This is a genomic window from Allobosea sp. AK1 (genome assembly GCF_006714945.1).
GTDB classification, from domain to species: domain Bacteria; phylum Pseudomonadota; class Alphaproteobacteria; order Rhizobiales; family Beijerinckiaceae; genus Allobosea; species Allobosea robiniae.
Genome location: NZ_VFMG01000001.1, coordinates 4191711 through 4415673, shown reverse-complemented (window position 1 = coordinate 4415673; position 223963 = coordinate 4191711). Strand labels below are relative to the sequence as shown.

Sequence of the window (223963 nt, the reverse complement as noted above, 5' to 3'; positions counted from 1 at the left end):
GACGGCCGTGTCGCCGAAGAGACCCCGCACCGTGGCGAGCAGGTTCGTGCGCGCCGCCTCATCCGGCAACTTCCCGTTCAGGCGCAGGCCGCTGTCACTGCGAGCCGCGCTCCATTCCAGCGGCACGGACGCCACCACACGGGGCGGCACCACCGGCGTGCTCGCTGGCGGCGTGCTTGCCGGCGGCGGGACAGGGTTTTGCGGCGTTGCAGGAGCTGGTGCCGGAGCGGACGCAGAACCCTGCGGCTTGGGCGAAGCGGGCAGCACGTCATGCAGGATCAGCCCCGGCACCTCCGGCATCGGCACGACGACCGGCACCGACGGTAAGGGCATTGGGGGACATTCGATCACAGCCCGAGCCACCGAATCCGGCCCGTCCAGCTGGGCGATCTGCAGGCGCAAGGCCTGGCAGGCCTCGTAGGTCTCGGGCCCCTTCCCGGTCAGGGCGTAATTCTCACCGTCGATCTCGGCTTTTCCTTGCCGAAGCCGCGCCAGATCGCCGAGAGCGCGCGTCACTTTCACAAGGAAGGCCGAAGGCGCCCCGAGTGCCGGCTTCGTCTCGTCGCGAAGAGCAGCCCCGGCGCCGAAGGCCTGCCGCGCCGCCGCGAGCATCTGCTTGCGCGCGTCCTGATCGGGGTAGAAGCCGCGCATGACCAATGCTGCGCCGGCCTCATGCTCGGCGCTCCAGCGATAGGGGGCCACGGTCGGCGGCTCGATATCGCATTTGACGGAGCGGAAGCCCGGCCTCTGCGCCTGTGCCACCGCCGCCTCGAGGGCCAGGAACGAATCCGAGCTGGCCGCCTTGCCTTCGATGCAGAAGCGGCCGTCGTCGAGGGCGACGCGGCCCGAGGCCAGTTTCGGCAGCTCGGCGAGCATCGCTACCGCCATTGCGGCAAAGCCCTCGGGCGCGCCGAAGGCGACGGTCTGGCGATCGTCAATCCGCAGGCCGGGCAAGGCTGCCGATGCCACCGCCATATTGGCGGCCGCTGTGTCGAGATCGGGCACGAAGCCGCCGAGCGTCACACTGTCGGACTGGCGGCTGGCGAACCAGGAATAGGGCTTCTGGGCGACGACCTGCGACAGCCCGCCGAGCGTCCTGCGCACGCCGAATTCGCCATGCAGCCGGGCCATCGCCTTGTTCGCGCCGTCCGAGGACAAGACCTCGCCGCCGATGGTGACGTCGCGGCCATCGACCTGGGCAACGACCGGGCGAGCACCAGGCGTCGTGCCGGCGACCGCAGCGACGGCCTGCTCGGCACGCAGCCCGACATCACGTTCGATCGCGGTATCGAGCGCGAGATTGCCGGCTCCCCACAACAGGCCCAATGGGATCAGGCCCCAGAGCCAACGCGCCGGTTGAGACATGCACAGCCCCCTGTGCCGCGCCGACCGAGGGCCTGGCGCGGTACCCCATGACCGGGATCACCCTCGTTTTGTCAAAGGCTTGTCGAGCGATCCGCAGATATCGATTCAACGGGCGCCCGTAGACGATCCCTGGCGGGATCGTGGCTGGGACGCCTATGCCAGATCAGGCCGGGGGACTGGCTCCCGTCAACAGTGAAGCCGGAACAACCCACATAAAAAAGAAGCCCCGGGTTTCCCCGGGGCTCCCTGACTAGAGATCGGAGACCGATCAGAAGTCGCGCTGAATGCGCAGACGGCCGGTCCAGGCGTCGTCCGACTTGATCGTACGACCGTTGACGGCGAAGGCCTTGGCGTCCGGAACGCGAACACCGTACTCGGTGCGCGAGTAGAGGACCTCGACACCGATGTCGAGACCGGCGACCGGCATCCAGACCAGGTTGGCGCCGAGCATCAGCTCCTTCGGGTCGACCGACTTGATCGCGAAGTCGTTCGTCTGAAGAGCCGAGTACGAAGCCAAGAAGTCCGAACGGATCGACGGGGTCCAGAAGTGGCGCAGAGCCGCGACCAGGTTGTAGCCGGTGTTCGACTTCAGGTTGCCGAAAGCGTTGGCGCCGAAGTTGTTGACCGTGTAGGCAGCCAGGCGGCCGTGACCGGCCGTGCCACCCCAACCGAGGTACTCGAGAGCGCCGTCGGCGTAACCGGCCTGCAGGAACAGGGCGTCGCCAGCAGCCAGCATCGGCAGGTTGAACTTCACGCCGGCCTGGATTGCCCAGCCCATCTCGTCCTTCTTGGCACCGTTGCCGGCGGGAACCGCCCACGGCGACGAGTAGATGCCACGGTCACCGATGGCGCCCGACAGCTGAGCCGAGCCCCAGCCCTGATCGACGCGCAGCGAAGCGACGACGTCAGGATAGGTCGTGCCCTGATAGGCCAGAACCGAGGCGCGACGGTTGGTCGTCTTCGGGTCTTCGAGCGAGATCGTGGCGCTGAAGCCGCCGCCGAACGTGGCGGTGTAGGCGAGCGTGTTGACCTGGCGGTCAGAGGTGCGCAGGACCTGGAAGCCGTAGTCGTTCGCGTAGAACGAGTAGAACGACTGGATCTTACCAGCGGTCAACGGGCCGAGCTGAACGAAGGCGCTATCGAGGAAGGCAGCGTCGTCGTTGACGCCGTTGACGCCCGAGAAGCGGTTGGCGCCAGCGTTCGAGCCGCCGTAGCGGTACGAGCCGGTGCTGGTCGTCAGGTCGTAACGAACGAACGTGCGCAGCGTGCCATAGGCAGTCTGGTTACGAGCGTCGATGTAGATACGGCCGCGAGCGCGGGTGCCGTACGAGTCCTGACCAGCGTTCCAACGCTCACCGAAGGTGTACTCGGCGCGAACACGACCACCGATGCGAAGGCAGGTGTCGGTGCCCGGGATGTAGAAGAAGCCGGCGCCGAAAGCGGAGCAGACACGAACGTATTCGACCGGAGCGGCCTTCCGCGAGGGAAGGTCGGCGGCCTGAGCCCCGGCGACCGCGGCGATGCCGGCGGCGGAACCGAGGAGGAGGCTCTTGACGAGCTTCATTTGGTAACCTCCAAAAGAGTTTCGAGACCCTCGGGCTTCAGCCTGCCCCCCGCCCCAAGCTTTCTAGCCTGATCGCAGAACCTGCCTGTTCCCGGTCTTTCGCCTGCGTCACCGACCTATTTCGGAGGCGAAGGCGAAAAACAGCGACCGGGAACGTCCCGACGCATTCCCACCATACGAAAGCCGCCCCGCCGATCAACCTCGATCCGCCGCCCGAGCCTGTGAATGGGGTGCTTTGGAAACCGGTGTTGCAGGGGAGCCACGCTTTGACCGGCAAAATTCACCAAGCATTAACCGAAACGGCACCGCACAAGAGGTTTTCGGCTTGCCTCGCCCGGGAATCGCGTCCCTGAAAAGCAGAATCGGGCCGAATCCCTTCGCGCGCCCTCTTCGGGCAACGCGGCCTGCTCAGTACTCCCACTCGGCCCCGATTCCGACAGCAGCGCTGCCATCGGCCCCGGTCTCGGCCTGGAGCTTCAGGCGCTTGGTCACGTCGATGCCGACCGAGACGCCGCTATCCTCCGGCTTGGAGCCGACCTTCACGCCAACGGAGACATTGTCGCTGATATAGCGCGAGGCTCCCACGGTCGGCCCGCCCTCGCCCATCTGGATGTCGAGATTGTCGACGCCGAGCGATTTGCGCAGCCGCTCGAAGGTATCGTCACCGCCGCCGCCGGCGAACTGCGCCGCCGCCTGGGCGAGCTGCAGGGCCTGGAACGCCGAGAGCGAACCCGAGGCACGGGCGAAGAGCAGCCGCGACAGCACCTCGTCGGGCGGCAGTTCGGGCTGCGAGGTGAAGGCGAAGACCGGCTGGTCGGCGGGGCCGCTGATGATGATGCGAGCGGTGACATCGCCGGCGCTGGTCTGGGCGATGAAGTCGAGGTCGGGAATCAGCCCGCCGGCGAAGGTCAGCCGGCCGCGGCTGAAATCGAGCCGCTGGGTCAGGACGCTGAGCCGCCCGCGGCGCAGTTCGAAGCCGCCATCCAATGCGGGCGCGGAGGAGGTGCCGCCGACACGAATCTCGCCGCCGAGCTCGGCATCGATGCCGCGACCGCGGATGAAGACCTTGCTGGGAGCGGAGACCGTGAGGGCGAGCGCCGCATCGAAGGCCGGCGCTGCACGGCCACCGCGCCCCTTGGCCTTCTGCGCCTTGCGCGCGGCGGCGAGGCGGGCAGCCGCCGCGCCCTTGGCATTGACATGCTTGATGCCGTCGACCGGCCGAAGCGTCGCCGGCAGGCGATCGGGCACGGAGACTTCGAGCGAGGCGATATCGATCCGGCCGCCGAGGCGGGGACGCTGCGCCAGCGGGCCGGTGATTTCGAGGTTCAGCCCTGCCACGGCGGTGACCAGTCCGCTCGAGACGAGCTGGGCGCGATCGCCGCGAATCCGGATATTGCCGGGGAAGCCGGCGACCGGATCGACCTTGACCTGGCCGCTGGCGGAGATCGTGCCGCCATTCGGCGTCCGGGCGGAGGCGCGCTCGATCGTCAGGTTGTCGCCGTTGGCGGCGATCCGCGCTTCGATGGCGTTGAAGCGGATGCCTTGCAGAGCGTCGGTGAAGCTGCCGCCCGTCAGGGTCGCGTTGCCGCTGAGGCGCGGGGCGGACGCGGTCCCGCCGGCGCGCATGTCGAGGGCGACCGCGCCCGTGACGCGCTGGCCGCCTGCGGCCAGCATGGTGTTGGCGAGTGCGGCATCGACCCGGCCCTGGGCGGTGAGGTCGAGCGGGCCGGTGGCGTTGAGCGGGGCGGTGCCGCGCAATGTCAGGCTGGCGCCCTTGCCGGCGTTGACGGTCGCGGAGATGCCGGCGGCATCGCCCTTGAGCGCGCCCTCGCCCTGGATCTCGACCGGCGGCAGGCCGGCCTGACGGGTTTCGGGCGCAACGAGCTGCGCGATCCTGAGCTTCCACGGGCCCGAGAGGTCGCCCGGCTTGCCCTTGATCTGCGCCTCGGCGTTCAGCGTGCCGCCGAGCTTCAGGCTGGGCACTGCGATGCTCGCGGCGGACAGCGGCACGTCACGGGCGGCGAAGCGCAGATCGAGCGTCTCACCGGCGCGACCGTCGAGCGTCACCCGCCCCTTGTCGATCCGCAGAGCGAGATTGGCGATCTCGACGCCGGAGGCCGGGAAGCTGAATGCAGCGGGATTGGCGAGCGTGATCGCCCGGCCATCGCGGCGCGCGTCGAAAGAGGCGAGCTCCAGCTTCAGTGGCTCGCCCGGAACAAGCCGACCCGCCCCCTTCAACGCGAAACCGCGGGCATTGGCGCTGAGCGTAAAGGCGCTGGCGTCGGGCGCGCCCTTCGAATCGAAGCGGATGCCGCTGATTGCCTCGCCAGCCGCAACGGCGCGGTCGATGGCGATCGCCGCGTCGAGCATCGGGCGGCCGTAGATATCCCTGGCATTGGCGCGGGCATCGAGCTTGTCGATGGTCAGCGACGGACCGACGAGACGCGAACCGCGGGCCGTCAGGTCGATATCCTGCCGGCCTTCCGGCGCCGCCAGCACGATATCGGCATCGAGCTGGCCCCCGAGCTTGGTCAGCGCCAGGGCCGAGAGATCGTCGAGATTGCGGGCGGTCAGCGTCAGACGGCCGGCGGCACGGCTCGCCGGATCGAGGGTGAGGCCGCCATTCAGGCGGATCGAGCCGAGGGCGAAATCGAGCGTCGAGAGGTTCCAGCCATCGTCAGGTTGGCGGGCGAGATGCAGCGAGCCGGTCGCGGGCTTGGAATCGACCTCGCCGGCCAGCGTGACGCTGGCGTCGAGCGCGCCTTGCAGATCCTTCGCGACGGCATCGATGGTCAGGCGCGGGATCGGCCGGGCGAGCGCGGTGGCGTTGGCGACGGCGATGCGGGCGGTGGCATCGAGCCTGTTCTGCGGGCCGGTGATCTGGGCAGTGACGTCACCACGACCGGACAGGCGCGGATCGGCGCGCTTGAGATCAGGCAGGTTCAGCGCAAGCTTCAGGTCGGATTGCTGCTGTCCGATCGAGCCGTCGGCGGTGAAGGCCGCGTGCTGGCCGGCGACGCGCAGGCCGCTCACCGTATAGTCGCCGGCGAGCGCATTGACGCGGCCGGCCAGCGTCAGGCTGCCGGCGAGCAGGCGGTCGAGCGCGGCTTCGCCGGTCGCAAGGCGCTCGGCCTTGCCCGCGAGCGTCGCGGTGTAGTTGTTCGTGCGCGGGGTCGCGTCGAGATCGGCGGTGATATCCGCCCTGCCCCCGAGCGGGCGGCCGGCCAGCCCGCTCAAGCGGGCGAGATCGGGGAGAACCGCCTTGAGCTGTCCGAGCATGCGGGCCTGGCCGAGCTTGCCCTTGTAATCCAGCTCGACGCCGGAGAGCGCGAGCTTCAGCATCTCGAAATCGGCCGTACCATCATCCTGTCCGGTGCCGCGCAAGGTGAAGGTAACCTTGTCGCCGACCGCGCGCATCAGTGCCTTGTCGGCCAGCACGATGCCGCTGGCCTCTCCGTCCGAGGTCAGGGCGATGCGGGTGCCGGGCTCGCCGATCGTGCCGGTCGGCGTCGCGTTGAAGGAAAGAGCGAGCTTGCCGAATTGCCCGGCCGGTAGCTTGGCGTCGTTTGCGTCGAGTTTCGCGACGACGGTCGGTCCGGCCACCGGGCCGCGGATCGTCGCGTCGAAGGCGAGCTTGCCGATCTCGGTGCCGGACGCGACCGTGCGGCCGCCCTCGTTGGGACGCGAAGCCGCGGTGACGCGCAGATCAAGCGTCTTGTCGGAATTGTAGCGGCCGAGCACGTCGAGGCGCGCCAGCGCCGAGACCAGCGCGAGATTGCGGATGTCGATGCCGCTGTCGTCGCGGAAGCCGACCGAGCCATCGAGCCGGGTCGAGCCGGCGAAGACCGGCGCCACCGGCGCCGGCATCAGCCCTTCGATGCGGGCATCGAGGGCCAGCGCGAGCTGACGTTCGGTCCCGGCGCGGGTAAGCGTTGCGGAGCCATCGGCGCCGATGGTCGGGCCCGCCGTGAAGACGAGACTGGAGCGGAAGGAATCGAGCGGGCCATCGCCCTTGAGGTCGAGCTTCACCGGCGGCTCGCCCGGCAGGCCGGCGACCTTAGAGATCAGGCCGCCCGCCGGCTCGTCGAGCTTGGCGGCGAGCTGCAGGCGCGTGCTCTCGGGCACGAAGGACATGGTGACGTCGAAGAGTCCGCCCATATCGAGCCGCTTCGCCTCGAGCTTGAGGTCGAGCCCCTCATTGGGCGGCCCCAGCCGCGCCGCGCCGCTGGCGCTCAAGCGGGCGGCGACGCCGAGTACCGGTTCGCCCAGTGCGAGTTCGTTGAGCTGGAGCGCCCGGATGATCACCTTGAGCGGCAATTCGGGCAGGATCGGCTCATTGCTCGGCGGAGCCGCGCCGGCCGGCTGCGGCGCGGGCTTGCGCAGGATTTCGAGCTTGCCGATCTCCAGCCGGTCGACATCGAGCCGGCGCAGCAGCAGGGCGCTGCGCGTCCAGATCAGGCGGACGCGGTCGAGCCTGAGCCAGGCGCCATCGCGATCCGAGAGCACGATGTCGCGGATCTCGACATCCGAGGAAAGCGCACCGTTGACCTCGCCGATCGAGACCTGGCTCGTACTGCTCGACAGGGCCTTGGAGATCAGGTCGGCGACGACGCCGCGATCGGTCTGGGCGTTCTGGGCGAAGCCGCCGAAATGCGCCGAGAAGAGGAAGCCCGCCGTCAGCAGCAGGGCCAGGAGAGCGAGACGCGGAATGGTCAGGAGCCGGCGCATCAGAAGGCCTGCCCGATGCTGACATACAGCGCGACCGGCTTGTCGCCCTTGCGCGGATTGAGCGGCGCGGCGATGTCGACCCGGATCGGCCCGATGCCGGTATAGTAGCGGAAGCCCAGGCCGGCGGCCATCTGCAGCTTCTGCTTGCCGTCCGGCAGGCTCGATTCGAAGGCGGTGCCGGCATCGAAGAAGGGCACGATACCGATGGTGTCGGTGACCTTGATCCGGGCCTCGACCGAGGCTTCCAGCAGGCTGCGGCCACCGGTGATCTGCCTGAACGGGCCGAGCGGCGAGAGGCTGCGATAGGCATAGCCGCGCACGGAGCCGCCGCCGCCGGCATAGAAGCGCCGCGTCGCCGGGATCTCGTCGAGGCTGGCGCCGGAAATGGAGCCGAAGCCGACGCGACCGGCGAGAACGTAGCGCTTGTCCTCGTCGAGCGCGTAATAGCCGGAGACCGCCGCCTTGGTCTGATAGATGCCGACCGTCGAGCCGAGGAAGGTCGGATAGGGCGTGAAGGAGGCCGTGGCGCGGAAACCGCGCGTCGGATCGAGCAGGTTGTCGGTGGAATCGTATTTCACCGAGAGCGGGATACCGACCAGCGTGTAGTCGACCTGCCCCAGCACGTCGCTGGTCTGGCCGCGCTCGACCTCGATGCCGGCCTGGACCGAGAAGGTGTCGCTGAAGCGGTGGCGGATTGCCGAGGTGACGTTGCCGTAGCGCGCCGTATAGCCGCCATAGCGGTTGAGGCCGACGCGCTCGCGCGTCGCGACGCCGTCAAGCAGCCAGTCATTGCGGCTGCCGCCGAGCGCCGGCTTCATGAAGCTGAAGGCGAAGCGGCCGCCGAGATCGGATTCCTTGAAGTCGCCGAAGCGCTGGATCTTGGTACCGTCGATGCGCGGCGCGAAGAAGACGCTGGCCTCCAGCCGCAGGCGCTCGGCGCCGCCGAACAGGTTGCGGTGCTCCCAATAGGTCTTCACCGCCGGGCCGTCGATCGTCGAATAGCGGGCCGAGAAGCCGAGCAGGCGCTTGGGCCGCTCGGTCACCTCGACGAAGATCGGCAGATTGCCGGCACCGTCGAGCTTGTCGCCCTCGCGGAGCCGGACCGAGCCGACAGCGGGGATCGTCGCGATCGAGCGACGGGTATCGGCCAGCGCCTTCGGCGAGTAGGGATCGCCCGGTTCGAGATAGATGAAGGAGCGCACGACCTCCGGCGGGATCTCGTCGGTCTGGCCGACCGTGATGTCGCCGAAGCCGGCGAGCGGCCCGGGCGCGAGGACATAGGTCACGTCCATGATGCCGGCAGCGTGGTCGACGACCGGACGCAGCTCGACGACCTTGGCAAGCGGACGCGATTGCGCCCGCATATGATCGACCAGCGCCGCCTGCGCCGCCCGCAAAGCCGCAGCGGTCGCGGGATCGCCGGCCTTCAGGCGAGAGACCTTGACCGCATCGGCGATCGCGGGGGAGCCGGACTCGTCGCGCTCGACGATGTCGATCCTGCGCAGGCCGAAGATCTTGCCGGGCCGGGCGACGACCGTGATCGGCACGGCGTCGCGGTTGCGATGCGCCTCCAGCGCCCGCACCAGCGTGGCGTTCGGCTCGGCCCCGACCTTGAGCGGGACGCCGTCGACGATCAACGTCACATCGGCGTTGAAATAGCCCTGCGACCAGAGCGCATCGAGCATCGGGTTGAGATCGGTCGCCATCCGGCGCGACAGGCTCTCGCCGTCGGGCGGGGCGTCCTGGCGCAGGCGATAGAGCAGCGAGGCGTCCTGCAGCGAGCGCGTCAGGGCCTTGGCATCATCGGCCTCGCCGAGATCGAATTCGAGCTTGTAGGGCAAGGCAGACGGGCTCGGCGCCGGCGGCTCGTCCTTCTTGGTGAAGAGGCCGAACACGTCGAGCGACGAAAGGTCGAAAGCCCGGGCAGGTTCCGCCTGCAGGCTCAGCAGTGTGGCAAACGCACAGCCGCCGCTCAGCGCGACCGCATGCCTTGCCCTACGCCAGAACCGCATCCACCCTCCAAGCAACCCCCGCCACACGCAAAATCATGCCCATGCCCGCCGCCATCATAGGCAGCGAGCCCACATGCGCAATGCTCAAGGACTCGACCGTTCCCGCTAACGAAGGGTTAAGGTCACCGTCGCGAGCGGCGAAAGTCGCGTCACGACCTCGCCCTTGCCCGGCGAGAGCACGCCGCCGCAGAGGCTGCCCGTGGTCACGATCTGGCCCGCCTTCAGGCTGCCGAGATCGTCGCGCGGGCGGTTGGCCCAGGCGAGGAAAGGCGTCATCGGGTCGCCGTTACCGTGAACGGCCGGCTGGTCGTAGATCGTCACGCCGTTGAGCGAGATGAAGCAGCCGAGGCCAGTGAGATCGTCCAACGTGGCGATGTCGAGCTCGGGGCCAATGAGGTAGCCGCCATGGCCCATCGCGTCGGCGAGCCAGAGCGGGAACGCGACATTGCCGGACCAGTTGGCGAGGCGGCTCTCGACGATCTCGATACCGAGATAGGCCTTGTCGCAGCAGCCCAGCAATTCGGCGCGCGACCAGGGCTGGCCCGGGCGGAACGACACGTCCCGGGCAAGCCTGAGCGCGATCTCGATCTCGATGCGCAGCTCGGCACCTATCGCACCCTCATAGACCTCGCCGGGCGCGAGCCAGGGTCCGGGCATCAGGCCGGCGACCGCCGTGCCGTCTTCGGCGATGCCGACCTTCCAGCCGGCCTTGGCCAGGCCAAGCGCCTCGCCCACGGCCGCCTGCGCCTTGAGCCCCTCGGACAGGGTCGCCGGCACCGGCAGGCTCGCGATCTCGGCCAGCGAGCGGTCGCGGCGGGCCTTCACCAGCGCATCGCGCACGGTCTCGACGGTAGTCGGCATGGGAATTCCTCTGCATCCGGACGGGCAAGCGCGTCACGTCCTGCTATCGCAGCCGGCCGGGCGCGACAAGGCGAGGCGATGCACCGGTGCCCGGCTTCAGCGCCATGGAACCTCCGGGCGGCTTTTCGGTTCCCCGAACATGACCCAGATGATCCTTCGTACCCGGCGGACGCTTTTGCAGGGGTTCGCCGGCCTCGTTCTGCTCGGCTCCGCCGCCACAGCGCAGTCCGCCGTTCCGGCCGCGGAATTCGTGCGCCAGACCGCGATCGCCCAGATGTTCGGCATGGAATCGGCGACACTGGCGCTGCACAAGAGCAGTTCGCCCGCGATCAAGGATTTCGCGCACGCTCTCGCCAGCGAACAGGGCGCGGTGACGAGCGGCCTGCGCCGCATCATCGCCAAGCGTTCGGATATCGCCCTGCCCGACCGGCCGGACGGGCGCCATCTCGACCTCCTGCGCGACCTCACCGACAAGCAGGGCGCCGCCTTCGACAAGGCCTATGTCGAAGCCCAGCGCAGCACGCATCGCGAAGTCGCCCTGATGATGGAGCGCTACGCCAACGAAGGGGACGACGCCGAGCTGAAGAGCTTTGCAGCGCAGTCGCTGCCGGTGTTCCGCGCGCTCGACCGGAAGTCGCAGGAACTGGCGGTCCCGCCATAGACAAAACCCGCCCTCAGCCCTTCGAGCGCCCTTCCGCCTCGCGCTCGTAGACGGCAAGGAAGGCCTTGCCCATCAGCGAGGATTCGCTGTCGATCAGCTTGCGCAACGTCGCGGCGCGGATCGCCTGGAGCTGCGGATCGTCGGGTGCGGCCGCCGCCGCGAGTTCCGCCAGCGCCACGGCGAGCCGGCTCTGCCCCTGCCCCGCCAGAGCCTCGGCGCGCTCGGCCAGCTTGCGGGCGCCACCGGCCAGTTCGGCGAGTTCGGCGGCAAGTTCCGCAGTCCGGGCCGGCTTCAGATGGGCGGCGTTGCCGTCGAACCAGCCGGCATTGAGATGGTAGATGCTGCGGACCAAGAACTCCGGATCGTCGTATTTCGGCAGCAGGTAGGGCTTGGCGAGATAGCTCTTGGGAACCTTGACGTTGTTCAGGACGTCTTCGAGCGTTGCCCCTGCATTCATCAGCGCCAGCGTCTCGCGGACAAGATGCTCCAGCGCCTCGGCGCCGTCGCTCAGCATCCGCGACACCCGTTCCGCGCCGAAGACGACGGGTCCGTGGCCGGGGATCAGCGTTTCCGGCTTGAGCGTTTCCATCCGCCGGAGCGCCTGTGCCCATTCGGCGGCGTAACGCTGGGCTTTGCGGGGGTTGCCAGCATTGGGGAACACCCAGATCACGAAATCGCCGCTCGCCAGCACGCGCCGCTCGGGCAACCAGACGAAGGTCGCGTCATCGGTCTCGCCGCGGCCATGGAAGAGTTCGAGCTTCTCCCCGCCGATCGAGAGCGACAAGGTATCGTCATAGACCGCGTCCGGGCGGCGCTGGCCGATCGGATAGACATAGCCGGGCATGTTGAATTGCTGGCCCTGGACGAGGCTGTTGAAGCCGTGCGTGTCAACGTAGCGCTGCATGCGCCGGGCGACATTGCGATGGGCGACGATGCGCGGGCGTGGAACGCCCCGGCGGTCGGCTTCCTCGTCGATCAGCTTGATGCCGCTGGTATGGTCGATATGGCCATGCGTGAAGATCACCGTATGGATCGGAGCATCGTCCCAGGAGCGGATGACGTCGAGTGTCTGCTTGGCCGTGTCGGGCTTGGCCGTGTCGATCAGCACAAGGCCTTCCGCCGTGCGGACCGCCGTCACGCTGCCGCAGAAATAGGTCGTGTGAACGGTGATGATGTTGTCGTCCACCTGCGTGATCGCGCCATGCGAGACTGCGGTGGTCCATTCCTCCATCGCGGCGGAGCCGTCCCAGAGACGCTCGAACAACGGGTCCTGTTTCATGCGGGGTCCTCCGGCTAGGCTCCTTCTGTCTAGCACCATCGGCCCGTCGCGGCAGGCCGATCCGGCCGCATGCTGACAGCCCGCGTCAGCGGCCGTTCCAGCGCCATCCCCGGCAAAGCGAAAGCCTCAGCGCCGCCCGGCCTCGACGCCTCTGGACATGACGCCCCAAAGCCGCGCAAAAAGCCGACGAGCGCCCGCGGCATCAAGACCGCGCATGCGACAAGACACTCCGGGAGGAAACAGGAACATGAAATCGCTTTGGGTCATGGCGGCCGCGCTCGGCGCCGCCCTCAGCCTGCCCGTGCAGGCACAGGACAAGGTCAAGCTGGTCGACGTCATCGAATTGTCGGGTGCGGGCGCCGCCGCCGGGACCAACTGGAAGAACGGCGCCGACATGGCCGCCGCCGACATCAACGCCAAGGGCGGCATCCTCGGCAAGCCCGTCGAGATCGTGCATTACGACACGCAGACCAATCCGGGGAACACCCGCGCCGCCGTGCAGCGCGGCATCGACGAGGGCGCCTATGCCATTCTCGGCCCGATCTTCTCCGGGCCGATCGGCGCCTCCATGCAGATTTCGCAGCGTGCCGAGATCGCCCAGATCGTTGGCGGCGAGGCGGCCGGCTTCACCAAGCAGGGCAACCCCTACATCTTCCGCACCTCGCTCAGCCAGACGGCGGCGATGCCGAAGATCGCCAAATACCTCAAGGACACCGTCAAGGCCGGCTCGATCGCCGTGGTCTGGGTCAATAACGATTTCGGCAAGGGCGGCCGCGATGCCATCCTGCCCGAACTCGAGAAGGCCGGCATCAAGGTCGCCGTCGACGTCGCGACCGAGCAGGGCCAGGCCGATTTCACCGCCGATGCGATCAAGGTGAAGAACGCCAATGCCGACGCCGTCTTCGTCTATCTGAACGAAGAGGAGAGCGCCCGCTTCCTGCGCGCCGCCAAGCAGCAGGGCATCACCAAGCCGATGATCGGCGAGACCACCCTGCTCGGCGCCAAGGTGCTGGAGCTAGCCGGCGACGCCGCCAATGGCGCCAAGGGCCATGTCGGCCTCTCGACCGACGCGCCGATCCCGGCCTTGCAGGAATTCGGCAAGCGCTACCGCGAAAAGTACGGCTTCGCCTCCGACCATAACGGCGTGAAGGGCTACATGGCCGTGTTCATGGTGAAATGGGCGACCGAGAAGCAGAAGAAGCTCGACAAGAAGGGCCTCGCCGACACGCTGCGCGGCGCGACGATCAAGGCGAGCGAGGAGCCGGGCATCCTGATCGACACCGTGATCGAGCAGAACGGCGATCTCGACCGTGAGAGCTTCCTGGCCGAAGTCGTCAACGGCAAGCAGGTGATCAACACCACCCTGCCGCGGATCAAGCCGTAAGCAGCCAGCATACCCTCGACGTCATCCCGGACGGAGCGAAGCGAAGATCCGGGATCCATGCCTGAGCCTTCATCGGAAAGGTTCCGGAATGGATCCCGGGTCGCCCTGCGGTCGCCCGGGATGACATGAGTTTGGGCACAAAGCGGAAGCCATGGCCGAATTCATCGCCTATCTCATCGCCGGCATCGCCACGGGCGCGATCTACGCGCTCGCCGCGATCGGCTTCACGCTGGTCTGGCAGACCTCGCAGACGATCAATTTCGCCCAGGGCGAGTTCGTCATGCTGCCGGCCGTGCTGATCCTGCTCGCGGTCAAGCTCCTGGGGCTGCCGCTCTGGGCCGGCGGACTGCTCGGTATCGCGGTCTTCCTGCTGATCTTCGGCGCGGGCTTCAAGCTCGTCGTCGTCGACCCGATGATCAAGCATGGCGTGCTGCCGCTCGCCATCGCCACCATGGCGCTGTCGATCGTGATGAAGGAAGGCGCCAAGGACGGCTTCTCGGCCGAGGCGCAAAGCTTCCCCTCGCTGGTGCCGACCGACATGATCAACCTGCTCAGCGTATCGATCTCGCTCCAGCATCTCGCGATCATCGTCGTCGCCTTCGCCGCGATCGGCCTGCTGCAATGGTTCGTCGGCGGCACGCGGCTCGGTCGGCAGATGCAGGCCACGGCGCAGAACCCGACGGTCGCGCGCATCCTCGGCATCCCCGTCGAGCGGATGGTGCTGCTCACCTTCCTGCTCAATGCCGCGCTCGCGGTCGTTGCCTCGCTCCTGATCTCGCCGATCTATCTGGCGAAATTCTCGAATGGCGAGACCATCGGCCTCTTCGCCTTCATCGCCGCCATCGTCGGCGGCTTCAATCAGGTACGCGGCGCGCTCGTCGGCGGCCTGTTGATCGGCGTCGCGGATTCGCTCGCCGCGGCCTATGTCTCGTCGCAATACCGGCTCGCCGTGCCGCTCGTCCTGCTCGTCGCCATCATCCTAATCAAGCCGGAAGGGCTGATGGGCCGCAAGGAGGAGCGCCGCGTATGAGCGCCCCCGCCGTCCAGAATTCCGCCGCCTCGCGCCGCCCGGCCCGCCGGATCGACGCCGCGCTGATCGGGCTCCTCCTCGGCGCCGTCATACTCTGGTTCGCGCCAGTCGGGATGGGCCGCTACGGCACTTATGTGCTCTCGCTCTGGCTCGTCATGAGCATCGGCGTGATGGGACTCAACCTCACGCTCGGCTATGCCGGCCAGACCTCGCTGGCGCAGGCGGCCTTCATGGGGCTCGGCGCCTATACGACCGCGATCCTGACGACGAAATTCGGAGTGAGCTGGTATGCCGCCTTCGCGCTGTCGGGTCTGCTGACCTTTACTGTGGGCCTTCTGCTCGGCTTTCCGGCGTTGCGGGTGCGCCACCATTACCTCGCCTTCGTCACGCTCGCCTTCTCGACGCTGATCTGGCTCGTGCTCCGCAACGAGCAATGGCTGACCGGCGGCGTCTTCGGCATCTCCAACATCAACCGGCCCGATTTCCTGGGCATCAAGCTGTTCGGCGCGCTGGAATTCCATCGCTTCGTCGTCATCGTCACGCTGATCCTGTCGCTGGGGCTGTGGTGGCTCGTCCGCTCGCCCTGGGGGCGTGCCTTCACGGCGCTCCGCGAAAACCCGGTCCGGGCCGCGAGCCTCGGCATCGATACCCGCGCCTACACCTTGCTCGCCTTCGCCATCGGCTCGGCCTATGGCGGCTTCGCCGGCTCGCTCTATGCGCCGCTGGTCGAGTTCATCGACCCCTCCCCCTTCTCGCTGTCGCAGAGCCTGTTCCTGCTGCTGATGGTCGTCGCGGGCGGGGCCGGCTATCTCTTCGGCCCCTTCGTCGGCGCGCTGCTCGGCGTCGTGCTGCCGGAATGGCTGCGCTTCGCCGGCTCGCTCTACCTGATCATCTTCGCGACGATCGTGCTGGCACTGCTGGTCATCTGCCCGCAAGGCGTTAGCGGCCTGATCGAGCGCGGCTGGAACGCTATACGACGCAAGACCGGAGGCGCGCGATGAGCCCGGTCCTCGAAGTCCACGACCTGCACAAGGCCTTCGGCGGCATCAAGGCCGTGAACGGCGTATCCTTCTCGGTGAAGGAGGGCGAAATCCTCGGTATCATCGGGCCGAACGGCTGCGGCAAGTCGACCCTGTTCAACTGCATCCTCGGCCAGCTCGAACCGACGCAAGGGGCGGTGAAGCTCGACGGCCGCGATGTCACCAACATGCGCCCGTCCGCGCTCAACCGGCTCGGCGTCAGCCGCACCTTCCAGCTGCTGCAGGTCTTCCCAGAACTCTCGGTGCGCGAGAACCTGATCCTCGCCGGCCAGGAGCATCAGGGCTCGATGCTCGGGCGCCTGTTCGGTGCGCGCGATTCCGGCCTCTCCGACAAGGCCGAGCAGATGATCGGCTTCTTCAAGCTCGGCCATCTCGCCGACGCCAAGGCCGGCGGGCTCTCCTATGGCCAGCAGAAGCTGCTCGACGCGGCGATGGCCTTCATGGCCGGCCCGCGCCTCGTGCTGCTCGACGAGCCGGCCGGCGGCGTGAACCTCACCATGCTCGGCGACCTGAAGGAGCGCCTGCGCGCGATCAATGCCGAGCAGGGCGCGACCTTCGTGGTGATCGAGCACAACATGGATTTCGTGATGTCGCTCTGCACCCGCGTGATCGTGCTGGCCGAGGGCAAGGTTCTGGCCGAGGGCACGCCGGCCGAGGTCCGCGCCAACCCGGCCGTGATCGAAGCCTATTTGGGTCATTGAGGAGCATGGTGATGAACACCCCCATCCTCGAACTCGACAGCGTGATCGGCGGCTATGGCGCCATGACCATCCTGAACGGCACCTCGTTTGCGGTGAAGCGCGGCGCCATCACCACGGTCATCGGGCCGAACGGTGCCGGCAAATCGACCGTGTTCAAGGCGATCTTCGGCCTCATCAAGCTGCGCGAGGGCCGCATCCGCTTCGACGGTCGCGACATCACCGGCTGGAGCCAGCGCAAGCTGCTCGAAGCCGGCATCTGCTATGTCCCGCAGGGGCGCAACATCTTCCCCGAACTCTCGGTGCGCCACAATATCGAGCTCGGCACGGTCGCCGCGGGCTCTGCGATCACCGACATGCCGCAACGGCTGGAAGCGGCGCTCGATCGCTTCCCGGCGCTTCGCGCCAAGGCCGGCCAGCAGGCTTCGACGCTCTCCGGCGGCGAGCAGAAGCAGCTCGAAATCGTGCGCGGCCTGCTGCTCGACCCCAAGTTGGTGCTGATCGACGAGCCCTCGATCGGCCTTTCTCCGCTGATGGTGCAGGAGACCTTCGGCATCCTGAAGGACCTTCGCGCCAAGGGCGTGTCGATCCTGATGGTCGAGCAGAACGCGCGCTCGGCGCTGGAGATTTCCGACGAGGGTCTGGTGCTCGAACTCGGCCGCACCCGCATGCAGGGGCCGGCGGCGGAGATCCTCGCCGATCCGCGCATCGGTCAGCTCTTCCTCGGCGGCACATTGACCGACGCGGCCTGAAGGCTAGCCCTGAGGCTTTGACAGCGGCGCCCTCTCCTGTCGGGATGGCGACGAATATCGAGACCGGAGCCCGACGCCTCATGAAGATTCGCGCCGCCGTCCTGAACGCCAGCCCGGTTGCGGCGCCCTACGCGCAGAGCCGCCCGCTGCGGATCGAGGAACTCGACCTCGCCCCGCCCGGGCGCGATGAGGTTCTGGTTCGCATCCGCGCCGCTGGTCTTTGCCATTCCGACCTCTCGGTGATCGACGGCAATCGTCCTCGCCCGGTGCCGATGGTGCTCGGCCATGAGGCGGCCGGCGAGGTCGTCGAGACCGGCGAGGGCGTCGATGACCTGAAACCCGGCGACCGGGTGGTGATGGTGTTCGTGCCGTCCTGCGGGCATTGCGCACCCTGCGCCGAGGGCCGCCCTGCTCTGTGCGAGCCCGGCAATGCCGCCAATGGCCGTGGCGAGATGCTCGGTGGCGGGCGCCGGCTCTCGGTCGATGGCCAGCCGGTGCATCACCATATCGGCGTTTCCGCTTTCGCCGAGCATGCGGTGGTCTCGCGCCGTTCGCTGGTCAAGATCGAGGCCGATATCCCGCATGAGATCGCGGCCCTGTTCGGCTGCGCCGTGCTGACCGGCGTCGGTGCCGCCGTGAACACGGCGCGGATCAAGGCCGGCGAGACGGTGGCAGTGGTCGGGCTCGGCGGGGTCGGGCTCTCGGCCCTGCTCGGTGCCATCGCCTGCGGCGCCTCGCGCGTCATCGCCGTCGATCTCGCGCAGGACAAGCTCGACCTGGCGCTGGCGCTCGGCGCAACCGATGCCTTCAAGGCCGATACGCCGGATGCAGTCGAGGCGATCAGGCAAGCGACCAAGGGCGGCGTCGATCACGGGCTTGAGATGGCGGGCTCGGTCAGGGCGCTCGACCTCGCCTACCAGATCACGCGGCGCGGCGGCACGACGACGACGGCCGGGCTCGCCAACCCCGCCCATACGCTGTCGCTTTCGCCGGTCAGGCTGGTCGCGGAGGAGCGGACGCTGAAGGGCTCCTATGTCGGCTCCTGCGTGCCCTCGCGCGACATCCCGCGCTTCATCGAGCTCTACCAGCGCGGGCGGCTGGCGGTGGACAAGCTCTGGACCAGCTCCGGCAGCCTCGACGAGATCAACGAGGGCTTCGACGCACTGAACGAGGGCCGCACGATCCGGCATATCGTCAGGATGTGAGGCGGGCAAAGCCAAGCTTGGGCAGCGGCTCTTTCAGCATTCCATCAGAGACATAGCGCCCATTCGTGACATGTTGATTCAAGTTGCGCCGGCCTCGCGGGCGCCGCGCTCCCATCTGTCGAGACGCCACATCCCGCACCAACCAACCGCCCCATTTGACTTGCAGTCACCGGGGCGCTCTTCCTCTCCACTCTGCCCAGGGGATGCCGATGTCGAATGCGCTCGAAGGAATCGTCGTGGTCGCGCTGGAGCAGGCGGTGGCCGCGCCGGTCGCGAGCTGCAAGCTCGCTGATGCCGGCGCACGCGTGATCAAGCTGGAGCGGCCGGAAGGCGATTTCGCGCGCGGCTATGACGCCTTCGCCAAGGGCCAGTCCTCCTATTTCGTCTGGATCAACCGGGGCAAGGAATCCTGCCGGGTCGACCTGCGACAGCCGGAGGACCTCGCGCTGGTCGAGGCGATGATCGCGTCGGCCGACATCTTCATCCAGAATCTGGCGCCCGGTGCGGCTGACCGGCTCGGGCTCGGCAGCGGGACGCTTCGACAACGCCATCCGCGGCTGATCACGTGCGATATTTCCGGCTATGCGCCGGGTACGCCGCATGAGCGGCGCAAGGCCTATGATCTGCTGATCCAGGCGGAATCGGGCCTCTCCGCCATCACCGGCACCGCCGAATCCGGTCCGTCGCGCATCGGCGTCTCGATCGCCGACATCGCCACGGGACAGGCGGCCTATGCCGCGATCCTCGAAGCGCTGCTGAAGCGGGCGCGCACCGGCGAGGGCTCGGCGATCGCGCTTTCGCTGTTCGATACTCTGGCCGAGCTGATGAACGTGCCCTATCTCACGCGCCGCTATGGCGGCATCGAGCCGGCGCGGGTCGGCCTCGCCCATCCCTCGATCGCGCCTTATGGCGTGTTCGCGCTCCTCGACGGCGAGGTGCTGGTCTCGATCCAGAGCGAGCGGGAATGGCAGGTCTTCGCCCGCGACGTGCTCGAAAGCCCGGAACTGGCTGATGATCCGCGCTTCGCCTCCAATGTGCTGCGGGTCAAGGAGCGCGCGACCCTCGACGGCGAGGTGCAGGTGCTCCTTGGCCGGCGGCGCTTTGCCGATCTCGCCGCCGCGCTGGATCGCCATGCCATCGCCTATGGCACGGTGTCCACCGTGGGCGGGCTGATCGACCATCCGGCGGCGACCGCCCTGCCCGTGCCGACACCGAACGGCCTCGTCGAGGTGCTGGCGCCATCCGCTATCGTCGATGGCCAGCGCGTCGCAATGCGGCCGGTTCCGGCGCTGGGCCAACACGACGCGGCACTGCGCGCCGAATTCGCCCGCCAGACAGAGGAAAGCCCCTCATGAGCATCGACATCGCCAAGCTCGCAGCCTGGACCGGCAGGACAGAGGAAGCGCAGGACATCGTCACGCCGCGGCTGGTGCAGAGCTTCGTCGCCACCTTCGGCCGCCGTCTCGCCCCTCACCATCCCGGCGAGGCGCCGCTGGCGCTGCACTGGTGCCTGGCACCGCCGATCTCGGATATCGGCGCCTGCGGACCCGATGGGCATGCCGCAAAAGGCGAGTTCCTGCCGCCGGTGCCGTTGCCCCGGCGGATGTGGGCCGGGGGGCGGATCGAGACCCTGTCGCCGCTGCGCGAGGGCGACCGCGTCATCAGGCATTCCCGGATCGGCGAGATCTCCTACAAGGAAGGTCGCAGCGGCCCGCTCTGTTTCGTCGCCGTCCACCACGACTATACGACCGAGCGCGGCGTGGCGCTGCGCGAGCGGCACGACATCGTCTATCGCGAAGCGGCGCAACCGGGCGCTTCCGCTGCCGGCGCTCCGGGCCCGGCCGCCGCGGGCGAGCCTGCCGACCTCACCTGGGAGGTCGAGGCCGGCCCGCTGCTGCTGTTCCGCTACTCGGCGCTGACCTTCAACGGCCATCGCATCCACTACGATTTCCCCTATGCGACCGGGACGGAAGGCTATGCCGGGCTGGTCGTGCACGGACCGATCCAGGCGACATTGATCGCCAACATCCTGGCGACGTTGACCGGAGGCGCACCGATCCGGCTCGACTACCGGGGCCTGAGCCCGCTCATCGCGGGCGGCACCTTCCGGGTGAAGGCGAAGCGGCAGGCGGATGGCAGCGTCCGGGGCTGGACCGAGGGCGCGGACGGGCGGGTGCGCATGGAAGGCTTCCACCGCCCGGCGTGACAGCGTCTCAACCGCCGCAGGACGCTCAAGGCCGGAATCGTCAACCCCGCTGGCCCGCCGGCGCTGAAGAGTATCGCCGACACCTGCCTGTACCCGAATACGGTGCAGATCGTGAAAGTCAGCAATTCTGACGTAAGGGAATATCTGGTCGCGTTGCCGGCATCTTCAACCGCATCGCCTGCGCTGAGTGAAGCGAGCAGCCGCTGATCAGCCCAGCCTGCCCCGCATGCGATTTCGCCGTGATCGACGGCGTGACCTATCGGATCGATGTCACGCAAACCTCGCGCTACGGCGCCGATGGCCAGCGCGTCGCGCCGGAAGTGCACCGCATCCTCGACCTCGCCCGCGGCGCCGGAAAACGGCCAGCAGGCCTGAAGGCGGAGCCGGCCAGAGGCGGGTTTGAAGATTTCGCCAAGTACCGTCTGCGCAGCCGGCCGCGCTATATCGGCGTAGAATTATAATTTGTCGGCGAAACCTCCGAAGCGACATACAGTTCTTTAATAGATTTTTAGCGAGAATAGCACCTACGCCGGCCAAAAAGCAGACACAGCGACGGGACGCCTGATGATCGTCGACGTTCACGAAAACGATCTCGCCATGAAATCGGAACTGGTGGCAGCGCTTTATGCCACGCCAGGCACGATTTTCATCGGCACCGTCACGGTCGCGGCCGTGATGGCCGCGAGCGCGTTACTGACGGGCGGCGATATCGTCTTCCACCTCATGGCAGCAGCGATGGTCGCGATCGGCGTGTTCCGCTACCTGTCGCACCGCTACTACACAGGCATCCACCTCGCGACGTCGACGGAACGCCAGATCGGCACGCTCGAAAACCTTGCCATGGCCGGCGCCTGGTCGACCGCCGCCCTGATCTCGGCCTTCGGCTGCTATGCCATCCTGCGCTATACCTACGAGCCCGTCGCGGCGCTGGCGATCGCCCAGACGATCGGCTATCTCGCCGGCATTTCCGGGCGCAACAGCTCGCGGCCGGTGATCACCCGCGTGCAGGTGCTGGCGGCGGCGACGCCTTTTACGTTCGCCTTGCTGTGGACGCGGGACCCCGCTTATCTGGTGATCGGGCTTTCAGTCGCGCTCACGGCCGTCCTGACCTTTTCGAGTGCCCAGGTGATCCACCGGATCTTCCTCGCCCGGCTGCGCACCATGCGCGAGCTCGAGCATCTGGCCGTCAACGACACGATCACCAGCCTCTACAACCGCCGTGGCTTCATGCGCGAGATCCGGCAAATGGCCGCTTCCGGCCGTCCGGTCACGCTGATCTCGATCGATATCGACCGCTTCAAGAGCATCAATGACAGCCTCGGCCACGATATCGGCGATGCGCTGCTGCAGGGCTTCAGCGAAACGCTGCTCGCAGAACTCGGCGTCGGCGACATCGCCGCGCGCACTGGCGGCGACGAATTCATGGTCGCCACCACGCGCGATGCCGAGGGTGCCAGCGCGCTGGCGGCCCGCCTCGTCATGATGCTCGCCAGCCAGCGCGTCATCGGCGGACGCCACGTCACCGCCACGGCCAGCATGGGAATCGCGCCCGCCGGCTGCGCCGCCTCGATCGACGAGGCCCTGAAATGCGTCGACATCGCCCTCTATCGGGCCAAGCTCGACGGGAGGAACCGCTTCGTCATGTATACCGATGCGATCCGCAATGAGCATGAAGACGGCGTGGCGCTCGAAACGGAACTGCGCGACGCCATTCGCCGCGGCGAGTTCGAGCTGCATTTCCAGCCGATCTACAACCCTCGCTCCGGCACCGCGACCATGGCCGAGGCGCTGCTGCGCTGGCAGCATCCACGACGCGGCATGATCAGCCCCGCGGTCTTCATCCCGCTGGCCGAGCGGACCGGGCTGATCACCGTGCTGGGCTCCTGGGTGCTCGGCGAGGCGATCCGGTCAGCCTTGTCCTGGCCGCGCAGCGTCGGCGTCAGCGTCAACGTCTCGGCCCGCCAGTTCGATCATGGCCATGACATCGTCGGCGTCGTCGAGGCGCTCCTGCGGATGAGCGGCATCGAACCTCACCGGCTGACGATCGAGATCACCGAAAGCTCGCTGATCGACGATCCCGACCATGTCGTCTCGCGCCTCGTCGCGCTGCGCGCGCTCGGCGTGCGGATCGCGCTCGACGATTTCGGCACGGGCTACTCCTCGCTCAGCTATCTCGCACATCTGCCGATCGACACGATCAAGATCGACCAGGCCTTTACCCAGGAACTCGGGACCTCGCGCAAGGCGGATTCGCTGATGAACGCAATCGCCCAACTCGCGCATGACCTGAAGCTGCGCCTCATCGTCGAGGGCGTGGAAACGCAGGAGCAGCTCACCGTCATCGAAAAGCACGCCGTCCACGGCATTCAGGGCTATATCTTCGCCCAGCCGATGACAGCGGAGGATTTGCTGCCCATGATCGGCGATCGTGTGGCGACGGGGCGAATGGGGTCGACGCGCTCGCGTTCCGGCTCGCGCAAGCCGGGCCGCTTCAGTCAGGTTGCCTGACGCGCCCCGGACGCAGACGATCGCGCGAGCCGGAGGCCCTGATGCGCCCGAACTATCCGAGCGGGAAGGATCTGCTGAGCGCCGATGCCGTCTCGCGCTTCGATCTCGACGACATCATCGCGCGCGCCGAGCGGCATCTCCACGAAGAAGAGCTGGAAAAAGCCGGCCTGCCCCTGCCCGAGCAGCCGCCCGCCCCGCGCCGCCGGCCGAAGGTGATCGCCACCCTGTTCGACCAGCGCAGCACACGCACCCGCCTCGGCTTCCAGACCGCGGCCGCCCGGCTCGGTCACCAGTCAATTGACGCCTATGACACCGACCGCAGCCGCATGGGCACCGATACCGGCGAATCGATCGAGGACCATATCCATACGGTCGAGCTCTACAGCGACGTGCTGATCGTGCGCTCGCATATGGAGGACATGCCCTACCGCGTCGGGCGGCTGAGCTATCTGCCGGTCATCAATGCCGGCAACGGCGCCGACGAGCACCCGACCCAGGCTCTGGTCGACATCTTCGCGATCCGGCAGATGCGCGGCGCGATCGAGAATCTCAGCATCGCCCTGTCGAGCGATTCACGCGCCCGCTTCGCGATCTCCTTCGTGAAGATGCTGCGCCTTTCCCCGCCGAAGCGCTTCACGCTGTGCTGCCTGCCGGATACGCCGCTCAACCCGGCGATGCGCGAGGCGATGACCGTGCTCGCCGATCTCGGCACGCAGGTCGGGCTCGTCCACGACATCCGCCATACGCTCGACCATGACGTGCTCAGCATCCAGATGCAGGACATGAGCAAATTCGCCCACGCCTCCCTCGGCAACGAAGCCGTCGACAAGGAAAAAGAGAGCGAGCCCTTCACACTGACCGCCCGCAAGGTCCTGGATGCCCGTTCGGACACACTGATCCTCAACCCTCTTCCGCGCTTCTCGGAGCTCGACACCTCATGCGACAGCCTCCCGAACGCAGGCTATTTCCGTCAGGTCCAGCTCTCCGTGCCGATGCGAATGGCCATCCTGGAGCGCATGTTGCTGGGCATTCCCTGGACGGGGCAGGTCGAGGATTTCCGGCCTTCCTCGGGTGGATGAGCGCCTATCTCGCCTCCTATCTCGCGATCGCTCTCTCCATCCGGCTGCTCTCGGGCTATCTCACCGTCATCGAGATCGGGCTCTTGCGCTCGATCGGCAGCCTTGCCATCGCAGGCTCGGCCGTCTGGGCCGGCGGAGCGGAACAGCGTCGCACCATTCTCCCCCCGAAGCTGCGCGAGGATATCGCCCGCAGCATCCTGCATCTCGTCGGCTCGCTCGCGCTGATCTGGAGCCTGGCGCACCTGCCGCTCGCGCTCGTCACCACCATCGAGTTCACCGGTCCGCTCTTCGCAGGCGTGCTGCTCTTCCTGGTCCTGCGCCGCCGACCCAGCACCGGTGCAACCGTCGGCCTTGCCGTGCTCGCGACCGGCATCGGCTTGCTGGTGTTCCGGCTCGACGCCGTCCCCAATCGCGACCTCGCCATCGCCATCGGCGCCGTCGCGGCGCTGACCAGCACCAATCTCATGCTGGCTCGGCTGGCGGCACAGCGCAGCACGCTGTCCATCGTGCTGCTGATGCATACGATCCAGCTGCCGCTTTATCTGCTGCTCTGGTTCTTCGTGCCGGAGCAGTGGTCGCCGCCGCCCCAGCCGTACCGGCTGGCCTTCGCCTTGCCCGAGCTTGCCGTGATCGGCGGCGCCGTGCTCGCGCTGATCGTCGGCGGCTTCGTCTCGCAGGCCGCGCTCGCCAACGCCTCCCGCCATGCCACGCCGCTGCAACTTTGCAGCGGCGACACCTTGCGCGTGCCGCTGATCACGCTCGCCGCCTATCTCCTGCTGGCGGAATTGCCGCCGTCCGAGCTTCTGCTGCCGGGGCTCTGGGTCCTCTGCGGCGTCGTCATCACCAGTTTGCCGGCCGCCCCCGGATCGAAGCTGCGCCCGGAACAGGCCGGGCGCGCCTAGAAACGCGAGGTCAGGGCGCGATCTCGAAGATCACGTTGACCTGCGTCCGGTAGGTGCTCTCGCCGCTTTCCAGAGGCACGGAGGCATCCTTCGCCGCCATGCGCACGCCACCGCCATAGGGCATCGGGCGCGGCATGATCGACTGCTCCTCGATCGACAGGATCTTGCCGAGCTTCACATCGGCCGCTTCCGCCAGCGTCTTGGCACGTGCCACCGCATCGGCAACGGCGCGCTTGCGCGCCTCGGTGAGCGTCGGCTTGATATCGTCCTTGACGAAGGCGATGCCGCCGCCCTGGTTGACGCCGAGCCCCACCACCTTGTCGAGAATGCCGCCGGCATCCGCGAGATTGCGCACGCGCACGGTCAGCGCGTTGCTGACGCTGTAGCCCACGATCTTCGGTTCGCCATTGCGGTCCTTGCCGGGCTGGGTATAGCGCGGCTGGATGTTGAGACCTGCGGTCTGGAGATCGCGCTCGGCGATTCCAGCTTCCTTCAGCGCGGCCAGCACCTGCTTCATCGCCTCGTTGTTGGCGGTGAGTGCAGCTCGGGCCGTATCGGCCTCGCGCAGGACGGTGAGGTTGAGGATCGCCATGTCCGGCGCGACGCCGACCTCGCCTTCCCCGATCACGCTGATGCGCGGGCTCGGCTGCTGACCGGCCGGATTCTGCTGGGCCATCGCGGGAGCGGAGAGCAGCGCGGCGGCGCCGACGAGCACGGTTCCGGCCAGAGCGAAGGCAAGGCGATTCGACATGATGTCTCCTGATCTGCCGGCTCCATCGGCCGGCCGCGCATCCGAGCAAGGACATCTTGTCGAAATTATCACGATGCGACGCGGCAGGCCGCCGCGATGCTCTATTCCTCGACCAGCCGGCGCGCGATCACCTGCGCCTGGATCTCGGCCGCGCCCTCGAAGATGTTGAGGATGCGGGCGTCGCAGAGCACACGGCTGACCGGGTATTCCAGCGCGAAGCCGTTGCCGCCATGGATCTGGAGGGCGTTGTCGGCGGCTGCCCAGGCGACTCGGGCGCCGAGCAGCTTGGCCATGCCGGCCTCCAGATCGCAGCGCCGGTCGGCATCCTTCTCACGCGCCGCGAAATAGGTGAGCTGCCGGGCGATCAGGATCTCGGCCGCCATCATCGCGAGCTTGTCGGCGACACGCGGGAAGGCGATCAGCGGCTTGCCGAACTGGATGCGCTCCTGCGCATAGCGCAAACCGAGATCGAAGGCCGACTGCGCCACGCCGATGGCGCGCGCCGCGGTCTGGATGCGGGCCGCCTCGAAGGTCTGCATCAATTGCTTGAAGCCCTGGCCCGGCACGCCGCCGAGCAGGTTTTCGCCCTTCACCTCGAAACCGTCGAAGGCGAGCTCGTATTCCTTCATGCCGCGATAGCCGAGCACCTCGATCTCGCCGCCGGTGAGCCCTTCGACCGGGAACGGATCGGCATCGCTGCCGCGCGGCTTCTCGGCGATCAGCATCGAGAGGCCCTTGTAGCCGGGCTCCGACGGATCGGTACGCACCAGCAGCGTCATGATGTCGGCGCGGACGGGATGGGTGATCCAGGTCTTGTTGCCATGGACCTTCCAGACATCGCCCTCCTTCACCGCCTTGGTTCGCAGAGAGGCGAGGTCGGAGCCGGTATTGGGCTCAGTGAAGACGGCGGTCGGCAGGACCTCGCCGGAAGCGATCTTCGGCAGCCACTTCTCCTTCTGCGCGGGCGTGCCGCCGCAAAGGATCAGCTCCGCCGCGATCTCGGAACGCGTGCCGAGTGAGCCGACGCCGATATAGCCCCGCGACAGCTCCTCCGAGACGACGCACATCGAGACCTTCGACAGGCCCATGCCGCCGAACTCCTCGGGGATGGTCAGGCCGAAGACGCCGAGCTCGGCCATCTTCTCGACCACCGGCATCGGGATGTATTCGTTCTCCAGATGCCATTCATGGGCATGCGGCGTGACCTCGGCGGCGCAGAAGCGGCGCATCTCCGAACGGATCGCTTCGAGCGTCTCGTCGAGGCCGGTGTCGCCGATGCTGGCCGCACCCTGGTCCTGGCTGAACAGGGCGACGAAGCGGGCTCGGTTCTCGGGCGTGTTGCCATCGGCGATCAGGGCATCGACGGCTGCCGAGCCGGCGGCGGCAATGGCTTTCTGCGACAGGCCAAGCGCCGGCAGCCTGACGATCTCGCCCTGGCTCATCGGAATGCCGCCGAAGATCTGGGCGGCGTACTCGCCAGCGCCGATGCGCAGGGCGTAATCCTCGACGGCGCCGTAGCGGCCTTCGGCCTCAAGGCGCTCGCCATAGGCCTTGAGTTCGCGCAGGGCCGTGACGTAGGTCGCGAGCCAGGACAGCCCGTGGGCGGCGTGCTGCTCGGCCTCCAGGCGGGCGGAGGAGATGCGGCCATCGACCAGCACCTTCTGCCGCACTGCCGCAACGGCCTCCTGGAACAGGGTTTCGAAGCCCGGCAGCGCCGCCGCGATCAGCGCGATCGCATTCGCGCGATTCTCAGCCTTTGCGGCCGTATTGGCGTTCATGGTCTTCGACCCTCCCTTTGTTGCGACGCAGCATAAAGCGAGATCGAAGGAAACCGAAACCCTCCTTTTTGGGGAGAAGCCTACTTCCGGCTGGCGAGCACGACGCCGAGGATCGTCACGGCCATGCCGCCAATCTGGAGCGGGGTCAGCGTCTCCCCGAAGAGCAGCCACGCCTCGACCGCGACGAGCGCCGGCACCAGATAGAGGAAGGTGACGATGCGCGAGACCTCGCCGCGCCGGAGCATGAACAGATAGAGCCAGATGCTGCCGATCGAGAGCACGATCACCGACCAGGCCAGCACGAGCAGCATGGTCAGGTTCCAGTCGATCCGCATCGGCTCGAAGGCCACCGCGAAGGGCAGCACGACAAGCCCTGCCGCGACATACTGGATCGCGGTGATCGTCCGCAGGTCGCCGGAGACGACCCGCGCCTTCTGGTAGAACGAACCGAAGGTCACCGCGAACATGCCGCCGATATTGATCAGCATCGGCACGGCGATGCCCCAGAGCGCGGCCGGCTCGACATTGGCGAGCTGCGGCTCCAGCACCAGTGCGATCCCGAGGAAGCCGCAGGCGATGCCGAGCCAACGTAGGCCGGAAATACGCTCGCCGACCAAGGCCGGCGCGAAGAGCGCCGTCAGGATCGGCTGCAGCCCTGCGATCAGGCCGGAAATGCCGGCAGGCAGGCCATGGCGCACCGCCCACCAGACGCCGGCGAGATAGATGCCGTGCAGCAGGATGCCGGTGATCGCCACGTCGATGACGGCGCGGCGGCTGCGCGGCCAGGGCGCGCCGGTCGCAAGCGCGATCAGCGTCAGCAGCGCCGCGGCGCAGGAGAAGCGCACGACGAGGAAGGTCAGGGCATCGGCATGGCGGGCCGAATAGCCGGCGACCACCCAGCCCGTGGACCAGAGGAAGGTGAAGAGCAGCGGTATCGCGCGCAGAATGAGAGGCGAGGACATCGAAACCCGGAACCGCTGGACCTCACCGTCTCTAGCGCCAATCGACGGCACCTGACAGAGCGCCAGCGCCCCCACCCCATGCTTCCATCGTCGATGGGTTCAATCGCGGACCGACGACAATTCGCAGCCTCGGAACAGAAAATCCGATTGCGTATTACAAGCCGTTTACGCCCACCGCCCTTCCGCGACGCTCAGCCGGCCAGCGCCTCGGCAACATCCTCATAGGTCCGCAGGCCCGTGCGCGGCGCATAGACCAGCACGGACATGTTGCCCGGCGCATGCTCGTTCTTCCACATCTTGTGATGGGCGAGCGGGATCTTGTCCCAGGGGAAGACCTCGGACATGCAGGGGTCGATGCGCCTGTCGATGACGAACTGGTTCGCCGCGCTCGCCTGCTTGAGATGGGCGAAATGCGAGCCTTGCACGCGCTTCTGCCGCATCCAGACATAGCGGGCGTCGAAGGTGATGTTGAAGCCCGAGGTGCCCGCGCAGAACACCACCATGCCGCCGCGCTTGGCGACGAGGCAGGAGACGGGAAAGGTCGCCTCGCCCGGATGCTCGAAGACGATGTCGACATCCTTCTTGCCGGTGATGTCCCAGATCGCCTTGCCGAACTTGCGGGCCTCCTTGGTCCACTCGTTGTACTCGGGCGAATTGACCTTGGGCATCTGGCCCCAGCAGTTGAAGTCCTTGCGGTTGATCACGCCCTTGGCCCCGAGGCCGAGCACGTAGTCGCGCTTGGTCTCGTCCGAGATCACGCCGATAGCGTTGGCGCCGGAGGCCGCGCAGAGCTGGACGCCGAAGACGCCGAGGCCGCCCGAAGCGCCCCAGACGAGAACGTTGTCGCCCGGCTTGATCGTGTGCGGGGCATGGCCGAACAGCATGCGATAGGCGGTGGCCAGCGTCAGCGTGTAGCAGGCAGCCTCCTCCCAGGCGAGGTGCCTGGGCTTTTGCATGAGCTGGCGCGACTGCACCCGGCAGAATTGCGCGAAGGAGCCGTCCGGCGTCTCGTAGCCCCAGATGCGCTGGGTCGACGAGAACATCGGGTCGCCGCCATTGCACTCCTCGTCGTCACCATCGTCCTGGTTGCAGTGGACGATGACCTCGTCGCCGACCTTCCAGCGCTTCACCTTGGAGCCGACGGCCCAGACGATGCCAGCGCAATCGGAACCGGCGACATGGAACGGCGCCTTGTGCACGTCGAAGGGCGAAATCGGCTGGCCCAGGCCCGCCCAGATGCCGTTGTAGTTGACACCGCCGGCCATCACGAGGAGCAGGACCTCCTCCTCGCCGATCGACCAGGTCGGCACGACCTCGACCTGGAACGAGTCCTGCGGCGGGCCATGGCGCTCGCGCCGGATCGCCCAGGCATACATCTTATCCGGGACATGGCCGAGCGGCGGCAATTCGTCGAGCTCGTAGAGATCCTTGAGCGGCTTCACGGCGGCCTGCGACTTCGACATGGTCGTCTCCCTGCTCTGTTCCGTCGTTGCCCAGCCCGGAGCGTGTCGGCGGTATGGGATGCCGATCATGCACCTTATGCTGCGCTGCGCCATTACTCTAAGGAATCACATTGCAGCGCAAAACCCTTTCTTTCCGGCGCTTGCGCTTTCTTCATCGTTTGCTGAGATGCTGACGTCCTGCGCGGCGCCAAGGAGAAACGATGCGCGGCTTGTTCCTGATGGTCGGCCTGCCCGATATGCCCCTGATGTCCGTGATCATCGTCCTCGCGATGATCGTGCTCGGCGCGATGCTGTTCGGCTGGCTCGCCGACCTGCTGCTCGGCGACGGCGGTTTCGGCGTGATGCTGAACACCGGCATCCTGCTGGTGGGCGCTTTCGCCGGCGCATGGCTCTGGCACCGCTACGGCATTCCGACGCGTTTTCCGGCCGAGGCCCTGCGGGTCGTGATCGCGACAGGGTCGGGCCTGCTGCTGCTGATCGGGATGGCCGTCATCCGGCCGTGAGAGACATCTCTCACGCCCAAGCTCGGCCAGCCCGTGCTATGGCCGGCCACCCCGGCTGGCGGCGAGCATGTAGTTCACGTCCATGTCGCGCGCGGCGGTCCAGCGGCCGGTCAGCGGATTGAAGACCACCCCGGTCTGCGTTCCCAGCGCGAAGCCATTGCCTTCGATCGCGCCGCCGAGTTCAGCCGGCGTCACGAACTTTTCCCAGTCATGCGTGCCCTTCGGCAGCCAGCGCAGGACATATTCGGCGCCGACGATGGCCAGCGCATAGGATTTCAGCGTGCGATTGAGCGTCGCCATGACGAGCAGGCCATCCGGCTTCACCGCGGCGCAGCAGGCGGCAACGAACGCCTCGACATCGGCGACATGCTCGACGACCTCCATCGCCAGCACGATGTCGAAGCGCTTGCCGGATTCCACCACCGCCTCGATCGTCTCCTCGCGATAGTCGATCGAAAGCCCGCCCTTCTCGGCATGGGCACGAGCAACCGCGATATTGGTCGGGGCCGGGTCGAGGCCGGTGACCTCGGCGCCGAGCCTTGCGAGCGGCTCCGAGAGCACGCCGCCGCCGCAGCCGATATCGACGAGGCTCAGGCCGTCCAGCGCCCGCATTCGCCTGGGATCGCGGCCGAAATGCGCGCAGGCCTCATCGCGGACGAAGGCGAGCCGGACCGGGTTGAACTTGTGCAGGACGGCCATCGGGCCCTTCGGGTCCCACCAGTCGCGGGCGATCGCATCGAAGCGCGCAACCTCGGCCGGGTCGATCGTCGAGCTTGTGCGCTGGGTCTCAGCCGCCATGAACCGGTCCTTCGCTGATGCGATGCCGCATTGACACCGCGCCTGACGCCCGTCATCTACACCCGCCCCGCGGCAAGTGCGAGGGCGACCTTTCGACCCGGCTTGCCGGGGACAGCTATCGAAAAGACCGTCATGGCCCGTCTGGTGATGAAATTCGGCGGCACCTCAGTCGCCAACGTCGAGCGCATCAAGAACGCGGCGCGCCACGTCAAACGCGAGTTCGACGCCGGCAACGAGGTCGCGATCGTGGTCTCCGCCATGTCCGGCAAGACCAACGAGCTGGTCGGCTGGTGCAAGGAAGCGGCCCCGGCCTTCGACCAGGCCGAGTACGATACCGTCGTCGCCTCGGGCGAGCAGGTCACCTCCGGGCTGATGGCCATCGTGCTGCAGGAGATGGGCCTGCCGGCGCGCTCCTGGCAGGGCTGGCAGATTCCGCTCTACGGCTCCGACGCGCATGGCTCGGCCCGGATCGAGAGCGTCGACGGCGCCGGCATTCTTGCGGGCTTCGACCGCAACCGCGAGATCGCGGTCTGCTCCGGCTTCCAAGGCGTCAATCCGCGCACGCACCGCATCGTCACGCTCGGCCGCGGCGGTTCCGATACCAGCGCGGTCGCGCTCGCCGCCGGCCTCAAGGCCGATCGCTGCGACATCTACACCGATGTCGACGGCGTCTACACCACCGACCCGCGCGTGGTGCCGAAGGCCAAACGCATGGACAAGGTCTCCTTCGAGGAAATGCTCGAAATGGCCTCGCTCGGCTCCAAGGTGCTGCAGGTGCGCTCGGTCGAGATCGCCATGACGCAGCGCGTGCCGACCTATGTGCGCTCTTCCTTCGACGACCCCGAAAACCCCAATCCTGGCACCCTCATCTGCGACGAGGACGACATCGTGGAACAGCCCATCGTCACCGGCATCGCCTTCTCCCGGGACGAAGCCCAGATCACCCTCCGCCGCGTGGCTGACCAGCCCGGCGTCGCCGCGGCGATCTTCGGCCCGCTCGCTGATGCCAACATCAATGTCGACATGATCATCCAGGTCGTCTCGGACGACCAGGCGACGACCGACATCACCTTCACCGTGCCGACAGCCGATTACGAGCGCGCCAAGGCGCTGCTCGAAAGCAAGCACGACACGATCTCCTACCAGGAGATCCAGGGCGCGACCGATGTGGTGAAGATCTCGGCGATCGGTGTCGGCATGCGCTCGCATGCGGGCGTCGCCGCCCGCGCTTTCCGCGCGCTGGCCGAGAAGGGCATCAACATCCGCGCGATCACAACCTCCGAGATCAAGTTCTCGGTGCTGATCGACGCCGCCTATACCGAGCTCGCGGTGCGCACGCTGCACTCGCTGTACGGTCTCGACGCGGCCTGAGGCCGCGATCGGACTCATACCTCTCCCACGAGACCGGCTCGACACAGGCCGCGCGGGCCTTTCTCCGGCAAGAGGGAGAGAGGCGGGCGGCGAAATTTGGGCCGTTGGACTGGTAGAGCGTTCCCTCCTCGGTTGAGCGGGTGGGTTCCGGCCAAACTGTCCAACGGCCCCTCCCCCTATCCTGCCCTCTTTCTACCGGAAGAGGTTTTCAACGCAGTCCCTTCTTGGCTGGACAACGGCTCACTCCGCCGGATGCGTGACGGGCGGAGCGTGCTTCGTGCCGCGGAAGAAGCCGCCGAGCTTCACCAGCCCTTCCGACAGCCTGTCCATGTAGAGGAACAGGACGGGCGTGATGAACAGCGTCAGCACCTGAGAGATCATCAGGCCGCCGACGACGGCGATGCCGAGCGGCTGACGCAGTTCGGCGCTGGCGCCGGCGCCGAGCGCGATCGGCAAGGTGCCCATCAGCGCAGCGAGCGTCGTCATCAGGATCGGCCGGAAGCGCATCACGCAGGCCTGATGGATCGCCTCCTGTGCCGATTTCCCCTCCCGCCTGAGCACCAGCGCCACGTCGATCATCATGATCGCGTTCTTCTTGACGATGCCGATCAGCATCAGCAGGCCGATGATGGCGATGACCGAGAGCTCGAGGTCGAAGAGCCGGAGCGCTCCCAGCGCCCCGACCGCCGCCGACGGCAGGCCGGTCAGGATCGTCAGCGGGTGGATGAAGCTCTCGTAGAGGATGCCGAGCACGATATAGATCGTCAGGATCGCACCGGCGATCAGCAGGCCCTGATTGGCGAGCGAGTCCTGGAAGGTCTTGGCGGTGCCGGCGAGCGTGGTCGAGATCGATTTGGGCAGGCCGAGCTCGTCCTTGATCGCCTCGATGCGGTTGACGCTGTCGCCGAGCGCGACGCCCGCCGGCAGGTTGTAGGAGATCGTCACCGCCGGAAGCTGGCCGAGCTGGTTCACGGTGAGCTGGCCGGCCGTACGCTCGATTCGGGCGATGGCGCCCAGCGGCACCAGCGTGCCGGATCTGGTGCGGATGCGGATGGCGTTCAGCCGCTCGGGCGTCCAGTGCTCGTTCGGGTTGAACTCGACGACCACATCGTAGCTATCGCCGGCGGTGTAGATCGTCGAGACCTGACGGACGCCGAAGCCGGAATAGAGCGTCGAGCGCAGGATATCGGAGCCGATGCCGAGGGCATTGGCCTTGTCGCGGTCGACGATGACGGTCGCCTGCAGGGCATTGTCCTGCAGGTCCGTGGTGACATCGACGAAGGCCGAGCGGTCGCGGCTCATTGCGTCGGCGAGGCGGACCGCCCAGCCATTCATCTGCTGCTGGTCGAGCCCCTGCACGACGAGCTGGTACTGGCTCTTCGAGGAGCGTGCGCCGATGCGCAGATTCTGTACGGGGGTCATATAGGTGTTGATGCCGGCCACCTGGGCGAGATCGCGCCTGAGCGAGGCCAACACCGCCTGGATATGAGGCCGCTCGTCGAGCGGCTTCAGTTCGACGAAGAGGCGGCCGGCATTGAGCGCGCTGCCGCCGCCGCCATTGCCGCCGACGGTCGAGGCGACATGCGCAACGTAAGGCGACTTGCGGAAGATATCCGCGACCTCGGCCTGCAGCTTCTGCATCGCCTCGAAGGAGATGTCCTGCCGCGCCTCGGTCGAGACCTGGAGCTGGCCGATATCCTCCTGCGGGAAGAAGCCCTTCGGCGCGCTCTGGAGCAGCCAGACGCTGCCGGCCATGGTCAGGAAGAAGGCGAGCAGCATCAGCGGCTGGACGCGCAGGCAGAATTTCAAGCCGGCATCGTAGCCGGCGAGGAGCTTGTCGAAGCCCTTCTCCAGCCAGCGGCCGAGCGCGTTCTCCTGGTGGTGCTCGGAATAGCCCGAGAGCAGGCGCGAGCAGAGCATCGGCGTCAGCGTCAGCGAGACGAAGGCGGAAGCGAGGATCGAGACCGTCACCACCACCGCGAACTCATTGAAGATGCGGCCGATGACGCCGCCCATCAGCAGCACGGGGATGAAGACCGCGACCAGCGAGAGCGAGATCGAGACGATGGTGAAGCCGATCTCGCCCGCGCCCTTCAGAGAGGCCTCGTAGGCGGAGAGACCGTCCTCCTCCATGTGCCGGACGATGTTCTCGAGCATGACGATGGCGTCGTCGACGACGAGGCCGACCGAGAGCGTGAGGCCGAGCAGCGAGATGTTGTCGATCGAGAAATTCAGCAGGTACATCACCGCCAGCGTGGCGATGATCGAGATCGGCACCGCGACGGCCGGGATGAAGGTCGCGGCAACCCGGCGCAGGAAGACGAAGATCACCATGACGACCAGCGCGATGGTCAAAAGCAGCGTGAACTGCACGTCCTCCACCGCCTGCCGGATCGAGGTCGAGCGGTCGTTGAGCAGCGAGAGCGAGGCCGCCGCCGGCAACTGGTCCTCGAAGGCTGGGATCATCGCCTTGACACGATCGACCACCTCGACGGTGTTGGCGTCGGGCTGGCGCTGCACGGCGAGCACGATCGCGGGCGTGCCGTCATAAGTGCTGCGGGTCTGCGTGTTCTCGACGGAGTCGATCACCTTGGCGACGTCGCCGAGCCGGACCGGCTTGCCCGAGCGCGTGGTGATGATGACATTGGCGAACTGGGCGGCGTCGGCGAGCTGCGTCTTCGCCTGGATGGTAAGCTGCTGGGCGGTGTTCTGGATGGTGCCGACCGGCGTATTGGCGTTGGTCGCGGTGATCGCAGCCTGCAATTCGTCGAGGCCGATGCCACGCGCGGCGAGTGCGGTCGGGTCGATCTGGATGCGCACCGCGTATTTCTGGCTGCCCCAGATCAGCACCTGCGCGACGCCGTCGACGGTCGAGAGCGCTGGCGAGATCACCTGCTGGGCGAAGGCATCGAGCTGGGAGAGCGGCACCACGTCGCTCTTCAGGGCCATCAGGATGATCGGCGCATCGGCCGGGTTCACCTTGCGGTAGCTCGGCTGCGTCGTCATCTCGACCGGCAATTGGCGCTGCGTGCGGGCGATCGCGGCCTGCACGTCGGCAGCGGCCGCGTCGATATCGCGGTTCAACACGAACTGGATCGCGATCGAGGTCGAGCCCTGCGAGTTGGTGGTCGAGATCGAGTCGATGCCTGCGATGGTGCCGAACTGCTTGATCAGCGGCGTCGCGACCGAGGTCGCCATGGTGTCCGGCGAGGCGCCGGGCAATTGCGCGGAGACGTTGACGACCGGGAACTCGGCGCGCGGCAGCGCCGCGACCGGGAGGAAGCGGTATGCGAACAGCCCCGCCAGCACCAGCGAGACCGACATCAGGATGGTCGCGACGGGATGGCGGATACAGAAGGCCGAGACGTTCATGAGCGTGCGCCTTCCGCAACCGGCGTCGCCTGCGCCGGCTTCTCGCCCGCAGTCGCACGCTCGCGCACCCTGGTGCCCTGCTTCAGGCGCATCTGGCCGTCGGTGACGACGCGCTCGCCCGGCGCAACGCCCTCGGTGACGGCGGTGCGTTCGCCATCAGAGAGCGCAACCTTGATCTGGCGGAGATCGACCGTTGAATCCGGCTTCATGACGAAGGCGTAGGGGCCCTTCTGGCCAGTCTGCACCGCGACGGTCGGGATCACCGTGACGCCCGTGAGTGTCTCCGGGATGATCTCGACATCGACATACTGCCCCGGCCAGAGGCTGAGATCGTCATTGGCGAAGGCGGCCTTGGCGGTGATCGTGCCGGAAGTGATGTCGACGGTGGAATCGACGAAGTTTAGCTTGCCCTCAGTCGCCGTGCGGGCGGCATTCGGCACACGGGCGGTCACCGGAACGGGCTTCGCGGCAGCGAGCGCCCCTTGCAAGACCGGCAATTCGCTCTCCGGCATGGCGAAGGAGACGCGCAGGGGCTTCATCTGGGTGATGGTCAGGAGGCCGGTGCCATTGCTGTTGGCGCTGGCATTGACGAGATTGCCCGGCGTGACCTGCACCGTGCCGATGCGCCCGTCGATCGGCGCGGTGATGCGGGTGTAGCCCAGCTTGAGCCGGTCGGCGTCGAGCGTCGCATGGTCGCCCTGGATCGAGGCGGCGGAGCTGCGCTCGTCGGCCGTCGCCTGATCGACCTGCGCCTGCGTGCCGGCATTGCGGGCGAAGAGCTGCCTGTAGCGGTCGAGATCGGCGAGATTGCGGGTATGGGTCGCCTCGTCGCGGGCCAGCATCGCCTCGTCCTTGGCGATCTGGGCCTTGATGTCGCGATCATCGAGGGTGAAGAGCAGGTCGCCGGCCTTGACGAACTGTCCGTCCGTGACGTGCTGGGCCATGATCTGGCTGTCGATGCGCGAGCGCACGAGCACGCTCGCCGGTGTCTCGACGAAGCCGATGGCGTGCTTGCGCACCGGGAAATCGGCCTGGATCGCGGCGGCGGACACCACCGCCACGGCGGCCCCCTCGCCTCTCCCGCCGCGCGCGCTGCGAGCGGCCTCAGGAGTGCGCGAATGCAAATACCAGGCGCCGCCGCCAGCGAGGCCGACGACGATGACGCCGATGATCAATCCTGAACGCTTCATTGTCTGTCCACTCGCTCAGGCTGCGTTGCCGGCAGAGGCCGGCGCCTTGTCTTCGGATCGGGTACGGGTCTGTTCGCGGATCGCGGACAAGGTTTCGAGCGCCGACAGGATCGCCGCCTCTTCGACGCCGCCGAGCACCTCCTGAGCGATCTCGGTGCGCACCGAATCGAGATCGTCGACCAGCGCCCGGCCTTCCGGGGTGAGAAAGAGACGGTAGGCGCGGCGGTCGGCAGGGTCTTCGCGGCGCTCGATCAGGTTCTGGCTCTGCAAGCGGTCGAGCAGGCGGGCGAGCGAGATCGGCTGAAGGTCCATCTGCTCGGCAAGGGCGGCCTGGTTCAGCCCTTCCTGCCGCCTGAGCCGGGACATCACGCCCCATTGCGCCCGCGTTGTGCCGTGCTGGCGGGCGCGCTGCTCAACATAGGTCCTGAGCAGACGCGAGGTTTCGACGAGCTGGAACATCAGTTCCCGCCGCAGGGGTCGTTTCATTCACAGGCCTCCCAACCGTAAGCCTGCTTATCATATGTGCGATTACGGCATTTTCAGGAGCAGATTGTGCAACGCACGCAAAGGTGAACAGGCGCTGCAGCCATGCCCATCACCGGCCGGTGAACGCGGCTGACCGCTTTTCCAGAAAGGCCGTCACACCCTCGCGGAAATCGGCAGTCGCCGTCGTCTCGCGGAAGGCATCGCGCTCCGCGTCGAGATGGTCAGCGAGATCGGCATCCGGCGCCTCCGTCAGGAGGGTGCGGATGCGGCCATACGCGCCGGTCGGCCCCGCCGCGAGCTTGCGGGCCAGCGCCAAGGCTTCGTCGCGCGCCTGAGCAGCCGGCACGACGCGGTTGACGAGGCCGATCTTCAGCGCGTCCTCCGCTCCGAAGGTCTCCGCCAGAAGCGCGATCTCGCGCGCCTTGCGCTGACCGACGAGGCGGGCGAGCCGGTAGGTGCCGCCGAGATCGGGCGTCGCGCCGATCCGGGCGTAGGCCATGGTGAAGCGGGCATCGTCGGCCGCGACGGCGAGATCGCAGGCCAGCGCGAGGCTGAAGCCGCCGCCGGCGATGGCCCCGTGCAGGCATGCAACCGAAGGCTGCGGTAGGGAATCGAGCAGACGCAGCGCCTCATGCAGCGGCGCCATGATCGCCTCGATGCCGGCCGCGATGTCGCTGCCCACGAGGAACTGCGAGACGTCGCCGCCGGCGCAGAACGCCCGGCCATTGCCTTGCAGCAGGATAGCACGCACGTCGCCGCTGGCCGCGATCGCCTTCACCTGCGCGAGGAAGCGTTCGGCCATCGGCGCGTCGATGGCGTTCAGCACGGCCGGCCGGTTGAGCGTCAGGATGGCGACGCCGCCGTCACGGGTGAGCTCAACGGAATCGGAAGCGTCGGACATGGCGGTCTCCAAGCGCGAAGGGTCGCGTCGAGGCTAGCATCGAGAGCGCCGGCGCCGCGAGGTGCATCTGCACGCATCGGGCATCGCGTTTGCGCGAGGGCCACTGGCCTTGCCGGCGCGAAGGCTTCTAGACTGTGCCGGAAACCTGCCCCTTCGAGACCCATTCCCGACATGAGCCAGCTCTTCAGCCCCTATCAGCTCGGCAGCCTTACGCTTGCCAACCGCATCGTCATCGCCCCGATGTGCCAGTATTCGGCACAGGATGGCTGCGCCAGCGACTGGCACACCATCCATCTCGGCCATCTCGCGCTGTCCGGCGCCGGTCTCCTGATCATCGAGGCGACAGCCGTCGAGCCGGATGGCCGGATCAGCCCGTTCGACCTCGGCCTCTGGTCCGACGAAACCGAAGCCGCGCTCGGCAAGGCGCTGGATTCCGCCCGCCGCTGGTCGGACATGCCGATTGCGATCCAGCTCGCCCATGCCGGGCGCAAGGCCTCTCTCGCCCAGCCCTGGAAGGGCGGCGGCCAGCTCGGCCTCGACCAGGGCGGCTGGACGGTCGAAGCCCCCTCGGAAATCGGCTTCGAGACCTATCCGCGGCCGCCCCGTGCCCTCACAAGCGACGATATCGGCCGGCTGATCGAAGCCTTCGCGGATTCGGCCCGCCGGGCCGTCCGGCTCGGCTTCGCCGCGATCGAGCTGCATGGCGCGCATGGCTATCTGATGCACCAGTTCCTCTCGCCGTTCTCGAACAAGCGCGAGGATGAGTATGGCGGCTCGCTGGAGAACCGGATGCGCTTCCCGCTCGCGGTGCTCGATGCGGTGCGAGCCGTGGTGCCGGCAGGCTATCCGGTCGGCTTCCGCGTTTCGGGCACGGATTGGGTCGAGGGCGGCTGGGACATCGAGCAGAGCATCGCCTTCGCCCAAGCCGCCAAAGCGCGCGGCGCCGATTTCATCGACATGTCCGGCGGTGGGCTCTCGGCCACGCAAAAGGTTCCGCTCGGCCCCAACTATCAGGTGCCGCTGGCGCGCGCCGTGAAGGAGGCGACGGGCATCGCCACCATGGCGGTCGGCCTGATCACCGAGGCCGAGCAGGCCGAGGCGATCATCGGCACCGGCGAGGCCGATTTCGTCGCATTGGCGCGCGGCATCCTCTACAACCCGCGCTGGCCCTGGCACGCGGCAGCCCAGCTCGGCGCCACCGTCAAGGCGCCGAACCAGTATCTGCGCTCGCAGCCGCGCCAATATTCCAAGCTGTTCGCCTGAACCGTACCAGCATCGGCATTCCGGCCCGGCGCTGCTGACGCAGCTTGCCCGGGTCGGGAAAAACACTTCAATTGCGCGCCCCTTCCCACATCAGAGAGCCGCATGACCGCCTATTCCGACCTCTCCGCCCATTTCGGCCGCATCGCTGCCCTGTCGAATGCCATCGGCATCCTGCAATGGGACAACGACGTGATGATGCCGAAGGGCGCGGCCGAGACGCGGGCCGAAAGCATGGCCCTGCTCCAGGTCATGCGCCACGGTCTCTCGACCGATAGCCGCATCGGCGATTGGCTCGGCGAGGCCGAGAGCGACGGCAGCCTCGGCGCCTGGGAGAAGGCCAACCTGCGCGAGATCCGACGCGTCTGGACGGTCGACACCGCCCTGCCCTCCGAACTGGTGGAAGCGTCGAGCAAGGCGATCTCCGCTTGCGAGATGCGCTGGCGCCAAGCGCGGGCCGATGCCGATTTCGCCGGTCTCCTGCCCTATCTCGCCGAGGTCCTTAACCTGCAGCGCCAGATCGGCCGGGCCAAGGGCGAGAAGCTCGGGCTCTCCGCCTATGACGCGCTGCTCAACGATTACGAGCCGGGCGGCCGTTCCGCCAAGATCGACGGGCTGTTCGACGATCTTGCCGCCTTCCTGCCGGGCTTCACGCAGGAGGCGATGGCGGTGCAGGCCCGCCGGCCTGCCTTGCCCGCGCTGGAAGGCCCTTTCGCGACCAAGACGCAGCGGGCGCTCGGCCTCAAGTTCATGGCGGCGCTCGGCTATGATTTCGAGCGCGGCCGGCTCGATATCTCGACGCACCCTTTCTGCGGCGGCGCCGACAACGATGTCCGCATCACCACGCGCTATGACGAGACCGATTTCACCAAGGCGCTGATGGGCGTGCTGCACGAGACCGGCCACGCGCTCTACGAGCAGGGCCGGCCTCAAGCGCATCTCAACCAGCCGGTCGGCGCGGCGCGCGGCATGAGCCTGCATGAGAGCCAGTCGCTGCTGATGGAGATGCAAGCCTGCCGCTCGCGCCAGTTCCTGGCTTACGCCGCGCCGCTGATGCGCGAGAGCTTCGGCGGCACCGGCCCGGCCTGGGAAAGCGAGGCGATGTGGCATCGCTATACCCGCGTCGAGCCCGGCTTCATCCGCGTCGATGCCGACGAGGTGACCTATCCCGCCCATGTCATCCTGCGCTACCGGCTGGAGAAGGCACTGATCGCCGACGAGATGCCGCTTGCCGAGCTGCCCGCTGCCTGGAACGCCGGGATGAAGTCCCTGCTCGGCGTCACCGTTCCAAACGACCGGCTGGGCTGCCTGCAGGATATCCATTGGCCGTCCGGCGGCTGGGGCTATTTCCCGACCTATACGCTCGGCGCCATGACCGCGGCCCAGATCTTCGATGCCGCCTGCAAGGCGGAGGCCTCGATCCTGCCCGGTATCGGCAAGGGCGATTTCGGTCCGCTGGTCGGCTGGCTGCGCGCCAATATCCACGGCAAGGGCTCGCTGCTCCCGACCGACGAGCTGCTGACGGAAGCGACTGGTCGCCCGCTCGACGCCGCGGTGTTCAAGGCCCACCTGCGCCGGCGCTATATCGACGAAGTCTAAGCGCACTCATTTTATTTATTCGAAACAAAGACTTAGACAAACGCCTCGTGCCGATCGGCCATGCAGCTTTCGGACTTGCATCGGGGCTTCCGAAGCGGGATGTCGGAGACGACCTCCTGCTTCGGTGACCACTCATGACCCAGACCAAGCCCGCCCCCCGCATCGCCATCACCTATTGCTCGATGTGCAACTGGATGCTGCGCTCGGCCTGGCTCGGGCAGGAACTGCTCTCGACCTTCGGGCAGGATCTCGGCGAGGTCGCTCTGATCCCGCGCACCGGCGGCATCTTCCAGATCCATTACGACGGCGAACTGATCTGGGACCGCAAGGCCGATGGCGGCTTCCCGGATTCCAAGGTGCTGAAGCAGCGCGTGCGCGACCGGCTCGACCCCGAACGCAGCCTCGGCCATGTCGACGGTCACACGATGTCGGCGGAGGCGGAGAGCTGAGGCGCCCTTTCGTTGGCCGTCATGCTCGGGCTTGACCCGAGCATCTCGGAAACCACTGCCTTCTCGTCATGAGATTCTAGGGTCGAAGCTTCGCTCCGCCCGAGAATGACGCTTAAGCTGCTGCGTGCTTCCGCGTCGCCGCGACCCAGGCCTTCAGCCGGCCCTCGGGATCGGCGTTCAAGGTGATGTCGGTCACCGCCGCGACGATATCGGCGCCGGCCTCGAAGACGCCCGGCGCCCGTTCCAGCGAGATGCCGCCGATGCCGACCAGCGGCAGGTCGCCGATGCGGCGCTTCCACTCGCCAAGCCGCTCCAGCCCTTGCGGGCCGAAGCGCATCTGCTTCAGGATGGTCGGGTAGACCGGACCGAGCGCGACATAGTCGGGCCTGGCCGCCAGCGCGCGCTCCAGCTCGGGCTCGTCATGGCTGCTGATGCCGAGCTTGAGCCCCGCCTTGCGGATCGCATCGAGGTCGGCCTCGTCGAGATCCTCCTGGCCGAGATGGATGAAATCGCAGCCCTCGGCGATGGCGAGCTTCCAGTAGTCGTTGACGACGAGCACGCAACCGGCCGCAGCGCAGAGCGTCTTCGCCCGCGCGATCTCACGGGCGACCTCGGTCTCGGGCCGGTCCTTGACGCGCAACTGCACCAGCTTGACGCCGAGCGGCAGCATCCGCTCCAGCCAGTCGGCGCTGTCGAAGATGGGGTAGAACGGATCGAGCTTCATGCGGGAGCGATCTTTCAGGCCAGGAAGGCTTTGCCCATGACGGGCGTGGAGGGAGCGGCCATGTCGCGCGCCTCGATCGGCTGCGCGGCAAAAGCCTGACGACCGGCGCGGATGGCGAGCGAGAAGGCCTCCGCCATCGCGGCGGGGTCGCCCGCCTTGGCGACTGCGGTATTGAGCAGGATGCCGTCATAACCCATCTCCATCGCCTGCGCGGCATGGGACGGCAGGCCGATGCCGGCATCGACGACAAGCGGCACATCCGGGAAATGCTGGCGCAGGCTGCGCAGGCCATAGGGGTTGTTGAGCCCCCTGCCCGACCCGATCGGCGCACCCCATGGCATCAACACCTCGCAGCCGGCATCGAGCAGGCGCCCGCCGACCACGAGATCCTCGGTCGTGTAGGGAAAGACCTTGAAGCCGTCATCGGCGAGAATGCGTGCGGCCTCGACCAGCGCGATCACGTCCGGCTGGAGCGTGTCGTCCTCGCCGATCACCTCGAGCTTGATCCAGTCGGTACCGAAGACCTCGCGCGCCATCTGCGCCGTGGTCACCGCCTCCTTGACGGTGTGGCAGCCGGCCGTGTTCGGCAGAACCCTGACGCCGAGCTCGCGGATCAGCGCCCAGAAGGCCTGGCCGGCGCCCCCGGAGGATTCCCGCCGCAGCGAAACGGTGACGACCTCGGCGCCCGAGCGCTTCACCGCCTCGGCCAGGATCGTGGGCGACGGATATTGCGCCGTGCCGAGGAACAGCGGGTTCTGCGGCTCGAAGCCATAGAAGGATGCCATCTCAGCCTCCTTGCATCGGCGCGACGATCTCGATGCGATCGCCTTCGCTCAGGGCCGTTTCGGCGCGCTTGCGGGCCGGCACGAAATCGCCGTTCACCGCAGTCGCGACGATGCGGCCGCCGAAGCCCAGCTCCGCCAGCGCCTCGGCCAGCGTCTTCGCCGCGACGTCCTGCGGGGCGCCGTTAAGCAGCAAGGTCATGCAGCATCTCCGGTGTTGCTTGCGGGTTCAGCACGGCCTCAGCCGCCATCCGCGCCATGGCGGGGCTGAGCAGGAAGCCGTGGCGGTAGAGCCCGTTGACATGGATCACCCGGCCGCGACGCGTCAGCCGCGGCAGGTTGTCGGGAAAGGCCGGGCGGGCATCGGTTCCGATCTCGACCACCTCGGCCTCGGCGAAAGCGGGATGCAGCGCATAGGCGGCGCCCAGCAGTTCCAGCATGGCGCGAGCGGAGATGCGACGCCGCTCGCCGCTCTCGATCATCGTCGCACCGACCATGAAGAGCCCGTCCACGCGCGGGACGATGTAGAGCGGAATGCGCGGATGCAGCAGCCGGACCGGGCGCGACAGGCTGATATCGTCGCTGCGCAGCAGCAGCATCTCGCCCTTGACGCCGCGCAGGTCCGGCAGGACATCACGCGCCGCCAGCCCCCGGCAATCGAGGACGATATCGGCATCGAGATCGACGGGCTCGACGGCGCTGTCGAAATGGATTGTGCCGCCGTTCGCGACGAGGCGCTCGGCCAGTACGGCGATGGCTTCACGCGGATCGAGATGTCCTTCACGCGCAAAGAACAGGCCGCGCGAAAACCGTCCGGCGAGATCGGGCTCGATCACGGCGACCGCATCGCCATCGATCTCCTCGAAATGGCTCGTGCGCTGCCCGAAGCGGCGCAATTCCGAACGATCCCGGCTCGGCGCGACCACGAGCGTGCCGTTGCGGACGACACCGCCGGCATGGCGCTCCCACCAGTCGGCCGCCTGCTGGCCGAGCCGGATCACCGGCTCCTCGGCGCTCTCGCCCTCGCACCACGGCGCCAGCATGCCGCCGGCATACCAGGAGCAGGCTTCGGCGCCGATGCGCGGACCGCGCTCATGGACCGTGACCTGCGCGCCGCGCGCCAACAGTTCGGTGGCGCAGGCCAGGCCGACGACACCAGCGCCGACCACCGCGACCTTCAGGCTGGAATGAGGGCGTTCTGCCGTCATGCTCTTCCCTGCTCCCGGGAAGGCAGCGGCCTGGGGCGCGAACAGGATGTCTGCGAACCGAAGACCGTTCCCTTCGCCGGCATTACCCGGATCAGGTACGATGGGTTGGCGCTGACCACGCCTCTCAGCCTCTCGGCACCCCAACGGACAGGCTCAATCTAGTGGCTGCCCGACAGTGGAGCAAGACGAGCCAATGCAGGGCTCCTGTGCAGCAGCTTTAGCCCGCAGCAGCAATCCGTGCCGCTTGGCCTCTCCATTACCAACGGAGTGCTCTATGATCGGCTTCGCGTGCATGCACAGGCGAAGCGAAGGAAGTTGCCGACGAGGCTTGTCAAACGGCTCTGCAATCGGGCATAGAGCCTCTCGCCGGAGACGTGGCCGAGAGGCTGAAGGCACTCGTTTGCTAAATGAGCATACCCCACAAGGGTATCGAGGGTTCGAATCCCTCCGTCTCCGCCACTCTTTTTTCTGCCCTTCCTTCGTTCGCTTGAACTTGAATTCGCACGCGGTTGCGGCGCACGGACGTGTGCACTCTCATGCATCGGCGAGCGTCCGGTCGGACCTTGTGCATCGCTGCGGCGATCTCCCATCCCGGCAGGTGCGCTGGTCGGCGGCTGGATTGGGTCGTCGCGATCAAGCAGGGCCGCCTACCGGCGATGCCGACACCGCAAGCGCGAGGGCCTCACCAGGTTTCCTTGACCGTTTCCATCGCGACATTGGTCGAGGTGTTCGCGACATGGGGCAGGTTCGAGATCTTCTCGCCCAGCACGGCCCGATAGCGCCGGATATCCGGCGTGCGGATCTTGAGAAGGTAGTCGAAGCGCCCCGCGATCATGTGGCACTCCTCGACCTCCCTGATTTTCTTGACCTCCTCGTTGAATTTCGTCAGCGCCTTTTCCGTGGTGTCGGACAGCTTGACCTCGGCGAAGGCGATGTGATCGAGCTTCAGCTTCGCCGGGTTAAGCGTTGCCCGGAAGCCCTCGATATAGCCGTCGTCGACAAGCCGGCGGAACCGGATCTGGCAGGGCGTCTTGGAGAGGCCGATCCGCGCGCCAAGCTCGGCGATCGAGATCCGGCCGTCCTCCCTGAGCACGTCGAGGATCTTGCGATCCAGCGCGTCCAGATCGCCTTCGATCGGCATTTCCTTAGGCTTCTTCACTTGCAATCCTCAAATCTGAAGTCTGAACGGACTGCAGGATAACAAAATTTAGACCGCCTGAGAATCGCGCTCATGATAAGCTCCCGCGCAAAGAACGGGAGAGGGTATCGCCCCCGGCCCGTCGCGTTCGAACCCGCCGGGACAAGCCATGAGCCAAGCCACCGCTGCCGCCGCCAACACCGCCTCCAGCCCGGCGCCTTTCGAGGGCTTCGCTCCACCGATCCGCGAGCAGTCGGCGCTGCGCCAGGCGATCACCGCCGCCTATCGCCGGCCTGAAACGGAGTGCCTGCCCCCGCTGCTGGAAGCGGCGAAGCTGGCGCCAGCGAGCAAGCAGGAGATCGCGCGCACGGGGCGCAAGCTGATCGAAGCGCTGCGGGCCAAACACAAGGGCACCGGCGTCGAGGGTCTGGTCCAGGAATACTCGCTCTCCAGCCAGGAGGGCGTCGCGCTGATGTGCCTCGCCGAGGCGCTGCTGCGCATCCCGGATACCGCAACGCGCGACGCGCTGATCCGCGACAAGATCGCCGATGGCGACTGGAAGTCCCATGTCGGCGGCGGCAAGTCGCTCTTCGTCAATGCCGCGACCTGGGGCCTCGTCGTGACCGGCAAGCTGACCTCCACCGTGAATGATCGCAGCCTGGCCGCTGCCCTGACGCGCCTCATCGCTCGCGCGGGCGAGCCGGTGATCCGGCGTGGCGTCGACATGGCCATGCGGATGATGGGCGAGCAGTTCGTCACCGGCGAGACGATCGACGAGGCGCTGAAGCGCGCTCGGCCACTGGAGGCGCGCGGCTTCCGTTATTCCTACGACATGCTCGGCGAGGCCGCGACCACCGCAGCCGATGCCGCCCGCTACTATCGCGATTACGAGAACGCGATCCACGCCATCGGCCGGGCCGCGAACGGGCGCGGTGTGTTTGAAGGCCCAGGCATCTCGATCAAGCTCTCGGCCCTGCATCCGCGCTATAGCCGCGCGCAGGCCGGCCGGGTGATGAGCGAATTGCTGCCGCTCGTGCGCGAGCTCGCGCTGATCGCCAAGAGCTATGATATCGGCCTCAATATCGATGCCGAGGAGGCGGACCGGCTGGAGCTCTCGCTCGACCTGCTGGAGGCGCTGAGCTTCGATAACGCGCTGCAGGGCTGGAACGGCCTCGGCTTCGTGGTGCAGGCCTATGGCAAGCGCTGCCCCTTCGTTCTCGACTGGATCATCGATCTTGCCCGCCGCTCCGGCCGGCGCATGATGGTGCGCCTCGTCAAGGGCGCCTATTGGGATGCCGAGATCAAGCGCGCCCAGGTCGACGGGCTCGCCGATTTCCCGGTCTATACCCGCAAGGTCCATACCGACGTCGCCTATGTCGCCTGCGCCCGCAAGCTCCTGGCAGCTCCCGACGCGATCTTCCCGCAATTCGCGACGCATAACGCCCAGACGCTGGCGACGATCTACCACCTCGCCGGCACCGACTTTGCCGTCGGGAAGTACGAGTTCCAGTGCCTGCACGGCATGGGCGAGCCGCTCTATGACGAGGTCGTCGGCAAGGACAATCTCGACCGGCCCTGCCGCATCTATGCGCCGGTCGGCACCCATGAGACGCTGCTCGCCTATCTCGTGCGGCGCCTGCTGGAAAACGGCGCGAACTCCTCCTTCGTCAACCGCATCTCCGATCCGAGCGTGACCATCGACTCGCTCGTCGCCGACCCCGTCGACGTGGTCGAGGCGATGCCGGTCATCGGCAGGCTGCACGACCAGATCGCGCTGCCGGCCGATCTCTACGGCGCCGACCGCGCCAATTCTGGGGGTATCGACCTCTCCAACGAGGCGGCTTTGGCCGAGCTCGCGAGCAATCTCACTGCCACGGTCGGGCAGAACTGGCATGCCGTGCCGCTGCTGGCGGATAACTCCACCGCCGGCACGACGCGACCGGTCCTGAATCCGGCGGATCATTCCGACATCGTCGGGCAGGTCACCGAGCTTGCCGTCGAGGATGCCGCCAGGATCGCCCATCTCGCCGCCGAGGGCGGCAAGGCCTGGGCCGCCGTGCCCCCGGCCGAACGTGCCGCCTGCCTCGACCGCGCCGCCGACCTCATGCAGGCGCGCATCGAGACGCTGATGGGCATCGCCATGCGCGAGGCCGGCAAATCGGCTGCCAACGCGATCAGCGAGGTGCGCGAGGCCATCGACTTCCTGCGCTATTATGCCGACCAGGCGCGCAAGACGCTGGGCCCGGCGCATGCGCCGCTCGGGCCGATCGTCTGCATCAGCCCGTGGAACTTCCCGTTGGCGATCTTCACCGGGCAGGTCGCGGCGGCGCTGGTCGCGGGCAACGCGGTGATGGCCAAGCCCGCGGGCGTCACCCCGATCATCGCGCATGAGAGCGTCAAGATCCTGCATGAGGCCGGCGTCCCGCGCGGCGCCCTGCAGTTCACGCCGGGCAGCGGGCGCCTCGGCGCCGCTCTGGTCGGCGCGGCGGAGACGGCGGGCGTGATGTTCACCGGCTCGACCGAGGTCGCGCGCGGCATCCAGGCCCAGTTGGCGGAGCGCCTCTCGGCCGAGGGCAAGCCGATCCCGCTGATCGCCGAGACCGGCGGCCAGAACGGCATGATCGTCGATTCCTCGGCGCTGGCCGAGCAGGTCGTCGCCGACGTCATCGCCTCGGCCTTCGACAGCGCCGGCCAGCGCTGCTCGGCCCTGCGCGTGCTCTGCCTGCAGCAGGACATCGCCGACCGCACGCTGCACATGCTGCAGGGCGCGCTCAAGGAACTCACCATCGGCCGCACCGACAAGCTCAGTGTGGATATCGGCCCGGTGATCAGCGAGGGTGCCCAGCGAGAAATCGACGAGCATGTCGCGCGCATGCGCGGCCTCGGCCGCAAGGTCGAGCAGCTCCCGCTGCCGGAGGCCGCCGCGAAGGGCACCTTCGTGCCGCCGACCATCGTCGAATTGAAGAGCCTGAGCGACCTGAAGCGCGAGGTCTTTGGGCCGGTCCTGCACGTCATCCGCTATGAGCGCGAGGACCTCGACAAGCTGATCGACGAGGTCAACGGCTCCGGCTACGGCCTGACCTTCGGCCTGCACACGCGATTGGACGAGACGATCGCCCATGTCACAAGCCGCATCAAGGCGGGCAATCTCTATGTGAACCGCAACATCATCGGCGCCGTCGTCGGCGTGCAGCCCTTCGGCGGCCGTGGCCTCTCCGGCACCGGGCCGAAGGCCGGCGGGCCGCTCTATATCGGGCGCCTTGTGCGCAAGGCGCCGGTGCCGCCCCAGCACAGCTCGGTCCATATCGATCCGGCGCTGCTCGAATATGCCGCCTGGCTCGCGAGCAAGGGGCTGAAGGCGGAAGCGGATGCCGCCCGCGAGACCGGCGGCCATTCGGCGCTGGGCTTGCATGTCGAGCTGGCCGGCCCGGTCGGCGAGCGCAATCTCTACGCCCTGCATCCGCGCGGCCGCATCCTGCTCGTGCCGCAGACGGAAGCCGGCCTCCATCGGCAGGTCGCGGCGGCGCTGGCGACCGGCAACCAGCTCGTCATCGACGCGGCCTCCGGGTTGAAGGCAGCGCTGTCGGGGCTGCCGGCTGCGGTGGAAACCCGCATCGGCTGGACCTCGGACTGGGAGGCCGACGGCCCGTTCTCGGGCGCGCTGGTCGAGGGCGACACCCAGCGGATCGGCGAGGTGAACCGCCGGATCGCCGGGCTTTCCGGCCCGCTCGTGCTGGTCCAGGCGGCGAGCACGGAGGAACTGAAGCGCGATCCCGATGCCTATTGCCTGAACTGGCTACTGGAAGAGGTCTCGACCTCGATCAACACCACGGCCGCCGGGGGCAACGCGAGCCTGATGACGATCGGCTGAAGCTCCCGGAGACGGAAACCGCTCGAGCCGGCCCGGCCGTGGGCATCATCTCCCACGGCCTGCCGGACGGTCAGCCGCTCAGCAGAAGCTCGACCAGTCGCCTGGTGCTGTTGACGTTGTATTTCCGGAGCAGCCGGGCGCGATAGATGTCGACGGTGCGCGGGCTGATGCCCAGTGCCTTCGCGGCCTCCTTGCCCGTCCTGCCCTCGATCAGGAGTGCGGCGACGTCGCGTTCGCGCGGCGTCAGCGAGGTTCGCAGCGACGGCCCGGCAGCTTCAGCCTTTGCGAGCTCGGAGAACACCCACAGCGCATGCCCGTGCGCGTCGTCTGGCGTATAGGTGAAGCCGCTGACCCTGACCCAGAACAGGCTGCCGTCGAGGCGCCGCATCACGCGGTCATCGGTATAGCTGCGCTCATCGGACAGGCGCGCGCCGACGCGCTTTCCGGTCTCCTCGTAATCGGATTGCGTCGGGTAGAACCGCTCGAAGGTCTGGCCGACGAGATCGCCGATCGATCCGCGGAATATCCTGGCGAAATCATGATTGCAGGCCAGGATGATGCGATTGCGGCCCACGACAAGCCCGACCGGGGCATTCTCGAAGGCCTGCCGGAAATCCACATCCATCGGAACCGCCTCCAGCCCGGTTTTCAGGCCGATAACCCAGCCGCACACTTAAGTGTCCGATACCTATAGAATTAGGTATTTAGGTAGCCTAGCCTTTTTCGGAGAAGGGACAAGACCGATGCAACTGACCGACTTCAAGGCTCTGACCTTCGACTGCTACGGCACGCTGATCGACTGGGAAACCGGCATGTTCGAAGGGCTGAAGCCGCTCACCAGCCGGCTCGCGACCCCGCCCACGCGTGATCAGGTACTGGAAGCGCATGCGCGGCATGAATCGTCGCAGCAATTGCAGACGCCGACCCGGATCTACCGGGACCTGCTGCCGATCGTCTACAAGCGCCTCGCTGAGGAATGGGGCCTGTCGGCGTCCTGGGAGGAATGCTTGGCCTATGGGCAATCGGTCAAGAACTGGCCGGCCTTCCCCGATTCCGCTGAAGCGCTTGAGTATCTCAAGCGCCACTACAAGCTCGTGATCCTGTCGAATGTCGACAATGAGAGCTTCGCCGCAAGCAATGCGAAGCTCCAGGTCGCCTTCGATGCGATCTACACGGCAGAGGATATCGGTTCCTACAAGCCGGCAGATCGGAATTTCGACTACATGTTCGAAAAGCTGGAGACGCTGGGCATCCGGAAGCACGAGATCCTGCACACCGCCGAGAGCATGTTCCACGACCATGGCCCGGCGAACCGGCACGGGCTGGCCTCCTGCTGGATCTATCGCCGCCACGACAAGGACGGCTTCGGCGCGACGATGCATCCGGGCGACATGCCGAGATATGATTTCCGCTTCAACAGCATGGCCGATCTCGCGAAGGCGCATCGGGAAGCGCTTGGCGGCTGATCCCGCCGGCAGCCGGGCATCGGCAAGGCCTATTCGGAACCCGATCGGCCCCGCGGAGGTTCACCTCCAAGGAGGATCGATCGATGAGCAAGGTTTCCGATCAGGCGAGCGGCGTCCCGGCTGCCTTCAGCACGGCTCGCAGGCCCGGGCAGCCAGGAGACGAAAACGAAAGCCGCGCCGGCCCGAACCCGCGCTCGGCTCACGCCACCGGTCCCCATGCTCCCTACGAGCCGCACGATCCCGAAGGCCTGGCGGCCGAGAAACATCATTCGGACCCCGTCGAGATCTCCGAAGATGCGGTGAATGAACGCAAGCCGAGCGGAACGATCAAGATCGTCGACCTCAGGAAGCCGGCCTAGACCATCGGACCCGTGACGATGGTCCCCTCGGCCGCCTCGCCCATGTTCCAGAAGGATGCCTGTCCCGCCGCAGGCCGCCGGGATCAGGATGGACCCAGCGCTGCATTATGAGGCAGTGATGGGGCCGCAGGATTCGCCGCGGTGCGGATGATGCCGCCGACGCGAACCGGGACGAGGAAACGCCACCGATGCCGACGATGAAGAACGCGATGATCGTCGCGCCGCAGCCGGAAGCAGCGGAGGCCGGGGCCGAGGTTCTGGAGCGCGGCGGCAACGCCATCGACGCGGCGATCGCCTGCGCCTTCATGCAGGGCGTGGTCGATCCGCTGATGTGCGGCATCGGCGGCTTCGGCTCGATGCAGGTCTACATGCCGCGCCGCGGCGTCCATGAGATCGTCGAGTTCTATGCAAAAGCTCCGCTGGCCGCGACGCCGGACATGTGGCTGCAGCATCTGCAGGGGCAGACGCGGGACGGTTTCGCCTTCCTGCTCAAGGGCGGGATCAACGAGTTCGGCCATCTCGCCGTCTGCACGCCGGGCAGCGTCAAGGGCTATGCCCATGCGCTCTCGCAATTCGGCACGATGGACTGGCGCGACGTGATGGCGCCGGCGATCAGGCAGGCGCATGAAGGCGTGCTCGTCCGGCCGCACATGCACTGGTTCTGGAGCCAGGACCAGAGCGGCGGCGGTGAGGTCAATACCGGCGACAAGCTGCGCTACAGCAAGACCGGACGCGACGTCTACTTCCGGCCCGATGGCAGCCCCAGGCGCGTCGGCGACACGCTGGTCAATCCCGATCTCGCCGCCACGCTGGAGCATCTCGCGAGCGCGGGACCGGACGATTTCTACCATGGCGCGCTGGCCGCCCGGATGGCGGCGGATTTCGCGGCCCAGGGCGGGCTGATCAGTGAGCGCGACTTTGCGGCTTATGAACTCTCGGTCGCCGAGCCGATCTGGGGCTCCTATCGGGGCCACCGGATCTCGACCTCGCCGCCGCCGGCGAGCGGCATGTCGATGCTGCAGATCCTGCACATCCTCGAGAATTTCGACATCGGCGCGCTCAGGCATGGCAGCGCCGAGCACATCACCCTGCTCGCCGAGGCGATGCGGCGCATGACCATCGACAAGGATCGCTTCATGGGCGATCCGACCTATGTCGACGTGCCCGTCGACCGGCTGATCTCGAAGGAGCACGCCGCCGAGCAGGCGGAGGCGATCCGGCGTGGCGAGCGCGCGGTCATCGACAGGCTCGACAAGTCGCAGCGCGAGACGACGCATGTCACCGTCGTCGACCGCGAGGGCAACGCCGTGGCGCTGACCCATACCCTGGGCAGCCCCTCCGGCGCGATCTCGGACGGGCTCGGCTTCATCTATAACGGCACGATGAGCCGCTTCGACCCGCGCCCCGGCCGGGCGGCGTCGATCGCGCCCGGCAAGCGCCGCGCCTCTTCCGCCGCGCCGACCATCGTCTTCGACGGCGAGACGCCGCGCATCGTCATCGGCGCGCCCGGCGGCAGCTATATCGCGCCGGCGATCGCGCAAGGCATCATGAACATGATCGATTTCGGCATGCCGCCCTTCGAGGCCGTCGCGGCACCGCGGGTCATGGCGGTCTCGAACACGATCGACCTCTCCAACCGCATCCGTCGCAATGTCAGCGCCGAACTCACCGCCGCCGGATATGACGTCAAACGTTCGGCCCAGACATTCCCTTTCGCGGCCCTTCATGCGATCGGGATCGTCGACGGCACGTGTTCGGGCGGGGCCGACCCGCAGCGCGACGGAATGGCGATCTCCGTCTGATTTCCGGACCGGCTTCGACAGGGGGCGGGAATGTTCCTGAGCGTATTCGACGTCTTCAAGATCGGTATCGGCCCCTCGTCCTCGCATACGATGGGCCCGATGACGGCGGCCGGGCACTTCCTCGACCTGCTGCGCCGGGACCCAGCGCGCGATCGCGCGGCAGCCGTCAAGGCGACGCTCTACGGCTCGCTCGCCTTCACCGGAAAGGGCCACGCCACCGACCGGGCCGTGGCGCTCGGCCTGCTCGGCTGGACGCCGGCCGCCTTCGATTTCGATGCGGCCGAACGCCAGATCGACGAACTCGGCCGCAGCCACCTGCTGCGCCATGACGGCCTGCCGCCGCTGGCCTTCGATCCCGCGACCGATATCGTCTTCGACTACGGGCCGCCTTTGCCCGGCCATGCCAATGGCCTCGTCTTCAGCGCCCGCGATGCCGCCGGTGTCGAGTTGTTGTCCGAGACCTATTATTCGATCGGTGGTGGCTTCGTGGTGACGGCGCAGGAGCGCGAAGCGCCGGCCACTTCTACGCAGACATCGTCCTGGCCCTATCCATTCGCGAATGCGGCAACGATGCTGCGCATGGCCAAGGAGAGCGGGCTGTCGATCGCGGCGATGAAGCGCGCCAATGAAATCCATCTCCAGCCGGCGGAAGAGGTCGAAAGTGGCCTCGCCCGGCTCTGGTCGGTGATGAACGACTGCATCGAGCGCGGCATGAATCAGGAGGGCGAACTGCCCGGCGGCCTGCGCGTGCGGCGCAGGGCGGCGCATATCCACCGGCAACTGGCGGCCGAGCGGCTGGCCAACCGCTCGCAGCCGCATGCCTCGACCGACTGGCTCAGCGTCTATGCGATGGCGGTGAACGAGGAGAACGCGGCCGGCGGCCGGGTCGTCACCTCTCCGACCAACGGGGCCGCCGGCGTCGTGCCGGCGGTGCTGCGCTATTATCTCGACCATTGCGTCGGGGCGGAGCCGGAAAAGGTCTCCGATTTCCTGCTGACGGCGGCAGCGATCGGCGGATTGATCAAGCACAACGCCTCGATCTCCGGAGCGGAGGCCGGCTGCCAGGGCGAAGTCGGCTCCGCCGCCGCGATGGCCGCGGCCGGGCTCTGCGCCGTGCTCGGCGGCTCGCCGGCGCAGATCGAGAACGCGGCCGAGATCGCGCTGGAGCACCATCTCGGCATGACCTGCGACCCCGCGGCGGGCCTCGTCCAGGTGCCCTGCATCGAGCGCAACGGCATCGGCGCGATCAAGGCGGTCGCGGCCGCGTCGCTGGCTCTGCGCGGTGACGGCTCGCATTTCATGCCACTCGACAACTGCATCGAGGCGATGCGGCAGACCGGCGAGGCCATGAACGAGCGCTTCAAGGAAACCAGCCTCGGGGGGCTCGCAGTCAACCTGCCGGAATGCTGAGCCCTCCCCTGCCATTTTTGCATGATGGATCAGGCGAGCGCCCGATAGGGTGGACGCACAGCCTGCAAGGATCGGATCGATGATCGTGGATGACTTCCGTTCGGATACGGTAACGCGCCCCGGCGAAGGGATGCGGGCCGCCATGGCCGCGGCCGAAGTCGGCGACGCCGTCTATGACGATTGCCCGACGACGAAGCGGCTGGAGGCGATGACGGCCGAGCGGCTCGGCAAGGAATCGGCCTTGTTCTTCCCCACCGGCACGCAGGCGAACCTCGCCGGGCTGATGGCCCATTGCGGCCGCGGCGAGGAATACATCGTCGGCCAGATGGCCCACACTTATCGATTGGAAGGTGGCGGCGCCGCCGTGCTCGGCTCGATCCAGCCGCAGCCTCTTCCGAACGAGGCCGACGGCACGATCGCGCTCGACGCCATCGCCAATGCGATCAAGCCGAACGATTTCCACTTCGCAATGACGCGGCTTCTGGCGCTGGAGAACACCTTCAACGGCCAGGTGCTACCCGACGCCTATCTGGAGGCTGCAACCGGGCTTGCCCGCTCGCGCGGCCTCGCCACCCATCTCGACGGCGCCCGCCTGATGAACGCGGCCGCGGCGAGCAACCGCGATGCCGCCTGGATCGCGGGGCAGTTCGACACCGTGTCGCTATGCCTCTCTAAGGGCCTCGGCGCGCCGGTCGGGTCCATTCTGGTCGGACCGAAGGATTTCATCGAGAAGGCCCGGCGGATCCGCAAGATGCTGGGCGGCGGCATGCGCCAGACCGGCGTGATCGCCGCAGCCGCGATCTACGCGCTGGAGCACAATGTCTCGCGGCTCGGCGAGGATCACCGGCGCGCCGCGGCTCTGGCGGAGGCACTGGCGCGCTTCCCGGCGCTTGGCGCCGGGCCGGCCCGCACCAATATGGTGTTCATGTCGCCCAAGGCGCTCGACACCGCCGCCTTCGCCGCGTTCCTGCGCGAACGCGGCATCGCCGTCAGCGGGCGGTACGGCACATTGCGCTGGGTGACCCATCTCGATGTGAACGACGCCTCCGTCGCGCGTGTCGCCGAAGCCTGCGAGCGCTTCTTCGACAAGCGGCAGGCGGCTGCGGAGTAAAAGCCCCGCCTTAACCGCTTCCGGGCACGCCTTTCCGCGGCTCGGCCTCGATCAGATACTCGATGTGCCGGCGGCCTGAATCTCCCAGTCGGATCGAGACCGCAACGCCGAAGATGTCCTTGATCGCCTCGGCGGTCAGGACCTCCTCCGGCGCGCCGGCCGCCTGCAAGCGCCCGTCATGCAGCAGCGCGATCTCGTCGCAGAACATGGCGGCGAGGTTGAGGTCGTGCAGCGCCATGATGCAGGTGATGCCGAGGCGGCGGACGAGGCTCAGGATCGAGAGCTGGTGCTGGATGTCGAGATGGTTGGTCGGCTCGTCCAGAATCAGCTCGCTCGGTTCCTGCGCGAGCGCACGGGCGATGTGGACGCGCTGGCGCTCTCCCCCTGAAAGCGTGTGCCAGAACTGATCGTGGCGCTCGGTCAGCCCGACCCGCGCCAGCGCCTCATTGACGGCGGCCTCGTCGGCCTCGCTCCAGAAGGCGAGCGCGGCGCGATGCGGCGTGCGGCCGAGGCGGACGACGTCGCAGACCGACAATTGGATCTCGGTCGTCGCCTGCTGCTCGACGAAGGCGAGGCGGCGGGCAAGCTCGCGGCGCGGCACGCCGGCGATGTCGCTTCCGTCGAGGGTGACGACGCCGCTTGCGACATTGCGCAGGCGGCAGAGCAATCGGAGCAGGCTCGACTTGCCGGAGCCGTTGGGACCGATCAGGCCGAGCACCCGGCCGGGCGCCGCTTCCAGCGTCACGCCATCGACGATCATCCGGCCGCCGGCGCCCCAGCGGACCTCGCGGGTCGCGAGCGTCATGCCGGCCTCCGGGCGCGGTAAAGGATCAGGGCGAAGACCGGCGCACCGAACAAGGCCGTCACCACGCCGATCGGCAGGATCTGCTGCGGGATCAGCACGCGCGAGAGGATGTCGGCGAGGATCATGAAGATCGCGCCGACGACGAGGCAAGCCGGCAGCAGGCGGGCATGGCCGGAGCCGACGAGGAAGCGTGCGGCATGGGGGATGATCAGCCCGACGAAGCCGACCGTCCCGACGATCGAGACCATCACCGCCGTCATCACCGCCGTCGTGGCGAAGAGCACGACCTTCACCCGCGTCACCGCGACGCCGAGCGAGGCCGCCGCATCGACGCCGAAGGCGAAGGCGTCGAGCGCCTTGGCGTGCAGCATGCAGATGCCGAAGCCGATGAAGGCGACCGGCGCCGCCATCCAGAGATCGGGCCAGCGCACGCCGCCGAAATTGCCGAGCAGCCAGAACATCACGCCGCGGGCCTGTTCGGCACTGGCGAGCGTCGTCACGATCGTCGCCGTCGCTGCGTTGAACAGCTGCGAGGTGGCGACGCCGGCGAGGATGACGCGGTCGCTCGCCCCGCCCGCCCCCGCCGCCAGCATGGCGACCACCACGAGCGCAGCGCAGGAGCCGATGAAGGCGCCGGTCGAAACCGACAGCACCGTGCCGCCGATGCTGATGCCGAGGATCAGCACCGCGACGGCGCCGGTCGAGGCACCGGCGGAGATGCCGAGAATATAGGGCTCGGCCAGCGGATTGCGCAGCAGCGCCTGCAGGATCGCACCGGACAGGGCGAGCGCGCCGCCGCAGAGCCCTGCCATCAAGGCGCGGCTGAGGCGATAATCGAAGATCACGCCCTGCTGGATCGCGCTGACCGGGAAGTCGAGCTCGAACAGCCCGTTGCCGAGCGCCTTCAGGGCCGTGTCCAGCGGGATGCGCATCTCGCCGATCGTCACCGCCAGCGCGACCGAGAAGGTCAGCGCCAGCAGCGAGGCCAGCGCGATGCCGATCCGCGCCGGCCAGTTCGGCCCATGGGCGGCGTGGCTCAACGCGAAAGCCCGAAGCCGGCGATCGCCTTGGCGAGCGTCTCGATGCCGTCGATGGTGTCGAGCCCGGCGCGGGTCGCCCCGACATCCATGATGACGACGCGGTTGTTCCTGACGGCGTCGAGCTTGCTGGCGACCGGGTCGGTCTTCAGGAACTCCAGCTTCTTCTCGATATCGTCGGCCGGGAAGCGGCGGCGGTCCATCTTCACGGTGACGATCACGGCCGGGTTGGCGGCAGCGATGCTCTCCCAGCCGACCAGCGGCCATTCCTCATTGGTCGAGATGATGTTGCGGGCCCCGAGCTTGGACAGGATATAGGCGGGCACGCCGTTCTTGCCGGCCATGAAGCCGTCGCCCTTGATGTCCTTGCTGGAGAACCAGACCACGACCGGCACCTCCTGCGCCTTTAGCTTGGCGACCTGCTCGACCGCCTTGTCCTCGCGGGCCTTGAGCTCAGCGACGAGCGTCTCGGCCCGGTCGGCGACATCGAAGATCGCGCCGAATTCGCGGATGTTGCGATAGACCAGCTCCATCGTGAACATCTGCGTACGAACGCCGTCGCCGGCACCGGAATTGTCCTTGCCGACGCAATCGGTCGGCGAGACGTATGTGGGCACCTTCACCTTGGCGAACTGGTCGCGCTTGCCGACGATGCCGTTGGGCCCGACATGCCATTCGAACATCGCGGTGACGAGATCGGGCTCCTGCGCCAGCACCGCCTCGAAGCTCGGATCGTTATCGGCGAGGCGCTTCACCTTGGCGTTGACCGCCTCATAGGGCTTGGCGACCGGCGAGAACCAGACCGCGGTGCCGACGACACGATCGCCAAGACCGAGCGCATAGAGGATTTCCGTCTGGGTCTGACCGATCGCGACGACGCGCTTCGGCGCGGCGTTGAAGGTGATCGTCTCGCGGCAGTTCTCCAGCGTCAGCGGGTACTTGGTCGGCGCCGCAGTGGCCGTGCCGATGGCGAGAGCGCCGAACAGCGCGGCGGCCGACAGGCGGAGCAGGGAATTGAACGGGCGCGCAGCCGGCATCGAGGCCATCCGAAATGTAACAATGTTGCATTTCTGATAGAGTGCGCGGCAGGCAAACGTCAAGCCGCCTTGAGCGGCCTGTGCAGTGGACTTCATGAACATGGACTTCATCGCTCCCCGAGATGACGGCCGGGGGAGCTTTGGGCATGTGGGACGGACAAGCGGCGCAGAACCACCATCGACACACAGGCTCCGGAACACCCCGTCCGAAAGACGTCTTCGACGACCGGGGCAGGTCTCCTGGCTCGCGGGTCGATGCCGGTTCCGCCCGGCCTTCCCGGCGCCTTAAGCGCCAGTGGACGATGGACGGAGAGCTCGCCGCTTACAGTTGCGGGGGCAGCCTCGGCTTTGGCACTGGAAGTGCCTCACCGAATTCCCTCTTAGCTCCGGGAGCAACCCGGAGAACCTCGATCGGCGCACACCCTATAAGGGTGCGGCGCGCCGTCAAGCGAACATCGCTTCAGAGGCGCGGCGTGCTGTAGAGCCGGTTGCCGCCGACGGATATCTCGACCTCCTGCAGGTAGCCCCGCAGCGCGGTCGTCGCGACCTCGATGCCGAGGCCGGGAGTATCAGGCGCGGCGACCTGCCCGTTCGTATCGCGCTCCAGGTGATTGGCTGAGATCGCGGTCGCGAGCGGCTTCGGCATGGCCGGATACTCGCAGATCTCGTGCGCAGCGAGACCGGCATAGGGCTGGAGCGAGGCGGAGAGCGCCAGATGCGAGGTGAAGGTGTGATTGACGAAGGTCACGCCCTTGGCGACCGCGTAATCCGCCACGGCCTTGGATGGGCCGATGCCGCCGATGCGCCCGCAATCGATCTGGACATAGCCGATGCCGCCATAGTCAATGAGCTGCCGGGCCATCGACTCGTTATGGGCGCCCTCCCCGCCGGCCAGCCGGACCTTGGGACTGCGTTTGGCAAGACCGCCATAGGCTTCGAGCGCGCTGGCGTGGAACGGCTCTTCGAACCAGAGCACGTTGGCCTTCTCCATCGCGGGCAGGCGGGCGGCGGCGCGCTCGACATCCTCGATGAAGATCTGGCCGGTATCGACGAGCAGGATGCCGTCCTGCCCCAGCCCTTCGCGCGCCGCGACGAAATGCTCGGCATCGGCCTCGACGCTGCCGCGACCGATCGGCCCCCAGCCGAACTTGGCGGCGCGGAAGTTGCGGCTGCGGGCATCGCGAGCGCGTTCGAGGGTTTCCTGCGCCGTGTCGCCGAACAGCACCGAGGCATAGGGCGTCTTGGGATGGCTTTTCATATAGCCGAGCAGGCGCCAGACCGGCTCGGAGCGCATCTTGCCGAGGATATCCCAGAGCGCCATCTCGACGCCGGAGAAAGTGTGCGGCGCCTGCAGCAGGTCCATCGAGTTATAGGCGACGGCGGCGGCGATACGGGCGATGTCTTCAGGGCTTTCCAGCGCCTGCCCGAGCACGGAATCGGCGACCGGCCGGCAGACGCCATGCGACATCGGGCAGATGAAGGCGGCGATGGAGGGCAGCGGCGCCGCCTCGCATTCGCCCCAGCCGACATGGCCGCCGGCGACGACCCTGACCAGCAAGGCATCCTGGCTGCCATCGGCCTCGTCGGTGACGACGGGCATGGCGAGATAGAAGAAATCGACGGCCTCGATCCTGGGCACGGGTCTTCTCCTTACAGCTCGTAGATCGTGGCGCGGGGCGCGAAGGTGACGCCCTCGTCGAGCGGGTAGACCGGCCGGGCGCAGACGGTGTGGCCCAGGCTCTTCAGATTTGCGGAGGTCGCGCCGGGCGCGTCGATATTGAAGTTCCGCGCGCACCACTGGTCGAACATGTGGAACTCGGTGTGCGGCGACTTCACCACGATCAGGTCGAAATCGGTCGGGTCGATGCCGTTCGCGTAATACATCGCGCGGTCGAACAGGCTGACCGAGCGGCTCATCACGACGACGGTGACATTGCCCCAGGTCAGCACGGCGGTCGGCCCGGCGCTGAGCGGCGCCTTCATCGTCTCCAGAGCGGCCTCGCCATCGGAGAGCAGCTTGACCTTGGCTTTCACCTGCATCGGCGGGAAGCGAGCGGGATCGATCGAGCCGCCGAGCGTGATCTCGATCGTCGCCCCAACGCCCGCCTTGTGCGCGGCAGCCGCTGCCGGCGCATCGACGATCTGGGCCAGCACCCGCTTGCCGTAGCCGGCCTTGCGAAGTGCGGCGAGGATCGCGTTGCTGTCGCCCGAGGCGCCGGACGAGGTCGCGTCGGCGGCATCGGTGAAGATCACCGGGCCGTCGATGCTGCGGGCCTGGGCAACCGCTCGGTCGAGCGGCACGAGCTTGCCCTGCATGCGGAAGCGCAAGGGCCAGAATTCCTCGGCGAGCCGGATCGCCTCGCGCTCGGCCGCCGCCTTGTCGCCATCGGTGAGGATCAGCACCTGCGAGCAGAGCTCGGGCACGTCGGTGAAGGGGTTGCCGATCATGATGCCGGCTGCGAGCGCCCGCCCCTCCTCCTCCAGCCGGCGGCATTCGGCCAGAAGCTCGCCATAGCAACCGGTCTTGGTGATGAGTTCGTCGCCGCGCACCAGCGCGGGAATGACGACACGGGCGGCGACGGGCTTGATGCCGCCGGCCATCAGCTTCAGCAGGAGTTCGGCTGCGCGGCGGCCGGTATCGGCGAAATCGACATGAGGATAGGTCCAGTAGATCGCGAACCCGTCGACGTTGCGCAGCATGCGGTCGGTCAGGATGCCGTGCAGATCGAGCGAGATCACGATCGGCATGTCCGGGCCGACGCGCTGACGCAATTTCTCCAGCAGGTAGCCTTCCGGATCGAGCTCGCCATCGGCGCCCATCGCGCCGTGCAGCGAGACATAGATGCCGTCGATGCGGTCGAGCTTGGCGAAGATCGCGGCGAGGATTTCCTCAGATAGCTTCTTCCAGCCCTTAGCCGAAAGCGGGCCGGCGCTGCCGGAGCGCGCGCAGATCGTCGGCACGATCTCGATATCAGGCCTGGCCTCGAAGACCGCGAGCGCGCCGCCCAACTCCTGGTTCTGGCCGCGCTGGATGTAGAGGCCGTCGCCATGATGGATCAGGAAGTTCTCGTAATGCGACGGCAACGGATTGAAGGAGGAGATCTCCTGCTTGCAGTCGGCGATCAGGATGCGCTTCATCGGGGCGGCTCCGGCGGGTCAGAATTTCAGGCGGGGGTCGAGCACGTCGCGCAGGCCGTCGCCGAGCAGGTTGAGGCCGAGCACGCAGGTGATGATCGCGAGGCCCGGGAATACCGTGATCCAGGGGGCTTCGCGCATGAAATCGCGGCCTTGCGCGATGATCGAGCCGAAGGAGGCGGCCGGTGGCGGCGGGCCGGCACCGACAAAGGACAGAGCCGCTTCGGCGAGGATCGCGATGGCGAAGACATAGGTCAGCCGCACGATCAGCGGGCCGGCGGCATTGCGCAGCACATGCTTGAACAGGATGGTCATCTCGCCGACGCCGATCGAGCGCGCGGCCGAGACATATTCCTGCTCCTTTTCGAGCAGCACCGAGGCGCGCACGATGCGGGCGGTATGCGGCGTCGTGGCGATGGCAAGCGCGATCACGACATTGGTCAGCGACGCGCCGAGCACCGCCGAGACGACCATGGCGAGCACGATCGACGGAAACGCCATCAGTGCGTCCATGATCCGCATGATCGGCTGGTCGAGATGGTAGAAGTATCCGGCGATGGCGCCGCTCAGCGTCCCCGCGATCCCGGCCAGGACCACCGTGAAGGCACCGATGGCGAGCGAGATGCGGGCGCCGATCATGACGCGGGAGAGGATGTCGCGGCCGAAATGATCCGTGCCGAACCAGTGCATCTCGCTGGGCGCGGCGAGCCGTGCCCGGACATTGCTTTTGAGCGGATCGAAGGGCGTGAGCCAATCGGCAGCAAGCGCGACGGCGACCATCAGCAGCACCAGCACGGCGCCGATCACGAAGGAGCGGTTGCGCAACAGGCGCCCCCAGAGGGCGCGGCCGACGAGTGGCGTGCCCTGCATCAGGCCAGCCTCACGCGCGGATCGACCACGGCATAGAGAATGTCGACGACGAGGTTGATCGCGAGATAGACGACCGCGAGGAAGAGCAAACCACCCTGCAGCACCGGGAAATCGCGCGACGCGATGGCGCCGACGATCAGACGGCCGATGCCGGGGATCGAGAAGACCTGCTCGACGATGACCGCGCCGCCGAGCAGAGCGCCGGAGACGATGCCGATGACGGTGAGGATCGGGATCAACGCGTTCGGCAATGCGTGGCGCAGGACAACATGGAGCTTGGCCAGCCCCTTGGCATCGGCGGTACGAACATAATCCTGCGAGAGCGTGTCCAGCATCGAGGCGCGCGCCATCCGGGCGATGAAGCCGACCTGGACCAGCCCCAGCGTCAGTGCCGGGAGGATCATGCCGCGCAGCCATTCTGCCGGCGATTGCAGGAAGGGCGTGAAGCCGCCGCTCGGCAGCCAGCCGAGCGACACCGCGAAGACCAGCACCATGACGAGGCCGAGCCAGAAATCCGGAACCGAAAGCCCAAGCAAGGCCGTGGTCATCACCGCCTGATCGGGCCAGCGGTTGTGGTTGACCGCCGCGACGATGCCCGCCGCAACGCCGAAGAACACGGCGAAGGCCAGCGCCAGCGCCGCCAGCGAGAGCGTGACCGGCAGGCGCTCGATCAGGGCCGCCGTCACCGAGCGGTTGAGCAGGATCGACTGGCCGAGATCGCCGCTGAGAATGCGGCCGTACCAACCGAGCATCTGCTGCGGCAGCGAGAGGTCGAGCCCGAGCGCGCTGCGCAGCTTGGCGACCTGTTCCGGCGTCGCCGAGGCGTCGAGAAAGGCCGCCGCCGGATCCCCCGGCACCAGCCAGATCAGCGCGAAGGACATCAGCGAAACCAGGACGAGCACGAGAAAGGCGCCCGCGAGCCGGCGGATCAGGAAGCTTCCCATGCCGCCCTCCTTCCGAGCGTTAGGCCTTAGTTCTGATAAGTGCGCGTCATCCCGGGCGACCGAAGGGAGAACCGGGATCCATTCCGGAACGCTTCCGGCAAAGGTTCAGGAATGGATCCCGGATCTGCGCCGCTTTGCGGCTTGTCCGGGATGACACGGCTAATGTGACGGCGATCGATACTTACGACGGCTGGCATCGACCTCGCATGCGCTCAAGGCTCCAGCCAGACGCCCCACATGCGCGGGATGCGATAGGGCTTGAAGTTCTTGAGCTTGGACGTGGAGGCCTGGAAGATCCCGTAATTGCCGGCCTTCATCGCGACTGCCGCGTCGTACATGTGCTTCTGGAAGGCGTCGTAGAGCGCCTTGCGCTTGCCCTCGTCCATCTCAGCATTGAAAGCGGCGGCGATGCGGTCGATCTCGGGGTCCTTCGCCTGCTGCGAGAGGCCGTTGACCCAGGGCGCCATCACCGAGCCCGGGCCTTCATAGGGCTCGATGCCGAAACCGTGCGTCCAGAAGGTCCAGCCCGTCGGCGTGAAGCCGATCTTCGAGACGGTCGGCCAGTCGGCGACGGAGATATCCACCTCGACGCCGATCTCCTTCAGCTTCTGCTGAACCAGCGTCGCGGTGTCGACATTGGGGCGCAGATTGTCGGTGATGAAGGTGACCTTGCCGCCCTTGTAGGAGGATTTCGCGAGAAGCTCCTTGGCGAGTTTCAGGTCGTGCTTGTTGTACTTGTCGCTGCCGACAGTCGAATGGAAGGCGGAGCCCGGATAGAGCCAGCTCGGGTCCATCTGGTAGATGTCGGCATAGGAGATCGCCATGATCTCCTCCATGTCGAGGGCCGCCTGGACGGCGAGCCGGAAGTTCACGTCGTTGGCCGGCGCCTGCGCCTGGTTGAACTTGATCACCTGCAGGCCGAACGGCACCATCTTGTGGATGGTGAAGCGGTTGTCGGTGCCGAGCCGCTTCGCGGTCGGACCATCGACGGTTTCGTTGAACTGGATCTGGCCGGCTTCGAGCGCTGCGGTGCGGGCGCCGCCTTCCGGCATGAAGCGGAAGGTGACGGTATCGAGGAAGGCTTCCTTCTTGCCGGCGAAGCCGTCGCGGCCGGTGCCCTTCGGATTGGGCGCATAGCCGTCATAGCGCGTCAGCTTGACATGGCTGTCCGGCTTGTACTCGACGAACTTGTACGGACCCGTGCCGATGATCTCGATCTTGCCGGCTTCCTTGGCCGCCTCGCTCGCGGGATAGATCGCGATCGGGGCGCGCGGCGAGGAGAGATTGTCGAGGAAGGTCGATTGCGCCTGCTTCAGCGTGACCGTGACCTCGTGCTCGCCGCTTGCCTTGATCGTGTCGATCGCGGCGACCAGCGCCGGCGAGGCGCCGACCTTGCGATAGCGCTCCAGCGAGGCGACGACATCGGCGGCATCGAGCTTCTTGCCGTTGTGGAAGGTCACGTCCTTGCGGATCGGGAAGACATAGGTCTTGCCGTCGGGCGAGACCGTCACGCCCTCGGCCAGTTCCGGCACGGGCTTGGCGTTCTCGTCGCGGGCATAGAGCGTCTCGAAGATATGGAGTGTGACGTTGCGCGAGGCCTGCGCCGAGGTGATCTGGGCATCGAGCGAAGGCGGCGCCTGGCTGATGCCGATGACGACGTCGCCGCCCTTGCGCTGGGCCAGCGCGCCTTGTGCCCCTCCGAGCATGAGCGCCGCCGCGAGAGCCGCGCCGAAGATGATGTGCTTTGCCATGTTCTTGTCCCCTCAGGATTGATGGTCAGGCACGTGTGGTTCAGGCGTAAGCTTGGTCAGGCGGCGGCGCGCGCCGCGTCGTAGTCCTCCATCAGCACGGCAACGGCGTCGCCACGCTGGACACGGCCCGGACCGGCGGACATCCAGAGCACGCCGTCGCGGCGATAGCGCACCTCCAGCGGGTCGCGGTCGATGTCCTCGACGAAATGCAGGTAGCCCGCGAGATCGCCGGCGCGGCAGAGATCGCCGACGACATTGCGCGGTTCGAACAAACCGCCGGCCGGCGCGAAGGAATAGCCGGCGGCATCGCGCACCATCATGTGGCGGGTGCCGGGCGAGCCGTCGCGCTGCGTCGTGTCGGGCTTGCCGTCCATCAGACCGAAATGCTTGAGGATGTTGGTCAGCGCCCGGTCGGCGATGCGCACGCCCTCGACATTGACCCGGCCCCAGCCGCCGAGCTCGGTGCCGAGCGAGAGGATGCCGCGCCGCTCGACCGATGAGGTCAGGGTCGCGCCTTCGTCGACGCCCCAGAACACAACGTTGTAGGGCGCCCCAAAAGCGGCGGCTGCCGCCATCGTGCGCTCGCGCAGGGCAGCGTCGGCAACGTAGTGCATGTTGGTCGAGAGAGCTGAATCGCCGGAATGGCCGGCGGTGTGGAGATCGACGGAGATATCGACCAGCGGCAGCACGACGGTATCGACGAAATGCGCCAGCATCTCGGAGAAGGTACCGCGCGGATTGCCGGGGAAGCAGCGGTTCATGTCGCGGTTGTCGACCGGCGAGAGGCGCGTATCGTTCAGGACGGCAGGCATGTTGAGCGCCGGGATCATGATGACCCGCCCCTGCACCTTCGCCGGATCGAGGCTGCGGGCGAGGCGCGAGACAGCGATCTGACCCTCGTACTCGTCGCCATGGACGCCACCGGTGAGCAGGATCGTCGGGCCGGAGCCGTTCTTCACGCTGATCACGGGGATTTCGACGACGCCCCAGCCGGAGGTATTGCGCGACAGGGGCGCCCGCAGATAACCGGCCTGCCGCCCGGATACCTCGAAATCAATCTCGCAACGAACCCGGCTTTCGGACGCCATGGCGAACCCCTCTCGCTCTTGCGTTTCGTATGATTGTATACGATCATACGACCTGTCAAGCGAGAGGCAGAGAGCCGGATGACGGATACGGGCGGACAAGTGCGGGCAGCCGAAACAGCGACACCGGAGCGAGCGAAAAGCGCCGCCCCCGATTGGCAGCCGCTGCAGCCGCAGACGCTCGTGGACCATGCGATCGAGGCGATCATCGCCGGGGCGGCCGCAGGACTGATCCTGCCGGGCGACCGGATCGTCGAGGTCGATCTCGCCCGCAAGCTCGGGGTCAGCCGCGTGCCTGTGCGCGAGGCTTTGCGCCTGCTCGAGAGCCAGGGCGTCGTGATCAGCGAGCCCTACAAGGGCATTCGGCTCCGCCCGGTGACGAACGAGCGCGTCTCGGACCTGATCGAGGCGCGCATTGCGCTTGAAGCCAGCGCGGTGGTGCGCGCCGTCGCGGCCGGTCGCAACCGCGGCCATCACCTTGACGAGTTGCGCCGCGCCGTCGCCGAGATGGAATTGATGGCAGCGCGCGGCAGCGCCTATGGCGTCGCGGTCGCCGATACCAACTTCCACCGTGCGCTCTGCCGGCTCGGCGGCAACAGCGTCACCTTCGACCTGTGGGAGACGCTTGCCCCGCAATGCACGATCATCTTCGGCCTCGCCACCTTCGGCAAGCCGATGGCGGGCGTGGTCGAGGAACATGTCGACCTGCTCGCCGCCTTCGAGGCCGGCGATATCGCGGTGATCACCCGCACGCTCGACGAGCACATCACCGTCATGAACCACGCGATGGATTACGAGACCATCGTCGCCAAGCGCCGCAGGGAAAGGGATATGCCGTGAACGACCAGCCGATCCAGACGCGCGCAGCAGGCCGGGCAGCCGGGCTCCCGCCCTTCCGCATCACCCGGATCGAGGCTGCTCCCCTCTTCGGCGAGAGCCCGAAGGGCGGCTGGTCGGCGGAGATCCGGCCGGAGGATTCGATCCATGCGCTGATCGCGGTGCATACCGACCAGGGCCTGATCGGCTATGGCAGCGTCTTCACCGATGGCCGGCTCGTTCAGGCAGGCCTGAAGGTGCTGGAGCCGCTCTTCCTCGGCGCCGATGCGCTCTCGCCCGATTTCGTCAGCGAGAAGCTGCACCAGAACACCTTCTGGATGGGGCGCGGCGGCACGCTGACCCATACGATCAGCGGCATCGACATCGCGATGTGGGACATCCTCGGCCAGGCGACGGGGCTCAGCGTCGGGCGCCTGCTCGGCGGGCGCTACCGCGAGCGCGTGCAGCCCTATTGCTCGCTGCTGATGGAAGAGCCGGCGGCGATGAAGGATGTCGTCGCCAGCTATCGCGACAAGGGTTTCAGCGCCTTCAAGATCGGCTGGGGGCCGTTCGGCCGGGCGCTCGACGTCAAGCTCGACGAGGCGATCGTCCGGGCTGCGCGCGAGGCGGCGGGCGAGCGCTCGAAGCTCTTCGTCGATGCCGGCGCCAGCGACGCGCTTTGGCCGCATGGGCTGAAATGGGCCAAGCGCACAGCCGAGATGTTGGCGGATTACGAGGTCGGCTGGTTCGAGGAGCCGGTCCGGCCCGACGCGATCGACGATTATCGCGAATTGCGCCGCTCCTCGCCCGTGCCGATCGCCGGCTGCGAGGTCCTGACCCGGCGCCAGAACTTCATTCCCTGGCTGACGACCGGCGCGCTCGACGTCGTCCAGCCCGACGTCACCAAGGTCGGCGGCATCTCCGAGCAGCGCCGCATCGCCTGGATGGCCTATGATCTCGGCATCAAATATGTCGGCCATGGCTGGAACACGGCGCTCGGCCTCGCCGCCGACCTGCAGATGTCCTGCGCCTTCCCCGATGCCGATCTCGTCGAGTTCATCGGCGGCAGCCCCTATGTCGACGGCATCCTGGCGAAGCCCTTCGCGCTCGATGCCGAAGGCTGGCTGACGATTCCCGACCTGCCGGGGCTCGGCGTCACGATCGATCGCGACAAGCTCGGGCGGTATACGCCCGACCCGCAGGCGCTGTTCGCCTGACGTCCCGAGAACTGGCCGTCTTGTAAGAAGGCGCGAGTCATCCCGGACGCAGCGAAGCGAAGATCCGGGATCCATGCCTGAACCTCAATCGGAAGCGTTCCGGAATGGATCCCGGGTCAAGCCCGGGATGACCCGCGTGTTTCCGAGAATAGTCGGCAGGTTATTGCGACCAATTCACTCCGTTATCGCGTAAGCCGCCCGATCGATGCCGTGCCGCGCGAGCTTGTCATAGAAAGTCTTGCGGGGGATGCCGAGCATCTCCAGCGTCGCGCGGACATCGCCGCGATTGGCCTCCAGCGCCTCGCGGATCAGGTTCGCCTCGATCGCATTGAGGCGATCCGGCAAGCTCGCGACTGGAGCGTCAGGGCGGGCTGATTGCGCCGGCAGATCGCTGGAGAGGCCAAGCGCGACACGCTCGGCGAAATGGACGAGCTCGCGGACATTGCCGGGCCAATCGTTCTCGACCAGATGGCGCTCGACGGCACGATCCAGCGTCGGCACCGGCCGGCGATACTTTTCCGCCGCGCGGGCGAGAAAGCGCGTGAAGAGCAGCGGAATGTCGCGGCGGCGCTCGCGTAGCGGCGGAATGCGTAGCGTCACCACGTTCAGGCGGTAGTAGAGGTCTTCGCGAAAATCGCGACGCTGGGCGTGGTCGCCGAGATCGGCCTTTGTCGCGGCCACGACCCTGAGATCGACGCGGCGCAGATCGTTCGAACCGAGCGGCGCGATCTCGCGCATCTCCAGCACGCGCAGCAGCTTGACCTGTGCCGAAGGCGGCATGCTCTCCAGTTCGTCGAGGAAGAGCGTGCCGCCGCTGGAATGCTCGATGCGACCGATCCGCTTTTTCTGCGCGCCGGTGAAGGCGCCGGGCTCGTAGCCGAACAATTCGCTTTCGATGACGCTGTCGGGCAGCGCGCCGCAATTCAGCGCGACGAAAGGCTTGTCGCGGCGGCGGCCGAGCCGGTGCAGCAGGCTGGCGACGACCTCCTTGCCGGTCCCGGTCTCGCCGAGCACGAGCACGTCGACATCGACATCGGCAAGCTCGCGGATGGTCTGACGCAGGCGCGTGATCGCGGCGGTCTCGCCGATCAACGCGGTCTCCTCCTCGCCCTGCTCGGCCATCGCCCGCAGGCGCCGGTTTTCAAGGACGAGCACGCGCTTCTCGGCCGCGCGCCGGAGCGTTTCGACAAGGCGCTCGCCGGCATAGGGCTTGGCGATGAAGTCGTAAGCGCCCTCGCTCATCGCGCCGACGGCGGTGGCGATATCGGCATGGCCGGAGATCATGATCACCGGGATGTCGGGATCGAGCGCCCGCAGCCGCCGGAACAGTTCGATCCCGTCCATGCCGGGCATGCGGATATCGGTGACGACGATGCCGGCATAGTCCGGCCCGATCCGCGCCAGCGCGTCCTCCCCGGACGCCAGCGCCACCGCCCGGAAGCCGGCGAGGCGCAAAGCCTGAACATTGGCGTCGCGCAGGTCGGGATCGTCATCGACGAAGGAGACCTCGATCGCTGCGATGGAGCCTGCAGAATCGCTCATGCCGCCGCCCTTTCGAGAGTGATGACGAAGCTGGCGCCAGCGCCGGGGGCGCTCGTCGCGGTCAAGGTGCCGCCGAAGGAAACGATCATGTCCTGCGAGATCACCAGCCCGAGACCGAGCCCCTTGGGCTTCGACGTGCTGAACGGGACGAAGAGCTGCGCCAGCGCCTGCTCCGACAGGCCGGGGCCGCGATCCGTGATCGCGATCTCGACCCGCTCGTCCTTCGGCGTGACGGTGAGGGCGAGCGCAGGCTCGCCGCCCTGCCCGCCTTCCATCAGCGCCTCGATGGCATTGCGCAACAGGTTGACGAAGACCTGCTCCAGCTCGATCGCGCGGGCGATGACATGGACCGGTTCTGGCGGAACGGTGACGAGCGGCGTCACGCCGGCCTGGCGCAAGGGGCCTTCGAGCAGGGTCAGGGCGCCGTCGATGATCGTGCCGATCGGGACCGGGGCGAGCGGCTCCTTGCTGCGGCGAGCGAAGCCGCGCAAAGCCTCGGTGATCGCGCCGATCCGGTCCGTCAGCGAGACGATGCGGACCAGCGCTCCGTCGGCATCCGCAGGCTCCGCGCGCTTGAGGAAGGCGCGGGCGTTCTCGGCGTAGGTGCGCAAGGCCGCGAGCGGCTGGTTGACCTCATGGGCGACGCCGGCGGTGATCTGGCCGAGCGTCGCGAGGCGGTTGGCCTTGGCCAGTTCCTCGCGGAGATTGGAGAGGCGCTCCTGTGCGCGGGTGCGCTTCGCCATCTCGGCCATGAGGCGCTCGTTCGCACCGGCGAGCTCGGCCGTGCGTTCGGCGACGCGGTCCTCCAGCTCGGCCTTGGAGCGGGCGTCGGCCTCCTGCCGAGCGAGGTTGCGCTGGCGGCGATAGAGAGCGAAACCGGCAAGCGCCGCCCCCGGCATCAGCAGGAGCGCGACCAGCGCCTGCGATTGCGCCCGCCCGGCAGTGATCGCCGCATCGACGGGCTGGAGCACCTCGAGCAGCCAATCCGTCGTCGCGACGGGCTGGCGCATACGGACATAGCGGCCGGCGAAGGCACCGGCGCCCTGAACGAGATCGCCGCGCTCCTGCAGGGGCAGCAAGGTCAGCGGCGCGGTGCCGAACTGAAGCGAGTCCCGGATCGCCGCCGCGGTCGCCGGATCGAGTGGCGCTTCGACCCCGAAACGCCAGTCCTCGACCGTCGAGAGCAGCACGACGCCGCGCTTGTCGACGACATAGGTCTGGCCGCCGAGCGCGCGCCAATCGGCCTCGACGCGGTCGAACTCGGCCTTGACGACGATGACGCCCAGGCTGCGGCCGCCCTCCTCGATCCGCCGGGTGACATAGAGGCCGGGGCGCTGACTGACGGTGCCGAGCGCGAACTGCTCGGCCGCTCCATTCGCGACCGCGCCCCTGAAATAGTCGCGAAAGCTGTAGTCGTTGCCGACGAAGCTCGTCGGCTCGTTCCAGTTGCTGGCCGCGATCGCGACACCGTCCGGGCCGAGCAGATAGATCACCGCTGCCCGGGCCTCCTTCGCGATCGCCTCCAGCTTGAGGTCGAGCCCATGGCGGCTGCCGCCGGTCAGGGCCTGCCGCACATCGGGGTCGCGGGCGAGGATCACCGGCAGGGCGCGCTGCTTCTCCAGCTCGCCACGCAGGATCGCAAGCGCCAGCGTGCCGCCATCCGTCGCCCGGCTCTCCGTCGCGGCGATGGCGCGGCTGCGGCCGATCTCACCGGCGGTGAAAAGCGAGGCGACCGCGAGCCCCGCGACGACCAGCCCGAAGACCAGCCAGCGCAGCGTCGCAGCACTCTTCCACGGATCGCGCCCGGAACGGCTCATCCATCTGTCGTTGTGCGGAATCCCGCACAAATCAAGAGGCGGGGTGCGGAATTCCGCCCGCAACGCTCGCAAAACGATTCCGAAATGAACCGCAACTCATTGGTTTATTTGGATTTCCGGAAAACGGTCTGGTTGGCACGCGGGTTGCGAAAGAGGGGCAGCGGTTTCGAACAAAACCAAGACGACCGCCGACCCAAGGAGCAGAACATGGCGACCCCGATCGACATCGCGCCCGCTCATCCGGCGCATCCCAGAAAATTCTATCAGCATCTCTATGTGCAGGTGCTGTTCGCCATCGCGGCGGGCATCCTGCTCGGCCATTTCTGGCCGGACCAGGGCACGGCGATGAAGCCGCTCGGCGACTCCTTCATCAAGCTGGTGAAGATGATCATCGCGCCGGTGATCTTCCTGACGGTCTCGACCGGCATCGCCGGGATGACCGACATGAAGAAGGTCGGGCGCGTCGCCGGCAAGGCGATGATCTATTTCCTCTGCTTCTCGACGCTGGCGCTGATCGTCGGCCTGATCATCGGCAACGTGGTCCAGCCCGGCGCCGGCCTGCATATCAGCCCGGCCAGCCTCGATGCCAAGGCCGTCCAGGGCTATGCCGCCAAGGCGCATGACGCGAGCGTCGTCGGCTTCCTGCAAAACATCATCCCGGACACGATCGTCGGCGCCTTCGCCTCGGGCGACATCCTGCAGGTGCTGTTCTTCTCGGTGCTGTTCGGTCTGGCCCTGGCAATGGTCGGCGAGCGCGGCAAGCCCGTGCTCGACTTCCTGCAGGCGCTCTCGACGCCGATCTTCAAGCTGGTGGCGATCCTGATGAAGGCCGCCCCGATCGGCGCCTTCGGCGCGATGGCCTTCACCATCGGCCGCTACGGCATCGGCTCGGTCGCCAATCTCGCCTTCCTGATCCTGACCTTCTACATCACGGCGGCGGTCTTCGTGCTCGGCGTGCTCGGCATCGTCGCGCGCTATAACGGCTTCTCGATCCTGGCGCTGATCCGCTACATCAAGGACGAGATTCTCCTCGTCGTCGGCACCTCTTCCTCGGAAGCGGCCCTGCCGAGCCTGATGGAAAAGATGGAAGCGGCCGGCTGCAAGCGCTCGGTCGTCGGCCTGGTCATCCCGACCGGCTATTCCTTCAATCTCGACGGCACCAATATCTACATGACGCTGGCGGCGCTGTTCATCGCCCAGGCCATGGACATCCATCTGCCGCTCGGCGACCAGATCCTGCTGCTGCTCGTCGCGATGCTCTCCTCGAAGGGCGCGGCCGGCATCACCGGCGCCGGCTTCATCACGCTTGCGGCGACGCTCTCCGTCGTTCCGGCCGTGCCGGTCGCCGGCATGGCGCTGATCCTCGGCATCGACCGCTTCATGTCGGAATGCCGCGCGGTGACCAACTTCATCGGCAATGCCGTCGCCACGGTCGTGGTGGCACGCTGGGAAGGCGAACTCGACGAGAACCGCCTGAAGGCGGCGCTTGCCGGCAAGCTGCCCGATTTCCTCGACGAGCCGCTGATGGCTCCGGCCGAGTAAGCCGGGCTTCACAAAGCGAAAGCCGCCGCCGGCATCCCGGCGGCGGCTTTTTTGTTTCCGAACGCTGTCGTCTCAGAGCGTCGAGCGGCGCACGGTCAGATCGGAGCGCTCGTAGACGGCCGGCAGCAGGTCGACGCCGAGGCCGGGCGCTTCCGTCGGGTAGACATAACCGTTCTCGATGCGCGGCATCTCGGTGACCAGCTCCAGATACCAGCCGCGATAGAAGGCGCGCACCGATTCCTGGATCAGCGTGTTCGGCTGGCTGAAGGAGGTGTGGACCGCCGCGACGAAGCCGACCGGACCGATGCAGTCATGCGGCGCGAAGGGGCGGTGCCAGGTCTCGGCCAGCGCCGCGATCTTGCGACCCTCGGTCAGGCCGCCGGTCCAGCACAGGTCGACCATCACGACATGGGCGGCGTCGCGCTCCAGCATGTCCTTGTAGGGCCAGCGCGAACCCAGGGTCTCGCTGGCGCAGACCCAGACATCGGTCGAGCGGGCATATTCGGCCAGCGCCTGCGGCGAATTCATCCGGATCGGGTCCTCGTACCAGGTCGGCTTGTAGGGCTCGAGCACGCGGGCGATCTGCTTGGCGGTCGGCAGGTTCCAGAGCGAGTGGAACTCGACCATGATCTCCATCTTGTCGCCGACGGCCTTGCGAATCTTTTCAAAGGGCTCGACCGCCTTCTTCATCTGCTCGGCCGTGATGTGGAGGCCGTGGTTCTCGATCGCGGCGGGATCGAAGGGCCAGATCTTCATCGCCGTGATGCCTTGCTCCAGCAGGCTTTCGGCAAGGACATCGGCGCGGTTCATGAAGCCGTCGAGATCCTCATAGGGGCTGGCCTCGTCGCCCAGGCTCCAGTTCGAGACCGGCTTGATGTTGCTGGAGCGGACATAGCGGGTGCCGGCGCAGGTGTTGTAGATGCGCTGCTTGTCGCGGCAGAGCCCGCCGAGCATCTGATGCACCGGCTGGCCGCAGACTTTGCCGAAATGGTCCCAGAGCGCGATGTCGATCGCCGAGGTCGCACGGGATTCCGCACCGGTCGAGGACTGCGCCATCGGCAGGTTGGTCATCTCGCGATGCAACGCCTCGATATGCAGCGGGTTCTTGCCGAGCAGGCGCCCGGCCAGCGTGTCGTGGATATGCGCCTCGACCGAGCGGGCACCGTAGAAGGTCTCGCCCAGGCCGACATGGCCCGAATCGGTGTGCACGCGGACCCAGAGCACATTGCCGAATTCCTCGGCGCACAGGGTTTCGATGGCGGTGATCTTCATGGCGTTCCGTCCTGTTGGATCTTTTCGGGAGCGGGCGCCAAGGCCCCTCGCCGCTTGTTGGCTATTGGAGGCTCACAGCACCGAGATCATGCCGCCGTCGACATAGATGATCTGGCCGCTGACATAATCGGCGGCCGAGGAGGCCAGGTAGACGCAGGTGCCGGCGAGCTCGTCCGGGCGGCCCCAGCGGCGCGCCGGGGTGCGCCCCTTCACCCAGGCGTCGAAGGTCGGGTTGTCGATCAGCGCCTGGTTCATGTCGGTGAGCATGTAGCCGGGGCCGATCGCATTCGCCTGGATGCCGAGCTCGCCCCATTCGGCCGCCATGGCCTTGGTCAGCATCTTGATGCCGCCCTTCGCCACCGTGTAGGGCGCGACCGTGGCGCGGGCGAGCTCGCTGGTCAGCGAGCCGATATTGATGACCTTGCCATGGCCGCGCTTCGCCATCCGGCGGGCGGCCTCGCGGCCAACGATGAAGGCGCTGGTCAGATTGGTGTCGAGCACGCGGCGCCAGTCTGCCGTCTCCAGCTCCAGCATCGGCTTGCGGAACTGGATGCCGGCATTGTTGACGAGGATGTCGACCGCAATGCCCTCGGCATCGAGCGCGGCGAAGGCGGCCACGACCGCCTGCTCGTCGGTGACGTCGAAATTCAAGCCGCGGGCCTTGTGCCCGGCCGCGTTCATCGCCGCCACCGCCTCCGCCAGACGACCAGCATCGGCACCGTTGAGGATGATGCTCGCGCCGGCTGCCGCGAGCCCTTCGGCCATGGCACGGCCGAGCCCGCGCGAGGAACCGGTCACGAGCGCGGTGCGCCCCGAGAGATCGAAAGGTGAGGTCACGATGGAAGGTCCTATTTCGCTTTGGTCTGGAGCGCCGGGTGGGCCGGCATCGGGCCGCCCGCGGCGAGCTGGGCTGCGTAACGGCGATAGGATTCGCCGATATGCTTGCGCATCGCCTCGCCGGCCCCGGCCGGGTCCCTGGCGCGGATGCGGTCGAGGATCGCAGCATGATCGGCGCGGCGGATCGCGATGTTGGCCTCCTCGCCGCGATCCTTGTCGCGCATGCTGCGGATCGAGTTCAGCAGCGGGCTCGAGACGAACTGGAGCACGGTCAGGAAGAGTGGGTTATGCGCGGCCGTGGCAATGGCGAGATGGAGCGCCAGGTCATGGGCGGAGCTGTCCTCCCCCGCATCGTCGGCAGCATTCAGCGCGGCCTCGGCGGCGCCCATATGCTCAAGATTCTCAGGCGTATGGCGCAGCGAGGCCAATTGCGCCGCCTCCACTTCCAGCCCGAGGCGGAACTCCAGGAATTGCAGGATCGACTGCTCGGAGGCCGCGATCTCCGCGCGCCGCAGGCGCAGGGAATCCTGCTGGTTGACGAAGAGCCCGAGCCCGCGCCGGCTTTCAACGATACCGTCGGCCTTCAGATAGGCGATGGCCTCGCGCACCACCGGCCGGCTGACGCCGAGCTGGCGGGCGAGCTCGGTCTCGGAAGGCAAACGCGCGCCGGGCTGCAAGGCGCCCGAGCGGATCGACGTCGCCAGCGCGGTGGCGGCATCGCTCGCGAGATTGGGCCTGGATCCGATGGACGACAGCTGCATGGCGGTTTCCTGCTGAGCGCAGCATTGTCATGTTATCAGTTGTCTGACAACCAGACTTCTGCGTTTCGCAGGTTCCGAACGTCATGTCGGCTTATCGATCGAAGCCGGCGATGAACCTCGTTTGCGGGCAAAACTTGCCCGATTCCCGCATTGGGACCATGCTCATCCAGATGAAGCCCCTGCTCGTCCTCGGGATCGTCGTGAGCTGCGGCCTCGCGATCTGGCTGGCGCTGGAGGGCAACGCCGTGATCGCGTTGCCGCTGGTCATCGTCGTCAGCGCCCTCGTGCGGACCCTGGTCCGCGTCATCAACGGCAAGCATTTCCGCCCCGCCGAAACGCCGATCGCCCAGAATTCGGAAGACTGACCGGTCGCTCACGGTCGCCGGGGCCATCCCTGTGCCGAACACCACCGCCAGAAGCGCGAATCCCGCGAGCTAGACGAAGCTTCGTTCCAGGTCATGAGCCATGTCTTCGGCTTCACCCGGTCGCGTCATGGGGCCATGACGCGACCGGAGAATCGGGCAGGCCCGCGCGCGGCGTCTGCCGCCATCGATGGCCTCGCCACGGTGCTCGGCCGCAGCCGATCCCGGAAGCAGCGGCGCCTTCCTGGATCGCATCCGCCGCCAGGCGGCACCGGATTGCATCTATCCGATCCACAGGCCGGAAGCCCGTTGGCGGCCGCGGTGAAGAAAGCCGGCTGAAGTGACTGGACAGGCCGGGCGCCTGCCTCTATATCGCCCCCACCAACACGGACGGCCCCGCGCCGCTCCCGGTTCGCCCAGGTAGCTCAGTTGGTAGAGCATGCGACTGAAAATCGCAGTGTCGGCGGTTCGACTCCGTCCCTGGGCACCATTCTTCCGCTATGCGGTCGGCTCCACAAAGACATCGGCGGCTTGAAACAGTTCGCGTGACGCGTCACCGCGCGTCTTGGCTGCCCCCTGGCTCGCGCTGCGTGATGAGTCGGGCGCTGCGGTGTCCGCTGACATAGATCCACAGCCAGTTGAGCGCGACGGCGAGCCGGTTGCGCAGGCCGATCAGGAAGAAGATGTGGGCGATGCCCCAGATCCACCAGGCCAGGCGCCCGCGCAGCTTGATCCAGCCGAAATCGACGATGGCCGCCCGCTTGCCGATCGTTGCGAGATTGCCCGCGTTCCTGTAGCCGAAGGGAGGCGGAGCCGGCTTGCCCCGCAGCCGCGCCTTGATCAGGCCAGCGACATAACGCCCCTGCTGCTTGGCGGCCGGAGCGATGCCGGGCACGGGCTTGCCGTCGGCGCCCGCAACGAAGGCGGTATCGCCGATCACGAAGATGTCGGGCTCACCGGGAGCCGAGAGATCGGGCTCGACACGGACTCGGCCCGCCCGATCGGCCGCCGCTCCCAGCCATTCCGCCGCCGGCGAGGCTGCGACGCCGGCAGCCCAGAGAATGGTCCGGGCCGGTAGAAACGCCCCGTCGAGCATGATGCCGTCAGCGCGGCATTCGGAGACCGGCTGGCCGAGCCTGACCTCGACCCCGAGGCCGTTCAGCGCCCGTTCGGCATAGGCGGAAAGATCTTCCGTAAAACCTGCCAGGATGCGCGGACCGGCTTCGACCAGAATCACACGGGCGCTGCGCGTGTCGAAATTGCGGAAATCACCGCGCAATGTGTCATGCGCCAGCTCGGCGATGGTTCCGGCGAGTTCGACGCCAGTCGGTCCCGCCCCGATGATCACGAAGGTCAGCCATTCCGCCCTCCGCTCCGGGGCCGTTTCCCATTCCGCCTGCTCGAAGGCCGAGAGGATGCGCCGCCGGATGCGCGTCGCATCCTCCAGCGTCTTCACGCCCGGCGCATAGGGCTCCCATTCGTCATGGCCGAAATAGGAATGGCGCGCGCCGGTCGCGAGGATCAGCGTATCGAAGGCGATCGGCGGCTCGCCCTCCAGCAGCACTTGCTTGTTGTCTTTGTCGACGCCCATGACCGTGCCGAGCAAGGTCGTGACGTTCTTGTGGCCGCGCAGCAGGAAGCGGATCGGCCAGGCGATCTCCGAGGTCGGCAGCGAAGCGGTCGCGACCTGATAGAGCAGCGGCTGGAACAGATGATGGTTGCGCTGGTCGATCAGCGTGATCCTGACCGGCCCGTCCGCGAGGTTGCGCGCCGCTTCCAGCCCGCCGAAACCGGCGCCGACAATAACGATGTGAGGTTCAGGGCCGCTGCTCATCTGTCGAACCACTCCGGAGCCAGATGGGTAAGGCTACCATCGTGGCGCAGGATGGCGACACCCATGAGGCGCGGCGGGAGAACTCAGTCCTCGCGCTCGCGCTGCGGCGGCGCGCCCTCTTCCGCCTCGTCGACCGGCTCGCCGGGGATCACATAGCTGCCCTTGAGCCAGCGGCCGAGATCGATATCGGCGCAGCGCGCCGAACAGAACGGCTTGAAGCGTGCGACCGCCGGCTTGCCGCAGATCGGACAGGGCTTCGCGGCCGGCGGGGCGTTTTCGGTGTCAGTCATATTTGAGCGTGATTCCTCCATCGACGACGAGCTCTATGCCGGTGACGTAGCGCGCCTCGTCGCTGGCGAGGAAGAGCGCGGCATTGGCCACGTCCCAGGCCTCGCCCATGTGCCCCATCGGGACCTGCGCGGCGCGGGCGGCCCACATCGCATCGACATCGCCCTTGCCGTAGACGGCGGCAAGGCCGGCGGAATGCTCGACCATCGGCGTCTTCATCAGGCCGGGCAGGATCGCGTTCACGCGAATCTTCTGCGGAGCGTATTGCGCCGCCGTCGTGCGGGTGAGCTGGTTCAGCGCCGCCTTGGTCGCGGAATAGCTGGCATAAGGGACGCCAGTGTGGCGGATCGAGGCGATCGACGAGATGTTGATGATCGAACCGCCCTCGCCCGTCTCCTCGAACTGGCGCTGCATCACCGGGATGACGTGCTTCATCGCCAGGAACGGGCCGGTGAGGTTCACCCTGAAGACGCGCTCCCAGACCTCCTCCGCGAGATCGACCACGCTGCCGACCTCGGCGATGCCGACATTGTTGTCGAGGATGTCGATGCGGCCATAGCGGCCGAGCGCATGGGCGACGAGATCGGCGACCTGCTCGGCTTTGGTCACGTCCGCCTGCATGGCGAATGCCTCGCCGCCCTCGTTGCGGATGATGCCGGCCGTCTCCTCGGCCGCGTCGCGGTTGATATCGGCGCAGACGACCTTCGCGCCCTCACGGGCGAAGATCGTCGCCGTCGCCTTGCCGTTGCCCCAGCCCGGCCCGATCGAACCCGCCCCGGCCACGATCGCGACCTTGCCGCTCAGACGTCCCGTCATCTCCGCTTCCCCCTTGTCGGCGCGTTCAGCGCGTCGCGTTTCCCGGCCGCAGGATCGGTCGTGAAAAGCGATCAGGCAACCCGCATCGGCGCCGTATCAGGCTGCGTTCATCCAGCCGAAGCGGATGGGGAAGCCCTCGCCACCGAGGAGATTGACCGTCTCGTAGAGCGGCAGCCCGACGACGCCGGTATAGGAGCCGACGAGCTTGACAACGAAGGAGCCGGCGATGCCCTGCACGGCATAGCCGCCGGCCTTGCCGCGCCATTCGCCGGAGGCGAGGTAGGTCTCGATATCCTCGCTGGAGAGCCGCTTGAAGCGCAGCCGCGTCTCGACGATGCGATCCCGGACCGTGCCCGAAGGCGTCACCAGCGCGACGCCGGTATAGACGCGATGCGCCCGCCCGGAGAGCAGGCGCAGGCAGGCCGCCGCCTCGTCGACGATCTCGGCCTTGGGCAGGATGCGCCGCCCGACCGCCACGACCGTGTCGGCAGCGAGGATATAGCAGCCTTCGAGATCGGCGCGGGCCTTCGCGCCCTCGCGTGCGGCCTGCGCCTTCTCGCGCGCCAGCCGGCGGGCGAGATCGCGCGGGCGCTCGCCCTTCAGCGGGGTCTCGTCGAGATCGGCGGGGAGCAGCGCATCCGGCTTCAGCCCGGCCTGTTCCAGCAGCGCGAGGCGGCGTGGCGACGCCGACGCGAGAACCAGCATCGGCCGCCAGCCGGAATGTTTGGGAGTAGAGAAAAGGCTCAACAGGCTGCTCGACAGGAATCCGGGCCGCAGGGTTTCGGCGCGGATCAAGCCTTAGAGCATTTCGGCAGGGCGATAAATCCATCCACGACGGTATCGGCCGGAACATCGCCTTCCGGGTTTCGGACGGAGCACTCCGGTTCCATGCGGTCACGGTCGACGGCTCTGGTATACTAGGCATTGCCAAGCCGGGCCTTTGACGGCAGACTCCCTTCCCCTCGGCGTTACGTCTCCTGGTTTCGTCGGCTTACCGGAGTCCTAACCATGCCGAGATCGCGCAAATCGACGGGCTCCGCCCTTGCGACCGGGGCGGAGGCGCAGGTTCTTGCGGCGCGCCTGATGTCGATGCAGGCCGACGCCGGCCTGACCATCGCCATGCGGATGCCGTTGCTGATGAAAGGCGCCTTCGGCGACAGCCGTGGTCAGCGCGAGGCCACCAAGGCCGTGATGGAGAAGGCCTCGGCCGTGTTCGAGAGCAGCCTTGCCGCCATGCAGGCGACGACCGCGTTCTGGTGGGGCCTTGCCCTCCACCCGCCCGGCCAGTTCGATCTGGCCACGGCGGCGGTCAAGGTTGCCGACAGCACGCTGGAGCCTTTCGCACGACGCACCCGCGCCAACGCCGCCCGGCTCAGCGGATATCATCGCTAAACCGACCTGTATTCAGACGGTCAGGCCTGGCTATCGGAGGCGGTTTCCGCGACCGGCGCCGGCAGGGCATGCGCGCGCTCCAGCTTGCGGTAACGCACCACGCTGACCGGAATCAGCGCGAGATAGGCGACGACGACGACCGTCAGGACCTCGAAGGTGTAGGCGAAGAGCAGGCCTGCGACGATCACGACCGCGACGAAGATCGGCAGCACCTGGGTGCGTGGCACACGCGTGCCGAGCGTCTTGCCGGCATAGCAGGGAATCCGCGAGATCGTCAGGAAGGCGATGAACAGGATGTAGATGCCGACGAAGAGCGCGCCATATTCCTGCACGGGCACACCGATGATGTGCAGATAGACCGGCAGCATCGCCGTGATCGCGCCGGCAGGGGCCGGCATGCCGACGAAGAAATCCTTCTGCCAGTCCGGGCGATCGGGATCGTCGATCATCACGTTGAAGCGCGCCAGCCTGAGCGCCATGGCGCAGGCCAGCGTCAGCACGATGATCCAGCCGAAGGATTTCAGGTCGTGCAGGACGAAGATCCACAGGACATAGCCGGTGGCGACGCCGAAATTGACGAAATCGGAGAGCGAATCGAGCTCGGCGCCAAAGCGCGAAGTGCCCTTGAGCAGGCGCGCCAGGCGACCGTCTATGCCGTCCAGCGCCGCTGCGATCAGGATGCAGATCGTCGCCGTCTCCAGCTTGCCCTCGACGATGAGGCGCATCGCGGTCAGGCCCAGGCAGAGCGCCAGCAGCGTGATGACGTTCGGCGCCAGCAGCCGGAAGGGAATCGGCTTGAAGCGGGCGCGCTTGGACTCGACGCGCTCGGGCTCGAAGGGAGGAAACAGGTCGCTCATGTCAGCCGGAATACGCGGTTTTGGGAGCGCAGGCTAGGCTCAGCCAAGCGTCATCCCGCACGCGCTGCGGCGCGAAGTGCCGCTGCGCAGATGCGGGACCGTCCTCAGGAGAGTGAGTTCTTCCCGGCAGCGTTCAGGTGGGGGCGTCCCTTTTCGGGGGACGGTCCTGTATCTGCGCAGCGGCATTCGCAGCCGCAGCGCGCACGGGATGACACTGCCCTTCGGTCGCGCCCTCAGATGTCGCGGAAGCTGCGCGTGACCAGCTCGTTGCCGCTCATGTCAGCGAGCACGGTCTCGCCGGCGATCGCGGTCTGGCCCTCGCCGACCAGCGGCACGACGTGGGTCGGCAGGTAGACGTCGACGCGCGAGCCGAAGCGGATCAGGCCGAAGCGCTCGCCGGTCCCCAGCACATCGCCTTCCTTGACGAAGGGCACGATGCGACGGGCGATCAGCCCGGCGATCTGGACGACGCCGACGATACCGGATGTGGTCTCGATCGCCAGCGCATTGCGCTCGTTGTCGTCGCTCGCCTTGTCGAGCTCGGCATTGAGGAAGAGGCCGGGGGTATAGGCGATCTTGGCGATGCGGCCGGGCACCGGTGCCCGGTTCACGTGGCAATCGAAGACGTTCATGAAGATCGAAATGCGCGTCATCGGCTCGGCCGGCAGTTCGAGCTCCGGCGGCGGCAGGGCCTGCGCGATCTGGCTGATGCGGCCGTCGGCCGGCGAGATCACCAGTCCTTCGCGTTGTGGCGTGACCCGGACGGGATCGCGGAAGAAGTAGCAGATCCAGATCGTGACGATCGCGCCGATCCAGCCGAAGGGCGACCAGAGATTGGCGAGGATGATCGTCGCCACCAGGCCAATCGCGATGAAGACATAACCCTCCTTGTGGATGGGCACGATCACCTTGCGGACGGAATCGACGAGGGACATGAGGGAGTTCCGTTGGGCTGCCGGCGCCGGGCGCACGGGAATGGCATGGCCGCCGCCGGGGGCCGGCAGCAAGCGTTGCGCTGATTTAGGAGGTTCCGCCGCGAAGGGAAAGCCCCCGGCCGGCGTCGATGAACGGCGCGCGATGTCGCGGCCGCGCCGGTCAAGCCGCCCGGTGCGGGACCTGAACGAAGCGCACCGCCACCTTCCAGGTCAGCAGCGCGAAGATGACGAGGACGATCCCCTGGGCAATGGCAAAAGGCGGCTCGGATTGCGTCGGCGCCAGGGCATGCAGGGCCGGGACCTTTCCGAAGAGCTGCGCGATCAGCACGAAGATCAGCAGATAGAAGGAGAGCACGGCCATGATCGCATAGATGCGGCGCCAGCCGCCTTCCAGCCGCCGCCCATAGAGCGCGTAGCCCGCGATCGCGACCAGCACGATATGGATCGCCCCGACAATGTGGGAGGGCAACACGCCATTGAACGGAAAGCCGAAGCCGGTCGCGCTGGTGGCGAAGGCTGTGGAGAGGAAGACTCCCGTCCAGCCCGGCCGCGTGTGTCCATGGAGCAGCCCGGCCGTCACCGGGAATCCGGCGACGATGGCGACCAGGCTCAGCCAGGTGTGGAAACCCACGAATGTGGTCGGATCGAACATGGCAGCCCCCAGCTTCACCCTGCCGGGGCAGCATGCAGGAAAGGGGCCGCGCTTGCGAGCGGTTTCAAACTGGCCAAGCACGTCATTCTCGGGCGGAACGAAGCGCAGACCCGAGAATCTCTGGCAGAACGAAGTGCTGGAGCCTCCTCCGGCAAGAGATGCTCGGGTCAAGCCCGAGCATGACGCGCATTTTACGACAGCGTAACCCTGACGCTCTCGCCCTCGGCTTCGGTGGCGCGCTGGAGGGTCGCCTTGGCCTCGTCGACCTCGCGCTGGCGGTTCCACATCGCAGCATAGACGCCGCCGGCCGCAAGCAGGTCGCGGTGATGGCCGCGCTCGACGATCTGGCCCTTGTCGAGCACGATGATCTCGTCGGCATTGACCACCGTGGACAGGCGATGGGCGATGACCAGCGTGGTGCGGCCTTCGCTGACCCGGTCGAGCGCATCCTGGATCTCCTTCTCGGTGAAGGAATCGAGCGCAGAGGTCGCCTCGTCGAGGACGAGCACCGGCGGCCCCTTCAGGATGGTGCGGGCGATGGCGACGCGCTGCTTCTCGCCACCGGAGAGCTTCAGCCCGCGCTCGCCGACCGAGGTGGCGTAGCCTTCCGGCAGCGTGCGGATGAAGCGGTCGATCTGGGCGAGGCGCGCGGCCTCCGCAACCTCCTCCATCGATGCCTCGGGGCGGCCATAGAGGATGTTGTACTCGATCGTGTCGTTGAACAGCACCGTATCCTGCGGGACCATGCCGATCGCGGCCCTGAGCGAGACCTGCTGGACATCGGCGATCGGCTGGCCGTCGATCAGGATGCGGCCCTTCTGCGGTTCGTAGAAGCGGAAGAGCAGGCGCGAGATCGTCGATTTGCCGGCGCCGGACGGGCCGACGATGGCGATCGTCTGCCCCGGCAGGACCTTGAACGAGACGCCGCGCAGGATCGGCCGCTCCGGCACATAGGCGAAATGCACGTCCTCGAAGGCGACCTCTCCCGCCGGGACCGCAAGCGGCAGGGCGCCAGGCTTGTCCTGGATCTCGGGGTCGCGGCCGATCAGAGAGAACATCTGGGCAATGTCGAGCGTCGCCTGCTTGATCTCGCGATAGACGGTGCCCATGAAATTCAGGGGGATGTAGAGCTGGATCAGCATGGCGTTGATCAGGATGAGGTCGCCGACCGTGTTGGTGCCCGCCTGGAAGCCGCGCACCGCCATCACCATCGACAGCGTCAGCCCCACCGCGAAGATCGCGGCCTGGCCGAAATTCAGCCAGGCGAGCGAGGTGTAGGACTTGATCGAGTTGCGCTCGTAGCGCGCCATCGACTGGTCGTAGCGCGCGGTCTCGCGGGCCTCGGCGCCGAAATACTTCACCGTCTCGTAGTTGAGCAGCGAGTCGATCGCCTTGGCATTGGCGTCGGTATCCGACTCGTTCATCGCCAAGCGGATGGCGATGCGCCACTCCGTCGCCTTGATGGTGTAGGTCATGTAGGCCGTGACCATCGCGACCAGCACGGCGACATAGCGCCAGTCGAACAGATACAGCAGCACGGCGATGATCAACGAAACCTCGATGATCACCGGCACGAGCTGATTGAGGCCGAGGCGCACCATCTCCTCGATGCCGTTGCGGCCGCGCTCCAGCACGCGGGTGAGCCCACCGGTCTTGCGCTCGAGATGGAAGCGCAGCGAGAGGTGGTGGAGGTGGCCGAAGGTCTGCAAGGCGAGCGTGCGCACCGCATGCATGAAGACCGGGGCGAAGATGGCATCACGCAACTGCACGAAGGCGGCCGCGCCGACACGGGCGAGACCGTAGAGGATCGTCAGCGCCAGCGGCGCGCCGACCAGCCAGGGCAGCCATTTCTCCAGATTCGAATAGGAACCGGCCAATGCATCCGTCACCCATTTGAAGGTGAAGGGCACGCCCATCAGCACGAGCCGGCCGGCCACCATCAGCGCAAAGGCCGCGACGACGCGGCCGCGCAGATCGGCGCGCTCCGCCGGCCACAGATAGGGCCAGAGCGCACGGAAAGTGGCGAAGAAACCGGACCCGGGCTGGATCACGGCAGAGCGATGAAAGCTCGGCGCCGGGGACGGCGCAGACGGCGCGGACATTTTCAAACGATTCCAGTTAGAGCGCCCGTATAGACGCAATCGCGCGCCTTTGCATGGGAATGTCGTTGCGCCGGGGACATGCGGCAGGCTGCCCGAAAGCTGCCTTGCCAGCGCCCCATCACGGGTATCTGATCCCGGCCATGGCGCTCGACGCCCGCCATCAGGGAAGGAAACACCATGAAGGCTCAACAGCTTGTCGCTTCCGGGATCGGCATCGCCGCCGCCCTCTTGCTCGCCCTGCCCGCCACGGCGCAGAATTCCCGGCCACATCCGCAGATCACGATCACCAACCAGCGCGCCGTGCCGCTGAGCACTTTCGCGATCGCCACGCCCGGCGATCAGCCGCGTCTCGTCGCCAAGCTTGCCAAGCCGCTGGCGCCCGGCAAGAGCATCGCGCTCAAGCTCAACAAGCCGCAGGGCTGCTCCTATACGGTGCAGGCGCGGTTCGACGATGAGGCCGAGAGCGACGCCGATATGGACCTGTGCAGGGACCGGGTCATTCGCCTAACGGAGTGAGCGTCTAACCGCCTCCCACACGGTCATCCCGGACAAGCGGCGAAGCCGCGCCGATCCGGGATCCATGCCAGAGCGCTCCCGGCAAAGGTTCAGGAATGGATCCCGGGTCTGCGCTTCGCTTCGCCCGGGATGACCAGCGTTTTCGGCGAGAGGCTCTTCACGCCGTCGCGCCGGCCTTCACCAGCTTGTAGGTGATCGAGTCGACCAGTGCCTGGAACGAAGCGTCGATGATGTTGGCGCTGACGCCGACGGTGGTCCAGCGCTCGCCCGTCTCGTCGCCGGATTCGATCAGCACGCGCGTCACCGCATCCGTGCCGCCCTGGAAGATACGGACCTTGTAGTCCACGAGACGCAAGCCGCCGATCAGCGACTGATAGCGGCCGAGATCCTTGCGCAAGGCGATGTCGAGCGCATTGACCGGGCCGGCATCGCCCTCCGCCGCCGAGATCAGCACCTCGTCGCCGACCTTCACCTTCACGATCGCCTCGGAGAAGGTGACGAGCTCGCCCAGCGCATTGTGGCGGCGCTCGACATTCACGGCGAAACGCTCGACCGCGAAATAATCCGGGACCTCGCCAAGAATGCGCTTCACCAGCAGGAAGAACGAAGCGTCGGCGCCCTCGAAGGCATAGCCCTGCGCCTCCTTGTCCTTGACCTCCTGCAGCACGCGGTTGAGCCGCGGGTCGTCGCGGCCGAGCGTGACGCCGATGCGCTCCAACTCGGCGACGAGGTTCGACTTGCCGCCCTGGTCGGAGATCAGGACCTTGCGGGTATTGCCGGTCGCCTCCGGCGCGACATGCTCGTAGGTGCGCGGGTCCTTCAGCACGGCCGAGGCATGGATGCCGGCCTTGGTGGCGAAGGCGGAGGCGCCGACGAAGGGCGCGTGCCGGTTCGGCGCGCGGTTCAGCATCTCGTCGAGCGCCCGCGAGACATGGGTCAATTCGCCGAGCTGCTCCTCGTCGACACCGAGTTCGAAGCGGCCGCGATAGCGCTCCTTTAGCTTGAGCGCGCCGATCAGGGTGACGAGATTGGCGTTGCCGCAACGCTCGCCGAGGCCGTTGAGCGTGCCCTGGATCTGACGCGCGCCGGCCTCGACCGCCGCCAGCGAGTTGGCCACCGCACAGCCGCAATCGTCATGGGCGTGGATGCCGAGATTGTCGCCGGGAACGACCTTCGCGACTTCGCGCACGATCGCACCGACCTCATCAGGCAATGTGCCGCCATTGGTGTCGCAGAGCACGACCCAGCGGGCGCCGGCCTCATAGGCCGTGCGGGCGCAGGCGAGCGCGTAATCGGGATTGGCCTTGTAGCCATCGAAGAAATGCTCGCAATCGAGCATCACCTCGCGGCCAGCGGCCTTCGCCGCTTCGACGCTCTCGCGGATGCCGGCGAGGTTCTCCTCCAGCGAAATCTCGAGCGCGACATGGACATGATAGTCCCAGGCCTTGGCGACGAAGACGATGGCGTCGGCCTTCGCCGCCAGCAGCGCGGCGATGCCGGGATCGTTGGCGGCCGAGCGCCCTGCCCGCTTGGTCATGCCGAAAGCGGCGAATTTCGCCTGCTTCGTCGCTTTCTGCTCGAAGAAGGCGGTATCCAGCGGATTGGCGCCGGGATAGCCACCTTCGACATAATCGACGCCGAGCCGGTCGAGCAGGGCCGCGACCGCGCGCTTGTCGTCGAGCGAGAAGTCGACTCCCGTGGTCTGGGCGCCGTCGCGCAGCGTCGTGTCGAAGAGATGGACGCGGGCCGCGCTCATCGCTCCCGCCTCAATTTGAAGCGAACGACGCGCGGCACGACCATCGCCAGCATGACCAGCTTGATGGCGAAGGAGAGCGAGCCCGCCGGGCGGATCTTCGGGCTCATCGCTTCACCTCCCAAGTGGTCGTCGGCGCGCCGGTGGCGGGGTCCTTGCCGTCCTTGAGCGCGATGCCCAGCGCGGCGAGCTCGTCGCGGAGGCGATCGGACTCGGCGAAGTTCTTCGCGCGGCGGGCGTCGAGACGGGCCGCGATCAGGCTATTAACTTTGCGATCCAGCTCTCGATCTCGGACGTCCTGCCTAAGTAGCTCGACAGAAGGGCCATCGTGATAGAGGCCCAGCAGCGTCAGAGCCTTCCGCAGTCGAGAGGCAGCGGCCACTTTCGGAGGCCCGTTTTCGCTGCGGACGGCCTTGGCTAAGGCATGAAGCCCTGCGATTGCCGCTGGAGTGTTCAGATCATCGAACAGAGGCCTGATGACTTCTTCGACTTTTTGATCCCCTTCGGGCGCCTCGAAGCACAGCTCGTTCCATTCAAACAGAGCCGAACGCGCCTCGACCAATCGGTCGGCTGTCCAGTCAATTGGTTGACGGTACTGGGTCATCAGCATCGCCAAACGCAGCACGCGGCCATGCCACTTCTGGCCACCGAAAGTCTCCGTCTCCAGCAGTTCGTTGATGGTGACGAAGTTGCCGAGGCTCTTCGACATCTTCTCGCCTTCGACCTGCAGGAAGCCGTTATGCATCCAGATATTGGCCATGCGCGGCTGCCCCTCGCCACCGCCAAAGGCGCAGCAGGACTGGGCGATCTCGTTCTCATGATGCGGGAAGACGAGATCGATGCCGCCGCCATGGATGTCGAAGGCGTTCTTCATCGGATCGTCGCAGGCGAGCCCACCGCCGAAAGGCGTCAGCAGCTTCGCCATCGACATGGCCGAGCATTCGATATGCCAGCCGGGGCGGCCGGGCGTGGCGATGCCGGCCGGCGACGGCCAGCCGGGATCGATGCCGTCACGGCTCGGCTTCCAGAGCACGAAATCCATCGCGTCGCGCTTGTAGGGCGCGACGTCGACGCGGGCGCCGGCCAGCATCTCGTCGAGCGAGCGGCGGGCAAGCGTGCCGTATTTCGGCGCCTTCACGAGATGGGCGACGGCCGGGACGTGGAAGAGCACATGCTCCTCGGCGACATAGGCGACGCCGCGCGCGATCAGGCGCTCGATGATCGCCTTCATCTCCTCGATATGCTCGGTGGCGCGCGGCTCCGTCGTCGGCCGCAGTGTTCCGAGCGCATCGATATCGGCGTGAAACTGCGCCGTCGTCGTTTCGGTGACCTTCGCGATCGCCTCGTTCAGCGGCAGGCCGGGATAGTCACGCGCCGCCCGGGCGTTGATCTTGTCGTCGACGTCCGTGAGGTTGCGGGCATAGGTGACGTGCTCCGCCCCATAGATATGACGCAGAAGCCGGTAAAGCACATCGAAGACGATGACCGGGCGGGCATTGCCGATATGGGCGTAATCATAGACCGTCGGGCCGCAGACATACATGCGGACATTCGACGGATCGATCGGCGCGAAGTCCTGCTTCGTGCGCGTCAGCGTGTTGTAGAGCCTCAGGGTCGGCGACATCGGGGCGAAATCCTGGAACGAAACGAACGGCGAAATACGAAAAAGGGCCTGGCCGCTGGCCGGGGCGCTTTTGTCGGTTCGTTTTCAGGACGAGGACGTGAGCAGCCGGCCAGCGAAAGCTAGCGGCAAATAATGCAGAGGCTGTTGATGGCGGCTCGCGTCATGGGAGGAACTGATTGCCTTTCCGCGGGCTTTCCGTCAAGAGGGCGCCCGATTGCTGCGATGCAGCATCGCCTCGATATTGCCGCAGTTCATTCAAATTTAACCGGGCGGAACCATCCTCCCGATTCGCGGGCTCTCCGTCCGCGATCCATCAGGAACGTCACCTCATGCGCCGCGCCGTGGCCTTTGTCGGATTGCTCGGGGTCGTCGCCGCCGGCATCTCGCTCTCGATCATGCCGAGCAGCCGCTCAGCCGCCGCAAGCGAGCCGCGCACCTTCCTGATCCCGGCCAGCGACGGCTACGGCGTCGCCGACTGCATCTCCTCCAGGGCCGAATGCGGCCAGATCGTCGCGAACGCCTGGTGCGAATCGCAGGGCTTCGGCAAGGCGGTCACCTTCGGCGTCGCCGCCCGCGAGGATTTCACCGGCTCGGTGACGAAGCAGAGCCCGGCGCAACTGGCCGAGCAGCCGCTCAGCATTACCTGCGGCGAATAACTCTCGCTAGATCGCGGCGGCCTGTCGGACGCAGAGTGGCGATCTAACTCTTTAGTCTGCGATCAGATTTATCCGAAAAGTGGAATCCACTTTTCGATCTGATGCCTTCACCGAATCCAGTCCGAGCATTTCGGCGGCTCACCCGAATTACCCCAGGGCATGATCGGCACGGTCGAGGTCGAGTTCTGCGGCGAGCCGTCGATCAGCTTGTCTGTATAGACGAGATAGACCAGCACGTTGCGCTTGGCATCGCAGCCGCGCACGATCTGCATCTTCTTCCAGACCAGCGAACGGCGCTCACGGAAGACGACATCGCCCTGCTCGGCCTTTTCCTTGAACTTGATCGGACCGACCTGACGGCAGGCGAGCGAGACCTCGGAGACCTCCTCGGCAACGCCGAACATGCCGGAGACGCCGCCCTTCTCGGGCACGGTGTAGTGGCAGGCGACGCCTTCGACGATGGGATCGTCGACGCCGTAGACGGCGAGCTTGTCGTTCGGCGTCAGCATCTTCCAGACGGTCGACTTGCGGAAGATCAGGTCTTCCTGCGCCATCGCCGGACCGGCGCAGGCGAGACCGAGGAGGAGCATGGCTGGCAGGCGGCGGGACAGGCTCATCGTGAACTCCGGCAGGTCTCGAACGGGGCAGGCTTCGGGCCGACGCGATATGGTAGCGCTCGCGCCGGAATGCCAGCCTCGCAGCGCGCCGTCACTGCTTGAAGAAGGTGCCGTAACCTTCCAGCGCCTTGACGCGCTCGGCGATCACCGCCGCACGGCAGAGCGGAAAGTGCAGCACCTGCCCTTCCCGCCCCCAATCGTCGCTGCGGTAGAACAGGCAGCTCGTCTCCTTGAAGGCGTTCCAGGCGCGCTGCTCGTCGAGCAGGTTCTTTCGCGTCTCGTCCGGCAGCCCGGCAAAGACCCGCTTCCAGGCTCCGTTGAGTCGCCCGTCCTCGCGCTTCAGCAGGTCAGCGCCGCAGGTGGCCCAGGCCGTATTCGTGCCGTCGGACGCGGCGATGCAGCGGTCATGCTCGGCGTCGGCCGCTGCCGGCCGAGCCAGGCAGAGGCACAGGCCTCCCCAGAGCAGAAGCGCAGGCAGTCGTCGTCTCATCACGCATCTCCCTCGAGCGGCCATCAACCCGCCAGCGGCTTGAAGACGAGATAGGCGGCGGCGAGCGCACCGACGACGCCGAGGGCGAAGAGAACCAGCTTCAGCCGGGTCATGGTGCTGGCGAAGGCGACATTGCCGCCATCGACCTGCGGATAGCGATCGAGCAGCCGCGCCACGGCGAAATTCTCCGCGACATCGCAGAGCCCGCCCAGAAGCCAGCCGCCGCCGCAGAGCGCCGCCACCCACCAGGGCTGCCCGCGCAGGCTGAGGCCGGCGATGATCAGCGCGCCGACGATCGCATAGGTGAAGGCGCAGGCGACATCGGCCGGCAGCACGCGGTTGCGGTAACGCGCGCGCTTGTCCTCGCCATAGAGCGTGAAGAGCTTCTCGACATCGGCGACGCTGTAGCCGTCCCAGTCGCTTTCCAGCATGCGCGGCACGCCCTGACGGTTCGACCAGACGCCGACCGCCCAGAACAGCACCACCACCAGGACCGGCCCCCAGACGAAGAAGGCCAGCGGGATGGCGGTCGAATAGAACGGCACGGTCTCGGTCATGGCGTCTCGGCTCTCGCGTCTGGGATCGGCGCTGCGGTCGCAACGTTATCCGGCCGCCCGGCTGCCGCCAAGCCGTGGCAGCCGGGAACTCGATCAACCGTGGGGCAGGATTTCCTGCTCGATCGCACCGAAGATCGAATGGCCGGAAGCGTCCTTCATCTCAATGCGGACCGTATCGCCGAACCGCAGGAAGGGCGTTTTCGCCTCGCCCTGCCGGATCGTCTCGACCATGCGCTGCTCGGCGATGCAGGCATAACCCTGCCCGCCTTCCGCGACCGGCCGGCCGGGCCCGCCATCGGCGTCGCGATTGGAGACCGTGCCGGCGCCGATGATCGTGCCGGCCGAGAGGCGGCGCGTCGCGGCGGCATGGGCGATCAGCGTGCCGAAATCGAAGGTCATGTCGGCGCCGGCATCGGGCTTGCCGAAGAGCGTGCCGTTGACCAGTGCGAGCAGCGGCAGATGCAGCCGGCCCTCACGCCAGGCCTCGCCCAGCTCGTCCGGCGTCACCGTGACCGGAGAATAGGCCGAGGACGGCTTCGACTGAACGAAGCCGAAGCCTTTCGCCAATTCGCCGGGAATTCGATTCCGCAGGCTCACGTCGTTGACGAGCATGACGAGGCGGATCGACCCGAGCGCTTCCTCGCGGGTCGCGCCCATCGGCACGTCGCCGGTGACGACCGCGATCTCGGCCTCGAAATCGATGCCGTCCTCCTCGCTGCGGGCCTGCACGGCCTGGCGCGGGCCGAGCGAGGCGTCGCTGCCGCCCTGGTACATCAGCGGATCGGTCCAGAAGCTCTCCGGCATCGTGGCACCGCGCGCCTTCCGGACGAGATCGACATGGTTCACATAGGCCGAGCCGTCGAGCCATTGATAAGCGCGCGGCAGGGGCGCGGCGCAGTCATGCTCGTGGAAGCGGAAGGACGGCACGGAGCCGTGCTCGAGCCCCTCGGCGAGATCGGCAAGGCGCGGGGCGTGGCAGCCCCAGTCGTCAAGCGCCGCCTGCAGCGTCGGCACGACCGGAAAGGCATCGGTGGCGCGGGTCAGATCCCTGGAGACGACGACGAGACGGCCGTCACGGCCATGCGCGAGCGAGGCAAGCTTCATGTCTTTTCATTCCTTCCCGGACGCGCCAATAAAGGCATAACCAGCCTTCGGGAGGAAACCATATGGAACGTCGCAGCTTTTTGAAATCGGGGGCACTGGCCGCCGCCGCGACGACGGTCGCGATGCCGGCGATCGCGCAGTCGCAGCCCGAGGTGAAATGGCGGCTGACGTCGAGCTTCCCGAAATCGCTCGACACGATCTTCGGCACGGCCCAGCAGTTCTCGAGGCTCGTCTCCGAGGCGACGGACGGCAAGTTCGAGATCCAGGTCTTCGCGCCCGGCGAGATCGTGCCCGGCCTGCAGGCACTCGACGCGGTCTCGTCCGGCACGGTCGAATGCGCGCATTCGCCGACCTATTTCTACATCGGCAAGGACCCCACGCTGGGCCTCGGCACCGGCATCCCCTTCGGCCTCAACGCCCGCCAGCAGCATAGCTGGTGGTTCTTCGGCGGCGGCGAGCAGATCGTGAACGGCGTGCTCGACCGCTTCAACGCCTATGCGATCCCCTGCGGCAATTCCGGCTGCCAGATGGGCGGCTTCTTCCGCAACGAATTGAAGAGCATCGACGATCTCAAGGGCCTGAAGTTCCGCATCGGCGGCATGGGCGGGGCGGTTCTCGCCAAGCTCGGCGTGGTGCCGACCCAGATCGCGCCCGGTGACGTCTATCCGGCGCTGGAGCGCGGCGCGATCGATGCGGCCGAGTTCGTCGGCCCCTATGACGACGAGAAGCTCGGCTTCATCCGCGTCGCCAAATACTACTATTATCCCGGCTGGTGGGAGGGCGGCGCGATGCTGCACCTGATCATCGGCAAGGACGCCTGGGCCAAACTGCCGAAGCACTATCAGGCGATCGTCCAGAACGCCTGCGAGGCGGCCAATAACTGGATGCTGGCCAAATACGACTTCGTGAATCCGGGCGGCCTGCGCCGGCTGGTGGCGCAGGGCGCGCAACTCAAGGCTTTCCCGCTGCCGGTGATGGAAGCGGCGCTGAAGGCGGCCGAGGAATACTATGCCGAGACCAGCGCCAAGAGCCCGGACTTCAAGAAGGGCTACGATTCGATGGTCGCCTTCCGCGGCGAGAACCTGCTCTGGTGGCAGATCGCGGAACTGTCCTACGACTCGTTCATGAACCGGCTGAAGGCACGCTGAGGCGCGAGCGGTCATCATCATGACGAAGAAGCCAGCCGCTGATACGGAAGATCAGGCGCTCCATCTGGAGCGCTTCCTGCCCTATCGCCTCAACGTCGTCGGCACGCTCGGCGGACGCGCGCTCGGGCGCATCTATGGCGAACGCTTCGGCATCGGCATCCCGGAATGGCGGGTGGTCGCGCAGCTCGGCGAGTTCGGCAAGCTGACCTCGCGCGACATCGGCGAGCTCGCCCAGATGCACAAGACCAAGGTCTCGCGCGCCGTGGGCGAGCTGGAGAAGCGCGGGCTGGTCTCGCGCGCCGAGAACCGGCAGGACCGGCGCGAATCCTTCGTCGCGCTGACGCCGGCGGGCAAGCGCATCTACGACCAGATCGTGCCGCTGGCGCTGGGTTTCGAAGCCCGCTGGATCGACGGCATCGCGCCCGACGAGCTCAAGGTGTTCGAGCGCGTGCTCTCGACGCTGACGGAGCGCGGCCGGCATCTGGCCGGGAATTATCGCGAAGAAGACGGGGCTTAAGCGCCCCGCCGCTTAGAAATATTGCGCCAGATTGCGCCGGATGCGCTGCGCCGGATCCTCGCCCTTCGGCGGATAGGCGAAAGCCGTGCCCGTGATCGCCTCATAGGCCCGGACATAGACCGCCGACGTCTGGTCGATCAGCTCCTGCGGGATCGGCGGCAGGTCCTGCGTATAGGGATCGCAGCGCGCCACGACCCAGTTGCGCACGAAATCCTTGTCGAAGGATTCGGGCTTGCCGCCGGTAGCGAAGCGCTCGGGATAAGTTTCCGCGAACCAGTAGCGGCTGGAATCCGGCGTATGGATCTCGTCGGCCAGCACGATGCGGCCCTCGGCATCGGTGCCGAACTCGTATTTGGTGTCAGCGAGGATCAGCCCGCGCTCGCGGGCGAGCTTCTGGCCGCGGGCGAAGAGCGCCAGCGCATAGGCCGAAACCTCGTCCCATTGCTTCTGCGTCAGCAAACCCTCGCCGACGATCTGCGCGGCCGAGAGCGGCTCGTCATGGCCGCCGTCAAAAGCCTTGCTGGTTGGGGTGATGATCGCCTGCGGCAGCGCCTCGTTGTCGCGCAGGCCCTCCGGCAGCGTCATGCCGTACATCTCGCGCCGACCCTGCTTGTACATGGTCAGGATCGAGGTGCCGGTCGTGCCGGCGAGATAACCGCGCACCACCATCTCGACGGGCAGGATCTCCAGCCGCCGGCCGACCACCACGTTCGGGTCCGGGTATTCCAGCACATGGTTGGGGCAGATATCGGCGGTCTGCTCGAACCAGTAGCGCGCGGTCTGCGTCAGCACCTGGCCCTTCAGCGGAATCGCGGCGATCGCCCGGTCGAAGGCGGAGAGCCGGTCGGTCGAGATCAGGATGCGGCGGTTGTCGGGCAGGTCGTAATTCTCGCGGACCTTGCCGCGATAATAGTTCGGCAGCTCCGGGATGACGGCTTCGTGAAGAGGCAGATAATCGGACATGGGCGGGGCTTGCCTCATTGGCGCTGCACGGAAGGCCGGCGCGGCCTTGCCGCTGCCACAGGTCTTCTAGCGAAAGCGAAAGTTTTCCACCACCGGCGCGGCCGAGGCGTCCCCGGATTGCTGCGACTGCCTGAATGTGGCATGCGAGGCCCTCGCGATGGAGCGTCCCCGCGGCCTATCAGGCGAGGCTCCGCTCCATAGTTCCGTCGTGTTTGGCGGGTGTTCTAGACCAAAGCTCCCGAACAGGGCCGGCCCGCCGGCTCGACCATGGATGACGTGACCCGACCCGCGATGATGCTGCGACTTTCCAGACGCTTCGGCATGGCCCTTCTGATGCTGGCGGCCCTCGGTGGCACCGCTGTGGCGCAGTCGGCGTCCTGCAACGCCTGGCGCGCCGAGCTGGAAAGCCTGCAGGGCCGCAGCGGCGGCGATCCGCGCGCGGCGCAGGCCGCGCGGCGCGTTGGCGCCCAGCTCGCGCAACTGAGCAACCAGTATCGCTCCATGGGCTGCGACCGCGGCTTCAGCTTTTTCGACTCGCCGCCGCCGCAATGCAATTTCATCCGCCAGCAGCTCGGCCAGTTGCAGAACCAGTACGGTGCGCTGCAGAGCCAGGCGGAGGGTGGAGGCATCGAACAACGCCGCGCCCAGCTCGCGTCGGCCATCAACAACAACTGCCGGGCGCAGCCGCGCGGCTTCTTCGACACGATCTTCGGGCGTGACCCCGGCCCCGGCGAAATCGATTCGACCCTGCCGGAACTCGATCCCGAGCAGCCGACCGAGCCGGCCAAGCCGCGCCTGGGCGGCCCGCAGACCGTCTGCGTGCGGACCTGCGACGGCTTCTTCTTCCCGCTCTCGAACAATACCGGCAATGGCGACGAGATGTGCCAGGCGCTCTGCCCGGGCACCGAGACGCTGGCCTATGGCATGAGCACCGGCGGCGACATCCAGAACGCTGCCTCGCGCGCGACCGGCCAGCCCTATTCCTCGCTGGCCAATGCCGGCAAATATACCCGCAGCTTCGATGCCGCCTGCACCTGCCGCGGGCAGGGACAGAGCTGGTCGGCCGCCCTCAAGGATGCCGAATACCTGCTCGACAAGCGCAAGGGCGACGTCATCGTCAGCGAGCAGCGCGCCGCCGAACTGTCGCGTCCGAAGCCCGATCCCAAGCGCAAGGGAGCAGCCGCCCAGGCGGTGGCGCCGGTGCCGGCGCCCGTTCCGGAGGTCCCGGACGAGAAGCCGATGCCATCCGAGGATTCGCCGACATCCGGCACCGAATCGGCTGGCGTCGGCCCCGATGCGGTGGGTGAGAAGGTGCTCGACAAGAAGGACGGGCTGAAGAGCGAATCGCGCAGCACGACCGGCGAGCGCCGCGCGGTGCGGATTGTCGCGCCCAATCTCGCGCCCAACCTGAGCCCGCAGGTCGCGCGGCCCTGAAGGCGAAAAGTTCCATGCCAGCGACGCATGGAAGACCACCCCGGAACGGCACGCCGGCTGCTGGACGCATAGCCGAAACCGCCGCATAACAGGGCCATCTAAGCCGCCTCCGGGAGGCCGCCAGACCCGTCCCGTGGCTCTCGCGCCGCGCGCCCGCCTCTGACGCTCCCCAGCTCAGAAGGCCGCCATGTCCGAGACGACTGCGACACCTCCCGCCCATCCCATCGAATTCGGCGATGCCAAACGCCGCCTCAAGGCGATCTTCATCGGCTCGGTCGGCAATCTCGTCGAGTGGTACGATTTCTACGCCTATACGGCCTTCGCGCTTTATTTCGCGCCGGCGTTCTTTCCCTCGCATGATCCGGTGGTGCAACAGCTCAACGCCGCGACCTTGTTCGCGGCGGGCTTCATCGTACGGCCGATCGGCGGCTGGCTTTTCGGCCATCTCGCCGATCGCTATGGCCGGTGGCTCTCGCTGATGGTGTCAGTGCTGATGATGTGTTTCGGCTCACTGATCATCGCCTTCACCCCGACCTATGCGACGATCGGCTTCGCGGCACCGGCCTTGCTGGCGCTGGCGCGCATTATCGAAGGCCTGAGCCTCGGCGGCGAATACGGGGCGAGCGCGACCTATCTCACCGAAATCGCCGATCCCGAGCATCGCGGCTTCTATTCGAGCTTCCAGTACGTGACGCTGATCGGCGGCCAGCTCACCGCGATCCTGGTGCTGCTGCTGCTCCAGAACGTCTTCCTGACGCATGAGCAGCTCGTCGACTGGGGCTGGCGCATCCCCTTCGTCATCGGCGCGATTCTCGCCGTCACCGCGATGTTCATGCGCCGGCATATGCACGAGACCGAATCCTTCGAGGCCGCCAAGGCGACGATGAAGAAGGAAAGCTCGCTCAAGGGCCTGCTCAAATACCCGCGCGAGGTGGCGATCGTGGTCGGCCTGACGGCCGGCGGCACCGCCGCCTTCTACACCTTCACCACCTATATGCAGACCTTCGTCAAGCAGACGGTCGGCCTCTCCGACATCACCACGACCTATGTCATCGCGGGCTCGCTGATCTTCGCGGCGGTGCTGCAACCGATCTATGGCGCGATCTCCGACCGTATCGGCCGCAAACCACTGCTGATCTTCTTCGGGCTCGCCGGCACGCTATTGACCGTGCCGATCCTGACCACGCTGGCGGGAACCAAATCGGCCTTCGTCGCCTTCCTGCTGCTCTGCGGCGCCTGGCTGTTCACGGCGGGCTACACCTCGATCAATGCCGTGGTGAAGGCGGAGCTGTTCCCGACCGCGATCCGCGCCACCGGCGTTGCCGTGCCCTATGCCGTGACGGTCTCGATCTTCGGCGGCACGGCGCCTGCCATCGCCCTGTTCTTCAAGCAGCAGGGCCATGAGCAGTGGTTCTACTACTACCTCGCCGGCATCATCTTCCTGTCATTCCTGGTCTATTCGACCATGCGCGACACCAAGCACGCTTCGGCGATGGAGCGGCACGAGTGAGAGGCGGACTCTTGGGCGGTCAAATGGAGCGAAGGTGTTTTGTCTGCAATCATGTCTTTCTGAACGACAGGCCCGTTTGCCATGTCGTTTTCTTCGATGACGGAGAAATCCAGATCGACTGCGGGCAGGATGATCACGGTGAGGGCGATGAATTCCCCACGAGCTTTCGTTCCGTAGGCCTCAACCACATAACGGCTCGCGATAAAACAGTGGCTGTGCTTCTCGACCACGAAGCACCGAATACCAGTTTCGGGAGAGATAGCGTCGCTCATCAATGGAGCCGCTACACCATTCGCTGAGCGACTCCTGTCCGGAAAGTTGATCAGCTCGTTGCGCCAGCAAGACGCTTCAGCGCCTTCTCCCGCCCGATCAGCGGCAGCAGCGCGGCGAGCTCCGGCCCGTGGTCGAGCCCGGTCAGCGCCTGGCGCAGCGGCATGAACAGCGCCTTGCCCTTGGCGCCCGTCGCGGCCGCGACAGCTTGCGTCCAGCTCTTCCAGGTCGTCGCGTCGAAGGGCTCGGCCGGCAGCAGCTCAGCCGCCGTCGCGGCGAAGCCGGCGTCGGCGATCACCGGTGCGACCGGTCCCTGCACGACCCGCCACCACTGGGCGGCCTCGTCCAGCTTCGCGAGGTTGCCACGCACGGCCTGCCAGAACGCCTCGTCGACCGGGAGGCCGAGCGCAGCCAACCGCTCCGATACCGCGGCCAGCGGCAACTGATGCAGCGTGCGGGCGCTCAGCGTCTCCAGCTCGTGCTCGTCGAACTTGGCCGGCGCGCGCGAGACATGGGCGAGTTCGACAAGGCCTGCGAGCTCGTCGAGGCTCGCGACCGGGCGCACCGCATCGGAGGTGCCGACCAGCGTCGCGAGCGCCGCCACGGCCAGTGCCTCGACGCCCGTCTCACGCAGTCCGCGCAGCGAGAGATGTCCGAGGCGCTTCGACAGGCCCTCGCCGCTCGTGGTGGTCAGCAGGTTGTGATGGCCGAAGACGGGCAGGCTCGCGCCGAGTGCCTCGAAGATCTGGGCCTGGACCGCGGTGTTGGTGACGTGGTCCTCGCCGCGGATGACATGGGTCACGCCGGTCTCGATGTCGTCGACGACAGAGGGCAGCGTGTAGAGATAGCTGCCGTCCTCGCGGACCAGAACCGGGTCCGAGAGCGAGGCGCAATCGACATGCGAGGCGCCGCGGACCAGATCGTCCCAGGCGACCTCGCGGGCCTCCAGCAGGAAGCGCCAATGAGGTTTACGTCCTTCCGCCGCGAAGGCCGCCTTCTGCTCGTCGGTAAGCTTCAGCGCGGCGCGGTCGTAGATCGGCGGCAGGCCGCGGGCGAGCTGGCGCTTGCGGCGCCGGTCGAGTTCGTCTGCCGTCTCGTAGCAGGGGTAGAGCCGCCCTGCCCCGCGCAGGCGCTCGGCTGCGGCGTCATAGATCGCCAGCCGCTCTGACTGGCGGATCACCTGATCGGGCACGATGCCGAGCCAGCCCAGGTCCTCGGCGATGGCCTCGGCATATTCCGCCTTCGAGCGGGCGATGTCGGTATCGTCGTAGCGCAGCAGGAAGCGGCCGCCATGCCGGCGGGCGAACAGCCAGTTGAACAACGCCGGCCGGGCATTGCCGATATGAAGGTAGCCGGTGGGCGACGGCGCGAAGCGAACCAGAGGCCGAATTGCAGCAGACAGTGTCATGGCCCGGCTTATGGCGCGTTTGCCGGCACGCGACAATCGCGTCGTTGACCGAAGTTCCCCACCGTTAACCCGACATTAGGGTTACCGAGGCATGAATCATCCTCGGAGCAGGGTGAAACGGGTGGAACCGGACCGCTGCTCGGGGAGATCAGGATGCGCATCCGTTCCATCGCGCCAAGCTTCGGGCTCATCGCCCTCGCCGCCACGACACTTACCGCCCCCGCGCTGGCCGCCGATTATCCGGTGCTGCGCGGCTCGCAGATCGAGGACGCGCCACCGGCTCCTACATTCTCCGGCGGATCCTACAATTGGTCGGGTTTCTATCTCGGTGGCTTCGGTGGCCTCTCGCAAACACGTTTTCGCACCGACAAGGGCGTTCTCGACATCGCCAGAGGCGCCTATAACGGCACCACTGTCCTGAACGAGCTCGATCCAGGACAGCTCGTCCTCACCTCGCCCCGCAGCGATCGTGGCACAAGCTTCGGCGTGTTCGCCGGGTACAACATGGCTTTCGGCGATGCGGTCATCGGCTTCGAGGCGGAGTACTCCCGCATCGACCAGTCCACATCCGCATCCACGCTGGAAGCGCGCCTGCTGGGCTCTGGTGCAATGGCGATTGCCTCCGTCCAGAATGCGCGATTGAACGACTACGTCAACGCCCGTATCCGCCTCGGCTATGCCTACGGCATGTGGATGCCGTACTTCACGGCCGGCGCCGCCGCCGGCCGCTTCGACACCAACGTCGCCGTCGCTGCCGGTTGGGCAAACGCCAACGGAAACAATTACTTCGGCTGGCCGCGCATTCTTGGCGGGGCGAAGAAGGACGTCTGGGGCTACGGCTATTCGGTGGGCGGTGGTTTGGAAGCCGCCCTCACCGACAACTTTGTGGTCCGCGGCGAGTATCTGTTCAGCAGCTTCAACGACGTCGAAGGCGTGACGGTCAACGTCAATACCGCCCGTGTCGGCGCCGCCCTTAAATTCTGAGCGACCATCGACAGACTGCAAAAAAAGGCCGGGGCGAAAGCCCCGGCCTTTTCTTTTTTCGTCCGCTGGCGAAACGCCTTACTCGGCCGCCTCGACCTCGGGCCGCGCCCGGCCGGCGCGCTGGCGCTTGACCAGCTCGGCGACGATGAAGGCGAGCTCCAGCGCCTGCTCCGCATTGAGGCGCGGATCGCAGAACGTGTGGTAGCGGTCGTTGAGGTCCGCATCGGTCATGCCGCGGGCACCGCCGGTGCATTCGGTGACGTTCTTGCCGGTCATTTCCAGATGCAGGCCGCCGGCATGGGTGCCTTCGGCCTCATGGACGGCGAAGAAGTTCCTCACCTCGCCCAGGATCAGGTCGAAGGGCCGGGTCTTGTAGCCGCTCGCGGCCTTGACCGTGTTGCCGTGCATCGGGTCGCAGGACCAGACGACGTTGCGGCCTTCGCGCTTCGTCGCCCGCACCAGCGCCGGCAGATGGTCGAAGACCTTGTCGGCGCCGAAGCGCGCGATCAGCGTCAGCCGCCCCGCCTGGTTCTGCGGATCGAGCACGTCGATCAGCTTGAGCAGGCCATCGACCGTGGTCGAGGGGCCGCATTTCAGGCCGATCGGGTTCTTGATGCCGCGGAAGAACTCGACATGGGCGTGATCGATCTGACGCGTGCGGTCGCCGATCCAGACCATGTGGCCGGAGGTGGCGTACCATTCGCCGGTCGTCGAATCCGTGCGCGTCATCGCCTGCTCGTAGCCGAGCAGCAGCGCCTCGTGGCTGGTGTAGAAGTCGGTCGTGCGCATCTCCGGATGGGTCTCCGGATCGATGCCGATGGCGCGCATGAAGTCCAGCGCCTCGGTGATGCGCTCGGCCACCTCCTGATAGCGATGCGACTGCGGGCTATCCTTGACGAAGCCGAGCATCCAGCGATGCGCGTTGTCGAGATTGGCATAGCCGCCGGTCGCGAAGGCGCGGATCAGGTTCAGCGTCGCCGCCGACTGACGATAGCCCTCGAGCTGGCGACGCGGATCGGGGATGCGCGCCTCGGCCGTGAACTCGTTGTCGTTGACGATGTCGCCCTTGTAGCTCGGCAGCTCGACGCCGCCGATCGTCTCGGTCGGGGCCGAGCGCGGCTTGGCGAACTGGCCGGCGATGCGGCCGACCTTCACCACCGGCGAGCCGCCGGCAAAGGTCAGGACGACCGCCATCTGCAGGAACAGCCGGAAGAAGTCGCGGATGTTGTCGGCCGAATGCTCGGCGAAGCTCTCGGCGCAATCGCCCCCCTGCAGTAGGAAGGCCTCACCGGCGGCGACCTTGCTCAACGCCCGTTTGAGCTTGCGCGCCTCGCCTGCAAAAACGAGCGGCGGAAAGCCGGCGAGCTGCTGCTCGACCGCCTTCAAGGCTGCCTGGTCCGGATATTCCGGAATCTGCTGGACGGGCTTGGCCCTCCAGCTCTCTGGCGTCCACCGCTCGGACATGGGACTACGTGCTCCTGACTGTGAGATCGCGCAACGTTAACCTCTTGGTAGCGCGAAGGGGCGGCTATACACCGATGATGTGGGAATGACCACCATCTGGCGGAAGGCCGCGCTCCCGGCAGCGTCGCCGCTCGGCGAACGCATCGGAAAAGGCGATTCTCCGCAACGAAATAGCGGAAGCCGTTGACCTATCGCGGCAACGGCCTGCCACCCTGATTCAAGCGCTTCACAGAGTGATTCAACGCAGCGGCGGGAACGCGCTTTGTCATTCTCGGGCTTCGCGAAGCGAAGAACCCGGGATGACAAGGGTGGCTCGTTGCCTCAGCCCGCCCGCGGCGTGCGCATCGTCACCAGCTCTTCCGCTGCGCTGGGATGCAACGCGACGGTGCGGTCGAAATCGGCCTTGGTCGCCCCCATCGTCACGGCGATCGCGACGGCCTGGACGATCTCGCCGGCATCGTGGCCGAGGATATGGACGCCGAGTACCTTGTCCGACTGCGCATCGACGACGAGCTTCATGTAGATGCGCTCCTGCCGGCCGGAGATCGTCGCCTTCATCGGGCGGAAGCCGGATTCAAAGACGGTGACCTTGTGCCCCGCCGCCACGGCCTGAGCCTCCGACAGGCCTACGGTGCCGATCTCCGGCGTCGTGAAGACGGCCGAGGCGATGGTGGCATGGTCGACGGTCCAGTTCCGGCTGCCGAAGGTCGAGTCGGCGAAGGCGTGGCCCTCGCGGATCGCCACCGGAGTCAGGTTGACCCGGTTGGTCACGTCGCCGACGGCATGGATCGAGGGCACGCTGCTGGCTGATGCCGCATCGACCTTGATTTCGCCGAGCGAGCCCAGCGCGACGCCGGCCTGCTCCAGGCCAAGGCCGCGCGTGTTCGGCCGGCGGCCGGTGGCAACGAGGACGATATCGGCGTCGATCGGCGCCCCCTTGGCGCAATGGGCGCGGCGGGCACCGTCCGGCAGTTCCTCGATCCGCTCGATCGTGCAGCCGAGCCGCAGGGTGATGCCGGCATGGACGAGCGCGTCGCGCAGGCGGTTGCGGATGTCCTCGTCGAAGCCGCGCAGGATGTTGTCGCCCCGGTGCAGCACCGTCACCGCGACGCCCAGGCGGGCGAAGAGGCTGGCGAATTCCAGCGCGATATAGCCGCCGCCGACGACCAGCAGGCGCTTCGGCAGCGCCGGCAGATGGAAGATCTCGTTGGAGGAGATGCCGAGCTCGCCGCCGGGGATCGGGGGGTCGAAGGAGGGCCAGCCGCCGGTCGCGACGAGGATGTGACGGGCGCGGATGACCTCGCCGCTCTTCGCCAGCCGGACCTGATGCGGCCCCTCGACGACGGCGCGCTCCTCGCGGATCTCGACCTTGGCGCCCTCAAGCCCCTTGCGATAGAGGCCCGACAGGCGCGTGACCTCGTTGGCCACGGCATCGCGCAATGTCGGCCAGTCGAAGACGGGCGCCTGGGGCAGCGTCCAGCCGAAGCCGGCAGCGTCCTCGAAATCCTCGGCGAAGCGGCTGGCATAGACGAAGAGCTTCTTGGGAACGCAGCCGCGGATGACGCAGGTGCCGCCGATCCGGTCCTCCTCGGCGATCATCACGCGGGCGCCGTGGCCGGCAGCGATGCGTGCCGCACGCGTGCCGCCCGAACCCGCCCCGATGACGAAGAGATCGACGTCGAACTCAGCCATGATATCCTCTCAATCGTGCCGATCGGCAGACGGCACGCCGCAGAAAAACCAGACGGCCGCCAACGCCAGCGCGGCGATCCACCACCCCTGCCAGGCCCCGTGCGCCACCGTCGCTACCCCGAAGGCGCTGGCGGCCAGCGCCAGGCGCGGTGCAAGGTCGCGCGCCGGCAGATGCCTCAGGCGCCAAAGCAGCGCCAGCCCAGCCAGCGTCAGCAAGCCCGCACCGATCGCGCCCGTCTCGACCCAGGCCTGGACCGGCGCACTGTGCGGATGACCGACCGCGAGCAATTGGCGGCGCGGCGGCGAAACTTCAAGCGCCACCGGATGACGATCCAGTGTGGGCGACGTGCCGAAACCGGAGCCCAGCACGGGGCGCGCCCGGATGGCCTCGCCGAAGCTCAGCCAGATGTCGACCCGGTCGCGCGAATGGGAATTGGCGAGCCGTTCATGCAGGGATTGCGGCAGCGCTTCATCACCGAGGCGACCCATCACCGGCGCCAGCGCCATCGTGGCGACGAAACCCAGGGCGACGAGCGCGAGCATCAGGCGGGGCAGCAGTCGGGCGGCGAGCCAGGTCAGCGCGAGAAGCAGGAAACCGAGGCCGGCCGCCCCGCTCTCGGAATCGAAGGAGATCATGGCGACGACCACGACCGCAGCCGCCGCCAGAAGCCAGTCCAGCGCGCTGCCACGCCACCGCAAGGAGAGCCCCGCAACCGCGACGGGGAGCAGGACAAGGCAGGTCAGCACGGGGCGGTTGAAGATGTAGGTGACCTGCTTGCCGATATCGAGCGCGATGCGCACGGACAGGTTGGTTGCGAGTTCTGCCATCATCAGGACCCCTGCAAGGGCGATCGCAACCGCCAGAGCGCGGCTTTCCCGCCGATCCGGATGGAAGCGGCCGCTGGCAGCGATGACGAGGCCGCTCGCCATCGGCAGGGCGAGCTCGCCCCACATCGCCAGGCTCGGCCCCATGCGGTGGCTCCAGGCGATGGTGGCCAGCGACCAGAGCAGGAAACCGCCGAGCGCCAGCCCGGCCGGCGCAAGCAGCCGTGCCCGGAGACGCGGCAGAAGCGAGGACCAACCCTCGGCCGCGACCACCGACGCGAGAAAGCACAGGGCAGCCAATCCCAGGACAAGCGGAGCGGAGCGGTTCGCGAGCCACATGGCCAGCGGCAATGCGATCAACAGGCCCGTGCCGAGACGCACGAGACGCCGCGACAGAATCGGCTCAGAAGGCGGGAAGCCGGGAATTATCGGGGGGCTCATGGCCTGCGCTTACGCGATCCTGCCGGGCGCGGCCAGTGGCCGCCCTGAACAATCGATCGAGTCGTAGAACCAAAGGCATAGAAGATGCGGCGAAAACGCCCTGTCGTCGAAAATTCTTGACTTCCGATTATGCAATCAGGCGCAATTGACGACCGGCGCGGCAAGGTGCCACAGGCGGAGCGCCTCAAGAAACCCGGGGGCAAAGCCCCGCAAGCGGAGGAATTCATGCTGACATCCATCCTGAAGCGCACGGCCCTGACGGCGGTGGCCCTGGCTGCCCTCTCGACGGCGGCCTTCGCCCAGCTCGCCGAGCTGAAGATCATGGCCCCCGCGGCGCCGGGCGGCGGCTGGGACGGCACGGCCCGCTCGATGCAGCAGGCGCTGACGGCCGCCGGCATCGTCAAGAGCGTGCAGGTCAACAACGTGACCGGCGCGGGCGGCACCATCGGCCTCGCCCAGTTGATCGGCGCCAAGGGCGCCGGCGACCAGCTGATGGTCAACGGCTTCGTCATGGTCGGCGCCATCCTGCTCAACAAGTCGCCGGTCAACCTGACCCAGGTGACGCCGATCGCGCGCCTCACCGCCGAGGCCGAAGTCATCGTCGTGCCGACGGAATCGCCGCTCAAGACCGCCAAGGACCTGGCCGAGCGCCTGAAGGCCGACCCGGCGAAGGTGACCTGGGCCGGCGGCTCGGCCGGCGGTACCGACCACATCCTCGCGGCGCTGTTCGCGAAGGCTGTCGGCGCCGACGCCAAGAAGATCAACTACATCCCGTTCTCGGGCGGCGGCGAGGCCCTGGCGGCGATGCTCGGCGGGCGCGTCACGGCCGGCGTCTCCGGCTATGGCGAGTTCGAGGGTCAGATCAAGGCCGGCAAGCTGCGCGTGCTCGCGGTCTCCTCGCCCAAGCGCCTCGAGAACGCGCCTGACGCGCCGACGCTGCAGGAGCAGGGCATCGATCTCGAGCTCCTGAACTGGCGCTCTGTCGTGGCGCCTCCCGGCCTCTCCGCCGAGCAGACCAAGGCCCTGACCGACACGGTCGAGAAGATGGTCAAGTCGAAGGAATGGCAGGAAATCCTCAAGGCCCGCGGCTGGGACGATTCCTTCCTCGGCGGCGCCGCCTTCGACACCTTCCTGAAGGGCGAGATCGAACGCGTCTCCAAGGTCATGGTCGATGTCGGCCTGGTGAAGTAAGCCAGCATCGCACCAGAACCAGCAGGGGCCGGGAAACCGGCCCCTTTTCCAACCGCCAGAAGCGCCAAGAACGACGCCGGCCACCACTGCGGGAACGCCATGACCAACGACACGCGCACGCAAGGTGCCAACAAACCGGCCCTGCTGGTGGGCGTCCTGCTGCTGATCGTCGCCGCCTTCGTCGGCTATGACGCCTCCCAGCAGACGATCACCTCCACATACGGCGTCGGCCCGACGGCCATGCCCTATGTCGTCGCGGCGGGGCTCGTCATCCTCGGCCTGGCGCATTTCGTGGTCGCCTTCCGCGAGGGCCTGCCGCGGCCCGAGGAGGCCGACAGCAAGGCCCTGCTCTGGATCGCGGGCGGCCTGATCTTCCTGATCGCCTGCATCGGGCTCGGCGGCGGCTTCATCATCGCCATCGCCGTGGTCTTCGCCTGCACCGCCCGCGGCATGGGCCGGCAGGGCCTGCTGGTCGACGCCGTGATCGGCTTCGTGCTCGGCCTCGTCATCTACCTCGTCTTCGCCAAGCTCCTGACGCTGATCCTGCCGTCGGGTCCGCTCGAGCGCCTGTTCCTCTGAGGAGAGCCCGACATGGATACGATGCTCTCCCTGATGCACGGTTTCGGCGTCGCCTTCGAGCCCGCCAAGCTGATGTTCTGCCTGATCGGCGTCTTCCTCGGCACGGCCGTCGGCGTGCTGCCGGGCATCGGCCCGGCGCTGACCGTGGCGCTGCTGCTGCCGGTGACGTTCAAGCTCGATCCAGCCGGGTCGCTGATCATGTTCGCCGGCATCTACTATGGCGGCATGTATGGCGGCTCGACCACCGCGATCCTGCTCAATGCGCCGGGCGAAAGCGCCTCTCTCGCGACCGCGCTCGAAGGTTCCAAGATGGCCAAGGCCGGCCGTGGCGGACCGGCGCTCGCGACCTCGGCGATCGGCTCCTTCGTCGCCGGCCTGATCGCGACGATCGGCCTTGCGTTCCTGGCGCCCTGGCTCGTCCAGATCGCGGTGAAATTCGGGCCGTGGGACTATTTCGCGCTGATGATCGTCGCCTTCGTCACGGTCTCCGCGACATTCGGCGACTCGCCGCTGCGCGGCCTGACGAGCCTGTTCCTCGGCATCACGCTGGGCCTGATTGGCATCGACAAGCTCACCGGCCAGGCGCGCCTGACCTTCGGCGTGCCGGAACTGCTCAACGGCGTCGAGGTCACGACGCTCGCCGTCGGTCTGTTCGCGGTGGGCGAGGCCTTCTACGTCGCCTCCAAGCGCTTCCGCGACCCCGAGGAGATCATTCCGATCAAGGGCTCGCTGTGGATGACCAAGGAAGACTGGAAGCGCTCCTGGGCGCCCTGGCTGCGCGGCACCGCCTTCGGTTTCCCGATCGGCGCCCTGCCGGCCGGCGGCGCCGAGGTGCCGACCTTCCTGAGCTATTCGACCGAGAAGAAGCTCTGCAAATACCCGGACGAGTTCGGCAAGGGTGCGATCGAGGGCGTCGCCGGGCCGGAAGCGGCCAATAACGCCTCGGCCGCCGGCACGCTGGTGCCGCTGCTGACGCTCGGCCTGCCGACCTCGGCGACGGCGGCGATCATGCTCGCCGGCTTCCAGCAATACGGGCTGAATCCCGGCCCGCTGCTCTTCGCCGAGAAGCCTGACCTGGTCTGGGGCCTGATCGCCTCGCTCTTCGTCGCCAACGTCATGCTGGTGATCCTCAACCTGCCGCTGATCGGGCTCTGGGTCCGTTTGCTGGCGATCCCGCAGCCCTGGCTCTATGCCGGCATCATCGTCTTCGCGACGATGGGCACGCTGGCGGTCAACAGCTCGCCGGTCGAGCTCGGCATGCTCTTCGCCTTCGGCTTCATGGGCTATCTGATGCGCCGCTACGACTATCCGGTGGCACCGATGGTCGTCGGGCTCATCCTCGGCCCGATGGCGGAGGCGCAGTTGCGCCGCGCGCTGCAGATCAGCCTCGGCGATCCGATGATCCTGCTGGAGAACCCGATCTCGGCGACGCTGCTCGGCATCGCCTTCCTGGCGCTGGTGGCACCGTTCGCGATGAAGGGGCTGAACCGCTTCAAGGCTTCCGAGGACTGACGAAGCCGAGCCGGATGAGGCTCTTGCCCGTGGCGACGAGAGCCTCCGCGGCCGGGCGCGGCTGCCAGCCCAGCATGGCCTGCGCCTTGGCGCTCGTCGCATTCTTGCTGCGGCCGAGTTCGGGCGTCGCCGCCTGACGCGCGGTCGCGCTGAAGCGCGCTGCAAAACGCACCAGCCAATCGGGCAGCACGCGGGTCGAAACTCGAGCCGCGTTCTCGCCAAGGCCATCCTTCAGCGCCTGGGCAATCGCCTGCATCGTCATGAAGTCGCCGGCCGTGGCCAGAAAGCGTTCGCCGGCTGCCGCCGCGTCGGTCATGGCGCGCAGATGCAGGTCGGCGACATCGCGCACGTCGACCACGCCGAACATCAGGCGCGGCACCGCCCAGAGCCTGCCGTCCAGCATGGTCTTGACCAGCAGGATCGAAGCCGACAGGTCCCGACCGAGCAGCGGTCCGAAGATGCCGACGGGGTTGACGACCGAAAGCTCCAGCCCCTGCCCTTCGCCGTCGACGAAATCCCAGGCGGCCCGCTCGGCCAGCGTCTTGGATTTCGGATAGGCAGCCAGCCCCGGCGCGGCGGCATTCGACCAGTCGCGCTCGTCATAGGGGCGCTTCACGGCGCGACCATAGCCGATCGCGGCAAAGGACGAGGTCAGCACGACGCGCCTCACCCCGGCCCGGTGCGCAGCCCGCAGGACGCGCAGCGTCCCGTCCCGCGCCGGGCGGATCAGTTCGTCCTCATCCTTCGGTGCGGCGGCGGCCAGCGGCGAGGCCACGTGCTGGACATAGGCGCAACCGGATGCTGCCTCGACCCAGCCTTCGTCCCTCATCAGGTCTGCGACCGCGACCTGCAGGCGGTCGCCGGCATCCATCCCCGCCGAGCGCAACGCTTCCCGGAGAGGGGCTTCGCGGGCCGGGTCGCGCAGCGTCGCGCGAACGTCGTAACCGGCTTCGAGCAGCGACAGGATGCAGTGCCCGGCAAGGAAGCCGGAGCCTCCGGTCACGAGGACGAGATCGCGGGTCATGTCGCCGGCTCCGGTGTTTCAGTTCGAGCGTCCGGCCATAACGTCCGCTTCGCCATGACGCCAGAGCACAACCGGCCAGTGGACAGAGCAGGCCAGCCGATGAACCATCGCGGCGAAACTGTGTTGTCCCAGAGCCGGCATCGCCATCGATGCCGCGGCAGAGGGAGACTATCGATGAGCGACACCACGCTTGGCGCTCCGGCCGGAAAAGGCCAGACCGCCGCCGAGCCCAGCCTGCACCGCGTCATGGGGCCATGGCTGCTCCTGCTCTTCATCGTCGGCGATATCCTGGGCACGGGCATCTATGCCCTGACCGGGCAGGTCGCGAACCAGGTCGGCGGCGTCGTCTGGCTGCCCTTCCTCGTCGCCTTCGCGGTCGCGATGGTGACGGCCTTCAGCTATCTCGAACTCGTCACGAAATATCCGCAAGCCGCGGGCGCCGCGCTCTACACGCACAAGGCTTTCGGGGTGCATTTCATCACCTTCATCGTCGCCTTCGCGGTGATGTGCTCCGGCATCACCTCGGCCTCGACCGCCTCGCGCGCCTTCGCCGCCAACATGTCCAACGCGTTCGGGCTGGGGCTCTCCGGCGGCATCGGCATCACGCTGATCGGACTGGGCTTCATGGTGATCGTCGCGATCGTGAACCTGCGCGGCGTCGGCGAGAGCGTGAAGGCCAATGTCGTGCTGACCTGCGTCGAGCTCACCGGCCTGCTGATCATCATCACCATCGGCATGATGGCGATCGCCGCCGGCCAGGGTGATGTCTCGCGCGTGATGGAGTTCAAGACGACGGCCGATGGTGGCGTGTTCTGGCCGGTGATCGCGGCGACGACGCTGGCCTTCTTCGCCATGGTGGGCTTCGAGGACTCGGTCAACATGGCCGAGGAGACCAAGGACCCGAGCCGCATCTTCCCCAAGATCCTGCTCGCCGGCCTCTTCATCACCGGCGTGATCTACGTGCTGGTCTCGGTCTCGGCGATCACGCTCGTCCCGCCCGAGCAACTCGGCGAGGGCGAGACGCCGTTGCTCAAGGTGGTGCAGGCCGGCGCGCCGAACTTCCCGATCTGGATCTTCGGCTTCATCACCATGTTCGCGGTCGCCAACAGCGCCCTGATCAACATGCTGATGGCGAGCCGGCTGGTCTACGGCATGAGCCGCGAGCATGTGCTGCCGCCGGTGCTCGGCAAGGTCCACCCGACCCGCCGCACGCCCTATGTCGCGATCGGCTTCACCAGTCTGCTTGCGTTCGCGCTGATCACCTTCGTCGGCGAGGTGCCGGCGCTGGGCGGCACGACGGCGCTGCTGCTGCTTTGCGTCTTCACCGTGGTCAATGTCGCCGTGCTGGTGCTGCGCAAGGACAAGGTCGAGCACGGACATTTCCGCACGCCGACCTTCCTGCCGATCGTCGGCGCGATCTCCTGCGCCTTCCTGGCCGGGCCGTGGACCGGACGCGCCTCGGTCCAGTACACGATCGCCGGCGTGCTGATCGGTGTCGGCGTGGTGCTGTGGGTCGTGACCGTCATCGTCAACCGCAAGACCGGAACTCTGCCCAGCGACCCGCTGATGGAAGACATCGGCGGCCGCGGCCCGGTCAACTGACCGAAGCGGGTCGCTCCGCAACGAGAAAGGGCCGGCGCATGCTCGCCGGCCCTTTTCGACATCGTGCGGCTCAGGCCACGCCTGGGCTCAGAAAGTGTGGCCGCGCTTGCGCATCTCCTGCGAGAAGCGGTCGAACAGATACTGGCTGGTCTGCACGGTCCAGGGCTGCAGGACGAGCAGCAGATCGTCCATCGCCTCGCGCCGCAGCGCATTGTAGCGCTGGCCGACCGGAGACTTGAAGAAGGCGGCGATCTCCTTGAGGTCCGCCTCGGTCATCTTCCGGGCGAAGACCTCGGCCGCGGTCTTGGCCATCTCGTCGGCGCGCTTGTCGGCTTCCGGCTTCAGGGCGGCGACGACGGCGTCCGCGTCCTTCTTCATCTCGGGTCGGGTCGCGAGGATGTCCTGCACGCTCTTCTCGAACTCGCCGTAGATGTTCGTGATGCCGGCCGTGACGCCGGTCACGTCCGCGACCTCGCGCGCCACCTGCAGATGGCTGGGCGTCAGCGCCGGCGCCTGGGCAAAGGCGGGCGCTGCGCAGATGAGCGCCAGACCAAGGGCAGCCCGGGCGAGAGAACGACGGATCATGCGTTGAAACCCCTTTATCAGCGACCCACCGCCGGAGCGCGCGATTGCGCCTCCGACAACGATGAATCGGTCATTGTGGCGCGTTCCTTAGCGTGTCTTACGCCGGAATGGAATCATTCGATCTTGCCGAGCAGCCGGAGCCCATCGGCGCCGGCCAGGATGGCGCCCGAGGCCAGCCCGATGAACAGGCCGTGTTCGACGACGCCGGGCACGACGTTCAGCGATTGTGCGAGCAACTCAGGGCGCTCGATCGTGCCGAGATGGGCGTCGAGGATATAGTGGCCACCATCGGTGACGAGCGTCGTGCCGCCCGCCCGCTGGCGCAGCGAGAGCCGGCCTGCCGAGCCCGCGGCGGCGATGGCCGCCGCCACGGCCCGGCGCGTCGCCTCGAGCCCGAAGGGCACGACCTCGATCGGCAGCGGGAAACGGCCGAGCGTCTGCACCAGCTTGCCGTCATCGGCGATCACGATCATGCGGGCGGAAGCCGCCGCGACGATCTTCTCGCGCAGCAGCGCCGCGCCGCCGCCCTTGATCAGGCGCAGCTGGGGATCGACCTCGTCGGCCCCGTCGATGGTGAGGTCCAGCTCCGGCGTCTCATCGAGCGTCGACATCGGAATGCCCAGCGCAACCGCCTGGGCCTGCGTCGCCTCGGAGGTCGAGACGCAGAGAACCTCGAAGCCCGCCGCGACACGCAGGCCAAGCAGATCGACGAAATGCTTCGCCGTGGAGCCGGTGCCGAGGCCAAGGCGCATCCCCGGCCGCACGAGCTCGAGCGCGCGGGCGGCAGCCAGCTTCTTCAGGTCGTCGGCAGTCATCAGCTTCGTCCGGCTCAACTTGTGGAAAACGCCTGCCGTCCCATCCTAGCAGCCTTGGCGGACGACGGCGCTCTCCTGCCCCGCGGCCGCGTTCGAGTCCAGCGCGCGGAGGGCTCCCGGCTTCATTTCGTCTGGGGCGTGCACACCGTCTTGTCGTCGAAGACGTAGCAGATGCTCATCTCGCCGGTGCGGATATTGACCCGGAAGATGCCACCCTCCTTCTCATGGCGCGACGGCATCAGGCCGTAATCGCTGGGCGCCTGCGGGCCGGCCCCCTCGCCCGAGGGAAAGCAGACCGTCAGGCCGACACCGCCCTCCTTGAGCTGGAACTGGCAGGCGCCGACCTCGCCCGTCGCCTTGTCGATCCGATAGACGCGGTTGAGATCGTTCTGCGGCGCGGGCGCGAACTCGAAAGGACCGGCCCAGGCCGGCGCCGCGCCCAGCAGCGTGCCCGCCATCCCCAGCACCGCGCCTGCGATTCCCGTAATCTTCGACATGACAATCTTCCCTGTCGCCGGCCGCGCGACGAATCGCGGCAACGATACCATCCCGTGCGGCAAATTTGGGGAGGCGTCATCACGGGACTTGCCAGCCCGGCGCCGAAGACCTTTAACCGAAGCTCTTCCCCCCTCGCATCGCCTCGAAAGTCCCGACCATGAGCCTGCCTCCCATCGTCGTCTTCGATCTCGACGGAACGCTTGCCGAGACGGCGCCGGACATCATGCGGGTCCTCAACGTGATCCTGGTGCGCGAAGGCCTCGCGGCGCTGCCGCTGGAGCGGGCGCGCGAACTGGTCGGCGCGGGCGCCCGGGCCCTGATCGAACGCGGCTTCAAGGTTTCGGGCCGGCCGCTCGATGCCGAAACGCTGGAGCGGCTCTTCGCGGATTTCCTGACGATCTATGCCGAGGATACCGCGGCAAACAGCCATCTCTTCGACGGCGTGCTCGAAGCGCTCGATGCGCTCGCCGCCGACGGGTATGCGCTCGCGGTCTGCACCAACAAGCCGATCCTGCACACACGGCTTATCCTTGACCATTTCGGCATTTCCGGGCGCTTCGCCGCGGTCGCCGGGCGCGACTCTTTCCCCTATTTCAAGCCGGATCCGCGCCATCTCACCCTGACGATCGCGGCAGCCAAGGCCGATCCGGCGCGGGCCGTGATGATCGGCGATTCCCGCACGGATATCGCGACCGCGCGCGCCGCCGGCATCCCGACGATCTGCGTGCCCTTCGGCTATACCGATGTGCCGATCGAGACGCTGGAGCCGGATTTCGTCATCCAGCATTTCGACGAGCTGGCCGGGGCAGTCGACCGCGTGCTCAAATCTCCTTCCCGCGCATCCTTGACGGCATGAGGCGCGCCGACTAGGAGAGGCCGGGTTCGGGCGATTAGCTCAGCGGTAGAGCACTCCCTTCACACGGGAGGGGTCACAGGTTCGATCCCTGTATCGCCCACCATTTTCCCGGACGCTCCCAAACCTCATCATCTATCGGCGTGCGGCGTCCAGCCGCAGTATGCCTTGGCGTCAGCCAGCCTTATCCGACGATGCCCGCTCGAGGGTCGCCACGACCTCGTCGACACTCTCCCTGACGCCGAGAAGGAAGTCCTTCCGGAAGGCGATGATCGTGTCCGGCGGCTCACCCTTGAACTGATAGACGACCGCCACCTGCTCCGGATTGACGTAGACGGGCTTGCCATCGGCAGGCGAGGTGAATTTGCAGAGCTTCGGCATGATCGGTTTCAATCCTGTGCTGATGGGCGTTCGACGGCAGCACGGCAGAGTTCGGCATGCGCCACCCATCACGCTCCAATACCGGCCGCTCCCCGCGAACGCAAAAAGCCCGCCGGCGCGAGCCAGCGGGCAAAGTCAAAAACAGGATTGTGCATCCGTGAGGTAGTCGCTGCGGCAGGGTAACCGGTTCAACGCCGCAGCTCAGGGCCTGCCGATCGACTCGGTCAGCGCAATACGATCGCTGCGCCGTCGTCTCGCGCCGTACCACCCTTGCCGATCTGCGCGAGTTCCTCGCCGAAGCGAGCCGCGATCGCCAGCCGAAAATGCAACGGGTCCCAGTAATTGGCATCCTGCGCCGTGATCGGCGAGGCGTGGGCGTAGTCGACGACCACCGCGCCATGGCGGCGGGCCAGCGCGGCGATATCCGCCTTGCAGCGGGCATAGCGCTGCCAGGCGGCCGAGCCCTGGCGCGGATAGGCCGCAAGATGAGCGGGCGGCAGCACCAGCATCACCTGCGTCGCCTTCGGAAAGGCTGCAATGCTCTCCTCCAGCCAGGACAGGGCCGGGAAGTGCCAGCCGGCGCTCTCGGCCGGCGCTATGGCGGCCGATGGCGACAGGGGCGCCAGATCGGCGATCGCGCCGCCATGGCTCGCATAGATATGGCTGCGCGCCCGGGCGAGATCGTAGCTCGCCTCCGGCGGTGTGAAGACCTCGTAGCCGTCGCCGCGGATGCGCTCTCGCGACCAGCCGAGCTTATAGGCCATCAGCCGGCCGGCGATCTCGAGATTGGTCAGGTTGAGCAGTTTCGGCCAGTCGCTCCAGCCGACATCACGGGAGAGCCAGCCCGGCACCGGTCGCGGCGTCAGGCGCCTGGCCTCATCGGTCGCGTCGGCCTCGCACCAGGTCGTGTCGATGCCCCAAATCAGGCGCTTGGGCGCCTGGACATGCTCTCGGAAGAGCCGCGCCATCTGCGTCTGTTCCCAAGGGGTTGCCGCATTCATCGCGAGATTGACGAAGCGGGCGTCGAGGCCGCGCGACAGAACCTCGGGGTCGAGCAGCCGCATCGTCGAGGTGCCGATCACCGCCGCATCGAAGCGCCCGGAGCGGACGAGCTGCGGGTACATGAAGCGCTGGTTGATATCCATGATCGGCCGCGGCGCCTGCCCGGCATGAACGCGCATGCCGAAGGGATCGAGCGTCGCGACGAAGGCGAAGAGCACGCCTGCGCCGACGACCGCTGCCCCCAGGAACCATCGCGACCACTGAATCCAGGCCTTCGCCATTCCGGCCTTCCGCTGCGAGCTTCACCGAACCGAGGCACGGCCACTCGATGACCCGGCGACCGCGCGGCGTCCTCATCGCACAGGCCGGCACCTCGTCACAACGCGAAAGGCGCGCCTGATGGCCGCAAGCAGCCGAACATGGCAGAGAGGGTGGATGATGCCGGGCCCTTTCCACCGTTCGATCCGCTTGCCGCGCGGGCTTGTAGCCCTGCTGCTCGCCTTCGCGCTGTCCTGCCCCGCACAGGCGGCGGAAGAGCCGTTGCCGGCATCGTCCGGCATCCAGGATGCGCTGTGCCGTCTGATCGACGACGCTGCGAAGGCGCAAGGCGTGCCCGCCGCCTTCCTGACCCGCCTGATCTTCCAGGAATCGAGCTTCCGCTCGGGCGTCACCAGCCCGGCCGGCGCGCAGGGCGTCGCCCAGTTCATGCCCGGTACGGCGCGCGAGCGCGGCCTCGCCGATCCCTTCGATCCCGAGCAGGCCGTGCCCAAGGCAGCGCATTTCCTGGCGGAACTGCGCGACCGCTTCGGCAACTGGGGCCTTGCCGCAGCAGCCTATAACGGCGGGCCCAATCGCGTCGCGGGCTGGCTTGCGGCGCGCAAGGCCGGGCAGGCCCGATTCCTGCCGGGCGAGACCGAAAACTACGTGTTCGCCATCACCGGCCGGACCGCCGAGGACTGGGCCGACGAAGCGATCGATCGCGCCAATGGCGACGGGCGCTCGCCGCCGATGCCGCCGGCGACGCGCGACAGCGATGCGCAGGCGAGCTGTGCGCCGACGCTCGTCGCGATTCGACGGTCTCGCCCTGCCCTTCCCGCTATCGCGGAAGCGCCCTTCGCACCCTGGGGCGTTCAGCTCGCCGGCAATTTCTCGAAGGCGCGGGCGCTGGCGACCTTCCAGCGGGCCGGAGCCCGCCATCGCGCCATCATCGGGGCGTTGCCGCCGATGGTGATCGGGACGCGCCTGCGCAGCCGCGGCACCCGTGCCTTCTACCGGGTGCGCCTGCCGGCCGCGACGCGGGCCGAGGCGATCGCATTGTGCCGGCGCATCCAGTCCGATCGCGGTGCCTGCGTCGTATTGCGGAGCTGACGGCAATCCAGCGATGTTGCATGCGCGCAACGCATCGCGGCAAAGCTCGATGGCTCCCGGCGATGTGATTGCGGCGCGATTGCACGGTCACGGGGAAGCTGACAGGACGTTGATGAGACGTTGACTTTTCTGCGTCATTCTCGCGATCCGCCGTCCCGACCCGCCCGAGGTTCCTCCGATGATTCGCTCCCTCCGTCTGGCCTCGCTCGCGGGCCTTGGCCTGCTCGCTCTGGGCTCCGCCGCCCGAGCCGAAATCGACCCTCTGACCCGCCAGCCGCTGGTCCAGTATGTGGACCCGGCCAAGGCACAGGCCACAGCCATTCCGCGCGAGATCGTCGACTATCCGACGAAGCAGAGGCCGGGCACGATCGTGATCGATTCGGCCGAGCGGCGCCTGTATTTCGTGATGGCCGATGGCAAGGCGATGCGCTACGGCGTCGGCGTCGGCCGCCCGGGCTTCGACTGGGCGGGGACGCAGACCATTTCGCGCAAGCAGGAATGGCCGACCTGGACGCCGCCGGCCTCGATGCTGAAGCGTCGCCCCGACCTGCCGCGCTTCATGGCCGGCGGCCCGGACAACCCGATGGGCGCGCGCGCGCTCTATCTCGGCTCGACCCTCTACCGCATCCACGGCTCGAACGAGCCGGAGACGATCGGCCAGGCGGTCTCCTCGGGCTGCATCCGCATGCTGAACGAGGACGTGATCGACCTTTACGAACGCGCCAAGGTCGGCACCCGCGTCGTGGTCGCCCGCTGAGCGGAACGCACGGTTGGAACGAGGCCGGCGGCGACGCCGGCCTTTTTCGTTGGCCGCCCCTGCCCGGAACGACCATCCCATGGCGCTTGCCCGCTTTCTCACCAGCCGGCTGCATAGGCTGCTGGAACCCTGGCAATCCGCAGCGCGCAAGTCGCGGTTGCGGAATTTCGACCTCCCGCCCGGCGCCGCCCTGCCGATTGCCCATATCCGTGCGGAAGCGCCTCACCGCTGCGACCATCCGCTCTGCGGGCTCCTCGTCGACGACGCGATCCGGTTTCACAGCCGCAACGCCCCGCGGGCGGGTTTTCGGCGCCGGGGCGTGCCGACGGCGATGCTCCTCGACATGGCGCGCTATCCCACGGCCGAGGCCTATCTGCGCGCCGTGTCCAAGCGTTCGCACGGCAATATCCCGCGGGCTGCAAAGAAGGCGGCGCGCCTCGGGATCACCTGCGCGCCTATCCGCCCCGAAAGCTACAGGGCGAGCATCGCGGCGATCGGCGCCTCCAAGCGCTTCCGCTCAGGCGGGCCGGTGCTGAGCGCATGGTTCCGCCCGGCTTCCGTCATCGCCGATACGCGGGAGCCGCCCTCGTCCCCGCCCTGTCCCAGCCACTGGACGATGGCCTGGGGCGCCTTCGTGCAGGAAGAAAGCGGCCCGCGACTGGTCGCCCATCTCTCGTTGCGGCGCGTCGGCGACCTCTGCCGCACGCATGACATCATGTGCCATGGCGACTACCTGCAATCGGGCGCGATGAAGCTGTTGTTCCTTGAGACCACACGCTGGCTGCTGGACCGGCAGGCGCCGGAAACCCAAGGCCTGCGCTGGTTCATGTATGGCGCCATGGAGCACGGCTCGCCCGGCCTGCATGAGTGGAAGCGGCTGATGTGCTTCGAACCCGCCAATCTCGCTTTCGAGCGCAATCTCCACTCCGGCGGCGTGGCACCATCCTGAGCAGGCGCCGAAGCGGCGCCTGCCGAAAGCCGGAGCCTTTCCTTACCGCCGCCGCTCGCGCGACAGCCCCTTCTCGGCCAGGGCCGCGACATAAGCCCGCATCTTCTCCTCGCCCTGCTCGCCAAGATCGCGCAGATAGTCCCAGGCGTAGATGCCGGTCTCGTGCATGTCGTCGAAGCCGAGCCTGACGGCGTAATGGCCGACCGGCTCAACCCGGAGAATCTCGACCTCGGCCTTGCCGGGCACGATGGTCTTCTGGCTGGGATGGTGGCCCTGGACCTCGGCGGAGGGGCTTTCGACGCGCAGGAGCTCGGCCGGTAATGCGAATTGAGCGCCATCCTCGAAGGCGACATGCAGGGTCCGGCGGTCCTTCGAGAGGCGCAGTTCGGTCGGCCAGGATGACATGGGCGGTATTCGTCCTTCGCAGGCTACCATGATCAGGCGCTTGACCTTCACGGGCGCAGTGCCAATGTCATGCTATAGCAATGTGAAGGCGCGCCCGCATCCTGTGCGGACCGGCCGCTCCACAATGCGGGAACGTGAGGCAGACGTGCTGCTCGACGACATGAAGCCGCTGACGCGGTCGCCCCTGGTCGACCCGTTCGGCCGCAAGATTTCCTATCTGCGCATCTCGGTGACGGATCGCTGCGATTTCCGCTGCGTCTATTGCATGTCCGAAGACATGAAGTTCCTGCCGCGCAAGGAACTGCTGACGCTCGAGGAGCTCGACCGGATCGCCAGCGCCTTCGTCGCGCGCGGCACCCGCAAGCTGCGCCTGACCGGCGGCGAGCCGCTGGTGCGCCGCGACATCATGAGCCTGTTCCGCTCGCTCTCGCGCCATCTCACTTCCGGCGCGCTGGACGAATTGACGCTGACCACCAACGGCTCGCTGCTGCATCGCTATGCCGCCGAACTCGCCGGATACGGCGTGCGCCGCATCAACGTCTCGATCGACACGCTCGACCCCGACAAGTTCCGCGAGATCACCCGCCGGGGCGATCTCAAGGTCGTGCTCGACGGCGTCGAGGCGGCGCGCAAGGCCGGCATGCGGGTCAAGATCAACGCGGTGGCGCTGAAAGGCGTCAACGACGACGAGATCGAGCACCTGATGCTGTGGTCGCACGGACTCGGCATGGACCTGACCCTGATCGAGGTCATGCCGATGGGCGAGATCGAGGTCGGCCGCGTCGACCAGTACCTGCCGCTCTCGGTCGTGCGCGGGCGCCTGATGGACAAGTACACGCTGGTCGACGATCCCTACCGCACCGGCGGACCGGCTCGCTATGTCCGCGTCAAGGAGACCGGCGGGCTCGTCGGCTTCATCACGCCGCTGACCCATAATTTCTGCGAGAGCTGCAACCGCGTGCGGCTGACCTGCACCGGCACGCTCTATATGTGCCTCGGCCAGGAAGACGCCGCCGACCTGCGCGCACCCGTCCGGGCCTCGCAGGATGACGCCCTGCTCTTCCGCGCCATGGACGAGGCGATCGCGCGCAAGCCGAAGGGCCACGATTTCATCATCGATCGCCGCCATTCCGGCCCGGCCGTCGGCCGTCACATGAGCGTCACCGGCGGCTGAGCCCGCCGAGGCGCCCGCCCCTCGCTTGACCCTTCGGCCGAATGCGGTCACCGTCCCTGCGACGGGTGGAGTTGCATGCGGTCACAGTTCAAGGCGATGGCCCGCCGGATCAAGGCGGCCGCGAGCGCGATCGATGATGCCATCAGGCAGACCCATGCGGCGCGGCTCGCCATCATGGCTGCCAGCCTGCGGCGCGCCCTGCCCCTTCTCGCCATGCTTCTTCTCGCGACGCTGCTGTTCTGCCTTTTCCTGGCCTGGTCTTCGGCGTGCAGCGTCTTCCTCGTGCTGTCGCCAGCCTCCCCGACCGGAATCATGGCCGGTATCGCGGCTGTCGTCGCGGGGCTTGCCGTGCTCGAACTCTGCGCGGCCTTCGCCATCGTCATCATGACCGCGGCCCTGCAACTCGCCTACGACACCGGGCGCCACTGTGTCCTCGCCTTGCTGGCGATCGCGAGCGCGCTCGGGCTGGCGCTGATGGCTTCGCATCTGTCTGCCGAGGGAATTCCAGCTCTTGCCGGCGCGGTCCTGCCGACGCTCGGCCTCTGCGGTCTCGTGGCACTGACGATCTGGTTCAAGCGCGCCTATCTGCGCCCGGCCTATCCCGGTTTCCGCGACTTCTGGCTCGATGTCGTCGAGGCCCGCCATTTCCTGATGCGAGCCGCCCATGGCGAATGACGATGGCGCAACTTCGCGGGTCGTGCGCATGACGCCTGCTCCGACGGCCCATCATCTGGCCGAGTCGGTCAAGGCCGGGCATCACGGCGCGAGCGATGCGGTCGAGAACCAGCCGCCTGCCCACGCGACGATGCTCTCGCAGACCGAGCAGACGCTGGTCGCCCGGGCGCGCGAGCATTTCGCCACGCTGCGGCAGGAGGCGGCGGAGCGGCTCAATGCCATCCAGGCGCAGATCATCAGCCGGCGCGAATTGTTCACGCAGCAGCGCTTCGAGGGGCGGGTGCGCGGCGTCGAGGCGACGATGCGCGCGATGCTGAGCAAGCATGGCGGCGAGCTGGAGCAGCGCGTCTACGATGCTCTCCGGGCCAAGCGCGAATACGCCTTCTTCAATTACGAGAACAAGCGCCGGGCCGATCCCAAGCTCGACAAGTGGCAGTTCATCCTGTTCTTCCTGGTCGTGCCGCTGGTGATCGAGAGCCTGCTCAACGGCAATTTCTTCGCCGAGGCCAGCGATTTCGGCCTGGTGGGAGGCGCTGCGACCGCGGTCATCATCTCGGCGCTGAATATCGCGCTGGGCTTCTTCATGGGCGTCGGACCGGCGCGCTACTGCCAGCACGTCAAAAGCTCGCATCTGTTCTGGGCGCTGCCAGCCTATGCCGGGATGATCGCGCTGATCGTGCTGTTCAACCTCGCGGTCGGGCACTACCGGGAGATGCTGATCGCCAACCCGGATGCACGCTCTTTCCAGGTGATGCCGCGGATGATGGAGAACCCGTTCGCGATCTACGACATCAAGTCGGTCGCGCTCGTCATCATCGGCTGCCTCGTCGCCTTCGTCTCGGCGACCAAGGGCTATACCGCCTTCGGCACCTATCCGGGCCACGCCACCGCCTATAAGCGCTGGCGCCAGCGCTGGAGCGCGGTCGAGGAGGAGCGGCGCCGGCTCGATGCCGAGTTGCTGCCGGAGCTGGAGGCGATCCGAACCCAGGTCGACGGTTTCCGCGAGGATTGCCGCGACGAGCTCGGCAAGCTGCAGGGCGCGAAGGCCGCCGCCGAGAAGGCACGCGATCTCTATCTCTCGCGGCTGGGGCAATTGCGCGCCGCAAAGGACGCGGCGATGATGCAGTATCGTGAGGCCAATCTGAGGGTCCGCACCGATCTTGCCCCGGCCTATTTCACCCAGTCGCTCAACCTCGCCGAGATCGACCAGCCGGCGGAGCTGCCGGAATATGTCGCAGCGCGCCGCCAGATCGATGATTTCGAGCAGCAGCTCACCAGCATGCCGGCCCTGATCGAAGCCAAGCTCCGGGACCGGCTGGTGCTGCTGCGAGGCATCGACCTTGCTGGCGAGATCGAGCAGGTAAAGCTCAGGGCGGCGCAGGCCGGACGCGAGGCCTTCGAGCAGGACGAAGCGGCCCAGAAGCAGGCGGCTGAGGATTTCGCCGCAATGAAGCGCTAAAGGCTGACGGATGAAGACCGAGAACTGGGCGATCGTCGCCTCCGTGCTCGCCGGGCTTGGCCTTGTCGGCTTCTTCGCGGCGCCATCCCTGCTGCGTGGCCCGCCGCGCGACCAGGAGACCTTGTGCCCTAAGACCGGGCCTGTCGGCCACACGCTGATCCTCGTCGACAAGAGCGATCCGTGGAGCGAAGTGCAGGCCGGGCGTCTCAAGACATTGGTCAAGCAGGTCGGCGACGAATTGCCGGCCGACCGGATGCTGTCGATCTATGTGTTCAACGACGTGTTCGAGCCGGGTTTTCCTGCGCTGGTCTCGCTCTGCAATCCCGGCAAGACCGCGAGCGAACTGATCGGCAACCCGCGGCGCGAATACGTCAAATGGGTCGAGAAATTCGGCCGCCCGCTCGACGAGGCTTTGACCGTGCTGACCCAGCCCGGAAAGGGCAATCAGTCCCCGATCGTCGAGGCGATCGGCGATGTTGTCTCGCGCCGCGAGAACCGCGTCCCGAGCGGAGACCGCAAGCTCCTGCTCGTCTCCGACATGCTGCAGAACTCGGGTCAGTTCACGATGTTCGGCAATGCCGCCGGCGCGCGCGATCCGGAGCGTTTGCGGCGGCTGCTCGGCAAGGTCTGGCAGGATTCGGGCGCAGGGACCTGGGAGCTGAGCGTACATCAGGTCCAGGGCGTCTACGATCCGGCCCGGCTCGAGCAGACCGCCACGCTGTGGAAACAGGCCTTCCAGAAGCTCAATATCAGCGTGAACTGGGACCGGTTGTAGACAGGCGGGACCGGGTCACGCCCTCAAGCGCGACGATGTCCCATCAAAGCCGGTAAGCCATCCGCACACCGCCCCAATGGCGGCCGCGGACGCGCAGCGGGGCGTTGATCTCGCTCAGCAGTTCGGCGCGGCCGTCCTCATGCTCGTACCGACTGAGCTGGACGAGGAAGGGGCGGACCGAGCGCCCGGCGCTCAAGCCCGCGCGGCTGTCGACGATCCGGCGATTGCGGGCATACGCGGCGTTCCAGGCGGGATCGCCGGAGCGCGGCGACTGGGACCAGGCGGCATGATGCACAGGGACATAGCCGTTGCGATCGCTCGGCAGAGCAAAAACCAGACGTTTGTCCGAGCCGAGCGCATCGGCGAGCAAAGGCGGCAGGACCGTTTCGAGCACCGGCAGGCTCGGGCTCAGATATTGCCGCGGCTCGACTTCGGGGACCGGCACATAGCGGAGATCGAACAGATCATTCTCGGAGAGCAAACCGCGGTCGATGGCGTCTTCCATCGCCGCCGCGGTCTCCCGTGCAAAATCCTGGGCGCGCTCGATCAGCGGACGCCAGGAGCGCTCGATCTCCTCGATCATGCCCGCCAGTTCGCCGCAGCCGGCAGCGGCATCGCCCGCGAAGGCAAGGTGCAGGCCGAATTCGCTGGTGCCTGTCATGCGGCAAGGTAGCGGCGGCAAGCCCTCGATCGTGACCACGCCGGCGCCACCGATCGGCAACCGGGCCTGATGCGAGCCGGCCAGCAAGGCCCCGCCCCGGCCGAGATCGACCAGCCGGCCGGACACATCGGCACTGCCGAGCGCAAGATGCGCGCTACGGGCCGTGGGAAAGCGATCGAAGCGGCGCCGGTCCGCGAAGGCCGAATGGCGCAGCACGGGCTTGAAGCGCCTGAGCATGTTGCCGACCAGGCGGCTGCCCTTCTGCGTGGCCCGGCGGGCGCGCTCGTTCTCGGCCACCGTCTCATGCGCGACCCGGTCGATCTCGTCGGCCCGGCGTGCAACGCCCTCGACGAAGAGCGCCGTTTCCCGCGCATTGCGGGAAAGTTCCGCGGTCGAATTCACCTGCTCCTGGGACGCCCGTCCGATCGTCGCCATGATCGGATTGACGCCCCGGACGATCTCCAGGGTGTCGTTGACGATACCGGTCGAGCCCTGCGCGGCACGGGTCAGCCGGTCGACACGCTCGCGGATATGGCCGACGGCGTCGCTGACCTCCACGGCGAGGGTCTTGACCTCGTGGGCGACGACCCCGAACCCCCGCCCTGCCTCGCCGGCGCGGGCGGCCTCGATCGCCGCGTTGAGTGCAAGGAGATTGGTCTGGCGCGCGATCTCGGCGATCGAATCGACGATGCCCCTGATCTCTCCCGTTGCGTCGGCCAGGCCATCCAGCATCACCGCAGCCTCACCAGCCCGCGACACGGCGGCATCAAGCCTGTCGCGAACGCTGACCACCGCTCCGTCGACCTGCTCCGCCGCCTGCGAAACCTGATGGGTTGCGGCAGCAAGAGCGGAGGCGTTCTCGCTGGCGGCGCCGACGGCGCTGCGCATGCTGCCGGCATTCTCGAGGATGGTACGCGAGCCGCTTTCGGACTCGGTCGAACGCTGCTCGACTTCGCCCAATTCCTTCGTCAGTCGCTGCATCGCGAACAGGATGTCACGCTCGATATCGTCGACGGCATCGTGGGCGGACACGTCATAAGGCTGGGTCGCGGCGGCCTGCCGAGGCGTGACGTCCTCCACAGGCAAGGGCGCTGCGGGGACTTCCTCCACCGGAGTTCGGGCGCCCAACCAGCGTCGAATCCTGCCCTGCATCCCCTACCCAGTCTCACCATAGGTCAAGCTCGGGTCCGGTTATGGTCCCGGCTGGTTAACAAAGGCTTCCACGCTGCCGCGCGCCGCCCCTGCCGGAGACGCATTGGACCCGCATCGCCAGCCCCTGTATGGCTGGGTTTCCGCGCCATACGGACAGGCTGCCGGCCTGAAGCCTCCCGAACAGGATTTTCATCCCTTGGCCAGCGCTGCCGAAAACCGCCGCGGCATCATCTTCATGCTCGTCGCGATGTCGCTTTTCGTCGTCAACGACGTGTTCATGAAACTCGCTCGCGAGATCTATCCGGCCGGACAGGCGATCGCACTCAGGACCGGTTTCGCGGTCGTGGTCGGACTCGCGCTCGTTTTCGCGGCGCGGGAAAGCGACCGGCTGCACCTTGCGTTCCGTCCGCGCGTGCTGCAGCGGGGCGTTCTCGAGGCCTTCAGCGCGCTGACCTTCGGCTGGTCGCTGGGCCTGATACCGCTCGCCAACCTCACCGCGATCAACATGGCCTCTCCGCTGCTCATCGTCGCGCTGGCGGTGCTGCTGCGGATCGAGAGCGTTGGCTGGCGGCGCGCGATGGCGCTGACCGTCGGCTTCATCGGCGTGCTGTTCGTGGTGCGCCCGGGTGCCGCATCCTTCAATGCCGCCGCCATCGTCGCCGTGATCAGCGCCTGTCTCGTCGCCGGCCGGGACCTGACGACCCGCACCATCGGCGCCGAAGTCCCCTCGACCGTGGTGTCGCTGACGACGACGATCCTCGTCGGCCTCGTCGCGCTCGCCTATGGCCTCACCGAAGAGTGGCTGCCGGTCTGGCGGCTGGAAACCGTCTATATCGCGCTCGCCGCCGTTCTGGTGACGATCGGCACCTTCTTCATCATCAGCGCCTTCCGGCGCACCGATGTCGGCGTGATCTCGCAATATCGCTACGCCATCATCGTCTTCGCGACCGTGCTGGGTTACGTCGTCTGGGGCGACGTGCCGGATCTCTACGCCGCCATCGGCGTCGCGCTCATCGTCGGCAGCGGCCTCTACACCATGCATCGCCAGCGCGTGCGGCCGGATTCCAACCTGAAGCTCACGCGAAAGCCGGCGGCGTGACGGCGGCGGTCAAGCCGACACTCGCGATCCTCGTCGCGATCTCGGCGCTGCAGCCGATCGCGCTCAACCTGCTCGCTCCGGCCACGCCGGCGCTCGCCCGGCATTTCACCACGAACTACGCCACCATCCAGCTCACGCTGACGCTGTTCCTGGTCGCCGTCGCCGTAACGCAGCTCATCATCGGGCCGCTATCGGACCGCTTCGGGCGCCGCCCCTGCGTCAATGCGGGCGTGGCCCTGTTCGTGCTGGGCTCGGTGCTGGGGGCGTTCGCTCCCTCGACCCACATCCTGCTGATCGCGCGGGTGCTGGAAGGGGCCGGCGGCGGCGCGGTCTTCGCCTTGTCGCGCGCCATCATCCGCGACACCGCCGACCGCGACCATGCCGCAAGCCAGATCGCCACGGTCACCATGGTGATGGTGGTGGCGCCGATGCTCGCGCCCTGGCTCGGCGGCCAGATCGAGACCGCCTTCGGCTGGCGCGCGATCTTCTGGTTCATGACGCTGTTCGGCGTCGCCGTGCTCGTCTTCACGCTCGCGCGCCTGCCCGAGACGGCGCCCAATCTCGGCCGGCAGAGCTCACTCCTCGGCGTCTTCCGCGTCTTTCCGGAGCTCGTGCGCAACCGCGACTTCATGCTGAACGTCGTGGCGGGATCGTCGGCTTCCTCCGCCTTCTTCGTGTTCATCGCGGCGACGCCCTATATCGTCGTCGAAACGATGGGCCGCGGCTCGGACGTCTACGGCACGTATTTCATCCTCAACGCGCTCGGCTACATGCTCGGCAATTTCGCGATGTCGCGACTGGCCGTGCGTGTCGGCACGCAGACGATGGTGCGGCGCGGCCTCGTGATCTCGTTCATCGGGACCGCGGCGGCGCTTATCCTGTCGTTGTCGCCCTGGTGGTCGCCGCTCGCGCTGTTCCTGCCGCTGGCCGTGAATGCGATGGGCAACGGCATGACGATCCCCGGCGCGACGGCAGAGGCACTCTCGGCCCGGCCGGAACTGGCGGGCTCGGCTGCCGGGCTATTGGGCGCGGTCCAGCTCGGCTTCAGCGCGGCGCTGACCGTGCTGATCAGCTGGCTCGTGACGATCTGGCCACAATCGATGAACCTGCTGATCTGGCTTCTGACGGCAACGGGCCTCGCCGCCGTCAGCTTCGTGCGGAAGCGGCCTCAGGCCGTGTGAACGACCGCCCAACGAAGCCGCTGCACTCCGCTGTCATTCCGGGGCTTCGCGGAGCGAAGAACCCGGAACCCACGACCGGGTGAGCCGCTGACAACGGGCACGAGATGTTTCACCTAGTCGTGGGTTCCGGGTTCGCGCCTGCGGCGCGCCCCGGAATGACAAGGGTGGTTCTGCCCGACGCGAAGGTTGCCCGGCGCAGCCTCAGCCTTCGAGGCGCGCGATCAGGCTCGACGTGTCCCAGCGCTTGCCGCCCATCTTCTGGACCTCGGCATAGAACTGGTCGACCAGCGCGGTGACCGGCAGTTGCGCGCCGTTGCGGCGGGCCTCGTCGAGGACGATGCCGAGATCCTTGCGCATCCAGTCGACGGCGAAGCCGAAATCGAACTTGTTCTGGTTCATCGTCTTGCCGCGGTTCTCCATCTGCCAGGAGCCGGCGGCGCCCTTCGAGATGACCTCCAGCATGGCCTCGACATCGAGCCCGGCGCGCTTGGCGAAATGCACGCCCTCCGACAGGCCCTGCACCAGTCCCGCGATGCAGATCTGGTTGACCATCTTGGTGAGCTGACCGGAGCCGGCCGGGCCCATCAGCTTGCACATGCGGGCGAAGCTCGCGATCACCGATTCGACCCGGGCATAGGTCTCGGGCTCGCCGCCGCACATCACGGTCAACACGCCGTTCTCGGCGCCGGCCTGCCCGCCCGAGACGGGCGCATCGACGAAGCCGAAGCCGCCCTGCTTCGCGGCCTCATAGAGTTCGCGCGCGACATTGGCCGAGGCCGTGGTGTGGTCGACGAAGACCGCGCCCTTCTCCATGCCGGCGAAGGCGCCGTTCTCGCCGATCGTCACGGCGCGCAGGTCATCGTCATTGCCGACGCAGCAGAAGACGATCTCCTGGCCCTTGGCCGCATCGGCCGGGGTCGGCGCCGAGAGGCCGCCATGGCGGGAGACCCATTCCTGCGCTTTCGTCGGGTTGCGGTTGTAGACGGTGACCTCATGCCCCTTGGCCTTGAGATGGCCGGCCATGGGAAACCCCATCACGCCGAGACCGATGAATGCGACTTTGGCCATGCCGAGCTCCCGCTTTTCTCCGAAGATGTCCACGCTTTAGCGTGCGCACGCCGGACGGGGAAGGCGATTGCGCGCCATCCGCCCATGCGGCTTTTCCCTTGCGGTCGGAGGACCAGCGGCTTAGCTCCGGCTCATGACCATATCGAACGACGATGAATTGCAGGCGCTGAAAGAGATCGGCGGCATCGTGGCCCGCGCGCTCGCGGCCATGGGCAAGGCGATCGAACCCGGCATGACCACGGCCGAGCTCGACGCGATCGGCCGCGACTATCTCGAACGCCATGGCGCACGCCCTGCCCCGGAACTCGCCTATGAATTCCCCGGCGCGACCTGCATCAGCGTCAACGAGGAGGTCGCCCACGGCATTCCCGGCGAACGCCGCATCCTCGCGGGAGACCTCGTCAATATCGACGTCTCCGCCGAGAAGAACGGCTTCTTCGGCGATACCGGCGCATCCTTCGCCGTGCCGCCGGTCAGGCCGAAACTGGAACGCCTGTGCCGCGACGGCCGCCGCGCCCTTTGGGCCGGCATCGGCCAGGTCGGCGCCGGCAAGCCGCTTGCAGGGATCGGGCAGGCCGTCGGGCGCTTCGCCGAGAAGAACGGCTACACGCTGGTGCGCAATCTCGCGAGCCACGGCGTCGGCCGCTCGCTGCACGAAGAGCCGACGGAGATCGCGACCTGGCCGGATCGCAAAGAGCGCCGGACCATGACGAACGGGCTCGTCTTCACCGTCGAGCCCTTCCTGTCGCTGGGCGCGGACTGGGCCGAGCATGGCGACGGCGACCGCTGGACGCTCTACAGCGACCCTTGCGCGCCGACGGTCCAGTACGAGCATACCGTCGTCGCGACGCCTCGCGGCGCGGTGGTGCTGACCCTGCCGGGTTGAGGCCGGGTCAGCGCAATGCCATGTGGCGGCTCAGCCGGATTTCGAGCCTGTCCCAGACACGCCGGATGATCTCGACCAGCACGAGATAGATCAGCGCGGCATAGAGATAGATCGAAAGATCGAAGGAGCGGGCGAAGGCCAGCCGCGTCGCCCCCATCAGGTCGAACAGCGTCACCAGGGAGACGATCGCGCTCGACTTGATCATCACGATCAATTCGTTGCCGAGCGGGCGCAGCGCCAGGATCATCGCCTGCGGCAGCACGACGCGGCGCAGGGTCGCCCAGCGATGCAGGCCAAGCGAGAGCGCCCCCTCGAACTGCCCGCGCGGGACCGACTGGATGGCGCCGCGCAGGATCTCGGCCTGATAGGCGGCGGTGTTGATCGTGAAGGTGAAGGCCGCGCAGTAGAACGGCTCGCGGAAGAACCACCACAGGCCAACATCCTGCCAGAACTCGCGGAACTGGCCGAGGCCGTAATAGACGAGGAAGAGCTGGCAGAGCAGCGGCGTGCCGCGCAGGAAGGTGGTGTAGCCGCTGACCGCCATCCGCGCCCAGCGCGGGCCATAGAGCCTGGCAATGGCGAGGCCGAGCGCCAGCACGAAGCCGATGGCGACCGTGATCACCACCAGTTCGAAGGTGACCCAGAGACCGCTCGCCATCCGGCAGCCGTAGTTCTGCAGGACCTCGCTGCCGACGAGATAACCGGGATATTCGCACCAGTTCATCGCGTCGCTCCGCCGAAGGCGGCCTGGCCGCGATTGGTGCGCTGTTCGAGCTTGTCGATGCCCCAGGCGGAAACCAGCGAGAAAAAGAAATAGAGCAGCATCGCCGTGCCGAAGAACAGGAACGGCTCCTTGGTCACGACATTGGCCCGCGTCGCGATGAACATGATGTCCTGCAGCGTGATGACCGAGATCAGCGAAGTCTCCTTCAGCAGCACCATCCAGTTATTGCCGAGGCCGGGCAGCGCCACGCGGATCAGCTGCGGGAAGACGACGAGGCGGAAGGACTGCGCCTTCGACAGGCCGAGCGCCGAAGCGGCCTCGCGCTGGCCCTTCTGGATCGAGTTCAGAGCGCCGACCCAGACCTCGCTGGAGAAGGCCGCGAGCACGAGGCCGAGCGCGACCATGCCGGCGACGAAGGGCGGGATCGAGAAGCCGGTCCAGATGCGCTGCATCAGCACCTGGATGCCGAAATAGATGATGTAGAGCGTCAGCAGTTCCGGCACGCCGCGGAAGACGGTGGTGTAGATCGTCGCCAGCGCCCGCAAAAACACGCTGTCGGAACGTTTCAACAGCGCGATGATCAGGCCGAGGGCCAGGCCGAACGGCAGGGTCGCGAGCGCGACGGATATGGTGTTGGCGGCACCTTGCAGCAGGGCCAGGCCCCAGCCGCCGGCCCCGAAGCCAAGCAGAGCGAATTTGTCGAACATGGGAGGGCCGGCGCGCGAGGAACTGAAGCCCGCCGGCCCGATGCGGCCGGCGGGTGATCATCGTCGATGTCAGATCAGTCGAACTTGAACCACTTGTCCTCGAGCTTCTTGTGCGAGCCGTCGGCCATGGTCTCCGCGATGGCCTTGCTGATCATGTCCTTCAGCGCCGTGTCGGACTTGCGGACCGCACCGGCGACGCCGGGGCCGTGGATGGCGTCGTCGCGCTTCACCTCGGCGATCTTCTTGCAGCAATCCTTGCCCTTCCCCTTGAGGAAATCGGCAAGGGCGAGCGCGTCGGCGACGATATAGTCGAGACGGCCGTTGAGCAGATCGAGATTGGCCTCTTCCTGGGTCGGATAGAGGCGCGCGGTCGAATCCTTGTAGAATTTCTCGACGTAGTTGGCGTGGATCGTCGAGCCCTGCGCACCGATCGACTTGCCCTTGAGGGCGGCCGGCGAGATGTCGTCCGACTTGGTGGTCTTCGGGCCGATCACCCAGATCGGGGTCTTGCTGTAGACGGAGGTGAAGTCGACCTGCTTCTTGCGTTCATCGGTCGCGTTCATGCCGGCGAAGATGACGTCATACTTGTTGGCCTGCAGCGCCGGGATGATGCCGTCCCAATCCTGCACGACCCAGGTGCATTTCACCTTCATCTTCTCGCAGAGCAGGTTGCCGTAATCGATCTCGAAGCCCTCGAGCTCCTTCTTGGCATTCAGGTTGTTGTAGGGCGGATAGGCACCCTCCGTGCCGATCCGGATCTCCTTCCACTCCTTGGCCTGGGCGAGCGCCCCTGTCGCGCCGACGACCGTCAACGCCGCCGCCGCGATAAAACGAACGAAACTCTTCATGGGACCTCCGCAGATTCAGCCGGCCGGTCTTGCTGTTGTCCCGGTCCGGTTCTGTGGCGACAGATTGGGCGCAGTTTCATTCCACTCGCAAGAGGGAGCGATGCAGCTTTTCGCAGCTTGCGCGTCCAAATCCGCGCCTGGCGCCGGGATGCGACCAAAGAAGCAGGGGTACAGGCGGGGCGGAGACCCGCCGCCCTACTCAGCGGCGAGCGTCGAGAACCGCGACGATCCAGATCGCGAGCCCGCCGAGCGCCAGCGCCGCACCGACCCAGCCGGTCGAGGTCCAGCCGTAGCCAGCGGCGATCGCCATGCCACCGAGCCAGGGGCCGAGCGCATTGGCGGTGTTGAAGGCGCTGTGATTGAGCGCGGCAGCCAGCGTCTGCGCGTCGTCGGCGACATCCATCAACCGGGTCTGCAGCATGGCACCGAGCCCGCCGCCGCTGCCGATCATGAAGATGACCAGCGACACCGCCCAGATATTGCCAGCAGCGAAGGGAAAGGCCGCCAGCCAGAAGGCGCTCCAGAGCAGCATGCCTGCGGTTGCGGGAACGAGCGCCCTGTCAGCCGCCCAGCCGGCGACGAGCGTGCCTGCCGTCAGCCCCAGACCGAAGACCGCGAGCACGACCGGGACCAGTGCGGGCGAGACCCCGGTCACCGCCATCAGGGTCGAAGCGAGATAAGCGTAGACGGCGAAGAGCCCGCCGAAGCCGATGGCGCCGGTCGCCAGCGTCAGCCAGACCTGCCGGCGCTTCAGCGCACCGAGCTCCCGCAATGGGCTCGCGCCAGGCTGCACTGCATCGCGCGGCGCAAACAGCGCGATCAGGAGGGCCGTCAGCAAGGCGAGCGCGGAGACGATGGCAAAGCCCGAGCGCCAGCCCAGGACCTGCCCCATCCAGCTTGCGGCGGGAACGCCGATGATCGTCGCGACCGTCAGACCGAGCATGACGCGCGCCACCGACTGCGCCCGCCGGTTCGGCGCCGAGAGGGAGGCTGCGACCAGCGCCGCGACCCCGAAATAAGCGCCGTGCGGCAGCCCGCTCAGGAAACGGAAGACCAGCATCCAGTGATAGTTCGGGGCGAGCGCGCTCAGCCCGTTGCCGAGCGCGAACAGGCCCATCAACCCGATCAGCAGCGTCCGGCGCGGGATGCGCGCCGCCAGCACCGCGATCAGCGGCGCGCCGACGACGACGCCGAGCGCATAGACGCTGATGACGTGGCCGGCCGTCGGCTCATCGACGCCGAGCCCCGCCGAGAAATAAGGCAACAGGCTCATCGCCGCGAATTCGGTGGTGCCGATGGCGAAGCCGCCCATGGCCAGCGCGAACAGCACCAGCCCCACCGAGGCGGGCGTACGGGCGGATACCGGCGCATCCAGGCTGCGATCGTTCGCGGCGAGTGTCATGACGGGCTTTCACGGAGAAGCAGGCGCAATGCTGCGCCGCAACATGAGATAGCCATGCAGCATCGACCGATCAACGTCGTGCGTGACGATATTTCATGCAATCAGCGCATATCGTTTTGGCTTCCAGGCGTTCGAGCCAAATGCGCTATAAGGCGGCTTCCCAGACAGACGAGAGCGACGTGATACCCTGGACCACCCTCGATACCGCAGCGCTGCCGGACGGCAGCGGCGACCTCCGGCTGAAGCAGCGCGGCAGCGAATTCTCGATCATGCTCGGCAGCAACGAGCTGATGAACAGCCGCCTCAGCGGCTCGGAGGAGGCGCTGGCGACCCTGGTCTGCGACCGGCTGGGACAGCGCCGGCAGCCGAGCATCCTGATCGGCGGCCTGGGGATGGGCTTCACCTTGCGGGCCGCGCTTGCCAAGCTGCCTGATGACGCGCAGGTGGAGGTGGCCGAGTTGATCCCCGCCGTCGTCGCCTGGGCGCGGGGCCCGATGGCCGCAGTCTTCGGCGGCAGCCTCGACGATGCCCGCGTGCAGATGCGTGTCACCGACGTCGCCGCGGCCATCGCGGCCGGCCAAGGGCGCCACGACGCCATCCTGCTCGATGTCGACAATGGTCCGGAGGGGCTGACCGTCGCCGGCAACGACCAGCTCTACGGGGCGGCGGGGCTGCAGGCCGCCAAGGCCGCGCTGCGGCCCGGCGGCATTCTCGCGGTCTGGTCCTCGGGGCCGGACCATGGCTTCACCCGGCGGCTGCGCCAGGCCGGCTTCGCCACCGAGGAGGTGACGGCACGCGCCCGCCGCACCGGCGGCGGGGCGCGCCACGTGATCTGGCTGGCGACCCGGCCCTGAAAGGCCGGGCCTGTCTCAATTGACCTTGCAGAAGCCTTCGCAGGGAGCGGCGGCCACGACAGAGGCAAATTCCGCAACCGCCTTCTGCGCTTCCGGCTTCAGGGTCGGGCTCACCGCCTGGAGCGCGCCGACGAGGGCGTTGCGGTCCGGCGGTGCGAGCGCGGCGGCGATGCCCCCGGCATTCTCCGCGAAAGCCTGCGCGATCAGCAGGCGATTCGCATCGCTCAGCCCGGCGCCGCGCAGCGCCAGCGCCGCGCCGACGACGATCTCCTGCAGGCCGAGCCGCATCTGCCGCAAGCCTTGCGCCCGCGCCTCGGTCTTGTCTTCCTCCTTCAGCCTGAAGGAGAAATCGTTGATCGCCGACAAGGTGCCGCCGGCCGCCTTGAGCAGGAAGACGCGCGCGCGGGTCAATTCATCCTGGAATTCGACGGCGTTCGCGGCCAGGTCCGGCTCCTTTCGGCCCTGCCCCGGCTGGAACAGCGCGTAGACCTGAAGGACGCGGGTCTGCTTCTGCACGATATCGTGCAGCGCCGGGAGATCGGCGGCGCCATAGGGTGCCTTGCCGAGAATCGCCGGCACATTCCAGACATCGGCGAGAACCTTGCCATCGACCGGATCGGACAGGCGCGGCAGAGCTCCCTTGCCATCGTAGAGCCTGAGCAGCGATTCGACGGAAGCGAGGGCCGCATCCAGATAGGCCTGCCCATTGGCCGGCACTTCTGCACGCGCAGCCGGGGTCAGCAGGCACAACCCGCTCAGCGCGGCGATCCGCGCGATCGATCGAATCCGAATCATGGTCTTCCTTTTCCCGAAACGCGCGCCTCAGCCAACAGGCAGAGCTCCGTAAAGAGCACCTGGGCCGCACATTGCGCCGTATTGCTGGTCGCGTCGTATTGCGGCGCCACCTCTACGACATCCGCGGCGACGATGTCGCGCCCCTTCAGCGCCCGCAGGATCGCGAGGGCCTCGCGCGGGCTCAAGCCGCCGACTTCCGGCGTCCCGGTGCCGGGCGCGAAGCCGGGATCGAGCGAATCGACGTCGAAGGAGACATAGGTCGGCCCGTCGCCGATCACGGCCAGCGCCTTGGCGATCACCGCGTCGAGGCCGAGATCGTCGACCTCGTTGGCATGGATCACGGTCATGCCGGATTCGTAGGAGAACTCCCAGAGATATTCGGCGCCGCCGCGGATGCCGATCTGGATGACCCGCTGCGGGTCGAGCACGCCGTCGAGCACAGCCTGCCGGAACGGCCCGCCATGGTGGAATTTCGAGCCCTCGTAAGGGCCGGAGGTGTCGCAATGGGCGTCGATATGGACCATGCCGACCGGACGCTTCGCGCCGACCGCCTTCAGGATCGAGTAGGTGATCGAATGGTCGCCGCCGACGGCAAGCGGCGAAACGCCGGCCTCGACGATCGTCCTGAAGGTCGCCTCGATATCCTCGTGGCAGGTCTCCAGCGAATAGCGCGAGCGGAACGGCACGTCGCCGATATCGGCCGCCTTGAGCATGGTGAAGGGCGCGGTGCCCAGCGCATGATCCATCGGCCCCATGCGCTCGATCGCACGGACGGCGCGCGGGCCCAGGCGCGCGCCGGCGCGGTTGGTGACGCCGAGATCCATGGGCACGCCGATGATCGCGACATCGAGGCCGCCGAGGCCGGGCGCGGCAAGGGCGTCAGGGCGATAGGGCGCGCCGAGGAAGGTCGCGACATCCGCGAAGGGCCATTTGCGCTGGTCGCCGGTGAACTGGCCGGCAGCCACCTTGGCGAAATGCGGGTCGCGGATTTCGCCGCCGCCGCTGCCGGAATAGCGCTCCCGCAGCTTCGCGAGCCTGTCCTGATCCATATTTCCCCGCTCCGCTTCGTCAGCCGGGAATGCGTTCGAGCATCACCACCGGCCCGTTCTGGTAATCGACCTGTCCGAAGCTCTTGTAGCCGAGCTTGTGCGCCACACGGAAGGAGGCAAGATTCTCGGGCGCGATGATGCAGACGCTGCGCTGCTCGCCATGTGCAGCGGCGAACCAGCGATGCGCGGCCGCCGCCGCCTCCCCCGCATAGCCCTTGCCCTGCGCCTCGCCGGCCAGAATCCAGCCGGCCTCCGGCGCATTGTCGAAATCCGGGGAGAGACCCCTGCAACCGTCGAACAGGCCGACCTCTCCGACCAGGGCGCCGCTACGCTTCTCGACGACCGCGAACATGCCATAGCCGCGCAGGGCCCAGTGGCCGACGATGCGGGTCAGCCGATGCCAGGCTTCCTCGCGATTGAGCGCCCGGCCGCCGAGAAAGCGGACGATGGCGAGATCGCTGCGCATCGCATGGATCGCTTCGAGATCTCCGATTTCGGGACGGCGCAGGCGGAGGTTTTCGGTCTCGATCATGCCCGCTTTAACCACTGCCGCAGAAGCCCGCCAAGATGGGGATGGAAACTAGCCGAAAGTCGCAGGAATCGGCGATGAAATCCCTCGCACTTCGAAAATCCATTCGCTACAACCCGATTCCGAACGCCGGGCGGCAGAACCTGTTTCGAAACGCCCGCATCCGCCAAACATCCGAGGAGAATGTCTAGATGAAGCGTCGTCAGTTTATCCAGACCGCCGCGGCTGGCGCTGCCGCGACCGCCGTCGCCATGCCGGCCGTCGCCCAGTCGAACCCGGAAATCAAATGGCGCCTGGCGTCGAGCTTCCCGAAGTCGCTCGACACGATCTATGCCGGCGCCGAGATCATGGCCAAGATGGTCTCCGAGCTGACCGACGGCAAGTTCCAGATCCAGGTCTTCGCGGCCGGCGAAATCGTTCCGGCGCTGCAGGCCCTCGATGCGGTCACGAACAACACCGTCGAGATGGCGCATACCGTCTCGTATTACTATGTCGGCAAGGACCCGACCTTCGCGATCGCCGCCTCGGTGCCGTTCGGCCTCAATGCCCGCATGCAGAACGCCTGGCTGTTCCAGCATGGCGGCAACGAGATGTTCAACGAGTTCTACAAGAAGTTCAACGCCTACGGCCTGCCCTGCGGCAATACCGGCGCGCAGATGGGCGGCTGGTTCCGCAAGGAGATCAAGTCGGTCGCCGACATCCAGGGCCTGAAGATGCGCATCGGCGGCATCGCCGGCTCGGTGCTGCAGAAGCTCGGCCTCGTGCCGCAGCAGCTCGGCGGCGGCGACATCTATCCGGCGCTCGAAAAGGGCACGATCGACGGCGCCGAGTGGGTCGGCCCCTATGACGACGAGAAGCTCGGCTTCGCGAAGGTCGCGCCGTACTACTACTATCCGGGTTTCTGGGAGGGCGGGCCGACCGTCCACGCCTTCGTCAACCTGGAGAAGTGGAACGCCCTGCCGAAGGCCTACCAGGCCGCGCTGACGGCCGCCTGCACCTATGCCAACACGCAGATGGCGGCGAAGTACGACGTGGTGAACCCGCCGGCGCTGAAGCGCCTGGTCGCGGCCGGCACGCAGCTGCGCCCCTTCCCGCAGGACGTGATGGAAGCCTGCCTCAAGGCCTCCAACGAGCTCTATGCCGAGATCTCGGCCAAGAACCCGGACTTCAAGAAGGCGATCGAGGCCATGGCCGCCTTCCGTTCCGACCAGTATCTCTGGTGGCAGGTCGCCGAACTCAGCTTCGACGTCTTCCAGGTCCGCACGCGCGCCCGCTGAGCGATCCGGCGCCACGACGGCTCATCGACAGGAGGCCCGGCGAAAGCCGGGCCTTTTTTCATCGAAACGGCGAAAACGCGCGGCCTCATCGATCGCGCTTCGAAAAGGTTCGCAGCCGACTCATGACGAATTTGCATGATTGCCATGCAAATTCCTCTTGCACCCGACAACAGACCTGCTTTCCTCACAGGCGTTCGCGACGACCGGAAAACCGGCGCGCATGGCCTGGGGGAGGGCAAAATCGATGAGTCGTCGTCATTTCCTGAAGGTTGCCGGGGCCGGAGCTGCTGCCGGGGTGATCGCGAGCCCGGCCATCGCGCAGTCCATGCCCGAGGTGAGATGGCGCGTCACATCATCCTTCCCGAAATCGCTCGACACGATCTTCGGCGCATCGGAGGTGCTGGCGAAGGCGGTCTCGGAAGCGACGGACGGCAAGTTCCAGATCCAGGTCTTCGCGGCCGGCGAGATCGTGCCTGCCCTGCAAGCCGCAGATGCGGTCACCAACGGCACGGTCGAGATGTGCCATACCGCATCCTATTACTATGTCGGCAAGGACCCGACCTTCGCCTTCGGCACCGCGGTGCCGTTCGGGCTGAATTCGCGCCAGCAGAATGCCTGGTTCTACCATGGCGGCGGCAACGAGCTTCTGAACGAGTTCTACAAGAAGGCGAACATCTACGCCCTGCCCGGCGGCAATACCGGCTGCCAGATGGGCGGCTGGTTCCGCAAGGAGATCAAGACGGTCGCCGACCTGCAAGGCATCAAGATGCGCATCGGCGGCTTCGCCGGGCAGGTGGTGAGCAAGCTCGGCGTCGTGCCGCAGCAGATCGGCGGCGGCGACATCTATCCGGCGCTCGAAAAGGGCACGATCGATGCGGCCGAATGGGTCGGCCCGGCCGATGACGAGAAGCTCGGCTTCAACAAGGTTGCGCCCTACTACTACTATCCCGGCTGGTGGGAGGGCGGCGCGGCACTGCATTTCTTCATCAACGACAAGAAATGGAACGAGCTGCCGAAGACCTACAAATCGCTGCTCACCACGGCCGCCGCCCAGGCCAATATCGACATGCAGGCGAAATACGATGCCCGCAACCCGGCCGCGCTGAAGCGCCTCGTCGCCGGCGGCGCGCAGCTCAGGCCGTTCTCGCAGGAGATCCTCGAAGCCTGCCTGAAGTCCTCGAAGGAGGTCTATGCCGAAACCTCCGCCAAGAACCCGGACTTCAAGAAGCTCTACGATTCGATGGCGGCGTTCCGCGGCGACGAATATCTCTGGTTCCAGATCGCCGAATACACGTTCGACAATTTCCTGATCCGCTCGCGCGTTTCGAACCAGCTCTGATCCAACGGAGCCGTAGCGCGAGGGACACTCACCCCGGCGCAAGCCGGGGTTTTCTATTGGCGGGCCGAGAGCCGGCGGCCTTGCCACAACTGCGCCTTGCTGGCTCAGTAGCAGGGATCGTCGCCTCGGATTCCAGCCATGCTCCGCACTGCCCTTGCCCTGCTTCTGTCCGGCCTCGCGTCCGCAGCCTCGGCGCAGTCGATCGGCGAGCCGCTGCCGCGAAAGCCCGCGCCGCATGAAGTCTACGCCAAGCCCGCTCCCAAGCCCGGCGCCGCCGCCCGCCCCTGCCCCGAATACGGTGCCGGATTCGTCCGGGTGGAGGGCTCCGCATTCTGCGTGCGGGCCGGCGGCTCGGTCCGCGCCGAGTTCGGCAAGAGTTCGCGCAACGGCTACGGCAGCCGGGCCGATGGGCTGGTCTATCTCGAAACCCGGGGAGAGACGGCGCTGGGGCCCGTCCGCTCGGTCGTCGGCGTGCGCGGCCAGGTCAATCGCGGGCTCGATTCCAGCCCCTTCCGCTACTGAACCAATCTGTCAGCGCAGCAGCCGCGCCACCTCTTCCCGTAAGGCCGGTACGAGCTCGTCCTCGAACCAAGGGTTGCGCTTGAGCCAGGCATTGTTGCGCCAGGACGGGTGCGGCAAAGGCAGGACGCGCGGCAGGACCGGCCTGGCGAGGATCTCGCGCCAGTTGGCGACGGTGGCGGAGAGATTGGCGGCCTCCTTCGGGCCGAGATGCCAGTTCTGGGCATAGCGCCCGATTGCCAAGACGAGCTCGATCCGGGGAAGCGCCGCGAAGACGCGGGTTCGCCAGGTCGGCGCGCATTCCCGCCGCGGCGGCTTGTCGCCGCCCTTGGCGTCGAGGCCGGGAAAGCAGAACCCCATCGGCACCACGGCGATCTTCGCCGCATCGTAGAAAATCGTCTCGTCGATGCCGAGCCAGCTCCTGAGGCGCACGCCCGAGGGGTCGGTGAAGGGCCGGCCGCTGGCATGGACGCGCGTGCCCGGCGCCTGGCCGGCGATGCAGATCCTGGCCGTCACCGATGCCTGGATGACCGGGCGGGGTTGATGCGGCAGGGGCGGCAGGTAGCGAGGCTCGTCGCGGCAGATGCGGCAGGCACGCAGCTCCGCCAGCACCTCGTCGAGCCGCTCCGTCGCGTTCATCGGCGCGCCAGCCGCGACCGGCCCGGCACCTGCGAGATCAGCCCGTCGCAAACCCAGTCGGATTTCCTCGCGGCGTAGCCGTAGGGATCGCCCTTCTCGACGCGGGCGAGGCCGTTGATGCGGCCGCTCGGGCGGCTGCGGATGACGATGAGGTCACCGCTGGTCTCGATGGTGAAGCAATAGGTGCGGCGCTTCTCCTGCGGGCCGTAGTAATAGCAGACGGCGTCCGGGGTCGTGATCCAGCAGGCATCGGTGTTCGGCACGTTGCGATTATGCCCGCTCGCCCGGCCATCGGCGTGATGATATTCGCTGAACGGCAGGTTGCTGCCGGAATAGCGGCCCGAGACGGTGTTGCCCTCGAAGAGCTGCCTGATCTGCTCGCCGCTCAGTCGCTCGACGGCCGCGGCCTGGGCCGCCGCCAGCAGACTCAAGGCAAGAATCGCGAGGCCTGCAAACCGGGACATCAGCGCCGCGCCAGTTTCCGGCTCATCGGGGGCTCGGTCCCCCGCGAGATCAGCCCGTCGCAATACCACGGCGTGCCGTTATCGGTATGACCACGGGGATTGCCGGGCTCGATCTTGGCCAGAGCATTGACCATGCCGTTGCCGCTGTTGCGCAGGACATAGAGATCGCCGCTCATCTCGACCGAGAAGCAATGCACCGTCCGGTCGCTCTGCGGACCGTAATAATAGCAGATGCGGTCAGGCTTGGTGATCCAGCAGGCATCGGTATTGGCCTGCCAGCCATTGTGGCCGAGCGCCTGGCCATTCGGGTCGTGATACTCGGTGAAGAAGCCGCCATTGGTGTAGCGGCCGGAGACCGTGTTGCCGCGAAAGGCGCGCTCGATCGCCTCGCCGCTCAGCCTTTCGGCGGCCGAGGCCGGAACGGACGAAGCCAGGGCGGCAAGCAGGGCCAGGACCAGGCGAAGCATCAGACCTTCCAGCTCGGCCGGGCTGACAGCGCGCCATGCCAGCGGCGGATATGGACGAAATCCTCCGGCAGCGGCACGCGCGACGGCTTCATGAAGTCGATGGCGATGCCGGCGGTGATGTCGGCCACCGTCAGGGCCTCGCCGCAGATGAAGGGATTGGCCGCGAGCTGCAGCTCGATCAGCCAGAGATGGTCGTCCATCTGGTCACGATTGGCTTCGGCCCATTCCGGCACCTGGTCCTCCAGCTCCGCCATCGAGGGGTGGCTGTGGCGGAAGATCGCGGCGACGCTGGCAAACAGGCCAAGCTCGACGCGCCGGTTCCACATCTCGATGGTGGCTTGTTCCTTCGCATCCCGACCAAACAATGGCGGCTGCGGGTGCAGCGCCTCGAGATAGCGGCAGATCGCGATCGTCTCGGCGAGCGCGGTGCCGTCGTCGAGTTCGAGGACGGGCAGGCGCTGGGCGGGGTTCAGCCTGGTGAAGGCCTCGGTCCGGTGTTCCTTGCGGGCGATGTCGACCGGCACGAGCTCCGGCAGCGGCACACCCTTCTCCGCGAAGAAGATGCGGACCCGCCGTGGATTCGGCGCCCGTCCGCCATCATAGAGCTTCATCGAACAGCCTCCGTGTCGGAGGGCACCCGATCACGACGGCGGCGCAGCGGTCAACCATGTTGAGCGTATGCGGCGTGGGCGGACACCGGGAGCGGCTCAATCTCCCTTGGTGTCGTGAAAGATGTCCCTGATCGCCTGTTTCACAAGGGCCGGGCAGCCGGACACCCGGTCGACGCGAGGGTAGTCCACCCCCTCTTCAACGACGAGATCCATGTTGATCGCGTATATCGTATAGAGCTTCCCGTTCGTGTTGGTGGGAACCAGATTGATCTTGCCGTCAGCCGTCAGGCCGGCCCGGCATTTCTGGTAGGCCCGGATCGCCGTGACGAGCTTGTCGCCTTCCCGGCCAGTGCAGGGCTCACCGACGGCGATGGATTTGATCGCGGCGTTCAGCTCCGCGAAGGGACTGCGCCTCGCCAGAATCTTGAAAGCAAACTGGATGAACTGAACATCCTCGCTCTTGTTGGCGCCGTTCAACCCGACCGAGCCGCTCAGATTGAAGATGAATTCGGGGTGGCCGAAGAAATTATAGGTGAACGGCGCGACCATGTTTCAATCCTCCCAGCCCGGCGCTTCCGCCTGATCGGAAGATCGCAACTGGCGCGGAACAGGACGTCCGTCATTTGAACGATTTGCGATGGGCTCTTCCTAACGGCCCTGGCTGCGGCGCCAGGCCTCCGGGCGCTCGAACTGCGTCGCCCAGATGCCGCGACCGGCCGCCCGCGCCGCGTCCTCCTCGGCGCGATAGGCGCCGTAGGAGACCGCGTGGCCTTCGCGCACCAGCGTCGCGTTGATGTCGGTCTCGCCCTGCCAGCAGCGGGCGAGCCCGCGGCCGTAGCGGTCGGCCTTGCCGATCTCGCAACGCGTGACCCCGCGCGCGAACAGCGCCTGCAGGGCGCGCCGCGCCTCACGCCCGCAGGCCACCCGTCTGCCGTCGCGCGCGGTGCAGCTCTGGCGGTATTCGGGCGCGTCGATACCCTCCAGCCGGAGTTCCTCGCCGAGCAGGCGAACCGAATCGCCGTCGATCGCCTGGGCTGCGCCGACGAGTTCCCGCGCCGGGCCGAGGCGGTATTGCAGGATCGCGCCGGCGAGACCGAGAAAACCGAGCAGCCCGAGCGCGACCACAAAGTCGACCGGCCGGCCGACACGGCGCCAGCCGAAAGGTCCATAGCGGGAGCGACCGAATCCGAAGGGTGCCATCAGGAAGAGCTTAACGATTTGGTGTCCATGATGGCGAGCCGGCCCCTGCATGTCGCAGCGGCCGAATGAGGATACACGCACCCGACCATGACGGAAGTGACGGCCGAACAGGTGCAGCGCGGGCGCGGACCCGACCCCTCGGCCGTGGCGCGCCGGAAGCTGGTCACGCGCGAGGTCAGGTCCGCGCGCGAACGGCTGACCTCGTCGACCGGGCTGGAACGCGCCTTCGACAACGAATTGCTGCGGGTCTTCGCGCAGTACCGGATCGCCGGCTCGGCCGGCACGTTCGTTCTGGTGCTCGGCATCGCCGCCGCCGCCTGCCTCTGGCTGCCGACCCCGATCGTCGCGGTGTGGAGCGGCGCAGTGCTGCTCACGACGCTGATCATCGTGCTGATCGCGCGGCGCTTTCTCGCCCAGGTCCCCGACGACGTCCGGCTGAAGCTCTGGCGCCGGCTCTTCGCCTTCGCCGAGGGCCTGCACGGCCTGGCCTGGTCGCTGCTGCTGCTTTTGTTCGTCCCGGTCGACGCGCCCGGCGCCAAGGTCTTCGTCACCACCGCCCTTTTGATCGTCAGCGCGCTCACCGTGATGCTCTCGGCGACGATCCCGATCGCGGTCTATGCCGGGCTGACCCCGATCATCGCCGGGATCATGGTCTTCTTCTGGGACCGGCGCGACATGGACAGCGTCACCATGGCGCTGATGGCGGCCTCGGCCCAGCTCTTCTTCATCTTCCTCGCCAACCGCCTCTATGCGAGCTCGGTCGATTCGATCGTCTTCCGGGCCGAGAAGGACGCGCTGATCGCGGAACTGGAAACCGCCAACGCCAATTCGGACGAGGCGCGGCGCAAGGCGGAAGAGGCGAACCTCGCCAAGTCGCGCTTCCTGGCCACGATGAGCCACGAACTGCGCACCCCGCTCAACGCCATCCTCGGCTTCTCCGAGGTGATGAAGAACGAGATCTTCGGCGAGCATGCCAATGCCGCCTACAAGGAATACTCGGGCGATATCCATGGATCGGGCCAGCATCTGCTCGACCTGATCAACGAAATCCTAGACCTGTCGCGGATCGAGGCCGGCAAATACGAGCTGAACGAGGAGGCGCTCTCGCTGCCCAGCGTCGTGGAGGACTGCCAGCACATGCTGGCGCTGCGCGCCAAGGCGAAGGGCCAGAGCATCCGCGCGCTGGCAGAGCCGCAATTGCCGCGCGTCTGGGCGGACGAGCGCGCCATCCGGCAGGCCGTGCTCAACGTGCTCTCGAACGCGATCAAGTTCACGCCCCAGGGCGGCGAGATCACGATCAAGGTCGGCTGGACCGCGACCGGCGGGCAATATGTCTCCGTCGCCGATACCGGACCGGGCATCCCCGAGAACGAGATCCCGATCGTGATGCAGAGCTTCGGGCGCGGCTCGCTCGCGATCAAGACCGCGGAGCAGGGCTCGGGGCTCGGCCTGCCGATCGTCAAGGGTCTGATCGACCTGCATGGCGGCGGCTTCCACCTCAAGTCCAGGCCGCGCGCCGGCACCGAGGTCACGATCACCCTGCCGGCCGAGCGCGTGATGGACACGCTCGCCGCCCTGCCCGAGCCGAAGACGCGGGCGGCGTGATCGCGAGCGCCCGAATCTCGCCCCACCCGTCGGCGACATCCTTTCACCGCCTCGTCGAAGCATTTCCTCCAGCCTCTCGGACTATCGGACCATGAACCGGAAAACGCGCGTCGCCGTGCTCTATGGCGGGAAGTCGGGCGAGCATGAGGTGTCGCTGAAATCGGCGGCCTCCGTCCTGCGCTATATCGACCGCGACCGGTTCGAGCCCGTTCCCGTCAGCATCGACAAGCAGGGCCGCTGGCAATGCCACGACCTGCGCCGGATCGAGACGGCCAATACCGAGAGCCTGCCGATCCCCGCCGATTCACCCGCGATCCGGCTGGAGCCGCAGGGCCAGCGCACCGCCATCCTGCCGGCCGACAGCGCGGCACCAGCCATCGCGCCGGTCGATGTCGTGTTTCCGGTGATCCATGGCCCCCTCTGCGAGGACGGCGCCATGCAGGGCCTGCTGGAGCTGGCCGGCGCGGCTTATGTCGGCTCGGGCGTGCTGGCCTCGGCGGTCGGCATGCACAAGGACATCGCCAAGCGGCTGGCCGCGCTCGCCGGGCTGCCGGTCGCGCCCTATCTCGCCTTGTCGCGCCGCGACTGGCGGCGCGACCCGGCAGGCTCAGCCAAGGTCGCGCAGGGGCGGCTCACGCTTCCGGTCTTCGTCAAGCCCTGCAACATGGGCTCCAGCGTCGGCGTCCATAAGGTCAAGAGCTGGGAGGCGCTCGGCTCCGCACTGGACGATGCCTTCCAGTACGACACCAAGGTTCTGATCGAGCAGGGCATCGACGCCCGCGAGATCGAGGTCGCCGTGCTCGACGGCGACCCGCCGGTGGCGAGCGTCGCCAGCGAACTCAATGCCGGCCCGCAGCACGAGTTCTATTCCTACGAGGCCAAGTATCTCGACCAGGACGGCGCCAGCGTCGACCTGCCGGCGAAGCTCGATGCCGAGCAGATGGCGCGCGTGCGGCAGCTCGCGATCGACGCCTTCCTGGCGCTGGAATGCAGTGGGATGGCGCGCGTCGACTTCTTCCTCGACCGCCAGAGCGGCGCCTTCTTCTTCAACGAGATCAACACCCTGCCGGGCTTCACCGCGATCAGCATGTATCCGAAGATGATGGAAGCCTCCGGCCTGCCCTACCCCGCCCTCATCACCCGCCTGATCGAGCTGGCGCAGGAGCGCCATGCTGAGCGGGCGGGCCTGAAGACGGATTACGAAGGCTAGTCCTTCCGCGCGACCTGCGCCTGCTCGAAGGTCGCCATGCCCGAATGGACCGCCGCCGCCGCCTTGACGAGGCCGGCGGCGAGCGCCGCGCCCGAGCCTTCGCCGAGGCGCATGTCGAGCGCCAGCAACGGCACCTTGCCGAGACGGGCAAGCACATCGGCATGGGCACCTTCGGACGAGAGATGGCCGGCGATGCAATGGTCGATGGTGGACGGCTCGATCGCGTGCAGGATCGCGGCGGCAGCCGTCACCACATAGCCGTCGAGGATGACCGGGATGCGCTGCGAGCGGGCCGCGATGATCGCCCCGCAGATCGCCGCGACCTCGCGCCCGCCGAGACGGCGCAGCACTTCGAGCGGGTCCTTGAGATGGGCGCAGTGCAGGGCAAGGCCGGCTTCCACCGCCGCAACCTTGCGCTTCAGGCCCTCGTCATCGACGCCGGTGCCGCGGCCGCACCAATGCGCGGCCTCGCCGCCATAGAGCGCGGCATAGATCGCGGCCGCCGAGGTGGTGTTGCCGATGCCCATCTCACCCAGGCAGAGCAGGTCCGTGCCGCCGACGAGCGCTTCCATGCCGAAAGCCATGGTGGCGACGCAGGCGCGCTCATCGAGCGCATCGGTTTGCGTGAAATCGCCGGTCGGCAGGTCGAGCGCGAGATCAAAGACCTTGAAGCCGAGATCGTAGGCCGCGCAAATCTGGTTGATCGCCGCGCCGCCCGCCGCGAAATTCTCCAGCATCTGGCGCGTCACCGCCTGCGGATAGGCCGAGACGCCCTGCGCGACCACGCCATGATTGCCGGCGAAGACGCAGACCAGTGGCCGGTCGACCGCGGGCTTCCCCTTGCCCTGCCAGGCCGCGAGCCATTCGGCGATCTCCTCCATGCGGCCGAGGCTGCCGGCCGGCTTGGTCAGATTGGCATCGCGGGCGCGGACCGCATTCGCGGCTTCCATGTCGGGACCGGGCATCGCGGCAATGAGTTCGCGGATATCGTCGAAGGGCAATCCGGAGGCGGCCATGGTCAAATCCATCACGCGAGGGCGCCGCATCAGCGCATCGGCATGGCGGCAGGATTGACGCTGCTGCTATAGGGTCGGAGGCGTGAAGACAATCGAATGGAGCAGCGCGGCGGACATGGCTGAGGCCGAAACGACGATCGAAACGCCCCCGCCGGACTGGCCGGGCTGGGGAATCGCGACCGCGATCTGCCTGCGCTTCTGGTCGCGCCTGCCGGTGCCGTTGCTGCCAGGCGAGAGCGACGGCCACGCCATCCCGGATTTCCGCGAGGTCCCGCGCGCCCTGCCCTTCGCCGCGCTGGCCATCGCCGCGCCGGCCGCGCTGATCGCGCTGGGGGCTGGCCTTGCGGGCTTGAGCGGTTTCGTCGTCGCAGCGCTCGCCCTGACCGTGCTCGCCCTGACGACCGGCGCCTTCCATGAGGATGGGCTCGCCGACAGCGCCGACGGCCTGTTCGGTGGGCATACGCTCGAGCGCCGGCTGGAGATCATGAAGGACAGCCGCATCGGTTCCTATGGTGCGCTGGCGCTGGGGCTGTCGCTGCTGCTGCGGGCGAGCCTGATCGCGATGATCCTCGACCGCTCCGGCGCCTGGGCGGCGGCGGCGGCGCTGCTCGTCGCGGCCCCCTGGTCCCGCGCCGAGGGCCTTTTCATGCTGGCAACCCAGCCGGCTGCACGCAGCAGCGGTGCGGCCGCCGCGGTCGGCCAGCCGACCGTTCTGACGGCGCGGATCGCGCTGGGCTTGAGCCTCTTCCTCGCGACCGGGATCGGGCTTGCGGCTGAACTGCCGATCGCCGGCCTGCTGATCGGCTTCGGACTGGCGCATGGCGCGGCGGCGGTGCTATCGCGCATGGCACGGCGCCTGATCGGCGGGCAGACCGGGGACATCCTCGGTGCAGCCCAGCAACTTGCCGAGATCGCGATCTATCTCGGTCTTGCGCTCGCGATCGCGTGGCCGGGGCGGTGAACGGCGCCTCGACGCCCTGCATCAAGGTCTGCGTCATCGATCCCGCGAGCAAGCTCTGCGAGGGCTGCGGCCGGACGCTCGCCGAGATCGCGCAATGGGGATGCCTGAGCGAGGCCGAGCGGCTGGCGATCATGGCGGTGTTGCCTGAGCGATTGGCCGATCGCAAAGGCTGAAATTAGTCCTCGACCGCGCCGGCCAGACCGACCAGCGCGTCTCCAGTCAGGCGATAGAACACCTTCTTCGGATAGGCAGCCGCACCGAGCCCGTCATAGAAGCGCAGCAGCGCGGCGTCGTCGGCATCGGCTGTCCAGTCTATGCGGCGATGACCGCGCTCCAGGGCGAGCTCCGCCAGTGCCGTCATCAGCTTGCGGCCGAGTCCGGCGCCCCGTGCGGCATCGGCGACATAGATCTCCTTGAGGAAATAGCCGGTCTTCAGGCCCGGTCCCGGATAGAGATTGCAGGCCGAGGCGAAGCCGAGGACCGTCTCGCCCTTGACGGCGATGAGGATATCCACGCCGGCCGGCAAAGCCGCGAGCCCCGAGAGGATCTCCTCGGACGCCGGGCACGGCACGCTGTAGTGCCCCTGCATCTCGACCATCAATGCGGCCAGCGCCTTGTGGTCCTCGGGCTGCAGCAGCCGGATCGCGATCTCGCTCATCGCCGTTCGCCTCAGTGGATGAGCGACCAGACGAAGCGGCTGGCGACGACGAGCAGGAACAGGCCGAAGGCAATCTCAAGCCGGCGCTTGGAGAGCCGATGCGCCAATCGCGCGCCGATCGGCGCCGTCCAGATCGAGGTCGGGATGAACAGGATCATGCCGATCAGCGAGACATAGCCGAGGGAGAGCGGCGGCAGCGTACCCAGGGCCATCTGCGGCCAGCCGGCATAGATGAAGCCGATCGCGCCAGGGATCGAGATCAGCACGCCTAGTCCCGAGGAGGTCGCGACCGCCTGGTGGATCGGGCGACCATAGAAAGTCATGAACAGGCTGGAGAGCTGGCCGCCACCGATGCCCATCAGCGCCGAAAGCACGCCGATGATGCCGCCATAGGCGACCATCAGCGGCTTGCCGGGCATGTCCTCGCCGAATTTCCAGCGATCCGCCGCGAAGAGCAGGCGCAGCGCCGAGACCGTCGCCACCGCCACGAAGACGATCTTGAAGAGATCGGCGGGCGCGAAGCGAGCGATCCAGCTGCCGGCAAGCACGCCGACGATCACCGGCACCGCCCAGACCTTGAGGATCGAGAGATCGACCAGCCCCTTGGTCCGGTGCGCGTTGAAGGAGCGGATCGAGGTCGGGATGATGATCGCGAGCGAGGTGCCGACGCTGAGCGGCATGCGGATCTCCTCGGCCACGCCGATGACGCGGAAGATCTCGTAGAGCACCGGCACGATGACCGCGCCGCCGCCGACGCCGAAGACGCCGGCCAGAAGCCCGGTAACCGCGCCGGCCAGCACGAGCGAGACGGCGAGGAAGGCGAGATCGCCGAGGGGAATGCCAGCAAACATGACGAGAGATCCGGTGAAGCCGCCCGATCTCTCGGCTATTTGGTCTGCGGGAGCAAGGTGTCCCCCGCATGGCCGTCGCGTGAATCCGGTGCGGCGGGCTCAGCCGCGGCCGGTATCGAAGATCGGCGCAAAGCCACCATAGACGACGCGCTTGCCGTCGAAGGGCATCTTCAGCGCCTCCATGCGCGGGTCCGCCATCATCTTGTCCCAGGCGGCGGCGCGCACCTCCTTGGACGGCCACTCGACCCAGCTGAACACGACCGTTTCGCCGGCTTCAGCCTTCACCGCGCCCTTGAAATCGGTGAGCTTGCCGTCCGGCACGTCATCGCCCCAGGCATCGACGATGCGGCGGGCGCCGTATTCCTTGAAAAGCGCCGCGTGCTTGGCCGAGAAATCGCGGTAATCGGCCTTGCTCCCGTCGGGCACGGCGACGAGGACGCCGTCGAGATAGCCCATCGCGCCACCCTCGCCCTCGTCGAGGATAGGGGCGAAGCCGCCATAGATCATGCGCTTGCCGTCGAAAGGCATGGCCTCGCCCATCGCCTTCATGCGCGGATCGCTCATGATCCTCTCGTTGGCGGCATCGCGCGTCGCCCGGTCGGGATACTCGAACCAGGAGAAGACCACGACCTCGTCCGGCGTCGCCTTCACCGCCCCCTTGAAATCCGTCACCTTGCCGTCCGGGACATCGTCGCCCCAGGTCTCGACATGGCGCCGGACGCCGAATTCGAGGAACAGCGGCGCCGCATCGGCAGCCTGCTTGCGGTAGGCTTCCTTGTTCGCCGCGGGAACCGCGAGGACGAAACCATCGACATAGGCCATTGCATCTCTCCTTGCTCGCAGTCGCCGGCGGCGGCCGCATCCAAAATGTTGATATCAACCCTACGGGCCCGGAATGGGTCCGTAAAACCGCTGTCAGTCGCTGCAGGAACTCACCGCGAGTTCCGGCTGGAAGCTCGCCGCGCCCAGCGGCTTGCCCGGATAGCGGTCGTGATGGCGGACCCAGTCCATGATTCCGACCTCGTTGCGCCCCTTCGGGGTCATGTCGAGGAAGTTATGGGCGCCGATCAGGAGGTCGCCGCCGCGAGCATAGGTCGAGTAGGTATGGAAGATCTCGCCCGCGTCGTTGCGATAGAAGACGCTGAAGCCCGGCATCTCGCCGCCCTGCCCGTCATGCATCGCGTAATTGTATTCGTAGCGGCCGGCCGCCTTCTCCCCGGGGCTCGGCGAGACGTGGAAATCATAGTTGAAGTCGCTATTGGCCGATGAGACCCAAGGGAAATCCCAGCCCATACGGTGCCGGAAAGTCTGGAACTCGGCATAGGGCGCCCGCGAGACCACGACGAGGCTGACGTCATGGTGCCTGAGATGCCGGTTGGCGCCGTCGAAATGATCGGCCAGGAACGAGCAGCTCGGGCAGCCCTCCCGGGCGCCCGGCCCGAACATGAAGTGATAGATGATCAGCTGGCTGTTGCCGGCGAAGAGATCGCCCAGCGAGAGCCCGCCATCCCAGCCTTCGAAGGTGTAGTTCTTCTCGACCCTGACCCAGGGCAGCGCGCGCCGCTCGGCCGAAAGCGCGTCGCGCCGCCGGGTCAGCTCCTTCTCGTTGGCGAGGTGGGCTTTGCGCGCGGCAAGCCACTCCTCACGGGATACGATCCTGTGTTCCATCGTCTCCTCTCCTCTGCTGTTCGCCGGCGTGGTGCCGGCGGCTTCTTCGGCGTGCTCCCACACGCAATCGCTCAGGCGAAATAGGCCTCGAGTTTGACCATGGTCCCGGTCCAGCCATGGGTGTGACCACGGACAGCGGCATCGTCGGCGAGCTTCTCGTGCAAAAGCGTCAGGATCGTGCCGTCTCCGTCCGGCTTCAGGGTAACGGTGACGCGCGAGACGCGCTCGGGTGTCGTGATCCATGACCAGCTGAAGACGAGGCGCTCGTTCTCGACCACCTCGAGATAGCGGCCGAGGACCTCGTGGCGCTCGCCGGTATTCTCGATCATCACGACATGATAGGCGCCGTCGACGCGCGGATCGATCTCCGCCTCCTGCGCCACGACATTCTCCGGACCGAACCAGCGGACGAGCAGGTCCGGATCGGTCCAGGCCTTGTAGACTTCGGCCGGCGACGCATTGAGGCGGCGCTTCATCGTGAGGCTCGGTGTCACCGGTTGATGCATGCGCCCTGTTCCCTCTCCCGTCCTCAACCTTCGCCCTTGCGTCGCGCTTCGAGCAGCGCCTCCAGCGCATCGAGCCGCTCGGTCCAGAACCGCTGATAGCGCGCCAGCCAGCCCATCGCCTCCTCCATCGGCTCCGCATTCAGGTGGCAGGACACGGTGCGCCCGGCCTTGGTCCGCGTCAGCAACCCGGCATCCGAGAGGACGTCGAGATGCTTCATGATCGCCGGCAGCGAAACCGGAAACGGTTTCGCGAGCTCGCTGACGGACAGCCCGTCCTCCCGCTCCAGCCGCGCCAGCAGGGCCCTCCGCGTCGGGTCCGCCAAGGCGGAGAAGGTCCGGTCGAGCTGCGCATCCTGAAACTTAACCATTGAGTTAAGTTTAAGCAGCAGCGACCATACGTGTCAAGGACGAGCGATTGTGCCTCTGCCCAGCGACAATCCAGAGATTGCGATCAGACCGCGTGGTCGTCCGCCGGCATGACCTCGCCGCCGAGGAGACAGCCGACAGGCCGACCGTCGGCGAAGCCGATCCTGACCCGGATTTCCGAGAGCGCATTCATCGCCCGGCCCTGCAGGATGGTGATGCGGCCGCTGTCGCGGGGGACGAGATCGTTCTTGAGCAGTCCGAAGGCCAGCGCCGCGGCGGCGATGCCGGTCGCAGCGTCTTCCGGGTAGCCGGAGGATTTCGGGAACTGCCGGGCCTCGAAGCGGCGCTGCGCCTGATCCGCGACGGCGTAAGGGTAGAGCCCGGTCGAGCCGATGCGCTCGCAGCATTTTTCGGTGAGAGCCATATCGGTCGTCAGCGCCTGAAGATGCGCGGCGCTCTTCATCGGGATCAGCGTCTTGACGCGCGAGGTCACCGCGTTCTGGATCGGCAGGTCGAGCAGATCGCGGCGCGAAATCCGGAGCGTTGCGAGCACGTCCTCCTCCTGCGCGCGCTTGAGGTCGACGACCTTGCCTACCGGCTGGCTGATCTCGACCGTCGGGTTCTCGGCCTCACGGTTCTCGACATAGCCGGTAACGGAGCCGCTGCGCGTCTCGATCCGCATCTGCTCGGCATCGAGGCGGCCGGCCGTCGCCAGGCACCAGAGCGCGCCGATCGTGGCGTGGCCACACATTTCCATCTCGTGACGCGGCACCCAGAAGCGGAAGGTGAAATCGGAATCGGTGCCGGAGGGCGGCCGGACGAAGCCGGATTCATGGCCGTAGCGGGCTGCGATCGCCCGCATGTCCTCATCCTGCAAAGCCGCCGCATCGATCACGATCGGGCAGGGATTGCCGCCCTGCCCCTGATGCGTGAACACGTTGACCAGCCTGATCCCGTCCTGCGCCATCGCCCTGCCCGCCCCGTCGAAGCTGGAATCGCCCCTGCTACGAGGGACTGCTACGGCTTCGCAGCAAATCGCGTTTCCCGCAACGAACCGGTGCAATCAGGCGGCGGCGGCCTCGTGGCGCGACACATGGGCTATGGCAGCGCGCAGGTCGTCCAGCATCGCTTCTCCACCCCGTCTGCGCATGCGACGCGGTCTGGATGCCTCAACCGGCTCTCAACATATCCCCTCCATCGCCCAGATATTGCAGGATGTCGCGCGGGATGGAGGGATCGTCCGGCGGCAAGGTCGTCGCGACTATCATGTCTTCCTTGCGCATCAGTCCCGAGCGCCGATAGTGCAAGGCTGTCCTGGTCGCGTAGGGCTCGCGCAGCATCGTCGCCGCGACGCCGCTGGCGATGCCGAACATGAACCTCGTCTTGCTGCGCTGGACGGGCATCAGAATCGATGTCGTCAGCTCGTTCTTCTGCACGCTTTCGAAATCGATGAAGAAAATCCTGCCGGCGAGCGGAAACGTAAAGCCGTGATACTTGAAGATGTAATCGGTCCTCGGGGGAGAATCCACGCTCGGAAACCGCTCGATATAGCAATGCTGATAGAGGTTCTCGTTGTTGTATATGCACAGAAGGGAGCGAATGATCGCTCCCTTGTAGATCGATGAATACTGATATCTATCGTAGACACCTGTTATATCAAGGGATTCCTGCTTGGAGGCGAGCACGGCGGCGTTCATGAAGTCGTCGAACTGGCGCGAGCCCCGCAAGCGATCCAGAACCGGGAAATAATTGCCATCGACGAGCATCCGGACTTCGTCGGTCTCGGCGAAGAGGACGGCTGGCCCCAGCCCGAAAAACTGCGAGATCCGCCGGACATTACCCGGCGACGGCAAATGAACGCCCGAGAGGTATTTGTTGAACTGCTGCCGGTTGAGCCCGATCTTGCGGCATACGGCGGTGATCGAGCCGTGCCGCTCGCAGAGGAACCTGAGGTTCGCGGCGAACCGTTCCACATCGTTCGGTTTCAAGGCGTTCCCGCTCCCCGTTTTGCCCAGCAGCAGGTCGACGCAACTACTGCGTCACTTTGCGTCAGCAATCAAGCTGTTGCGAAATTGCCAGCCGGCGCATCGGCACAGGACACTCGCCGGATCAGATTTCGCGGAAGGCCAAGATGATCAAGCGCTTGAAGACGGCTGCAGGTTCCGGCGATGCGGTTCAGGACAAGGCCCTCACCAAGGCGGTGGAGGACTTGCTGGAGCAGGTCGAGACGGGTGGCGACCAAGCCGTTCGCGCGCTAGCCAACAGGTTCGACGGGCTGGACCGTCCATCGTATCGGCTCAGCGACAGTGAAATCCAGGCTTGCGTCGACAGTCTGACGACGCGGCAGCGGGAGGATATCGAGTTCGCCCAGGCTCAGGTCCGCAATTTTGCGCAGGCCCAGCGCGCTGCGTTCCGGGACATCGAGGTCGAGACGCTTCCCGGCGTCGTCCTCGGGCACAGGAACATCCCGATCGCCAATGTCGGCTGCTACGTCCCCGGCGGCAAATATCCGCTGCTCGCCTCGGCGCATATGTCAGTCGTCACGGCCAAAGTCGCGGGCTGCGAGCGCATCATCACCTGCGCGCCGCCGTTCAAGGGCGAGATCGCCCCCCTGATCGTCGCGGCCCAGCATCTCGGCGGCGCCGACGAGATCTATTGCCTCGGTGGTGTCCAGGCGATCGCCGCCATGGCGTTCGGAACGGAAAGCATCAAGCCGGTCGACATGCTCGCCGGCCCCGGCAATGCCTATGTGGCGGAAGCCAAGCGCCTGCTGTTCGGCAGGGTCGGCATCGATCTCTTCGCCGGCCCGACGGAGACGCTGGTTATCGCCGACGAGACCGTCGACGGCGAAATCTGCGCCACCGATCTGCTCGGACAGGCGGAGCATGGCGTCAATTCGCCCGCCATCCTGCTCACGACTTCCGAGAAGCTGGCTCGCGAAACCATGCGAGAGATCGAGCGGCTGCTCGCCGTCCTTCCGACGGGAGAGATCGCGCGCAAGGCCTGGGAAGATCATGGCGAGGTCATCGTCTGCGACAGCCGCGACGAGATGGTCGAGGAAGCCGACAGGATCGCCTCCGAGCATGTCCAGGTCATGACGGCGGACCCAGACTACTTCCTCGAGCATCTCAAGAACTACGGCTCGCTCTTCCTCGGCGTCCGCACCACCGTCTCCTATGGCGACAAGGTGATCGGAACGAACCACACGCTCCCGACCAAGAAGGCGGCGCGCTACACCGGCGGGCTCTGGGTCGGGAAATTCCTGAAGACCTGCACCTACCAGCGTGTGCTCACCGACGAAGCCTCCGTTCTGATCGGCGAAGTCTGCTCCCGACTCTGCATCATGGAGGGCTTCGTGGGCCATGCCGAGCAGGCCAACATCCGCGTCCGGCGCTTCGGCGGACGCAACGTCCCTTACGGCGCCGCCGTGAGCACGGCGGCCGACGGCCCCGGAGCGACAACCCCGTAACCGACGCGAAACAGACATGCTGTCTTTCATGATCAGGCGCATCGTCGCGACCATCCCGGTGATGGGCTTCGTCGCCCTCTTCGTCTTCTCGCTGCTCTACATCGCCCCGGGCGACCCGGCGGCCGTGGTCGCCGGCGACCAGGCCTCGCCGGCCGAGGTCGAGCGCATCCGGCAGAGCCTTGGCCTGGATAGACCCTATCTGGTCCGCTTCGGGGAATGGGCCGGGCGCGTCGCGCAGGGCGATCTCGGCGCGTCGATCTTCACGGCCCGGCCGGTGACGCAGCTCATCGCCCAGCGCATCGAGCCGACGCTGTCGCTGATGGTGCTGACCCTGATCGTCGCCGTGTTCGTCGCGGTCCCGATGGGCGTGCTCGCGGCGTGGAAGGCGGGAAGCCTCGTCGACAAGGCGGCGATGGGCTTTGCCGTGCTCGGCTTTTCGGTGCCGGTCTTCGTCATCGGCTATCTGCTCGCCTATGTCTTCGCTCTCAAGCTGGAATGGCTGCCGGTACAGGGCTATGCGCCGCTGGCGGAGGGCTTCTGGCCCTGGCTTCGCAGCCTGCTCCTGCCCGCTCTCACGCTCGGCTTCGTCTATATCGCGCTGATCGCCCGCATCACCCGCGCCACCATGCTGGAGGTGCTCCAGCAGGACTATGTCCGCACCGCCCGCTCCAAGGGGCTGGCCCATCGGCAGGTCTTCTTCCTACATGCCCTCAAGAATGCCGCCGTGCCGGTGATCACGATCATCGGCGTCGGCATCGCGCTCCTGATCGGCGGCGCGGTCGTCACCGAGAGCGTCTTCGCGATTCCCGGGCTGGGCCGGCTGACGGTCGATGCGATCCTGCAGCGCGACTACCCGGTCATTCAGGGTGTCGTTCTGATGTTCAGCTTCGTCTATGTGCTGGTGAACCTGCTGATCGACCTCGCCTATACGCTCGTCGACCCGAGGATCAGCTATTGACCGCGCTCTCCGGCACTGAAGCGGGCGCGACCCGGCTCTTCGCGAGCGCGACGCGGCAAAAACGCTTCCTGCACTATCTGCGCCGGCACCCCTCGGTTGCGATCGGCGGCGGGCTGCTGCTCGCCATCGCCCTGGGCGCCATCCTCGCCCCTCTGCTCTGGACGATAGACCCGACGCAGCTCTCCCCGGCCCGGCGTACGCGAATGCCCTCGGAGCAATTCTGGTTCGGGACCGACATGCTGGGGCGCGACGTCTATTCGCGCGTCGTCTACGGCGCCCGCGTCTCGCTCGTCGTGGGATTTTCCGTTGCGGTGCTCGCCTCGGTCGCCGGGCTGGCGATCGGCGTGCTCGCAGGCTTCGTCAGGAAGCTCGACGGCGTCATCATGCGCGCCATCGACGGCATGATGTCGATCCCGCCCATCCTGCTCGCCATCGCCCTGATGGCGCTGACGCGGGGATCGGTCGGCAACGTCATCCTGGCGATCACGCTCGCGGAAATCCCGCGCGTCGCCCGGCTGGTCCGCGGCGTCGTGCTGTCGCTGCGCGAGCAGCCCTATGTCGAGGCAGCCGTCGCCTGCGGCGCAGGGGTGCCGCGCATCCTCGTCAGACACATCCTCCCCAACACAGTCGCGCCGATGATGGTGCAGGCGACCTATATCTGCGCCAGCGCGATGATCGTCGAGGCGATCCTGTCCTTCATCGGGGCTGGCATCCCGCCCGCCACGCCGTCCTGGGGCAACATCATGGCCGAGGGCCGCGCGCTCTGGCAGGTCCGGCCGCATATCGTGCTGTTTCCCGCGATCTTTCTCTCGATCACCGTCCTGGCGGTCAATCTCCTCGGCGACGGACTGCGTGACTCGCTCGATCCGCGCATTGCCAAGCGCCTTTGAAGGGAACCGAAACACCGGGGTGGCGCGATGCGCCCCTCCTCGCGAACCGAGAACCGAAGCTGCCGAGAAACAAGGGAAGCCGGCAGCCTTCGATCCGGATCGCGTCCATCGCCAACCAGCTATCAAAGGGAAGGACGTTCATGCGCGTCGCATTGGCCAGCTTCGAATTCGAAGGCAACACGCTCTCGTCGCAGATCAACCGCCGGGATACGTTCAGCCGCAAGGTGCTCGTCGAAGGAGACGGCGTTCTCCCGGCGGTCGAGGGGCGCGACCTCGCGGTCACCGGCGCACTCGAAGCGCTGCGCAAGGAGGGGCTCGAGATCGTCCCCATCCTCGTCGCCCATGGCGGTTCCGGCGGCGTCGTCGAGGGCGCCTTCTACCGCGAGACCCTCGACAGGATCGTCGCGGGCATCCTGAAACAGCCTGTCGACGGCATCTTCCTCGCCCTGCACGGGGCCATGATCTGCGAGGGCGAGACGGATCCCGAAGGCGCGCTCATCGCGGCCCTGCGTGCGGCGCTCGGCCCGGGCATCCCGATCGCCGCGAGCCTCGACCTCCATGCGCATGTTACGCCGCGCATGGCCGACAACGCCGACATCCTCGTCGGCTACGAGACCTATCCACATGTCGACGCCCATGGCACCGGGCGGCGCGCCGCAGAATTGCTCGCGGGAGCGCTGCACGGGCGCATCAGGCCGGTGACGCGGCTCCGGCGCATCGACGCCCTGCTGCCCGTCGTCGGTGGCTCCACCAATGGCGATGCGCCGATGGCCCAGGTCCGCGAACTGGCGCGCCGGATCGAGGCGGACGGGCGCGCGCTCGCCGCGAGCTACTTCCCCGTCCAGCCCTGGCTCGACATCGACGATCTCGGCATTGCCGGGGTGGCGGTCACGGACGCCGATCCTGCCGCGGCAACGGCTGTCGCCGAAGAGATCGTGCTGGCGATGTGGGACCGGCGCCGGGCCTTCGAGCTTGCGTGCCTGTCTCCCGACGAAGCCGTTCGTGAAGCCCTCGACCGACCCGCCCGCGTCCTGATTTCCGATGCGCCCGACTGCGTCGGGGGCGGGGCGCCCGGCGATGCGCCGGCCGTGCTGGCGGCTCTGCTGCGTGCCGGCCCCGATGCGGAGTCGGCCGTCCTTGTCGTCGATCCGGCCGCGGCGGCAGAGGCCTTCGACCTCGGCATCGGCAAAACCGCCCGCATGCGCATCGGCTCCTCGCTCGACCCACGCTTCCACCCCCCGGTCGAGACGGAGGTCGTCGTCGAGAGCCTGCATGACGGCCACTTCACCTATACAGGCGGCATCAGCGCCGGCACGCCGGGACAGATGGGGCCGACCGCCGTCCTGCGGGCGGGCAGGCTGCGGATCGTGGTGCCGACCTACGCGACCTACGAGTACGGCGACGAGCAGTATCGGGCGGCGGGCGTCGATATCCGCGATTGCAAGATCGCCGTCCTCAAGAACCCGATGAACTTCCGCACCCTGCTCGATGCCGACACCTCCTGGGTGATGGTCGGTGGCGCCGGCCCGACAGCGCCGGACCTCGCGAGCATCGCCTGGCAAGTGAAGAAGCGCCCTTTCTGGCCCTGCGACGACCAGCAGCAGCCCGTTTTCATGGAGAACCACCGTGACGCCTGACACCTTGCTTTCCTGGCCGACGCCATCGCGCAGCCGGAACGCTCCTCCGGTCGAGGCCCGCTTCGCCGCGGGCACGGCCTGGATCGACGGCAGGATCGTGCCCGTCGCCGAAGCCAGCCTGCCGCTGCTCGATTGGGGCTTTCTGCGCTCCGATGCCTGCCAGGAGACGATCTCCGCCTGGGACGGGCTGCTGTTCAGGCTCGACGACCATCTCGACCGCTTCTGGCGCTCGCTGGAGCGCCTGCGCATGACCTCCCCGCTCAGCCGGGACGAGATCCGTGGCGCGATCCATGCCCTGATCGCCACGGCCGGTTACGACAACGCCTATGTGCAGATCATCATGACGCGCGGCCGCCCCCCGATCGGCAGCCGCGACATCCGGCTCTGCACGCAACGCTTCCAGGCCTTCTGCATTCCCTATGTCTGGATCGCGACGCCCGAGGTGCAGCAGCGCGGGCTCCACGTCCATATCGGCAGCCGCCATCGCGTGCCGGCAACCTCGGTCGACCCGATGGTCAAGCATTATCACTGGCTCGACTTCGAGCTCGGCCTGCTCGAAGCCTTCGACCATGGCGCCGAAACCGTCGTGCTGACCGATGGACAGGACCATCTCCTCGAAGGCCCCGGCTTCAACATCTTCGTCCGCAAGGGCGAAAAGCTGCTCACGCCGCGCAGCGGCATGCTCGACGGCATGACCCGGCGCACGGTGATGGAACTCTGCGCCGATCTCGGCATCTCGGTCGAGGAAACCGACGTGCCCGTCGCCGCCCTGCGCGATGCCGATGAGGCCTTTCTCACGACGACGGCCGGCGGGGTTCTCCCCGTCGCCTCGGTCGACGCCAAAGCCATCCGCAACGGCCCCGGCCCGTTCACCGCCCGCATCCACGCCGCCTACTGGCAGCGCCGCGCCGATGGCTGGCTCGGCGAGCCGGTCGATTACACCGTTCCCGCCGCCCTCGCCTCGGAGTAGAACCATCATGCTCAACAGACGTCAGTTCATCGGCGCGGCAGGTGCTGCCGCCATCGCCCGCCCCGCTATCGCCCAAGGCACGGCGGCACGCACGCTGAAGTTCATTCCGGAAACCAACCTCGCCATCCTCGACCCGGTGGTGACGACGGCAGCGGTCTCGACCACGCATGGCTACTGCGTGTTCGACAACCTCTTCGCGGTCGACGACCAGTTGCGGCCGCAGCCGCAGATGGCCGCTGGCGCCACGACCGCCGACGACGGCAAGACCTATGAGATCAAGCTGCGCGACGGGCTCAAATTCCACGATGGCGAGCCGGTCCGTGCGCGCGATTGCGTCGCCAGCCTCAAGCGCTGGAGCACGCGCGACAGCTTCGGCCAGGCGCTGGGCACGGTCGTCGACGAATGGCAGGCCGTCGACGACAAGACGATCCGCGTCAGGCTGAAGCGGCCCTTCCCGCAATTCCTGCGCGCTCTCGGCAAGCCGCACTCCTCGGCCGCTTTCATCATGCCGGAGAGGATCGCAAATTCCGACCCGATGACGCCCGTCAAGGAGATGGTGGGATCGGGGCCGTTCCGCTTCGTCGCCAACGAATTCGTCCCCGGCTCGCGGATCGTCTACGAGAAGTTCGAAGGCTATGTGCCGCGCGAGGAACCCGCCAACTGGACGGCGGGCGGCAAGCGCGTGAATTTCGACCGCCTCGAATGGCATGTCATCACCGATGCGGCGACGGCAGCGAGCGCGCTTCAGCGCGGCGAGGTCGACTGGTGGGAGCGCCCCCTGCCCGACCTCATGTCGACGCTCACCTCGGACAAGAACGTCACCACCAGCACGCTCGATCCCTACGGCCTCATCCTCGGGATGCGCTTCAACCATCTCGAGGCGCCGTTCAACAACCCTGCGCTGCGGCGGGCCATCCTCGCGGCCGTCACGCAGGACGACTACATGCAGACGGTGATGGCGGGCGATACCGACAGCTACCGCGTCTGCCGGGCGATGTTCCCCTGCGGCCTGCCGGGCGTGAACGAGCTCGGCGCCGGGATCATGAAGCAGCCGCCGGACCTGAAAGCCGCCCGGGCCGCGATCGAGGCCTCCGGCTACAAGGGCGAGAAGATCGTCATGCTGCACGCCGCAGACCATCCGCTGATCGCGCCGCTCGGCGACATCACCGCCGATCTGCTGAAGCGCCTCGGCCTGAATGTCGACGTGCAGACCATGGACTGGGGCACGGTCGTCCAGCGCCGCACCTCGAAGGAGCCGGTGGAACGCGGCGGCTGGAGCATCTTCCACACCAACTGGCCGGGCTCCTCGGTCACGAATCCGGCGGAGAACCTCTATATCCGCGGAGCCGGCGCATCCGGCTGGTTCGGCTGGCACGACAGCCCGGAGATGGAGAGCCTCACCGCGCAGTGGCTGGCCAGCACCGATGAGGGGCAGGCACAGAAGCTGCTCGACGATATCCAGCGCAGCGCGCTCAACACCGTGCCTGTCGTGCCACTTGGGCAGATCATTCCGAAGACGGCCTATCGCAGCAACCTGCAAGGCATCCTGACTGCGTCGTCTCCGTTGTTCTGGAACGTTCGCCGGGCCTGAAAACCTGGCTCATTGACCGGGCGAGCGGCTTGGCCCGCGCCCGCATGGAAAAGCCCGCCGGAACGATCCGGCGGGCTTTACCTTTCCCAGCAGGGCCGGTTCAGGCCGCCGCGGCGGCCTCGTGGCGCGACACATGGGCAATGGCGGCGCGCAGGTCGTCCAGCGTCGCATCGGCGCCGACGCAGCGCTCGGCCAGGTGGCGGCGGAAGGCGCGCGCACCGGGACGGCCCGGGAACAGGCCGACGAGATGGCGCGTGAAGGCATGCACGCGCCCGCCCCGCTCGAGATGCGCAGCGATGTACGGCTCCAGCGCCTCCAGCATGGCGAAGGCGTCCGTCACCGGCGCCTCCTGCCCGAAGAGCAGCGGATCGGCCTGAAGCAGGATCTCCGGGTTCTGATAGGCCTCGCGGCCGATCATGACGCCGTCGAGCTTCTCCAGATACGCCGGCCACTCGGAGGGCGCCTTGATGCCGCCGTTGATCGCGACCGGCAGGTCCGGATTGGCCGCCTTCAGGCGATAGGCACGCTCGTAGTCGAGCGGTGGGATCTCGCGGTTCTCCTTGGGCGAGAGCCCCTGTAGCCAGGCCTTGCGGGCATGGACGATCAGGGCATCGACGCCGGCCGCCCGCACCGCGGCCGTCAGCGCATCGAGCGCGCTTTCAGGGTCCTGATCGTCGACGCCGATCCGGCATTTCACGGTGACGGGAATGGAGACCGCCGCCTTCATCGCGGCGACGCAGTCGCCAACCAGAGCCGGCTCGCGCATCAGGCAGGCACCGAAGGCCCCGCCCTGCACCCGGTCGGAGGGGCAGCCGCAGTTCAGGTTGATCTCGTCATAACCGAAATCGGCGCCGATCTTCGCGGCTTCCGCCAGCAGCGCGGGATCGTTGCCGCCGAGCTGGAGCGCGACGGGATGCTCCATCGCATCGAAGCCGATCAGGCGCTGGCGATCGCCCCGGATCACGGCCTGCGCCGTCACCATCTCGGTATAGAGCAGCGCGTGGCGCGACATCAGGCGGTGGATGACGCGGCAATGCCTGTCCGTCCAATCCATCATCGGCGCCACGGAGAAGCGCCAGAAGCTCGCCTCGACACGAGCTGCGGTGATCTGGATGTGTGTATTCAACGCGCGTGGCCTGCCGGTGCCTGGTTCATTCATGCGGAGACGCTGCCATGGCGACCGTGCCGTCAAACGGTACCGAGGCAGCGAAACTTGGGCGTATATGGCTCAATTCGCGGAGATGCGCGAGGGGCGCGGCGAAACTCCGGCTCCGGCCGGAGCATCGTCCGAGACGAACGCCATGGAACTGTGCCGCCGGCCTGCGGTTGGAAGGGCAGAGGTCGCGCGTCACCTCGTCCCGCACAGCCCTGGAAGAAGCGGAGTTGGTATGGCCGAAGCTCCGCGCGTTTTGCGACGCTCGCGTATGCGTCAGTTCTTCGGGATCGCGCTGCGCTACTGGCGCGGCAGGGCACGGTGGCGTGCCTGGGTCCTGACGATCACCGTCCTCGTCTTCATCGCAGCGCAAACCGGCGCCGCGGTCGGCATCAACCGCTGGAACCGCTGGTTCTTCGATGCTCTGGAAAAGCGCGATGTCGGCGCCGTCTGGGCGACAGTCGGCTGGCTGCCTTTTCTCCTTGGAGCCGCCGCGCTGTCGATGTCCGGCCTCGTGGTCAGCCGGATGCTGCTGCAGGTGCGCTGGCGCGAGAACCTGACGCGTCGCCTCGCCGGCTGGTGGATCGCCGACCAGCGCTATTATCGCCTGGGCTTCCTGGCCAACAACATGACCGCCCCGGAGTACCGCATCGCCGAGGATGTCCGCCTCGCCATCGAGCCCCTGGTCGAGCTCGCGATCGGGCTGATCAGCGCCTTCGTCACGGCGGCGACCTTCGCCGCAATCCTCTGGCAGGTCGCCGGCTCGGCCGAATTCGCGCTCGGCGGGACCACGATCGTGATCCCCAGCTATATGGCGCTCGCAGCCGTAGTCTATGCCGTGGTCGCTTCACTTGCCGCCTATTTTGCCGGCCGCCCCCTCGTTGCGCGTGTCGCTCACAAGAACGAGATGGAGGCGCAGTTCCGGGCGGAGATGACGCGATTGCGCGAAAATGCCGAGAGCATCGCGTTGATCCGGGGTGATGCCGACGAGCGCAGCTCCGCCGGGAAAAGCTATGGCCACGTCGTTGCGGCCTGGCTCAGGATCGTGCGCCAGCAGGGTGTGATCGCGCTGGTGCTCAACACCAACGCCGCGCTCTTCCCGATCGTGCCGCTCCTGCTGATCGCACCGAAATTCCTGTCCGGTGACGTCACGCTGGGCGCGGTCGTGCAGGTCGTCGCAGCCTTCAGCGCGGTCCAGGCCGCATTGATCTGGTTCGTCGACAATTTCGTGCGGCTCGCCGAATGGTTCGCCTCGGTCACCCGTGTCGACGAGCTGATGGAGGAGATCGAGGCGCTGGATATCGGCACGATCATGGACAAGGACACCGGCATCGAGCTCGGCGAAAGCGATGACGGCGCGATCCATCTCGACAACCTGTCCATCGCCCACAGCAATGGCCGCGTCGTCCTGGCCGATGCCACCGTGACCATTGCGCAGGGTGCGAAGGCGCTGATCGCGGGCGAGAGCGGTTCCGGCAAGAGCACGCTGATCCGCGCGATAGCCGGGATCTGGCCTTGGGGTTCCGGCTCGATCAGGGTACCCGCCGGCCAGTCGATCGCCTTCGTGCCGCAGAAGCCCTATCTCCCAAAGGGCACTCTGCGCACCATACTGCTCTATCCGGATGCGGACCGCGTCGTGACGGACGAGGCTGTCCTCGCGGCGCTTCAACGCTGCGGCCTGAGCTATCTCGCAAAGAAGCTCGACGCAGAGGAAGACGACTGGGACCGCATCCTGTCCGGAGGTGAGCGCCAGCGCGTCGCCTTCGCCCGCCTGCTGCTGCAAAAGCCCGATATCATCGTGATGGACGAGGCAACCTCGGCGCTCGACGAGGAGAGCCAGGCTTCGTTGCTGAACCTGTTCCAGGAGGAACTCGCGGCGGCGACGCTGATCAGCGTCGGCCATCGTCCCGGCCTCGAGGATTATCACGACCAGAAGATCACGCTGGAGCGCAGGCCTGCGGGCGCTCACATGACGTCCAGGCGCCTGCGGAAATCGCTGTGGCGGCTGTTCAGGAGCCGCGGCGCCGACAATGAGGACGAACGCCCGGAACCTTACGACAGTCCGTGACGGCGGCGCTCGTCTTAAGCGCCGCCGATCCGGGTCATTTCTTCGCTCTGGCGACGATCTGCGTCGGATTGACGAAGCGGAGCGCGATCACCAGCCAGATCAGGGTGGTGACCATGTAGATCACCGCCATCGCGTCGATCGACTGCACCGCACGAACACCGGAGGCGAAGACAGCGTAGTAGAGCGCGACGACGAGCGTCTGGCTGGTCGGGCCGGCCGTGAGGAAGGTCAGTTCGAACATCGCGAGGGTGCGCACCAGCACCAGCAGCAACGCGGCGAGGATACCGGGCAGCAGCAGCGGCAGCAGCACATGCACGAAGAGCTTGAAGGTGTTGGCACCGAAGACGCGCGCCGCCGACTCGATCTTGGTGTCGATCTGCTCGATGAACGGGATCATCACCAGGATGACGAAGGGCACCGTCGGCACGAGATTGGCGAGCACGACGCCCGACATCTGGCCGGCGAAGCCCGCCTGGTAGAGCACCGTCGCCAGCGGAATGCCGAAGGTGATCGGCGGCACCAGGAGCGGCAGCAGGAAGAGCAGCATGACGAGCTTCTTGCCCGGGAAGTCGCGCCGCGCCAGCGCATAGGCCGCCGGCACGCCGATCAGCCCTGAGAGCGCCACCACCAGGAAGACGATCTGGAACGTGACGAGCAGCACCTCATAAAGCTGGAACTCGGACCATGCGGCCGCATACCAGCGCGTCGTCCAGCCGGCCGGCAGCCAGGTGCCGAGCCAGCGCGTCGAGAAGGACGAGGTCACCACCGTCGCGATCATCGCGAAGAGGTTGACGATGAAGAAGCCGATCAGCGTCCAGTTGGCGGCGGCCCAGAGCTTCGTCGAGAGACGGGTATCCTTGACCATCGGATCAGCCCTTTCCGCCGCCGGCAGGGCCGCGATACAACATGCCGCGCGCGGCCAGGACCACGACGACGATGGCGAGCTGAACCACGCCCATGATCATCGCGACGGCCGAAGCCATGGAGTAGTCGTATTCCTCGAAGGCCGCCTGATAGGCCGCGATCGAGATCACCCGGGTCGGCCCCGAGGGCGCGCCGAGCAGCACGGCCGAGGGGAAGACCGAGAAGGCCTGCACGAAGCTCAGGCAGAAGGTGATCGCAAGCCCCGGCAGCAGGAGCGGGAACAGGATGTGCTTGAAGCGCTCCCACGGCCCGGCACCCAGCGTCGCGCCCGCCTGTTCCAGCGCCGGATCGATGCCGGAGAGGTAGGACAAGGTCAGCAGGAAGGTGAAGGGGAAGCCGGTGATGACCAGCGAGAGCATCACGCCCCAGTAATTATGCAGCAGCTTCACCGGCGAGGAGATGATGCCGAAGGTCATTAGCACGCGGTTGAACCAGCCCTGCGGCCCCAGATAGTTCAGCAGGCCCTCGGCGACGAGCACGGTGCCGAGCGTGATCGGGATCACCAGGATCGTGGTCAGCAGGCGCTGGTTCTTCATCAGCCGGACGCGGAAGGCGATCGGGATCGCCAAGAGCAGCGTCGCGACCGTCACCGGCAAGGCGAGCCAGAGCGTGGTCCCGATCGTCCCATAGAGGAAGGAATCGGAGAAGAAGCGCTGGTAGTTGGCGAAGATGCCGCCCTGCTTCGGCTCGAAGGAGAGCACGAGCCCGTACAGGAACGGATAGATGAACAGCGCCAGCAGGAACAGGATCGCGGGGACGACGAGCAGCGTCAGCCCGTCCAGCCCGCGCGCCGCCAGCCGCTGCTTCAGCGGGATGGAGGTGATGTCCGCACTCACGCCGCCGCTCCATAGACGAGGACGCGCTCGGGATCGGCGGCGAGCGTCACGGTCTCGCCCGGCGCCAGCTTGTCATGGGCGAGGAAGGACAGATCCGTGCCATCCGCCATGCGGGCGAAGCCGACGAATTCGCGGCCGCGGAACTCGGTCGAGACGACCTGCGCCTTGAGGCCGGCCTGCCCGGCCGCCACCGGATGCAGATCCTCCGGGCGGATCGCCAGATAGCCTTCGGCACCAGCGGAGAGTGTGTGACGCGCGCGGCCCGAAAGCTGCGCATCGCCGACAGCGACCGTCGCTCTGCCCTCGCCGACGGAGGCGACCTTGCCCTTGACCTTGTTGCGGAAGCCCATGAACTCGGCGACGTCGAGATGGTCCGGCCGCATGAACAGGTCTTCCGGCGCGCCGACCTGGCGGACCTGACCGTCGCGCAGCACCACGATCCGGTCGGCGAGCGAGAGCGCCTCCTCCTGGTCGTGGGTGACGTAGATCGTAGTGGCGCCGAGCGTGTTGTGGATGCGGCGGATCTCGGCGCGCATCTCGAGACGCAGCTTGGCATCGAGATTCGACAGCGGCTCGTCCATCAGCACCAACGGCGGCTCGACCACGATGGCACGCGCGATCGCGACGCGCTGCTGCTGGCCGCCGGAGAGCTGGCCCGGCAGCTTCTCGGTCTGGCCCTGGAGACGCACCAGCGCAGCGGCTTCCGCCACGCGCTTGTCGATCTCGGCGCGCGGCAGGCCGCGCATCTTCAGGCCGAAGCCGATGTTCTTGTTCACGTTCATATGCGGGAACAGGGCATAGCTCTGGAAGACCATGCCGAAGCCGCGCTCTTCCGGACGCAGCGGATCGATGCGCCTGTCGTCGAGCCAGATGCCGCCACCGGTCGCCGGAAGCAGCCCCGCGATCAGGTTCAGCGTCGTCGACTTGCCGCAGCCGGACGGGCCGAGCAGCGCGATGAACTCGCCCTTGCCGATCGTCAGCGAGACGTCCTTGAGCGCGTTATGGGTGCCGAAGTCACGGCTCAGACGGTCGAGCCGAAGCTCGCGGAACGAAGCTGCGTTGATGGTCATGGCTTCCGGATGGATCTGAGAAACGGGATCGAAGGACGGCGGCGGTCCCCCGGCGCGTGCCGGAGCCCGCCGCCGCACCAGTCTTACTTCTTCTTGGCGCCGCCGACCTGCTCGTCCCAGATCCGGAAGGCGATCACCATCTTGTCGGGGTTGAGCGGGGTTTCCATCGGGTTGTCGGCGATCAGCTTCTCGTATTCGGGGCGGCCGAACTCGGCGATGGCCTTCTGGCTGGAGGCAGGCGCCATCGAGAGCGGCACGTCCTTCACCGCCGGACCCGGATAGAAATAGCCTTCGTCATAGGTGTAGGCCTGCTGCGCCGGGGTCAGCATGTGGCGGATCAGGTCGAGCAGCACGTTGAGCTTCTCGTCGGAAACGCCCTTGGGGATCATCATGTACTGGGCGTCGGTGACCCAGTGGAACCCCTTCAGGGCCTGGATCTTGGCTTCCTTCGGCACGATGCCGAGCACGCGCGGGTTGATGTCCCAGCCAGTGGTCGAGATGATGATGTCGCGCGAGCCGTCGCCGAGCTCCTTCATCGTCTGGCCGGTGCCGGCGGGGTAATACTCGATGTTCTCGCCGAGCTCCTTGAGATAGGCCCAGGTCTTGTCCCAGCCCTTCTCGGGATCCTTCGGATCCTTGTCGCCGAGGAGGTAGGGCAGACCCATGATCCAGGTGCGGCCGGGTCCGGAATTGGCCGGGCGCCCGTAGAAGAAGCGGTTCTTGTTCTGCTTGGTCCAGGCCAGCAGCTCCTCGGCGGTGGTGGGCACCTGCTTGACGCGCTCGGGCATATATTCGAGCAGCGGCCCGGAGGGGTAATAGACCATCGCCATGCCCTGGCCCTGGCCGAGATTGTGCATGGCCAGCGCCGGCTTGAGGAAGACATCCTCGGGCTTCGGCAACTCGGATGCGTGGCTCGGCAGCAGCTCGACCCAGAGCTTCTGCTCGATGCCCGCCGAAAGCACGTCGAGGCCGCCGATGACGAGATCGATATCGACGCGGCCAGCGTTCTGCTGGGCCTTGATCTTCGCCGGCAGCTCTGGCGCCGGGGCCTTGGTGAAGACCATCCGCGAGACGGCCTTGGGATTCGCCTTCGGATAGTTCTCCAGCGGCGTCTGGACGAGGGCGAGCGCCCCGCCGACGTCGATGACGCTGATGGTGAGCGGAGCCGCCGGCAGCTTGAGCTGCTGCGCGAACACGCCCGGCGCATGCGCTGCGACACCGAGTCCGGCGACGCCGCCGATGAAATGACGCCGATTGATGCTGTCGTGAGCCATGATTTCTCCTCCCGATGCGGATGCCCGCTTATGAACTTTATTATGCTGCGCCGATCCGGCCGCCGCGATCCCGTTCCTGCCCCTCGATCCAGGAACTTATCAAGTCGACGAACCTGCCAAGTTGACGCAGCCCCCGGTTGATCAGTATCCTAGTATACTAGTCGTCGAGAGCTTGGCAATGGCCCACCCTGCAACCCGTCATAGCACGGACCAGATCTACAGCGTGCTGCGCACCGACGTGATCAGCGGCGCGCTGAAACCGCGTGAAGCGATGTCGGAGGCGCGGATGGCGTTGCGCTTCGGCGTCAGCCGCACACCCGTGCGCGAGGCGTTCAAGCGGCTGGTCGATGAAGGCTTCCTCGTCGCCGTGCCGCAGGTCGGCACCTTCGTCGCGCCGATCGACCTCGCCGCCGTCCATGACAGCCAGTTCGTGCGCGAGACGCTGGAGTGCCGCACCGTCGTGCTGGCCGCGCAGCGCATCGGCGACGCCGATTGCCGCCGGCTCGCGGCGCAGGTCGAGGAGCAGGCGGAAGCCGTGCAGCGGGGGGACAGGACCGAGATCTTCCGCCTCGACGAGGTGTTCCATGCCGAGATCTCGCGCATTGCCGGCCATCGTGCCGTCTGGAGCATGATCGAAGGCATGAAGGCCCAGATGGACCGGGTGCGCTGTCTCTCGCTGGAGACGCCGTCCTGGTCCGAGGTGATCCTGAACGAGCACAGGATCATCGCGGCCTGCGTCATGAAGCACGACGCGAAAGGCGCGGAGGCCGCGATGCGCGCGCATCTGCGCACCGTCTTCGCGACGATCGACACGATCGCGAAAGACCATGCGGACGCCTTCGACGATTCCCGCCTCGCCCACGAAGCCTCCTGACGCCCGCGTCCCCGACCAGCGACATCTCTTGTAAGGATATCACACCATGGAACAATGCTGGCGCTGGTTCGGGCCGGACGATGTCGTGACTCTGGCGCAGGCCCGGCAGGCTGGCGCGACCGGCATCGTCAACGCGCTGCACCAGATCCCTTATGGGGTGGTCTGGAGCGTCGATGAGATCGAGAAGCGCCAGGCGATCGTGCGCGCCGACAAGAGCCTCGGCCTGGAATGGAAGGTGGTCGAGAGCCTGCCGATTCATGAGAGCGTCAAGATCGGCGAGGGCGACCTCGAAACCATCTTCGAGAACTACCGCCAGTCGATGCGCAACCTCGCCGCCTGCGGCCTCGAGGTGATCTGCTACAATTTCATGCCGGTGCTGGACTGGACCCGCACCGAGCTCGCCCACAAGCTGCCGGGTGGCGGCACGGCTTTGCGCTTCAACCTGCATGAATATGTCGCGCTCGACCATTTCATGCTGAAGCGCAAGGGCGCCGACGAGGGCCATTCCGCCGCGGTGATGGACAAGGCGAAGGCCTGGTTCGACAACTCCTCGCAGGCTGATCGCGACCGGCTGCTCTCCAGCGTGATGGCCGGCCTGCCCGGCGCGTTCGACCGCTACGACCTGCCCGGCCTCGCCCGCATCCTCGATCGCTATGCCGGCATGACGCACGATAAGCTGCGCGCCAACCTGAAGCGCTTCCTCGAAGCGATCATCCCGACCGCCGAGGAGGTCGGCATCCGCATGTGCATCCATCCGGACGATCCGCCGCGCTCGCTGTTCGGCCTGCCGCGGATCTGCTCGACGGAGGAGGACATCGCCTACATCCTCGGCTCGGTGGAATCCTCCGCGAACGGACTGACGCTGTGCTCGGGCTCGCTCGGCGCCAATCCGAAGAACGACGTGCCCAAGATCGCGCGGCGCTTCGCCGACAAGATCTGGTTCGCGCATCTGCGCAACGTCGCCAAGGACCCGGACGGCTCGTTCATGGAGGCCGAGCATCTCGGCGGGGACACCGACATGGTCGCGCTGGTCGATGCGCTGATGGCCGAGGAGCAGCGCCGGAAGGCTGCCGGCCTCAGCGCCTGGCAGATCCCGATGCGGCCGGACCACGGCCACGAACTGCTCGACGATGTCGGCAAGGGCAGCTTCCCGGGCTATCCCGCCGTCGGGCGTCTGCGCGGGCTGGCCGAGCTGCGCGGCGTCATGGCCGCCCTTGCACAGGTCAAGGGCTACGCTGCCTGAGACGCGAAAGGCGGGCCAAAAGGCCCGCCTTTGCTAAACTATCGAAGCGCCCGCGGCCTCAGTGATCGTGGGAATGGCCCTTGTGGCCATGGGCGGCGCCATGGCCGTGGCCATGATCGTGGTGGCCGTGCCCGTGATGATCGTGGTCATGGCCGCAGCCGCAACCCTCGCCATGGGCATGCTGGTGCTCGTGACCATGCTCGTGCTTGTGCCCATGCGCATGATCGTGGCCGTGATGGTCGTGATGATGCCCATGGCCGTGGTCATGGCCATGATGGTGGTCATGGTGGTCGTGCCCGCAACCGCAATCATCGCCATGGGCGTGGTGATGGACTTCCGCCTCCGGTTGGAACGGACGCTCGACCACCGTCATGGAGCAGCCCTGCCCACGCACCAATTCGCCGAGCGCCGCATCGTTCGGGATGTAAAGGGCGTCGGCCGCCATCTCGGCCGGGACGTGATGGCCGCCGAGATGCCAGGCGAGACGCACCAGCCGCAGCGGGTTCTCGGCGCGGATTTCCAGCAGGCTTTCCGGCGCCGCCTTGATCTGGACCAGCGTGCCGTCTTCCAGCTTCAGCGCGTCGCCGTCGTTCAGCGTCGCCGCCTTGTCGAGCGAGATCGCGAGTTCCAGCCCGCCCGTCGCGCGGACACTGACGCCATTGATCGTGCGGTCGCGGTGACCGAGGGCCAGCGTATCGACGACGCGCTCGGCCTTGACGGCGGCCTTGCGAAGGACGGAGGTGGCGCGGAGCATCGGCGGCGATCCCATGGCTTGAGGCCAGGGCGCCACGCGCCCGAGCCCGGATCGCAGCTTAGTAGCACAAACCGGCGGCCGTGCTACCAAGCTCGGATGTCACAGGGGTCTCAGCGCGGCAGCGCCTTGACCTCGGTGTCGAACTTCTTGAGCAGGCGCGAGCGCTCGGCCGGCGAGCCCCAGCGCGGGGTGTCGTAGTCGATCAGCTTCATCTCCGAGAATTTCGGCGCGTCCGGCGAGAGCAGCGAATTCTTGTTCGACGGGATCGAGTTGATCTTCAGCTTCGCATTGATGTTCTGAGCATCGGGCGAGAGCGTGAAATCGACGAATTTGCGCGCGGCCTCGGGGTTCTTGCCGCCCTTGATGACCGAGACCGAGCCGGTCTCGTAGCCAGTGCCCTCGCAGGGAGCGACCGTCTCGATCGGCGCGCCCTGCAGCTTCTGCGTCAGCATGTCGTGGATGAAGGCGATGCCGACCGCCGTCTCGCCAAGCGCCGCCGCCTTGACCGGGGCGATGCCGGACTTGGTGTACTGGCTGATGTTCTTGTGCAGGCTCTTGAGGAACTCGAAGCCCTTCTCCTCGCCGAGGCGTTGCACCGTCGTCGCCAGGAAGACATAAGCGGTGCCGGACGAGCTGGGATCGGCGATCTGGACCTCGTCGCGCAGCTTGGGATCGAGCAGGTCGGCCCAGCATTTCGGCGCGGCGATGCCCTTCTTCTTGAGGACCTCGGTGTTGTAGCCGACGCCGAGCGCGCCGAGATAAATGCCGTTGGTGCGGAACTTGGACTGCTCGGCATGGCGCTGCGCCCAGTCATGCAGCTCCGGCAGCTTCGGCGACTTGTACTCGTCGAGCAGGCCTTCGTCGGCCGCCTGGAGATGCGGCTCGCCCGGCCCGCCCCACCAGACGTCGCCGCGCGGGTTGCTCGCCTCGGCCTTGACCTGCGCATAGACCTCGCCGGTGCTCTTGCGGACCATCGCGACCTTGATGCCGGTCGCCTTCTCGAACATCGCCGCGCCCTCGCGGCACTGCTCCTCGAGGATCGAGCAATAGACGGTGACCTGACCCTGGGCGAAGGCCGGGGCCGAGAAAGCCAAGCCGGCCAAGAGCGCGCCAACAGGCGCAAAACGCGAAGCAACCATGGTGATCCTCCCGATCGGATTCGTTTGCCGACGAAATGACCGGCGGGAGGATGGGGAGTCAAGCGAGGGGCGGCTAAGCCTCGCCTTCCGGCTTATCGGCCGCGGCGATGGCGACCGCCTCGGCCGGCTGCGCGCGTTTCTTCTTGGCCGCCGGCTTCTTGCGCCGCTTCAGCCTCGTCTTCGGCAATTGCGTTTCCTGCAGCATCTCGAGCTGGACCTGCTGGATCTCGGCGAGGCGCTGCCATTGCCGGGTGACGAGATGGTCCATCTTCTCGTGCAGATGCCGGATTTCGAGCTCGGCCTTGAGATTGACCTGATAATCGTTGAGCGAGCGCAGCCGATCCTTCGATTCCTGCCGTTTCTGGCTCATCATGATGATCGGCGCCTGCACCGCCGCGATGCAGGACAGCACTAGGTTCAGCAGGATGAAGGGATAGGGGTCGAAAGCCTTGGCGTCCCCCATCAGGCCGTTGATCGCCATCCAGACGACGAGCACGAAGCCGAAGCTGATCAGGAAGGCCCAGGAGCCGCCGAAGCTCGCGAGATTGTCGGAGAAGCGCTCGCCCAGCGTGCGGTGCTCCTCGAAATCATCCTCGGTATTCTCGGCGATGGTCTCCTGCCGGGCGATGCTTTCGGCGACCTCGCGGTCGAGGTCGGAATATTCGCCGTGCTCCTCGCGCAGGATCTCCTCGACATAGCGGGTGCGGTAGCGGGCGAGCTCCTTCAGGCTGATCAGCGCATGATCGGGCATATCGGGGAAATCGGCGCGGATATGGTCGGCGAGCGCCGGGCGCAGCGTGCCGACCTCGACGAGGTTCCGGCGCGCCATCTCCTGGCCGCTGATGGCGCAAATTCCGCGCTTCTTGCTGGCTGCGCCGGCGAGGCTCGCCGGATCGGCCAGGGTCGCGAGAGCGCCCGACGGCGCCTCCGCGACCCGATCGTCATCCTGTTCCTGTGTCATTCCCTGCCTGTCATTGCGTCTTGAGCCTTGCGCAGATTGCACCTGATCCCCGCGCCGATACCAGCACCCGAAAAAGCCGCGCCGATGGCAGCCAGGACCAGAAACAGCTTGCCCGGCGAGGCGGCGGCCTCTCCGGGCTCATGATCGTCGCGGGGGCTGGAAGAGCCCTCTTCAGGCGAGGGCTTCAGCCCTTCGGCTTCTCGTCCTTGCCGATCTCGTCAGAATCCTCGCCATCCTCTTCGGATTCGTCGGCTTCCTCTTCCTCCTCACCCTCGTCTTCGTCTTCATCCTCTTCCTCGCCCTCTTCGTCGAGGTCGAGATATTCGTAGCCGAAGACGATCTCGCCGGTTTCCGGATCGAAGGCGCTGGCCGAGGAATCCTCGAAGGCCTCGATCAGCAATTCGGCATCCTCGGCCCCGTCGACATCGAAGCGGCGCACGGCCTCCTCCCCATCGGCCCGGAGAACGAGTTCAATCGACCAACCCTTCCCCGTGGTGTCGTAGATGCATTTGAGACCCTGGATCGCCAGCATGATGCTCTCTCCTGAGCGCGGCAGCGCGCGCCGGGTCAGATGCCCGACGCGCGTGACGGCTGCGCGACGCTGGAGGAAAGAGGGAAGAGAGCGGCGAAACAGTTAGGCGCCGGCCTGCGCGAGGAAGCGCTCGACCTCGTCGCGGCGCGGGGCGCCGCTGCGGCCGCCGAAGCGGGTGCATTTGATCGCGGCGGCCGCCGAGGCGAAGCGGATCGCGGTCGGTTCGTGCTGCCCCTCGGCCAAGGCGAGCGCGAAGGCGCCGTGCCAGACATCGCCTGCGCCCAGCGTATCGACGGTGTCGACGACGAAAGCCGGGCTGTGCCGGACCTCGCCGCCCTCGACGAAGAGCACGCCTTCCTTGCCGAGCGTGACCGCAAGCCAGGTCGGGATGCCGGCCGCCACCTTGCTCAGGCCGGCACGCGGATCGTCCTCGCCCGAAATCTCGCGCAGGGCCTGCTGGCTGAAGGCGACATGGCTCGCCGTGCCCACCAGATCGGGATGCGGCGGCCTGCGATCGCCGTCGAGCACGCCGGGCACGCCGGCTGCGCGAGCGAGCGTCAGGGCGGCAAGCGCCCCCTCCCCCCAGCGGGTATCGGCAAGCACGGCGCCTGCTCCCGCCGGCAAGCGCGAAGGTAGCCAAGCGACGTCCTCCGGCATGGCCGGATCGGAATAGGAGATCACCATGCGCTCGCCTTCGGCATCGACCAGGATGGCCGAGACCGGAGAGCGCAGGCCGGCGACGCGGCGCGCGAAGGCCGCATCGACGCCTTCCGATTCGAGATCAGCCACGATCTGGTCGCCGGTCAGGTCATCGGCGAGGCGCGTCGCCAGCCAGCAGGCGCCGCCGAGGCGGGCGATCGCGACCGAGGCATTGCCGGCGCAGCCGCCACCGACCACGGCGAGCCCGCGCGAGCGGTATTTCTCGCCGCGGGTCGGCATGGTCTCGACGCTGTAGACATAGTCCAGCGTCGCGATACCCAGGCAGAAGACGCCGGCCAAGGCCTTACCAGTTCCCGGTATTCGGCATGCTCGCCCACGGCTCGGCCGGCGGCTTCGGATCGCCCTTCTGCAACAGCTCGATCGAGATGTTGTCGGGCGAGCGGATGAAGGCCATGTTGCCGTCGCGCGGCGGGCGGTTGATGGTGACGCCGGCCTTCATCAGCTTGTCGCAGAGCGCGTAGATGTCGTCGACCTCATAGGCGAGATGGCCGAAATTGCGGCCGCCGGTATAGGTTTCCGGGTCCCAGTTATAGGTCAGCTCCAGCGTCGGACTGCCGCGCGAGGCGCCGGCCTTCGCTCCCGCCAGGTCGTCGGAGGCTGCGAGGAAGACCAGCGTGAAGCGGCCCTTCTCGTTCTCGATGCGGCGGGTTTCGACCAGCCCGAACTTGTTGACGTAGAAATCCAGCGCCTGATCCAGATCGGTCACGCGCACCATGGTGTGGAGATATCGCATCGGTCGTCCTCGTTGTGTGGCGGCAGGGTTGATCCGTTTCCTAAATCAGGCAAGAGCATCGGCACTTCAGACCAACTCGCCAAGCCATCCGAACAGGACGCGCCATGACGACAACGCAAGACGGGCCGGAAACGGCACCGGCCGTGCGCGCCACGCCCGCACAGATCGCGCAGATCAAGCAGCGCGCTGCGATCCTCTCGGTGATGGCGACGATCCTGCTGACGGCCGCGAAGATCGTCGGCGCCACCATCTCCGGCTCGCTCGCCCTGCTCACCGACGCGCTGCAGGGGCTGGTCGATGTCGGCTCGACGCTGTTCACCTGGTTCGCCGTCCGCGCCTCCGACAAGCCGGCCGATGACGAGCACCATTACGGCCACGGCAAGGTCGAGGCGCTGGCCGCGCTGGTCGAGACCGCGATCCTGTTCACGCTCGCCGGCGCGATTCTGTGGGAGGCCGGCAACCGGCTCTGGACCAACGTCATCGCGCATGTCGAGGTGACGCCGCTCGTCATCGGCGTGCTCGTGCTCTCCATGATCGTCGACGCAATTCGCTGGCGCTCGCTGACCAAGGTCGCCAAGGAGACCGGCAGCGAGGCGCTTGCCGCCGAAGCCACGCATTTCTCGGCTGATTTCGTCGGCTCGACGCTGGTGCTCGTCGGCCTCATCGGCGTCTGGTACGGCATCGAGCGGGCCGATACCGCAGCCGCCTTCGCGATCGCGGCCTATACCGCCTTTTCGGCCTATCGCCTTGCCCGGCGCGTCCTCGACACATTGATGGACACAGCTCCCGAGGGCATGAGTGAAAAGCTCCGCGAGATCGCGCGCGGCGTGCCGGGCGTGGTCGGCGTCAACTGGCTCCGGGTGCGTCCGACCGGCGGGCGCGTCCATGGCGAGATCGGCATCAGCGTCTCGCGGACGCTGCCGCTCGACCGGGTGGTGGCGATCAAGGCCCAGCTCGGCGAGGCGCTGGTGAAGGTCGAGCCCGATGCCGAGATCACGATCACGGCCGATCCCGTGCAGGTCGACGACGAGACGGCGCTGGAGCGCGTGCTGCTGATCGCGCTCAAGCTCAAGATCCCGGTGCACCATGTCACCGTCCACTCGATCGGCGACAAGCTTTCCGTCAGCCTCGACATGGAAGTCGACCAGAGCCTGCCGCTCGGCGAAGCCCATGAGATCGCGACCCGGCTGGAAAGCGCGATCCGGGCCGAATTCGGCGGCGAGACCGAGGTCGAGACCCATATCGAGCCGATGGAGACGGGCCAGCCCGCCGGCCATAACGCCGCCTGGGAAACGGTCGAGGATATCGGCAAGGCGCTCGCCGGCGAGGCCGCGAAGCTCTCCGGGCCGATCCACGACATCCACAGCGTGCGCGTGCGCCAGACCGCCAAGGGGTTGGTCGTCAACTACCATTGCCGCGTCGACCCGGGGCTTAACGTCGCCGCCGTGCATGACGCGGTCGATGCGATCGAACGCGCGGTTCGGATCGCCCGCCCGCAGGTCTGCCGGCTGGTGAGCCATGCGGAGCCCGCGGTTCCGGCCGGGGCAAACTGACCCGTCGCGCCGGACGAGGCTTCCGGCCCCGTCCGGCAAAGGCTACACACGCACCCTGACTCTCGCCATCAGGGTTCCCATGCGTACCGAAGATGCCCCGCTGATCCGCCTCGAGGATTACCGCCCCAGCGACTGGCTGATCGACACGGTCGATCTCGATGTCAGCCTGCATCCGCAGAAGACGCGGGTGCGCGCCCTGCTGGCGCTGCGGCCCAACCCGGAGGGCCAGCCCGGCGCGCCGCTCAAGCTCGACGGCGACGAACTTGTGCTGAAGTCGCTCGCCATCGACGGCAAGCCGCTCGACCCCGCTAGCTACACGGTGACGCCGCAGGCGCTGACGATCCCCGCCCCGCCGGCGCATGATTTCACGCTGACGATCGAGACCGAGCTCGACCCCTCCGCCAATACCAAGCTGATGGGGCTCTACCGCTCCTCGAAGGTCTATTGCACGCAGTGCGAGGCGGATGGCTTCCGCCGCATCACCTATTTCCTCGATCGACCGGACGTGATGAGCGTCTATACCGTCCGGCTCGAAGCGGCGAAGGCGGAAGCGCCGGTGTTGCTCTCCAACGGCAATCTCGTCGCGGCGGCGGAGCTGCCCGGCGGCGACCGGCACTTCGCCGTCTGGCACGACCCGCACCCCAAGCCCGCCTATCTCTTCGCGCTGGTCGGCGGGGCGCTCGACCATGTCCGGCAGGATTACGTCACCGCCGACGGCCACAAGGTCGAGCTCGCCGTCTATGTCGAACCGGGCAAGGCCGATCGTGCCGGCTGGGCGCTGGATTCGCTGGTGCGATGCATGCGCTGGGACGAGCAGGTCTTCGGCCGCAACTACGATCTCGACATGTTCAACGTCGTCGCCGTCTCCGATTTCAACATGGGGGCGATGGAGAACAAGGGCCTCAACATCTTCAACGACAAATACGTGCTCGCCGATCCGCAGACTGCGACCGACGGCGACTACGCCTCGATCGAGGCGATCATCGCCCATGAGTATTTCCACAACTGGACCGGCAACCGCATCACCTGCCGCGACTGGTTCCAGCTCTGCCTGAAGGAAGGGCTCACCGTCTTCCGCGACCAGGAATTCTCCGCCGACGAGCGCTCGCGCCCTGTAAAGCGCATCGCCGATGTCCGCACCCTGCGCTCGACCCAGTTCTCGGAGGATGCCGGCCCCCTCGCCCATCCGGTCAGGCCGCGCGCCTACAAGGAAATCAACAACTTCTACACGCCGACGGTCTATGAGAAGGGCGCGGAGGTGATCCGCATGCTCAAGGTCCTGATCGGTGAGGACGCCTTCAAGCGCGGCATGGACCTCTATTTCGAGCGCTGCGACGGCACGGCCGCGACAATCGAGGAATTCCTCGGCTGCTTCGCCGAGGCCTCGGGCCAGAACCTCGATCATTTCGCCCGCTGGTACGAGCAGGCGGGCACGCCGACCATCGTCGCCTCCGGCCGCTACGACGCGGCGGCGAAGCGCTACACGCTCGACCTCGCGCAGAGCACGCCGCCGACACCCGGCCAGACGGAGAAGCAGCCCGTCGTGCTGCCGATCAAGCTCGGCCTCGTCGGCGCGAAGGGCGACCTGCCGCTGAAGACCGCGTCCAACGCCTATGCCGGCGACGGGCTCGTCGTGCTCGACCAGCCGTCACTGTCGGTCACCTTCGAGGACGTCGCGGAAGCGCCGATCCCCTCGCTGATGCGCGGCTTCTCGGCGCCTGCGCGGCTCGATCTCGATTTGTCGGATGCGGACCTGCTCCGGCTGTTCTCGGCCGACAGCGATTCCTTCAATCGCTGGCAATCGCTCCAGAGCGTCGCGACGCGCGTGCTCGTGACTGCCGGCAAGCCCGGTGCCGATGCGGACGTGCTGGCAGCGACCGCCGGCAAGCTCGGCGAAGCACTGCGTAGCTTCCTCAAGGCGGATGGGCTGTCCGACCCGGCCTTCGCGGCGCAGGTGCTGCGCCTGCCCGCGCCGGCCGATATCGCTCGTGAGATCGGTGGGGATGTCGACCCCGACGCGATCTTCGCCGCCCATCGCAAACTGTCGACCGCGATCGGCACCGCCCTGCTCGGCGAGTTGCCGGGCCTGCGAGGCGCGCTCGCAGCCAGCGGCGCCTATCGCCCCGATGCAGCCTCGGCAGGGCGACGCGCACTGCGCAACGAACTGCTCGGGCTGGCGGCGCTGGCCGCTCCGACCGAGGCTGCCGATCTCTGTGAGCAGCAATTCGCCGATGGCGACAACCTGACCGATCGCCTCGCCGCGCTCGCGGCAATGACGCTGATCCCAGGCGAGCGCCGGGAGTCGCTGATCGCGCGTTTCGCCGAGGCCTATGCCAACGAGCCGCTGGTGCTCGACAAATGGCTGATGGCGCAGGCGCTGATCGCCGAACCCGGCACGCTGGAACGCGTCAAGACGCTGATGCAGCACCCAGCCTTCTCGCTCGGCAATCCCAATCGCGTGCGGGCGCTGATCGGCGGCTTCGCGGCGAACCTGACCCAGTTCAACCGGGCGGATGGCGCAGGCTATGATTTCGTCGCCGATATCGTCGTCGCGCTCGACAAGACCAATCCGCAGGTCGCTTCGCGACTGCTCGGCTCGTTCAAGAGCTGGCGCATGCTGGAGCCCGGCCGAAAGCGCCTGGCGCGGGAGGCGCTGAGCACCGTCGCGGCCCTGCCGAACCTGTCGCGGGACGTCGCCGACATCGCCGAAAGAGCGCTCGCCTGAGCGCTCTCCGGGAATCGTTAACGCCGACCTGTCCAAAAGATTAACGTTTCATTACCCGCGCAGGATTCATCGGCATAAGCACTGCAACCTAAAGGAGAATTCGACACTCCTGACTCAACTCAGGGCTAGACAAACCGAGGCGCCCGGATTCAACTGACGGTGATTCGCGGGGATGCGGCACGTCTCCCGATCTTACTGACGGTAAAGTTCCGAAGGGGGACCGGGCATGTCGCGTGCAAACGCGGGCTGCGCACCTGTGCGCGCCGATACGATTCTGGGTGTAGCGCGCTCGCTGACGCACCCTCTGTATCATCGCTTCGAAAGCTTCGAACCTGCCTTTCGCACCGCAATCCCTGCGTTTGTGGGACTTTTCCTCATCATTCTCGGTGCCGGCGCGCTGATCCAGACCTCGGCCATGCGCGACGACGCCCTCGTCGACGCGGCCGGCGACATGGACCTGGTCTCGGCTCTGGTCGCCCGGGAGCTCGACGCCGCCACGCTGGCGGGCAAGGAGCCCACCGCCGTCCTCGCAGCACTCACCGCCCGCCACCTCGCGGCCCATGGCCGCTTCGTCCATGTCAGCGGCGCCGATGGCCGCGTCATCGCCAGCGAACCGGTGATCGGCCAGACGCAGCGCACGCTCGTCGACTTCCTCGGCCAGACCCAGCCTCTCACCGTATTCGGCGACCGCGCCGGCGTGATGCGCATTACCCTGCCGAACGGCGCCGACGCCTTCGCCAGCGTGCGCAACCTCGCTGCCCCCCTCGGGCAGGTCGCGGTGCTGCAGCCGGTCTCGCGGGCGCTCTCGACCTGGCAGATCCGCCGCTCGGGCCTGATCATCCTGTTCGGCTCCGCCGGCCTTATCCTCGGTGTCACCACGCTCGCCTTCATGCTCCAGTCGAAGCGGGCGAGCGCCGCCGACCAGGATTGCGACTGCGTCCGCGAACGCATCGACACCGCGCTCAACCGCGGCCATTGCGGCCTGTGGGACTGGGACCTCGCGCGGGGCCGCATCTACTGGTCGGATTCGATGTATGCCCTGCTCGGCTATGACCGCACCGGCGAATACATGTCCTTCGGCGAGGTCTCGAGCTTCATCAACCAGGACGATGTCGACCTCTATGCGCTCGCCGACGCGATCAGCCGCGGCGAGGCCGACCATCTCGACCGCGAGTTCCGCGTCCGCTCCGCCACCGGCGAATGGATCTGGCTCAAGGCTCGTGCCGAGCTGGTCATCGATCGCCGCACCCGCGCGCGCCATCTCGTCGGCATCGTCGTCGACATCTCCGAGCAGCGCCGCATGGCCGAGCGCACCGCCACCTCCGATGCCCGCCTGCGCGACGCCGTCGAGGCGATCTCGGAAGCCTTCGTGCTGTGGGATGCCGACAACCGCCTCGTGCTCTGCAACGCCAAGTACCAGCAGCTCCACCAACTCCCGGCCGACGCCCTGCAATCCGGCGCCTCCTACGACGAGATCATGGAGCTCTCGGCCCAGCCGCAGATCGACCGCGAGCCGATGCGGGTGCAACGCGGCATGGCCGGGGCCTCCTACGAGGCCCGCCTCTCGGATGGCCGCTGGCTGCAGATCAACGGCCGCCGCACCAAGGATGGCGGCTCGGTCTCGGTCGGCACCGACATCACCAAGCTGAAGCAGCAGGAAGAGCGGCTGACCCAGTCCGAGCACCAGCTCCTGATGCATGTCACCGACCTCAAGGCCTCGCGCCAGAAGCTCGAAGCCCAGGCCCAGCAGCTCGCCGATCTCGCTGAGCGCTATCTCGAGCAAAAGGCTTCAGCCGAAAGCGCCAACCGCGCCAAGTCCGAATTCCTCGCCAATATGAGCCACGAGCTGCGCACGCCGCTCAACGCCATCATCGGTTTCTCCGAGATCATGGAGAACGGCCTGTTCGGCCCGCTCGGCGAGAAATACACCGACTATGTCCGCGACATCCGCACCAGCGGGGGTTATCTCCTGGGGATCATCGACGACATCCTCGACATGTCCCGCATCGAATCCGGCCGCCTGCGGCTGGAAAAGAGCGAGATCGCTCTCGGCCCGGTGCTCGACCAGGCGCTGCGGAAGGTCCAGCCGGAGGTCGAACGCAAGCAGCTCGTGCTGGCCATCGAAGGCCCGCTCGACACCCATCTCGAAGCCGACCCGCACGCGCTCTACCAGATCCTCGGCAACCTGCTCGACAACGCCGCCAAGTTCACGCCGGAAGGCGGGCGGATCGCGGTCCGTACCCGCCATGTCCCCGGCGCGCTCAACATCTTCATCGAGGATACCGGCATCGGCATCCCCAAGGAGAAGATCGACCGCGTCGGTCGCCCGTTCGAGCAGGTCGAGGGCGATCTGGTGCGCAGCTACAAGGGTTCGGGCCTGGGCCTCGCCATCGCCCGCTCGCTCGTCGAGCTGCATGGCGGCTCGCTCCGGCTGCGCTCGGCGATCGGCGCCGGCACCATCGTCATGATTCACCTGCCGCTCGACGGCGGCGCCGACCGCATCACCGCGCAGGCAGCTTGAGCGTCAGCCAGCCTTCGCCTTCGACAGCACGCGGGTGAAGATCGCCCTCACCGCGCCGCGAACCTCGTCGAGCTCCGCTTTCATCACTTTCGCATCGGGCCGGCCGACGGCCGTCGCGATTCTCCTGAGCACCCGGGGCGGCACGGCCTTGGGATCGAAGGCCTCCTCGACCGTGAAACGCTGCCAGAGCTGGACGTCGCCGATCAGGCGATGCGCTTCGAGCAGAACAGAGGCATCCCCGTCCGAGAGCAGGCCAGCCGCCTTGGCTGCCGCGAAGACCGAGGCCGTGTCGTTGACGATCAGGCCGGGGTGTTCGCTGGCATAGGCCAGCAGCAGGAACTGGGCGAGGAAGTCGAGATCGGTGATACCGCCGGCCGCGAGCTTCAGGTCCCAGGAATCCTTCTCGCCCTTCTCCCTGGCAATCAGCGCGCGCATCTCCGCGACCGCCGCCGCGACCTTGGCCGGCTCGCGCTTGCGCGACAGGATCGCGCGGATCGAGGCCTCCGCCCGCTTCGCCAATCCGGCATCACCGACCACGACGCGGGCACGGGTCAGCGCCATCTCCTCCCAGATCTCGGCCTCGCCCTGATGATAGGCCTCGAAGCCCGCGAACTGGGTCGCGGCCGGGCTCTTGTTGCCGGTCGGGCGCAGGCGCATGTCGACCTGATAGAGCGTGCCGCGTCGCGTCGGCACAGTCAGCGCCGCGACGAGGCGCTGGGTGAAGCGGACATGCCAGGTGACGGGATCGAGGCTTCTGGCGCCGTCGCTCGCGCCGGCATCCTCCGGCCGGTCGTAGAGCAGGATCAGGTCGAGATCGGATGAAGGCGTGAGCTCGCCTGCGCCGAGCCGGCCAAGACCGAGCACGACCGTCTCCGCCCCTTCGATGGCGCCATGGTCTTCCGTGAAGGATCGGCGGGTGTCAGCGAAGGCGACGCGCAGGCAGGCCTCGGCGACAGCGCAATAGGCGTGCCCCGCCCCTTGTGCCGGGTAGACGCCGGAGAGGAGGCGCGCGCCGACCAGGAAATTCTCCTGCCGGGCCGCGTCGCGCAGGCGGTCGAGCCCGTCCTCGACGCTGGGCGGCGGCGAGCCGACATGATTGCGGATGCGCCGCTCCAGCGCCTCGACATCGAGCACCGCCTGCCCGAAGGCCGGGTCGATGACGCCGTCGAGCACATGCGGGTGCAAGGCCGCGACCTTGGCGAGACGCGGCGCGCTGCCGAGGATCTCGGCGAAGAGCGTCAGCAGGGAATCATGCGAGCGCAGCAGCGTCAGCAATTCGACCGCCGCCGGCATGCGGACGAAGGCGTTGTCGAGATGGGCGAGCGCGCCATCTGGGTCGGCGGTGCGGCCGAGCGCGACGAGCAGCGCCGGCGTCAGCTCCGTCAGCACCTCGCGGGCGCGGGCGCTGGTCACGGCGGCGCGGCGGCCGAAATGCCAGCCGCGCACCGTCTCCGCCGCGGTCGCGCCATCGCGGAAGCCGAGCTTGCCCAGCGTCTCGATCGTCTCGGGATCGGCTTCCGAGCCGGTGAAGCTCAGCGTCCCCGCCTCGGAGGCAAGGCTCGGCCCTTCCTCGAAGAGCAGGGCGTAATGCCCTTCGACGCACTTCGCATGCGCGGTCAGCGCCTTGCCGAAGGCAGCGGTCGAGGGATAGCCGCAGAAGCGGGCGAAGGCTTCGAGATCGCCCGCCGCCTTCGGCAGGGTCTGCGTCTGCTCGTCGGCCTGCATCTGCAGGCGGTGCTCGATGGTGCGCAGCCAGCGATAGGATTCCGACAACTCGTCGCGGGCCTGCGGCGTGATCCAGCCTTCGGTCGTCAGTTCGCCGAGCATCTCCAGCGTGCGCGGCCCGCGCAGGGCCGGGCGACGGCCGCCGAAGACGAGCTGCTGGGTCTGGACGAAGAACTCGATCTCGCGGATGCCGCCGCGGCCGAGCTTCACGTTGTGGCCGGCGACCGCGATGGTCTCGTGGCCCTTCACGGTCTGGATCTGGCGCTTCATCGCATGGATGTCGGCGATGGTCGCGAAGTCGAAATACTTGCGCCAGATGAAGGGCGCGAGATCCCCAAGGAAGCGCCGGCCGAGCTCGATATCACCCGCGATCGGCCGCGCCTTGATCATGGCCGCGCGTTCCCAGTTCTGGCCGACCGTCTCGTAATAGGAATAGGCCGAGGGCAGCGAGACTGCGACATGGGTCGAGGCCGGATCGGGCCGCAGGCGCAGGTCGACGCGGAAGACATAACCGTCCGGCGTGCGCTCCTGGATGATACGCGCGATCTGCTGGGTCAGCTTGACGAAGAAGCTTGTGGGCTCGGCGACGCCGGCCGCTTCAGCGGCCTCGGGATCGAAGAAGACGACGATGTCGATATCGGAGGAATAGTTCAGCTCGCCGGCGCCATGCTTGCCCAGCGCCAGCACGACGAGGCCGGAGTCGGGGCCGGAATTGGCGAGATTCGGGAGATTGATCCGGCCAAGATCCGCGGCCTGCCGCAGGACGTGGTCGGTGGCGAGGCGCGCCGCCATGTCGGCGGTTTCGGTCAACGCGCCCGTTACGGTCTCGACATCCCAGGCACCGCCGATATCGGCGAGCGCGATCAGGAGTGCCATGGCGCGGCGGAAGCGGCGCAATTCGCGCATCAGGTCCGCAGTTTCACAGCCCGCCTCGGCGAAGGCCGCTATCCCGGCCAGCAGCGCATCGCGACGGACTTCCGGCGCCTCCGTCAGGCTGGCGAGCAACCCGGCCGGGTCAAAGCGCATGATCTGCGTCAGGAAGGGCGAATGGGCGAGGATGCCGGCGACCAATGCCGCGCTGCGCGGATGCTCGGCCAGATGCGCCTTGAGCGCCTCGGCCGCTTCCTCGTCATGGAGGCGCTCGATCAGCTCTCGCTTCAGCAGCGCATCGGCCCTGGCCTTCGCCGGCAGGACCGGCGCAGCCTCGAGCCTGTCACAGAGCCGTTCCGCCATCGTTCATCGTCCTGCCTCAGTGGATCGGCACGCCAGCAGGGTTTGGCGCCGCTGTCGAGGCGGCAGGCTCGGCGAGGGCCGGCGTGTCCACAGGCTTGGGGCTGCCGACGGGCAGGAGGATGACGACGCGCAGGCCCGGCGCATTATCCTCCAGCGTGAGGCTACCGCCATGCAGGCGCACCACGCCGGCCACCAACGACAGGCCGAGCCCGAAGCCCGGCTTGCTGCGGCTGGTATCGAGCCGGACGAAACGATCGAAGACGCGGCCGCGATCGGCCTCCGGAATCCCTGAGCCATGGTCGGCGACGGAGAGCTCGACCTGATCGCCAATCGCCCGGGCAGAGACCGCCACGGTGCCGTCGCCGCCCTGCTCCGGCGCGCCGTATTTCAGAGCGTTGTCGATCAGGTTGTTCAGGGCCTGCCCGATCAGTTCGCGATTGCCGCGGACTTTCAGGCCAGGGGCGACATCGCTGGCGAGCGACAGGCCGGCTTCCTCGGCCAGCGGCTCGTAGAGCTCGGCGAGGCCGGAGACGATCTCGGAAATGTCGAGCTCGCTCATGTTGTCGCTGACGCGACCGGCCTCCAGCCGCGCGATCATCAGGAGCGCGTTGAAAACACGGATGAGGTTGTCCGCCTCCTCGATCGAGCCGTCGAGCGCCGCCCGCAATTCATCCGGCGATTTCGCAGTCCGCAGCGCCTCCTCCGCCCGGTTGCGCAACCGGGTCAGCGGCGTCTTGAGGTCATGGGCGATATTGTCGGTGACCTGCTGCATGCTGGCCATCAATTCACCGATGCGGTCGAGCATGGCGTTGAGGTTGAGCGCGAGCCGGTCGAGCTCGTCGCCGGTGCCAGTGATGGCGAGCCGGCCTTTCAGGTCGCCCTCCATGATGCCATGCGCGGTTTCGCTCATGCCGTCGATGCGCTTCAGCACACGCCGGGCCACGAACCAGCTGGCGAAGCAGCCGAGGATAAGGACCAGCGCCAGCGACCAGCCGGCGGCGCGCCGGATGACGATGCCGAGCCGATCGCGCTCCTCGAGGTCGCGGCCGACGAGCAGGCGGAACCCGGCCGGCAGCAAGAACACGCGCACCAACGCGCGGCTCGGTGTGTCGACCGTCTCGCTGGAGCGGGCATATTCGATCTCGCTCTCGCCGGTGCGATCGAGCGTGCCGGGCGGGATCGCCTCGACATTGCCGGCGATGCGCTCTCCCACCGGCGTGGTGACGAGGTAGAGCGAGGCGCCCGGCGCGCGCGAACGGCGCTCGACGATGTTGACGATACGGCGGATGCCGCCCTGGCGCTGCTGCTCGGCCAGACCCTGGATCTCGGCATCGATGGTCGAGCGGATCTGGTCGTCGAGCAGGCGCTTGGCGTTCCAGGCGACATAGCCGAGGACGAAGGCGGCAAAGAGCGCGAAGATGACGAGATAGGCCGCCGTCAGCTTGAAGGCGGTCGTGCGGAACAGCGTGGGCAGGAAGCGCTGGCGTTTGTGCGAGGGGGCGTCAGCGGGCGCTGTCACGGACCATGTATCCCGCGCCGCGGATGGTGTGGATCATCGGCAGCTCGAAACCCTTGTCGACCTTGGCGCGCAGGCGGCTGACATGCACGTCGATGACATTGGTCTGGGGATCGAAATGATAATCCCAGACGTTCTCCAGCAGCATGGTGCGGGTCACGACCTGCCCGGCATGCTTCATCAGATATTCGAGCAGGCGGAACTCGCGCGGCTGCAGGACGATCTCCTGGCCCTCGCGCGTGACGCGATGGGCAAGCCGGTCGAGCACCAGCTCGCCGACGCGATAGGTCGTAGGCTCGGCGGCTGGAGCACCGCGGCGCCGCGCCAGCACCTCGACGCGGGCGAGCAGCTCGGAGAAGGCATAGGGCTTGGGCAGGTAGTCGTCGCCGCCGGCCCGCAGGCCCTTCACCCGGTCGTCGACCTGGGCGAGTGCGGAGAGGATCAGGGCGGGCGTATCGTCCTTCTGCTCGCGCAGGGAGCGGATCAGCGAGAGCCCGTCGAGGCGCGGCAGCATGCGGTCGATGACCAGCACGTCGTAGCCGCCGCCCTCGGCCATGGCATAGCCTTCCAGCCCGTCCGCGGCATGGTCGGCGACATGGCCGACTTCGCGGAAAGCCTTGGTCAGATAGGCCGCAGCCTCGGCATCATCTTCGACGATCAGGAGTCGCATAGACCAACCCTATCTCAAGAAACGCGAAAACGGCAGGCCGGAGGATACGCATCCGGCCTGCCGCCGCGACGGCGAAGTCCCTGGGCTGGGGCGACAGGGAACCGAGGGACCCGCCAGCTCCGATCAGGCCGCCGGTTGGCGGCCGACCTCGAAGGTCACGTCACGCGACTTGCCTTCGCGGAAGAGAGTGATCGTGGTCTTGGTACCCGGCGCGAAGGTCGCGATCTTGCGCGAAAGCTCGCGAGCGTCCTTGATCGCCTCGCCATTGACGGCGGTGATGGTGTCGCCGCGACGGATGCCGGCCTTGGCGGCGGGGCCGTTGCCCTGTGCCTCGGCGACGAGCGCACCCTTGGCATCCTTCAGGCCGATGGCATCGGCCATCTCGCTGGTCACCGGCTGGATCTGCACGCCGATGAAGCCGCGCGCCACCGTGCCGTCCTTCTTCAAGGAGTCCACGACCTGACGGACGGTCGAGGCGGGGATAGCGAAGGCGATGCCGACATTGCCGCCCGAGGGCGAGTAGATCGCAGTGTTGACGCCGACGACCTCGCCGTTCTGGTTGAAGGTCGGGCCACCCGAATTGCCGCGGTTGATCGGCGCGTCGATCTGGATGAAGTCGTCATAGGGACCGGAGCCGATATCACGACCCTGCGCCGAGACGATGCCGGCCGTGACCGTGCCGCCGAGGCCGAAGGGGTTGCCGATCGCCAGCACCCAGTCACCGATGCGCGCCTTGGCGTCGGCGAGCTGGACATAAGGGTAGTTGCCGGCGTCCTTGACCTTGAGCAGGGCGAGGTCGGTGCGCGGATCGGTGCCGACGACCTTGGCATCAAGCGTCTTGCCGGCATCGGTGACGAGCTGGACCTCGACAGCGTTCTCGACGACGTGGTTGTTGGTCACGACATAGCCGTCCTGGCTGACGAAGAAGCCCGAGCCCTGGGCCATGCCGACCTGCGGCTTCGGCCTGCCCTGGCGGGCCCCCTCCTGATCACGGAAGAAACGGCGCAACTGCGGGGGAATGTCTTCGAGGCTCTGATCGTCGCCGGCGGCGGCGGTCTGCGTCTTGACGCGGACGGAGACGACGGCGGGCTTCACCTTGTCGACGAGGTCGGCAAAAGAGGGCAGCGCCGTCTGCGCGCCCGAGAGCTGGATCGGCTGGGCGATGGCATTGTGGTTCTGCATCAGGGCGCTGTCGGCGAGGCCGGCGGCGAGGCCGATGCCGAGGATGGCGGTGCCGGCAAGAAGGGCGCCGCGCTTCAGGATGGACTTGCGATTTTCAGTGTGTGTCGTCATGGCGGGAACCTCGTGGAGCGACAGGGTGCTTCCCCTGCTCGTGACGAGGACCATGAGACCCGCCGCCTTACGTGGCTTTGGCCTGAAGATGACGATTTCGTAAGGTTGGCCCGGCTGGCCGCGCCTTACCCCTGTTCGTCCCGCAGCAGCTTGTCGACGCGATTGCGCTCCTCGTCCGTCAGGGGCGCTGGCGTGGCGTTTTCCTCGCCGGCGCGCTGCCGGCCTCGACGCCAGACGAAAGCGGCTCCGGCCAGGAAAATCAGGAAAGGCGCGCCCCAGAGCAGCAGCGTATGCGCGTTGAGCGGCGGGCGCAGCAGGACGAAATCGCCGTAGCGGGCGACGACGAAATCCACGACGGCCTTGTCGTCGTCTCCAGCGACGAGACGCTCCCTGACGAGGATGCGCAGGTCGCGGGCCAGAGGCGCGTCGGAATCGTCGATCGACTGGTTCTGGCAGACGAGGCAGCGCAATCCGCCGGAGATGTTGCGCGCACGCTGCTCAAGAGCGGCGTTGGGCAGGATCTCGTCGGGCTGCACGGCCTGAGCCACCGGCGCGACCAGCAGCATCAGACCGAGGATGAGAGCGATCCGCCGCATCGGCCTATTCCGCCGGCTGCACGGCGGCCGCGGGCGCGGCGCGCTTCGGTGCCGCCAGCCGGAAGCGCCGGTCGGTCAGCGACAGCCCGCCGCCGAGCGCCATCACGAGCGAGCCGATCCAGATCAGCAGGATCAACGGCTTGTCGTAGAGGCGCACCGCGACGCCGCCATCCTGCGCCTCGCCGAGGCTGACATAGGCCTGGCTCAGACCATCCGTCCGGATACCCGCTTCGGTCGTCGGCATGGCGCGCGCCGTATAGATGCGCTTGGAAGCCTCGATCGGCGCCAGCTCGCGATCACCGGAGAAAACCTGGAAGCGGGCGATTTCGGCGCGGAAATTCGGCCCCGTGCGGGGCGACATGCCTTCGAGCATGATGGTGTAGCGGCCGCTGGTCAGGCGCTCGCCCGGCTTCAGAACCGTGATCGCCTCGCTGCTCCAGGCCTGGGCGGCGATGCCGATGATGCTCAAGCCGACGCCCGCATGAGCCAGTGCCGTGCCCCAGGCCGAGCGCGGCAGCCCGCGCGCCCGCGACAGCATCGCCCGCCAGCCGTTGGCGCGGGTGACGATGCGCTCGGCGAGGTCGAAGCCGGCACCGAGCACGAGGAAGACGCCCAAGCCCACGCCGAGCGGCGCCAGCACCGGCCCGCCACGGGTGAAGGACAGCAGTGCCAGAGCCGCCAGCACCGCGATGCCGAAGGCAAAGGCATTGCGCTGGGCCGCGCCGAGCAGGTCACCGCGCTTCCAGGCGAGCGACTGGCCGATCGGCAGCAGCAGCAGCAGCGGCACCATCACCGGCACGAAGGTCGCGTTGTAGAAGGGCGGGCCGACCGAGATCTTGTCGCCGGTGACCATCTCCAGCAGCAGCGGATAGAGCGTTCCGACGAAGACGGTGGCGCAGGCCGTCGCCAGGAAGACGTTGTTGACGACGAGCGCGCTTTCCCGGGAGACCGGGGCGAACAATCCGCCCTGCCGCAGCAGAGGCGCCCGCCAGGCGAAGAGCGCGAGCGAGCCGCCGACGAAGAAGATCAGGATGAAGAGGATGAACAGGCCGCGCGCCGGATCGGTCGCGAAGGAATGCACCGAGGTCAGCACGCCCGAGCGGACGATGAAGGTGCCGAGCAGCGAGAGCGAGAAGGTCAGGATCGCGAGCAGGATCGTCCAGACCTTCAGCGCGTCGCGCTTCTCCATCACCACGGTCGAGTGGATCAGGGCCGTTCCGGCAAGCCAGGGCATGAAGGAGGCGTTCTCGACCGGGTCCCAGAACCACCAGCCGCCCCAGCCGAGCTCGTAATAGGCCCAGTAGGAGCCCATCGCGATGCCGAGCGTCAGGAAGGTCCAGGCCAGCAACGTCCAGGGCCGGACGGCGCGCGCCCACATCGCGTCGATGCGTCCGTCGATCAGGGCGGCGACCGCGAAGGCATAGGTGATCGAGAAGCCGACATAGCCGATATAGAGCAGCGGCGGATGGATCGCGAGGCCGAGATCCTGCAGGATCGGGTTGAGGTCCTGCCCCTCGGCCGGCACCGGGACCAGCCGCTGGAACGGGTTCGAGGTCAGCAGGGTGAAGGCGATGAAGGCGACGGCGACAAGCCCCTGCGCCGCAAGCGCGCCGGCCCGCAGGCGCGGTGGCAGCGAGCGGCGCGACAATGCGACCAACGCCCCGAACAGCGTCAGGATCAGCACCCAGAGCAGCATCGAGCCTTCGTGGTTGCCCCAGACGGAGGTGAATTTATAAATCAGCGGCTGCGCCGAATGGGAGTTGGCGACGACATTGCCGACCGAGAAATCGGAGCGGACATAGGACGTCACCAGGGCGGCGAAGGACAGAGCGACCAGTGCGAACGAGACCAGCGCCGCGCTGCTGCCGACCGAGGCCAGCGTCCGGTCCTGCCGGAACACGCCCCAGAACGGCACCACCGCCTGGATCACGGAAACGCCGAGCGCGAGCGCCAGCGCGTAATGGCCGATCTCGACAATCATGAGCGGCTCACGGCTTGGCCGGCGCGGCAGCGGGGGAGCCGGAGCCTCCCGCCTGCCAATGCCCCTGCTTCTTCAGCGCGTCGGCGACCTCGCGCGGCATATAGGTCTCGTCATGCTTCGCCAGCACCGAATCCGCCTTGAAGCGCCCGGCGCCCTCGAAAACGCCTTCGGTGACGACGCCCTGCCCTTCGCGGAAGAGATCGGGCAGCAGGCCGTCATAGCCGACCTTGATCGAGGTCTTGCCGTCGGTGACGCTGAAGCTGATGCGCTGGCCGCCATTGCGCTGGACCGAGCCGGCTTCGACCAGCCCGCCGAGACGCATGCGGGTTCCGGGCTGGACGCCCTTCTCGGCGATCTCGGTCGGCCCGTAGAAGAAGACGATGCTGTCGCGCATCGCGAAGAGGACGAGTCCGGCCGCCAGGAACAGGACCGCACCGGCCGCCGCGATCAGGGTCAATCTGCGCTGCTTGCGGGTGAGGCGGCGTTTTGCGGGGAGCGGCCGCGTCGGCTGAGCTAGGGTCATGGCGCGGCCTCCTTCAAGGCCAATTCATCGGCGAGAGCGTCGATGGCTGCAAGCGCCGCCTTGTCCTCAGCCAGACGCTCGCGTGCCGTCTTCACGGCCTGAAGCGCCGCAGGCCTGTCCCCGAGGACGGTGCGGGCGCGGATCAGGCGGCTCCATTCGGGCAAGCTGCCACCCCCGGTGCTCAAGCGTTCGGCAAGCCCGTCGACCATCCCCTTGATCGCCTGCTGGCGCTCTGCCTCGGGAAGGGCGGCGACCGCCTTGCGGCCGGCATCGGCCTGCATCCGCTCCAGCCGGGCGCGAACGGCACCGGACCAATCGGCATCGGCCGGCGCTTCGGCGAGGAGCTGGGCAAGCGCCGCCTGCGCGCCCTCGCCGTCGCCATCCTGCTCCTTGGCGAGGGCGAGATAGTAGCGGGCTCGCGGGCTTTTCGGATCGAGCTTGACGGCCTCGGCCAGCGCTTCGCGCGCCGCGGCGGTCACAATGCCGCCGGTTTCCATGATGCGAGCTTCGCCCAGGCCGGCGTAAAGCTCGGCATCGGGCTTTCCGGCGCGGACCGCGGCGGCGAAGGCTTTCGCGGCCTCGTCGTAGCGGCCCTGGCGGAGATAGATCGGCGCCAGCAGCGCCCAGCCCTTCGCATCGCCGGGATTGGCGGCGAGATGGGCCTCCATCCGCGCGAGCACGATGGCGAAATCCTGCTGCGGCCCGGCCTTCTCCAATCGCGCCGCCAACGGCTGGTCGGGCTGCCCGGGAGAGCCGTAGAGGCCGTAGATCAGCAGCGCCAGCAGCGGCACGATCGAGAGCATCAGCGCGGAACTCGCCCGGCGACGGCGCAGCGAGGGCTCGGTCTCGCCGGTGGGACCGGCTTCGTCGCCTGCGGCGCGCAAAAGGCGGCGGGCGGCTTCGGTGCGGGCGGCCTGCGCTTCCTCTTCGCCGATCAGCTTGCGGGCGAGATCGCGGTCGATCTCCTTGAGCTGGGAGCGGTAGAGGCTGCGGGCATCGGCCGCGTCGGCGAAACCCTGCGCCCGGCCACGGCTGAGCGGCCAGAGCAAGGCGAAAACCGCCGCTCCCGTCATCGCTGCGAAGATGGCCCAAATCATCATGCGGCGTTCTTACTCAATCGTCCGCTCGGGTTCATGGTGACAAAGGGTCACGCGACAAAGAATTCCTCTAAACCGAAGGCAATTCGAGCCGCGCCCTCAATCCGCCCAGCGGCGAGCGATCGAGGCTCAGGCCGCCACCATAGAGCTTGGCGAGATCGACGACGATGGAGAGCCCGAGGCCTGAACCCGGCGTCGTCTCGTCGAGCCGACGGCCACGCTTCAGAACCTCGGCCATGGCCTCGGCCGGCAGTCCGGGACCGTCATCGTCGATCAGGAGCGCGATCCGCTCGGTATCGGCCGTCTTCTCACTGGCAAGGGAAACCTCGACTGCCGAGGACGCCCATTTGAAGGCGTTGTCGAGGAGATTGCCCAGCATCTCCTCCAGATCCTGCTTCTCGCCACGGAAGCGCAGGCCGGGCGGGATCGCATGCGAGCCGGAAATACCTCTACCCTGCGAGATCTTGGTGAAGGTACGCAGCAAGGCATCGAGCGAGGGCGCGATCTCGGTCACGCCGCCGAGCGCACCCGAGAGGGCCGCGGCCCTGGCGCGGTCGAGATAGTACTGGACCTGGTCGCGCATGATCGCAGCCTGCGCGCGGACGGTCTGGGAGAGCTGGCCGTCGCCGCTCGTGCCGGCCTCGTTCATCATCACGCTGAGCGGGGTCTTGAGCGCATGCGCGAGGTTGCCGACCTGGGTGCGGGCGCGGTCGAGGATTTCGTGATTGGCGTCGATGAGCTGGTTGAGCTCGCTCGCGAGCGGCGCGAGATCGGGCGGGTATTGCCCGACGATCCGCGGATTCTCGCCGGTCCGCACCGCCCCGACAGCAGCGCGCAGCCGCACCAGCGGGCGCAGGCCGAACCGCACCTGCACGAGCGTCGAGGCGACCAGGGCGATGCCGAGCAGCAGGAAGGTCATCGCCAGCGCGAAGCGGAAATCCTGGATGTCGCCCTCGATCTCGTCGGCGGGCGCCGCGACCGCGACGGTGAAGCGCCCGTCCTCGCCGACGTCGATCTCGCGCTCCAGCACGCGCAGGCGGCGATCGTCGGGGCCAGAGACATAACTTTCGCGCAGGCCCCGGCTGTTCGGCGCGATGGACTGATCGAGCAGCTTGGGGAGTTGCCCGCCGACCAGCGAGCGCGAGGCGCGGACATTCGGCCGCTCGCCGTCGAGCCTGGTGATCTGCCAGTACCAGCCTGTCAGCGGCAGGTCGAAGCGCGGCTCACCGAGATCGCCGACCGTCTGGCGCTCGGTCTCGGGCGGCGCGGCAAGGTCGGCGACCAGCTGCTTGATATAGACCGACAACCGCTCGTCGAAGCCGCGCTCGGCCGAGCGGCGATAGAAGGTGGTGAGGCCGACGCCGGCCAGCACCAGGATCAGCACGCAGCAGACGGCCGCCGAGAAGAACAGCCGCGCTCCCAGCGAATAGCGATGGGATTTGAGCGGCATCGCCCGCGATCAGACCTTTTCCGGAGCGGCGGCGATATAGCCTAACCCCCGGACGGTCTCGATGACATCGACGCCCAGCTTCTTGCGCAGGCGGCCGACGAAGACCTCGATCGTATTGGAATCGCGGTCGAAATCCTGATCGTAGAGGTGCTCGACCAGCTCGGTCCGCGAGACGACCCGCCCTTGATGGTGCATCAGATAGGAGAGCAGGCGGTATTCATGCGAGGTGAGCTTCACCGGGTTGCCGTCGACGACGACGCGGCTCGCGCGCGTGTCGAGCCGGACGGGGCCGCAGACCAGTTCCGAGGTCGCGTGCCCGGTGGCGCGGCGCAGCAGCGCCCGGACGCGGGCCAGCAGTTCCTCGATATGGAAGGGCTTGACGACATAATCGTCGGCGCCGGCATCGAAGCCGCCGACCTTGTCGCTCCAGCGGTCGCGCGCGGTCAGGATCAGCACCGGCATGGTCTTGCCGGCACGGCGCCAGCCCTGCAGCACGGCGACGCCGTCGACCTTCGGCAGGCCGAGATCGAGGATCACCGCGTCATAGGGCTCGGACTCGCCGAGATAGAGCCCCTCCTCGCCGTCGAAGGCCTTGTCGACGGCATAACCGGCATTCTCAAGCGCGGTCACGATCTGGCGGTTGAGGTCCTTGTCGTCCTCGACGACGAGCAATCTCACGGTCGGGTAACTCCAGTTGTCGGATGGCCGCGACGGCTGTCAGCGGATGGTGGCGATCTTGCCGGATTGTCCTTCCAGCGTCACCCTTGCGACGCGGCCATCACGTTTCAGCGTCGTCACCACATAGACGAAATCCTCGCCCTGGCGACAGAGCCTGATGCGGACGACCTCGCCGGGAGCGGCATGGCGGGCGTGGCGCGATGCTTCCGCCGGTTGCATGACGCGACCGTCGGCCACGGCATCGCGCGTCTCTTCGGAGGACAGGCAGGAGATCGGCGTCGCATCGTCGACCCGAACGATCGGCATCGGCGAAGAGGCGATGAGCGCAAAAGCAAGGATCGGTTCGACCAGCATCGTCGACATGGCTAAGCCTGTCCGCGTGAATGCGCCATGAATGCATCGCCTCGTTCACAAGCTACAGTAGATCAGCGCACGGGAATCCGTCCACGCCATTCGCGACCACGCCCGACCGTGGTGCTGAGCTGGCGGAGCGAGAGCCCGATTTCCTGCTGCTGCGCGCCGAAATCGGCGAGTTCCTGCCCGGCCGGATAGGTCCAGGCGGGCGTATTCACGATTTCGGCATGGAGCAGATCCTCCCCATCGAGGATGCCGATTTCATAGCGTTCGTTCTCCTCGCCCAGAGGTACCTCCACCAACTCCCAGGAATCACCGTCGATTCGCGTCCGCCTGAGCCAGGCCAGCGCAATGCCGCCCGCGGTGCGGACCGCCGTTGGCCGAACCGGGGACCGCGGGACAAGCGCTTCCCCGGCGACCGAGGTTTCGAACTCGACCATCGTCGCATCACCGACATCGTCGCGAGCCGGCCCGACGCGATAAAGCTGCGTCCGTCCGAGATCGGCCAGATCGCTCGTCAGCGAGACGGCGGCTCCGTCCAGCACCACGATCCTGGCTCCGGCCGGCAGAAGGCGGCCTGCCGCAGGCTCGCTGCCGCCAATCCCGCGAATCAGGCCGGACAGGCGGAAGCGCTGCGGCCCGATGAGCTCGACCTGAGACACCGTTACGATTTCAATCGCGCCGTCAGCCCCAATCAGCGCAAGCGCATTCGCGCCAGCCAGGGCTGCTTCCGGCGAAACGGAGGACAGCACGCCGCCGCGCAGCCTGACCTCCAGCATGGCATGCCGATCCGTCCGCCAGAGCGGCCCCGGCGGCAATGCCGTCAACGTCTCGCCCACGATCGAGGGCGCCTCGACGAAGCCGTCCAGCGCGAACAGCCCCGCCTCGTCGGCACGCCAGATCGCCAGTGCGCCGGGCCATGGTGCCGCAAAGGCGGCGAGCGACAGCAAGGGCGGCGGCTCAACGGTGACGATCGGCAGAGCCAGCGGCACCGCGAGCGGACGCCCGGGCAATGCGGGCGGCGTTCGCGGCGGGCGCGTACCGCCGGCCGCTCCGGTCGAGACATAGATCGCCGGTTCGACGGCGCGTGCGCTGATACGCCGCGTCGGGCCCTCAGTGATGCGAGTGACGCGAAACAGGCGGTTGCCGGCCTCGGTCGAAACCGACACGACATCGCCCGGCTCGATCGCGATACAACGTGGCGAGAGTTCGCATTCGAGGCTCTCGCGCGCCGCCCAGGCCTCCTGCAGGCGCTGGTCGGCCAGGCGCCGCCCCTCAGCGGAGCGGGTCACGATCGCGGTTTCGACAGCGACCTCGCGCCGGGCCGCCCCGGCCAGCCGGCGCGAGCGCGCGGCAGCATTGCGATAATCGGCCTCGCTGTCGCTGAAGCCAAGGCGCAGTTCGAGCGGCAGCTCCGTCTCCTGGCTGCGCCGCAGCGCAAACGGCTCACCATCGCGATCGGGAACGAGATCGTCGGGGCCGAGCAGGCGCGAGACCTTGCCGCCCCTGCCCTCGAAACGCAGCATGCCCGCGCTCATGACCGCGTCGAAGCCGAAGCTCTGGGCCAGCGGTTCCAACGCCTGCCGGGCCGATAGCGGGCGATCCAGCACATAGCCATCGGCGAATCCGTCGACGGTGATCGCGTCGGCCGCAGGCAAGCCGAAATCAGCCAGTAGTTTCGCGACGAGCCGATCGACCGGCGTGCCTTCGAGGCGCCCGTTCAGCCAGTGACCGGTTTCGAAATTCGCGCCGTCGGCCCAGATGCCGGAGAGATCGGGAAAGGCGGGGAAAGGCCGCGTATCCCAGTTCCACACGAAGATCCTGTTGGGATCGACCATGCGGATGCCGCTGACCGGGTGGACCGGGTTGCGCGTGGCATCGAACCCCACCCGCGCCGGGTCGAAGCCGGAGATGATCGCCTCCAGCGCCCGCGCCTGCACGAGATCGTCGCGCGCACCGCTCGAAAACGGCGGGTAGCCGCCCTCGTCCGATTTGGGATCGGGAAACATGTTGGGCGCATTGGCACCCTTGTCGACGGCCGGCACGCCGATCTCGGTCAGCCAGATCGGCTTCGCACCAGGTACGAACGAGGTCGCGCTCGTCTCGACGCCGCCCGCGCAGCGGATATGAGCCTGGCTCCACCAGCCCCACAGGTCCTTCGGCCGGAAGACCCACGGCTTGCCATGGGCGCCGTCGGTGATCGGCAGGCGTACTTGGGCGTCCCGGCCGGCCTCATCGGCATAGTACCAGTCATGGGCTTCGCCCGCGGTGAGGCGCTGGCGCAGATAGGCGAGATCGGCCGGGCCGCGTGCTGTTGCCGCGTCGGCATGGCCCGCGGAATCACGCCAGTCCGAGAGCGGCGGATAGAAATCTATGCCGATCGCGCCGATCGCAGGAGAGGCCCAAAGCGGGTCGAGCGGAAAATCGACGCTATCTCCGCCTTCGCGGACAGCCGCGCCATACTCCGTCCAGTCGGCGGCATAGGTCGCCACCGTGCCCGGCAGCATCACCTTGACGTCCTGCGCGATGGCTACGAGTTGGTCGACCATCGGATAGCCGGATGCGCCGCGCAGATGCGTCAGCCCGACCATCTCGGAGCCGATGACGAAGCCCTCCACGCCGCCGGCGGCCTTTGCCAGAGCGGCGCAATGCATCACGAGCCGGCGATAGGACCATTCATCCGGCTTGGCGCAAACAACGGCCTCCCCCACGACGGAGATGTCGGCCGGAACGACCGTCCCCACGAAGGCTTCGATCTGTGCAGCAACGGCCGCACTGCCTTCCGGACTTCCCGGGCGGCCAGGCGCCGGATCGCAGGTGATGCGGCCGCGCCAGGGATAGCGCGGCTGGCTCGTTGCGACCGAATAGGGGTCCGGCAGCGCGTTTCCGGCCGGGATATCCATCATCAGGAAGGGATAGAGTACGACTTCGAGCCCGTAATCGAAGCGCAGGCGCCTGATCAGCGCGACGATGCTCTCGTCCGAAGGCGTCCCGCCGAAAGCAGGCCGGCCGTCAACCGCGCTGACGATGCGAGCCGAGGAGCGCGTCAGCCCGGCGACCGACCACTCCGCCCCGACCGTCGGCTTGTGTGCGATCTCGGCCCGCGGAGCCACACGGCACGTCCCGGCGCGCAGATCGTCGCCGAACCAGGAGACGACAAGCGACACGCGGCGCAGATTGGGACAAAGCGCCACGAGATGGCCGAGCGCGGTATCGACGTCGCTGCCGCCATAGAGCTGGTGGCGCGTCAAGCTTTCGGTGACGCCGGCCTCCGGCTCATGGCTGACCGGGCGGATATCATAGACGAATTCGCCCGCGCCGGGCGTCAGCGCGACCGCCCGGATCATACCGCCGAGCCCGTCGACGGCGCGCACCACCTCGAAATCGAATTGCGGTACGCGATTGCCGTAATCGGCCAACGGAAAGCGTTCGAACACGACATAGGCGAGCCCGCGATAGGCCGGCGCCTCGCCCGCCTCCTTCGCCACGATCAGCGGATCAGGCTCCTGCGTCTCGTAGCCACGGTGGACGCGCATCTGGACAGTCTGGACGTCGAGTTCGCGCCCATCGACCCAGATGCGCCGGATGAAGGCGATCGGGCCTTCGCAGAGGCCGATCGCGAGATTGGCATGGTAGCTATAGATCGTCTCGTAGGTCTTCTTCGAGCGCCCACCCTTGCCGCCGCTCTTCGAGCGCGTGACCGAGACGGTGACCTCCTCCTCGAAGCGCGTCGCCCAGATCAGTTGCCCGCCGAGCCGCGCGCGGCCGTAGAGGCGCGGGATCGCGGCGCCCTCGGTCGCCGCGAGGCCATTCACCTCCTTGAGGCGCGGGCCGTCGACGACCTTGTTGCCACCGGCGCTGCCGAGCCAGGCCTGGTCGATGCTCGCGCCGGCGATCCCGCCCAAAGCCTGGCCGATGACGCCGCCGACCGGCCCGCCCAGAGCCGTTCCGAGCGCAGCGCCGGCAACCTGGAGAAGAAGCGTCGCCATCAGTCCGTCACTCCCGGAAAGGAAAAGGCATGGCTGAGGTGGCGCCGCCACCAGGAGGTGAAGGCGACCTCGGCCACGGCCGCGCCGTCATGGGCATGGATGATGCGGTCCGGCCCCGCGAGGATCGCGCAGTGCTTCGCCGGCAGATGCTCGCGCCAGCGGAAAAGCAGGACGTCGCCCGGCCGCGCTTCGGTCGCCGCGAGCGATCGCAGATGCCGCGCAGCCGCCAAGGCCAGCGTCTCCTGCCGCAGGCTTTCCGCCCAGCTCGGCGAATAGGGCGGCGGCGTTTCCGGCTCGGCCCCGCAGAGATCGCGCCAGACGCCGCGCACCAGCCCGAGGCAATCGCAGCCGACGCCGCGCAGCGAGGCTTGGTGATGATAGGGCGTGCCCAGCCAGAGCCGCGCGGCATCGACGATCTCGTCGCGCGTCATCGGAACAGGCTCCCACCGTCGAGCGCTCCGTCGCCCGGCCGTACGCCGCCGATGATGAAATCGTTCGTCGGCATATGCGGGAAGCCGCGGAAATTGACGCCGTTGGCGAATTTGGCGCGGCAGGTGGCGAAGCTCTTGTCGCAGCCCGGCGTCACCCTGAAGCCGTCGCCGGGGAGAATCTCCGCCGCCGGCGCCTGCCAGAGCTGGAACAGCGCCTGCGCGCCTTCCCGGCCATGGCGCTTCACCTCGACGGCGAAGCCGGCATTCGCGCCGCTGGTGAAGATCAGCCGGCCACCGGTGAAATGGCCATCGGCATAGGAGACCATGCCCCCGGCCAAGAGCGAGAGGCGGCCGTCACTTTCGACAACATGGCCTTCCGTCGCGGCGAGCGCGACACCGCAACGCGCGTCGCCAAGGTCCGCGGAACAGGAGCGCAGGTAGAGCCGGCCCCGCTCCTCGTCGAATGCCTTGGCAAAGCTGCGGATCTCGGCGGTGAAGCTCGCCTCACCCCGCTTGATCTCGCCGACGAACCCCTCTTCCATCAGCACGCGCTGGTCGGAAACGGCCCAGTTGACCAGCCAGATGCGCACCCGCGCATCGTCATAGAGCCCGCGCGCCAGATCGGATTCATTCAGCCCGAAGGCGGCGAAGGCGCCGGCGACCTCGCCGCCGCCGATCGCGAAGCCGAGCTCCGCCGCGCTTTCCGCCGCTTCAAGGCCCGTCGTGGCTGCGAAATCGATACCGTCGAAGGACAGCCTGCGATCGTGATCGGTGAAGCCGAGCACAAGGCCGTCGCGGCGCGTCAGGCTCCAGCAATGGCAGAGCGTCGTCGCAGCCGTCTCGATATGGCCGGCGAGGCCGGATGGAATGTCACGCATGGTGCAGGCCTCAGGGGATGATCTCGACCACGGGAACGCGTGGGATCTCGCCGGCCGCGAAGGCGGAGAGATCGACCTCGATCGCATCGGTGTCGAAACGAACAGGCACGTCGAAGGCGAAGCCGGCGGTCAGGACGGCCGCCGATAGTGGAATCGAGCCAGCGGCGATGGTGACCTGCCCGGTCGAGAGGTCGCAGGAGAAGGCGCTGCCCGCCAGCTCGACACCATCCACGGCAACCCGGATCGTGCCCTCGCAGGGCTTGGTGATCTCGCGGCTATAGGCCGACGCGCCGCTCCCATAGGCCTTGGAAAGCTGGAAGACGGCAGTGACGCCATCGCCGATCCCGATGATCTGATCGGTCGCTGTCGGCTCCTGCGAGGGTGGGCAGCTCTTCCAGTCGAGCTGGTCACGCCAGCGAAACCCATGGAGGCGGCCACGGCGCTCCTCGAAGAAGCTCACCACGGCCGCCAGGGCATCGAGATTGCGGATGCCGAGCCCGGCATCGTAGCGGCGGCGCGAATGCGCCCAGCGGCTGTTGCGCACCTCCCGGCCGGAGGCGAGCGTCACGATCTGGGTCTGGCGCTCCGGCCCGCCGCGCGCCCCGCGTGCGACATCGAGCGGGAAGCGAACCTCATGGAAATCCGGCATGCTTTGCTCCTTCAGAGCGCGCGTCTGCCGCGTGCGACCGCGCGGGCGATAGCGGCCGAGACCTGCGCCTCCGAGCGGCGAAAGCTCTCGGCATCGGGGGTGGAGACCTGCACGACGACATTGAGCGGCCGGGCCTGCCCGCCGCCGCCGGCACGCACGCCGAGCCGCCCGTCCGGGCCGCGAGCGAGCGGCATGATCGCCTCGGCGCCGCGCTCGCCCATCAGGCCGAGGCCGCGCCCGGTCGGGAAATAGGAGGGCGAGGCGACGATGCCGCCCTCGGCGAAAGGAGCGACCGGAACGCTGCCACCGGCCCCGCCCAGCCCGATGCCCCCGAAGAGGCCGCTCAAGCCCTTGATGCTGCTCCCGAGCAGGCTCGACAGCCCGGTCTGCAGCGGTTTCAGCGCCGTCTTGAGCAGGCTGTCGGTCATCGAGCGGCCGACGCTGCGCAGCACGTCCTCGAAGCGCTTGCCCTCGACGGCGCCGCGCGAGAAGGCGCTGACGATCGACTTCCCGAAACTCTCCGAGGATCGGTTCAATGACTGGGTCAGCCTGTCCATCGTCCTGAGATCGGAAAGGTGTCCCGCATCGATGCCGTCATCATCCGTCATGACCATCACCTCGATAGGTTGGTTGGAATTGCCGCCTCAGGCGTCGGGGAAGGCGTCCATCAGCGCCGTGAGTGCCGGGCGCTCCGGAGGGGAGCCTCGGGACCGGTCCTGATGGGCCCGCAGCACCGCCGCGATCTCGCGCGGCGTTGCCGCCCAGAAAAACTCGGGCGGCCAGGCCAGCCGGCCAAGGCCGAAGGCCATCACCTCGTCCCAGGGAAAACCCGCCGGCGCACCTACGCCGGCGGCTGCGGAGGGCGGGGCGCATCGCCCTCGCCGAAAGTGGCTTCGAGCAAGGCGACCGCCGCCTTGATCACGCCGTTCAGGCCGCCGTCGAAGGAGAGTTCCGCGACATCCTCGTCACGGATCGCCCTGCCCGCTCCACGCAAGCCCGCCGCGATGATGCGGATGATGTCGCGGGCGGAAAGCCTGCCCTCGACGAAGCGCTCGCCCAGCGCCGGCAGGCTGTCGACGGCGAAGGCATGTTCGAGCTCGGCGAGAGCGCCGAGCGTGAGCCGCATCGGCAGGGTTTCGCCGGCGACCATGAGCGCGGTTTCGCCGCGATGACGATTGACCATGACCGCCTCCTCAAAGCGCCGCGAAGGCCAGGAGCCCGGCCGATTCCAGCGACAGGTCGAAGGTGACCTCGCCGGCATGGTCGCCGCGATACTCGAGGCCCGTGAGCTGGAACGGACCCGCGATCGTGCCGAAATCCGGCACGACGATCTGCCAGTCCCGGATCGTCCCGTCGAAGAAGGTCTGGCGGACGAGCGCGTCGGAGGCCTCGTCCTTGAAGATGCCGGCGCCGCTGATGCTGGCACGGCGCACCCCGGCACCCGCCAGCAACTCGCGCCAGCGCCCGGCCGATTCCGAATGCGTCACGTCGACGGTCTCGGCGTTGAAGGCGATCTGTCGCGCCCTCAGGCCGGCGACCGCGACGAAGCCGCCGGCGCCATCCGCCGCCTTGAGCAGCAGATCCTTGCCCTTCTGTGCCGTCATGCGGCTCTCCTTTGTATCTGAAGCATTTTCGAGCGAAGTGGGAACCGGTTCGCGTGAAAAAAATGCGATAAAACAGGGCCCTAAAGCGTTTCGGTGACGGCGCGGAAGCGGATCGTCACATGGGGGAGGCCGTTGCGCGTCTCGCGAGCGAGCCGGCTCGACAGCCAGCGCAGATTGACCAGCGCATGCCCGTCCGGGGCGAGATCGACCTGATCGAGCACCGCGACGATCAGGCCGGCCGCCTCGAGCGCCTGGCGCGACGAGCCGCTCTGTGCGGCCCAGACGACGAGCGCGAAGTCCTGCTCGCAGCCGCGATCGCTGCCGGTCGACCAGTCGCGCGCCTCGACCTCGCCATGGACGACATAGAGCCCGCGCGCCGCGCGCGGGGCTTCGTCGAAGATGCGATCGGAGCCGATCAGCGTGGTCAGGCCTGAATCCGCGACGAGGCGCCCCTGAACGGCGGCACGCAGCGCAAGGATGGCGTCACTCATGGCGTCACCTCCTCGACCAGGCAGACCAGCCGCCGGCGCGCGCCATCGGGATCGGCGGCGGAGCGGATATCGAACAGGCGATCGCCATCGCGCAGGCGCCGGCCGGCATCGACATCACTGCGCCAGCGCATGGTGATGCGGTAGTTGCGGGACTGCTCCGGCCGCCCCTGACGCCAGACCTCGGTGCCCGAAATCCACTCGACCTGCGCCCAAAGTGCAGCAACAGTCTCGAAGCTCTGCGTCTCGCCACCAAGGCCATCAGGCGAAGCCACCGGCGCCTCCAGCACGAGCCGGCGCCGCATCCGGCCAACGGCGGCAGATTGCTCCGCCATGATCACAGCCTCCCACGGCGGAACGGCGCGACCAGCGCGGCAATGGCAGCCGGCAGCGCCTGCGCATCGCGCCCGGCAACGTCGCCACGCTGCTCGAACCAGCGGGCGGCGAGACGCAGGACCGCCTGCCGCAACGGCGCGGGAACGGCGACGGCGGTCGCCCCGTAGCCGGCAGCGACGTCGATCTCGATCGCGCCATGCGCACGGCCGATCTCGGGCACCTCTCCCGTCAGGCGAATGACCGGCGGGTCGGCGGCCTCGTCCAAGGTCAGGGACGCGGTCGCCACCTCCTGCGCCGCACCCAGCACGTCGTAGACACGCGCGGCCTCGATCCGCAGCAGTGGCGAGAGCGGCATGCGGATCTCGCCACCGGCCGGCCAGCGGTCGAGCACGATGCGCCAGGGCTGCTCGACCAGGCAGCGGCCCGACGCTGCCTCGATCATCAGCCGCGCGGCCGTGATCAGGGTGGCGACCAGGGCGTCCTCGTCGGTCTGATCGAGGCGCAGGAACTGGCGGACTTCAGTCAGCGTCACCGGCTCCATCGCCGGCGGGCCCAGGGCAAGCGGCGTCATGAGCGCTCCCTTCATCGGTTCGATTTCATGGAACGACTGCAAAGAAGCAGCCGAGAGGGTTCATCTGGGGCGCCGGGCGCGCTATCAGCGCTCTCTCGGAGAGGAGCCCCCGATGCACATCGCCAACCGGATCGCCGCCATCGGCTTCGCCTGTGCCGCGGCCAGCAGCTTCGGTCCCAGCCCCGCGCAGGCCGTTGTGGCCGGGCAGGAGGGCGGACCGGCAGCCGGCTCGACCCTGATGGTGCTCAATGCCCGCGGCGGGGTTTGCACAGGCATCGTCCTGTCGGCGCGCGCCATCCTGACCGCCGCCCATTGCGCGGCCGGCGGCGCGGAATTGCGCGTCCATTGGCGTGACGCCGGCGAACCGGTCCTGATCGTGCCGGCCTCGGTCTCACTGCATCCGGAATTCGACGCGGGCGCGATTCGCAGCCGCCGTCGCACGATCGACCTTGCGCTGATCCGCCTGACCGAGCCCCTGCCCGGCCGGTTCAGCGCGGCCAGCCTCGTCGACGGCTCGCTGCCGCGCGCCGGCAGCAGCATCACGCTGGCCGGCTACGGCGTCTCCCGCGAGGGCGAGGCCCGCAGCACCGGCACCTATCGCTCGGCGGCGCTGACCGCCGTCGAGCCCTATGGACCCGGCCGCATCCTGCTCTGGGCCGCCGACAATGCCGGCGGGGGCAAGCGGCCGGGCGCCGGCGCCTGCCAGGGCGATTCGGGCGGGCCGATCTTCAACGACGGCGGAATCGTCGCGGTCACGAGCTGGTCGACCGGGCCGGCCGGGCGCCAATGCGGCCTGCTCAGCCAGGGCGTCCTGGTCGCGCCGCAGCGCGGCTGGATCGACAAGACCCTGTCGAAATGGGGCGAAACGGCCCGCTGGACTCGTGACCGCTGACGGAAAGGCTGGACTGTGGCGCGCCACTCCCTAGATTGATCGGCCGGTCCATTGGTTTGCTTCATGATCCCTCGCTCACTGCTCGCCCTTGCCTGTTTCCTTGTCGTCGGCGCCGCTCATCCGGCACGCGCCGTGGTCGGCGGCGTCGTTTCGCGCGATGCGCTCGGCGCCCGTGCCTCGACCGTCAGAATCGAGACGAGCCGGGGCGAACTCTGCTCGGGCGCGGTGATCGCGCCCGAGATCGTCCTCACCGCGGCGCATTGCCTGATGGGCGGCGGCTCGATCAGCGTCGTCAGCCTCGACGCCCGCTTCCGGGCGCGGCGTCAGCTCGTCGTCGCGGTGCTGCCGCATCCGAGCTTCGTGCCCGGGACGACGCCCCGCACCCAGCCCGGCACGGACCTCGCCCTACTGCGCCTGGCGCAACCGCTGCCCGGGGATATCGAGCCTTTGACGCTCGGCAGCGGCCTCTGGCAGGGCGAGACCATCACCATGGCCGGCTACGGGCTGTCGGCGGAGAACAACAAGCGCACGGCCCGTCGCCTGCGGGAGACGCAGCTCGTCAACGCCGGCAATTACACCACGCAGAACACGGTCAAGGTCGCGGTCGACGCCGAAGCCCGCGGCGAGACGGAGGGGGCCGGCGCCTGCCGTGGCGATTCCGGCGGACCGGTGCTGCGGGGCGGAGCCCGCTCGCGCGAACTCGTTGGCATCGTCAGCTGGTCGAGCGGCCCGCTGAAGACACGGGCGAAGCGAATCTGCGGCGGCTTCACCGCGATCACGCCAGTCAGTGACTACCGCAACTGGATCGCTGAGGGCAGCGCACGGCTGCGCTCGCTCGGCCGCGAGCCGCCGCCGGAGCAGGCGGCCGAGCCGCGCGCCGCCTTCAGCTGGTGGTTTTCGCGCTGAAATAGCTCAGACCGCGAACTTCAGCCCCTTGATCGCGGCGAAATCCTGGATGCCGCCACCGACGCGCTTGGTCGTGTAGAACAGGACATAGGGCTTGGCCGAATAGGGATCGCGCAGGATGCGCACCCCCGCCCGGTCGACGACGAGATAGCCGCGCCGGAAATCGCCGAAAGCAATCGAGACCGCGCTGGTCGCGATATTCGGCATGTCCTCAGCCTCGACCAGCGGGAAGCCGAGCAGTGTCGCCGGCGCGCCGGCCGAGGCCGGGGGCTGCCAGAGATAATGGCCGTTGGCGTCCTTGAACTTGCGGACCGTCGCCTGAACCTTGCGGTTCATCACGAAGGAAGCGTTCTGGCGATAGCCGGCCTTCAGCGCATAGACGAGATCAATGAGCACGTCGGCAGGGTTGGAGGCCGGAAAGGCCCCTGCGACGCCGGTGTTGAGCACGCCGATATTGCCCCAGCTCCAGCTCGCATCGGCGATCGTCGGATAGGCCAGGAAGCCCTTGGGCTTGTCGACGCCGTCACCGTTGACGAAGGCAGCGCCTTCCTGCTCGGCGAAGGCACTCTCGACCTCCTCGGCGATCCACTGGTCGATATCGACGATGGCATCGTCGAGCAGGGTCTGCGTCGCTGCCGGCATGGCGTAGAGCTCCATGGCCGGGAAGGAGAGCTCGGCCAGGGTCGGCGAAGACCCTTGCGGCCGCGCCGCCGTCTCAGCCACCCAGCCGGAGGCCGGACCCGTGGTCGAGAAGGCCTTCTTGTAGGTGCCCGACGAGATCGTACGGACCGTGGCGAGCGAGCGGATCGGCGAGACATTCGCCAGGCGGCGCAGGATCTCGCCCTCGACGGTCGCCGGCGCGAGATAGCCGCCATCCGGACCGGAGCCGGCCGAGAGCGCCTTGGATTCCAGCCGCTTCAGCCCGCCGGCCTCGCCGGTGCGGACGTAAGAAGCGAAGGCGGCCTTGTGCTCCGCCGTCAGCGGATCGCGCGGGCCGTCCTGGCCCAGCGCCGGGCGGGCGCGCTCCAGCGTCAGCCGGTCGATGCGGCGCATGGTGTCGTCGAGCGCCGCGTCCATGCGGACGAGCTTCTCCTCGGTCAGCGGGTCGGCGCCCTGGCGCGCTTCGAGGCCCGCAAGGCGCTCCTCGTTGGTGGCGCGGTAGTTTTCGAGCGTGTAGCGCAGATCCTCGAAAGCCAGTGCGAGATCGGCGCCGGCAGCCTTGGTCTCAGGCGCGGTGTTGAGATGGCTCATGGTCTCTCCTCGGGGTGATCAGTCAGATGAAGGCGGAAGGCCGCATCGCCTTGACGGCGGCGATCCGGGCCTGGGGCAGCATGGGGAAGGTCACGACCGACACTTCCCAGAGATCGATGCGTTCGAGTCGACGCAGGCCGGTGCGGGGTTCGGTACGGGCCTTCTCGTGGCGAAAACCGATCGACAGCCCGTCGATCGCGCCGTCGAGCATGAGCGCGTGGATTTCGCGGGCGCGGGCGACGGCGAGCGAGAGCCGGCCGCGCACGAACAGGCCGCGGCCATCCTCGATGAGGCTCGACCAGCGCCCGATCGGCTCGGCCGGGTCATGCTGCCAGAGCATCCGCACGCCGCCCGGCCCGCGCCGCTGCAGGCTCTCGCGGAAGGCGCCGGGTTCGACGATATCCTTGCCGAGATCGGGAATACGGAAGAGGCTGGCATAGCCTTCGAACAGGCCGTCCAATCCGACCCGGGCCGGCTGGACCGGCAGCAGTTTGGATTCGAACGAGGCGCGGGCTGGCATCATCGCTCCCCCTCCGCACCGTCCCGGCCGCCCTTCGTCCGCCCGGCCTCGAGCTTGGCGAGCTGGCTGACGAAGCGGCTGAAAGTCTCGACCGGCGCGCCGTTGCGCGGCGCCCTCCCTGCGCGACCGGCCGCCGCGGGAGCCTTGGGCGGAGGCTTGGCCACACCGTTTCTGCCTTTCATGACGGGTCCCCTTCGTGGCGTGCGTTGAAGCGGTTGAGCTCGCGGACGAAATCGTCGAAGCGGCGATTGGCGGCGGTCAGCTCGCGCAGGACGAGCCAGGCCAGCCCCGAGGCGCTCGCAGCCCAGAGCAGCAGGCCGAGATGGCCGACATCGGCGCGGCCGACAAAGGCCGCGACGACCTGTTCGAGCATGTTCATGAGACCTCCTTCCCGGAGGCGCGCCGGCCATAGCCGACGGCCTCCCGCTTCTCGTCCTCGTCGAGGAAGCTCGCAGCACCGAGCCGGCGCCAGAGCGATTCCCGCTCCTCGGCAAGCGCCTCGATGGCGTCGAGATCGGGCTCCAGCACGAGTTCATCGCCGAAAGCCGGGCCGAGCCACTGCGCCAGCGACTGCGCCGTCCGGCGCACCAGCGGAATGACGGTCTGGCGCCAGAGCGCCCGATTGGCCTCGGCGAAATTGGCGTGGGTGTTGTCGCCGGGCAGGCCGAGCAGCAACGGGGGCACACCAAAGGCGAGCGCGATCTCGCGGGCGGCGACGCCCTTGGCGGCGACGAAATCGAGCTCCGCCGGCGTCAGCGAGAGCGGCTTCCAGTCCAACCCGCCTTCGAGCAGCAAGGGGCGGCCGGCATTGCGAGCGCCCTGGAACGAGTCCTCCAGCTCCTGCTTCAGCCGCTCGAACTGCGCCTCGGTCAGCGTCGCGCCTTCCGGCCCGTCATAGACCAGGGCGCCGGACGGCCGCGCGGCATTGTCGAGCAGGGCCTTGTGCCAGCTCCCGGCGGCGTTGTGGATGTCGAGCGAGACCGCCGCCGCCTCGATCGGAGACAGGCCGTAATGGTCGTCGACGGGATGGAACAGCGTCAGGTGCAGGATCGGCGGCAAGCCGCCCTCATCCTGCCGGAAGCGCACGGTGTCGCCGCCGACCGTATAGTCATAGGCCTCGGGCCAGCCGTCGCGGCCGGGCACCACACGCATCCGGTCGGGCCGCAGTGCATAGAGCTCGCGCGGTTCGCGACCGGTGCTCACCGCCTCGACGTAGGCATTGCCGGCGACCATCAGGTGGCCGACCAGCATCTCGCGGAAGGCAATGCCGCCCTGGCGCGGATTGGGCCGCTCGATCAGCGCGAGCGCCGGATGTTCCGGCACCTCGCGCGAGCCGACCTTGGCGACGAGCGGCGTCTGCGCCGCCGCTTCCGCGATCAGCCGGATGCAGCGATGTACGACCGGGTTTCGCTCATAGCCCTCCCGCGAGAGAGCAACGTAGTCGCGCGGCGTCCAGACGGCGCGCCCCGTCTCGTGCAGCGCGATCAGCGGCCCGACGCGCGAACGCTTCTGGCCCGGCGCGGCTCGGCCGCGCAGGCTGCGAAGAAAATCGAACATGGATGCCTCGCTGTTTGAGCGTGAAAGAAGCGAGGGCTAGATCCCCCTCACCCGCGGCCGGGCCTTCGGCGCGAGCATCAAATGCGTGAGCGCCCAGACGAGCGCATCGAGCCGATCCGGCGAGCGGCCGGTTTCGAGGCCGCGCGGACCGAAGGCGCACATCTCGTCTTCGAGCGCGGGAAAGGCCCCGGCATGGCGTACCCGGCCCTGCGCATAAAGCGCCGCCACCGGCTCGGCCCGGAGATACTTGCCACGCGTCGCCCTCACCGAAACGACGGGAACGCCGGCATCGACCTCCCGGATGATGCTTTCGACCATCTCGCCGCCCTGGTTGACCTCGACGATCAGCGCATCGGCCTCATGGCGGCGATAGAGCGCGACCGCCCTCTCCGCCCATTCCTGCGGCCGCGCGCCGGCCAAGGTCGCGTCCTCCAGCACGTGGCCGAGGCCGTCATGGTCGACACCAGCCACGACGAGCCCGCAGCGGTCGGCCCGCTGCGAGGAGGTCGCCGGCGGATCGACTGCGACTGCGATCCGGGCGAGCGCCGGGCTCTCACGCTCGCGGGCCGCCTCGATCATGGCGCGCGTCCAGAGCGCATCCGGGCTCTCCTCGACGATCTCGCCATCGAGCTCCTGCCGGCCGAGCCGCGTCCCGCCATAGGTCTGCGTGACCGTGCGGACGAATTCGGCGGCGAGGTTGTAGCGGTTGTCCTGCGTCCGTGCCCGGCTCACCGCGACATGCGGCTCGACCAGGAGGCGCTTCACCAATGGCAGCGGGCGCGGCGTCGTCGTCACCACCTGGCGGGGATTGTCGCCAAGACGCAGGCCGAATTGCAGCATGTCCCAGCACTCCCCAAGGTTCGGCCATTTCGCCAGTTCGTCGGACCAGGCGGCGCCGAATTGCGGGCCGCGCAGCGCCTCGGGATCCTCGGCGGTGAAAACTTGCGCGATCGCGCCGGTCGTCCATTGCAAGCGGCGCAACGAGGGCTGCCATGTCGGCCGCTCCCAGCGCGCATGGATCGAGAGCAGTCCCGAAACGCCCTCGATCATGACGTCGCGAACCTGTGCCTGTGTTTCGCCAACGAGGGCGATCCGCTCCGTCGGCGCATCCGCGAAGGGTGGGTGGCCCAGCGCCATGCCTTTGACCCATTCGGCCCCGGTGCGAGTCTTGCCGGCGCCACGCCCACCCAGCACCAGCCAGATCGGCTTCAGCGGTTCGGTTGGCAGTTGATCGGGACGTGCCCAGATGTCCCAGGTATTCCGGATGAGTTCGACCTCATCCGGCGTCGCCGTCGGCATCAGCTTCTTGAGAATTCTCACTCGCGTCCTGAGCGGCAAGGGCCTCAAGACGTCGAGCAAGATCCTGACGGAGCTGTGCGACATGTCGCAGATCGTCGGCAGCGGAAGGCTCATCCGTGTGCTTGTCCTTCCTTGCGGCCAGGGGCTCCTCGATCGCGACCAGCTCGCGGACAGTGCGAGCGAGCACCGCCAGCGCCTTGGCGTCGGCCTCGCTCGCGGTCGTGCCCTTCGGCAGGTCGGCGAGATGCTCCTCATGGGTATCGATCTGGCGTTTGGCGGCGCGCCAGAGCTGGCCCACCACCGCTTTGCGGGACACCGCCGTACGTTTCGGCTTCGGCTCGGAGGGCGGTTGCGGCGTCGCGCTATCCTGTTCGGCCATGACGTCCCTCTCGGATAACAGGCACGAAAAAGCCGCCGGCGGCAGAGCGCGGCGGCTTCGTTCGGGCAGATTTCGTGAGCGTTCCTGATCTCTACCGGATCATCGCCACGATGTCAAGGATAAAATTCCTACAACCCTGAGATGCATCGCCCCAGAGCTGTCATGCCTGTTCCTTCTCGATCCATTTATAGGTCGCGGCCGGCACGTAGTTCTGCATCCGGTCGAGCAGCGTCGCCGGCTCGGTATCGGTCATCGCCATCGCCCGGTGGTTCTGCTTGAGGAAGCCCGCCTCGACGGTGCGATCGAGGAAGGTCGCGAGCGGATCGTAGAAGCCGGCGACATTGAGCAGGCCGAGCGGCTTGGCGTGGATGCCGAGCTGGCCCCAGGTCCAGATCTCGAACAGCTCCTCGAAGGTCCCGATGCCGCCGGGCATTGCGATGAAGCCGTCCGAGAGCTCGGCCATGCGTGCCTTGCGGGTGTGCATGGTGTCGACGACCTCAAACCGGGTCAGCCCGACATGGCCGACCTCCTTGTCCTTCAGCGCCTGCGGAATGACGCCATGGACCTGGCCGCCGGCCTCCATCGCGGCATTGGCGACGATACCCATCAGGCCGACCGCGCCGCCACCATAGACCAGCGTCAGGCCGCGCCGGGCAATCTCGGCGCCCATGGCGCGGGCGCCTGCCGCATAGACGGGGTCATTGCCGGGGTTGGAGCCGCAGAAGACGCAAACCGATCTCATGAACCGAGAGCCTGCAGGATGCGGGCCCAGGAACGCTGGCCCTTGTGGAAGGAGGACAGGTCGTATTTCTCGTTGGGCGAGTGGACCCGGTCATCGTCGAGGCCGAAGCCGACGAAGAGCGTGTCGATGCCGAGCGTGCGCTTGAAATCGCCGCCGACGGGGATCGAGCCGCCGCTGCCGATCGAGACGACGCGCCCGCCCCATTCCTCGGCGAGCGCGACGCGCGCCTTCTGGAGCACAGGCGAATCCACCGGCACGGCCAGCGCCGGCGAGCCGGAATGGCTGATGAATTCGGCGGTCACGTCCTCGGGCAGGCGCTCGTGGATGAACTGGTGGAAGGCGGCCGCGATCTTCGCCGGATCCTGGTCGCCGACGAGGCGGAAGGAGACCTTGGCCGAGGCCTTGCCGGGGATGACGGTCTTGCTGCCCTCCCCGGTATAGCCGCCCCAGATGCCGTTGACGTCGCAGGTCGGGCGCGACTGGATCTGCTCGATCAGCATCCGGCCCTTCTCACCGATGGAGTGCTTCAACCCGACCTGGCCGAGGAACTCCTTCTCCGTCAGGTTGAGGTCGGCCCATTCGGCCTTCTGGGCATTGGTCGGCTCGTGCACGCCCTCGTAGAAGCCGGGAATGGCGATGCGGCCGGTCTCGTCATGGATCTCGCCGAGGATGCGCGCGAGGATATGGATCGGGTTGGCGGCAGCGCCGCCGAACAGGCCGGAATGCAGGTCGCGGTCGGCGGCCGTCAGCGTCACCTCCTGATAGACCATGCCGCGCAAGGTCGAGGTGATCAGCGGCGTCTCGCGGTCCCACATGCCGGTGTCGCAGACCAGCGCGTAATCCGCCTTCAGCTCGGCCGCGTTGGCCTTGATGTAGCCGGGCAGGTTGACGGAGCCGGATTCCTCCTCGCCCTCGACCAGAATGGTCAGGCCGATCGGCAGGTCGCCGGTCTCGGCCAGCGTCGCGCGCACGGCCTCGATGAAGGTCATCACCTGGCCCTTGTCGTCGCAGGCGCCCCGCGCCGAGATGATCTTGCGGCCGGGCTCCAGCTCGCGGACGACCGGCTTGAACGGGTCGGTGTCCCAGAGGCTGACGGGATCGACCGGCTGGACGTCGTAATGGCCGTAGAACAGCGCATGCGGCGCGCCAGGCTTGGGGCGATGGGCGAGGACGACGGGATGCCCGCCGGTCTCGCGCAGTTCCGCCTTGAAGCCGAGCGTTTCCAGATCGGCCCGCAGCCATTCGGCGGCAGCGCGCGTCTCAGCATTGAAGGCCGGATCGGTGCCGATCGAGGGGATTTCGAGCCAGGAGGAGAGACGGTCGAGCGAGGCATCGAGCCCGTCGTCGAGGCGGGCGAGAATAGCGGGAAGCTTGGTCATGACAGCCATCGGATGCGATTCAGATGACGCCATCATGGCAAGCCCCGCTGCGGGCGTCAGCCTCTATTCGCGCATTGCCGCCCGGCGCCCTCCCCGCCCTCATGGCGAGAAGGCGAAGCCGACGAAGCAATCCGGAAGGACAGGGTGAGATGTCCAGATCTCTAATTGCCAATCATTCGCAATTGCGTTGACACGGCGATGGGAAGCCGATACCCCTTATTGCAACCAAGTTGCAGCAAGGCATCGTGATGACGCAAAGCGGCCCCGAATCCTCGTCGATCTGGCTTCGATCGCGGGGCGAGCCGTCCCTGACGGATGTCTTTCGCACCATCAAGGTCACGCCGACCTCGTCGACCTGGCGCAAGTTCCTCGCCTTCTTCGGGCCGGGCTATCTCGTCGCCGTCGGCTATATGGACCCCGGCAACTGGGCGACCTCGCTCGCCGGCGGCGCCCAGTACGGCTACACGCTGCTCGTCGTCGCGCTGATCTCGAACCTGATGGCGATCATCCTGCAATCGCTCTGCGCGCGGCTCGCTATCGCCTCCGGCCGCGACCTCGCTCAGGCCTGCCGCGACGCCTATCCGCCCTATATGGCCTTGCCGCTCTGGCTGCTCGCCGAACTCGCGATCTGCGCGACCGACCTCGCCGAGGTGATCGGCACCGCGATCGGCCTCAACCTGCTCTTCGGCATCCCGCTCGAGATCGGCGTGCTGATCACGGCCTTCGATGTCTTCATCATCCTCTGGCTGCAGACGCGCGGCTTCCGCTGGATCGAAGCCTTCATCATCACGCTGCTCGGTGTCATCGCGCTGTGTTTCGGCATCCAGATCGCGCTCGCCGATCCGAACTGGGGCGAGGTCATCCGCGGTTTCGCGCCGACGACCGAGATCGTGACCAATCCGAACATGCTCTACATCGCGCTCGGCATCATCGGCGCGACCGTGATGCCGCATAACCTCTACCTGCATTCCGGCATCGTGCAGACCCGCGCCTATGGCGAGACGCTGCCGGAGAAGCGCGAGGCCCTGAAATTCGCGACGATCGACTCCACCGTCGCGCTTTGCTTCGCGCTGCTGATCAATGCCTCGATCCTGATCCTCGCCGCCGCGACCTTCCACAAGGCCGGCCACCACGACGTCGCCGAGCTCGGCAAGGCGCAAGAGCTGCTCCAGCCCCTGCTCGGTGCCTCGATCGCGCCCTCGCTCTTCGCGATCGCCCTGCTCTGCTGCGGCCTGAACTCGACGGTGACCGCGACCATGGCCGGCCAGATCGTGATGGAGGGCTTCCTCCGCATCCGCCTGCCCGCCTGGATGCGTCGGCTGGTGACGCGCCTGGTCGCGATCGTACCGGCGATCGCGGTCACGCTGATCTATGGCGAAAGCCAAACGGCGAAGCTGCTGATCCTGAGTCAGGTCGTGCTCAGCCTGCAACTGCCCTTCGCGGTGGTGCCGCTCGTGATGTTCACGGCCTCGAAGCAGAAGATGGGTGCGCTCGTCGCGCCGCGCTGGCTCAGCCTGACCGCGGGCATCATCGCCGCGATCATCATCGTGCTGAACCTCAAGCTGATCTACGATTTCGCCACGGGGGCGTGACGCACCGCCGTCATGCTCGGGCCTGACCCGAGCATCTCAGGACCAGCGTCCTCTCGTCTTGAGATTCTCGGGTCGAAGCGTCGCTTCGCCCGAGAATGACGCTGTGAGGCAGCCCTCAGCGCTTCCCCGACATCGAGCCCAGAATACCCCGCAGGATCGCGGTGCCGACCTGCCGGCCGATCGAGGTCGCGGCCGAGCGGGCGGCCGAGGTGATGACCTTCTCGGCCATGCTCTGCGGCAGCGGGCCGCCACGCGAGCCCGGCCCGGTCTTCGGACGCTGCTGCGGCGCCCCGCCACCGAGCCAGCCGCCGATCGTGTCGAGGATGCCGCCGCCCCCGCCGCCATCCGTCGACGCCTCGACCGGCGAGCCGTCCGGGTTGAGGTTCTTGCGCTTCATCAGCACTTCATAGGCCGACTCCCGGTCGACCATGGTGTCGTACTTGCCCTTTTCGGGCGAAGCGTTGATCGCCTGCTGGCGCTGCTGCGGGGTGCAGGGGCCGACCTGCGCCATCGGCGGCGCGATCAGGGCGCGCTCGACCATCTCGGGCGAGCCCTTGCCTTCGAGCATCGAGATCAGGGCCTCGCCGACGGCGAGCTGGCTGATCGCCTCCTCGGTGTTGATCTTCGGGTTCTGGCGGAAGGTCTCGGCGGCGGCACGCACCGCCTTCTGGTCGCGCGGGGTGAAGGCACGCAGCGCGTGCTGGACGCGGTTGCCGAGCTGGGCGAGCACCGTATCGGGGATATCGAGCGGGTTCTGCGTGACGAAATAAACGCCGACGCCCTTCGAGCGGATCAGGCGCACGACCTGCTCGACCGCCGTCAGCAGCGCTTTGGGCGCGCCGTTGAAGAGCAGATGCGCCTCGTCGAAGAAGAAGACGAGCTTCGGCTTGTCGAGATCGCCAACCTCCGGAAGCTGCTCGAACAGCTCGGAAAGCAGCCAGAGCAGGAAGGTCGCGTAAAGCCGCGGATTGTTCATCAGCTTGTCGGCGGCGAGGATGTTGACGATGCCGCGTCCGTCGCGATCCGTCTTCATCAGGTCGTTGATGTCGAGCGCCGGCTCGCCGAAGAAGAGATCGCCCTTCTGGTTCTCCAGAACAAGCAAGGCGCGCTGGATCGTGCCGACCGTCGCCGAGGTGACGTTGCCGTATTTGGTCGTCAGCTCCTGCGCATTCTCGGCGATAAAGCTCAGAATCGCGCGCAGGTCCTTGAGGTCCAGCAGCAGCAGCTTCTGCTCGTCGGCGATGCGGAAGGCGATGTTGAGCACCCCTTCCTGCGTGTCGTTGAGGTCGAGCAGGCGCGCCAGCAGCAGCGGCCCCATCTCGGAAATCGTGGCGCGGACCGGATGGCCCTGCTCGCCGAACACGTCCCAGAACACGGTCGAGAACTGGTCAGGCTCGTATTTCAGGCCGAGCTCCTTGGCCCGGTTGACGAAGGGCGGCTTGGAATCGCCGGGCGCCGCGATGCCGGACAAGTCACCCTTGATGTCGGCAGCGAAGACCGGGACACCGTTGCGGGCGAAACCCTCGGCCATGACCTGCAGCGTCACCGTCTTGCCGGTGCCGGTGGCGCCCGTCACCAGTCCATGGCGATTGGCGAGCTTGAGCAGGAGGTTTTCGGGCTTGCCGCTCTTGCCGATCAGAATCGCGCCGTCATTCGCCATTGAATTCGCCCATCAGGTTTCAAATCGGTCCGGCAAGGGTGTAACCAAACGACGCAGAAGGCGGAAGCCCGGGGCCGTTGGAAATCAGATCGTAAACATATAAACTATTTTGGAGGCTTCGTGGCGAAGCCATTTGACGAGGGGTTTTGGATCCATGGAAGAATTGCTGACGCGCGTGGCTGGGGCCGCCGGCATCAATGAGGAGCTCGCCCGCAAGGCGGTCGGCATCATCCTCGCCTTCCTGCAGAAGGAAGGCCCGGCCGCCGAGATCGGCCAGTTGATGGCGGCGTTGCCCGGCGCGCAGGCGCTGGCCGATGCCGAAGGCGGCGCCAAGGGCGGCATGCTCGGCGCGATCGGCGGATTGATGGGCGGCGGCGGCGTCATGGCGCTCGGCGGCCAGCTGATGGGCGCTGGCCTGTCGATGGGCCAGATCCAGAGCGTCTCGAAGGAAATGTTCACGGTCGGTCGCGAGAAGGCCGGCGAGGATGCGATGGGCGCCATCGTCGGCGCGATTCCGGGCCTCGGCCAGTTCGTCTGATCCCCTTGGAATTCCCAGAACGCCGCGGCGCTGTCTCAGGATAGCGCCGCGGCGTTTTTGCATTCTCGCACCTGCCTTGCGACGAAGTAGGGGTGGCGGTGCGCGCGCCCCCATGGCAATCAGCGTTCCACGACTGCACATTATGCGGAAGAGGAGCATCGGCGCGCATGAACTCGGCTGCCCCATCCGACCCTCCCTATCTCGACGCTTTCGCGGCGCCGTCACATGACGCCTGGCGAGCGGCGGTCGACAAGGTCCTGAAGGGTGCCGATTTCGAGAAGAAGCTTGTCGGCCGGACCGCGGACGGCATCCGCATCGAGCCGCTCTATCCCGCTGCCTCCGCGCCTGCACGGGCGCTGCGTGCCGAGGCCGGACGCTGGCATGTCGCTGCCCGTCTCGACCATCCGCATCCGCACGAGGCACGGGCACTGGCTCTCACCGATCTCGAAGGCGGCGCCGACACCCTGACCATCAGCTTCGCCGGCGCGCTGGCGGCGCGCGGCTATGGCCTCATCGCCGATGACGTCACGACGCTCGATGCCGCGCTCCAGGGCGTCATGCTGGACCTGATCCATCTGCGGCTCGATCCGGCCCCGCAGGGCCGCATCAACGCCCTGTTGCTCGCCGCCCTGATCCAGAAGCGCGGGCACGCGCCGAGCGAGCTCTCAATCGCATTCGGCCTCGATCCGATCGGCGTCTTCGCCAGCCGCGGCTCGTTGGCGGCGCCCTGGCCCGAGCTTGGCCGCCGTCTGGCGGCAACGATCCGCACGCTGAAGGAACGCGGCTTTGCCGGACCGTTCATCGAGGTCGACAGCCGGCCCTATCACGAGGCCGGCGCCAGCGAGGCGCAGGAACTCGGCGCGGTGCTTGCGACCGCCGTCGCCTATCTGCGCACGCTCGAAGCGCAGGGCATGACGCTGTCCGAGGCGCGCGATGCGCTGGCCTTCACGCTGGTCGCCGATACCGACGAATTCCTGACGGTGGCCAAGTTCCGCGCCGCGCGACTGCTCTGGAACCGCGTCCAGCAGGCCTGCGGCCTCACGCCGAAGCCGGCGCGCATTCATGCCGAGACCGCCTGGCGTTCGCTGACGAAGCGCGATCCCAACGTCAACCTGCTGCGCGGCACCGTCGCCACCTTCTCTGCTGGAATCGGCGGCGCGGATTCGATCGCCGTCCAGCCCTTCACCGCCGCGCTCGGCCTGCCCGATGCCTTCGCGCGCCGCGTCGCCCGCAACACCCAGCTCATCCTGCTGGAGGAGAGCAATCTCTGGCGCGTTGCCGATCCCGCCGCCGGCGCCGGCGGTTTTGAGACGCTGACGCAGACGCTCTGCGAGCAGGCCTGGCAGATCTTCCAGGAGATCGAGCAGCAGCGCAGCGGCGATCTCGCCGGCATCGTCGCAGCCCTGGTCGACGGTCATCTCCAGAAGATGCTGGCGGAGCAGCGCGCGGCCCGCGCCAAAGCCGTGGCGACGCGGCGCGAGCCGATCACCGGCACCAGCGAGTTCCCGAATATCCGCGAAAACGTCGCTGCGGTACTCGCCGTCACGCCAATCAGGTTGGACAGGCAGCGCACGCAGGGCAGTCTCGCCGAGCGGAACCAGAGCGAGATTATCCGCTCATTCGCCGGCGGAGCCGGCCGGGCCGATGCGCTGGCCGCGCCCGGCACGGCCCTGCAAGCGGAGCCATTACCTTCGCTCAGGCTGTCAGAGCCGTTCGAGGCGCTGCGCGACAAGGCCGACGCCCAATCGAAGCGCCCGGTCGTGTTCCTGGCGACGCTCGGCCCGATCGCCGATTTCACCGCACGGACCGGCTTCGCCCGCAACCTGTTCGAGGCAGGCGGGCTCGCCGCGCCAAGCGGCGACGGCTTCGCCAAGGACGGTGCAACCGATCTCGACGCCCTCACCGGCGCCTTCCGCGCTTCGGGTGCGAAGCTCGCCTGCCTGTGCGGCTCGGATGCGGCCTATGCCGCGGAAGGCGCAGCGGCGACTGAGGCACTCGCCAAGGCCGGCGCGACGGTCTGGCTCGCCGGTCGACCGACCGAGCCCGAGGCCTTGAACAAGGCCGGCGTCGCCACGTTCATCTATATGGGCTGCGACGTGATCGAGACGCTCACGCAAGCGCAGGCCATCGCAGGCGCCTGACCGGAGACAAGAGTTTGACTGCCATCGCCCTCACCATCGCCGGTTCGGATTCGAGCGGCGGCGCCGGCATCCAGGCCGATCTCAAGACCTTCGCGGCGCATCAGGTTTATGGCGCCAGCGTCATCGTCGCGCTGACCGCGCAGAACACGAGAGGCGTCAGCGCCATCCATGCCGTGCCGCGCGACTTCGTCGCCCAGCAGATGGACGCGGTGTTCGAGGATCTCGACGTTGGCGCGGTCAAGATCGGCATGCTGGCGACGGCCGAACTGATCGAGACCGTCGCGGCCGGGCTGAAGCGCCACGGCGCGAAGAACATCGTTCTCGATCCCGTCATGATCGCCGCTTCCGGGGCACGGCTGCTGGAAAGCGCGGCCGTCGAGGCGATCCGCACGCATCTCTTCCCGCTTGCGACCTTGATCACGCCGAACCTGCCGGAGGCCGCCGCCCTGCTCGGCACCAGCCCGGCCGAAACCGATGAAGCGATGGACGAGCAGGCCGAGAAGCTCGCGGCGCTCGGCGCAGCGAACGTTCTCGTCAAGGGCGGGCACGGCACCGGCGAGATCAGCAGCGACCTTCTGTTGCTCGCAGGCGGCGCGCGCCAGCGCTTCAACGCGCCACGGCTCGAAACGCGCAACACCCATGGCACCGGCTGCACGCTGTCATCCGCCATTGCCGCCAATCTGGCCAAGGGACTGGAGCTGCCGGAGGCCGTCGGCCACGCCAAGACCTATATCTCGGCAGCCATCGCTGCCGCCGATCAGGTTGCGGTTGGCCAAGGCCACGGACCGGTGCATCATTTCCACCATTGGTGGGACAGGACCGAGGGGAGCCAGTCATGACCGCGATCCCGGATTTCACGAAGCTCGCCTTCGCAGGGGCTCGCCCCGCCGCCAGTGCCTTGCCCACGGGCGAAGCCTGGCAGACGCCCGAGGATATCCCGGTCAAGCCGGTCTATACGGCGGCCGACCGCGACGGCCTGCCCTTCGTCGACAGCCTGCCGGGCATCGCGCCCTATCTGCGCGGCCCCTACCCGACCATGTATGTCAACCAGCCCTGGACGATCCGGCAATATGCCGGCTTCTCCACGGCCGAGGATTCCAACGCCTTCTACCGGCGCAACCTCGCCGCCGGGCAGAAGGGCCTCTCCGTCGCCTTCGATCTCGCGACCCATCGCGGCTACGACAGTGACCATCCGCGCGTCGCCGGCGATGTCGGCATGGCTGGCGTCGCGATCGACTCGATCTACGACATGCGCACGCTGTTCTCAGGCATCCCGCTCGACCAGATGAGCGTGTCGATGACGATGAACGGCGCCGTGCTGCCGGTGCTGGCGCTCTACATCGTCGCGGCGGAAGAACAAGGCGTACCGCAGGCCAAGCTCTCGGGGACCATCCAGAACGACATCCTCAAGGAGTTCATGGTCCGCAACACCTATATCTACCCGCCCTCGCCCTCGATGCGGATCATCGGCGACATCTTCGCCTACACCTCGGCGAACATGCCGAAATTCAACTCGATCTCGATCTCCGGCTATCACATGCAGGAGGCCGGGGCGACGCAGGACCTCGAGCTCGGCTACACGCTCGCCGATGGCGTCGAGTATATCCGCGCCGGCCAGCGGGCGGGCCTTTCGGTGGATGTCTTCGCGCCGCGCCTGTCCTTCTTCTGGGCGATCGGCATGAACTTCTTCATGGAAGTCGCCAAGATGCGCGCCGCCCGGCTGATCTGGGCGAAGCTGGTCAAGGATTTCGGCGCCGAGAACGAGAAATCCCTCCCCCTGCGCACCCATTGCCAGACATCCGGCTGGTCGCTGACGGCGCAGGACGTGTTCAACAACGTGCCGCGCACCATGATCGAGGCGATGGCGGCGACCCAGGGTCATACCCAGTCGCTGCATACCAACGCGCTCGACGAGGCGCTGGCGCTGCCGACCGATTTCTCGGCTCGCATCGCCCGCAACACCCAGATCCTGCTGCAGCAGGAGAGCGGCACGACCCGGATCATCGATCCCTGGGGCGGCTCCTACTATGTCGAGCGGCTCACCGCCGAACTCGCCGAGAAGGCCTGGGGCCATATCCAGGAGGTCGAGAAGCTCGGCGGCATGGCCAAGGCGATCGAGGCCGGTATCCCGAAGCTGCGCATCGAGGAGGCTGCCGCCAAGACGCAGGCCCGCATCGATGGCGGCCAGCAGGCGATCATCGGCGTCAACTGCTACAAGCCGGAGAGCGAAGCAGCGATCGACGTACTCAAGGTCGACAATGCCGCGGTGCGCGCCCAGCAGCTCGACAAGCTCAGGCGCCTCAAGGCCGAGCGCAACGAGACCGAGGTCGAAGCTGCCCTCACCGCGCTCACCAACGGCGCGTCCGGCAACGGAAACCTGCTCGACCTCGCGGTGAAGGCCGCCCGCGCCAAGGCGACGGTCGGCGAGATCTCGCTGGCGATGGAGAAGGTCTTCGGGCGCCACAGGGCCGAGATCAAGGCGATCTCGGGGGTCTACAAGCGGGAGGTCGGCGACATGAACCCAGCCGTCACGCGCGTCCAGTTGCTCTGCCAGGATTTCGAGGAATCGGATGGGCGCCGCCCGCGCATCCTCGTCGCCAAGATGGGCCAGGACGGGCACGATCGCGGCCAGAAGGTCATCGCCTCGGCCTTCGCCGATCTCGGCTTCGACGTCGATATCGGCCCGCTCTTCGCGACTCCCGACGAGGCGGCACGGCAGGCTGTCGAGAACGACGTCCATATCGTCGGCGTCTCGTCGCTCGCGGCAGGACATCTCACGCTGGTGCCGGAGCTGAAGGCGGCGCTGGCCAAAGCCGGCCGGCCGGACATCATGATCGTGGTCGGCGGCGTCATCCCGCCGCAGGATTTCGATACGCTGATCGAGGCGGGCGCCTCGGCGATCTTCCCGCCCGGAACGGTGATCGCGGACGCCGCAGAGAAGCTGCTGCAGGAGCTGAACGAGCGCCTCGGCTATGCCCAGCGGACGGCGGCTGAATAAAAGAAGGCGGGCGCTGCCAGCCGGCAGCGCCCGCCCCATGATTACGACCGACGTGGCGACACTTACCGCCAGCCGTAACCATAGCCGTAGCGCGGCGCAGGCTGCCGCATGCCGTAACTATCGGAATAGCGATGCCAGCGGCGCTGACCCCAGAAGCCGTGGACGGCGGGCGGCGCCGGGCGCCAGCCGTAGCCGTAGGCCGGGCGCTCGTAGGAGCGCTCATAACGGCCACCGAAGGCCTGCGCCTCGCCCACCCCGGCGAATGCCGAAACTGCGAGCACCGCGCCGCTAAGCGCAAGGGCAGCCAAACCGATCCGGGCGCGATTGCCAAACATGGTCTCATGTCCTGTTCCGGCAGGGATCGCCCTGCCACGGATCGGACATTCGCAGGTCGTGGCTGAACGGGCTTTGAGGGCGCCGTTCAGCCGTCGTTTATCTGCCCGACGCTTGCTCGCGCTTCAAAAGCAGCGAAGCCGCGATCACGACGACGGCGACGGCCCCGATCATGATCGTGCAGGCGGCGTTGATCTCGGGTGAGACGCCGAGCTTCACCGCCGAATAGAGCCGCATCGGCAGCGTCGTCGCACCCGGCCCGGTGGTGAAGCTCGCGATGACGAGGTCGTCGAGCGAGAGCGTGAAGGCCAGCATCCAGGCTGCCGCGACCGCCGGCCAGATCAAGGGCAGGGTCACGGTCCAGAAGGTGACGAAGGGCGTGGCTCCCAAATCCTGCGCCGCCTCTTCCAGCGAGCGGTCGAAACCAGCGAGCCGCGACTGCACGACGATGCAGGCGAAGCCGAGGCTGAAGGTCGCATGCGCGATCGTCACGGTCCAGAAACCGCGCTCGACATCGGCGGCGACGAAGAGCAGCAGCAGCGACAGGCCGGTGACCACCTCGGGCATGACGAGCGGCGCCAGCACCATGCCCGAGAACAGCAGGCGGCCCCGGAAGCGGCCATGCCGTGCCAGAGCGAGTGCCGCCAGCGTGCCGAGGATCGTCGCCAGCGTCGCCGAGACGAAACCGAGGCGGATCGAGAGCCAGGCGGCATCAAGCAGCGGCTGGTTCTGCATCAGCGCGCCGTACCAATGGGTCGAGAAGCCGCCCCAGACCGTCACCAGCCGCGAGGCATTGAAGGAATAGGCGACGAGCGTCAGGATCGGCAGGTAGAGGAAGGCGAAGCCGACGATCAGCGCCAGGATCAATCCGGGACCGAGCCGGCTCATGCCGCCAGCTCCCGCTGCAACCGCGCGCGCTGGAGCAGGACGAGCGGCAGGACGAGCACGACGAGCAGCACCACCGCCACGGCCGAGGCCAAGGGCCAGTCACGGTTCGAGAAGAACTCGCTCCAGAGCAGCTTGCCGATCATCACGGTGTCGGGGCCGCCGAGCAGGTCGGGGATAACGAATTCACCCACCGCCGGAATGAAGACCAGCGCGGAACCCGCGAGGATGCCCGGCAGCGAGAGCGGCAGCGTCACTGTCAGGAAGGCCGTGACCGGCGTGGCGCCGAGATCGGCAGCCGCCTCCAGCAGACCGCGGTCAAGCTTCTCCAGCGTCGCGAAGAGCGGCAGCACCATGAAGGGCAGGTAGGAATACACCATGCCGAGCAGCACCGCCGTCTCGGTATTGAGCAGGCGCAAGGGCTCGCCTTCGAAACCGAGCAGGCCAAGCGTCGCATCGAGCAAACCTTCCGGCCTGAGGATGCCGATCCAGGCGTAGACGCGGATCAGGAAGGAGGTCCAGAACGGCAAGATCACGAAGACCAGCAGGAGGCCGCGCCAGCGCGCGGGGGCCGTGGCCATGGCATAGGCGAGCGGATAGCCGATCGCGAG

At 67.2% G+C, this 223963-nt stretch carries 209 protein-coding genes, 3 tRNA genes, 1 pseudogene and 2 riboswitches (2 of these 215 only partly in view); of the genes and pseudogenes, 81 read left to right on the top strand and 132 right to left on the bottom strand.

Annotated elements, in window-relative coordinates; genetic code table 11:
• The 5 genes from FHT98_RS21205 to FHT98_RS21185 form a co-directional block, all read right to left on the bottom strand.
• Positions 1 to 1365: the 5' portion of an OmpA family protein gene (locus FHT98_RS21205; RefSeq protein ID WP_142115215.1), read on the bottom strand. It extends 996 nt beyond the left edge of the window; only the first 1365 of its 2361 coding nucleotides appear in the window; its start codon is at positions 1363 to 1365; its stop codon lies beyond the left edge, outside the window.
• Positions 1366 to 1633: 268 nt separating this feature from the next.
• On the bottom strand, positions 1634 to 2929 hold the full coding sequence (locus tag FHT98_RS21200) for a porin (RefSeq protein ID WP_061964132.1): 1296 nt from the start codon (positions 2927 to 2929) through the stop codon (positions 1634 to 1636).
• A gap of 408 nt (positions 2930 to 3337) precedes the next feature.
• On the bottom strand, positions 3338 to 7657 hold the full coding sequence (locus FHT98_RS21195; RefSeq protein WP_142115214.1) for a translocation/assembly module TamB domain-containing protein: 4320 nt from the start codon (positions 7655 to 7657) through the stop codon (positions 3338 to 3340).
• Positions 7657 to 9669, bottom strand: a complete 2013-nt coding sequence (locus FHT98_RS21190) for an autotransporter assembly complex protein TamA (protein ID WP_142115213.1) — start codon at positions 9667 to 9669, stop codon at positions 7657 to 7659. Before FHT98_RS21190 ends, FHT98_RS21195 begins: the two co-directional genes overlap by 1 nt.
• 105 nt (positions 9670 to 9774) lie before the next feature.
• Positions 9775 to 10530, bottom strand: a complete 756-nt coding sequence (locus FHT98_RS21185) for a hypothetical protein (RefSeq protein WP_185745234.1) — start codon at positions 10528 to 10530, stop codon at positions 9775 to 9777.
• Between the two features lie 139 nt (positions 10531 to 10669).
• Between FHT98_RS21185 and FHT98_RS26280 the strand changes: the two genes are divergently transcribed.
• Positions 10670 to 11191 (top strand): DUF4142 domain-containing protein, encoded by a 522-nt coding sequence (locus FHT98_RS26280; RefSeq protein ID WP_185745233.1) that lies wholly within the window; start codon positions 10670 to 10672, stop codon positions 11189 to 11191.
• 13 nt (positions 11192 to 11204) lie between these two features.
• On the opposite strand, the gene FHT98_RS21175 is transcribed toward FHT98_RS26280, so the two are convergent.
• Entirely contained in the window at positions 11205 to 12470 is a 1266-nt protein-coding gene (locus FHT98_RS21175) for an alkyl sulfatase dimerization domain-containing protein (protein ID WP_185745232.1), read from the bottom strand.
• 247 nt (positions 12471 to 12717) lie between these two features.
• Between FHT98_RS21175 and FHT98_RS21170 the strand changes: the two genes are divergently transcribed.
• The 12 genes from FHT98_RS21170 (at position 12718) to FHT98_RS21115 (ending at position 25274) form a co-directional block, all read left to right on the top strand.
• The gene (locus FHT98_RS21170; RefSeq protein ID WP_142115209.1) at positions 12718 to 13854 is read left to right on the top strand and encodes an ABC transporter substrate-binding protein; all 1137 of its coding nucleotides are present in this window, start codon (positions 12718 to 12720) and stop codon (positions 13852 to 13854) included.
• 151 nt (positions 13855 to 14005) lie between these two features.
• Positions 14006 to 14884 (top strand): branched-chain amino acid ABC transporter permease, encoded by an 879-nt coding sequence (locus tag FHT98_RS21165; protein WP_142115208.1) that lies wholly within the window; start codon positions 14006 to 14008, stop codon positions 14882 to 14884.
• Positions 14881 to 15885, top strand: a complete 1005-nt coding sequence (locus FHT98_RS21160; protein WP_142115207.1) for a branched-chain amino acid ABC transporter permease — start codon at positions 14881 to 14883, stop codon at positions 15883 to 15885. The genes FHT98_RS21165 and FHT98_RS21160 overlap by 4 nt, the downstream gene beginning before the upstream one ends.
• The gene (locus FHT98_RS21155; RefSeq protein WP_142115206.1) at positions 15882 to 16625 is read left to right on the top strand and encodes an ABC transporter ATP-binding protein; all 744 of its coding nucleotides are present in this window, start codon (positions 15882 to 15884) and stop codon (positions 16623 to 16625) included. Before FHT98_RS21160 ends, FHT98_RS21155 begins: the two co-directional genes overlap by 4 nt.
• Positions 16626 to 16636: 11 nt before the next feature.
• Positions 16637 to 17374: an ABC transporter ATP-binding protein gene (locus tag FHT98_RS21150; protein WP_142115205.1), complete on the top strand. Its 738-nt coding sequence runs from the start codon at positions 16637 to 16639 to the stop codon at positions 17372 to 17374.
• An 80-nt stretch (positions 17375 to 17454) separates the two neighbouring features.
• Positions 17455 to 18579 (top strand): zinc-dependent alcohol dehydrogenase family protein, encoded by a 1125-nt coding sequence (locus FHT98_RS21145; protein WP_142115204.1) that lies wholly within the window; start codon positions 17455 to 17457, stop codon positions 18577 to 18579.
• A 209-nt stretch (positions 18580 to 18788) separates the two neighbouring features.
• Positions 18789 to 19934 carry a CaiB/BaiF CoA transferase family protein gene (locus tag FHT98_RS21140; RefSeq protein ID WP_142115203.1) on the top strand — a complete coding sequence of 382 codons (1146 nt, stop codon included), beginning with the start codon at positions 18789 to 18791 and terminating at the stop codon, positions 19932 to 19934.
• On the top strand, positions 19931 to 20785 hold the full coding sequence (locus tag FHT98_RS21135) for an HTD2 family dehydratase (RefSeq protein WP_142115202.1): 855 nt from the start codon (positions 19931 to 19933) through the stop codon (positions 20783 to 20785). Before FHT98_RS21140 ends, FHT98_RS21135 begins: the two co-directional genes overlap by 4 nt.
• Positions 20786 to 21024: 239 nt before the next feature.
• Positions 21025 to 21246, top strand: a complete 222-nt coding sequence (locus tag FHT98_RS21130; protein ID WP_142115201.1) for a hypothetical protein — start codon at positions 21025 to 21027, stop codon at positions 21244 to 21246.
• Between the two features lie 103 nt (positions 21247 to 21349).
• Positions 21350 to 23293: a putative bifunctional diguanylate cyclase/phosphodiesterase gene (locus tag FHT98_RS21125; protein ID WP_142115200.1), complete on the top strand. Its 1944-nt coding sequence runs from the start codon at positions 21350 to 21352 to the stop codon at positions 23291 to 23293.
• Positions 23294 to 23334: 41 nt separating this feature from the next.
• Complete coding sequence (locus FHT98_RS21120; protein ID WP_061964163.1) at positions 23335 to 24372, top strand: aspartate carbamoyltransferase; 1038 nt, start codon at positions 23335 to 23337, stop codon at positions 24370 to 24372.
• The gene (locus FHT98_RS21115; protein ID WP_142115199.1) at positions 24369 to 25274 is read left to right on the top strand and encodes a hypothetical protein; all 906 of its coding nucleotides are present in this window, start codon (positions 24369 to 24371) and stop codon (positions 25272 to 25274) included. The genes FHT98_RS21120 and FHT98_RS21115 overlap by 4 nt, the downstream gene beginning before the upstream one ends.
• Before the next feature lie 10 nt (positions 25275 to 25284).
• Here the strand turns inward: FHT98_RS21115 and FHT98_RS21110 are convergent, their stop codons facing one another.
• From FHT98_RS21110 to ccrA, 4 genes are all read right to left on the bottom strand, one after another.
• Positions 25285 to 26025, bottom strand: a complete 741-nt coding sequence (locus FHT98_RS21110) for an SIMPL domain-containing protein (protein ID WP_061964167.1) — start codon at positions 26023 to 26025, stop codon at positions 25285 to 25287.
• 101 nt (positions 26026 to 26126) lie between these two features.
• Positions 26127 to 27803, bottom strand: coding sequence for an acyl-CoA dehydrogenase family protein (locus tag FHT98_RS21105; RefSeq protein WP_142115198.1), 1677 nt, complete (start codon positions 27801 to 27803; stop codon positions 26127 to 26129).
• 80 nt (positions 27804 to 27883) lie between these two features.
• Positions 27884 to 28765 carry a DMT family transporter gene (locus FHT98_RS21100; protein ID WP_142115197.1) on the bottom strand — a complete coding sequence of 294 codons (882 nt, stop codon included), beginning with the start codon at positions 28763 to 28765 and terminating at the stop codon, positions 27884 to 27886.
• Between the two features lie 191 nt (positions 28766 to 28956).
• Positions 28957 to 30228: a crotonyl-CoA carboxylase/reductase gene (gene ccrA / locus FHT98_RS21095; RefSeq protein WP_142115196.1), complete on the bottom strand. Its 1272-nt coding sequence runs from the start codon at positions 30226 to 30228 to the stop codon at positions 28957 to 28959.
• A 200-nt stretch (positions 30229 to 30428) separates the two neighbouring features.
• Between ccrA and FHT98_RS21090 the strand changes: the two genes are divergently transcribed.
• Positions 30429 to 30731: a hypothetical protein gene (locus tag FHT98_RS21090; RefSeq protein WP_142115195.1), complete on the top strand. Its 303-nt coding sequence runs from the start codon at positions 30429 to 30431 to the stop codon at positions 30729 to 30731.
• Positions 30732 to 30767: 36 nt separating this feature from the next.
• Here FHT98_RS21090 and ubiG read toward each other — a convergent pair whose 3' ends face one another.
• Entirely contained in the window at positions 30768 to 31529 is a 762-nt protein-coding gene (gene ubiG, locus FHT98_RS21085) for a bifunctional 2-polyprenyl-6-hydroxyphenol methylase/3-demethylubiquinol 3-O-methyltransferase UbiG (RefSeq protein ID WP_113587952.1), read from the bottom strand.
• 132 nt (positions 31530 to 31661) lie between these two features.
• On the opposite strand from ubiG, the gene FHT98_RS21080 reads away from it, so the two are divergent.
• Complete coding sequence (locus tag FHT98_RS21080) at positions 31662 to 32900, top strand: aspartate kinase (RefSeq protein ID WP_113587951.1); 1239 nt, start codon at positions 31662 to 31664, stop codon at positions 32898 to 32900.
• Between the two features lie 240 nt (positions 32901 to 33140).
• Here the strand turns inward: FHT98_RS21080 and FHT98_RS21075 are convergent, their stop codons facing one another.
• From FHT98_RS21075 to FHT98_RS21060, 4 genes are all read right to left on the bottom strand, one after another.
• On the bottom strand, positions 33141 to 36272 hold the full coding sequence (locus FHT98_RS21075) for an efflux RND transporter permease subunit (protein ID WP_142115194.1): 3132 nt from the start codon (positions 36270 to 36272) through the stop codon (positions 33141 to 33143).
• Positions 36269 to 37462 carry an efflux RND transporter periplasmic adaptor subunit gene (locus FHT98_RS21070; RefSeq protein WP_142115193.1) on the bottom strand — a complete coding sequence of 398 codons (1194 nt, stop codon included), beginning with the start codon at positions 37460 to 37462 and terminating at the stop codon, positions 36269 to 36271. The genes FHT98_RS21075 and FHT98_RS21070 overlap by 4 nt, the downstream gene beginning before the upstream one ends.
• A 15-nt stretch (positions 37463 to 37477) precedes the next feature.
• Positions 37478 to 37948, bottom strand: coding sequence for a MarR family winged helix-turn-helix transcriptional regulator (locus FHT98_RS21065; protein ID WP_091855599.1), 471 nt, complete (start codon positions 37946 to 37948; stop codon positions 37478 to 37480).
• 109 nt (positions 37949 to 38057) lie between these two features.
• Positions 38058 to 38849, bottom strand: coding sequence for an enoyl-CoA hydratase/isomerase family protein (locus FHT98_RS21060; protein ID WP_142115192.1), 792 nt, complete (start codon positions 38847 to 38849; stop codon positions 38058 to 38060).
• Between the two features lie 171 nt (positions 38850 to 39020).
• On the opposite strand from FHT98_RS21060, the gene FHT98_RS21055 reads away from it, so the two are divergent.
• From FHT98_RS21055 to FHT98_RS21045, 3 genes are all read left to right on the top strand, one after another.
• Positions 39021 to 40112, top strand: coding sequence for an NADH:flavin oxidoreductase/NADH oxidase (locus tag FHT98_RS21055; RefSeq protein WP_142115191.1), 1092 nt, complete (start codon positions 39021 to 39023; stop codon positions 40110 to 40112).
• A gap of 102 nt (positions 40113 to 40214) precedes the next feature.
• Positions 40215 to 41708: a carboxypeptidase M32 gene (locus tag FHT98_RS21050; protein WP_142115190.1), complete on the top strand. Its 1494-nt coding sequence runs from the start codon at positions 40215 to 40217 to the stop codon at positions 41706 to 41708.
• A gap of 134 nt (positions 41709 to 41842) precedes the next feature.
• Complete coding sequence (locus FHT98_RS21045) at positions 41843 to 42157, top strand: Rdx family protein (protein WP_047580587.1); 315 nt, start codon at positions 41843 to 41845, stop codon at positions 42155 to 42157.
• 112 nt (positions 42158 to 42269) lie between these two features.
• Here the strand turns inward: FHT98_RS21045 and FHT98_RS21040 are convergent, their stop codons facing one another.
• The 4 genes from FHT98_RS21040 to thiO are packed head-to-tail and all read right to left on the bottom strand — an operon-like array spanning position 42270 to position 44844.
• Entirely contained in the window at positions 42270 to 42881 is a 612-nt protein-coding gene (locus tag FHT98_RS21040) for a thiamine phosphate synthase (protein ID WP_142115189.1), read from the bottom strand.
• A 14-nt stretch (positions 42882 to 42895) separates the two neighbouring features.
• The gene (locus tag FHT98_RS21035) at positions 42896 to 43666 is read right to left on the bottom strand and encodes a thiazole synthase (protein ID WP_142115188.1); all 771 of its coding nucleotides are present in this window, start codon (positions 43664 to 43666) and stop codon (positions 42896 to 42898) included.
• A gap of 1 nt (position 43667) precedes the next feature.
• A complete protein-coding gene (gene thiS / locus FHT98_RS21030) occupies positions 43668 to 43865 on the bottom strand; it encodes a sulfur carrier protein ThiS (RefSeq protein ID WP_061964195.1) in 198 nt (65 codons plus the stop codon).
• Entirely contained in the window at positions 43849 to 44844 is a 996-nt protein-coding gene (gene thiO, locus FHT98_RS21025; RefSeq protein ID WP_142115839.1) for a glycine oxidase ThiO, read from the bottom strand. Before thiO ends, thiS begins: the two co-directional genes overlap by 17 nt.
• Positions 44845 to 44922: 78 nt before the next feature.
• Positions 44923 to 45024: riboswitch (TPP riboswitch) on the bottom strand.
• 215 nt (positions 45025 to 45239) lie between these two features.
• Here thiO and FHT98_RS21020 point away from each other — a divergent pair.
• Positions 45240 to 45330, top strand: a tRNA-Ser gene (locus FHT98_RS21020).
• 223 nt (positions 45331 to 45553) lie between these two features.
• On the opposite strand, the gene FHT98_RS21015 is transcribed toward FHT98_RS21020, so the two are convergent.
• Complete coding sequence (locus FHT98_RS21015) at positions 45554 to 46012, bottom strand: Lrp/AsnC family transcriptional regulator (protein WP_061964197.1); 459 nt, start codon at positions 46010 to 46012, stop codon at positions 45554 to 45556.
• 166 nt (positions 46013 to 46178) lie between these two features.
• On the opposite strand from FHT98_RS21015, the gene putA reads away from it, so the two are divergent.
• Complete coding sequence (gene putA / locus FHT98_RS21010; protein WP_142115187.1) at positions 46179 to 49880, top strand: trifunctional transcriptional regulator/proline dehydrogenase/L-glutamate gamma-semialdehyde dehydrogenase; 3702 nt, start codon at positions 46179 to 46181, stop codon at positions 49878 to 49880.
• 70 nt (positions 49881 to 49950) lie between these two features.
• On the opposite strand, the gene FHT98_RS21005 is transcribed toward putA, so the two are convergent.
• The gene (locus FHT98_RS21005) at positions 49951 to 50553 is read right to left on the bottom strand and encodes a LuxR C-terminal-related transcriptional regulator (protein WP_210244395.1); all 603 of its coding nucleotides are present in this window, start codon (positions 50551 to 50553) and stop codon (positions 49951 to 49953) included.
• Positions 50554 to 50623: 70 nt separating this feature from the next.
• Between FHT98_RS21005 and FHT98_RS21000 the strand changes: the two genes are divergently transcribed.
• From FHT98_RS21000 to ltaE, 5 genes are all read left to right on the top strand, one after another.
• Positions 50624 to 51346, top strand: coding sequence for a haloacid dehalogenase type II (locus tag FHT98_RS21000; protein WP_142115186.1), 723 nt, complete (start codon positions 50624 to 50626; stop codon positions 51344 to 51346).
• Between the two features lie 83 nt (positions 51347 to 51429).
• Positions 51430 to 51705, top strand: a complete 276-nt coding sequence (locus FHT98_RS20995; RefSeq protein WP_142115185.1) for a hypothetical protein — start codon at positions 51430 to 51432, stop codon at positions 51703 to 51705.
• A 197-nt stretch (positions 51706 to 51902) separates the two neighbouring features.
• Positions 51903 to 53507 (top strand): gamma-glutamyltransferase, encoded by a 1605-nt coding sequence (gene ggt, locus FHT98_RS20990; RefSeq protein ID WP_142115837.1) that lies wholly within the window; start codon positions 51903 to 51905, stop codon positions 53505 to 53507.
• 30 nt (positions 53508 to 53537) lie between these two features.
• Positions 53538 to 54917 carry an L-serine ammonia-lyase gene (locus FHT98_RS20985; protein ID WP_142115184.1) on the top strand — a complete coding sequence of 460 codons (1380 nt, stop codon included), beginning with the start codon at positions 53538 to 53540 and terminating at the stop codon, positions 54915 to 54917.
• A gap of 79 nt (positions 54918 to 54996) precedes the next feature.
• The gene (gene ltaE, locus FHT98_RS20980) at positions 54997 to 56028 is read left to right on the top strand and encodes a low-specificity L-threonine aldolase (protein ID WP_142115183.1); all 1032 of its coding nucleotides are present in this window, start codon (positions 54997 to 54999) and stop codon (positions 56026 to 56028) included.
• Between the two features lie 10 nt (positions 56029 to 56038).
• On the opposite strand, the gene FHT98_RS20975 is transcribed toward ltaE, so the two are convergent.
• The 9 genes from FHT98_RS20975 to FHT98_RS20935 form a co-directional block, all read right to left on the bottom strand.
• A complete protein-coding gene (locus tag FHT98_RS20975) occupies positions 56039 to 56833 on the bottom strand; it encodes an ABC transporter ATP-binding protein (RefSeq protein WP_142115182.1) in 795 nt (264 codons plus the stop codon).
• Complete coding sequence (locus tag FHT98_RS20970; RefSeq protein ID WP_142115181.1) at positions 56830 to 57873, bottom strand: FecCD family ABC transporter permease; 1044 nt, start codon at positions 57871 to 57873, stop codon at positions 56830 to 56832. The genes FHT98_RS20975 and FHT98_RS20970 overlap by 4 nt, the downstream gene beginning before the upstream one ends.
• Entirely contained in the window at positions 57870 to 58907 is a 1038-nt protein-coding gene (locus FHT98_RS20965; protein ID WP_142115180.1) for an ABC transporter substrate-binding protein, read from the bottom strand. Before FHT98_RS20965 ends, FHT98_RS20970 begins: the two co-directional genes overlap by 4 nt.
• Positions 58908 to 59120: 213 nt before the next feature.
• Positions 59121 to 59332, bottom strand: a riboswitch (cobalamin riboswitch).
• 35 nt (positions 59333 to 59367) lie between these two features.
• Positions 59368 to 60546, bottom strand: a complete 1179-nt coding sequence (locus FHT98_RS20960) for a mandelate racemase/muconate lactonizing enzyme family protein (RefSeq protein WP_248309269.1) — start codon at positions 60544 to 60546, stop codon at positions 59368 to 59370.
• Positions 60547 to 60557: 11 nt separating this feature from the next.
• On the bottom strand, positions 60558 to 62045 hold the full coding sequence (locus tag FHT98_RS20955; protein WP_142115179.1) for a M81 family metallopeptidase: 1488 nt from the start codon (positions 62043 to 62045) through the stop codon (positions 60558 to 60560).
• Between the two features lie 18 nt (positions 62046 to 62063).
• A complete protein-coding gene (locus FHT98_RS20950; RefSeq protein WP_091855616.1) occupies positions 62064 to 62912 on the bottom strand; it encodes an ABC transporter permease in 849 nt (282 codons plus the stop codon).
• Complete coding sequence (locus FHT98_RS20945; protein WP_142115178.1) at positions 62912 to 63856, bottom strand: ABC transporter permease; 945 nt, start codon at positions 63854 to 63856, stop codon at positions 62912 to 62914. The genes FHT98_RS20950 and FHT98_RS20945 overlap by 1 nt, the downstream gene beginning before the upstream one ends.
• 212 nt (positions 63857 to 64068) lie before the next feature.
• Positions 64069 to 65607: an ABC transporter substrate-binding protein gene (locus FHT98_RS20940; protein ID WP_142115177.1), complete on the bottom strand. Its 1539-nt coding sequence runs from the start codon at positions 65605 to 65607 to the stop codon at positions 64069 to 64071.
• A 56-nt stretch (positions 65608 to 65663) separates the two neighbouring features.
• Complete coding sequence (locus FHT98_RS20935; RefSeq protein WP_142115176.1) at positions 65664 to 66695, bottom strand: succinylglutamate desuccinylase/aspartoacylase family protein; 1032 nt, start codon at positions 66693 to 66695, stop codon at positions 65664 to 65666.
• Positions 66696 to 66773: 78 nt separating this feature from the next.
• On the opposite strand from FHT98_RS20935, the gene FHT98_RS20930 reads away from it, so the two are divergent.
• Together FHT98_RS20930 and FHT98_RS20925 are read left to right on the top strand one after the other, a co-directional pair.
• Positions 66774 to 67532, top strand: coding sequence for a GntR family transcriptional regulator (locus FHT98_RS20930; protein WP_091855620.1), 759 nt, complete (start codon positions 66774 to 66776; stop codon positions 67530 to 67532).
• Positions 67529 to 68725 carry a mandelate racemase/muconate lactonizing enzyme family protein gene (locus FHT98_RS20925; protein ID WP_248309268.1) on the top strand — a complete coding sequence of 399 codons (1197 nt, stop codon included), beginning with the start codon at positions 67529 to 67531 and terminating at the stop codon, positions 68723 to 68725. Before FHT98_RS20930 ends, FHT98_RS20925 begins: the two co-directional genes overlap by 4 nt.
• Positions 68726 to 68899: 174 nt before the next feature.
• Here the strand turns inward: FHT98_RS20925 and FHT98_RS20920 are convergent, their stop codons facing one another.
• A complete protein-coding gene (locus FHT98_RS20920; protein ID WP_142115175.1) occupies positions 68900 to 70267 on the bottom strand; it encodes a sigma-54-dependent transcriptional regulator in 1368 nt (455 codons plus the stop codon).
• Positions 70264 to 72084, bottom strand: coding sequence for a sensor histidine kinase (locus tag FHT98_RS20915; protein WP_142115174.1), 1821 nt, complete (start codon positions 72082 to 72084; stop codon positions 70264 to 70266). The genes FHT98_RS20920 and FHT98_RS20915 overlap by 4 nt, the downstream gene beginning before the upstream one ends.
• A gap of 207 nt (positions 72085 to 72291) precedes the next feature.
• On the opposite strand from FHT98_RS20915, the gene FHT98_RS20910 reads away from it, so the two are divergent.
• Complete coding sequence (locus FHT98_RS20910; RefSeq protein ID WP_061964231.1) at positions 72292 to 73626, top strand: dicarboxylate/amino acid:cation symporter; 1335 nt, start codon at positions 72292 to 72294, stop codon at positions 73624 to 73626.
• Between the two features lie 72 nt (positions 73627 to 73698).
• On the opposite strand, the gene FHT98_RS20905 is transcribed toward FHT98_RS20910, so the two are convergent.
• From FHT98_RS20905 to FHT98_RS20895, 3 genes are all read right to left on the bottom strand, one after another.
• On the bottom strand, positions 73699 to 74898 hold the full coding sequence (locus FHT98_RS20905) for a mandelate racemase/muconate lactonizing enzyme family protein (protein ID WP_142115173.1): 1200 nt from the start codon (positions 74896 to 74898) through the stop codon (positions 73699 to 73701).
• A gap of 72 nt (positions 74899 to 74970) precedes the next feature.
• Positions 74971 to 75738 (bottom strand): SDR family oxidoreductase, encoded by a 768-nt coding sequence (locus tag FHT98_RS20900; RefSeq protein ID WP_210244433.1) that lies wholly within the window; start codon positions 75736 to 75738, stop codon positions 74971 to 74973.
• Positions 75739 to 75746: 8 nt separating this feature from the next.
• A complete protein-coding gene (locus tag FHT98_RS20895) occupies positions 75747 to 76496 on the bottom strand; it encodes a FadR/GntR family transcriptional regulator (protein ID WP_142115171.1) in 750 nt (249 codons plus the stop codon).
• Positions 76497 to 76654: 158 nt separating this feature from the next.
• Here FHT98_RS20895 and FHT98_RS20890 point away from each other — a divergent pair, with 158 nt between their 5' ends.
• Positions 76655 to 76861, top strand: coding sequence for a hypothetical protein (locus FHT98_RS20890; protein ID WP_142115170.1), 207 nt, complete (start codon positions 76655 to 76657; stop codon positions 76859 to 76861).
• A gap of 411 nt (positions 76862 to 77272) precedes the next feature.
• Positions 77273 to 77348 (top strand) — tRNA-Phe (locus FHT98_RS20885).
• Between the two features lie 63 nt (positions 77349 to 77411).
• Here FHT98_RS20885 and FHT98_RS20880 read toward each other — a convergent pair.
• From FHT98_RS20880 to FHT98_RS20865, 4 genes are all read right to left on the bottom strand, one after another.
• On the bottom strand, positions 77412 to 78692 hold the full coding sequence (locus FHT98_RS20880) for an NAD(P)/FAD-dependent oxidoreductase (protein WP_142115169.1): 1281 nt from the start codon (positions 78690 to 78692) through the stop codon (positions 77412 to 77414).
• 83 nt (positions 78693 to 78775) lie between these two features.
• Positions 78776 to 78982: a DNA gyrase inhibitor YacG gene (gene yacG / locus FHT98_RS20875; RefSeq protein ID WP_142115168.1), complete on the bottom strand. Its 207-nt coding sequence runs from the start codon at positions 78980 to 78982 to the stop codon at positions 78776 to 78778.
• A complete protein-coding gene (locus tag FHT98_RS20870) occupies positions 78975 to 79796 on the bottom strand; it encodes an SDR family NAD(P)-dependent oxidoreductase (protein ID WP_142115167.1) in 822 nt (273 codons plus the stop codon). Before FHT98_RS20870 ends, yacG begins: the two co-directional genes overlap by 8 nt.
• Before the next feature lie 96 nt (positions 79797 to 79892).
• Positions 79893 to 80501 (bottom strand): Maf-like protein, encoded by a 609-nt coding sequence (locus tag FHT98_RS20865; RefSeq protein WP_061965502.1) that lies wholly within the window; start codon positions 80499 to 80501, stop codon positions 79893 to 79895.
• Between the two features lie 303 nt (positions 80502 to 80804).
• On the opposite strand from FHT98_RS20865, the gene FHT98_RS20860 reads away from it, so the two are divergent.
• On the top strand, positions 80805 to 81188 hold the full coding sequence (locus FHT98_RS20860; protein WP_142115166.1) for a hypothetical protein: 384 nt from the start codon (positions 80805 to 80807) through the stop codon (positions 81186 to 81188).
• Positions 81189 to 81208: 20 nt separating this feature from the next.
• Here FHT98_RS20860 and FHT98_RS20855 read toward each other — a convergent pair whose 3' ends face one another.
• The 4 genes from FHT98_RS20855 to FHT98_RS20840 form a co-directional block, all read right to left on the bottom strand.
• Positions 81209 to 82045 carry a CDP-alcohol phosphatidyltransferase family protein gene (locus FHT98_RS20855; protein ID WP_061964250.1) on the bottom strand — a complete coding sequence of 279 codons (837 nt, stop codon included), beginning with the start codon at positions 82043 to 82045 and terminating at the stop codon, positions 81209 to 81211.
• Positions 82046 to 82278: 233 nt separating this feature from the next.
• Positions 82279 to 83016 (bottom strand): phosphatidylserine decarboxylase, encoded by a 738-nt coding sequence (locus FHT98_RS20850; RefSeq protein WP_282568668.1) that lies wholly within the window; start codon positions 83014 to 83016, stop codon positions 82279 to 82281.
• Positions 83017 to 83140: 124 nt separating this feature from the next.
• Positions 83141 to 83632: a hypothetical protein gene (locus tag FHT98_RS20845; RefSeq protein WP_142115165.1), complete on the bottom strand. Its 492-nt coding sequence runs from the start codon at positions 83630 to 83632 to the stop codon at positions 83141 to 83143.
• A gap of 191 nt (positions 83633 to 83823) precedes the next feature.
• A complete protein-coding gene (locus FHT98_RS20840; RefSeq protein WP_142115164.1) occupies positions 83824 to 85734 on the bottom strand; it encodes an ABCB family ABC transporter ATP-binding protein/permease in 1911 nt (636 codons plus the stop codon).
• Between the two features lie 177 nt (positions 85735 to 85911).
• On the opposite strand from FHT98_RS20840, the gene FHT98_RS20835 reads away from it, so the two are divergent.
• Positions 85912 to 86250 (top strand): hypothetical protein, encoded by a 339-nt coding sequence (locus FHT98_RS20835; protein WP_061964256.1) that lies wholly within the window; start codon positions 85912 to 85914, stop codon positions 86248 to 86250.
• A gap of 157 nt (positions 86251 to 86407) precedes the next feature.
• Here the strand turns inward: FHT98_RS20835 and cimA are convergent, their stop codons facing one another.
• Together cimA and cysS are read right to left on the bottom strand one after the other, a co-directional pair.
• Positions 86408 to 88006 (bottom strand): citramalate synthase, encoded by a 1599-nt coding sequence (cimA, locus tag FHT98_RS20830; RefSeq protein WP_142115163.1) that lies wholly within the window; start codon positions 88004 to 88006, stop codon positions 86408 to 86410.
• Between the two features lie 103 nt (positions 88007 to 88109).
• A complete protein-coding gene (gene cysS, locus FHT98_RS20825) occupies positions 88110 to 89627 on the bottom strand; it encodes a cysteine--tRNA ligase (RefSeq protein ID WP_142115162.1) in 1518 nt (505 codons plus the stop codon).
• Between the two features lie 329 nt (positions 89628 to 89956).
• On the opposite strand from cysS, the gene FHT98_RS20820 reads away from it, so the two are divergent.
• Positions 89957 to 90283 carry a hypothetical protein gene (locus FHT98_RS20820; RefSeq protein WP_061964262.1) on the top strand — a complete coding sequence of 109 codons (327 nt, stop codon included), beginning with the start codon at positions 89957 to 89959 and terminating at the stop codon, positions 90281 to 90283.
• A gap of 107 nt (positions 90284 to 90390) precedes the next feature.
• On the opposite strand, the gene FHT98_RS20815 is transcribed toward FHT98_RS20820, so the two are convergent.
• From FHT98_RS20815 to FHT98_RS20800, 4 genes are all read right to left on the bottom strand, one after another.
• Positions 90391 to 90900 carry a CreA family protein gene (locus FHT98_RS20815; RefSeq protein WP_091855652.1) on the bottom strand — a complete coding sequence of 170 codons (510 nt, stop codon included), beginning with the start codon at positions 90898 to 90900 and terminating at the stop codon, positions 90391 to 90393.
• A gap of 91 nt (positions 90901 to 90991) precedes the next feature.
• On the bottom strand, positions 90992 to 91390 hold the full coding sequence (locus FHT98_RS20810) for a lysozyme inhibitor LprI family protein (protein WP_113586083.1): 399 nt from the start codon (positions 91388 to 91390) through the stop codon (positions 90992 to 90994).
• A gap of 23 nt (positions 91391 to 91413) precedes the next feature.
• Positions 91414 to 91947 (bottom strand): hypothetical protein, encoded by a 534-nt coding sequence (locus FHT98_RS20805; RefSeq protein ID WP_142115161.1) that lies wholly within the window; start codon positions 91945 to 91947, stop codon positions 91414 to 91416.
• A gap of 93 nt (positions 91948 to 92040) precedes the next feature.
• Positions 92041 to 93051, bottom strand: a complete 1011-nt coding sequence (locus FHT98_RS20800; RefSeq protein ID WP_142115160.1) for a fumarylacetoacetate hydrolase family protein — start codon at positions 93049 to 93051, stop codon at positions 92041 to 92043.
• 62 nt (positions 93052 to 93113) lie between these two features.
• Here FHT98_RS20800 and FHT98_RS20795 point away from each other — a divergent pair, with 62 nt between their 5' ends.
• Positions 93114 to 94199 (top strand): TRAP transporter substrate-binding protein, encoded by a 1086-nt coding sequence (locus FHT98_RS20795; RefSeq protein ID WP_142115159.1) that lies wholly within the window; start codon positions 93114 to 93116, stop codon positions 94197 to 94199.
• A 19-nt stretch (positions 94200 to 94218) separates the two neighbouring features.
• A complete protein-coding gene (locus FHT98_RS20790; protein WP_142115158.1) occupies positions 94219 to 94716 on the top strand; it encodes a MarR family winged helix-turn-helix transcriptional regulator in 498 nt (165 codons plus the stop codon).
• 12 nt (positions 94717 to 94728) lie between these two features.
• On the opposite strand, the gene FHT98_RS20785 is transcribed toward FHT98_RS20790, so the two are convergent.
• Entirely contained in the window at positions 94729 to 95679 is a 951-nt protein-coding gene (locus FHT98_RS20785) for a phosphoribosylaminoimidazolesuccinocarboxamide synthase (protein ID WP_142115157.1), read from the bottom strand.
• 321 nt (positions 95680 to 96000) lie between these two features.
• Here FHT98_RS20785 and FHT98_RS20780 point away from each other — a divergent pair, with 321 nt between their 5' ends.
• Together FHT98_RS20780 and FHT98_RS20775 are read left to right on the top strand one after the other, a co-directional pair.
• On the top strand, positions 96001 to 97113 hold the full coding sequence (locus tag FHT98_RS20780; protein ID WP_210244394.1) for a DUF2865 domain-containing protein: 1113 nt from the start codon (positions 96001 to 96003) through the stop codon (positions 97111 to 97113).
• Positions 97114 to 97300: 187 nt separating this feature from the next.
• Positions 97301 to 98623, top strand: coding sequence for an MFS transporter (locus FHT98_RS20775; protein ID WP_142115155.1), 1323 nt, complete (start codon positions 97301 to 97303; stop codon positions 98621 to 98623).
• Here the strand turns inward: FHT98_RS20775 and FHT98_RS20770 are convergent.
• Both FHT98_RS20770 and gltX read right to left on the bottom strand, forming a co-directional pair.
• Positions 98569 to 98895 carry a hypothetical protein gene (locus tag FHT98_RS20770; protein ID WP_113586078.1) on the bottom strand — a complete coding sequence of 109 codons (327 nt, stop codon included), beginning with the start codon at positions 98893 to 98895 and terminating at the stop codon, positions 98569 to 98571. The two genes, FHT98_RS20775 and FHT98_RS20770, sit on opposite strands and share 55 nt — an antisense overlap.
• A 50-nt stretch (positions 98896 to 98945) precedes the next feature.
• Positions 98946 to 100301: a glutamate--tRNA ligase gene (gene gltX / locus FHT98_RS20765; RefSeq protein ID WP_142115154.1), complete on the bottom strand. Its 1356-nt coding sequence runs from the start codon at positions 100299 to 100301 to the stop codon at positions 98946 to 98948.
• A 153-nt stretch (positions 100302 to 100454) separates the two neighbouring features.
• On the opposite strand from gltX, the gene FHT98_RS20760 reads away from it, so the two are divergent.
• Positions 100455 to 101285 (top strand): outer membrane protein, encoded by an 831-nt coding sequence (locus FHT98_RS20760; RefSeq protein ID WP_061964284.1) that lies wholly within the window; start codon positions 100455 to 100457, stop codon positions 101283 to 101285.
• Between the two features lie 78 nt (positions 101286 to 101363).
• On the opposite strand, the gene FHT98_RS20755 is transcribed toward FHT98_RS20760, so the two are convergent.
• The 3 genes from FHT98_RS20755 to FHT98_RS20745 form a co-directional block, all read right to left on the bottom strand.
• The gene (locus FHT98_RS20755) at positions 101364 to 102749 is read right to left on the bottom strand and encodes a class II 3-deoxy-7-phosphoheptulonate synthase (protein WP_061964286.1); all 1386 of its coding nucleotides are present in this window, start codon (positions 102747 to 102749) and stop codon (positions 101364 to 101366) included.
• A 321-nt stretch (positions 102750 to 103070) separates the two neighbouring features.
• Positions 103071 to 104441 (bottom strand): glutathione-disulfide reductase, encoded by a 1371-nt coding sequence (gene gor, locus FHT98_RS20750; RefSeq protein WP_142115153.1) that lies wholly within the window; start codon positions 104439 to 104441, stop codon positions 103071 to 103073.
• Between the two features lie 9 nt (positions 104442 to 104450).
• Positions 104451 to 105707: an O-antigen ligase family protein gene (locus FHT98_RS20745; RefSeq protein WP_142115152.1), complete on the bottom strand. Its 1257-nt coding sequence runs from the start codon at positions 105705 to 105707 to the stop codon at positions 104451 to 104453.
• 225 nt (positions 105708 to 105932) lie between these two features.
• Here FHT98_RS20745 and FHT98_RS20740 point away from each other — a divergent pair, with 225 nt between their 5' ends.
• The 3 genes from FHT98_RS20740 (at position 105933) to FHT98_RS20730 (ending at position 108989) form a co-directional block, all read left to right on the top strand.
• Entirely contained in the window at positions 105933 to 106898 is a 966-nt protein-coding gene (locus FHT98_RS20740) for a Bug family tripartite tricarboxylate transporter substrate binding protein (RefSeq protein WP_091856144.1), read from the top strand.
• A 99-nt stretch (positions 106899 to 106997) separates the two neighbouring features.
• Positions 106998 to 107477, top strand: coding sequence for a tripartite tricarboxylate transporter TctB family protein (locus tag FHT98_RS20735; RefSeq protein WP_061964292.1), 480 nt, complete (start codon positions 106998 to 107000; stop codon positions 107475 to 107477).
• Positions 107478 to 107489: 12 nt separating this feature from the next.
• Positions 107490 to 108989: a tripartite tricarboxylate transporter permease gene (locus FHT98_RS20730; RefSeq protein ID WP_061964294.1), complete on the top strand. Its 1500-nt coding sequence runs from the start codon at positions 107490 to 107492 to the stop codon at positions 108987 to 108989.
• Here FHT98_RS20730 and FHT98_RS20725 read toward each other — a convergent pair.
• Entirely contained in the window at positions 108970 to 110013 is a 1044-nt protein-coding gene (locus FHT98_RS20725) for an SDR family oxidoreductase (protein ID WP_142115151.1), read from the bottom strand. The two genes, FHT98_RS20730 and FHT98_RS20725, sit on opposite strands and share 20 nt — an antisense overlap.
• A gap of 174 nt (positions 110014 to 110187) precedes the next feature.
• On the opposite strand from FHT98_RS20725, the gene FHT98_RS20720 reads away from it, so the two are divergent.
• The gene (locus FHT98_RS20720; RefSeq protein ID WP_142115150.1) at positions 110188 to 111615 is read left to right on the top strand and encodes an APC family permease; all 1428 of its coding nucleotides are present in this window, start codon (positions 110188 to 110190) and stop codon (positions 111613 to 111615) included.
• An 87-nt stretch (positions 111616 to 111702) separates the two neighbouring features.
• On the opposite strand, the gene FHT98_RS20715 is transcribed toward FHT98_RS20720, so the two are convergent.
• The 3 genes from FHT98_RS20715 to FHT98_RS20705 form a co-directional block, all read right to left on the bottom strand.
• Positions 111703 to 112200 (bottom strand): DUF2059 domain-containing protein, encoded by a 498-nt coding sequence (locus tag FHT98_RS20715; RefSeq protein ID WP_061964300.1) that lies wholly within the window; start codon positions 112198 to 112200, stop codon positions 111703 to 111705.
• 113 nt (positions 112201 to 112313) lie between these two features.
• Positions 112314 to 113015 carry a ribose-5-phosphate isomerase RpiA gene (gene rpiA, locus FHT98_RS20710; protein ID WP_142115149.1) on the bottom strand — a complete coding sequence of 234 codons (702 nt, stop codon included), beginning with the start codon at positions 113013 to 113015 and terminating at the stop codon, positions 112314 to 112316.
• 122 nt (positions 113016 to 113137) lie between these two features.
• Entirely contained in the window at positions 113138 to 113512 is a 375-nt protein-coding gene (locus FHT98_RS20705) for a hypothetical protein (protein ID WP_142115148.1), read from the bottom strand.
• Positions 113513 to 113670: 158 nt separating this feature from the next.
• Between FHT98_RS20705 and gph the strand changes: the two genes are divergently transcribed.
• Positions 113671 to 114369, top strand: coding sequence for a phosphoglycolate phosphatase (gene gph / locus FHT98_RS20700; RefSeq protein WP_061964304.1), 699 nt, complete (start codon positions 113671 to 113673; stop codon positions 114367 to 114369).
• A 28-nt stretch (positions 114370 to 114397) separates the two neighbouring features.
• Positions 114398 to 114472: transfer RNA gene (locus tag FHT98_RS20695), tRNA-Val, on the top strand.
• A 68-nt stretch (positions 114473 to 114540) separates the two neighbouring features.
• On the opposite strand, the gene FHT98_RS20690 is transcribed toward FHT98_RS20695, so the two are convergent.
• Positions 114541 to 114747, bottom strand: coding sequence for a hypothetical protein (locus FHT98_RS20690; protein WP_061964306.1), 207 nt, complete (start codon positions 114745 to 114747; stop codon positions 114541 to 114543).
• Positions 114748 to 114971: 224 nt separating this feature from the next.
• Positions 114972 to 116030 (bottom strand): hypothetical protein, encoded by a 1059-nt coding sequence (locus tag FHT98_RS20685; protein WP_142115147.1) that lies wholly within the window; start codon positions 116028 to 116030, stop codon positions 114972 to 114974.
• Between the two features lie 154 nt (positions 116031 to 116184).
• Here FHT98_RS20685 and FHT98_RS20680 point away from each other — a divergent pair, with 154 nt between their 5' ends.
• From FHT98_RS20680 to FHT98_RS20670, 3 genes are all read left to right on the top strand, one after another.
• On the top strand, positions 116185 to 117117 hold the full coding sequence (locus tag FHT98_RS20680) for a lytic transglycosylase domain-containing protein (protein WP_248309267.1): 933 nt from the start codon (positions 116185 to 116187) through the stop codon (positions 117115 to 117117).
• A gap of 178 nt (positions 117118 to 117295) precedes the next feature.
• Entirely contained in the window at positions 117296 to 117874 is a 579-nt protein-coding gene (locus FHT98_RS20675; RefSeq protein ID WP_061964310.1) for a L,D-transpeptidase, read from the top strand.
• Positions 117875 to 117953: 79 nt separating this feature from the next.
• Complete coding sequence (locus tag FHT98_RS20670; protein ID WP_142115146.1) at positions 117954 to 118823, top strand: hypothetical protein; 870 nt, start codon at positions 117954 to 117956, stop codon at positions 118821 to 118823.
• A gap of 42 nt (positions 118824 to 118865) precedes the next feature.
• Here FHT98_RS20670 and FHT98_RS20665 read toward each other — a convergent pair whose 3' ends face one another.
• A complete protein-coding gene (locus FHT98_RS20665) occupies positions 118866 to 119228 on the bottom strand; it encodes a gamma-butyrobetaine hydroxylase family protein (RefSeq protein WP_142115145.1) in 363 nt (120 codons plus the stop codon).
• Between the two features lie 160 nt (positions 119229 to 119388).
• Here FHT98_RS20665 and moaA point away from each other — a divergent pair, with 160 nt between their 5' ends.
• The 4 genes from moaA to FHT98_RS20645 all read left to right on the top strand — a co-directional run bounded on the left by moaA (position 119389) and on the right by FHT98_RS20645 (position 123311).
• Complete coding sequence (gene moaA, locus FHT98_RS20660) at positions 119389 to 120402, top strand: GTP 3',8-cyclase MoaA (protein ID WP_170843325.1); 1014 nt, start codon at positions 119389 to 119391, stop codon at positions 120400 to 120402.
• A gap of 75 nt (positions 120403 to 120477) precedes the next feature.
• On the top strand, positions 120478 to 121077 hold the full coding sequence (locus FHT98_RS20655) for a hypothetical protein (RefSeq protein WP_142115144.1): 600 nt from the start codon (positions 120478 to 120480) through the stop codon (positions 121075 to 121077).
• Positions 121067 to 122536: a hypothetical protein gene (locus FHT98_RS20650; protein ID WP_142115143.1), complete on the top strand. Its 1470-nt coding sequence runs from the start codon at positions 121067 to 121069 to the stop codon at positions 122534 to 122536. The genes FHT98_RS20655 and FHT98_RS20650 overlap by 11 nt, the downstream gene beginning before the upstream one ends.
• A 10-nt stretch (positions 122537 to 122546) precedes the next feature.
• Complete coding sequence (locus FHT98_RS20645) at positions 122547 to 123311, top strand: hypothetical protein (RefSeq protein ID WP_142115142.1); 765 nt, start codon at positions 122547 to 122549, stop codon at positions 123309 to 123311.
• A gap of 43 nt (positions 123312 to 123354) precedes the next feature.
• Here the strand turns inward: FHT98_RS20645 and FHT98_RS20640 are convergent, their stop codons facing one another.
• On the bottom strand, positions 123355 to 125100 hold the full coding sequence (locus FHT98_RS20640) for a methyl-accepting chemotaxis protein (protein ID WP_142115141.1): 1746 nt from the start codon (positions 125098 to 125100) through the stop codon (positions 123355 to 123357).
• Between the two features lie 220 nt (positions 125101 to 125320).
• On the opposite strand from FHT98_RS20640, the gene FHT98_RS20635 reads away from it, so the two are divergent.
• Together FHT98_RS20635 and FHT98_RS20630 are read left to right on the top strand one after the other, a co-directional pair.
• The gene (locus FHT98_RS20635) at positions 125321 to 126223 is read left to right on the top strand and encodes a DMT family transporter (RefSeq protein WP_142115140.1); all 903 of its coding nucleotides are present in this window, start codon (positions 125321 to 125323) and stop codon (positions 126221 to 126223) included.
• Positions 126220 to 127404, top strand: a complete 1185-nt coding sequence (locus tag FHT98_RS20630; RefSeq protein WP_185745230.1) for a multidrug effflux MFS transporter — start codon at positions 126220 to 126222, stop codon at positions 127402 to 127404. Before FHT98_RS20635 ends, FHT98_RS20630 begins: the two co-directional genes overlap by 4 nt.
• A 201-nt stretch (positions 127405 to 127605) precedes the next feature.
• Here FHT98_RS20630 and FHT98_RS20625 read toward each other — a convergent pair whose 3' ends face one another.
• Complete coding sequence (locus FHT98_RS20625; RefSeq protein WP_061964329.1) at positions 127606 to 128472, bottom strand: NAD(P)-dependent oxidoreductase; 867 nt, start codon at positions 128470 to 128472, stop codon at positions 127606 to 127608.
• Between the two features lie 133 nt (positions 128473 to 128605).
• On the opposite strand from FHT98_RS20625, the gene map reads away from it, so the two are divergent.
• Complete coding sequence (gene map / locus FHT98_RS20620) at positions 128606 to 129358, top strand: type I methionyl aminopeptidase (protein ID WP_091855674.1); 753 nt, start codon at positions 128606 to 128608, stop codon at positions 129356 to 129358.
• Positions 129359 to 129365: 7 nt separating this feature from the next.
• On the opposite strand, the gene FHT98_RS20615 is transcribed toward map, so the two are convergent.
• From FHT98_RS20615 to FHT98_RS20600, 4 genes are all read right to left on the bottom strand, one after another.
• Positions 129366 to 130082 (bottom strand): ABC transporter permease, encoded by a 717-nt coding sequence (locus tag FHT98_RS20615; protein WP_091855675.1) that lies wholly within the window; start codon positions 130080 to 130082, stop codon positions 129366 to 129368.
• Entirely contained in the window at positions 130079 to 130789 is a 711-nt protein-coding gene (locus FHT98_RS20610; protein WP_142115138.1) for an ABC transporter permease, read from the bottom strand. Before FHT98_RS20610 ends, FHT98_RS20615 begins: the two co-directional genes overlap by 4 nt.
• Positions 130790 to 130863: 74 nt before the next feature.
• Positions 130864 to 131637: a transporter substrate-binding domain-containing protein gene (locus FHT98_RS20605; protein WP_061964337.1), complete on the bottom strand. Its 774-nt coding sequence runs from the start codon at positions 131635 to 131637 to the stop codon at positions 130864 to 130866.
• A 199-nt stretch (positions 131638 to 131836) separates the two neighbouring features.
• Positions 131837 to 133039, bottom strand: a complete 1203-nt coding sequence (locus FHT98_RS20600; RefSeq protein WP_142115137.1) for an MFS transporter — start codon at positions 133037 to 133039, stop codon at positions 131837 to 131839.
• A gap of 179 nt (positions 133040 to 133218) precedes the next feature.
• On the opposite strand from FHT98_RS20600, the gene FHT98_RS20595 reads away from it, so the two are divergent.
• On the top strand, positions 133219 to 133893 hold the full coding sequence (locus FHT98_RS20595; protein ID WP_142115833.1) for a spermidine synthase family protein: 675 nt from the start codon (positions 133219 to 133221) through the stop codon (positions 133891 to 133893).
• 15 nt (positions 133894 to 133908) lie between these two features.
• Here the strand turns inward: FHT98_RS20595 and FHT98_RS20590 are convergent, their stop codons facing one another.
• The 3 genes from FHT98_RS20590 to FHT98_RS20580 are packed head-to-tail and all read right to left on the bottom strand — an operon-like array spanning position 133909 to position 136269.
• Positions 133909 to 134688, bottom strand: a complete 780-nt coding sequence (locus FHT98_RS20590) for a hypothetical protein (RefSeq protein ID WP_061964338.1) — start codon at positions 134686 to 134688, stop codon at positions 133909 to 133911.
• Positions 134685 to 135737, bottom strand: coding sequence for an agmatinase (gene speB / locus FHT98_RS20585; protein ID WP_142115136.1), 1053 nt, complete (start codon positions 135735 to 135737; stop codon positions 134685 to 134687). The genes FHT98_RS20590 and speB overlap by 4 nt, the downstream gene beginning before the upstream one ends.
• A gap of 19 nt (positions 135738 to 135756) precedes the next feature.
• On the bottom strand, positions 135757 to 136269 hold the full coding sequence (locus FHT98_RS20580; RefSeq protein ID WP_091855679.1) for a GNAT family N-acetyltransferase: 513 nt from the start codon (positions 136267 to 136269) through the stop codon (positions 135757 to 135759).
• A 188-nt stretch (positions 136270 to 136457) separates the two neighbouring features.
• Here FHT98_RS20580 and FHT98_RS20575 point away from each other — a divergent pair, with 188 nt between their 5' ends.
• The 3 genes from FHT98_RS20575 (at position 136458) to FHT98_RS20565 (ending at position 139404) form a co-directional block, all read left to right on the top strand.
• Complete coding sequence (locus FHT98_RS20575; protein ID WP_091855680.1) at positions 136458 to 137543, top strand: TRAP transporter substrate-binding protein; 1086 nt, start codon at positions 136458 to 136460, stop codon at positions 137541 to 137543.
• Positions 137544 to 137787: 244 nt separating this feature from the next.
• Positions 137788 to 138882: a TRAP transporter substrate-binding protein gene (locus FHT98_RS20570; RefSeq protein ID WP_061964347.1), complete on the top strand. Its 1095-nt coding sequence runs from the start codon at positions 137788 to 137790 to the stop codon at positions 138880 to 138882.
• 138 nt (positions 138883 to 139020) lie between these two features.
• Complete coding sequence (locus tag FHT98_RS20565) at positions 139021 to 139404, top strand: porin family protein (RefSeq protein ID WP_142115135.1); 384 nt, start codon at positions 139021 to 139023, stop codon at positions 139402 to 139404.
• A 9-nt stretch (positions 139405 to 139413) separates the two neighbouring features.
• On the opposite strand, the gene FHT98_RS20560 is transcribed toward FHT98_RS20565, so the two are convergent.
• The 6 genes from FHT98_RS20560 to FHT98_RS20535 all read right to left on the bottom strand — a co-directional run bounded on the left by FHT98_RS20560 (position 139414) and on the right by FHT98_RS20535 (position 142782).
• Positions 139414 to 140040, bottom strand: a complete 627-nt coding sequence (locus tag FHT98_RS20560) for a uracil-DNA glycosylase family protein (RefSeq protein ID WP_142115134.1) — start codon at positions 140038 to 140040, stop codon at positions 139414 to 139416.
• Positions 140037 to 140504: a hypothetical protein gene (locus tag FHT98_RS20555; protein WP_061964351.1), complete on the bottom strand. Its 468-nt coding sequence runs from the start codon at positions 140502 to 140504 to the stop codon at positions 140037 to 140039. The genes FHT98_RS20560 and FHT98_RS20555 overlap by 4 nt, the downstream gene beginning before the upstream one ends.
• Positions 140504 to 140971: a hypothetical protein gene (locus tag FHT98_RS20550; protein WP_061964353.1), complete on the bottom strand. Its 468-nt coding sequence runs from the start codon at positions 140969 to 140971 to the stop codon at positions 140504 to 140506. Before FHT98_RS20550 ends, FHT98_RS20555 begins: the two co-directional genes overlap by 1 nt.
• Positions 140971 to 141582 carry a glutathione S-transferase family protein gene (locus FHT98_RS20545; RefSeq protein WP_061964355.1) on the bottom strand — a complete coding sequence of 204 codons (612 nt, stop codon included), beginning with the start codon at positions 141580 to 141582 and terminating at the stop codon, positions 140971 to 140973. The genes FHT98_RS20550 and FHT98_RS20545 overlap by 1 nt, the downstream gene beginning before the upstream one ends.
• Positions 141583 to 141678: 96 nt before the next feature.
• Positions 141679 to 142131 (bottom strand): hypothetical protein, encoded by a 453-nt coding sequence (locus FHT98_RS20540; protein WP_113586025.1) that lies wholly within the window; start codon positions 142129 to 142131, stop codon positions 141679 to 141681.
• A gap of 99 nt (positions 142132 to 142230) precedes the next feature.
• Entirely contained in the window at positions 142231 to 142782 is a 552-nt protein-coding gene (locus FHT98_RS20535) for a thermonuclease family protein (RefSeq protein WP_185745229.1), read from the bottom strand.
• Positions 142783 to 142869: 87 nt separating this feature from the next.
• Between FHT98_RS20535 and FHT98_RS20530 the strand changes: the two genes are divergently transcribed.
• The gene (locus FHT98_RS20530; RefSeq protein ID WP_061964359.1) at positions 142870 to 144387 is read left to right on the top strand and encodes a sensor histidine kinase; all 1518 of its coding nucleotides are present in this window, start codon (positions 142870 to 142872) and stop codon (positions 144385 to 144387) included.
• 91 nt (positions 144388 to 144478) lie between these two features.
• Positions 144479 to 145597 carry a D-alanine--D-alanine ligase family protein gene (locus tag FHT98_RS20525; protein WP_142115132.1) on the top strand — a complete coding sequence of 373 codons (1119 nt, stop codon included), beginning with the start codon at positions 144479 to 144481 and terminating at the stop codon, positions 145595 to 145597.
• Here the strand turns inward: FHT98_RS20525 and cobT are convergent.
• Complete coding sequence (gene cobT, locus FHT98_RS20520; protein WP_248309266.1) at positions 145594 to 146613, bottom strand: nicotinate-nucleotide--dimethylbenzimidazole phosphoribosyltransferase; 1020 nt, start codon at positions 146611 to 146613, stop codon at positions 145594 to 145596. The genes FHT98_RS20525 and cobT overlap by 4 nt on opposite strands.
• A 115-nt stretch (positions 146614 to 146728) precedes the next feature.
• On the opposite strand from cobT, the gene FHT98_RS20515 reads away from it, so the two are divergent.
• Together FHT98_RS20515 and FHT98_RS20510 are read left to right on the top strand one after the other, a co-directional pair.
• Positions 146729 to 147574, top strand: coding sequence for an adenosylcobinamide-GDP ribazoletransferase (locus FHT98_RS20515; protein ID WP_142115131.1), 846 nt, complete (start codon positions 146729 to 146731; stop codon positions 147572 to 147574).
• Positions 147571 to 147747 carry a DUF1289 domain-containing protein gene (locus FHT98_RS20510; RefSeq protein ID WP_091855687.1) on the top strand — a complete coding sequence of 59 codons (177 nt, stop codon included), beginning with the start codon at positions 147571 to 147573 and terminating at the stop codon, positions 147745 to 147747. The genes FHT98_RS20515 and FHT98_RS20510 overlap by 4 nt, the downstream gene beginning before the upstream one ends.
• A gap of 2 nt (positions 147748 to 147749) precedes the next feature.
• Here the strand turns inward: FHT98_RS20510 and FHT98_RS20505 are convergent, their stop codons facing one another.
• From FHT98_RS20505 to FHT98_RS20470, 8 genes are all read right to left on the bottom strand, one after another.
• Complete coding sequence (locus FHT98_RS20505; protein WP_142115130.1) at positions 147750 to 148232, bottom strand: GNAT family N-acetyltransferase; 483 nt, start codon at positions 148230 to 148232, stop codon at positions 147750 to 147752.
• Between the two features lie 11 nt (positions 148233 to 148243).
• Positions 148244 to 149083, bottom strand: a complete 840-nt coding sequence (locus FHT98_RS20500; protein ID WP_142115129.1) for a sulfite exporter TauE/SafE family protein — start codon at positions 149081 to 149083, stop codon at positions 148244 to 148246.
• 99 nt (positions 149084 to 149182) lie between these two features.
• On the bottom strand, positions 149183 to 149905 hold the full coding sequence (locus FHT98_RS20495) for a DUF1428 domain-containing protein (protein WP_142115128.1): 723 nt from the start codon (positions 149903 to 149905) through the stop codon (positions 149183 to 149185).
• 93 nt (positions 149906 to 149998) lie between these two features.
• Entirely contained in the window at positions 149999 to 150751 is a 753-nt protein-coding gene (locus FHT98_RS20490) for a DUF899 domain-containing protein (RefSeq protein WP_142115127.1), read from the bottom strand.
• Between the two features lie 71 nt (positions 150752 to 150822).
• Entirely contained in the window at positions 150823 to 151257 is a 435-nt protein-coding gene (locus FHT98_RS20485; protein ID WP_061964372.1) for an SRPBCC family protein, read from the bottom strand.
• Positions 151258 to 151280: 23 nt separating this feature from the next.
• Positions 151281 to 151625: an ArsR/SmtB family transcription factor gene (locus FHT98_RS20480; RefSeq protein ID WP_061964374.1), complete on the bottom strand. Its 345-nt coding sequence runs from the start codon at positions 151623 to 151625 to the stop codon at positions 151281 to 151283.
• An 83-nt stretch (positions 151626 to 151708) separates the two neighbouring features.
• Positions 151709 to 152590 (bottom strand): PhzF family phenazine biosynthesis protein, encoded by an 882-nt coding sequence (locus tag FHT98_RS20475; protein WP_113586020.1) that lies wholly within the window; start codon positions 152588 to 152590, stop codon positions 151709 to 151711.
• A 202-nt stretch (positions 152591 to 152792) separates the two neighbouring features.
• Positions 152793 to 153611 carry a helix-turn-helix domain-containing protein gene (locus FHT98_RS20470; RefSeq protein WP_113586019.1) on the bottom strand — a complete coding sequence of 273 codons (819 nt, stop codon included), beginning with the start codon at positions 153609 to 153611 and terminating at the stop codon, positions 152793 to 152795.
• A gap of 143 nt (positions 153612 to 153754) precedes the next feature.
• On the opposite strand from FHT98_RS20470, the gene hisD reads away from it, so the two are divergent.
• The 6 genes from hisD to FHT98_RS20440 all read left to right on the top strand — a co-directional run bounded on the left by hisD (position 153755) and on the right by FHT98_RS20440 (position 161138).
• Positions 153755 to 155092 (top strand): histidinol dehydrogenase, encoded by a 1338-nt coding sequence (gene hisD, locus FHT98_RS20465; protein WP_113586018.1) that lies wholly within the window; start codon positions 153755 to 153757, stop codon positions 155090 to 155092.
• A gap of 16 nt (positions 155093 to 155108) precedes the next feature.
• Positions 155109 to 156050, top strand: coding sequence for an ABC transporter permease (locus FHT98_RS20460; protein WP_091855695.1), 942 nt, complete (start codon positions 155109 to 155111; stop codon positions 156048 to 156050).
• Positions 156047 to 156940 carry an ABC transporter permease gene (locus FHT98_RS20455; protein ID WP_113586017.1) on the top strand — a complete coding sequence of 298 codons (894 nt, stop codon included), beginning with the start codon at positions 156047 to 156049 and terminating at the stop codon, positions 156938 to 156940. Before FHT98_RS20460 ends, FHT98_RS20455 begins: the two co-directional genes overlap by 4 nt.
• A 140-nt stretch (positions 156941 to 157080) precedes the next feature.
• Positions 157081 to 158577 (top strand): M81 family metallopeptidase, encoded by a 1497-nt coding sequence (locus FHT98_RS20450; protein ID WP_142115125.1) that lies wholly within the window; start codon positions 157081 to 157083, stop codon positions 158575 to 158577.
• Positions 158567 to 159547, top strand: a complete 981-nt coding sequence (locus FHT98_RS20445) for an aminotransferase class IV (RefSeq protein ID WP_244492693.1) — start codon at positions 158567 to 158569, stop codon at positions 159545 to 159547. The genes FHT98_RS20450 and FHT98_RS20445 overlap by 11 nt, the downstream gene beginning before the upstream one ends.
• Positions 159548 to 159554: 7 nt before the next feature.
• Entirely contained in the window at positions 159555 to 161138 is a 1584-nt protein-coding gene (locus FHT98_RS20440) for an ABC transporter substrate-binding protein (RefSeq protein WP_142115123.1), read from the top strand.
• 100 nt (positions 161139 to 161238) lie between these two features.
• On the opposite strand, the gene dusA is transcribed toward FHT98_RS20440, so the two are convergent.
• Positions 161239 to 162264 carry a tRNA dihydrouridine(20/20a) synthase DusA gene (gene dusA / locus FHT98_RS20435; RefSeq protein ID WP_465246919.1) on the bottom strand — a complete coding sequence of 342 codons (1026 nt, stop codon included), beginning with the start codon at positions 162262 to 162264 and terminating at the stop codon, positions 161239 to 161241.
• A 298-nt stretch (positions 162265 to 162562) separates the two neighbouring features.
• Between dusA and FHT98_RS20430 the strand changes: the two genes are divergently transcribed.
• Complete coding sequence (locus FHT98_RS20430) at positions 162563 to 164359, top strand: ABC transporter ATP-binding protein/permease (RefSeq protein WP_185745228.1); 1797 nt, start codon at positions 162563 to 162565, stop codon at positions 164357 to 164359.
• Positions 164360 to 164393: 34 nt separating this feature from the next.
• On the opposite strand, the gene FHT98_RS20425 is transcribed toward FHT98_RS20430, so the two are convergent.
• From FHT98_RS20425 to FHT98_RS20410, 4 genes are all read right to left on the bottom strand, one after another.
• Positions 164394 to 165224: an ABC transporter permease gene (locus tag FHT98_RS20425; protein ID WP_061964391.1), complete on the bottom strand. Its 831-nt coding sequence runs from the start codon at positions 165222 to 165224 to the stop codon at positions 164394 to 164396.
• Between the two features lie 4 nt (positions 165225 to 165228).
• Entirely contained in the window at positions 165229 to 166119 is an 891-nt protein-coding gene (locus tag FHT98_RS20420) for an ABC transporter permease (protein WP_244492694.1), read from the bottom strand.
• Positions 166116 to 167183, bottom strand: a complete 1068-nt coding sequence (locus tag FHT98_RS20415; protein WP_061965530.1) for an ABC transporter ATP-binding protein — start codon at positions 167181 to 167183, stop codon at positions 166116 to 166118. The genes FHT98_RS20420 and FHT98_RS20415 overlap by 4 nt, the downstream gene beginning before the upstream one ends.
• 89 nt (positions 167184 to 167272) lie before the next feature.
• Positions 167273 to 168463, bottom strand: a complete 1191-nt coding sequence (locus FHT98_RS20410) for an extracellular solute-binding protein (RefSeq protein ID WP_061964393.1) — start codon at positions 168461 to 168463, stop codon at positions 167273 to 167275.
• 178 nt (positions 168464 to 168641) lie between these two features.
• Between FHT98_RS20410 and FHT98_RS20405 the strand changes: the two genes are divergently transcribed.
• Positions 168642 to 169337 (top strand): GntR family transcriptional regulator, encoded by a 696-nt coding sequence (locus FHT98_RS20405; protein ID WP_061964395.1) that lies wholly within the window; start codon positions 168642 to 168644, stop codon positions 169335 to 169337.
• 46 nt (positions 169338 to 169383) lie between these two features.
• The gene (uxuA, locus tag FHT98_RS20400; protein WP_142115118.1) at positions 169384 to 170580 is read left to right on the top strand and encodes a mannonate dehydratase; all 1197 of its coding nucleotides are present in this window, start codon (positions 169384 to 169386) and stop codon (positions 170578 to 170580) included.
• A gap of 58 nt (positions 170581 to 170638) precedes the next feature.
• On the opposite strand, the gene FHT98_RS20395 is transcribed toward uxuA, so the two are convergent.
• The 6 genes from FHT98_RS20395 to FHT98_RS20370 form a co-directional block, all read right to left on the bottom strand.
• Complete coding sequence (locus FHT98_RS20395; RefSeq protein WP_113586012.1) at positions 170639 to 171334, bottom strand: urease accessory protein UreE; 696 nt, start codon at positions 171332 to 171334, stop codon at positions 170639 to 170641.
• Between the two features lie 110 nt (positions 171335 to 171444).
• Positions 171445 to 172473: an ABC transporter substrate-binding protein gene (locus FHT98_RS20390; protein WP_091855702.1), complete on the bottom strand. Its 1029-nt coding sequence runs from the start codon at positions 172471 to 172473 to the stop codon at positions 171445 to 171447.
• 73 nt (positions 172474 to 172546) lie between these two features.
• Positions 172547 to 173434, bottom strand: coding sequence for a DUF1003 domain-containing protein (locus FHT98_RS20385; protein ID WP_142115116.1), 888 nt, complete (start codon positions 173432 to 173434; stop codon positions 172547 to 172549).
• Positions 173435 to 173618: 184 nt separating this feature from the next.
• Positions 173619 to 173966 (bottom strand): hypothetical protein, encoded by a 348-nt coding sequence (locus FHT98_RS26275; RefSeq protein WP_185745227.1) that lies wholly within the window; start codon positions 173964 to 173966, stop codon positions 173619 to 173621.
• Between the two features lie 102 nt (positions 173967 to 174068).
• Positions 174069 to 174965, bottom strand: coding sequence for a PfkB family carbohydrate kinase (locus FHT98_RS20375; RefSeq protein WP_142115112.1), 897 nt, complete (start codon positions 174963 to 174965; stop codon positions 174069 to 174071).
• 4 nt (positions 174966 to 174969) lie between these two features.
• Complete coding sequence (locus FHT98_RS20370; RefSeq protein ID WP_091855705.1) at positions 174970 to 175419, bottom strand: VOC family protein; 450 nt, start codon at positions 175417 to 175419, stop codon at positions 174970 to 174972.
• A gap of 104 nt (positions 175420 to 175523) precedes the next feature.
• On the opposite strand from FHT98_RS20370, the gene FHT98_RS20365 reads away from it, so the two are divergent.
• The 3 genes from FHT98_RS20365 to FHT98_RS20355 all read left to right on the top strand — a co-directional run bounded on the left by FHT98_RS20365 (position 175524) and on the right by FHT98_RS20355 (position 182218).
• Complete coding sequence (locus FHT98_RS20365; protein ID WP_142115110.1) at positions 175524 to 176972, top strand: cation diffusion facilitator family transporter; 1449 nt, start codon at positions 175524 to 175526, stop codon at positions 176970 to 176972.
• Between the two features lie 79 nt (positions 176973 to 177051).
• Positions 177052 to 179697, top strand: a complete 2646-nt coding sequence (gene pepN, locus FHT98_RS20360) for an aminopeptidase N (protein WP_142115108.1) — start codon at positions 177052 to 177054, stop codon at positions 179695 to 179697.
• Positions 179698 to 180058: 361 nt separating this feature from the next.
• Positions 180059 to 182218 carry a PAS domain-containing sensor histidine kinase gene (locus FHT98_RS20355; protein ID WP_248309265.1) on the top strand — a complete coding sequence of 720 codons (2160 nt, stop codon included), beginning with the start codon at positions 180059 to 180061 and terminating at the stop codon, positions 182216 to 182218.
• 3 nt (positions 182219 to 182221) lie between these two features.
• Here the strand turns inward: FHT98_RS20355 and FHT98_RS20350 are convergent, their stop codons facing one another.
• The 22 genes and pseudogenes from FHT98_RS20350 to FHT98_RS20245 all read right to left on the bottom strand — a co-directional run bounded on the left by FHT98_RS20350 (position 182222) and on the right by FHT98_RS20245 (position 204280).
• The gene (locus FHT98_RS20350) at positions 182222 to 185176 is read right to left on the bottom strand and encodes a bifunctional [glutamine synthetase] adenylyltransferase/[glutamine synthetase]-adenylyl-L-tyrosine phosphorylase (protein WP_142115104.1); all 2955 of its coding nucleotides are present in this window, start codon (positions 185174 to 185176) and stop codon (positions 182222 to 182224) included.
• Between the two features lie 16 nt (positions 185177 to 185192).
• Complete coding sequence (locus tag FHT98_RS20345) at positions 185193 to 186695, bottom strand: sensor histidine kinase (RefSeq protein WP_142115102.1); 1503 nt, start codon at positions 186693 to 186695, stop codon at positions 185193 to 185195.
• A complete protein-coding gene (locus FHT98_RS20340) occupies positions 186679 to 187362 on the bottom strand; it encodes a response regulator transcription factor (RefSeq protein WP_061964415.1) in 684 nt (227 codons plus the stop codon). The genes FHT98_RS20345 and FHT98_RS20340 overlap by 17 nt, the downstream gene beginning before the upstream one ends.
• Before the next feature lie 123 nt (positions 187363 to 187485).
• Positions 187486 to 188655, bottom strand: coding sequence for a trypsin-like peptidase domain-containing protein (locus FHT98_RS20335; protein WP_142115101.1), 1170 nt, complete (start codon positions 188653 to 188655; stop codon positions 187486 to 187488).
• A 125-nt stretch (positions 188656 to 188780) separates the two neighbouring features.
• Positions 188781 to 189251: a cytochrome c-type biogenesis protein gene (locus FHT98_RS20330; RefSeq protein WP_142115099.1), complete on the bottom strand. Its 471-nt coding sequence runs from the start codon at positions 189249 to 189251 to the stop codon at positions 188781 to 188783.
• A 4-nt stretch (positions 189252 to 189255) separates the two neighbouring features.
• Positions 189256 to 191232 carry a heme lyase CcmF/NrfE family subunit gene (locus FHT98_RS20325; RefSeq protein WP_142115097.1) on the bottom strand — a complete coding sequence of 659 codons (1977 nt, stop codon included), beginning with the start codon at positions 191230 to 191232 and terminating at the stop codon, positions 189256 to 189258.
• Between the two features lie 7 nt (positions 191233 to 191239).
• Entirely contained in the window at positions 191240 to 191755 is a 516-nt protein-coding gene (ccmE, locus tag FHT98_RS20320) for a cytochrome c maturation protein CcmE (protein WP_142115096.1), read from the bottom strand.
• Complete coding sequence (gene ccmI, locus FHT98_RS20315) at positions 191752 to 192855, bottom strand: c-type cytochrome biogenesis protein CcmI (protein ID WP_142115095.1); 1104 nt, start codon at positions 192853 to 192855, stop codon at positions 191752 to 191754. The genes ccmE and ccmI overlap by 4 nt, the downstream gene beginning before the upstream one ends.
• Before the next feature lie 67 nt (positions 192856 to 192922).
• Complete coding sequence (locus FHT98_RS20310; RefSeq protein WP_142115094.1) at positions 192923 to 194302, bottom strand: ATP-binding protein; 1380 nt, start codon at positions 194300 to 194302, stop codon at positions 192923 to 192925.
• A 9-nt stretch (positions 194303 to 194311) separates the two neighbouring features.
• Complete coding sequence (locus FHT98_RS20305; RefSeq protein ID WP_061964427.1) at positions 194312 to 194980, bottom strand: response regulator transcription factor; 669 nt, start codon at positions 194978 to 194980, stop codon at positions 194312 to 194314.
• A gap of 39 nt (positions 194981 to 195019) precedes the next feature.
• Positions 195020 to 195343, bottom strand: a complete 324-nt coding sequence (locus FHT98_RS20300) for a PepSY domain-containing protein (RefSeq protein WP_113585996.1) — start codon at positions 195341 to 195343, stop codon at positions 195020 to 195022.
• A gap of 62 nt (positions 195344 to 195405) precedes the next feature.
• Entirely contained in the window at positions 195406 to 199323 is a 3918-nt protein-coding gene (locus FHT98_RS20295) for a baseplate multidomain protein megatron (RefSeq protein ID WP_142115092.1), read from the bottom strand.
• Complete coding sequence (locus FHT98_RS20290; protein ID WP_142115091.1) at positions 199323 to 199754, bottom strand: NlpC/P60 family protein; 432 nt, start codon at positions 199752 to 199754, stop codon at positions 199323 to 199325. The genes FHT98_RS20295 and FHT98_RS20290 overlap by 1 nt, the downstream gene beginning before the upstream one ends.
• Positions 199751 to 200632, bottom strand: a complete 882-nt coding sequence (locus tag FHT98_RS20285; protein WP_142115089.1) for a DUF2163 domain-containing protein — start codon at positions 200630 to 200632, stop codon at positions 199751 to 199753. Before FHT98_RS20285 ends, FHT98_RS20290 begins: the two co-directional genes overlap by 4 nt.
• A 10-nt stretch (positions 200633 to 200642) precedes the next feature.
• A complete protein-coding gene (locus FHT98_RS20280) occupies positions 200643 to 201281 on the bottom strand; it encodes a DUF2460 domain-containing protein (RefSeq protein ID WP_142115088.1) in 639 nt (212 codons plus the stop codon).
• 11 nt (positions 201282 to 201292) lie between these two features.
• The gene (locus FHT98_RS20275; RefSeq protein WP_248309264.1) at positions 201293 to 201889 is read right to left on the bottom strand and encodes a phage tail tape measure protein; all 597 of its coding nucleotides are present in this window, start codon (positions 201887 to 201889) and stop codon (positions 201293 to 201295) included.
• 36 nt (positions 201890 to 201925) lie between these two features.
• A pseudogene (locus tag FHT98_RS20270) lies at positions 201926 to 202096 on the bottom strand (phage tail assembly chaperone); the annotation flags it as partial.
• A gap of 26 nt (positions 202097 to 202122) precedes the next feature.
• Positions 202123 to 202464 carry a gene transfer agent family protein gene (locus FHT98_RS20265; protein ID WP_142115085.1) on the bottom strand — a complete coding sequence of 114 codons (342 nt, stop codon included), beginning with the start codon at positions 202462 to 202464 and terminating at the stop codon, positions 202123 to 202125.
• Positions 202465 to 202474: 10 nt separating this feature from the next.
• Positions 202475 to 202885: a phage major tail protein, TP901-1 family gene (locus FHT98_RS20260; RefSeq protein ID WP_142115084.1), complete on the bottom strand. Its 411-nt coding sequence runs from the start codon at positions 202883 to 202885 to the stop codon at positions 202475 to 202477.
• An 80-nt stretch (positions 202886 to 202965) separates the two neighbouring features.
• Entirely contained in the window at positions 202966 to 203376 is a 411-nt protein-coding gene (locus FHT98_RS20255; RefSeq protein WP_142115083.1) for a DUF3168 domain-containing protein, read from the bottom strand.
• Positions 203373 to 203708 carry a phage head closure protein gene (locus FHT98_RS20250; RefSeq protein ID WP_142115082.1) on the bottom strand — a complete coding sequence of 112 codons (336 nt, stop codon included), beginning with the start codon at positions 203706 to 203708 and terminating at the stop codon, positions 203373 to 203375. The genes FHT98_RS20255 and FHT98_RS20250 overlap by 4 nt, the downstream gene beginning before the upstream one ends.
• Before the next feature lie 2 nt (positions 203709 to 203710).
• Positions 203711 to 204280 (bottom strand): head-tail connector protein, encoded by a 570-nt coding sequence (locus tag FHT98_RS20245; protein WP_185745226.1) that lies wholly within the window; start codon positions 204278 to 204280, stop codon positions 203711 to 203713.
• A gap of 112 nt (positions 204281 to 204392) precedes the next feature.
• On the opposite strand from FHT98_RS20245, the gene FHT98_RS20240 reads away from it, so the two are divergent.
• Together FHT98_RS20240 and FHT98_RS20235 are read left to right on the top strand one after the other, a co-directional pair.
• Positions 204393 to 205172 carry a S1 family peptidase gene (locus FHT98_RS20240; protein ID WP_142115080.1) on the top strand — a complete coding sequence of 260 codons (780 nt, stop codon included), beginning with the start codon at positions 204393 to 204395 and terminating at the stop codon, positions 205170 to 205172.
• A 63-nt stretch (positions 205173 to 205235) separates the two neighbouring features.
• Positions 205236 to 206078 carry a S1 family peptidase gene (locus FHT98_RS20235; protein WP_142115079.1) on the top strand — a complete coding sequence of 281 codons (843 nt, stop codon included), beginning with the start codon at positions 205236 to 205238 and terminating at the stop codon, positions 206076 to 206078.
• A 6-nt stretch (positions 206079 to 206084) separates the two neighbouring features.
• Here FHT98_RS20235 and FHT98_RS20230 read toward each other — a convergent pair whose 3' ends face one another.
• The 9 genes from FHT98_RS20230 to FHT98_RS20190 form a co-directional block, all read right to left on the bottom strand.
• Positions 206085 to 207329: a phage major capsid protein gene (locus FHT98_RS20230; RefSeq protein WP_142115078.1), complete on the bottom strand. Its 1245-nt coding sequence runs from the start codon at positions 207327 to 207329 to the stop codon at positions 206085 to 206087.
• Positions 207330 to 207351: 22 nt separating this feature from the next.
• A complete protein-coding gene (locus FHT98_RS20225) occupies positions 207352 to 207849 on the bottom strand; it encodes an HK97 family phage prohead protease (protein ID WP_465246935.1) in 498 nt (165 codons plus the stop codon).
• On the bottom strand, positions 207849 to 208031 hold the full coding sequence (locus tag FHT98_RS20220; RefSeq protein WP_139163476.1) for a hypothetical protein: 183 nt from the start codon (positions 208029 to 208031) through the stop codon (positions 207849 to 207851). Before FHT98_RS20220 ends, FHT98_RS20225 begins: the two co-directional genes overlap by 1 nt.
• A complete protein-coding gene (locus tag FHT98_RS20215; RefSeq protein ID WP_170843290.1) occupies positions 208028 to 208228 on the bottom strand; it encodes a hypothetical protein in 201 nt (66 codons plus the stop codon). Before FHT98_RS20215 ends, FHT98_RS20220 begins: the two co-directional genes overlap by 4 nt.
• On the bottom strand, positions 208225 to 209406 hold the full coding sequence (locus tag FHT98_RS20210) for a phage portal protein (RefSeq protein ID WP_142115076.1): 1182 nt from the start codon (positions 209404 to 209406) through the stop codon (positions 208225 to 208227). The genes FHT98_RS20215 and FHT98_RS20210 overlap by 4 nt, the downstream gene beginning before the upstream one ends.
• Before the next feature lie 36 nt (positions 209407 to 209442).
• The gene (locus FHT98_RS20205) at positions 209443 to 210705 is read right to left on the bottom strand and encodes a DNA-packaging protein (RefSeq protein ID WP_142115831.1); all 1263 of its coding nucleotides are present in this window, start codon (positions 210703 to 210705) and stop codon (positions 209443 to 209445) included.
• Positions 210683 to 211084, bottom strand: a complete 402-nt coding sequence (locus tag FHT98_RS20200; RefSeq protein WP_142115075.1) for a hypothetical protein — start codon at positions 211082 to 211084, stop codon at positions 210683 to 210685. The genes FHT98_RS20205 and FHT98_RS20200 overlap by 23 nt, the downstream gene beginning before the upstream one ends.
• A gap of 160 nt (positions 211085 to 211244) precedes the next feature.
• A complete protein-coding gene (locus tag FHT98_RS20195) occupies positions 211245 to 211826 on the bottom strand; it encodes an LOG family protein (RefSeq protein WP_142115074.1) in 582 nt (193 codons plus the stop codon).
• On the bottom strand, positions 211823 to 213205 hold the full coding sequence (locus FHT98_RS20190; protein WP_142115073.1) for a M20/M25/M40 family metallo-hydrolase: 1383 nt from the start codon (positions 213203 to 213205) through the stop codon (positions 211823 to 211825). Before FHT98_RS20190 ends, FHT98_RS20195 begins: the two co-directional genes overlap by 4 nt.
• Before the next feature lie 248 nt (positions 213206 to 213453).
• On the opposite strand from FHT98_RS20190, the gene FHT98_RS20185 reads away from it, so the two are divergent.
• Entirely contained in the window at positions 213454 to 214797 is a 1344-nt protein-coding gene (locus FHT98_RS20185; protein WP_142115072.1) for an Nramp family divalent metal transporter, read from the top strand.
• Positions 214798 to 214912: 115 nt separating this feature from the next.
• Here FHT98_RS20185 and FHT98_RS20180 read toward each other — a convergent pair whose 3' ends face one another.
• Positions 214913 to 216457: a helicase HerA-like domain-containing protein gene (locus FHT98_RS20180; RefSeq protein ID WP_091855734.1), complete on the bottom strand. Its 1545-nt coding sequence runs from the start codon at positions 216455 to 216457 to the stop codon at positions 214913 to 214915.
• 154 nt (positions 216458 to 216611) lie between these two features.
• On the opposite strand from FHT98_RS20180, the gene FHT98_RS20175 reads away from it, so the two are divergent.
• The 4 genes from FHT98_RS20175 to scpA all read left to right on the top strand — a co-directional run bounded on the left by FHT98_RS20175 (position 216612) and on the right by scpA (position 222134).
• A complete protein-coding gene (locus FHT98_RS20175; protein ID WP_091855735.1) occupies positions 216612 to 216995 on the top strand; it encodes a DUF2267 domain-containing protein in 384 nt (127 codons plus the stop codon).
• 167 nt (positions 216996 to 217162) lie between these two features.
• Positions 217163 to 219136, top strand: a complete 1974-nt coding sequence (locus tag FHT98_RS20170) for a methylmalonyl-CoA mutase subunit beta (RefSeq protein WP_142115071.1) — start codon at positions 217163 to 217165, stop codon at positions 219134 to 219136.
• A 14-nt stretch (positions 219137 to 219150) separates the two neighbouring features.
• Positions 219151 to 219975: a bifunctional hydroxymethylpyrimidine kinase/phosphomethylpyrimidine kinase gene (gene thiD, locus FHT98_RS20165; RefSeq protein ID WP_142115070.1), complete on the top strand. Its 825-nt coding sequence runs from the start codon at positions 219151 to 219153 to the stop codon at positions 219973 to 219975.
• A complete protein-coding gene (gene scpA, locus FHT98_RS20160) occupies positions 219972 to 222134 on the top strand; it encodes a methylmalonyl-CoA mutase (RefSeq protein ID WP_142115069.1) in 2163 nt (720 codons plus the stop codon). The genes thiD and scpA overlap by 4 nt, the downstream gene beginning before the upstream one ends.
• A 62-nt stretch (positions 222135 to 222196) precedes the next feature.
• Here the strand turns inward: scpA and FHT98_RS20155 are convergent, their stop codons facing one another.
• The 3 genes from FHT98_RS20155 to FHT98_RS20145 form a co-directional block, all read right to left on the bottom strand.
• Positions 222197 to 222469 (bottom strand): hypothetical protein, encoded by a 273-nt coding sequence (locus FHT98_RS20155; protein WP_061964471.1) that lies wholly within the window; start codon positions 222467 to 222469, stop codon positions 222197 to 222199.
• A 97-nt stretch (positions 222470 to 222566) separates the two neighbouring features.
• The gene (locus FHT98_RS20150) at positions 222567 to 223355 is read right to left on the bottom strand and encodes an ABC transporter permease (RefSeq protein ID WP_142115068.1); all 789 of its coding nucleotides are present in this window, start codon (positions 223353 to 223355) and stop codon (positions 222567 to 222569) included.
• On the bottom strand, positions 223352 to 223963 hold the 3' portion of the coding sequence (locus FHT98_RS20145; RefSeq protein ID WP_142115067.1) for an ABC transporter permease. The gene runs 291 nt beyond the window's last position; the window shows 612 of its 903 coding nt (coding positions 292-903); its start codon lies beyond the right edge, outside the window; the stop codon is at positions 223352 to 223354. The genes FHT98_RS20150 and FHT98_RS20145 overlap by 4 nt, the downstream gene beginning before the upstream one ends.

Excerpts from the sequence above, each read along its gene's own strand:
- FHT98_RS20870 (WP_142115167.1), bottom strand. The coding sequence starts at position 79,796 with ATGACGGGACGTCTGAGCGGCAAGGTCGCGATCGTGGCCGGGGCGGGT.
- FHT98_RS20600 (WP_142115137.1), bottom strand. The coding sequence starts at position 133,039 with ATGACACTCGCCGCGAACGATCGCAGCCTGGATGCGCCGGTATCCGCC.
- FHT98_RS20860 (WP_142115166.1), top strand. The coding sequence starts at position 80,805 with ATGCCGAGATCGCGCAAATCGACGGGCTCCGCCCTTGCGACCGGGGCG.
- FHT98_RS21155 (WP_142115206.1), top strand. The coding sequence starts at position 15,882 with ATGAGCCCGGTCCTCGAAGTCCACGACCTGCACAAGGCCTTCGGCGGC.
- FHT98_RS20890 (WP_142115170.1), top strand. The coding sequence starts at position 76,655 with ATGCTCATCCAGATGAAGCCCCTGCTCGTCCTCGGGATCGTCGTGAGC.
- FHT98_RS21185 (WP_185745234.1), bottom strand. The coding sequence starts at position 10,530 with ATGCCGACTACCGTCGAGACCGTGCGCGATGCGCTGGTGAAGGCCCGC.
- yacG (WP_142115168.1), bottom strand. The coding sequence starts at position 78,982 with ATGACTGACACCGAAAACGCCCCGCCGGCCGCGAAGCCCTGTCCGATC.
- cimA (WP_142115163.1), bottom strand. The coding sequence starts at position 88,006 with ATGAGCGCGGCCCGCGTCCATCTCTTCGACACGACGCTGCGCGACGGC.
- putA (WP_142115187.1), top strand. The coding sequence starts at position 46,179 with ATGAGCCAAGCCACCGCTGCCGCCGCCAACACCGCCTCCAGCCCGGCG.
- FHT98_RS26275 (WP_185745227.1), bottom strand. The coding sequence starts at position 173,966 with ATGCTGGCGATCCAGGGTCTCAAATGCATCTACGACACCACGGGGAAG.
- FHT98_RS21110 (WP_061964167.1), bottom strand. The coding sequence starts at position 26,025 with ATGTCGAATCGCCTTGCCTTCGCTCTGGCCGGAACCGTGCTCGTCGGC.
- FHT98_RS20760 (WP_061964284.1), top strand. The coding sequence starts at position 100,455 with ATGCGCATCCGTTCCATCGCGCCAAGCTTCGGGCTCATCGCCCTCGCC.
- FHT98_RS20535 (WP_185745229.1), bottom strand. The coding sequence starts at position 142,782 with ATGGCACCCTTCGGATTCGGTCGCTCCCGCTATGGACCTTTCGGCTGG.
- FHT98_RS20300 (WP_113585996.1), bottom strand. The coding sequence starts at position 195,343 with ATGTCGACGATGCTGGTCGAACCGATCCTTGCTTTTGCGCTCATCGCC.
- FHT98_RS20680 (WP_248309267.1), top strand. The coding sequence starts at position 116,185 with ATGATGCCGGGCCCTTTCCACCGTTCGATCCGCTTGCCGCGCGGGCTT.
- gltX (WP_142115154.1), bottom strand. The coding sequence starts at position 100,301 with ATGACACTGTCTGCTGCAATTCGGCCTCTGGTTCGCTTCGCGCCGTCG.
- FHT98_RS21140 (WP_142115203.1), top strand. The coding sequence starts at position 18,789 with ATGTCGAATGCGCTCGAAGGAATCGTCGTGGTCGCGCTGGAGCAGGCG.
- FHT98_RS20565 (WP_142115135.1), top strand. The coding sequence starts at position 139,021 with ATGCTCCGCACTGCCCTTGCCCTGCTTCTGTCCGGCCTCGCGTCCGCA.
- FHT98_RS21135 (WP_142115202.1), top strand. The coding sequence starts at position 19,931 with ATGAGCATCGACATCGCCAAGCTCGCAGCCTGGACCGGCAGGACAGAG.
- FHT98_RS20625 (WP_061964329.1), bottom strand. The coding sequence starts at position 128,472 with ATGGCCAAAGTCGCATTCATCGGTCTCGGCGTGATGGGGTTTCCCATG.
- FHT98_RS20525 (WP_142115132.1), top strand. The coding sequence starts at position 144,479 with ATGAACCGGAAAACGCGCGTCGCCGTGCTCTATGGCGGGAAGTCGGGC.
- FHT98_RS20310 (WP_142115094.1), bottom strand. The coding sequence starts at position 194,302 with ATGCCGCTCAAATCCCATCGCTATTCGCTGGGAGCGCGGCTGTTCTTC.
- FHT98_RS20895 (WP_142115171.1), bottom strand. The coding sequence starts at position 76,496 with ATGCAGCTGTCGTCCATCGGATCCAGGCCCAATCTCGCGAGCGATGCC.
- FHT98_RS20475 (WP_113586020.1), bottom strand. The coding sequence starts at position 152,590 with ATGGCGCAGGACGGGATCAGGCTGGTCAACGTGTTCACGCATCAGGGG.
- FHT98_RS20790 (WP_142115158.1), top strand. The coding sequence starts at position 94,219 with ATGACGAAGAAGCCAGCCGCTGATACGGAAGATCAGGCGCTCCATCTG.
- FHT98_RS20325 (WP_142115097.1), bottom strand. The coding sequence starts at position 191,232 with ATGATTGTCGAGATCGGCCATTACGCGCTGGCGCTCGCGCTCGGCGTT.
- FHT98_RS20690 (WP_061964306.1), bottom strand. The coding sequence starts at position 114,747 with ATGCCGAAGCTCTGCAAATTCACCTCGCCTGCCGATGGCAAGCCCGTC.
- FHT98_RS20575 (WP_091855680.1), top strand. The coding sequence starts at position 136,458 with ATGAAGCGTCGTCAGTTTATCCAGACCGCCGCGGCTGGCGCTGCCGCG.
- gph (WP_061964304.1), top strand. The coding sequence starts at position 113,671 with ATGAGCCTGCCTCCCATCGTCGTCTTCGATCTCGACGGAACGCTTGCC.
- cobT (WP_248309266.1), bottom strand. The coding sequence starts at position 146,613 with ATGGCCGCCTCCGGATTGCCCTTCGACGATATCCGCGAACTCATTGCC.
- FHT98_RS21100 (WP_142115197.1), bottom strand. The coding sequence starts at position 28,765 with ATGTCCTCGCCTCTCATTCTGCGCGCGATACCGCTGCTCTTCACCTTC.
- FHT98_RS21035 (WP_142115188.1), bottom strand. The coding sequence starts at position 43,666 with ATGGCATCCTTCTATGGCTTCGAGCCGCAGAACCCGCTGTTCCTCGGC.
- FHT98_RS20855 (WP_061964250.1), bottom strand. The coding sequence starts at position 82,045 with ATGAGCGACCTGTTTCCTCCCTTCGAGCCCGAGCGCGTCGAGTCCAAG.
- FHT98_RS21050 (WP_142115190.1), top strand. The coding sequence starts at position 40,215 with ATGACCGCCTATTCCGACCTCTCCGCCCATTTCGGCCGCATCGCTGCC.
- FHT98_RS21165 (WP_142115208.1), top strand. The coding sequence starts at position 14,006 with ATGGCCGAATTCATCGCCTATCTCATCGCCGGCATCGCCACGGGCGCG.
- gor (WP_142115153.1), bottom strand. The coding sequence starts at position 104,441 with ATGGCTGAGTTCGACGTCGATCTCTTCGTCATCGGGGCGGGTTCGGGC.
- FHT98_RS20370 (WP_091855705.1), bottom strand. The coding sequence starts at position 175,419 with ATGCGATATCTCCACACCATGGTGCGCGTGACCGATCTGGATCAGGCG.
- FHT98_RS20240 (WP_142115080.1), top strand. The coding sequence starts at position 204,393 with ATGCACATCGCCAACCGGATCGCCGCCATCGGCTTCGCCTGTGCCGCG.
- FHT98_RS20920 (WP_142115175.1), bottom strand. The coding sequence starts at position 70,267 with ATGAGCGATTCTGCAGGCTCCATCGCAGCGATCGAGGTCTCCTTCGTC.
- FHT98_RS20930 (WP_091855620.1), top strand. The coding sequence starts at position 66,774 with ATGACGGATACGGGCGGACAAGTGCGGGCAGCCGAAACAGCGACACCG.
- hisD (WP_113586018.1), top strand. The coding sequence starts at position 153,755 with ATGATCAAGCGCTTGAAGACGGCTGCAGGTTCCGGCGATGCGGTTCAG.
- FHT98_RS20260 (WP_142115084.1), bottom strand. The coding sequence starts at position 202,885 with ATGACGGCACAGAAGGGCAAGGATCTGCTGCTCAAGGCGGCGGATGGC.
- FHT98_RS20230 (WP_142115078.1), bottom strand. The coding sequence starts at position 207,329 with ATGAGCCATCTCAACACCGCGCCTGAGACCAAGGCTGCCGGCGCCGAT.
- FHT98_RS20540 (WP_113586025.1), bottom strand. The coding sequence starts at position 142,131 with ATGGTCGCGCCGTTCACCTATAATTTCTTCGGCCACCCCGAATTCATC.
- FHT98_RS20205 (WP_142115831.1), bottom strand. The coding sequence starts at position 210,705 with ATGCCGACGGCGACGCCGGATGAGGTCGAACTCATCCGGAATACCTGG.
- FHT98_RS20770 (WP_113586078.1), bottom strand. The coding sequence starts at position 98,895 with ATGAGCGACGCTATCTCTCCCGAAACTGGTATTCGGTGCTTCGTGGTC.
- FHT98_RS20505 (WP_142115130.1), bottom strand. The coding sequence starts at position 148,232 with ATGAGCGAGATCGCGATCCGGCTGCTGCAGCCCGAGGACCACAAGGCG.
- FHT98_RS20580 (WP_091855679.1), bottom strand. The coding sequence starts at position 136,269 with ATGATCGAGACCGAAAACCTCCGCCTGCGCCGTCCCGAAATCGGAGAT.
- map (WP_091855674.1), top strand. The coding sequence starts at position 128,606 with ATGACCATATCGAACGACGATGAATTGCAGGCGCTGAAAGAGATCGGC.
- FHT98_RS20865 (WP_061965502.1), bottom strand. The coding sequence starts at position 80,501 with ATGCTGGTTCTCGCGTCGGCGTCGCCACGCCGCCTCGCGCTGCTGGAA.
- FHT98_RS21170 (WP_142115209.1), top strand. The coding sequence starts at position 12,718 with ATGAAATCGCTTTGGGTCATGGCGGCCGCGCTCGGCGCCGCCCTCAGC.
- FHT98_RS20910 (WP_061964231.1), top strand. The coding sequence starts at position 72,292 with ATGGCGACCCCGATCGACATCGCGCCCGCTCATCCGGCGCATCCCAGA.
- FHT98_RS20715 (WP_061964300.1), bottom strand. The coding sequence starts at position 112,200 with ATGATCCGTCGTTCTCTCGCCCGGGCTGCCCTTGGTCTGGCGCTCATC.
- ltaE (WP_142115183.1), top strand. The coding sequence starts at position 54,997 with ATGATCGTGGATGACTTCCGTTCGGATACGGTAACGCGCCCCGGCGAA.
- FHT98_RS20685 (WP_142115147.1), bottom strand. The coding sequence starts at position 116,030 with ATGGCGAAGGCCTGGATTCAGTGGTCGCGATGGTTCCTGGGGGCAGCG.
- FHT98_RS20815 (WP_091855652.1), bottom strand. The coding sequence starts at position 90,900 with ATGAGCCTGTCCCGCCGCCTGCCAGCCATGCTCCTCCTCGGTCTCGCC.
- FHT98_RS20330 (WP_142115099.1), bottom strand. The coding sequence starts at position 189,251 with ATGCGGCGGATCGCTCTCATCCTCGGTCTGATGCTGCTGGTCGCGCCG.
- FHT98_RS20940 (WP_142115177.1), bottom strand. The coding sequence starts at position 65,607 with ATGGCAAAGCACATCATCTTCGGCGCGGCTCTCGCGGCGGCGCTCATG.
- FHT98_RS21175 (WP_185745232.1), bottom strand. The coding sequence starts at position 12,470 with ATGAAACAGGACCCGTTGTTCGAGCGTCTCTGGGACGGCTCCGCCGCG.
- FHT98_RS20550 (WP_061964353.1), bottom strand. The coding sequence starts at position 140,971 with ATGCTTCGCCTGGTCCTGGCCCTGCTTGCCGCCCTGGCTTCGTCCGTT.
- FHT98_RS20965 (WP_142115180.1), bottom strand. The coding sequence starts at position 58,907 with ATGCCGGCTGCGCGCCCGTTCAATTCCCTGCTCCGCCTGTCGGCCGCC.
- FHT98_RS21190 (WP_142115213.1), bottom strand. The coding sequence starts at position 9,669 with ATGCGGTTCTGGCGTAGGGCAAGGCATGCGGTCGCGCTGAGCGGCGGC.
- FHT98_RS20560 (WP_142115134.1), bottom strand. The coding sequence starts at position 140,040 with ATGAACGCGACGGAGCGGCTCGACGAGGTGCTGGCGGAGCTGCGTGCC.
- pepN (WP_142115108.1), top strand. The coding sequence starts at position 177,052 with ATGCGTACCGAAGATGCCCCGCTGATCCGCCTCGAGGATTACCGCCCC.
- FHT98_RS20590 (WP_061964338.1), bottom strand. The coding sequence starts at position 134,688 with ATGATTCGGATTCGATCGATCGCGCGGATCGCCGCGCTGAGCGGGTTG.
- FHT98_RS20250 (WP_142115082.1), bottom strand. The coding sequence starts at position 203,708 with ATGGCGGAGCAATCTGCCGCCGTTGGCCGGATGCGGCGCCGGCTCGTG.
- FHT98_RS20440 (WP_142115123.1), top strand. The coding sequence starts at position 159,555 with ATGCTCAACAGACGTCAGTTCATCGGCGCGGCAGGTGCTGCCGCCATC.
- FHT98_RS21075 (WP_142115194.1), bottom strand. The coding sequence starts at position 36,272 with ATGAACGTCTCGGCCTTCTGTATCCGCCATCCCGTCGCGACCATCCTG.
- FHT98_RS20335 (WP_142115101.1), bottom strand. The coding sequence starts at position 188,655 with ATGACGACACACACTGAAAATCGCAAGTCCATCCTGAAGCGCGGCGCC.
- FHT98_RS20430 (WP_185745228.1), top strand. The coding sequence starts at position 162,563 with ATGCGTCAGTTCTTCGGGATCGCGCTGCGCTACTGGCGCGGCAGGGCA.
- FHT98_RS20670 (WP_142115146.1), top strand. The coding sequence starts at position 117,954 with ATGGCGCTTGCCCGCTTTCTCACCAGCCGGCTGCATAGGCTGCTGGAA.
- FHT98_RS20775 (WP_142115155.1), top strand. The coding sequence starts at position 97,301 with ATGTCCGAGACGACTGCGACACCTCCCGCCCATCCCATCGAATTCGGC.
- FHT98_RS21090 (WP_142115195.1), top strand. The coding sequence starts at position 30,429 with ATGCGCGGCTTGTTCCTGATGGTCGGCCTGCCCGATATGCCCCTGATG.
- FHT98_RS20495 (WP_142115128.1), bottom strand. The coding sequence starts at position 149,905 with ATGGCCTATGTCGATGGTTTCGTCCTCGCGGTTCCCGCGGCGAACAAG.
- FHT98_RS20665 (WP_142115145.1), bottom strand. The coding sequence starts at position 119,228 with ATGTCATCCTGGCCGACCGAACTGCGCCTCTCGAAGGACCGCCGGACC.
- FHT98_RS20210 (WP_142115076.1), bottom strand. The coding sequence starts at position 209,406 with ATGTTCGATTTTCTTCGCAGCCTGCGCGGCCGAGCCGCGCCGGGCCAG.
- thiS (WP_061964195.1), bottom strand. The coding sequence starts at position 43,865 with ATGACCTTGCTGCTTAACGGCGCCCCGCAGGACGTCGCGGCGAAGACG.
- FHT98_RS20515 (WP_142115131.1), top strand. The coding sequence starts at position 146,729 with ATGGCTGAGGCCGAAACGACGATCGAAACGCCCCCGCCGGACTGGCCG.
- FHT98_RS20545 (WP_061964355.1), bottom strand. The coding sequence starts at position 141,582 with ATGAAGCTCTATGATGGCGGACGGGCGCCGAATCCACGGCGGGTCCGC.
- FHT98_RS21115 (WP_142115199.1), top strand. The coding sequence starts at position 24,369 with ATGAGCGCCTATCTCGCCTCCTATCTCGCGATCGCTCTCTCCATCCGG.
- FHT98_RS20225 (WP_465246935.1), bottom strand. The coding sequence starts at position 207,849 with ATGCCAGCCCGCGCCTCGTTCGAATCCAAACTGCTGCCGGTCCAGCCG.
- FHT98_RS20615 (WP_091855675.1), bottom strand. The coding sequence starts at position 130,082 with ATGAACTGGTGCGAATATCCCGGTTATCTCGTCGGCAGCGAGGTCCTG.
- FHT98_RS21060 (WP_142115192.1), bottom strand. The coding sequence starts at position 38,849 with ATGTCCGACGCTTCCGATTCCGTTGAGCTCACCCGTGACGGCGGCGTC.
- FHT98_RS20650 (WP_142115143.1), top strand. The coding sequence starts at position 121,067 with ATGGCGAATGACGATGGCGCAACTTCGCGGGTCGTGCGCATGACGCCT.
- FHT98_RS20265 (WP_142115085.1), bottom strand. The coding sequence starts at position 202,464 with ATGGTCAATCGTCATCGCGGCGAAACCGCGCTCATGGTCGCCGGCGAA.
- FHT98_RS20880 (WP_142115169.1), bottom strand. The coding sequence starts at position 78,692 with ATGAGCAGCGGCCCTGAACCTCACATCGTTATTGTCGGCGCCGGTTTC.
- FHT98_RS20275 (WP_248309264.1), bottom strand. The coding sequence starts at position 201,889 with ATGACGGATGATGACGGCATCGATGCGGGACACCTTTCCGATCTCAGG.
- ccmE (WP_142115096.1), bottom strand. The coding sequence starts at position 191,755 with ATGACCCTAGCTCAGCCGACGCGGCCGCTCCCCGCAAAACGCCGCCTC.
- FHT98_RS20955 (WP_142115179.1), bottom strand. The coding sequence starts at position 62,045 with ATGAAGCGCATCCTGATCGCCGACTGCAAGCAGGAGATCTCCTCCTTC.
- FHT98_RS20350 (WP_142115104.1), bottom strand. The coding sequence starts at position 185,176 with ATGGCGGAACGGCTCTGTGACAGGCTCGAGGCTGCGCCGGTCCTGCCG.
- uxuA (WP_142115118.1), top strand. The coding sequence starts at position 169,384 with ATGGAACAATGCTGGCGCTGGTTCGGGCCGGACGATGTCGTGACTCTG.
- FHT98_RS21105 (WP_142115198.1), bottom strand. The coding sequence starts at position 27,803 with ATGAACGCCAATACGGCCGCAAAGGCTGAGAATCGCGCGAATGCGATC.
- FHT98_RS21200 (WP_061964132.1), bottom strand. The coding sequence starts at position 2,929 with ATGAAGCTCGTCAAGAGCCTCCTCCTCGGTTCCGCCGCCGGCATCGCC.
- FHT98_RS20655 (WP_142115144.1), top strand. The coding sequence starts at position 120,478 with ATGCGGTCACAGTTCAAGGCGATGGCCCGCCGGATCAAGGCGGCCGCG.
- FHT98_RS20610 (WP_142115138.1), bottom strand. The coding sequence starts at position 130,789 with ATGTTCGACAAATTCGCTCTGCTTGGCTTCGGGGCCGGCGGCTGGGGC.
- FHT98_RS20985 (WP_142115184.1), top strand. The coding sequence starts at position 53,538 with ATGTTCCTGAGCGTATTCGACGTCTTCAAGATCGGTATCGGCCCCTCG.
- FHT98_RS20720 (WP_142115150.1), top strand. The coding sequence starts at position 110,188 with ATGAGCGACACCACGCTTGGCGCTCCGGCCGGAAAAGGCCAGACCGCC.
- FHT98_RS20155 (WP_061964471.1), bottom strand. The coding sequence starts at position 222,469 with ATGTTTGGCAATCGCGCCCGGATCGGTTTGGCTGCCCTTGCGCTTAGC.
- FHT98_RS21070 (WP_142115193.1), bottom strand. The coding sequence starts at position 37,462 with ATGAAGCGTTCAGGATTGATCATCGGCGTCATCGTCGTCGGCCTCGCT.
- FHT98_RS20840 (WP_142115164.1), bottom strand. The coding sequence starts at position 85,734 with ATGTCCGCGCCGTCTGCGCCGTCCCCGGCGCCGAGCTTTCATCGCTCT.
- FHT98_RS20340 (WP_061964415.1), bottom strand. The coding sequence starts at position 187,362 with ATGCGACTCCTGATCGTCGAAGATGATGCCGAGGCTGCGGCCTATCTG.
- FHT98_RS20735 (WP_061964292.1), top strand. The coding sequence starts at position 106,998 with ATGACCAACGACACGCGCACGCAAGGTGCCAACAAACCGGCCCTGCTG.
- ubiG (WP_113587952.1), bottom strand. The coding sequence starts at position 31,529 with ATGGCGGCTGAGACCCAGCGCACAAGCTCGACGATCGACCCGGCCGAG.
- FHT98_RS21080 (WP_113587951.1), top strand. The coding sequence starts at position 31,662 with ATGGCCCGTCTGGTGATGAAATTCGGCGGCACCTCAGTCGCCAACGTC.
- FHT98_RS20820 (WP_061964262.1), top strand. The coding sequence starts at position 89,957 with ATGCGCCGCGCCGTGGCCTTTGTCGGATTGCTCGGGGTCGTCGCCGCC.
- FHT98_RS21125 (WP_142115200.1), top strand. The coding sequence starts at position 21,350 with ATGATCGTCGACGTTCACGAAAACGATCTCGCCATGAAATCGGAACTG.
- FHT98_RS21000 (WP_142115186.1), top strand. The coding sequence starts at position 50,624 with ATGCAACTGACCGACTTCAAGGCTCTGACCTTCGACTGCTACGGCACG.
- FHT98_RS20460 (WP_091855695.1), top strand. The coding sequence starts at position 155,109 with ATGCTGTCTTTCATGATCAGGCGCATCGTCGCGACCATCCCGGTGATG.
- FHT98_RS20605 (WP_061964337.1), bottom strand. The coding sequence starts at position 131,637 with ATGAAGAGTTTCGTTCGTTTTATCGCGGCGGCGGCGTTGACGGTCGTC.
- FHT98_RS20255 (WP_142115083.1), bottom strand. The coding sequence starts at position 203,376 with ATGAGTGACGCCATCCTTGCGCTGCGTGCCGCCGTTCAGGGGCGCCTC.
- FHT98_RS20725 (WP_142115151.1), bottom strand. The coding sequence starts at position 110,013 with ATGACCCGCGATCTCGTCCTCGTGACCGGAGGCTCCGGCTTCCTTGCC.
- FHT98_RS20755 (WP_061964286.1), bottom strand. The coding sequence starts at position 102,749 with ATGTCCGAGCGGTGGACGCCAGAGAGCTGGAGGGCCAAGCCCGTCCAG.
- FHT98_RS20935 (WP_142115176.1), bottom strand. The coding sequence starts at position 66,695 with ATGGCGTCCGAAAGCCGGGTTCGTTGCGAGATTGATTTCGAGGTATCC.
- FHT98_RS21065 (WP_091855599.1), bottom strand. The coding sequence starts at position 37,948 with ATGAAACGACCCCTGCGGCGGGAACTGATGTTCCAGCTCGTCGAAACC.
- ccrA (WP_142115196.1), bottom strand. The coding sequence starts at position 30,228 with ATGTCGAAGTCGCAGGCCGCCGTGAAGCCGCTCAAGGATCTCTACGAG.
- FHT98_RS21145 (WP_142115204.1), top strand. The coding sequence starts at position 17,455 with ATGAAGATTCGCGCCGCCGTCCTGAACGCCAGCCCGGTTGCGGCGCCC.
- FHT98_RS20480 (WP_061964374.1), bottom strand. The coding sequence starts at position 151,625 with ATGGTTAAGTTTCAGGATGCGCAGCTCGACCGGACCTTCTCCGCCTTG.
- FHT98_RS20995 (WP_142115185.1), top strand. The coding sequence starts at position 51,430 with ATGAGCAAGGTTTCCGATCAGGCGAGCGGCGTCCCGGCTGCCTTCAGC.
- FHT98_RS20740 (WP_091856144.1), top strand. The coding sequence starts at position 105,933 with ATGCTGACATCCATCCTGAAGCGCACGGCCCTGACGGCGGTGGCCCTG.
- FHT98_RS20285 (WP_142115089.1), bottom strand. The coding sequence starts at position 200,632 with ATGCGTGACATTCCATCCGGCCTCGCCGGCCATATCGAGACGGCTGCG.
- scpA (WP_142115069.1), top strand. The coding sequence starts at position 219,972 with ATGACCGCGATCCCGGATTTCACGAAGCTCGCCTTCGCAGGGGCTCGC.
- FHT98_RS21195 (WP_142115214.1), bottom strand. The coding sequence starts at position 7,657 with ATGCGCCGGCTCCTGACCATTCCGCGTCTCGCTCTCCTGGCCCTGCTG.
- cysS (WP_142115162.1), bottom strand. The coding sequence starts at position 89,627 with ATGTCGCCGACCCTGAGGCTCTACAACACGCTGACGCGCACGAAGCAG.
- FHT98_RS21150 (WP_142115205.1), top strand. The coding sequence starts at position 16,637 with ATGAACACCCCCATCCTCGAACTCGACAGCGTGATCGGCGGCTATGGC.
- FHT98_RS21120 (WP_061964163.1), top strand. The coding sequence starts at position 23,335 with ATGCGCCCGAACTATCCGAGCGGGAAGGATCTGCTGAGCGCCGATGCC.
- moaA (WP_170843325.1), top strand. The coding sequence starts at position 119,389 with ATGAAGCCGCTGACGCGGTCGCCCCTGGTCGACCCGTTCGGCCGCAAG.
- FHT98_RS21045 (WP_047580587.1), top strand. The coding sequence starts at position 41,843 with ATGACCCAGACCAAGCCCGCCCCCCGCATCGCCATCACCTATTGCTCG.
- FHT98_RS20390 (WP_091855702.1), bottom strand. The coding sequence starts at position 172,473 with ATGGTTGCTTCGCGTTTTGCGCCTGTTGGCGCGCTCTTGGCCGGCTTG.
- FHT98_RS20175 (WP_091855735.1), top strand. The coding sequence starts at position 216,612 with ATGGAAGAATTGCTGACGCGCGTGGCTGGGGCCGCCGGCATCAATGAG.
- FHT98_RS20425 (WP_061964391.1), bottom strand. The coding sequence starts at position 165,224 with ATGGTCAAGGATACCCGTCTCTCGACGAAGCTCTGGGCCGCCGCCAAC.
- FHT98_RS20200 (WP_142115075.1), bottom strand. The coding sequence starts at position 211,084 with ATGGCCGAACAGGATAGCGCGACGCCGCAACCGCCCTCCGAGCCGAAG.
- FHT98_RS20705 (WP_142115148.1), bottom strand. The coding sequence starts at position 113,512 with ATGTCGAAGATTACGGGAATCGCAGGCGCGGTGCTGGGGATGGCGGGC.
- FHT98_RS20675 (WP_061964310.1), top strand. The coding sequence starts at position 117,296 with ATGATTCGCTCCCTCCGTCTGGCCTCGCTCGCGGGCCTTGGCCTGCTC.
- speB (WP_142115136.1), bottom strand. The coding sequence starts at position 135,737 with ATGGATCAGGACAGGCTCGCGAAGCTGCGGGAGCGCTATTCCGGCAGC.
- FHT98_RS20805 (WP_142115161.1), bottom strand. The coding sequence starts at position 91,947 with ATGACCGAGACCGTGCCGTTCTATTCGACCGCCATCCCGCTGGCCTTC.
- FHT98_RS20220 (WP_139163476.1), bottom strand. The coding sequence starts at position 208,031 with ATGAAAGGCAGAAACGGTGTGGCCAAGCCTCCGCCCAAGGCTCCCGCG.
- FHT98_RS20570 (WP_061964347.1), top strand. The coding sequence starts at position 137,788 with ATGAGTCGTCGTCATTTCCTGAAGGTTGCCGGGGCCGGAGCTGCTGCC.
- FHT98_RS20835 (WP_061964256.1), top strand. The coding sequence starts at position 85,912 with ATGAAGGCTCAACAGCTTGTCGCTTCCGGGATCGGCATCGCCGCCGCC.
- FHT98_RS21040 (WP_142115189.1), bottom strand. The coding sequence starts at position 42,881 with ATGAAGCTCGATCCGTTCTACCCCATCTTCGACAGCGCCGACTGGCTG.
- FHT98_RS20150 (WP_142115068.1), bottom strand. The coding sequence starts at position 223,355 with ATGAGCCGGCTCGGTCCCGGATTGATCCTGGCGCTGATCGTCGGCTTC.
- FHT98_RS20245 (WP_185745226.1), bottom strand. The coding sequence starts at position 204,280 with ATGACGCCGCTTGCCCTGGGCCCGCCGGCGATGGAGCCGGTGACGCTG.
- FHT98_RS20795 (WP_142115159.1), top strand. The coding sequence starts at position 93,114 with ATGGAACGTCGCAGCTTTTTGAAATCGGGGGCACTGGCCGCCGCCGCG.
- rpiA (WP_142115149.1), bottom strand. The coding sequence starts at position 113,015 with ATGACTGCCGACGACCTGAAGAAGCTGGCTGCCGCCCGCGCGCTCGAG.
- FHT98_RS20290 (WP_142115091.1), bottom strand. The coding sequence starts at position 199,754 with ATGACGCGCGACGAGATCGTCGATGCCGCGCGGCTCTGGCTGGGCACG.
- FHT98_RS20945 (WP_142115178.1), bottom strand. The coding sequence starts at position 63,856 with ATGGGAAGCTTCCTGATCCGCCGGCTCGCGGGCGCCTTTCTCGTGCTC.
- FHT98_RS20845 (WP_142115165.1), bottom strand. The coding sequence starts at position 83,632 with ATGTTCGATCCGACCACATTCGTGGGTTTCCACACCTGGCTGAGCCTG.
- FHT98_RS20170 (WP_142115071.1), top strand. The coding sequence starts at position 217,163 with ATGAACTCGGCTGCCCCATCCGACCCTCCCTATCTCGACGCTTTCGCG.
- FHT98_RS20780 (WP_210244394.1), top strand. The coding sequence starts at position 96,001 with ATGGCCCTTCTGATGCTGGCGGCCCTCGGTGGCACCGCTGTGGCGCAG.
- FHT98_RS20365 (WP_142115110.1), top strand. The coding sequence starts at position 175,524 with ATGACGACAACGCAAGACGGGCCGGAAACGGCACCGGCCGTGCGCGCC.
- FHT98_RS20800 (WP_142115160.1), bottom strand. The coding sequence starts at position 93,051 with ATGAAGCTTGCCTCGCTCGCGCATGGCCGTGACGGCCGTCTCGTCGTC.
- FHT98_RS20185 (WP_142115072.1), top strand. The coding sequence starts at position 213,454 with ATGACGCAAAGCGGCCCCGAATCCTCGTCGATCTGGCTTCGATCGCGG.
- ccmI (WP_142115095.1), bottom strand. The coding sequence starts at position 192,855 with ATGATGATTTGGGCCATCTTCGCAGCGATGACGGGAGCGGCGGTTTTC.
- FHT98_RS20280 (WP_142115088.1), bottom strand. The coding sequence starts at position 201,281 with ATGCCGGATTTCCATGAGGTTCGCTTCCCGCTCGATGTCGCACGCGGG.
- FHT98_RS20195 (WP_142115074.1), bottom strand. The coding sequence starts at position 211,826 with ATGAGATCGGTTTGCGTCTTCTGCGGCTCCAACCCCGGCAATGACCCC.
- FHT98_RS20485 (WP_061964372.1), bottom strand. The coding sequence starts at position 151,257 with ATGCATCAACCGGTGACACCGAGCCTCACGATGAAGCGCCGCCTCAAT.
- FHT98_RS20500 (WP_142115129.1), bottom strand. The coding sequence starts at position 149,083 with ATGTTTGCTGGCATTCCCCTCGGCGATCTCGCCTTCCTCGCCGTCTCG.
- ggt (WP_142115837.1), top strand. The coding sequence starts at position 51,903 with ATGAAGAACGCGATGATCGTCGCGCCGCAGCCGGAAGCAGCGGAGGCC.
- FHT98_RS26280 (WP_185745233.1), top strand. The coding sequence starts at position 10,670 with ATGACCCAGATGATCCTTCGTACCCGGCGGACGCTTTTGCAGGGGTTC.
- FHT98_RS20215 (WP_170843290.1), bottom strand. The coding sequence starts at position 208,228 with ATGAACATGCTCGAACAGGTCGTCGCGGCCTTTGTCGGCCGCGCCGAT.
- FHT98_RS20190 (WP_142115073.1), bottom strand. The coding sequence starts at position 213,205 with ATGACCAAGCTTCCCGCTATTCTCGCCCGCCTCGACGACGGGCTCGAT.
- FHT98_RS20405 (WP_061964395.1), top strand. The coding sequence starts at position 168,642 with ATGGCCCACCCTGCAACCCGTCATAGCACGGACCAGATCTACAGCGTG.
- FHT98_RS20730 (WP_061964294.1), top strand. The coding sequence starts at position 107,490 with ATGGATACGATGCTCTCCCTGATGCACGGTTTCGGCGTCGCCTTCGAG.
- FHT98_RS20410 (WP_061964393.1), bottom strand. The coding sequence starts at position 168,463 with ATGGCTCACGACAGCATCAATCGGCGTCATTTCATCGGCGGCGTCGCC.
- FHT98_RS21015 (WP_061964197.1), bottom strand. The coding sequence starts at position 46,012 with ATGCCGATCGAAGGCGATCTGGACGCGCTGGATCGCAAGATCCTCGAC.
- FHT98_RS20975 (WP_142115182.1), bottom strand. The coding sequence starts at position 56,833 with ATGACGCTCGCGACCCGCGAGGTCCGCTGGGGCGCCGGCGGCCGGATG.
- FHT98_RS20295 (WP_142115092.1), bottom strand. The coding sequence starts at position 199,323 with ATGGCGACGCTTCTTCTCCAGGTTGCCGGCGCTGCGCTCGGAACGGCT.
- FHT98_RS20450 (WP_142115125.1), top strand. The coding sequence starts at position 157,081 with ATGCGCGTCGCATTGGCCAGCTTCGAATTCGAAGGCAACACGCTCTCG.
- FHT98_RS21160 (WP_142115207.1), top strand. The coding sequence starts at position 14,881 with ATGAGCGCCCCCGCCGTCCAGAATTCCGCCGCCTCGCGCCGCCCGGCC.
- FHT98_RS21055 (WP_142115191.1), top strand. The coding sequence starts at position 39,021 with ATGAGCCAGCTCTTCAGCCCCTATCAGCTCGGCAGCCTTACGCTTGCC.
- FHT98_RS20645 (WP_142115142.1), top strand. The coding sequence starts at position 122,547 with ATGAAGACCGAGAACTGGGCGATCGTCGCCTCCGTGCTCGCCGGGCTT.
- FHT98_RS20385 (WP_142115116.1), bottom strand. The coding sequence starts at position 173,434 with ATGACACAGGAACAGGATGACGATCGGGTCGCGGAGGCGCCGTCGGGC.
- FHT98_RS20785 (WP_142115157.1), bottom strand. The coding sequence starts at position 95,679 with ATGTCCGATTATCTGCCTCTTCACGAAGCCGTCATCCCGGAGCTGCCG.
- FHT98_RS20745 (WP_142115152.1), bottom strand. The coding sequence starts at position 105,707 with ATGAGCCCCCCGATAATTCCCGGCTTCCCGCCTTCTGAGCCGATTCTG.
- FHT98_RS20810 (WP_113586083.1), bottom strand. The coding sequence starts at position 91,390 with ATGAGACGACGACTGCCTGCGCTTCTGCTCTGGGGAGGCCTGTGCCTC.
- FHT98_RS20395 (WP_113586012.1), bottom strand. The coding sequence starts at position 171,334 with ATGCTCCGCGCCACCTCCGTCCTTCGCAAGGCCGCCGTCAAGGCCGAG.
- FHT98_RS20180 (WP_091855734.1), bottom strand. The coding sequence starts at position 216,457 with ATGGCGAATGACGGCGCGATTCTGATCGGCAAGAGCGGCAAGCCCGAA.
- FHT98_RS20490 (WP_142115127.1), bottom strand. The coding sequence starts at position 150,751 with ATGGAACACAGGATCGTATCCCGTGAGGAGTGGCTTGCCGCGCGCAAA.
- FHT98_RS20950 (WP_091855616.1), bottom strand. The coding sequence starts at position 62,912 with ATGCAGGGCACGCCACTCGTCGGCCGCGCCCTCTGGGGGCGCCTGTTG.
- FHT98_RS20530 (WP_061964359.1), top strand. The coding sequence starts at position 142,870 with ATGACGGAAGTGACGGCCGAACAGGTGCAGCGCGGGCGCGGACCCGAC.
- FHT98_RS20235 (WP_142115079.1), top strand. The coding sequence starts at position 205,236 with ATGATCCCTCGCTCACTGCTCGCCCTTGCCTGTTTCCTTGTCGTCGGC.
- FHT98_RS20915 (WP_142115174.1), bottom strand. The coding sequence starts at position 72,084 with ATGAGCCGTTCCGGGCGCGATCCGTGGAAGAGTGCTGCGACGCTGCGC.
- FHT98_RS20555 (WP_061964351.1), bottom strand. The coding sequence starts at position 140,504 with ATGTCCCGGTTTGCAGGCCTCGCGATTCTTGCCTTGAGTCTGCTGGCG.
- FHT98_RS20905 (WP_142115173.1), bottom strand. The coding sequence starts at position 74,898 with ATGAAGATCACCGCCATCGAAACCCTGTGCGCCGAGGAATTCGGCAAT.